Source organism: Tatumella sp. JGM91 (genome assembly GCF_018257575.1).
Classification (GTDB): Bacteria; Pseudomonadota; Gammaproteobacteria; order Enterobacterales; family Enterobacteriaceae; genus Tatumella; species Tatumella punctata.
This window is the reverse complement of record NZ_JAERJP010000004.1, coordinates 1-197,076: the sequence shown is the minus strand read 5'-3', so window position 1 is coordinate 197,076 and position 197,076 is coordinate 1. Positions and strand designations below refer to the sequence as shown.

Sequence of the window (197,076 nt, the reverse complement as noted above, 5' to 3'; positions counted from 1 at the left end):
CTGTCGGTGGACGTGCCGTTCCGCGATCGTTATCTGGCACCTGTATATCTGAATACAAAGGACAGTGAGCCATCGGAAGGTGATAGCCGATTTTTTACGGCTGAGTGCGGTACTCATGTGCTGGTTGCCTGGTGCGGAACGGACAGCCTTCTGAATGTCCTGACGGATGCCTCATTCGGGCCGAAGAGGTGCCTGCCCGAGCTTGCCGGTGCGGGTAATATTCATGGTGGTTTTCTGGAAGCCTATGAGCTGGCTAAACGGAAGTTTGAGCCTATATTTCAGGCGATAAATAAGTCTCTTGATGAAGGTGGTGGAGCGAAAAAACTGTTTATCTGTGGTCACAGTCTGGGTGGTTCTCTGGCACTGTTATATGCCGCCGAGATGAAAAATTATCGGCCTGTGCTGTACACCTACGGGATGCCACGGACGTTTACCCGCGCGGCGATGCCGTTTCTGGACAGCATCACCCACTACCGCCACGTCAATGATAACGACACCGTGCCACAGGTGCCGCTGGAAACAGATATGGATAATCTGTTCTATCAGACCCTGGGACCGCTGGGCGACAAGCTGGGCTTTAACTGGCTGGCGACGTCGTTTGCCGGTCTGCCGGTCTCTCTCTGGCAGAAAGACATGGAGTTAAAAACGGGGATACGGCTGAAAAAAGACCCGTACTGGCATCACGGCAACACCGTCGTCTTTTTCCGGGCGCAGCAATGTTCGATGAACCTCACCAGCCCGAACAGGAAGAGTCTGGTTGATGGTGAGGTATATACCCGGCATTTTGTGGCCGTTAAGCTTTTTCTGGTGCCCTCCCTGAACGATAAGTGCCTGAAAGCAACCGGCGAGCATCAGGCGGCGTTTATCCAGTGCCTGAACCCGGCCAGCTTGGCAAAGACCTTTCCTAACAACACCAACCCCATGCTGGAAGGCCTCGGCACCGATCCGCGCAGCCATTCGATGGCGCACCGCTACCTGCCCTATATCCATAATCAGGTGCTGGAGCTGGCCGATCCGGCGCGGGATATGAGCAGGAAAGCGATGCGGGAAAAATTCCGGGAGGAAGTTGAGAAAAGCGCGGCCTGCAGCAATCCCGATGAGGTTGAGCGTAACCGGCAGTTCATTGCCCTTCAGAACATGCTTCCGGTTACGCTGCACCGGACACAGGCAGAAGAAACCGGGAGGAATGCCCTGCTCCGCTTTACGGCAGTAACGGAGGAAGAAGTTGAATATTCTATCTAAAATCGCCGTGTTTTTGCCTGCTTTCGTGTTGCTATCAGGGTGTGATGGGCGTACGGATCAAACGCTGTTACCACCGGATAATGCGCAGCGGGTAACGGTGTCCGTCAGGGTACCTGAGGGTATTACGCTGCTGCCGATGCAGATGCTTTACCGCTCCGAACGATGTAAGAGCAAAGACTATAATTCGAGTAATAAAGCCTATGAAATTCGGGGGTTTAACGGTTTTAAACAGGCGTTCAGACCACAGGGTAGCGGCGATATCCTGCAGCAGAATATCGCCGTTGACGGCGGCGGCCCATGCCAGTGGCAGCTTAATTCTCTGCGCGTCAGTTTTAAGATTTCTGACAGCAACCCCCTGGTGACGGGTAAAAAGGTTATTGAAACCAGCTATATCTTTGATTTTGATGATTACGGGCTCAGTGACGGATATGGAACAGGAAGGGCAAAAGAAGTCAGTGGAGACCTTGATTTAAAAACAGATTTTTTCCCGATGACATATATCAGTCATATGTTTAACGAGACAATTATTGAAATGTTCGGGGGGAATACGGATTATGAACAATCGAGCAGGCGTTACAGGCTTCGGAATACTAAAAATATAGTGATAGAGCCAATGTTTCATGCGGAAAAAAACGTGTCACTTGAGGCGGATAAGCAACGAGGAGTCGGGATGGTTATAACCTACCCTGATGGAAATGAAGAGCATGTCCGCCAGGTTAACCCTGATTATCAAAGATTATTGTCGTTGTTGAAATAAACAATCAAATTTATCATATTCAGTATTATGTCCTCAGGTATCGGATTACGGGCTGTAGCTCCCCGTTTTATACGTATCCCGTAATACCGGATCTTTGAGCATCATCATTTTCTGTGCCTGATATGCCACGCATTTTTCATGAATATATTTAAATTGCGTTAGTTATCCGCCGTGGTTATCCCTGCTATCGCTATCTGCTCCGCGGATATTATGTTGGAATGGTAAAAATGTGATATTGAACAGCTTGTCCTGTGTGAAATCTGCAGGGTCAGACCCCTGCTTTTCTCTCAGGATTCACGTAGCGCACCCTCCCCCGGATTGCCGGTAATCTGTACAGTATGGCTCCGTTTCTCACTGAAATACCGTTTTGCGATACGGCTTATGTCTCTCACTTAAAGAAATCGCTGTGCGGTTGAGCGTACAAGCATCATAACTATTACCCGGGAGTCATCTGCAGGTATAATTCGCAATTTGAAGTTAATGGCGGCCGGGGTCTGATCGCTAATCACAATAAAGAGAACCGCCTGTGGCGTTTCTCTTTACAGGAGTTTTAATGAGAGCAATAAAGAAAATATGCTTTTTGCTGGCACTGGTGTTACCGGTTGCAGCACAGAGTAAAGTGCTGACGGACAGTTTACAGCGACAGGTGACTGTTCCTGACAATCCGCAGCGGATTGTTATTGGCGAAAGCCGGATGATTTATACCCTGGCCCTGGTTGAGGACGGTAACCCGGTCAGGCGTGTCGTCGGCTGGCCGGCAGACTTAAGTCGTCTGGATAGTCAGACCCTGGACAGATACATTAAAGCGTATCCGGAAATTGCCGGTATTCCATTAATTGGTAATTCTAACTTTTCTCAGTTAAATCCGGAGAGGATTATCAGTCTGCGACCGGATCTGGTGATCCTGCCGGTATATGCTAAAACCCCGCCAGAGACTGATTCCTTTGTAAACAAATTATCCGCGGCCCATATTCCGGTGTTGTTTCTTGATTTTCGGGTGGACCTGTTAGGCAATACAGTAAACAGTCTGAGAACTCTGGGACAGGCGCTGAATGATCAGGCAAAAACTGAACGTTTTATTGCTTTTTATCAGCAACATATGCAATTAATCCGTGATCGTCTCTCCGGCTGGCATGGCGCTAAGCCGCGGGTGTTTTTACAATTAAATCTCGGGAAAAAAAATGTATGCTGCACGACCGTATCCCACGGTAATCTGGCCGACCTTATTGCTTTCGCCGGCGGTGATAATATTGCGGCAGGCCGGTTTTCTTCCGTCTTTGGCCAGCTAAGCCCGGAGACGTTATTAGTAGATAATCCTGATATATATATCGCCACCGGATCAGCCGGGCCGGAAAAGGCCGGCCAGCTGCAACTGGGGCCGCAGGTTTCTGCCCTCCAGGCTAAAGCCTCATTTGCGTCAGTGCTGGCCAGTGACAGCACTGCCAGATTATTACCGGCAGTCACAAATCACCATGCTTCTGCCCTCTGGCAAAATTTTTATATGAGTCCCTGGCATTTACTTGCTGTTGAATTTTTCGCTAAAAAATTTCATCCGCAATTATTTGCTGATCTCTCACCGGAACAAACCCTGCATCAGATGAACCAGCAATTTCTGTCATTACCTGAAACGGGAACCTATTGGATTAATAACTGAATCTTAACCGGTCAGCATCGGCGGCCTTTGGCGACGGATGCCGACCAGTTAAAGTCTTTTACTTCACTGGCCGCGAGTGACTGTGGTTTTTTCTTTCGGCCAGGTTTTTTTTGTGCCTTTTCAGCAGCTGCTTTTTCTTTGCTGACTTTCTGTGACATGATTTGTTGTCTGGCTTCAGCAGTAAACTCTTTTTCTTTTTTTACATCTGGCAGCCTGCCCGTGCGTTGCCGGTATTTTTCGATTAACTGGTGATAAAGTATCTGTATTGCTTGCCGATCCTCAGTATCGAACTGGTCGATGGAAATCATTTTTTTATCAGCCATAACCAAAAACCTCTTCTGAAGATGATAATTCAGCATAACATGGCTCCGTTTGGGAAACGGAAAATATTGTATACTGAGGCTGTTTTTCAACTATTCTCCCGATTCAAGCGCAGCTCTCAATCAATCACTATTCCCGGTACTATGACGGGTATTTTTCATGTCGATAGCACCTTCTTCCATGCCGGGTAATCTCCCCGAAAATGGGCTTGCGAAGGTGCGGAATACCATTTATACGGACATCAGATATGCTTCCGGTCACCCGTTGATAACGATAAGGTTGCCGGAAATAATGATTAATTTCTGTTGCTGATGTTTTGCACCTGTTTATTAAAAGACATAATTGTATGTTGTAACTAACGTGTGTATAAAAAAACCGGTAACACTAAATTACCGGTTTTGACTGAGTGATCAGGCGTTAAATAACTCCGCACCACACTGCTGTACGCTGTTAAGCAGCACGTTTACATCCGCTAAATTAACCACCGGATTTAACAATGTTAGTTTCAGACAGGTAATACCATCGGCTTCAGTCACACCGACATTGGCACTCCCTGATGCCAGCAATGTATCGCCAATATGCTGATTCAGTAACCCTATAGCCGCATCGACGGTGCGATTTTGCGGAACATAACGGAATAACACACTGGCCAGCTGTGGCTCCATCACCAGTTGCAGATTTGGCTGCGTCTTAATACAGGCCGCAACCTGCTGTGCCAGAGACACCCCGTTATCGATAATTTCTGCATACTTCTTCTGGCCCAGCGCTTCCAGACCCATCCATAATTTCAGGGCATCAAAACGTCTGGTGGTTTGCAGTGATTTAGAGACCAGGTTTGGAACCCCCTGCTCTTCATCAAAATCGGAGTTCAGATAAGCCGCCTGATAGCGCATCAATTCATAATGGCGGGCATCTTTTAACAGGAACGCGCCACAACTGATTGTCTGGAAAAACTGCTTATGGAAGTCGAGAGTCACTGAGTCAGCCGCCTGCAGCCCCTGCAGGTAATGACGATACTTTTCAGAGAGCAGTAATGCCCCGCCCCAGGCTGCATCCACATGAACCCAGATATCCTGTTCTGCTGCCAGCGCCGTGATTTCAGTTAACGGATCGATAGCACCGGCATCGGTGGTTCCGGCGGTTGCAACTATCGCCAGTACCTGCTCACCGTCAGCCTTCGCCTGTGCCAGTTTCTGTTGCAGATCATTGATATCCATCCGCGAGAAGGCATCGGTTTTTACCAGAGTCACTGACCGGTAGCCCAGCCCCATCAGCGCCATATTTTTCTGTACCGAAAAGTGGGCGTGCTCGGAACAAAACACTTTAATTTTGCTCAGGTCGCCTGTCAGTCCTTGCTGTTGTACAGAATGTCCCTGGCGGGCAAAAAAGGCATCACGGGCCAGCATTAACCCCATCAGGTTACTCTGAGTACCGCCACTGGTGAACACTCCGGCATCACCGGCCGGAAACCCGACCTGTTCACGCAACCATTCAATCAGTCTGACTTCAATAATAGTCGCGGACGGGCTTTGATCCCAGGAGTCCATGCTCTGGTTCGTGGCGTTAATCAGTACTTCTGCCGCCTGGCTGATCACCAGACTCGGACAATGCAAATGTGCCACACACTGCGGATTATGAACCGACAGACTGTCCTTCAGGAAAAACTCGACGGCACGCTCAATGGCAGCCTGGTTACCCAGTCCCTGAGCCGTGAACTCAAGATTAATACGCTCACGTAATTGCCCGGCCGTTTTCCCCTGATACATTTCAGGCTGCTGTAACCACTGCACAACGGCCTGTGAACTCTGTTCGATAGCCGCCTGGTAGGCAGCTATACTTTCGGCCGATCCGCAAAGGATCGGATTAATATCTGACATATTATGACTCCGCTTAGGCTGGCTGAACGCCGGCACTCAGCAATGCACGCTCAAATTTTTCCAGGAAAATGTCCAGCTCATCGTTAGTGATCAGCAGCGACGGCAGCAGACGTAATACGCAACCATGGCGGCCACCGCGTTCCAGAATCAGCCCTTCTTCAAAGCAGGTTTTCTGCAGCAGGCCTGCCAGCTCACCATCTGCCGGGTAGCAGCCCATAGCGTCCTGAGGCAGCTGAGGGTTAACGATTTCAATACCAATCATCAGTCCCGGGCCACGAACCTGCCCAATCACCGGATAACGTTTCTGCAACTCCTGTAACCTGCCCGTCAGCCATTCTCCCTGAGCAGCCACTTTCGCGGCAATATTCTCTTCTTTCAGGATTTTCAGGGTTGTCAGACCGGTGGCCATCGCCATCTGGTTACCGCGGAACGTCCCTGTGTGGTGGCCGGGTGACCAGACATCAATATCTTTCTTAATGCCCAGCACCGCCAGAGGCAGGCTTCCGCCGACCGCTTTAGACATCACGATAATATCCGGCTCAATTCCCGCATGTTCGAAGGCAAACAGTTTACCGGTCCGGGCAAAACCAGCCTGCACTTCATCAATAATCAGCACAATGCCATGTTCACGGGTAACTTTACGGATACGCTGCAGCCACTCAACCGGCGCAGGGTTAACACCACCTTCACCCTGCACTGCTTCCAGAATTACCGCCGCAGGTTTGCGGACACCACTTTCAACATCGTTGATCAGGTTTTCGAAGTAATAACCCAGCGCTTGCGTACCGGCTTCACCGCCGATACCCAGCGGGCAACGGTACTGGTTCGGATAAGGCATAAACTGTACTTCCGGCATCAGGCCGTCGACAGCTTCTTTAGGTGACAGGTTGCCGGTCACTGATAATGCGCCATGGGTCATACCATGGTAACCACCGGAGAAACTGATGATTCCGCTACGGCCGGTCGCTTTTTTGGCCAGCTTAAGAGCAGCTTCTACTGCATCAGCCCCGGAAGGACCGGTAAACTGCAGGCAATATTCTTTACCTTCACCCGGCAACAGCGACAGCAGATAGGCTGAGAATTCGTCTTTTAACGGTGTGGTCAGATCAAGCGTATGTAACGGTAAGCCGCTGGAAATAACACTTTGGATGCTGTGAAGCACTTCCGGATGATTGTGGCCCAGTGCCAGTGTTCCGGCCCCGGCAAGGCAGTCAAGATACTGTTTATTGTCTGCATCGGTGATCCATACGCCCTGCGCTTTGGTGATCGCCAGCGGCAGTTTACGTGGATAACTCCTGACATTCGATTCGAATCCGGCTTGTCTGGACAGAAGGCTTTCATTGCTTTGTGGTAATGAATTAGCACTCAAAGTATTAATACGGACTTTATCCGTCATCATATCACTCCTACAACCCGGACCACGCACTGGCCGGATTGAAAATAGTTAAAAAAAAGGATGTATATAAAGCGCGGCTAATATAGTTTTTTTTACCCGCCGGCTCAATAGTTAATTTGTGCGAAAAATCAGGAGATATCCTTAAGAATCAACAATAAAAGACAGGTTAATCCGGGAAAGGAGTGCTGGCTGCATTATAATTAATCAGCCGGTGTGCTGATGCCTGATTATCATGCAGAAAATCAGGCAGATAAATGTACCTGCCCGCATCAGGAACGGGGATGGGTGATAAGAATATCGATATTAAGGTTGTTTATATACTCTGCTGACCGGGACATAAATGCGCCCATAATGGAGTTCTACGCCGGAAATTTCGGCGGTTCCGGCGTAGAACTCCTAACAAAATTTGTTTAATGTGAGTCTAAAGCCATGAAATTTATTCGAAGTAAGGATTTCGAAAGTAACAAGCCATGGGGGTCTTTACCTATTGCCATGTTTGACCAAACTAGCGTGAAATTACACTGGACTGATAGTCCTTACAAATGGCATATCAACGATGGGCAAGAGGTTTTTGCTGTTATGGACGGAGTTGTTGATATGCACTACAAAATCGGGAATGAAATTAAGGTAAAAACACTTCATGTTGGTGATATTTTTTATGCTAGTGAAGGAACTGAACATGTCGCACACCCTCAAGTTGCCAAGAAGGGTTTTAGTAATCGAACAGCAAGGTTCGGTCTAAAGTCCCATCGAGGGAAAGCCAGGCTTATGGCTTGGGAATTCGGGTAAGGGTGTTATTTAATCTGTTCCGACCTTTCACGAGATACCCCGAGCCGGCATTGTCTCTCCTCAGTTGTGTCAGAGGAGGCATCCACCTCCTCTGATTTCCTTCGTTATCAGGCACAACAACGATCGTTCCATGAATCACGATAGATAATATTTCCTTCCGTATACTTCCAGGTAATCGCCTCATAACGCAATTCGAGCGTTTCAAGGTGAGTACTACTCATACCGTTAGGTGACAGGTATGGTGCAACTGTAGTGAACTTAACGTTTTCCAGAATGATATTGAAATACTCAGCCTCAATGCCCGATTCCAGAATACGGTACATCTTGATTGTCGCTTTCTTCATGGTCCGGCCTTCGCAGACAGCGCGATACAGAAGTGGCGTTGTCTGATCAAATTCTTTCACTATTGTGACAGGGCGGGAACGCGCGTACCTTGTAAGTTTTCCCCGGCTCGGATCAACCGGAATCGTTACACCGTGGGAAAACGATTTTAACTCGATAGAGCCCAGTCGCAGTGGCATTAAACAGTTGCCAACAATCGGAGAACCATTTTCATCTTCAAGCCATAAATGTGCGGGTGTAGACATAGCATTTCCTTATAGATAAATTATTAAATAATGCTAACTTTTGACGATTACCATTTCACATATCGATAAAAAATAACGATCACGAAAATGAAGAATATGGGGACAGGCCATATTGGTCCGTCAGGGAAAATTTGAAAAAGGACAACTGCAAATAAAAGCGTCAATATGGCAGGGCCGTACATCGATATCAATGACCTGAATATCCGTCTGAAAAACCTTTTAATAAGATTCATCATGATTATCGAATCATCCTGGTGATGATGTCTGCAATTTCACCATCCGATACCCGTTGTGCATTAAACGCCTCAGCTCGTTCAAACAATGGCTCTATCAGGAAGTACATCATTTCCAGCTCTTGTGCATATAGCGCCGAGTAGTACGCTGGATAAGTCATGTGAAGACGATGCGCACTATCTGCTGCTTTCTGGACTACACCGTATATGCCAATAGCTCCTACAACCCCGCCCGCTCTTCGCCCTGCCAGTGCACTGAGTTCGAGACTTAGATTCATGCCTGCAGCAACAAATGATGCTGTTGCTAAAGCAAATCCTGTGTTTGTGAGTGAGCTTGCGGCAATATGAATATTTACTGCCATTAACAGTTGTTTGATGTGCTCTAGTTGATCGGACGTTTTGTACCGGAATACTTCTTCAAAGTAAATTTTAAGCATGTTATACACAACATCTCCATGCCTTATAATATGATAAACGCCTTTAGTAAATCGAATATCTTCGTTTTTTTGTTTCTGGCAGACATCCTGATATTCATCAGTAAAGCAGGATGTATAATACAGCACACGCGTTGCACCTGCACCGATTGTATCAATCTGATTTGATACGGCTTTTCCTACCCCCGCTAATGCGTGGTCGAGTTTTAACGCAAGAATTTTATTAGCCTGCAAATAACTTATAACTTCATTTCTGTAGTACATAACTGCTCCTTGCTTATTTCATTAGATCCAATTTTCCATTATTTCCCACGGGAAAGCGTCCGATAGACCGTGGGACGGGAGACGGAGAATAATTCAGCCAGATCGCTGATAGAGTACTCGCCGCTTCCGTGCATCCTGCAAAGCTCTTTCTGCTGTTTATTTGACAGCTTCGGCTGCTTCCCCCGCAGTTTTCCTTTCGCCCGTGCAATGGCCATCCCTTCGCGCGTGCGAAGACGTATCAGATCGCCTTCAAACCCGGCAAACGTCGCCAGCACATTAAAGAACATCTTACCCATCGGATCTGTTGCCCAGAGCAAGCTTCACGCCACGGGTCTGAAGGGCATCAGCAATTTCTCTTGCATTCGGAACTTACCATTTACGATCTACGTAACCTGAAGCCTGAGCAGTCCCGCCTTTACCTTCTGTGTTATGCCTGTATCCGCTATCGCCAGTTCAGCGGCAACCTGGTGGATGCGATGTTTTTCCATATGAAGCCGCTTGAGGATGAGAGCCGCAGCAGGGCTAAACCGCTTATGGCAGACGTGCAGGAAAAACACCGGCGTGAAACGTCTAAAATTGGACGTCTGCTTTCGCTTTAAGCAGATTGGGTTACTGTGATAAAAATGACGCTGACCCCTGGTATAACAGAGCCGGCTATCGCCAGCGTACAGGTGACCAATGCACAGGAAAGTCATTACTGCCAGCACCGAGTGAATAACGCTCAGTTATTATCCGGCTATAATTCGCGACAAAAGGTGTATATATAAACTTAATAACATAAGGCAAGTAACGGCATAAGCGTTGTTTCTTTATATCCCTGCCTTCGGTTAAATCAGCAGCGGATATCGTCAGACTTCGAAGATTTCCACCCGCCCGCCAATCAGATGGTACATCCCGCCAATAATCTTAATTTTTCCTTCCTGCTCCATGGAATTCAGTACCGGGCTATTTTTACGGATATTACCGATAGTCAGTTCTGTATTTTTCCGGGAAACTGCATCAACAAAATCATAATTACTTCCTTTTCGTTCTCCCTGATAGACGGTCTGGCTAATCGCGGGTTTAATTTCGTTTAACAAGCCAGTCAGATTACCCAGTTCGGCATTATCTATCGCACCGCGGACAGCCCCGCAGCGGGTATGACCTAATACAAACACAACTTTTGCCCCTGCAATAGCACAGGAATATTTCATACTGCCCAGAATATCACGGTTACTGATATTACCTGCCACCCGGGAATTAAATACTTCACCGATCCCTGTATCCAGTACAATTTCAGCCGGGGCGCGCGAATCAATACAACTCAGTATCACTGCAGCAGGATATTGTCCTGATGATGTTCTGCGTTTTTGCGCCAGGTAATCATGCTCCATCGGCTTATTCTGACGGAATCTGATATTACCCTGTCTGAAATGTTCAATAATCTCATCAGGGGTCATTTTATCACGCTCTTCCTTACTCAGGATATCGCTGAACGCCATTGCCGGCAACGGAATAGCCGCTGCGCCTGTGACTGATATCAGTGACAAGGCAAAGGTTTTTTTCAATACGTCACGGCGCGATGACTGCAACGGGTGATTATCTTTCATGTACATCTCCTGAAGGTGGATTGGAAAAATTAATACAAACAACATAGTTAATTAACAACAGACAAAAAAATGAATAACAGAATATAAACTTATAAGCACACAGAGTATTTACCGACTGACAGAGATAAACGGAGTGGAGTTTATTTACATAAAAATAAACTATTTACATAAAAACGTTTATCGGAGTCTTACTGGTGTAAAAATTAATAGTTTAATTATACGAATTAAAAAGCATAATGCTGAAATCGCCTGTTTATAATTCGCGAAATGCTATCACAGGGTTGTTTTTTTCGTCCATGTACAAAAATTAACCATTCGTTTTTTTCCGGACGGGAAATATATCCGCGCTATTATTTCCCACCCGATATAATATGCCACCGCCACAGAAGGGCTCCGCCCCTTCAGATTCAGTAAGCCAATAACGCCATAAACCGGGAACCGGGAACCGGGCTTATGGCAACCCCGTCATGGATGATATCGCCGGTCTGTTCCAGCGGCTCAGCAGCATGGCCGACCCAATTCCGCCGGCTGCCGCTATTGCACATACCCCCTGTTGCTGCCGGTGACGGCGGAGTTCATGGAATAAACGACACAGCAGAATAGTCCCTGAGGCACCGATCGGGTGGCCCCTGGCAAGCGCGCCGCCGCCCAGATTTACATTCGCGGCAGTCAGCCCGCTTTCCCGGATACATACTATCGCCTGTGCCGCATAGGCCTCCATCATCTCTGTCACACAGAGACGCGGATCAAACTGCGGATAACGCTCAAATAAGCGGCGGATCACCGTAACCGGCGCGGCTCCGGGTAAACGGCTGTCAGCACCGGCAGTCTGATATCCGTTGCAGGTCAGGGCAAAGGCTGGCTGAAGTCTTGCTGCCACCTGCTCTGACACCACAACACAAAGCGCAGCGCCATCTGCTTCAACGGCGGTGGAAACCAGACTGACCGATCCTGCCAGTAACGGTGCCCGCTGCGCCAGACGTGGCGAAAGGGCCCTGCTGTATACGTCAGACGTTACACCGGCAACCGGCACAATCTCACGCCCTAACTCACTGGCCGCCAGCAGTGCCTTACGATGACTTTCCAGCGCATAATTATCCTGCTCACGACGGGTGATATGATACTTATCGGCCAGGGCGCTGGCCGCTTCGGTCATATCCGGATCGGTGTCGGCCTGCGGGGTAAATGCTGGCCGGGTATAAAATTCGGCGGGCCGCTGGTCCGGGAATGTTCTGGCCCGTAGTGGCCGCCGGGAATAACTTTCTGCACCACCAGCCATCACAATATCAGCCATCCCCGAGTCCACCAGCGAGCAGGCCAGGGCGACCGCATCCAGCCCTCCGGCACACTGGGTATCAATACTGATCCCGGACACCTGATCCAGCCCCGCCGCCAGCGCTGTCACCCGCGCCGGATTGCCCCCGGCACCGAGGGAGTTTGCCAGAATAAGCTGCGAAACCTCACCGCGGGCGATCCCTGCCTGGGTTAATAAGGCCTCAGCCACAGGTGCCGCCAGCTGATGTGGCTGTAACTGGTTAAATGCACCGCCGCGCGGAACGACTGCGGTACGTAATGCTGCAATAATAACACTCACGTATTCAGCGATGCCTCCAGACGTTGCAGATCAGGTTTACCGCCACTCAGTAACGGAAAGTCAGCGATAAAATGAAACCAGCGGGGTACCCTTTCTTTGCCCAGCTGCTGACTGATATCGGCGCGTAGTTGTTTTTCCAGCAACGGATCCGCCTGACCCTGAATAAACGCATGCAGGACATGCCCGCGCAGAGGGTCAGCGCAGGCAATAACCGCCACAGCCCCCTGCTCCAGTCGCTGGCTGATAATCGCTTCTGCGGCTTCCGGGAAAACATTCTGATCGGCGATGGTCACCATTCGGCTGCGCCGGCCAGCGAGCCATAAATAGCCTTGTTCATCCAGCCAGCCCAGTTCGCCGACGGTGATAAAATCGCCGTCAATACGGGTTTCAGCACTGCCTCCTGCGGCGTAACCATCGAACAGGTAAGGACTGCTTACCCAGACTTCACCGGCACCGTCCCGCGGATGCCGGATATCAATACGGACTCCGGGATAAGCTTTGCCCACTGAACCTTCGGGGGTCTGATCATCCGCCAGAGTGATAAAACTGGTCTCTGAAGCACCGTAAAACTCATGGATTTGCGCAGAAGGAAAACATTCCATTGCCCGCTGACGGGTTTTCGTATCCAGCTTACCGCCGCCACACAGGATCAACCGGACATCAGGTAATCGCTGTCCGCTACTGGTCAGTAAACGCAACTGGGTCGGCGTAATATAAAGAATCGTTACCGCAAACTCTGCCAGTAAAGCAATCTGATTACGTGGCCGCATGCCTCCGGTAACATGCAGAGGGATCCCCAGGTGTAACGACTCACAGACACCATACAGTGACAGTGAATGGTTTAATCCGCCAAATACCGCACTGCGATCATGATGATTAAGTGCGAATAGCTGCTGATTGATATCAAAAGTACGTTGCCAGGATAAACGATGACGACGAATAACTTTCGGCGCGCCACTACTGCCACAGGTAGTACATTCAATATGATCGTTATCGGCCACCGTTTCGATCCACGGTGCCTGACTGACTGCACGAAAACTTTTTCCCCGGCCGTAACGTTCAGTCAGCAGGCGTAATGCCTCCGCCTGCTCTCCCCGAGCCGTCGCAAGAGGCCGTCCGTGGTAAGAAATCGCCGGTTGTGACTGACTCATTGCCCTTGCTCTCCTTGATTAAAGCCATGTAATACAGAAAACTCATCCAGTGCCGCCCTGTCGGTACGGAACTGATTCACCGCAGCCAGGGGGTCCGGCCGCCCCAGCGCAATGCCACACACCACCAGCTGATCGTCAGGAAGATCCAGTAGCTGATGCAGACCGCGTCCGTAATTTGCCAGCGCCCCGATACCGCAACAGCCGTAGCCAAGATGACCGGCGGTCAGAAACAGATTCATCAGCGCCATACCGAGGTCCATATAACAGCCTGCCCCCATATCCCGCTGAATTGTCACAACCATACCAACCGGTGCATCGAAGAAGCGATAGTTAGCAGCAAATTGACCTTTTCGTCCGGCAATATCACGCTTTTCGATACCCAGCGCCCGATACAGTGCATAACCGGCCGCCCGTTGCCGTTGTTTCAGTACCGCAGACATCGGCCGGGGAAAATAACTGTAAAGCTCCTCTTCGGGCGGCGTTGTCTCAGCAATTTTCGATAAGCGGCGGGTTAGCGTCTGCAGGGGTTGTCCGGTAAATACATGGAAAGCCCCTGGTTGCAGGTTTGCGCCGCTCGGGGCGCTGCGGGCCGCGGTAAGCATAGTCTGTATATCCGTCAGGGGAACGGCATCGGTTAAAAAAGCACGGCAGGAATGGCGATCAGCCAGAAAATCCGGCAGCGGGTGTTCTGAAGTCTGCATTAAGGGGACAACCTGAAGTAGCAATACAATATCTGCTGGCAGGATACCGGACACTTGCACTGTAGTGAAGAGTCTCTTTATAATCGTAAACTTTATTTTCAACTACAGGTTTACAAGTCTGTGTGGTATCTCGCGATCGTTACCTTTCTCTGGGGCTCTTCTTTTAGCCTGACCGGCCATTTTCTGGCGGGCCAGGTTGACAGTTACTTTGCCGTATTTATCCGTACCCTTGCAGGTACCCTTATTTTTCTGCCGTTTATGGTGTGGCGGAACCTGCCGTCACGGCTTATTGCCGGTCTCTGGGCCGCAGGTGCGCTGCAATTTGGTATCACCTATGCCCTGTCCTATCAAAGCTACACTCTGCTGACCGTGCCGGAAATGCTGTTATTTACCACCCAGACACCGTTATATATCAGCCTGATCAATAATGCCCTGGAACGGCGTTTTAATCCATGGACGCTGCTGGCGGCAATGTTTGCCGTTTCCGGCGGAATAGTGATCCACTATCATCCCCTGACAGGACACTTCTGGAAAGGCTTCTGGCTTTTACAGTTGGCTAACCTGACGTTTGCCGCCGGGCAGGTGTTGTGCCGCCGGCTGTTACTGAAATATAAACCGGATGTCGCCCTGCCACGACTATTTGGTCATTTCTTCCTTGGCGCTATCTGTATTACCGGTCCCCTGTACTATTTTTTCGGGCAGCAGGGACATTTACCCCAGTCCGGGGCCCAATGGTCAGTGCTTATTTATCTGAGTGTGGTTGCTACCGCGCTGGGCAGTTACTGGCTGGCAAAAGGCAGCACTCTGGTTTCAGTGGCTACCCTGTCGGTTTTCAACGAATTGCATGTGCCCGTCGGGCTGATTATTAATATGCTGCTGTGGGGTAACGATGTTCCCCTGCTGAGACTGTTTGCCGGTTGCTGCCTGATCGCTGTCGCCATCGGGATCAATTACAGCCGTCCTTCCCGCCCCTTATCACCCTCGCGGGCCGGGGAATCGGCTTCATCATCCTCCCTGTGACCTCCTCACAAATAAATCAGGCCCCGTCGCGGGGCCTGTCATCATACCTGAAACAATGAACAATTAACCGTGTTGCAGGTCGCGCTTAATACTGTCACAGGCACGCAGTGACAAAGCAACCATACTCAGGGTTGAGTTCACAGTACCCGCTGCCGCCATAACCCCGCCGGAAGCGATATACAGGTTCTGGTGATCGTGGGTACGCATCCAGCCATCCACCACCGAGTCTTTCGGATCATGACCGCCGATGGTGCCCCCCATAATATGGTTATTCGGGTTAAAGTAAGGGGTCATTTCAATCTCGGTCGCGCCAAACAACCTGGCGATAGTCATCAGGTGCTCGCGGGAAGAAACCGCAGCCTTACGGACATAATCACCCACATCATAGGTCACATGCGGATAAGGAATGCCCAGCTTATCTTTATATTCTGTACTCAGGGTCAGACGGTTATCCGGGTTCGCCAGAATGTCATGGTTAACATAGATATCCATTCCACATGCCGCACGACGACGAATTTCCTCATCCAGTTTTTTACCCACCAGCCCCATTTGCAGTGCTTTAACACCGGCTTTATGGTTTTGTGAGGTATTGTTCATGCCGATCTGAATTGCCGATTGTTCACGACGGAAGTCTCCGTCACGGAAGTTGGTGATAGAACTCATCTGCACCGATCCACCCCCTGTCCAGACCGGTTCTGCCGCCTGGAAGCTCATCAGGATCCCCGGGTGGTCCATCATATTACGGCCGACCATATCGGAACTGTTAGCAATACCTTTCGGGTTACGATCGTTAGCCGCCATCAGCAGCAGCTTCGGCGTTTCAATCCCGTTCCCTGCCAGCACAAACGTACGTGCGGTCACACGGTGTGAATTTTTATCCGGGTCGTAGTAATACAGCGCGGTAATATTATTATTCTCGTCCGTATCGAATTTATAGACCACCGCATTTGGCAGTACTTTGGCTCCGGCTTTTTCCGCTTTAATAATACTGTGAATACCGTTATACATCGCCCCGATCGGACAAATAGGCATACAGTTGTTATTACCACAACATTGCGGACGACCATCATAAGGCCGGCTGTTACGGCCCTGAGGCACCGGTGTATTATCATAGCCTGCCGTGGCAACCACTTTGGTAAACAGACGGTCAGCCGGGCCATAAGGCATAGGTTCCATCGGGAATGGTTTTTTACGCGGTGCAACATATTTCAGGGAAGTATCGTTCGGCCCATTAACCCCGATCAGGACTTCCGCACGGTAGTAATAATCTTCCAGCTCATCGTAAGTCACTACCCAGTCACGGCCAACACCATAGGTTGAATACAGTTGTAAGTCATGAGGCAGAAAACGCCAGCAGGAGGCTGCCCAGTGCCAGGTGGTGCCACCGACCCCTTTAATCATTCCCTGACGGAAAGCGCTCGCATCCGGGCCGGTCACCTGAGGATAATTATTATAGGGGTTCAGCTGCGGATGAACCGCCCAGGGCTCTGCAGGGTAAGGTGTCGCATAATCAGATTCGGCTTTATTCACCGGCGGCATATTACGCCAGTTCTCAACCACTTCACCCCTTTCCCAGCGCGGACCAGCATCCAGCACTAATACGGATAACCCGGCTTCCGCCAGTTCTTTTGCTACAGTACCACCACAGATGCCGCCACCAACCACTACCACATCTGCGCTATATTGTTCAGACATAACCACCTCTAAATACTACAAATTCAATAAGTCCCGGTATCTCAGCGACGTTTACGTGAAACCCGTACAATAATTAAAACAATAATCAGCAGCAGAATAATTCCGCCTGCCACCGAGCCGGCAGCCGCGTATTTCGCCAGGAAAGGCTGAGCTCCCCCTTCACGCAAGGTTTTCACCTGATCCGCGGTAACCGAAAGCTGTGGGTTGCCAAACTGTTTAAAGATATAATTACTGAGTTTCGCAACCTGCTGATCATTTAATGACTGAACATCAGATCCTGGTCCGAAAGCCGGCATCAGCACTTGCTTACCTTTCACTTCACGCTGTACACCGAACAGAATGGCCGAAACCAGGTTGTTCGGTGTATTCCCCCCGGTCGCGGTATTATTGAATAACGACGGATAGAAATGATCTTCGGTACCGGCACCGGAAGACTGGTGACAGCTGGCACAGGTGGTATCGTAAAGTGCCTCTCCGCTCATATCCTCAGGCAGCGCTGATCCCATCGGCTGGGTGCCACGTACCGCAGAGTCCGGATTGGCACCCGCCGATGTCCCGAAATCACCGGTAGGTTTCGCCTGATGAGGCTGGCTGACCGCCGGCAGACTTTGCAGATAGGTCACAATGGCCCCGATATCTTTATCATCAAGATATTGCAGGCTGTTGGTAATCGCTTCGGCCATCGGTCCGGCGGCCTGGGCTTTGCCGGTCACATGACCGGTTTTCAGGTAAGTCATTAACTGATCACGCTGCCAGCTGCCCAGGCCGCTGAGACGATCTGATGTCAGGTTAGGTGCATACCAGCTGCCTAATGCGGCACCGCTATACTCAGCATTCCCGGTTTCGGTACCCATCATGATATTACGCGGCGTATGACACTCACCGCAGTGCTCAAGGTTAGCTACCAGATATTTACCGCGGTTCCAGTCAGCACTCTGTGACGGATCATCACGATAAGGTTTCTGGTTCAGGAACAACAGGTTCCAGCCCCACATCGCCTGACGGATATTAAACGGGAAACCGAGGTTAGTTGGCCGGTTTGCCTGCTCCACCGGCTGTACCGCGTGGGTAAAGTAGTAATACAGGGCATGGACATCTTTATCTGTCAGCCCGGCATAAGAGGTATAAGGCATCGCCGGGTACAGATGGCTGCCATCGGCACGGATACCGTGACGTACTGCCTGTTCGAACTGTGCTTCTGTATAATTACCAATCCCGTACTGCTTCGACGGCGTGATATTGGTCGAATAAATGACGCCCATCGGGGAGTGAATAGCATAACCACCGGCAAAGGTTTTCTTCGTCTCTGGATCAGTATGACAAGCCGCACAGTCAGCGGCTATCGCCAGGTAATGCCCTTGCTTAAGTAAGGCATCGGCGCTGTTATCTACCGCGGGCTGACTGACAGGAACCTGCTCCGCGGCAAATGCCGGCAGTGCACCTAATGCGCTGACCCCGAGACAGACACTCAGCAGCGTTCGGCGAAAACCGGCTGCTTTTTTTGCATGTATCGCTTTCTGATATTTCACATTAACTCCGGAAAAATTTCTGCTATCAGACCTTTGTTACGGGTAACAACAGCAGACAATAAAAAGCCACAGTCGGACGGTATACCGCGACCGTGAAGTTTGTTGTGTTCTGTTTAAAAGGTCAGCAGACGATCGACCGGAGGCGGATCGGCAGTCCAGTAATCGGGACCATTATGTGCGTAGGTAGGAATCACCATCCCGTCTCTTGGCACCTGATACATCAGGGCATTCTGGTAGCCGTAAACTTTTGCATGGTGACTGTCATCAGTCACTCCCAGATACCAGCCTTTAATCACTGACATCATCAGGTCATGTAGCGGTTGCCCCTGTAACTGACTCTGCAGGGCTTCGACATCTGCGGGCTGTTTATCGGCTATCCATTGGTTCAGTGCCGCCAGCTGAGTTGTGAACTGCGGATTTTTATCTGCAAAGGCAACATACAAACGCTCACCCATAGTCAGATCAAGACTGTGGTGTCCGGTCAGAAAACGTGATGTTTTCATAAACTGGTTCAGGGTCCGGGTATCCGGGGCTGCCGGTGCAGGTGCAGGTGCTGCGGTTGCGCTGTTACTGAGTGTTGCGCCGGCCACTGCCGAACCTATGGCAAACGTCGCCACCAGCCCGCTGGTCTGGCCAAGCAACCGGCGACGACGCAGGCCTTGCTCGCTCAGCTGCTGCCGTTGATCAGGCTTATTGTTGTTATTCATAAATTTCCTTGATACGTATTAGACACATCTGTCCGCGACGACAGTACTCACGCCCTGTGATTCTATCTCTCAGCAGCAGAATAAATCTCAAAAAGTAACCATAAATTTACACTTTCATAAATTAAATTACAGTTTAAGTTAACAGTATTTTGTGAATGTGAATTGGTGGTTGCAATAAAGGAAATCGAAAAGTCCTGGAGATTAATTTAACTTGTTATTTTAAAAGGAATTAATAATTAATGGCTTTTCGGAATGTTAAAATCAGTTCACATAGTCGCCGGTCATGGCTGTCCGTTAACAGAGTAAGGCGATTATTGTTAAACCGGGATGACGAAGAGGTCTCTGATAATATCGATTGCAAAGGCTAATGATTCTTATTAACAGTTATAATACCAGGGATAATCACCGTTTTTGCATTTTTTTTAAACAAAAATGACCGGAATACGAGGTACTGTATATATATACAGTTTCTCCCATTCCGGTCAGTTGCGGGGAGCTTTTCGCCGGTTTTACCGCCAGCCCAGCGCCGGAGCCACCTCCCTGAGGAGGGTATCCATGAGATGCACACAGTAATCAACGCCCAGCTGATTCGGTATGGTCAGCAGTAAAGTATCGGCCAGCGCAACCGCTTCATCAGCCGCCAGTTGTTCGATCAGTTTGTCAGGCTCTGCGGCATAGCTGCGACCAAAGATAGCGCGGGTGTGTTCATCCAGATAGCCAATCTGATCTCCGCCCTGAGCCATCCCGCCAAAAAAATCCCAGTCCTGCTGGCTGGTAATAGCAAAGATACTGCGGCTGACCGAAACCCGCGGACTACGGGTATGACCAGCTTGCGCCCAGGCCTGATGGTAGGTCCGAATTTGCTCTGCCTGCTGAACGTGGAACGGTTCTCCTGTTTCATCATCTTTAAGGGTCGAACTCTGCAAGTTCATCCCCTGCTCCGCGGCCCAGCGCGCGGTGCCGTTAGAACCGGAACCCCACCAGATTCGCTCACGCAATCCTTCGGAAAACGGTTCCGGCCGCAACAGTCCCGGAGGATTGGGAAACATCGGCCGCGGATTTGGTCTGGCAAATCCCTCACCACCTAAGACATCAAGAAAAGTGCCGGTATGACGACGCCCCATATCAGCGTCCGATTCCCCCTGCTGCGGGCGATAACCAAAGTAACTCCAGCCATCAATAACCTGTTCACCGGATCCCCTGCTGATCCCCAGCTGTAACCGGCCCCCGCTAATCAAATCTGTCGCCGCTGCCTGTTCGGCCATATACAGCGGGTTTTCATAACGCATATCGATAACTCCGGTACCAATTTCTATTTTACGGGTCCGGGCACCGATAGCGGCCAGTAACGGAAAAGGGGCGCTCAGTTGTCTGGCAAAATGGTGAACCCTGAAATATGCACCATCTACCCCCGCCTCTTCAGCCGCCACGGCCAGTTCAATCGACTGAGTCAGGGCATCTGCGGCACTGACTGTGGCCGAGCGGGAAGAAGGCGTCCAGTGGCCGAAGGATAAAAAACCAATTTTTTTCATGATATACCGCCTGAGAATAGTATGCTGTTTACCCGTCCATGGCCCGCTAGCCACGACAGTTGTTTGCCACCAGCATAGTCATTTATCCCGTCAGATAAACGACAACCGCACAATCAGACACTAGCCGCGTACCTGACCCGCAAAAACATAAAATCTATCTGATTGAATTTATTAAAAATAAACAAACAGGAAGCATAAAAGTAGCGTGGCAGGCAAAAAGTCTGTGATTACAGAGAACTTTATCGACAAAAAGTCGATAAATAAAAATTTTCAGCTAGTTGCCATTTCAATGGCAGGGATATACTCTGCACGCCATAAAATACACCACAAAAATCTCTGCCATTCGGCGATTTTTACGGCATTACTGACTATATCCCGGGGAATACAACCATGTACTCTGCGCAGTCCCGCTTGCGTCATGCGGTAGCAGACACCTTTGCGATGGTGGTGTACTGCACCGTCGTTAATATGATGATAGAGATTTTCCTTTCGGGGATGAGTTTCGAACAATCATTATCGTCAAGACTGGTCGCTATTCCGGTAAATATTATTATTGCGGTGCCCTATGGCCTGTACCGCGACTGGATTATCCGGAAGTCATTAACTATCAGAAAATCAGGCTGGATGAAAAGCAGTGCTGATGTTTTCAGTTATGTCACTTTCCAGTCACCGGTCTACGTCACTATTTTATGGTTTGTCGGCGCTGACTGGCACCAGATTAGCGCTGCCGTCAGCTCCAATATCCTGGTCTCTGTGATGATGGGTGCGCTGTACGGCTACTTCCTCGATTACTGTCGCCGCCTGTTCCGCGTCAGTCACTGCCAGCCAGTAAAAGCCTGACCCTCCGGCGGCCGGTGACGGTCGTCTCTGCGCCAGCCGTTATTCTGCGGGTAAAAAATCAGTGTTCACTGACCGGCAGTATTCTGATTAGCGGGATATTGCGCCCTGACGGACGAAGAAAAGAGTATCGAAGGCGGAAAACAGACGGCAGACGCAATCACTGCGTACTGCCGCAAGGGAGGGGGCTGTATCAGGCGATAGTATGAGCCAGTTCGCCAATCTGACTGATCTCGACAGAGATTTTATCTCCCGGGAACATAAACAGCTGCGGAGTCCTTGATTTACCTACACCGCCCGGTGAACCGGTAATAATTACATCTCCCGGGGCCAGCGGCGTAAAACAGGTTACATAAGCAATAATATTCGCCACCGTATGGATCATATTGGCCGTCGAATCATGCTGTACCTGCTGACCGTTTAAAAAGGTCTTAATATCCAGTTGCTGCGGATCCGCGATTTCATCACTGGTGGTCATACAGGGACCAAATCCACCGGTCGCCGGCCAGTTTTTACCGGCGGTAAACCAGGTGAATTGCATATCGCGTACCGTGGCATCCATAAAACAGCTGTATCCGGCAACATACTGCAGGGCATCTTCCGCAGCCACCTGATGTGCAGGTTTACCGATAATTACCGCCAGTTCGCCTTCATAATCGAACTGCTCACTGCTGGCCGGTTTCTGTAATGGCATCTGATGCGCAGTCAGGGTATCGGCAAAGCGGACAAACAGGGTCGGTGCCGGGTTAGTTTCACCGAACTCTTTGCGTTTTTCTGAATAATTCATGCCGACACACAGGATTTTTCCCGGAGTTTCAATTACCGGTAAAAAGGTAATTTCATCAAGGGAATAATCCACAGGGCGGTCAGCGAGTCCATTTAGCTCATCTAAGGCCTGAGCAGTCAGAACCGCTTTCAGATCTGCATAGTCAAGATATTTACCGGCATCGGTAACACCGTTGTCTCTGATGATGCCAAAACTATGGTGACCGGTGGCTTTAAGTTTAAAACTACATAACTGCATGAATTGAATTTTCTTATCTTTGTCAGGGTGGAGGAAATTATTACACTTACCTGTCAGCAGATGCCGACAGGAAAATGCTGTGCGGCGAATATGTTAACATTAAGCTTGCGATAAATATCACATTATTTTTTAAGGTATTAAAAAGTAAATGCTTTAATTCATCTTCCTCTGCGGATCATCTGATAACCATCACCGGACAACTATCAGCCTCCCCGCCTGCCTGCGGACGGGCTTTACGTCAACTCAGTCAGATAATAAGGTCCCGCCGCGGCGGTCATTATGCGGCTGATACCCCGCCAGCATACCAATATTCTGTCCCTGGCGGACGTAACTGATCAGTGGCCGGGTTACCAGCCGGCCATCCTGCGGGCTCAGTACCGGCAAACGGTTATTTTCTTCTGCCCCGCTCAGGATGACCACCTCTGCCAGTAAGTCTCCGGCAACCACTTTGTCCCCCGGCTGTCGTTGCCAGCTAATAATCCCTTCGGCCGGTGCCTGCAAATAGCTGACACCTTCTAACGGGTAGCAGACCACCTGGCTGCAGTCGGGGGCTTCCGTTTGCCGGGCCGCGACTATCCCTTCTGTTTCCAGAAAGCGCAGCAGTGCTTCTGCATCTCTGGCTGCCAGCAGGTCACTGACATCGGCCTGGCCCCGCAACTCCACAGTGACCGTAAACGGGATATCCTCCGCCGCCAGTCCTTTATGTTCAGCAAACCATTGCCAGCAACGTAATACCGACTCATCAAACGGCTGGCCACCGGCAAGTTGTTCTTCAATAATGACTTCCGCCCCCAGCGAGGCTGCCAGGTTCACTGCCCGCAGATGATGACAACGGTTAGTGTACAGGTGCAGAATTGCCGACTGATCACAATGTAAATCGATGACCACATCATGCTGTAAAGCCTCGCTCAGCAGACTGTGCTTTATGGCGGAGACCGTATCTGCCGGCCTTACGTCACCCAGCAGGCGGGTGATATATGCCCGGCAATCCTGCCGTGCATTACTGTTGAGCGTCTGTGCGCCATCACGGGTCAGTACTGCCTGAAGATCGGCAAAATTACGATTGAAGTTCTCCCCGTTAGCCAGATGATAACGGCCGGTAACATGACCGGAGACGTTTTGCATCAGCCCGACCGGATTGGCGACAGGAATGATCACTACTCCCCCAGACAATCGCCATTCCCGCTCACATTGCACCAGTAGCTGCTTCAGATGCTGTAACACCAGTAATCCGGGGTGTTCATCAGCATGCAATCCTGCCTGAAAATACGCCGTTCTGCCGGCGCACACATCACCAAAAGTATATTTGGTTAATTGCAGGGTCATGCCCGGCGCGGGAGAAGGGAGATCGATAAATTCGCTATACATAACAAGGCTCCACCATCGGTAATGTTTTCCGGAAAATACCGGCCGGTTCATCCTAACCTGACTGCCGGACGGATACAGCGTTTTTCTGCAGCAGTTCATATACTGAAATAACTGACTGCTTGCGGCAGAGCGTCATCAAGCTAATATACTGTTTTTAAAGCATCAGTCAGTTACGGATCCCCGGCCTGCCCCCTTCTGCTGCGATAAAAGAACGTCATTATTCTATTTTTACAGGACCGCCTGCGGAGTTATAAAGCATGCTATTTTCAGATTTACCGGGTGATGAAGGCTTACCCGGCCGGCCGCGACGGCTGGCAATGATTGCGGTAATGATGACCACCGCCATGTCCGTCTTTGACGGCTCTATGGTAAATATCGCCTTACCACAGATAGCCAGAGCTATGGGCGTACCTGCCTCAGAAGTGGTCTGGGTCTCAAATGGCTACCTGCTGGCGGCGGCTATGACGCTGGCTATTTTTGCAGCCCTGGCCACCCGTATCGGCTTCAGGCACTTATTTGCCGCAGGTCAGATCATTTTCACCTTGTCTTCACTGGGCTGCGCCCTGTCAGCGGATCCTCATACCCTGATCGGGATGCGTATTTTACAGGGAATTGGCGGGGCGGCGACACTCAGCATTGGCCCCGCGATACTGCGTTCCGTATTTCCAAACCGGCTGCTGGGACGTATTCTCGGGATGAATGCTCTGCTGGTTGCATCAGGCACTGCCATTGCGCCGATACTCGGCGGATCAATACTGTCGGTCATGAGCTGGCAATGGCTGTTTGCGATTAACCTTCCACCGGGGATCATTGCAGTGATACTGACATTACGGGTATTACCGGGCCGTTCACAGAAAATATCACTGCCTTTCGACATGACAGGCGCAGTATTATCGGCCATTATCCCCGGCGCGCTGATTATGGCCGCCGACAGTCTCGCTGCGCCCGGCAGTCCGGGGCTTTCCGGCCATGACCTGTTGCTGGCAGCGGGTTACGGCTTACTGGCGTTAGTTGCAGGACTGGCATTTATCGCGGTTGAACGCAACGCTGCTGCCCCCCTGCTGCCCCTGAATATTTTTTCGTCTGCACGCTTTTCTCTGGCCGCCATCACCTCAATGGCCTCATTTGTCAGCCAGGGAATCACTTTTATTGCGTTACCGTTTCTGTTCCAGAATATCTACGGACACAGCGCCTTCTTTTCGGCACTGTTGTTTACTCCCTGGCCCCTCGGTATTATCCTCGCGGCTCCCCACGCCGGACGCCTTTCCGACCGTATCCCTCCGGCCATTATCTCGACCCTCGGGCTGGGAATATTTGTCACCGGATTGATCCTGCTGGCCCTGTTACCGGACAATGCCGCAGCGTGGGATATCTGCTTACGCAGTCTGGTCTGTGGCATCGGCTTCGGCTGCTTTCAGAGTCCGAATAACCGTGAAATGCTGTCTAATGTCGCCAGAGAACACAGCAGTTATGCTTCCGGGGTGCTGGCAATAATGCGCATGTTCGGACAGTGTCTGGGAACCGCGATTGTCGGAGTGATCCTCGCCCTGTCCGGTCAGCACAGCCTGCTGCAGGAATACCACGGCGTACAGACTGCGTTATGGCTGGCAGTATTGTCCGGCGGCCTGGCGGTGATGCTCAGTATCAGCCGGCTAAAGAAACAATAATCCGCCACAGGACTACACATTTGCCGCAGCCCCGGCCGGAAACAGCAGCAGGCAGCATACCCTGTTACACTGTCTGCTATTGTGGCCGGTATCCGGCCACGTACTGAGCAATAAATGCGGTTAACAGCCGGGTTGCCTCGGGGGTCTGGGTGATGCCATCAATGATCGCCTGAGTATCGCGCCCTTCGGCGGCAAATATTTCACTGTTACGTGCAGTCATGGCTCTGGCGGCAGCCACCGTAAATTCCGGGTGAAACTGGGTCGAAACAGCATTTGGCCCGTAACGCACAATCTGGTGTCCGTCAGCCGCAGAATCCGCCAGAACTTTAGCCCCCTGCGGGGCACGGCTGACAGTTTGCATATGTGTCAGGTGTGCGGGAAAGCTGTCCGGCAGTGTACCTACTAAAGGATCATTCTTTGCCGCTTCCCTGAGGCTGACGGACAGGCAGCCGGTTTCGCGAACAGAATCCAGATAGCGGACTTCGCCCCCCAGAGCATAAGCCATCAACTGGTGTCCGTAACAAACCCCGAACAGGGGCATACTGACTGCCATAGCACTGCGGATCCACGCTGCGGTTTTTTCACTCCACGGCAGTTTTTCGGTCACCATCGCCCAGGAACCGGTAATAATCGCCAGCCGCCGGGGATCCGGTGCCGGCAGCTCGTCGCCGTCAAACACACGGACCACCAGTATCTCCTTCAGGGGGACGCCAATCGCCTGGCTGAACCAGTCTGGCAGGTCACCATACTGCTGGCGAATATCCTCCGGCGGAGTGCCGGTTTGTACAATAATAATCTGAGGCTGATGCATTGTAATTTCCTGGTTTTCTGACCATCACCGGCCGGATAATCCCGATAAGACAATCAGTAATAGCTTTAAATCGCGGTCGAAACAAGTATCAAAATATACTGCCTGCCGGTGATTATCTTCCGCCACGATTGCTGTCAGCAGGTGGCTGATAAGTGACAACGTCACTAAGAACCGGCCGATTAATAATAGCTTTTAGCGCGGGGACTTCCCCCTGCCGGACATTCGTTCTATGATTAAGCCGATTTTTTTATCATTTGGGCGAGTTATGAAAACAATTATTCAAGGGTTTCTGAACTTTCAGACCGAAGTATATCCTGAGCGAAAAGAATTATTCCATAGCCTGGCAGACAGTCAGAATCCTAAGGCCTTGTTTATTTCCTGCTCAGACAGCCGTCTGGTCCCGGAACTGGTGACCCAGCAGGAACCTGGTCAGTTATTTGTGATCCGTAACGCAGGCAATATCGTTCCGTCTTTCGGCCCGGAGCCGGGCGGCGTCTCTGCCACCATCGAATATGCTGTTGTCGCGCTGGGCGTAAAAGACATTATCATCTGTGGCCACTCTAACTGTGGTGCAATGGGCGCTATCGCCAAATGCCAGTGCATGGATACTATGCCTGCTGTCGAACACTGGCTGCGTTATGCCGATGCAGCGAAAGCCGTTGTCGAGAAAAACAGTTATCCGGACGAAGAACATAAAGTCAGCGCCATGGTACGTGAAAACGTTATTGCTCAGCTGAATAACATGAAAACCCATCCGTCCGTCGCCGTCGCCCTGCGCAATAATCAGATCCACCTGCATGGCTGGGTGTTTGATATTGAAAGCGGCCAGGTACAGGCACTGGATAGCGACGGTAAAACCTTCGTGCCACTGGCTGATAACCCGCACGTCTGTTTTGAATAACCCCCGGTAACCGGCTCTGTCCGGTACCGCCTCCTGCAGTCTTTGCTGCAGGAGATTCTGTTACCCCTGTCACTGGTCGCTATTTTCAGCATAATTACCCGCACCCCTGATGTCCGGGGCACAAAGGCTGACTGGTTGTGTGTATTCGGAGGTAACGATGCCCCCCCTGTTGAGCAGTCCGCACTTAATTTATGATGGCTGCCCGCGTGCCGGATGTCGGTCTCATGGCCGGGCTTGATGCGCAAATAATCAATGCCACTTTTTTAAAGGCAGTGACTGGCGGGTAAATATGCCGGTGAATCCGGGCTACAGTGACAGCAGTAAGTTACACAGCCGTCTGCCACGGCTGGATTTTGATGATGCCTGCCGGTTTTCCTGACAGCCAGTCTCCGGTCACTGGCCGTGGACGCCCCGTAGCACAGCTCATTCCAGTAGGTCACCCGTAACAAGCGATGATGATGATGACTATTCATCATTATGTGCCTGCCGGTAATCAAGATGGCCGGGCCCGATACCATATAAACCAAGGATCGGGATCATCGATTCCAGTAACAGATGACTGTCTTTTACCCTGTCAGCCGCCGGGCTGCGTTTTATCAGGCCGCGAATCCGTGCCAGCTGTTGCCGTAATTGTCGTATCATGCTCATTTCCCCGCTGAGTGCCCGTCTGTACAGTTCAGCCTGAAACCCGCCAAAAGGGAAATATCAATTCCGGGACTGTAACGCCAAAAAAAGCAATAGCCGCAGCACAGTCATGCCTGCTGCGGGCACAACCCCCTGCCAATAACCGTCTGAATATTTTGCAGGGTATCGGCAAAAAATTGAGGATCCTGCAGCGATTTCCCGGTCACTGAGCGTATCTGAACCGCAAAATCCGCATAATGCTGGGTGACTGACCATAACATAAAAATCAGCTGCCGCGGGTCGACCTCTGCCAGCTGCCCCGCAGAAATCCAGTGCCGGATAAGTGCGGCTTTTTCATCCACCAGCTCACGTAAATTACCTTCCAGTTCCTTATGTAAGACCGGAGCTCCCTGCAGGATTTCCAGACAAAACAGCCGCGATGCCTGCGGATGATCTCTGGAAACTTCCAGTTTCAGACGAATATAGTGGTTAATGGCTTGCAGCGGTTGCTGATCTGCATGTAACGCCCGTAAGGGAGCCAGCCAGATCGCCAGAATATCCTGCAACACCGCCAGATAAAGTTGTTCTTTTGAAGGGAAGTAGTACAGCAGATTGGTTTTTGATACAGCAGCCAGAGCAGCAACCTGCTCGATGCGAGTGCCATGTAAACCATACTGTGAAAATAAAGACAGTGCGGCATTCACAATGGCTGTGCGTTTCGCAGCAACCGCCTGTGAACGTCGCCCGGGGGATTTTTCACGTCCTTTCACCTGTCACCTCCTGTATTTCAGTCTGCAGCATCATAACAGACCGCAGACAGAATATGATATTCAGCGGCAACAGTTTTTCCCACAACTGACTGTAAAACAGCAGATTTTATCCGAAAGACCGCTGATTGCCGGCCAACAGCGTAACAACCGTTTGTTGTCCGGCGACAGGTTAACCCCGGTTACAGGCCAAAACGCTGACGGATAAACTCTCCGCCGTGAGCAATACCCTGAGCAGAAATCGTGTGGGGTAAACCCGGTTCAGGGATAAAGGTTGCTGCGGCCCCGGCATCTGCCAGTTGCTGCTGTGCATCACGGCTTTCAGTCCACGGGATCACCGGATCTGCCTGGCCGTGGATCAACAGAACCCTGGTGCCGTTCGCCGGATAGAACGGCGGCGGGGAAGCCAGCCGCCCCGAAAATGCCACTACTCCGGCCAGCGGCAGTGCATCACGAACCACCGCATCCAGCGACATAATGCTGCCCTGTGAAAACCCGGTCAGTATCACCTGATCTTCGGCAGTTATCTGATGCCGGTCCAGAATAGCCCGGATAACAGCATCAAAAGATTCACGGGCAGCGACCACCCGCTGTGGCCGGTTATGTTCTGTCACACCATTAACACTAAACCATTGATAACCGCTACCCATATCACAATGCTGCGGCGCGTCAGGGGCCACAAAAATCACTTCCGGCATTGATGCCTGCCAGAAATCCCCCAGCCCTTGTAAGTCGGCACCGTTACTGCCGACACCGTGCAGCAGGATCACTATTTTCTTGCTCATATCACCCTCTTATAGTCCCAGTCCGCTTAAGTCAGGCCCGGCCGGGACAATCCCCGTCGGGTTAAGTGCCTTAATAGAGTAGTATCCCTGTTTTATATGGTCGATATTTACCGTCTCGCGGACGCCCGGCAGCTGCAAAATACGCCGGGTATAGGCATACAGTGACCGAAAGGCCGTCAGAGGATACTGATTACACTTGAACAGACCGAAATAGGCTGCATCAAAACGGATCAGTGTCACAAACAGCCGGATATCCGCCTCGGTAAAGCGGTCACCGAGCAGAAAATGACGGCCATCACTCATTCGTTGTTCCAGCCGATCGAGCATCGAGAAAACATCGCTGAAAGCCTGCTGATAACTGTGGCGGGTTGTCGCGAAACCGGCCCGGTAGACACCGTTATTCAGTGCCGGATAGATTTCATCGTTCAGCGCATCAATCTCCGCCTGCAAATCCGGTGGATACAAATCAATCGTATTCTCCGCTAATGCACCAAAGCCGCTGTTCAGCATACGCAGGATATCTGCTGACTCATTGTTCACAATCGTCGCCGTTTTTTTGTCCCACAATACCGGTACCGTCGCACGGCCGGTATACTGCGGGTCTGCCCGCGTATAAATTTCATGGAGCCAGCGGCTATGATTCACATGATCTGCCACAGACCCCGGATAATCCCCGAAGTGCCAGCCCTGGTCCAGCAACCAGGGCTCGACCACCGACACAGTGATCACCTGCTCCAGCCCTTTCAGTTTACGGGCCATCAGGGTGCGTGACGCCCAGGGGCAAATAAATGCCACATACAGATGATAGCGCCCCGCCTCTGCCTGAAAACCGTCCTTACCGTCAGGCGTGATCTGGTGGCGAAACCCGGACACCTGGCGGACAAAGCCGCCCTGTTTATCGACTGCCTGTACCGGATGCCAGTCGGCGCTCCATTGTCCATTGACTAACATAATGCCCTCCGGCTCAGTGACGGAATGTTGGTTTTAACGCGTACTTACCATCACCGCTTAATGCCAGCACCAGCAGAGCTATAATCCAGAAAGCAGGGAACTCCCAGCCACCGTTGGCATCAGTAAAGAAGAATCCTGCCGGACCATGTACCGTAACAATAGTGCCCAGTAACAAAGGGATTAACACCACCGCGGCAATACGCGCGTATACCCCGAGAATTAATGCCAGCCCGCCCGCCAGCTCCAGCAACATGACCAGATACGCCAGCCCGCCGGGCAGTCCCAGTGACTGAAAGTATTGCGCCGTTCCCGACGGGGTAAAGACAAATAACTTCAGCCCGAGGTGAGCCAGAAACAGCACTCCGAGGGTAACGCGTAGCAGCAGAACAGCATAAGGGGCAGTACGATGATCGGTCATGATTATTTCCTCAATAAGGTGTTGTTGCTAACAAGACTACCTTATCGGGGCCACACTGATTAGCCGCCCACAGGGCGCATCTTAATTTCCATAATGGAAATAATCACCAGCCCTGATCCCAGTCCGGTATCGCCGTAAAGGTCTCTGCCAGATAATCAATCATCGCCCTGGATTTATGCGCCAGATATTTTGCCGGCGGATAAAGGGCAAATAATCCCAGAGGTGCGGGGGCATAATCGTCCAGTACCGTAACAACCTGCAGCCGTTTCAGGGCATCTCCGGCCACAAAAGTCGGCAAACGGGCAATTCCCAGACCGGCTGTGACTGCCTGCAGACAGACTTCGGCGTTGGAAAATTTCAGACGCCCGCTGACCGCCTGTTCCTGCAGGCCCCCGGCAGGTGCAGAAAATGGCCAGCGAAAAGGGTCGCGAAAATTGGTATCGATAATACAGTCATGGTGTTCCAGCGCAGACCAGTGTTGCGGTGTTCCGCGGCGTGCCAGATACTGCGGCGAAGCGACAAGTAAGATCCTGATATCACATAATTTACGGGCCATCAGGCTGCTGTCCGGCAGAGAGCCTATCCTCAGCGCCAGATCAAAACCTTCATCAATAATATTTACCAGCCGGTCGGCATAACTGACATCCAGTTCAATATCCGGATAGCGACCGGCAAAATCGATCAGCCGCGGGGTTAACTGCGTGGTACCAAAAGTGACAGGTGCCGAAATACGTAACCGGCCCGCCGGGGCTTCAGAAGTATGGCGGATGGCATCATTCAGTGCATCGTATTCATCAATCAGTGCGCGGACCCGCTGATAATAGGCCAGCCCGACCTCAGTGACCGCCAGTGAACGGGTACTGCGGCGAAACAGCTGAACACCGAGAATATGTTCCAGTCTGGAAATTAATTTCGAGGCCTGGCCGTGGCTGGTATGCAGCCGCCGGGCTGCAGCGGTAAAACTGCCTGCTTCCACCACCGCAATAAACATCCGGTCACATTCCAGTCGTTCCATACTGCCCGTCCCCTGTGCGATAAAATGACAGTACCGCCCGGGGCGGTACTTTAAACAGCGCCGGATAATCCCCGGCTGCGGGGCTATAATACAAAAATATTCACAGAAGTCAGTACTCTGTAGCGTTGATCCCCTGAGGGTGACTGCCAGCCCGCTGGCCGGCAAGCGATCAGACAACCATTAGCGCGCAATAATAGTGACACTGTCACTATTGCTTCCGGCCATTCCGCAGCGAGCATCGTTATAATATTAACCACCGCAGAATACGGAGCGCGCGGCAGCGTGATCTGTGGCCGGCGCGGTACGGCAAAACCCGCGGATATTGCGGACCCGCGGTATTCCGCACAGAGGGGTGGCTGAGGGAATCGCCGCTGTTTATACTGTTATTTCCTCCGGTTTCCGGCATCTGAGCCTGCATCCGCCATTTAAAATACGAGGCCCGTTCAGCAGATGAACATATCACCGTCAGTCAATGAAAACCGGCAGCGGGTGTTGCAGGTTGCAAAAGAAATCATTACCCGCAAAGGGTTCTCCGCCGTTGGCCTGAATGAAATTCTGACCGCGGCCGGTATCCCGAAAGGATCTTTCTATTACTATTTTTCGTCCAAAGAAGAGTTTGGCAGCGCGATGCTGGAAGATTATTTTTGCGGGTATATGGCAGAAATGGATCGTTTAATCACTACCGGCACCTGTGCCGCGGATACGCTGATGCGCTACTGGCAAGGCTGGCTGGAGACAGACAACCAGCAGGTTCCGAAAGGCCATAAATGCCTGGCCGTCAAGCTGGGTGCCGAGGTCAGTGACTTATCTGACCGGATGCGTGCGGTACTGAACCAGGGGACCGGGCAGATTATCGGCCGGCTGGCTACCCTGATAGACCAGCTGGCCGCACAGGATAATTTTCAGATCCCGCCGGAAGGCAGTGAAGCATTTGCCCGTAACCTTTACCAGCTGTGGCTTGGTGCCAGTCTGCTGGGCAAAATATCCGGTGAGCGACTGTCACTGGAGGCGGCAATGATCCTGACAAAACGGCTACTGGGACTATAATTCAGTTTGCCATTATGTGCGTTTACTGACTTATCCCCTTACCCTGAATGTTGTTTTTACATACCATCTAGACGACTGGTCTAATTTAATTACGGGAGATATTATGCCACAGACAGAACACACCAACCGCCGCTGGGTACTGGCTTCCCGTCCCGATGGCTGTCCGGCCTCTGATAATTTCCGCCTCGAAAATGCGGAGATCCCTGCGCCGGATGAAGGACAGATCCTGCTGCGCACCGTCTATTTATCTCTCGACCCTTATATGCGTGGCCGGATGAGTGATGCCCCTTCCTACGCTCCGCCGGTGGCTATCGGTGAGGTTATGGTGGGCGGAACCATCAGCCGGGTTATCCGTTCCCGTCACCCGGAATTTAAAAAAGACGACTGGGTCATGGCCTGGTCAGGCTGGCAGGATTACGCCCTGTCTGACGGCCAGGGGGTGGTCAGTCTGGGAAGCAACCCTGAACACCCTTCCCTGTCATTAGGCGTGGCCGGCATGCCGGGCTTCACCGCCTGGATGGGGCTGACAGATATTGGTCAGCCGGTGGCCGGTGAAACCCTGGTGGTTGCTGCCGCAACCGGGCCGGTCGGCAGCACCGTCGGACAGATAGGTAAGCTGAAAGGCTGCCGTGTGGTCGGCATTGCCGGCAGTGATGAAAAATGCCGTGATGCGGTGGTCAATGCCGGGTTTGATCTCTGCCTGAATCACCGTGCACCCGACTTTCGGCAACAATTACAGGCCGCCTGCCCGGACGGAATTGATATTTACTTCGAAAACGTTGGCGGAGCGGTGTTCGATGCGGTGCTGCCGCTACTCAATAGCAAAGCAAGGATCCCCCTGTGTGGTGTGGTCGCCCATTACAACGACAATACAGCCGCCGCCGGTCCCGACCGTCTGCCGCAGTTTATCGGTACACTGTTGAAAAAACGTATCCGTATTCAGGGATTTATCATTTTTGACGACTACGCCCCCCATTTCCCTGCCTTCCGGACCCTGATGAGCGACTGGCTGCGGCAGAAAAAGATTTATTACCGTGAAGATATTGTTGAGGGGCTGGAACAGGCCCCGCAGGCTTTCAGCGGCATGTTACAGGGTAACAACTACGGCAAGCTGGTGATCCGTGTCGCCGGTGACCACTAACCCCGGAGAAAAATTGATGAATATTTTAATTGTACTGACTTCCCACGATAAACTGGGTAACACCGGTGAAAAAACAGGATTCTGGCTTGAAGAGCTGGCTGCGCCTTATTATGTCTTTAAAGATGCCGGGGCCACACTGACCCTCAGTTCTCCGGCCGGCGGACAACCACCGCTGGACCCGAAAAGCAACCTGCCTGATTTCCGGACAGACGACACCCGGCGTTTCGAAAAAGACGCCGAAGCAACCGCACAGCTGGCCGCCACCCTCAGACTGTCTGAGGTCAACGCCAGCGACTATGATGCGGTCTTCTATCCGGGCGGTCATGGTCCGTTATGGGATCTGGCCGAAGATACCCGCTCAGTCAGTATTATCGAAACATTACTGGCAGCCGGCCGGCCGGTGGCTGCGGTCTGCCACGCGCCGGGGGTGCTGCGTCATGCAAAACAAGCCAATGGCCAGCCGCTGGTTAAAGGACTGCGGGCCACCGGTTTCAGTAACAGTGAAGAAGATGCCGTGCAGCTTAGCGATGTGGTGCCCTTCCTGGTCGAAGATATGCTGAAACAGAAGGGAGCCGAATACAGTAAAGGCCCGGACTGGGCATCTTATGTGGTACGTGACGGTCTGCTGATCACCGGGCAGAACCCGGGCTCTTCTGCCGAAACCGCCCGTGAATTAATCAAAGCGATTAAAGGGCAATAAGATGAGCGCCTATATTGTATTTATCCGTGATCAGACCTGCGACCAGGCAGAAATGGATATCTATGCCGAAAAAGCCAGCGCTGCCCGCGGAGATCATCCTCTGACGCCGCTGGCATTTTACGGTGCCGCAGAAAGCCTCGAAGGTGCAGACACTGAAGGTGTCGTGATACTGAAATTTCCCGACACTGCTGCGGCCCGTGACTGGTACCACAGCCCTGCTTATCAGGCGGCGAAGCTGCACCGGCTGAAAGGGGCCCGCTACCGGGTGGTGCTGACCGAAGGTCTGGACTGATTTACCCGGCCGATCGCTGACACTCTGCCACAATTACCGGGGGACTGAGCGGTCTTCCGGTGTTTTGTTGCCCTGACCATCAGGCCAGACAGTCCGGGGGCTATTCACTTTTTTCCAGCAGGCTGTACAGGGGAACACTCTTTTTGAGGATCGGTGATTTAATCACAATATAACTGAAGTATTTGCCGATGCCGATATTCTCGTCCAGCAGCCCCTCAATTACCTCCTGGTAATGCTCAATACTGCGGGTCAGAAACCGCAGCAGATAGTCATATCCTCCGGTGATCAGGTGGCATTCCATCAGTTCGTCAGTCTGACTCAGACAGTGTTCGAAACGCTGAAAGTCTTCACGCCGGTGACCATTCAGTGTCACTTCGGTAAACACACTGACAGATTCGGTAATTTTGGCCAGATTCAGGCTGGCTTCATATCCGCCAATAAATCCGGCCGCCTCCAGGCGTTTCACCCTCTGCAGACAAGGGCTTGGCGATAAGCCGACCGCCTCCGCCAGGTTCACATTGCTGATCCGGCCGTCTTTCTGCAGATGGGCAAGAATACTGATATCCAGTCTATCCAGTTTTAGCAGACCATTCATAATACCCTCTGAGATCAACGAAACTTAATTAACTGATATACCACGCCTTAATAGCAAATGGCTACGTCTGTGGCGTGGTTTATCAGATAAAATTTTTCGTCATCAAATCCGGCCGGTCCCTTTCGCCAGCGCGATATCAAAAATATGTAAGGCTTCCTCCAGCTGAGAATCGGTGGTCACCAGCGGTGCCAGAAAACGGATCACATTACGCTGCAACCCGCATTTAATCAGCAGCAGTCCTTCGCTGAATGCCGCCTGCAGAATTACCTGCGTCAGGGCCGGGTCTTCTTTTCCGCTGTCCGGATCAATAATTTCCACCGCCTGCATAAAACCGACCCCGCGCGCCTCACCAATACAGGCATATTTACCGGCCAGCTGTTCCAGCCGCTGGCGGAGCATCTGCCCGAGGCGGAGACTGCGGGCCAGTAAATCTTCCTGTTCTATTACATCCAGTACCGCCAGGGCGGCCGCACAGGCCAGCGCATTTCCGCCGTAGGTCCCTCCCAGCCCGCCGGGCAGAGGGGCATTCATTATTTCAGTACGGCCGGTCACCCCGGAAATGGGCAGCCCGCCGCCGAGACTTTTGGCAACCGTGACCAGGTCCGGCATAATGTCTGCGTGTTCGAAGGCGAACATTTTTCCCGTCCGCCCGAATCCGGTCTGAACTTCATCACAAATCAGTAAGATGCCGTGTTTTTCGGTAATTTTACGCAATGCCTGCATAAAAGCCGGCGGTGCCGGCAGAAAACCACCGTCCCCCTGCACCGGTTCCAGTAATATCGCCGCCACCTGCTCCGGCACGATCTGTGCCGAAAACAGCATCTCCAGCGCATTCAGACAATGCTGCCAGCTGATGTCACGATACGGATTCGGGTACGGCAAACGATAGATGGCAGAAGCAAAAGGGCCGAAGTTTTGTTTATACGGCTGGCTCATACCGGTCAGGCTGGTACCGAGCAATGTGCGGCCATGAAAGGCACCATCAAAGGCGATAATCCCCGGCCGTCCCGTCGCCGCCCGCGCAATTTTTACTGCATTCTCAACCGCTTCTGCGCCGCTGGTAAAAAACACACTCTGGCACTCCGTGTCTTTGCCCACCAGCTGATTCAGGCGTTCTGCCAGACTGATATACCCCGGATAGGCGGCGACCTGGAAGCAGGCATGAGACACCTTCGACAGCTGACGGGTGACCGCCGCGCTAACCGCCGGGTGATTATGCCCGACATTCAGTACCCCGATACCGCCGACAAAATCCAGGTAACGGTTACCCTCCGTATCCCAGACTTCGCTGCCGCTGGCTCTTTCCACCACCAGAGGATGTGCCGTGACTATCCCGCGGGGGACATGCCTGTGACGCCGATCCAGCCAGACATCATTATGGGTTACCGCTGTTATATCGCTCATAGTAGATTCCTGTGATTAGTGGGGTTGTTGTGGCCCATTGATGCGACCACCTGCCGTCCGGCAGAACTGCCCGCCGGTAACGAGATAACACGCTTTCTTTTCTGGCGAAATATTACTGCTGCGGACACGGGCTGTAATGGCCGCCCTGACTACAGCCCGTCACTTTCCCCGTACACCACTTCACACAGCCAGCGCACCCCGTAAGGGATTGCCTGATCATTAAAGTCAAAACAGGGATGATGTAACGGATAACCGGGACCGGATCCCAGCCAGACATAGGCCCCGGGTTTTTCCTGCAACATAAAAGAAAAATCTTCGGAGGTCAGGGCCGGATAATCGGCCTGCTGAGCAATCAGACCGGCCCGTTCTGCGGCTGCCAGGGCCAGCCGGGTTTCACGCGGACTGTTACAGGTTGCCGGGTAATAGCGGTGGTAACGGATCTCTGCATGCAGCCCGCTGGCGGCGCTGATATGTTCCGTTTTCAGCCGCAGCTGCCGCTCAAGGGTATCCCTTGCCTGCGGACTAAAGGTCCGGACCGTGCCTGTGATGGTGGCCGCTGCCGGGATCATATTGTGCGAAGTACCGCCGTGTATTTGGGTCACTGTCAGTAATGCCGCCTCATGGGGGTTCAGCGTTCTGGGGACCAGACTGTTCAGGGCCACCACCAGTTCACTGGTTGCCAGCAGAGTATCCGGGCTCAGATGCGGCTGAGCCGCATGGCCGCCACCGCCGGATAAGGTAATATCAAAACGATCAGCGGCCGCCATCATCGGCCCCGGCCGGGTACGTAACTCTCCGAGGGGTAATTCAGGCCAGTTATGGATAGCGTATACTGCATCGCAGGGATAACGGCTGAATAAGCCGTCATCTATCATCGCCCTCGCCCCCGCCAGACCCTCTTCTGCCGGCTGAAAAATAAAGCACACACTGCCGGAAAAATCCGGGTTTCTGGCCAGAGTTTCGGCACAGGCCAGCAACATCACAATGTGGCCGTCATGCCCGCAGGCATGGGCAACCCCGGCAGTGCTACTCGCCCAGGCGCTGCTGCCCTGCTCCTGCATTGGCAGGGCATCCATATCCGCCCGCAGGCCGATCATCCGCTGGCCGGGGCGTTTACCCTGTAATAGCCCGACCACGCCGGTTTTACCGATCCCTTGTTCGACGGAGATCCCCATCGTGCGCAGAGACTCTGCTATCCGTGCCGCCGTTTTTTCCTCAGCAAACCCCGTTTCCGGATGCTGGTGCAGCTGACGGCGGACGCTGGTCCATTTCTGAATATCCATCAGTACCCCCGTTGTTTATCAATAACACCCTTCATCGGCTTACCCTGCTGGTGGTTACGGATATTGTCCAGTAACACTTTTACCGCGCTTTCTGCATGAGTTTCGCTGGCAATATGCGGTGTCAGCCAGATCTTCGGATGCAGCCAGAACGGATGTCCGGCCGGCAGTGGTTCCGGTTCAGTCACATCAATAACCGCACGGCTCAGTTTGCCGCTGTCGAGGGCCTCCAGCAGATGCTGATGGTTAAGCTGTTTCCCCCGCCCGGCATGTACCAGGCAGGCCCCGTCCGGTAACTGTGAAAATAGCGCCTGGCTGAGTATGCCGCGGGTCTGATCTGTCAGCGGCAATAAACACACCAGTATCTGACATTGCCGCAGGAACTCGCCCAGTTGCGGGTCACCGTGATAACTGGTCACACCCGCGACTGACTTGGGCGTACGGCTCCAGCCGGCACAGGAATACCCCAGTGTGTTCAGCACCCGGGCGGCAGCCTGCCCCAGATTTCCCAGCCCGAGAATACCGACACGGCAGTCCGCCGCGGCCGGCGCAGGGTGTTTAAGCCATTGCTGCTGGCGCTGCTGTTCAAGATAACGGGGCATTCCGCGGTGCAGTGCCACCACCGAGAAGGTAATATAAGCCGCCATATCATCCATCAGACCGGGTTCAATCATCCGTACAATACTGACCCCGGGCGGCACCGCCTCTGAGGTAAACTGGTCGGCCCCGGCACCCACCGAGAAAATAACCTGCAGATTCGGGAAACGCTGAGCCAGATTATCCGGAATATCCCAGCTCACCAGATAGCGGACCTGTTGCGGATCACCGGTCTCCGGCCACTGATAAAAGGGCAGATCGGCGGCATGTTCTGCCAGCCACGCCTGCCAGATTTGCCCGCGTTGCGGCGCGGAACGGTAAACAATACTCATCAGCCCATCGCCTGTGACATAAAACTGAAATCAGCCATCGCCTCTGGCTTACGTTGCCAGGGCGTGCCCCGCACCATCATCAGTGGCGCATCCACCACCGGTAACCCACACTCTGACAGCCAGTCAGAAAACGCTGTATTACCGTAAGTATCAATACGGACAAACTGACCGGTCAGCTGTGCCGCCGCATAACCAAATAATTTTCTGGCGCTGGATTCATCCGCCGCCAGCATAGGGCCGATAACATGGCCACGACCAAATTTACGTATCACCATATATCCCAGCGGCCGGGCCGGGTTTTCCAGCACCAGCAGCGCGTCGGCACTCTGTAACAAATCCTGCCACAATGCCGGACGATACAGGCCATGGGCCTGATAATCCTGTTCGATCAGTGCCGGTAACTCCTCCCTGCGCAGCGGACGGACAGTTTCCCCGGCGGTGGCATCAGGCCGGGGAGCGCTGATTTCCGGCAGCTGTGCGGTCTGGTGCTGAAAAACACTGCACTGCACGACAAAACCATATTTCTGATACAGACCTTTACCCATTTCGGTGGCATGCAGCCGGACATTTCCGCCAGCGGCTTTTTCCAGTAATGCCTGCATCAGCTGCTTGCCGATCCCCTGCCCCTGGCAAGCCGGGTCTACAATCACCAGCCCGAGTGTGCTGCGCGCTTCACCCCACTGCCACAGTAGCGCACAGCCAACCACCCCATGCTGATTTTCAGCCACCACCCCTTCGCCCAGAGAAAGCGCCTGTTGCCAGTCCTGATAACGGTGTGGCCAGCTGACCTGCTGGCTCAGCCGGAACCCCTGAGCTAAATCTGTTTCCTGCATGCTACGTAGTTCAATTGTCATTCTCTTTTCCTTACATCATTCCCGGGGTATTCAGTCCGCTGCCGTCAACTAAGCGTGAATAACGGTAGGGTGTCGGATCAACGACCGGCGGCGCATCGGTGGCTAAATCTGCCGCCAGCCGTCCGGCACCCGGCCCGAGACCAAATCCGTGACCACTATAGCCTGCGGAGACAATCAAACCCGGAAGTTTTTCGACCGGTGAAATCACCGGGATAGCGTCCGGGGTACTGTCTATCATCCCGCCCCAGCTCTGGGCGACCTGAATCCCTTGCAGCTGTGGAAACTCGCGCACCATCGCCGTCAGCCCCTGTTGAACCATCGCCTGGTCGGCAGCCGGATCGAGGATCCTTACTTTTTCAAACGGGGAAACACCCTCCATTGACCAGCGGGCCAGGGCCTCAGGCCCGCGGATAAACGGCATAATTCCGGGACTGACCGTCAGATTGTGGCGCCGTGCGTTGAAAGTACTGTAGAACTGACGGGCATATTTCAGCCCCTGGAAGCCCGGTTCAAGACGGCCGCGCCCCGAAACGGAGACGGTATAACCGCCATCCAGCTGCGGACGGCAGGCGAAGCTGTCCGTATAAAACGGGACACTGATCACCTGCTTTACCGGCAAAGTGCGGAAAGCACTGCCAATCACATTCCCCAGCGGTAAATCAATGCCGTGACGGCGACAAAACATGGATGTCCAGGTCCCGGCGGCACAGATAACACGCGAGGTTGTTATTATTCCGCGCTCAGTCACTACACCACTGACCCGCCCGGCGCTGATATCCAGTCCACGCACGGCACATTGCTGAAAAACCTGAGCCCCTTTTCTGATGGCCGCACGTACCAGCCCTGGGGCCGCCATCGAGGGCTCTGCATGACCATCGTCGGGGGAATGAACCCCGCCTTTCCAGTCGGTGGTACTGCCCGGGGTCAGCGCTCTGGCCTGTGAGGCATTGAGGATCTGACTGCGAATATCATAGCTTTTCGCCATTTTCCCCCAGTTATCCCAGGCCGCAATATCCTGTTCATTACGGGTGGCATACACCAGACCGGTTTTACGGAACCCCAGCTCTTCACCGGTTTCCTGGTTCAGTTGCTGCCAGCGTTGCAATGCATGAATAATCAGCGGTAATTCACGTTCATCGCGGTTCTGCTGACGGCACCAGCCCCAGTTACGGCTCGACTGCTCAGCACCGATCAAGCCTTTTTCCAGCAGTACGACATTGACCCCCTGGCGGGCCAGTTCCCAGCAGGCTGCCGCCCCGGCAATACCGCCACCGATAATCACCACATCAGCCGACGACGGCAGATACAGACTGTCCTGAACGTATTGAATAAGCGCAGGCATAAAGACCATCCTCTGTTAATTATTTTATTCCGCTTTCAGCGTATCCCGGTGTTCATCCAGCCAGCCGCAGCGTAACTCAGGTACCGCCCGTTTCAGGCGCTCAAAGTACAGTTCGCCGGAAGGCTTGTCATAATCGTCACTGGCCAGTTGCGTGACAATCCGGCCCTGTTTCATCACCACAATCTCATCACAGACCGCGCGGATCGCATGCATATCGTGGCTGATAAACAATACCGATAATTTCAGCTTGCGCCGCAGCTCGGAAATCAGGTCAAGGATTGCCGCAGCGACGACCGTATCCAGCGCGGAGGTGACCTCATCACAGATAATAATTTCCGGCCGGGCCGCCAGCGCCCGCGCGAGGCTGACCCGTTGTTTCTGCCCGCCGGACAAGGATGCCGGTTTACGGTGACGCAGTGTGGCAGGAAGTTTTACCAGTGCCAGTAAGGCGATAATCTCGCTCTCCAGCGCGTCTCCGTGTAACTGCCGGAAATATGTCAGGGGACGGCCAAGGATCTCGCCGACCGTGTGGGCCGGATTCAGTGCCGTATCTGCCATCTGGAAAACATACTGGATCTGCCGTAACTCCTGCGGCTGGCGCTGCTGCAGATCCGTGGAAATATAGTGGTGATTAAATAACAGATGACCATTCCAGGCAGGATTCAGCCCGGCAATCGCATGGGCAAGGGTTGTTTTTCCGGAACCCGACTCACCGATAATGCCTATCGCCTGGCCGCGCCATAACTGCAGGTTGATCTGCTCCAGAATACGGATTTTCGGCAACCCCTGTTTATTCCTCGCCCCGTAGCCCACGGCCAGGTCACGGACTTCCAGCAAGGGATGGATATCCCTGCTGTCGCGCTGCCAGTGGCCCGGCCGGGGGTGATGCCGCGCGGCATCCATTAACTGGTGAGTATAGGGTTCGCTGGCATGGCCCAGCAGCCGTGCGGTCGGGCCGGACTCAATCATTCGGCCCTGCTGCAATACCATAATCTGGTCTGCCATCTGCGCCACCACCGCCAGATCATGGCTGACATAAACTGCCGTCATACCGCGGCGGGCCACCACATTACGCAGCACTTTCAGTACTTCGACCTGAGTGGTGACATCCAGTGCGGTGGTCGGTTCATCGAGGATAATTACCTGAGGATCAGCCATCAGCGCCATTGCGGTCATCAGCCGCTGTAACTGCCCGCCTGATACCTGATGGGGATAACCTTCACCGATAGTCTCTGGCCGGGGTAATGCCAGTTCGCGGAACAGGGCGATGGCTTTCTGTCTGGCCTGCTGGCGGGACATCAGCCGGTGGATCAGTACCGGCTCAGTCACCTGATCGATAATCTTCATCCCCGGGTTAAAGGACGATGCGGCACTCTGGGCAATATACGCGATATCGTTACCGCGGAACTGGCGCAGCTGCGGGGCACTCATGGCCCGCACATCCCGGCCCGCCACATGAATATTGCCGCCGGTGATCCTGCAGCCGTGGCGGGCATATCCCATCAGTGCCATGGCGATCGTTGTTTTTCCCGATCCTGATTCACCAATCAGTGCCAGAACTTCACCTTTTTTCACCGATAAATGAATATCACTGACCAGTACGGTTTCAGTCCCCTGACTGAATGCACTGACCTGCAGGCCGTCGGCCATAATCAGCGGTGTCGCCGGATACACAGTCACTGTCATACTCCCTCCTGAACCCGCACTAACGGACGCATATTTTGCAGGCTGTCAATAAACAGGTTGACGCCGATGGTCAGGCTGGCAATGGCCAGCGCAGGCATCAGGATCGCCGGAGAACCGTCAAACAGCCCCTGCAGATTTTCACGTACCAGGCTGCCCCAGTCGGCCTGAGGCGGCTGCACACCCAGCCCGAGAAAGCTCAGACCACTGAGCAACAGCACGATATAGACAAAACGTAAGCCGAAGTCGGTCAGCATCGGATGGATCATATTCGGTAAAATTTCATGGATTGCCAGATACCAGCGACTTTCGCCGCGCAATGCCGAGGCCCGTACATAGTCCATATTGCGCAACTGGCTGGCCAGTGCAAAAGCTATCCGGTACGCCCCCGGCCAGTAGGTAAAGACGGCGGTAATAATCAGCATTGGCAGTGAAGAACCAAACACTGCCACGATCATCAGGGACATCACTTTACCCGGCAGCACCAGCAGCGCATCGTTAATCCGGCCAAGGATTTCCTCCAGCCAGCTGCCGGAAACTGCCGCCAGCAGGGCCAGTAAGGTGCCGATCACGCTGGCCAGTATTGCGGAAGTCAGGGCCAGCCCGATGGAGTAACGGCTGCCGGCGATAATGCGGCTTAAGATATCGCGACCCAGGTAGTCGGTACCCAGCCAGTAATGGGCTGACATACCGCCGAACAGAGGGCCGGCGCCGATATCATTCACCGGATACGGGGCCAGTGCCTGTCCGGCAATCGCGATCACTACCCAGAATAATGACACCAGTAGCCCCAGACGGCCTGCCGGTGTTAAGGCGACAAAAAAATGCCACGCTGCGCTTAAATATCTCATCAGCCCCTCCATTTCGGGTTAAACGCGATAGTGACAATGTCCGCCAGCAGCAATAACAACAGGTAGCAACCGGCAAACAGCATCACACAGATTTGTACCACCGGCAGGTCACGGTTACTGACCGCATCCACCAGCTGGCTGGCCAGCCCCGGATAGTTGAAAATGTTTTCGATAATGATCACCCCGCCAAACAGGTAGGACAGGCTCAGGGAGATGGCATTGGCGATGGCACCGGCCGCATTAGGTAAAGCATGGCGCATAACGGCGCGTACCGGGGAGACGCCTTTCAGTATCGCCATTTCTATATAAGGACTGTCCAGCTGACTGATAATGGCGGCACGGGTCATGCGGGCCATCTGTGCTGTCAGTACACAGCACAGGGTCAGCACCGGCAGTGCATAGGTGTTAATAAAACTGAGCATGCCCGGCTCAGGGCTGCCGAACGACATCGCAGGGACCCAGTGCAGACGCACCGCAAAAATCATCACCGCCACGGTGGCAATCAGGAATTCCGGGACCGCCACGGTCGCCATCGTGCCGCTGACCAGCAGTTTATCCGGCCACTTATCCCGTTGCATGGCGGCGGTAATGCCGATAAACAGGGCCAGCGGCACCGACACCAGGCTGGTGGCCGCGGCCAGTTCCAGGGTCGCCGGGATACGGGCGGCGATCAGCTGTGCCACCGGGATACGGCTGGCAAACGATATGCCGAAATTGCCGGAGAACAGACCGGTAAACCAGTGGTAATAGCGGACCAGTAATGGCTGGTCCAGGCCAAGTTGGTGACGCAATGCAGCAACCGTCTGCGGTGTGGCATTTTGCCCGAGGATCATCTGAGCGGCATCGCCCGGTAATAAACTGGTGATAAAAAACACCACCATCGAAACAATAACCAGTGTCAGCAGTCCCGCCCCGATACGCCGGGCAATCAGCAACAACATATAACGGTTCATCGCACACTCCTTACTCAGGCAGACAGCCAGACATTCTCATGGAAGCGGTAACCCATCATCATTCCCGCAGGCCATGCTTTCAGCCCCTGAACCTTGCTGCTGTAGCCATCCAGTGAACTGACAAACATCGGGATCAGTGTACCGCAGTGGTCATAAATCAGCGTCTGCATATCGTCGTACATCTGTTTGCGTTTGACCGGATCCTGCACCCCGCGCGCTGCAACCACTAACTGGTCAAATTGCGGATTTTTCCATTTTGATTCGTTATTGGCCGACCCTGACAGGTAGAACTGGGAAAACGAGAGATCCAGCGTCGGGCGCGGGTTAATCGACCCATAGCCGACAGGATCTTTCATCCAGTGGGCCGACCAGTAACCTTCATAAGGCACCCGCCGTACATTCAGGTTCAGTCCGGCCTGCTGTGCGATGTTTTGCATCATCAGGCCGCCTTCGATGGCACCGTCGAGGGTCGGCGCGGTAATAACCTCCACCCTGGCCCCTTCCATACCCGCTTTTTTCAGGTAAAAACGGGCTTTATCTGTATCGACCGGCCGGGGTTTCAGATCAGCGTTATACAGGGGGTGCCACGGCGGAACCGGGGTATCATTGGCGACCGTGCCGTATCCCTGCAGGGCCGTTTTCACCATCATTTCACGCGGCTGCAGATACTTCATCGCCATCACAAAATCAGGGTTGCTGCCCGGTGCCGTATCGGTACGGATAATCAGGTCCGTATACATCCCGGACTTACTCTCCAGAATTTTGCACTGCCCGCCGCTGGCATTCAGCTGTCGGGCATAGCCGGGACTGATGGCTGAACAGATATGCAGGTCACCGGACATCAGGCCATTCACCCGCGCCGCCTGGTCAGACACCCCCAGCAGTTCCAGCTGGTCAAGGTGCGGCAGGCCGGGTTTCCAGTAATCCGGGTTACGGGTACCAATTGTATGCATGCCCGGGACAAAGGTCTGGCAGACAAAAGGTCCGGTGCCAATCCCTTTACTGAAGTCCGTGGTATTAGCCGGCACAATCAGGAATGATGGCAATGCCAGCATCAGCGGCAAATCAAAATTAGCGCCTTCCAGCACAATCGAGACTTGCTGAGGGTTAACCGCCGAAATAGTTTTAAATTGCTGTGCCAGGGCAAACACATTCGACGCCACCGCCGGGTCTTTATGGCGGGCCAGCGACCAGACCACATCGTCTGCGGTCAGGGATTTTCCGTGGTGGAAACTGACCCCCGGCCGCAGGGTAATCTGCCAGCTGATGCCGTCATCAGAATGCACCGATGATGCCAGTGCCGGTTTTGCCACCAGCTGATCATCAATTTCGGTCAGGGCGTTGTAAAACATAAACTGGCGGGTGTAATCGGCACTGTTATTGGCTTTGGCCGGGTCCAGAGTATCAGTGGCCGATGAGTTGGACATGGCCGCACGCATTTTACCGCCTTTTAGCGGAGCGCTTTCGGCGATGGCCAGTTCAGGAAAACCAATAATTCCGCTGCTGAGTACCGCCCCGGCAGATAACATTTTCAGCAGACTACGCCGCGATAAAGACCCCTTTTGCAGCAGGCTATTCAGCTGAACATGACTCAGGGACTGTCCGTTATCTTTTTTCATCCGATCCTCTCCACATCACGATTTTTGTTGTCAGAACAGGCGATCTTTCGTTTGGTAATACAGTCCGGTCAGGGGCAGAAACCAGGGCTTGCCAAAATACCCCGGCACCGCCGGCCAGCCATGGCTTTGCCATGGGTTGTTGTCAGAGGCGCCGCTGATCAGGTCTGCCATCACTTTTCCCATCAATACGGACATCTGAGTGCCGTGTCCGCTATAACCCATGGTGTAAAACAGTCCGTCCTGCTCACCCGCATGGGGCAGCCGATCGGCGCTCATATCCACCATCCCGCCCCAGCAATAGTCGACAGGCGTATCTGCCAGTTGCGGAAACAGACGTTGCATTGAGGTGCGCAGGATGTCGCCGCTGCGCTGGTCCTGTGCGGGATTACTGACAGAGAAACGGGCCCGGCCACCAAACACCAGCCGCCGGTCAGCAGTGGTACGGAAATAATTACCGATATTCATCGAGGTGACATAAGTGCGGTCTTTTGGCAACAGACGCTGTAAGGTCTGTGCCGCCAGGGGGGCTGTAGTGATAATAAAACTGCCGACCGGCACAATCCGCCGCTGAAACCACGGGAAAGGCCCCTGGTTTGAACAGCCGGAGGTCAGCAGGACTTTATCGGCAACAATACTGCCGTGCGCCGTAGTCACCCGGTGCTGATAACCTGCCAGCCGGGTCAGTCCGGTGACTTCGTGCTGTTCAAAAATCCGGGCCCCGGCGCTGGCGGCAGACTCTGCCAGCCCGGTCCCGAATTTGCCCATATGCATCTGCCCGCCACGCCTTTGCAGTAATCCCCCGTGGAAAGCATCACTGCCGACTTCATCGCGGATCTCACTGGCAGAGAGTAATTCCACCTCCGGATCGACGGTTTTGCGCATCAGTTCGGCGGCTGACTGCAGGGAGGCGAAATGGCCGGGTTTACTCGCCAGTTTTATTTTGCCGCACAGGCGGAAATCACAATCGATAGACTCTTCGCTGATCAGGGATTGCACATAACTGACCGCATCATCGTAAGCACGGTAAAATCTGGTGGCGGTCTCCAGTCCTTTCTTTGCTGCCAGTGCCGCAAAATTCTGTGCCACGCCACTGTTACAGTGGCCGCCGTTCCGCCCGGAAGCCTGGCTCATCACCTGCTCCCTTTCCAGCACCACCACCTCCAGTCCCTGGCGGGCGAGCTGACGAGCCGCTGAGATGCCACTGAACCCGGCACCGATCACCACCACATCCGCCCTGGCGGGTAACGGTTGCTGACATCCCCCGTGAAATTCCGGGGCGGTGTGTTGCCAGAATGATTCCAGTTTCATGGGGATTACACTCCTGTCACAGACCGACGATTGCGGGCAGTTCGCTGATATCCTGAATTTCACTGTAACCATATTCAGGACAGCCGGGTTCATGACCGCGGTTAACGAAGACTTTATGGGTGATCCCCAGATCATGGGCGGTCATCAGGTCGTAACGCAGGCTGGAGGAAACATGCAGGATCTGGTCCGGTCCGCAGCCCAGTTTGTCGAGCATATATTCAAAACCACGCATCGCCGGCTTGTAAGCGCCGGTCTCCTCGGCGGTGATGGTCATATATATCGGTGCCCCCAGCCGCGGTACATGGTGGGGTATCAAATCGTTCATAGAGTTGGTCAGCAGTACTAACGGGATCTCAGAGGCAATTTTTTGCAGCCCGCCGGGCACATCCGGATGTGCAGTCCAGGTTTTACAGTCGGCATAAATAAAATCACTGTCGGCCGGTTGCCATTCGGCTTTCCATTTATGACAGGATCTTTGCAGGGCATTACTGACCACCTCATAGTAAGGTTTCCAGGCTCCCAGCACTTCATCTAACCGAAAACGGGCAAAGTCGCTGATAAAGGCCGGCATAACATCTGCCCCGACCCGGTCGGCAAAACAGCGGCGTGCGGCACCTGCCATATCAAAATTAATCAGGGTGCCGTAGCAGTCAAAGGTAATAAACTTCGGGGTAAACACAGGCATAGCGTGGTCTCCGTTAACAGACAGAACTAAAAATCGATCAGTACACTTTTCTGGCGCTGACAGGCCTGGAAAGCCTGACGTCCCAGATCTTTACCGATACCCGACCCCATAAATCCGCCGGTCGGAATAATAAAGTCACCACTGCGGCCATAACGGTTAATCCATACGGTGCCCGCATTCAGCGACTGCATGGCCCGCATCGCCACCGGTAAACTGAGGGTATGTACTCCGGCACACAGGCCATAGGTTTCATGCTGTGCCAGGGCGATCCCTTCATCTTCGTCATCGAAATACTGCACCGTCAGTACCGGACCAAAAATCTCTTCCTGTACCGCACAATTATCCGCTGCCACGCCGCTCAGCAGGGTTGGCTGCCAGAACCAGCCCTGTTCTGTCCCGGCAAAGCGCTGGCCGCCGGTCAGAATTTCCCCGCCCTGTTCACAACACTGCTGCACCAGACGCTGCACTTTCTCGCCCTGACGCTGGTCGATTAACGGGGAGTATTGGCAGGATCCCTGCCAGGTATTGGCGGGACGGAATGACTGACATAACTGCAGCAGATGATCGATCAGTGCCGGGGCGATACCACGCTGCACAACCAGCCGTGTTCCGGCAACACAGGCCTGGCCGCCATTGGCGGTAAATCCGCGCAGGATCCGCGCGGCCACCTCTGCCGGGTCACCGGCATCGTTAAAGACCAGTTGCGGGCTTTTACCGCCCAGTTCGAGGGTGACAGGCTTCATACCATTAAATCCGGCGTCACTCATGATTTGCGCCCCGGTCGCCGTCGAACCGGTAAAGGAAACCTTGCGGACCTGCGGATGTTTCACCAGTGCACTGCCGGTATGCCTGCCGCTGCCCTGAACAATATTCAGTACCCCGGCAGGCAGGCCGGCCTGTACTGCCAATTCGGCCAGCCGCAGGGTGGAAAATGGCGTCAGTTCTGAAGGTTTCAGCACCACCCCGTTGCCCGCCGCCAGCGCCGGTCCGCATTTCCACGACGCCATCGATAACGGGAAGTTCCACGGAGTAATCGCCCCGACCACCCCGTAAGGTTCAGGCACCAGCATCCCGAGGCTGTCTTTACGGGTCGGTAACAGGTCACCGCTGTATTTATCCGCACACTCGCCGTAAAAACGGATCGCTTCTGCCGTAAAGGGAATTTCGTGATGAATCACGTCGCTGATCGGCCGTGTTGATCCCAGAGCTTCGAGCTGGCCAAGATAAGGCGCATCGGCTTCAATTAAATCGGCCCAGCGGCGTAATACTGCCCCGCGCTGACGTGGCGATGCCTCTGACCAGCCGCTGCGGATACGTTGCTGTTCCGCTATTTCAACCGCCTGAGCAACCACCTGTGCACCGCTTTCCGGAATATCGGCATAGCTTTGTCCGTCAGATGGCCGGTGTACCGGAATCTGCCCCTGGTTTTTATGACAATACTGTCCGTCAATATAATTCCCGGTGCTGAACTCAACCTTATTCGGGTCGAAACTTAACATAGACACACCTTATTCAGTCATGCAGTACAAACAATGAAAATACCGTCTGACTGGATAATGCAGAATGCGTGCCAGATATTTTGCGAAATAAAATGCGTTTAACGGGGACGGAAAAAAATTTCCTGCCGAACAGACGATAAATTTGAAATCAATCGCAAAGAATAAATATAACCTGCTGTTTTTAAATGATTTGATAAAAACACCAAAATAATGCAACCGCAGAAGGAATGCACTAAAAAGAAGCTGTCCGGGTTCTGGCCGGAAAACGGAAAACATCCTGCGTTAAGGGTGTTTTTTAGACAGAATGGAGTGCTATGCATGTGAAGCACTCCGCTCAAGACCCGCAGGCATAACAAGGTCCAACATTTTTTCCCAATGGGAGCGAAGCTGCAAAATACGACATTTTACAAAAAGAGCGGGATATGGAAGTTAAAAACATAAAAAAGGATCTCAGAAAGACCCTTTTAAAATTTATTTCCATAGCTTACATGTTGCCAGAAAGCTCAGCCAACTCTTCCCCTCTGGTTTCTGACATTTTTGCAACACACTGATTGACGGTCGTTTGATATGCCGGGCTTTTGTTATCTATCTGGAATGAGTATAACTTACAATCAGAATCCCTGAATTTAATCCAATCCCTCTGGGACGTTTTAATGTTGTTTACTAACGCCTGCTTTAAAGATTCATCATTTATATATGCAGAATGAACAGTACTTACATGATCACGAGCAGCAACGCCTTTAAGTCCTGCGCATTTTGATATTTTAACAGCCTGAGGGTTAGGTATGCCTGATGCAATCATATCATTATATACATCGTTCTCAGTACGCCCCCCCATATCATAACCACGACCAGGTGTTACGCCTGAAAGATCATTACCCGTCCAGTGAATAACCCGGCTATCATATAGAGATGATGAAATATCATTTCCTTCAGCGTTGTAAGTCAACTTACCTTCTAAAGTTTTAACCTGAGATTTGTGCACATACTGCCGCCCGTTGCCGGGATTTATCCACATACGCCTTCAGGTGCTGCCCGTCAGCCACCCTGAACAGCGTGCTGTCCTGCTGCGGGTAAGCCAGCCAGGGCACAGGTGTATATACAGGGTATAAAAAGTCAGCCCGCTCTCTGCCGTTTCGCCTGGCTGAACACGGTGGCGAATAAGTGCAAAGCGCACGAGCGTATTCCTGGCAGTCTGTTCCGCAGGGCAAAACGCACTCAGGCGGCACGTTGTCTATGCGGGGATTTACCGCTCATATTTATTGCGTCAGCCGATGCTCTCCCCCTGTTCTGATTGCGCTTAATCCCTGTTGACCGTTACTTTCTGTTCTGTTATTGAAATACAGGTTGCAGAGGACAGACTGCAGCAGAATTAAGAATACAGGGCCGGGTAACCTCCGGTTGCCGGATAACAGGGTATTATAATTAATAAGGTAATCATTAGTGAAAAAAATCATTTCTGCCTGTGGGCTGGCCGGTTTGTTAGGTATCAGCGGTATTGCCAGCGCTGCTGACGTATTGCGCTTTGCCGTGGATCCCACCTTTCCGCCCTTTGAATTTAAAACAGCAGAAGGCAAATTACAGGGATTCGATATTGATCTCGGTAACGCTATCTGTAAACAGGCACAGGTGACCTGCCAATGGACAGAGCTCAGCTTCGACGGTTTGATTCCGGCACTGCAAGCGAAAAAATTTGATGCCATCCTCTCTTCTATGTCCCGTACCGAGAAACGCCAGCAACAAATTGCTTTCTCGGACATGATTTATCATACACCGAATGCACTGGTGGTGGCTGACGGTAGCCATATCACCGATGACCTGGCAACGCTGAAAGGAAAAACTATCGGGGTTGCCCAGGGAACCACCCAGGAAGCCTGGGCGAAAGCAAAATGGGCCCCGGCCGGGGTACAGGTCGTCTCCTATCCTAATCAGGATGCAATCTACCCGGATCTGGTTGCCGGCCGGCTGGACGGCACCCTGACAGATGCCGTCACCGCAGATAACGGTTTTCTGAAAACACCGCAGGGGAAAGGTTATTCTGTCAGTGCACAGCCGGAAGATAAGGTGTTTTTCGGGCAGGGTTCCGGGATCGGCTTACGTCAAGGTGATACTGCCCGTCTGACCTTAATTAATAATGCTATCGCCGCGATCCATAAAAGCGGTGAATATGCGCGTATCGAAAAAAAGTATTTTACCTTCAGCGTCTATCCGCCACAGTAAGTCTTTCCCCGGTATCCGTACCGGGGAGAGCCCTTATCGGCTTACCTCTCAGCAGCAATGCCGTTGTACCAGCCTGACGAAGAAAGACGCCCCCGCAGAAATAATCTGGTCATTAAAGTCATACCCCGGGTTATGCAGTGAACAGCCCTGCCCCTGCGGGCTGTCATTTCCCAGCAGAAAATAACACCCCGGACGTTTTTCCAGCATAAAAGAAAAGTCTTCGCTGCCGGTGGATGGAATAATATTGTCTTCCACTGCATCGCGGCCAAAGACTTCAATCGCCAGCGCTTTAGCGTCAGCCGTGTGCTGCGCACTATTGGTCAGTACCGGGTAAGACTCACAGACCTGCAGGGTCGCCCTGGCACCGTAGCTCCGGGCTGTCAGTTCACTGATTTCATGAATACGGCGGATCAGCAGTTCCCTGACCTCCGGTTTCATTGCCCGTACCGTCAGTTCCATCTCCGCAGTTTCGGGAATAACATTGGACGCCACTCCCGCATGCAACATCCCGACGGTGACAATCGCCGTCTCTCCCGGAGTGACATTACGCGAGACAATGGTCTGTAATGACATAATCAGCGCGGCGGCGGCCACCAGCGGGTCGACGGTGTTTTCCGGGTGAGCCCCGTGCCCGCCTTTACCGTGCAGAGTGATCTTTACCGTATCAGCCGAGGCCATAAAATGACCGGCATAGAAACCAAATTTTCCGGCCGGCAGCCCGGGACGGTTATGTAATGCATAGATAGCATCGCAGGGGAAACGCTCAAACAATCCGTCCTGAATCATCAAATCAGCGCCGCCAATCGCTTCTTCCGCAGGCTGAAAAATCACATGTACCGTACCATCAAACCGGCATTCATCACTGGCCAGATATCTGGCTGCGGACAGTAAAATGGTAGTATGGCCATCATGACCACAGGCATGCATCTTACCGGGATGCTGACTGGCATAACTCAGTCCGGTGGTTTCCTGGATCGGCAAGGCATCCATATCAGCACGCAGGCCGATAGATTTCGCCGAATGCCCTTTGCTCAGCGTCCCCACCAGCCCGGTTTTACCTATTTCCCGCGTCACCCGGTAGCCCCATTCCGTCAGTTTTTCAGCGACAAACTGGCTGGTCTCAAATTCCTGCAGACTGAGTTCCGGGTGAGCGTGCAGATGACGACGGATAGCGATCATCTCCTCTTCATACTGTTTAATCGCCGGGATAACAACATCAGACATAGTGTATCTCTCTTTTTATAGGTTGTGTTTGCATCATCAACAGCATATCAGGGCCCGATAAATACTTAATCATAATTAACTTTCAGATCACTGACAGTCCGTCGATGAAAGTCATGATTCTGATGACCGGCTCATCGCCAGATACCGGCTGACAGCAATACAATGTTACCGGTAACCTTAAAAAGAGTATTACTTTGTTACATTACTCTTTATCAGGCCAATGCAGTAAAATTAACATAAATGAAACACTTTTGTTTTTTGGTTCAGAAATATACAACATCTTGATTTGGCTTTTTATTTTTATTAACCCTGATAAAACATCGAGTGTAAACGCTACCACAAAAAGATAATTCCGTCCGGTAACGCTGCCGGACACTCTCCGGCACCTGTTAAATATCCTGTACATAATAGTTAACCAGATGATTATACTTACCGGCGTTATCATTGTGATGATCACTATTTTTTGTCACTGGAATAACAATGTCGTGGTTACACCCTTTGCTGAACACTATAAATAACATCAGGAAATGTGAATGATTGATATGTTTAATAAGATATCGCGCAGGCGAATATTGCAGGGAATGGGCGCGCTGGCTGCCACATCACTGCTACCGTCAGCGATACTACCGGCTTTCGCCGACACACCTGACAATAGCGACTTTAGTGATATCTCCATGCTGTTAACCGGCCGTAACACTCTGCCTGCAGAATACAGTCGCGCGCTGTTTGCTGCTTTCAGCCACATTGATAGCCAGTTCCCGCAACGTCTGTCACGTCTGAAACAGTGGGTCACTCAGAATTCAGTCCCTGCAGCGGCCCTGAAAACGCGGCTGGCCGCCGACAGTCGTGTGACCGATCTGGCTGACTTACCGGCGCTGATCCTGACGGGCTGGTACCTGGGGATTGCCGGAAGCGGTGATAAAGCCATTTGTGTGGCGTACGTTGATGACCTGGCAAACCAGCAGGTTGCCGCGGTGCTTAACCCCCCGACTTACGCCTATGGCGCTTATGGCAGCTGGGCGGCCAGACCTTTTTAACCGGCCCTGCCGGTGAACTGTTAAATTTTATCCTGTGAGAAGTGATCAGAATGTCTGAAACTATTTCTGCCGATATCGTTGTGGTCGGCTCCGGTGTTGTCGGTTCCCTGACCGCCCGAAAACTGGCGCTGGCCGGTCGCAAGGTCCTGATGCTGGAAGCCGGCCCGCGCATCCAGCGTGATCAAATCGTCAATAATTTTCGCCACTCGGCCCGTAAAGACGATTTTATCGCCCCTTACCCGAATTCAGAAATCGCCCCGTTCCCCGACTATAAACCGGAAGATAACGGCTACCTGGACCAGACCGGGCCGAAAGCTTATAAGCCGGAATATCTGAGGGTGGTCGGCGGTACCAGCTGGCACTGGGCAGCACAAGCCTGGCGCTTGTTACCCAACGATTTCCGTCTGAAATCCCTGTACGGCGTCGGCCGCGACTGGCCGATCAGTTACGAGGACCTGGAACCCTACTATTACGAAGCGGAACTGCTGTGGGGAGTCTCCGGCCCGGACGCTATGGCTAAATATTCACCACGCCGGCACCCTTACCCGATGCCGGGCGTTACCATGTCTTACCTTGAACAGCGGGTGACCGCACGTCTGGCCCCCCGTTACGAAGTGCTGACCAATACCACCGGCCGTAATTCGGTTCCTTATGATGGCCGTCCCCAGTGTTGCGGTAACAACAACTGTATGCCGGTTTGCCCGATTGATGCACAGTATCACGGGGGGATCGCCGCCACAGCGGCAGAAATAGCCGGAGTAGAGCTGATTCCGCAGGCGGTGGTCTATAAACTTGAACACAACGGTCACGGCAAAATCACCGCGCTGCATTACTACGACTGGAATAAACAATCCCATCGGGTGACCGCGGACGTTTTTGTGATGGCCGCAAATGCGATAGAAATACCGCGTATCCTGATGCTGTCGGCAGATGATAAAAACCCCCGGGGTCTGTGTAATAACTATGATCAGCTGGGGCGTAACCTGATGGATCATCCCTCAAACTCTGCCACCTTTTATGTGGATGAGCCACTCTGGCCGGGCCGGGGCCCGATGAGCCCGTCATCTATTCAGCAATTACGTGACGGTGCATTCCGTTCCGAATCGGCCGCATTCCGTATTGATATTTCTAACTCATCACGGGTTGCCGGAGTCACTGCCGGGGCAATTAAAGAAGGACTGACCGGCGCAGACCTCGATAATGCCATTGTCTACCGTGCATCCCATGAACTGAGTATTAAAAACGTGCTCGAACAATTACCAGATCCTGATAACCGCACCATGCTCAGTACCCGTAAAAAAGATGCTCTGGGCTTACCGGTACCGGCATTCTCTTATTCCTATGACGGGTATATCGAAAGAGGTATGCAGCACTCCCTGAAAGTGTACGCAGAAATTGCCAGTCTGCTGGGTGCCACGGATGTCCGCTATTCACCGCCCGGCGTTTACAGTAATAACCAGCATATTACCGGCACCCTGGCCATGGGCCACGATGAAAAAACCTCAGTGACTGACCCGACAGGAAAAGCCTGGGAATTCGATAATCTGTACATGGTTTCTACCGGGGTGATGCCGACAGTGGCAACAGCCAACTCAACGCTGACTGCCTGTGCGCTCGGTTTACGTACTGCTGACGCCATTCTTGGCAAACTCTGAGGGGATCGCCGATGAAAAGATTGCTTTCTCTGAGCATTGCGGCTGCGCTCAGCGGGCTGGTGCTGACCAGCACCGCCTTTGCGGAAGATAGTGCCGGACAACGGCTGGTTGAAAAAGGGCAATATTTGGCTGTCGCCGGGGACTGTGCCGCTTGTCACACGACCGATGGCGGTAAGCCTTTTGCCGGCGGGCTGGCGATAGCCACCCCAATCGGTAAAATTATATCGACCAATATCACCCCGTCGAAAACTGACGGTATCGGTGACTATTCACTGGCCGATTTCGAAAAAGCAGTGCGCCAGGGCATCAGAAAAGACGGTGCCCGCCTGTACCCGGCAATGCCTTATACCTCTTATGCCAGAATCACCGATCAGGATATGCAGGCCCTGTATGCATACTTTATGCAGGCTGTGGCTCCGGTCGATCAAAAAACCCGGGCCACCGACTTGCCGTTCCCGTTCAATATCCGTTTTTCCATGGCCGGGTGGAATCTGCTGTTTGCGGGGGATAAGCCTTATACTGAGGACAGCAGTCAGTCTGCGGCCTGGAACCGCGGGGCTTACCTGGTACAGGGACTGGCCCACTGTTCAACCTGCCATACCCCGCGCAATGCCCTGATGGCCGAGAAACAGGGTCAGGCGCTGGCCGGTGCTTCGCTCGGTACCTGGTTTGCCCCGAATATCACCCCGGATATGCATGCCGGTATCGGTCACTGGTCTGCCAGTGATTTGGCCAGCTATCTGTCTGCCGGCCATTCACCGACCGGTTCACAGGCGGGTGGTCCGATGCTGGAAGCGATTAATAAAAGCTTTAGCCGACTGTCAGCCAGCGATATTAATGCCATCGTGACCTATATTCGCGCCACTACACCTCAGCCGGAGAATGCCGCGCCGGGCCGGTTACCTGCCAGCCCGCCGCGAGTCTCTGAGCTGGCGCTGATGAACGACAGTGCCTCACCGGGGGCTCAGCTTTATTCAGAACACTGTGCAACCTGCCATCAGTTATCGGGCCAGGGCAGCCGCGGATTGCCGGCGCTGTACGGCAATGCGGCGCTGCAGCGTCCGGTGGCTGATAATGCGGTAATGGCGATTCTCGACGGATTAACCCCTGACCACGGACAGGCTATGCCGTCATTCAGCAGCAGTATGAATGATCAGCAAATCTCGACACTGGTTAATTATATCTTCAGCACCTTCGGTGACAGGGAGGTACAGACCAGTCCGCAACGGGTCGCAGTACTGCGGGCAGGAGGTGCACCGTCCCCGCTGTTGTCGATAGCCAGGGGCGGAATGATCGCTGCCGTGGTGATTGTTGCCGGGCTGATTATCGCTGGTGTTGTGCGGCGATCCCGTCGTAAAAAACGCTGATACGGGTCACTTTCCCGGGGGCTGCCCGCGCAGCCCCTGTTTATTTATCCGCCCTGAACCGGCTGTGCAAGTACCTCTCTGGCAGCCTGCCGCCGCTGTGCTGCGGACAGTTCCATAAGCTGTCCCTGCTGCATCTGCAGGACCCGGTCTGCGACATCAAAGTAATCATCATCATGACTGATAATCAGCAGGGTTTTGCCCTGCGACACTAACCACGGCAACAATTCACGATAGAAATAGCGCCGGAACTGGGGATCCTGTTCGGCAGCCCACTCATCAAGAAACAAAATATCGCGCTTTTCCGCCAGCGCCAGTAACAATGCCACTCGTTTTTTTTGCCCCTGAGACAGTTCCAGCGTACTCAGCTGGTGATCCTTGACATAAATTTTCTCCCCCAGCTGCATTTTTTCCAGCCACTGTTCTGTCAGGGCCTGATCCTCCGGCTGTGGTTCAACAAACAGGGTTTTAAACAGATAAGGCCGGGTAAATACCACCGAAAACAGAGATTTTAACCCTGTATTGTCCAGCGGCTGATTATCCAGCCAGACTTTCGCCTGAGGATCTTTATACAAACCGGCCAGCATCTGACTAAGGGTCGATTTCCCGGAGCCATTGGCACCGATAATAAATACAATTTCCCCGCGTCTGAGAGTGGCATTCACCGGACCCACCCGGAACCCGCTCTGCGGGTAATACCAGCTGAGATTTTCCCAGCGCAGGATCTGCCAGTCGGCAGGGATCGCCGTAGCAGGCGGCGGCTCAGTCGTCGCCCGGTCGGGAAATATCTGATTGATTTTTTGCCAGGCCAGTTCCCCGCTCAGCAACGTCGGCCAGGCACCAATCGCCTGGAGCAACGGAGAGCGTAAAAACAAGACGGTCAGGGAGAAAGATGTGGCTGTGGTGGCGGAGATCCATCCCAGCGACCGGGACGCCAGGAAAATCAGCCCGATTAGCCCGAGCATCATGATATTTGACCAGTTAATCGCCGAAATATGAAAACTGTCGGCGCGGATAATATGCTGCCGGTAGCCGAGGGCCGCCTGCTGATAATCATGGTCATAAAAATGCCGGGCCCTGGCCGGATTCAGGCTCAGTTCTTTTTTACCGTGGATAACCACCTGGAAGACCTCCTGCAACTGGCTCTCATAGTCACGGACATGGCGGATATGATGATAGACCTTAGCCACCATCCGGTAACCGGTATAAAAAGTCAGCCCCATCCAGATAATCACTATCCCTGATACAGGCAGGGATAAATAGCCGAGATAGCCGATCGCCACCCCGCCCAGCACGACTCCCTGAATTAATTCAGGCAGACGGACAAAAGCCAGGGTGATATTACGAATATCCGGCCCCAGCAGAGACAGTAACTCACCGTCCCCCTGTTGCTCTAACTTATCCAGTGGTGTGGCCATCATTTGCCGGATGATCCGGCTGCGTTTCTGCCAGATAAAATGATGCCCCAGCGCCGTCAGTCCCCACTGTGCTGCCAGCGTAATCAGTAACAGCAGGATCAGCAGCCCGGTCAGCTTGCTCAGCCCGGTATATAACGAGCTTTCATCGGCCAGGGTCTGATTAATATAAGCAATGGTAAAAATACCCAGACAGGCACTGGTCAGGTTAAGCAGAATAATTCCGCCGATAGCCAGCAAATGCTGTTTCAGAATCGATCGTAGTAGCGACATAGTTCACTGTAAAAATGGCCGCCGGACTGGCCGGCGGACAGGGGCTGAGGAGCAACGGGAGTGATCAGAAATCGACACTCATTGATAATTTAAGGGTTCGCGGATCCCCCTGGGTCAGATAACCATTACTCTGACCGACGGTTTGCCAGTATTTTCTGTTGGTGACGTTTTCCAGCCCGGCGCGCCAGGTTACACGGGTCTCCTGCAGTGAGGTCACATACTGTACCCCGAGGTCCAGACGGGTCCAGGCCGGTATCGGCATAGTATTGGCCACATCGTAATACTGGCGGCTGGTATGCACCAGGGTGCCCGATAAGGTGACGCCCTGTACGCCCGGAATATCCCATTCAGAACCCAGTGTCCATTGATTACGCGGTACGCCTACAGCATCCTTACCATTGGATCCGTCGCTGGTATTGTGCATAACCGGTTTCAGCCAGCTGCTGCCGGCATTTACCCGCCAGCCGAGGATCGGCTCACCGAAGATATTGACTTCAATGCCCTGATTACGCTGTTCACCGGTCAGACGATACACCTGGTCACTGTCCAGACGGCCCGCCATCTTACGCATATCAAACAGGGCCAGGTTTCCGCCAAAGGTGCCACGCTGCACTTTAACCCCGACTTCGTTCTGTCGCGTACGTCCGATACCCGGCACCTGGCCTGCATTCACCGCATTTGACGGGGCAACGGCTGCCGCCTGCAGACCTTCCGTATGGTTTGCGTACAGAGACAGCCAGTCCTGTGCTTTCCATACCACACCATAGACCGGTGACCAGCGATGGGCATCAAATGCACTGGCCGTATCTTCCGCACCACTGTATTGGTAGTTACGTACCCGCAGTTTCTGGTAGCGGGCACCGGCCGTGAATAACAGGCGGTCGTCGAGTATCCCGAGCGTATCTGACAGGGAAATGCCGTTATTGACGGTACGGCTGCGTACGGAAGGTGCCGACATATTACCGCCGGAATAAATCATCGGCCCGGCAGTTACCGGCGAAGGGTTATAGATATTCGGTCCGGTGAAAGTTCCCGACATCAGATAGGCGCTGCCTGCCCGATTATAGATACCGGAATAACCGAGGTTAACCTGATGGCTGACATCACCGGTGCGGAATTTCCCGCGGACCCCGGCCATACCGGCCACTGTATCGGCAGAGTAATGAGTATCCAGACGGCTCATCGTGGAATCCCCGTTCAGGTCTGATACTACCGGCGACCCGCTGGCCGACCATTCATTGGTATGGTTAGCCCCGATAGCACTGTAGAATACCCAGTCCGGTGTCAGGTGGTAGTCATTTTTCAGTAAGGCATAACGGGTGGTTAAATTTGCGTAACTCCATGACTGCCCGTAGTTAGTGCGCGGATCCGGCGCATCAGGGACTTCGGTCATCCCCTTCGCCAGCCGGATACCTGCCCGGCCATTATGGATCGTCGATTTTACGTACCCCAGATCCAGTGAACTCTCCAGTTTATCGCCATGGTAATCAAGGCCGAGAAAAGCGGCAGTGGTACGATCTTTCTCACGGTGAATCTGTGTTTCACCTTCGCGCTGTACCAGGTTAGCACGGATACCAAACTGGTCCCGGTCACCGAAACGCTGACCAATATCGGCACTGACCCCGGGTTGCTGGCGGGAGGTATAATCGACGCTGATACGCCGGACCGGCGTACTGGTGGCGTGTTTAGATTCGATATTAATATTGCCCCCGGCACCGCTCCCTGCGGCAGGGACACCATTCATAAAGGCAGTGGAACCTTTAATAATTTCTACCCGCTCAACGTCTTCCAGAGGAAGAATTTGCCGTGGCAGGATCCCGTACAGGCCATTAAGGGCAATATCATCACCCAGCAGGTCAAACCCGCGGATACGGAATCCCTGAGAGAAATTGCCATAACCACGTACGTTCTGCACCGATGCATCATTTTTTACCACATCCTGCAAAGTACGGGCCTGCTGACTGTCTATCAGTGTTGAGGTGTAGCTGATCACATTAAAGGGAACATCAAGGGCTTTCTGTTCCCCCAGTACCCCCAGCCGTGCGCCATTGGCAATACCACCGTCCAGAAATGCCGGCAGTGGATCCTGACCATTATTGGTGTCTGCCCCCGGTCTGGCGGTAACCAGCAAGGTATTATTGCCGGTTCCGGCTTCATCCCCCGGGGGATGGCCTGCCCCAAGGGCATAACTACTGACCGGAAGAAGTGCCATCAGGATGGCCTGGCGGAGCAGACCGGGTGTGAAACTACTGCCACTCATTTTCATTTTTCTGCCTGGTTTGTCTGGTAAACCGGTACAGTTCGCGGATGTCTGCCGCTGACTGTTACCGGAAAAATGCTACAAAACGCAGCATAGTAATGCAACTCTTTATCATTTGCATTATTATTCCAGGAATTTTATTGTCAGCAGTGGAAATTTTGCCATGTCAGTCACCGATACTACGGCTGAACTGCCGTTTAGCGGCGTTCCTGCCAGGATCCTTTGTCAGCCGGACGCCTTTGGTGCATGGCTGCCCGCCGTCTGGCAACAGTATTCCCCGTCGGAAAAAGCCGCATGGCTGTCCCTGTGGTCGCACTGGCTGTTTGCCGATACGCTGATCAACTGGGCCGTGAGGCTGTGTTGCGAGCAGCGGGCCAGCCCGTTATGGGAATTCAACGGACAGCTACAACTTAACCACCACGGATACCCGGAGACCTGGCTGAATGCCGGTGCCCCGGGTCCGCAGTTACCCCTCGACAGGCAGCAACAGCAGCTGGAACAGCTGATCAGCCAGTTTATTGATCCCGTATGTCAGACACTGGCCACCTTTGCCGGACATAATCTGACCGTATTCTGGAGTAATGCGGCGGTCAGACTATGGCAGGGAATGCAGCGGGCTGCCGAAAAACAGGCGGATGTACAGTTGCTGGAGGCGTTATTCGCCATGCCCCGCCGGCCAGACGGCCAGGTCAACCGCTTATATGCGCCGTTACGCACCCTGAGCGGGCCGGACGGCTCTCCGCGCCAGCAACGCCGCCACTGTTGTCTGATTTTCCGGCTCGACGGGCATCAGAAGTGCCCGTCCTGTCCGCTGCTGAAAAGCGAAAACAGTTAATCCGATGAGAAAAAATGTGAACAGTCAGGATACCCTTGCCAGTGCGGCAACATTCGGCCTTTTTCAGGCACAAGTCAGTATTGAACAGCGGCAATTACTCCGCCCCCTGAACCTGCAGTTTTCACCACAGCGGGTCACGGGATTGATTGGCCATAATGGCTCCGGAAAATCTACCCTGATTAAACTGCTCAGCCGGCAGAGTACGCCTTCCGCCGGAGAGATCCGCTGGCATGGCAAACCCTTATCTGACTGGGGGGCCAGGGAGTTTGCCCGTCAGGTGGCCTATCTGCCCCAGAGTCTGCCGGTGGCGGAAGGAATGACCGTAAAAGAGCTGGTCGGGCTCGGGCGTTATGCCTGGCATGGCGCGCTGGGAAAAATGCGCCATGAGGATCATGACGCGATTGCCCGTGCGATTGCCAGTGTCGATCTCACCCGTGCCAGTGACCAGCTGGTGGAGAGTCTGTCCGGGGGTGAACGGCAGCGAGCGTGGATTGCCATGTGCGTGGTTCAGGGCAGCCACTGTTTATTACTGGATGAACCGACCTCCGCGCTGGATATTGCCCATCAGAAAGAGGTGCTGTCAGTGATCCACACCTTGTCACGGCAACGCAAGTTAACCGTTATTATGGTGTTGCACGACATTAATATGGCCGCACGGTTCTGTGATGAATTTATTGCCCTGAAACAGGGAGAGAAAATTTTTCACGGTAATGTCAGTCAGCTGATGACCCCGTCACAGCTGGAACAGATTTACGGTGTGCCGATGGGCGTCATCCGCCAGCCGGAGAACGGGGAGTATATCAGCTATGTCAGATAGTTCCGGCGGACAACCGGCACTGTTCAGCCGGCGTCAGTTATTACGCCGGTCAGCCTTACTGCTGGCCGCCGCCGGCCTGCCGTCAGTGTGCCGCGCGGTGGCTGCCCCGCTATTATCGCCGGTTGCCGCACTGGAGTGGTCGGCCGTCGAAATGCTGTATGTTCTGGGGCTGACACCAATGGCAGTCAGTGATATCAGTGGCTATAACAACTGGGTATCGGCACCGCCTGTCCCGCCTCAGGTCACCGAACTGGGGCTGCGCACCGAACCTAATCTGGAACTGCTGTACAGCCTGGCTCCCCGGTTACTGCTCCTGCCGCAACATTCGCCGTTATCCGTCTCCCGGCTACAGCAAATCGCCCCCGTATGGCAGTATCCGTTTGCCGTTGCCGGCAGCACACTGCTCAGTGTGGCGCGGCAGAATATACTGCAGCTGGCAGATCGTCTTGAACGTCAGCCCGTGGCACAGCAATACCTGCACAGTTTCGACCAGCAAATGGCGGTTTACCGGCAGCAACTGCAACCACTGGCAGGTAAAAAAGTGCTGATGTTTACCCTGATGTCACCCCGTCAGGCCCTGGTACTGACCCGCGACAGCCTTTTCGGCGAAGTCGTCACCGCCACCGGTCTGCAATCCGCCTGGCAGGGATCGTCCAGTATCTGGGGAAGTGTGATCGTCGGTATCGAGCAACTGCTGACCTGTCAGGCAGATATTGTGTTGCAGTTTTCACACGGTGATCAGGGGCTGACTAACGCATTGTCCGGCTCACCGGTCTGGCAGCAGATGCCTTTTAATCTGCAACACCGTCGCCGGCTTATTGAACCGATCTGGCTGTATGGCAGTCTTTATTCAGCATTACGTTTTGCCGGAAAACTGGTGCAGACTGCGGAGGAATACCGTGCGTAAATCCGCCGTGATATCAATTATTCTGCTGTTGTCGGTCGTGATTATGCTGTTACTGACCGTGAACAGCCTGCATTATTATTTTCCGCATCATCCCCGGGGACTGACGCCACAGGCTGTCGCTGATCTTCAGCAACAGAATATGCTGCTGTTGCACTACAGCTATCTGCCACGGATCGCCGTGGCATTACTGACCGGTGCAATGCTCGGGCTGGCGGGCTGGCTGTGTCAGTTATTACTGAAAAACCCGCTGGCCGAACCTTCGACCCTCGGTATTGCCTCCGGGGCTCAACTGGGCATGACGCTGGCCACCCTGCTGGGCAGCAGTGTGCTGATCAGTCAGGGGTTATCCCTGGCCGGTGCATTGGTCTGCGGGGTGATTATTTTTATTCTCAGTAATCAGCGCCGTCTGTCTCCCCTCACCCTGCTGCTGACCGGACTGATTATCGGACTGTTTTGCACCGCCTTGCAGAACGGGATTATGCTGTTCCGCCACCAGCAGTTGCAGAATGTGTTTATCTGGAGCAGTGGAAATCTGACCCAGAATGACTGGTCAGTGGTGAAAAATCTGACGCCGGTGGTGCTGATTATTGTCCTGCTGACTGTGCTTTTTTCCCGACCGTTAAACCTGCTGCGTTTATCCGATACGATGATCAGCAGCCTCGGTGGCCGCAGCCAGCGTATCCGGCTGGGGGGATTATTGCTGGTGATCTTCGCCGCCGGCTGGACTGTCAGCCAGGCAGGTATTATTGGTTTTATCGGCCTGTTTGCCCCGCAGATCTGCCGGTTACTGCCCCATAAGCGTTTTATCAGCCATCTGCTGCTGGTGATGCTGTTCGGCGCACTGATATTACTGGCCTGTGATCAGGTTGCCGTATTGATGGCGTATGGCGGCTATCAAATCACCGCCGGTAATATTACCGCCATCGGCGGGATCCCGCTGATGCTGTGGATTATTGCCCGTGCCCGGTTTGTTACCCTCCCGGACTTACATCCGCAGCCCCGCCGGGCACGGCAAATCAACCGCCGAAAATGGGCCCTGCTGGTAATACTGCTGATACTGGCTGCATTGCTGGCGGTGAGTATTACCCGCACCGGACAGGGTCTGCAACTGACCGGTTCTGATCCTTTAGGGTTCCGCTGGCCACGGGCCATGGTCGCCGGCAGTTGCGGCGCGCTACTGGCTATCGGCGGGGTCATATTACAACGCCTGACCGCCAACCCGCTGGCCAGCCCCGAAGTGCTCGGGGTTAACAGCGGCGCTGCATGCGGGGTGGTCGTTATGCTGTTAATCTTCCCCGGCGCGGCGGGGATCACTGTTTTCCCTGCTGCACTGGCGGGAGCATTGCTCAGCCTGGGGATTATTATTTGCTTCGCTTTTGCCGGAGCGGCATCGTCATCGCGTATTCTGCTGGCCGGAACGGCCCTGAGTGCCCTTGCCGCTGCCGTGATCAGTTTGCTGCTGGCCAGCGGCACACCCGATGCCAGTCAGATTATCAGCTGGTTATCAGGCTCTGCCTGGGGAGCTACCCCACAGACAGCGTTCAGTGGCCTGATCATCATTACTGTTGCCCTGCCCCTGTCGTTGCTGTTTTTTCGCTGGCTGACCCTGTTACCCCTTGGCGGACCCGTGGCCGCATCCCTGGGACTCGCCTTGCGGCCGGTCACCGGCGTACTGCTGGTATTTTGCGCCATCCTCAGTGCCTGTGCCACCCTGTTACTGGGGCCAATGAGCTTTATCGGACTGCTGGCACCTCAGGCGATCCGCCAGCTGGGGATCCGTCAGGCTGCGGTTGCCTTACCGGCCGCAGCCATCACCGGCGCGGTACTGATGATAGTGGCTGATACTCTGGGGCGGCTGGTTATCTGGCCTTTCCAGATTCCGGCGGGGATTATGGCGGTACTGCTGGGAACACCGGTATTTGTCTGGCTGTTATGCCGACAGAATAACGGCTGAGATTGCTGTCTGTCACTGACGGCCCGTTCACCCGCCAACGGGCCGTTATCCTCAGAAAACCACTACCGTTTTCAGCCCGGCAACCCAGCCATCGGCGGTATTTCTGTCACCCGCCGGGTTATGCCAGTACTGAATATCCGGCTGAACTTGCAGCCACGGGGTGATGGTAAAACGGTAATACAGCTCTGCATTCACCGAACTGCTGATGTTCGGATACCCCGCTACCGTCGGCAGAGACGCCACTCTGGCGAACGCGTACTTTTCGTTTCCATAGTGACTCATCCTGATATAGCTTACCCCCAGCCCCAGCCAGTCCCGCGGCCGGCTGTCAAACAGACCACGGTAACGCATGGATATGGCACTGGTCAGCTGAATCGGGTTAGTCCGGTGATCGGCCAGGCTGCCACTCCAGGACAGACTCATCCCGCGTTGTTTATTGTCTTTATGCGACGTGACCTGCTGATTCGCAGAGGCCCAGATAAATGCGGTATTGCCATAACTACGATACCCCAGCGGATCACGGCTGCCATCCTGCTGCGATTTTCCGCGTGATAAGTGAGGCTGGCTGGCATTGGTCAGCAATACACCGGCATTGTATAAACCCGGCAGACCTTTAACGGTGGTTTTCAGCTCGACTTCCAGCGGCAGCAGGACTCCGCGACTGCCTCTGGCGGACAGACTCCAGCCGCGATTTCGATCCGCGGCCCGCGGATTCTGTTCCATGATACCGCCTTTCAGAGTCACTTCCGGCGTCAGCTTATATTCCAGTGTGGTTCCCCAGCTATGCACGTTCCAGTTGTTCCACAACAGAGCATTGGCTGATTTTCCTCCACATTGTGTCAGCATCTGAAAATCACAGGGAATTGACTGATCGAAGGTCTGTACCTTATTCATCATACCGATACGCCAGAAAAGACGCCGCTCAAAAAAACTGCGGCTGAAAGTCAGCCAGCCAAGCCGTGTAATGGATTGCCCGCCCCAGCTTTCCTGAGCAAGATCATTAAACGGCAGTGCCGGATTCTGTAACCGTTCCGCCGTCAGATTATTATTATGATTACGGTTAACGATATTACCTTCGATAGTCGCATCAGGGATACCGGTGATCTGCTGCAGACTTTGCGAAAAAGTCAGGGCAAACTGGTCGATATAAGCCAGTTTGCGATCACGGTTATAACCTCCGCCGGTATTTACTGCCGACTGGCTGAGATAGGCCAGATTAAAATTAAACCCTGACCTGGCGAGATCTGATCTCAGGCCCAGCATATCGCCAAATACTCCGGGTTCTGAGGGTTCAAAACCTAATACACTTGCTTCCCATTGCGTGGCATAGGCCGGGCAGGAAAATACAGCACACAGAAATACTATTGATTTTTTACGATTACGCCACTGCTGGCCGGTTATATTCATACGCTCATCCTGAAAAGTAAATTAATCCGTTAGTTATTCGCAATAACAGAATATAAATACCGCCTGAGGACAGGAGTAGTATTATTCATCAGGCCGTTTCATTTTTTCAGAAAATATTAATCCGCCCGTCACAGAGATAACCCCTGGCGGTAAAGAGAATTCATACTGAAAAAATTATTTTTCGGACAGTCCGGTCTGTTATGCAATATTACTTTATCATTCAGTAACGCTGATAAAACATTCTTTTCAAAGTATCATTAATTATTGTGATAAGAGTCATACAGGAGGCGAGTCTATATCAGAATTATCCAGATCCAGTGTTGGCTAATGCGGATTATTCCAAAAGTATCTCCGCAAGGACCTATTACTGATAACTGATTGTTCAGTGGCCCTGCCCGGGAAGCATCGTCCCGGCTGGCGCGGAGCCGGCCAGCGGACAGCATACTCACGGGTAAAAAAGTGCTTGTTTTACCGCTGTTCCCTGCGTTTCAACGGGTTAAATGTACTTTCCCCTGCCAATCAGAGACTGTCTGGCGTATACTTTTTCCTCCCTGACCTCACCAGACTCCGTTATTGCTTATGATTTCCTGGAAAAAGAACCTGTTATCTCTGTGGCTGGGATGCTTTATTACAGGTTTAGGCACCAGCCAGATTCTGCCCTTTTTACCGCTCTATATCTCACAGCTCGGGAATTATGACACAGCCAGTCTGACCCTGTGGTCAGGGCTGACCTTCAGTATTACTTTCCTTATCTCGGCCATTGTTTCTCCGTTATGGGGGCGGATGGCCGACAGTAAAGGACGTAAACTGATGCTGATCCGTGCTGCTGTCGGGATGGCGATTGCGATTTTTTTCCAGGGGATGGTGACCAGTGTCTGGCAGTTATTTCTGTTACGTGGCCTGATGGGGCTGGCTTCCGGGTATATCCCCAATGCAATGGCGTTAATTGCCTCTCAGGTACCGAAAGGAAAAAGCGGCTGGGCATTAAGTATTTTGTCTACCGCGCAAATCAGCGGTTTTCTCGGTGGCCCGTTACTCGGCGGATATCTTGCCGATCATGTCGGACTGCGCCCGGTATTCCATGTCACCACTTTGTTACTGGTACTGACTACCCTGGTGACCCTGTTTTTTATCAAAGAACAGCCGCGTCAGAAATCTGAAAATAAGATCCGTACTAAGCCGGTATCTGTCTGGAAAACGGTACCTTCGCCCAGTATTATTCTGTGTCTGTTATTCTGTACTCTGGTAGTGCAATTATGTAACGGTTCCGTTAATCCGATCCTGTTTTTATATGTGCAGCACCTTGCTCCGGACAGTCATAATATTGCTTTTATGAGTGGTTTTATTGCCGCACTGCCGGGAATGTCAGCCTTAATTTCCGCCCCGGTCTGGGGACGGATGAGTGATAATATCGGACCAAAGCGGATTATTTCGGTGGCGTTTGTCATGTTTATTATATTACTGACCTTAATGTCGCTGGTCAGCAGCGTCCCCCAGTTTTCTGTATTACGTTTCCTGCTGGGGTTTGCCGACGGTGCCATGTTTCCTGCCATCCAGACCCTGTTACTCACCTATTCATCGGCGGAAGTCTCAGGACGGGTGTTCGGTTATAACCAGTCATTTATGAACCTGGGCAATGTCACCGGCCCGTTGCTGGGTTCTGTCACTTCTGCCGTACTGGGCATGCGCTGGGTATTTCTGGCCTCAGCGATTGTGATTCTGATTAACCTGATTTACCTGACCCTGACCTTCAGAACCGCACAGCGGGCCGCCAGCCTGGTGACCCGTGACTGAGTGGTGACATAGCAGCCGCACTGGCTGCCATGGCGATTATGTCAGCTGAAAACGGTGGTCTGGTAATAAAGGCGCCGGCAACGGCGACTGATCGTTCATTTCCAGCATATGCCGTTCAATGGTCAGACAAATAGCATCGAGGGGTAAATGGTTGGATCCGGTACCAAAAGGCTGTTCCAGCTCTTCTGCCAGTGAATCCAGAGACAGAAAGGTGTAGGAAATAAAGGCTGACACCAGTACTGTCATATAATGCAGTTCGGTGACCAGTGAAAAAGGTAATAAAGTACAGAACAGATAGACTGTGCGGTGCAGTATCAGACTATAGGCAAACGGGATCGGGGTATTATCCAGCCTTTCACAGCCGCCGAGTAACGTTTCCAGTTTGCGTAATGCCTGGTCCATTTCGCAAAAAATAATATCGGATATTTTTCCCTGTCGCCGCAGATCCCCGAGGAACTGACCGCTGACTAATAAAATACGGTTAGCGCGGAAAGGGCTGGCCAGCACCTGCGATTGTAGTGCTGCGGGTAAAATACGCCGCAGATCTTCGGTTGCATCGGTTGATCTTAGCTGATGTTTTAGCGCATATGCATAGCCGGTCAGTAATTGAGAAAACGTGATCAATTGCGGTGAATTTTCCGGTAATACGCAATGTAACTGGCGCAACAGAATACGGCAGTTAATCAGTAATGTCCCCCACAGCAACCGCGCCTCAAGGAAACGTCCGTAACTGGCATTATTACGAAAGCCAAGGAAGATAGCGATGGCTATTCCCAGCAGACTAAAAGGGGCGGTAGACAACTTAACATTCAGGCTCTGGTACCAGGGGAGGACCAGAATAGCGACTATTGATATCGCAACATTCAGTCCCATGCGGAAGGCAATATCAGACAGTACTGAACCATGCCAGTCAAACAGGCGCAGGAACCAGTGCTGTGGTTTACGGATAATCATTTTATATTAACGCCGGAAGAATCAATGGGGCAAATTATACAATAATTCTGATGTAACACCGAACAATGCATTATCTCCGCGATCCGTCACTGGCCGCAGGCCCTTTTCCGGGTCCTTCCTGTTATAAGCACATAAACTTTACTGATATAATTGTTACAAATCAGGTAAAAAAAAACAGATCTGATTCTATTTTGTTCAATTGGTGAAAATTTATAATTTTAAATTATTTATTTAGAATCAGTTAGTTAAATAACTAAAGCCTATTTATTAACTTATTTTTATCAATGTTAATACATAAATATATTCACAATTGGACACATCCGGAGTTACACTCCCCCGCAGTTTTTCTCAATGACCAGGCGTACTATGACTTATTCAAAGAAAATGGCTTTCAGCCTCTCCCTTCTCGCCTTAGCGACCTTCAGCCAGTCAGCGTCTGCTGCCAGCGAAAAAACCGATGTGTTGCTGATCGGCGGCGGTATTATGAGTGCTTCTCTGGGCACCTGGCTGAATGAACTCCAGCCGGACTGGAAACAGATTATGGTTGAAAGGCTGGACGGCGTGGCTGAAGAGTCGTCCAATGGCTGGAATAATGCCGGAACCGGACACTCTGCCAATATGGAGCTTAACTATACTCCGCAGCGTGCTGATGGTTCGATTGATATCAGTAAAGCGATTGAGATTAACGAGTCCTTTATGATTTCCCGTCAGTACTGGTCATCCCTGGTTAAACAGGGCGTACTGAAAGATCCTCATTCCTTTATTAACAGCGCACCACATATGAGTTTTGTCTGGGGTAATAGCAATGTTGATTACCTGACTAAACGCTATCAGGCACTGCAAAACACAACCCTGTTCCAGGGAATGCAGTTTTCTGTCGACCAGAACCAAATCAAGCAATGGGCACCGCTGGTGATTGAAGGCCGTGATCCGGCACAAAAAGTTGCAGCCACCTGGACTCCGCTGGGGACTGATGTCAACTATGGCGAAATTACCCGTCAGCTGGTAAGCAGTCTGCAATCTAAACCTGACTTCAGCCTTGAGCTATCCACAGAAGTGACCGCGTTTAAACGCAATCCGGATAACAGCTGGCATGTGACGGTAAAAAACCTGAAAGACAATACCGAACATGAGATTGATGCCAGATATGTGTTTATCGGTGCCGGCGGCGCAGCCCTGAAATTACTGCAGGAAAGCGGTATTCCGGAAGCAGATAACTACGGCGGGTTCCCGGTCGGTGGTTCATTCCTGGTCACAGAAAATCCGGAAGTGACTGAACGTCATTCAGTGAAGGTGTATGGTCAGGCCTCTGTCGGTGCACCGCCGATGTCGGTTCCCCATATTGATATCCGTAATCTCGACGGTAAAAAAGTGGTGTTGTTTGGTCCGTTTGCCACCTTCTCGACCAAATACCTGAAAAATGGTTCGTTGTTTGATCTGCTAAGCGCCACCACAACCAGCAATATCTTACCTATGGCCCATGTGGGGATTGATAACTTCGACCTGGTGAAATACCTGATTGGTCAGGTTATGCTGTCAGATGACGATCGTTTTGCTGCCCTGCAGGAATACTACCCTGATGCTAAAAAGTCTGACTGGCGTCTGTGGCAGGCCGGACAACGGGTACAGATCGTGAAGAAAGATCCACAGAAAGGCGGTGTGCTGAAACTGGGTACCGAAATTGTTACCGACCAGCAAAAAACCATCGCAGCCTTACTGGGTGCTTCGCCGGGTGCTTCCACTGCCGCCCCTATTACGCTGAATGTGATCGAAAAACTATTCGCGGATAAGGTACAGACACCTGAATGGCAACAGAAAATCCGTAGTATCGTCCCGACCTACGGTCAGAAAATTAACGGCAATGTCGCCCTTACCCAGCAGGTCTGGGATGATACCGCCGCCAGCCTGCAACTGACCAAACCACCGCGCATCGCGGCCCCGTCAGTAGCAAGCCCGGCAGAGAATACCCCTGCCCGGCAGGCAACTCCGCAGCAGGATATGGCCCTGTAATCGGCTACTACTGAAAAATCCGCCCCTCTCTGAGCCGGCGGATTTTTTTATCCCGCCATATTCGGCTCAGACCTCAGATCCCTGTGCCAGTTTTTGCCGCCGCCGCAGATGCGGAAACATCACCATCCACAGACCCGCCACCACAAGGGTACCAATACCACCGGCCACCGACGCCGGAACTGTGCCGATAGCGCTGGCCAGCAAACCTGTTTCAAATTCACCCAGCTGATTCGAGGTATTAATAAACACAGAGTTCACTGCGTTAACCCGGCCGCGCATATCATCAGGAGTATCCAGCTGCACCATCGCACCACGGATCACCATACTGACCATATCAAAACCGCCCAATACCACCAGCGCCAACAGTGACAGGATAATGTTATCTGACAGGGCAAAAACCAGCGTCGCCACCCCGAAACCGGCAACACAACCAAACATAATCATACCTGTATGTTTATGAAAGCTGTTGCGGCTGATCCAGATGCCGGTAATCAATGCCCCGACCGACGGTGCAGCCCGCAGTGCTCCCAGCCCCCAGGCCCCTGTATGCAAGACATCATTGGCAAAAACCGGTAACAGGGCGGTAACTCCGCCCAGTAACACCGCAAACAGATCCAGTGAAATAACGCCCAGCACATCCTTGCGTTTAACAATAAAGTCGAGCCCGGCAAACAAATTTTTGAAGGTCATCGGCAGTGGTTTAACCACTTCACGTTCATATTTCAGGGTGGTCATCACCACCAGCGAGGCCAGATAGGCGATCGCCGCCGTTCCGTAGGCCACCTGCGGCGCAACGACATACAGCAACCCGCCAGCCATCGGTCCGGCAATTACCATCGCCTCGCGGAACACCTGGTTAGTCGCCATCCCTTTTGATAGCAGCCCCGCGGGCAGCAGCGCCGGTAACAGAGAGGTCATTGACGGTCCCTCAAAAGCGCGGGCCAGCGAAAACAGGCATACCAGCGCCAGTAAGATTACCGGACTGCCGGTACCGATAAAGGGTAAAACCGCCAGCCCGATAACCGCCAGAAACTCGATACTCTGACCACCGATAATCAGGGTCTTGCGATTATACTGGTCCGCCAGATGGCCCGCCGGTAATGCCAGCACTACCGAGGGTATAAACTGCATCAGGCCGATCATCCCCAGCATAAAAGTGCTGTGGGTCATGGTATACAATTGCCAGCTGACCGCCAGGGAGACAATCTGAAAACTCAGAGAAGAACAGGTTTGTGCGGCAACATAGGCCCTGAAGCCAGGATGATGAAAAACACGCGATGAAGACTCTCCGCCGGAAGAGACCATAAGCAAAACTCCGGGATTATTTACTCAGGTGATTATTAGCCCGCGAGAATAACGTATTACCCGCATCAATCCAACGTACAGAAAATGATAAATTTTGCCGCAGTACTGATAACGTTCAGCGGTTTCTGTCTCAGGGGAATCCCGCTGGTCGATTATTTTGCGGGACGGAGCCCCTCAATGGTCAGGTTTCGACTATGCTTAGCGGGTGCGCATTAACCCTGTTTTTCACATGGAGAAGAAGCATGAGCAATGATCAGAAACCAAAAATAACGACGACCGATGCCGGCATCCCGGTTGCCAGCGACGAACACTCTCTGTCGGTCGGTGCCGATGGTCCGCTGGTATTGCATGACCATTATCTTATCGAACAAATGGCTAATTTTAACCGGGAGCGAATTGCAGAACGTCAGCCCCATGCCAAAGGCAGCGGCGCTTTCGGCCATTTCCGGGTGACGGGAGACGTGAGCCGGTATACCCGTGCATCCCTGTTCCAGCCGGGGGTAAAAACAGAGGTTGTGATGCGGTTTTCGACCGTGGCCGGAGAACGCGGCAGTCCTGATACCTGGCGGGATCCGCGCGGATTTGCGATAAAGTTTTACACCACCGAAGGTAACTATGATTTGGTCGGCAATAATACCCCGGTATTTTTTATCCGTGACCCGATGAAGTTCCAGCATTTTATCCGCTCGCAGAAACGCCGCGCTGATAATAACCTGCGTGATAATGAAATGCAGTGGGATTTCTGGACCTTATCCCCCGAGTCCTCACACCAGCTGGCATGGCTGATGGGTGACCGTGGTATCCCGAAAAGCTGGCGCCATATGAACGGTTATTCCAGCCATACTTATATGTGGGTCAATGCTGCCGGGGAGAAATTCTGGGTTAAATACCATTTTAAAACCGATCAGGGTGTTGAATGTCTGACCCAACAGCAGGCCGACCAGCTGGCCGGGGCTGACGGGGATTTCCATGTGCGGGATCTGTTTAACGCCATTAAACAGGGCGACTTTCCCCAATGGACCCTGTATATGCAAATTATGCCGTTTGCCGACGCAGAGCACTACCGGTTTAACCCGTTTGACCTGACCAAAGTCTGGCCGCATCAGGATTATCCATTAATCGAAGTCGGTAAACTGACCCTCGACCGTAACCCGACGGATAACCATGCCCAGATTGAACAGGCCGCATTTGAACCTAACAACCTGGTGCCAGGCATCGGCTTAAGTCCGGATAAAATGTTACTCGGCCGCGTCTTTGCCTATGCCGATGCCCACCGTGCACGGCTGGGGGTCAACTATAAACAGATCCCCGTTAACGCCCCTCACTCACCGGTGAACAGCTACAGTAAAGATGGCGCTATGCGTATGACACCGGTCAGTGACCCGGTGTATGCGCCAAACTCCAAAGCAGGCCCGCAGGCCGATGGCAAACAATATCCGACCGATTCTGCCTGGCACAGCAGCGGTGATATGGTGCGCCAGCCCTATGCGCTTCATGCTGAGGATGATGATTTCAGTCAGGCGAATACGCTGGTCTGTCAGGTGATGGATGATGCGGCACGGCAACGGCTGGTGGATAATGTCAGCGGGCATCTGCTGAACGGGGTTGAAGAACCGGTATTATCACGGGCATTTGACTACTGGCGAAATATCGACCGTAAAATCGGTGACCGGATAGCAGAGAAAGTCACCACTGCCCGCCAGGCAGCGAAATAACACTCAGCCCTCCGGGAAACCGCCCCTGCGCTACCGGAGGGTTACTTTGACAACAGACGTAACCCTGACTGGCTGATTTCTGCCGAATCCTGCGCCGTACAGACCCACTCTTCGACCCGTTCTGTTAGTTGCTTCTCCGTCAGACGGTATTTTCCTTTCAGGGCACATTCCCAGATAATCAACACATTCCAGCCAGCCGCCTGCAGCTTTTCGAGAATTTGCTCATCCCGTTCAGCATTCCGGTCAATTTTCTGTTGCCAGAAAGTACGGCGGGTTGCCGGAGGTTTATATAAATGACAGGAGTGACGATGCCAGAAGCAACCGTGGGTAAAAATAATTTTGCTACTGTCCTGCAGGACAAAATCGGGCCGGCCGGGTAGTTCCCGTACCTGCTGAGATGCCGGGATATTCAGTGACTGCAATAACCACAGTATTCGTTTTTCCAGGGACGTGTCACGGTCCCTGATGGCCCGCATATTTTTACTGCGGGTCGGCTCATCATGTACATCAGCCATCGTTCCTCCGGTAGTGTGACCGCCGCCGGCCTGCCAGCGTATCTTAAGTTACTTAATACGTCAGACCGGCTGTCTCATGAAAAATCATGCCGTTAAGCCAGCAGCCCGCGTCACAGGATTAAGTAATTTAAGGTTATCCTAAGCTTTTCGCCGCATAATAGCCCGCCGGTATTACTGTACCGATATACTTATATTGCTTATGACATCACTGCTTATATTACCGGCGGTGGTACCTGCGGCCAGTAATCGCAGCTAACAATACACCAGAAAAATCGTTCCCCCGCCACTGCCTGTTGTCTGGCCCGCGGGGTTATGACCAGTGGCCGTCACCACTGTTATCAGACAGATAAACTGTAACTGTCTTGCCGGAGTACCAGATGAAGATATTAATTGTTGAAGATGATGCCCTGTTACTGCAGGGTCTGATAATCGCTATGCACGATGAAGGCTACACCTGCGATGGTGTCAGCAGTGCACGGGAAGCAGAAAACTGTCTTAAAGCTACCCAATACAGTCTGGTGATCCTCGATCTTGGTCTGCCGGATGAGGATGGAATACACCTGCTGTTACGTTTACGTCGTCAGAAAATGGCTTTACCGGTATTGATACTGACCGCCAGAGATACCCTGAGCGACCGGATTATCGGCCTCGACAGCGGGGCCGACGATTACCTGATCAAACCTTTCGCTCTGGAAGAACTGAATGCGCGGATACGGGCCTTAATCCGCCGCCACAATAACCAGAGCGCCAATCTGCTGACGGTTGAGGATTTGTCGCTGGATACCGCCCATCGTCAGGTGTTCCGCAGCGGCGAATTGCTGGATCTGACGCCGAAAGAGTATGCCTTGCTGGCCCGGCTGATGATGAAAGCCGGCAGCCCGGTTCACCGTGAGATTTTATACAACGATATTTATAACTGGAATAATGAACCTTCAACCAATACCCTTGAAGTTCACATCCATAACCTGCGTGAAAAAATAGGTAAAACCCGTATCCGCACCGTGCGGGGATTTGGGTACGCTCTGCTGAAATAAAGTGTCCGTCGAAGAGGGTCAGCAAATATTGAACAGGTTACCGAAAACAACCACCCTGCGCCGGCGGTTGCTGATCACTATCGGCGCGATTTTACTGTTTTGCCAGCTAATCAGTGTGCTCTGGTTATGGCATGAGAGCAAAGAACAGATAGATCTGCTGGTCAGAGCTGTATTGCAGCAACGTAATGAACAGGGACATGTGGAAAAAGAGATCCACGAAGCGGTCGCCAGCCTGGCATTACCCAGCCTGATCATGATTTCCGTCGCCCTGATATTGTGCTGGCAGGCGGTGAAGTGGATCACGCATCCCCTGTCAGAATTACGCTATCACCTCGAAAAACGCAGCGAATTTAATCTGCAACCGGTGGAGTACCAGAGCGCAATTATCGAGATCGACGGGGTGATCCACGCGATTAATCAGATGGTCGAACGTTTAACCACCACCCTCGAACGAGAACGGCTGTTTACTGCCGATGTCGCCCATGAATTACGTACCCCGCTGGCCGGGCTGCGGTTGCATCTTGAATTAATTGCCAGACAGCATCCCATTGATATGTCGGCTCTGATCCATCGTCTCGATCAGATGACTGACAGTGTTTCACAGCTGCTGCAACTGGCACGGGTTGGGCAGTCATTTTCCGCTGGCAGTCAGCAACCGGTGCCACTGGTCAGCGCTGTCACCCGTCCCCTGCGTGACAGTTTGCTGACCATGATCAAGCTGCGGCACCAGCACTTAATTTTGCCGGATGACAGCGCAGACTTTATCGTCAAAGGCGACCCGACATTATTACAGCTGGTGGTACGTAACCTGACAGAAAACGCGCACCGTTACAGCCCTGAACACAGTACCTTACAGGTGAGTATTCAGCAGCTAACCGCGACCGACGGTAAGCAATATATTGAGCTGGCGGTAGAAGACCAGGGACCCGGCATTGATGAAAGCAAAACCGGTGAGCTCAGCAAAGCCTTTACGCGGATGGATAGCCGCTACGGAGGGATTGGGCTGGGACTCAGTATTGTCAGCCGGATCTGTCAGCTGCATGATGCAACATTTTGTCTGACTAACCGTACCGACCGTCAGGGGTGCCGGGCAGCGGTACGCTTCATAAAGCAGGACATTGTTACGGAAAACTGCTGAACCAGACCAGCAGAAAGGTTGCCAGCACACACAGACCGAGCAATGTGGCACTGAGTTCACCGAAAGAAATAGCCGCGACTTTATTCATCATACTCTCCTGTCTGGTTTGTCAGGAGAGTATGCAGGTTAATCATTAAGATTTTATTAATCGGGAGAAGATAATGACGGCAGGTTAAGGTGCAGCAAATTCCGCTTTCGCTTTTGCCAGCTGGGCGTTAAAGGCCGGAGAGGTATGCAGAGTCGCCACCACCCCTGAAGCCACTACCCGTGCAGCATCAACATCACTCTGCCAGTGATAGCCGCAAATGACACGGCTTTGCCCGAGTTCATAACCCCGCTTAAGGATTTCATTCTGCCGCTGCGGGTTAATTTCGGCCAGTACCAGCGCCGTGGCCCAGCCAATAGCCGTATGACCAGAGGGGTAAGAACCGTTGGTCGAAAGTTCATCCTGTTGCCGGGTATTACAGGTCGCCACCTGGTAGAAAGCAAACGGACGGATACGCATATAATGCTGCTTTGCTGAGCGGGTTGCCAGGTCCCCGGCATCTTCGATCATGTTGGTCAGCAGTTTATACAGTTGCGGCGTATTTCTGGCCGTAATTTCGCGTCCGAAGGCCGCAGAAAATGCATTCGCCACCCCGCCGCTGCTCAGGTTAGCATCCTCGGCCGCCAGCTTGCCGCGGTCGGTGTTACGTAATAAGCGCCCCTGTTCGTACATCGCCTGATCATTCAGAAAAGCGATACTGCCAATTGCCGGAGGCGGGGGCAGTAGTGCCAGGCTGTCAATGGACTGACTATTGGTCAGATAATAGAGGTCTGGTTTGGTGGTGACATCATCCCCGGCAGGGGTTGCCGCCGCCGCAGCAGCACCATAAAACAGTGCTGATATCAGTAGTGCCATCGTCAGTTTTTTAGTCATTATGTCGTCCTGTGATAAGTACATTCCCGGAAAAAATACGTTACCACGTCACGTATCACCGAAACTCCTGCACTGGTCACAGTTCAAAAAAATAACGCTATAATGTTCAGGATCTCTGCCGTTCGTGACTAAGTTAATAACTATCGACGATTAACAGTTCATTTACACCCGGGGGGGGGTACTGTTCCTGCCCGGCCGGGCAGGAATATCTCAGAGTAAAGAGGCACCTAGCAAAGTCTCGAGGGTTTTCAGGGGAGAATGTTGCGGATTTACCATATCTCTGGCCGGCAACAGAAACGTCTGTTCCAGCATAAACTGCCCCGACATGGCTGCGTGGGGGGTTTGATCAGAAAAACAGATCCAGCTGCTGCCCGGCGGAAAACTCACCTCCAGCTGTGCACCCGATGACTGGTAGTCTGTATCGGCTTTCATTGCGTCGTGCAACCCCAGCATAATATGGTCATAACGGGTGCGGTAACTTTTGGTGATCCCCAGCTTTTGCTGTAACAGACTGCTCAGGGGATGGTAACGCCCCACCCGTGGCAGGAATCGTTTGACCAGCGACGGAAATGGCTCACCGACCCGCCAGACCCGGGCTTCACCGTGCGGATTAATATTGGTGAAAATGCGCAGGATACGTTCCCCGTGGATAGGCCGCGACGGGAAAGCATCCACATGTAACCGGGTATCATCTTTACGCCATGAACTGCCTTTCTTCCACACCGCTACCGGATGAACCCGCAACGTGTTAATCGGGGTGTGCAGTACCGGAACATAAGCAGGCAGCAGACTACCGATCAGCTGCTGACAGACCTGATGATGGCGTTGCAGCAACTGACGGATCACCGTTTCGTCTGCCTTGTCGGCGACACCAAATAACTGATCAGTCTCAGCGCGGTAGCTGATATTTTTTCGCCCCGGCTGAACGGTTTGCTCCCGCAGACGTGGCTGTTCATCCGGAGTAAGAGGAAAACCTAGTCGTGGCAGGCTAAGAACTGCGCCCTGCTCAAGGGCCGTCAGGGCCTGCTGGCTGAAACTCCCGCCATCTGCCCAGTCATTCAGAGGTAAAGTGAATATCACGTCGTCATAACGCAGCGTATCGGTCTGCATTTCTGACTCCTTGTTTAAGAATTTTATACTGTTAAGAATAATAGAGTTAAGAAAATTGTTTAACGCCAAAAATGCGAATCAGTCTCATCCGGACAAAATATCAGCAACGAAACAGCCTCAGACCGCTAACTCCTGATAGCTGACCATCACATGTTCACGGTAGGCTGCTCGCCGGGTCAGTCGCTGGTAGTAAGCTTCGACGGCCGGTAATGCTGCCCGCCGGATATCCAGATCAAAATAGCGATACAAAATATGGCCGAACTGGATATCAGCCAGAGTGAATTCCGGCCCGGCCAGATACGGGTGACGCAATAATTGTTGCTCTGCAATATTCAGAAAACGGGTCAGCCGCTGTAAAGCGACCGTAAGTGCCTGCATATCACGCTGTTCCGCCGGAATACGCACCAGGGGCCAGAACACCGGCATAGTAAAATTAATGGCAATATTAATTTTTGACCATTCCGCCCACTGGTCGATAACACAGCGTTGATTTACATCAGACGGCCAGAACGGCGGGTCACCATAGAGCGCCGCCAGATGACGCAGAATGGCACCAGACTCCCACAGGGGAGTTCCCCCGTTGATACTGACGACGGGTACCGTACCGTTGGGGTTCATGGCCAGAAACGCCGGAGTATCATTGCCACCAAACCTGTGTCCGATATCATAGCGTTTATAATGCTGCTGCAGTTCGGCCACCGCCCACATCACAGCCTGTACATTTGACGAGGTTTTGCGTCCCCAGATTTCTATCATCGATATTCTCCGTCAGTCACAATTTACCGGTTCTGCTGCACCACCGCCTGTGACACCGGCGGTTTTTTTCTGCGGGTTGCCAGCCAGCAAACCAGAGAACCAAAGCAGACCATCCCTGTGCCCTGCCAGAATGAAAGGGTCAGGGCGGAGTGCAGCATAACTGAAGCCAGTACCGCTGACAGTACCGGAATAAAATAAGAAACAGTCGCCAGTAAGGTGGTATTTCCGCGCAGAATACCAATATTCCATGCCGCGTAACCCAGGCCGAACGCCAGGGCTGCCAGTAACAGGCTTATGGTGGCAGGCAGACTGACACTGAAAGGACTGGCGGAAGAACTCAGCTGTTTCACCCACAGGGTGGCCGCAGTCAGCATAAAGAAGAAGGTAATTCCGTTACTGCCACGAGCCAGCTTTTGGGTGACAACACAGTACACCGCCCAGATAACCGCTCCGCTGAAAGCCAGACCGTAACTGAACGGGTTTTCTCCAATATGCCGGGTTATCTGTATCAGGGAGAGCGGCTGGTTACCGGACAATACCTGAAGAATGCCTGCCAGCGACAGGCCAATGCCCGGCAAAATTGTCCAGTGAACCCGCTGACGGTTTACAATGATCCCCAGAACCACGGTCATTGCCGGCCAGAGATAATTCACCATCCCGACTTCGATGGCCTGCTGAGCATTTTGTGAAAAACCCAGCGACAGGGACAGGCAGATTTCGTAACTGACAAACAGTAAGCTGCCGATCAGCAGGTAGCTGCGCGGAAATGTTCTGAGTTTCGGGAAGCCAACAGTCAGTAACAGCACCACCGAACTCAGGGTATATACCAGCGCAGCTCCTCTGACCGCCCCGAACCCTTCACTGACATGTTTGATTAGCCCGACATTGGCACTCCAAAGCACAATAGCGGCTAAGCCGATGACCGTCGCTTTTGTCGAATTCATGACTACCTATCCTATTTATCTGCTGTTCAGGGGGCGCAGGGAACATCAGAGGCTGCCTGAGCAGGCAACCATTTGCCGGAAAAAACCGGTCTGTCGTTCATAATATTTACTGGTTTCAGGGTATCGGCTGGCTGTCATCCTGTCACGATTTTTCCCGATCCCTGACGTAACTTCTTTTACCTGCCACCTCAGCCCGTCTCTGTTCAGGAGAAATCACCGGCTGTACCAGCCGCAGGCGATGCCACGCAAAGGATTGCGCTCTTCGCCGGAAACATTTATTGTGCCTGCGCCCGGTGAGCGGATGGCCTTGCCGGGGCAGAAGATCCTGCGGCGGCCGGAGTGCTGTTTTTACTGCCTGAAACCCGGTTTATCGAGAATTTATGAGCTTACTTTTACACTTTATCGACTTATTCGGTACTTTTGTCTTTGCCCTCAGTGGGGCTACTGTCGGCGTCAGAAACCGGTTCGATCTGTTTGGTGTCTTTGCACTGTCATTTGTTACCGCCATTGGCGGCGGCTGTATCAGGGATCTCTGTCTGGGTGCCACCCCGCCCGCAGGGCTGGTGAATGTGGAATACCTGCTCTGCGTGATTATGGCCATGACTCTGCTGTCTTATTTCCAGAAACTGGTATTCTCTTTCGAAAAACCGGCCCTGTTCTTTGATGCCCTGGGACTGGGATTTTTTGCCGCCTTTGGTGCAAATAAAGCCTGGCAATATACGCAAAATATCGAATTCTCTATTTTAATGGGCTGTGTCAGTGCGGTCGGTGGCGGATGTCTGCGGGATATTCTGGCGGGGAGAACACCGGTTATTTTTACCAAAGAGATCTATGCCAGTGCGGCATTAATTGGTGCGGCTATCGAGTTACTGGGTTCTGCTAATATTATTCCGGAACACTACAGTGTCTGGCTATCTATCGTTACCTGCACACTGATCCGGCTGTTGTCGCTTAAGTACAATATCACTCTGAAAACTATCGCGAATAAATACTTTTAACCCGTCAGAGGCCCCTTTAACCTTTAGTGCGTCAGCCGGGGATTAGACTGGTCGTCTGATAACGAAATTGTTACTTTAGCCTGAATATAGCCAGTGTTTAACATTACTCCGGAGGTCATCCAGATGAATATCGTCGAGGTTGCCAAACAGCGTTACACAACCAAAGCCTATGATCCGCAAAAAAAGCTGACTGCTGAACAACAGCAGCAATTGCTGGATCTCCTGCGCAACAGCCCCTCTTCCCTGAACCTGCAACCCTGGCATTTTTTTGCGGTTACCAGCGATGAAGGAAAAGCAAAAATTTTACCCGCCATCCGCGAATTCAACCTGCCGAGAGTACGTGATGCTGCCATGGTAGTGGTGTTTGCCTCAGCTGACCGTCTGGATGACGCGCATCTCGCCGCAGTTCACGCCCGGGAAACTGCCGATGGTCGTTTCAAAGATGACGCCAGCGCAGCAGCTAATGATAATGGCCGCCGTCAGTATATTGCTGCCTTCGGCGGTGATGAACAGAATGTTCGCCACTGGCTGGAACGTCAGGCCTATATTTCTCTGGGCTTTCTGCTGCTGGGTGCCGCAGCGCTGGACCTGAATGCTACTCCAATCGAAGGTTTTGATCCGCAGAAAATGGATGAACTGCTCGGACTGAAAGCAAAAGGCATGCACAGTCTGGTGGTGGCATCGATTGGCTTTAATAGTGAAAAAGATTTTAACGCCACGTTACCTAAGTCACGTTTCAGTGAACAGCAAGTCATTACCCGGCTATAGTCTTCATGACAATCCCTGCCGCTGCGGCAGGGATTCTTTCCGCCCTGTCGCTTTTATCCTGTCCTCTGCGGCCGAATCTCCCCTGCCTTTCCGGCATTAAATGTTAATCAATTGTTTAAATAAATCAGTTAACAGAACAAAAACAGCGTTTTTGTGGTTCTGTTAGATATTTTCTTTTAGTCCGATAAGTTTTTTTTATTTAGCCCCTTTCTTCCTGATCAAAAAAGCGCTTTCATATATTGCAGGCCGCGACGTTATCGCACTGCTAGCGCAGGACGTCGCGGCAGGTCATCGAAACAAGCAGCACAATCAATCCGCCACAGGCAAAAATGAAAAATAAAAGGCAGACAGGATAGATGAATAACCGTCAGGAGCTGATCCGCAAGCTGCATGAAATCGCGGGAGATAAACAGGTTTTAGTGAGCGAGGATGACAAGGCATTTTATACCAAAGGATTCCGTGTCGGTCAGGGTGATGCGCTCGCCGTGGTACTGCCTCAGACATTATTACAGCTCTGGCAACTGCTGAAAGTCTGCGTGGCAGAAGATGTGATTATTCTGATGCAGGCATCCAATACCGGCGTGACCGGCGGGTCAACGCCCGATGGTAACGATTATGACCGCGATATCGTGATTATCAGTACCAGACTGCTGACGGGCGTACAGGTAATTGATAATCATCAGCAGGTGATCGCTTTCCCCGGCACGACGCTGACTGAGCTTGAAGACACTCTGAAACCCTTACAACGGGAGCCTCATTCGGTCATTGGCTCATCCTGTATCGGTGCGTCGGTGATTGGCGGGTTATGCAACAACTCCGGCGGTTCACTGATCCGCCGCGGCCCGGCATTTACGGAAAAATCACTGTTTGCGCGCATCACCGAAGACGGACAACTGGAGCTGGTCAACCATCTGGGGATCCAGCTGGGGGATACCCCGGAAAGAATAATTAATGCCCTCGAAACCCGAGAATATACCACCGGCGATGCAGAAGACTGGGAAGGTAAAATCTGGGCCGACGATTATGCAAAACAACTGCGGGATACACAGGCGGCTTCACCGGCCCGGTTTAACGGCGATAAACGTTATTTATATGACAGTGCAGGCTGTGCCGGTAAAGTCGTGGTATTTGCCGCCCGCTTGCCGACGTTCGCCGCCAGTGAACAAACCCGTACCTTTTATATTGGCAGTAATGATGAAACGGAACTGGTAGAGTTGCGGCGTTTCCTGCTGGAAAAAATGGATGAATTACCCTTACAGGCTGAATATATTCACGCCGGGGCTTTTGACCTGACGTTGCGCTATGCCAAACATATGTTCCTTGCTATTCGTAAGCTGGGCCCGCAGGCATTACCCGGACTGATGGCGAATAAAGCGCGCTGGGATGTGCGGGTAAAACATGCCCGTTTTCTGCCACATAATTTCACCGATAAATTGATCCAGGGCTTTAACCAGGTCACACCGTCCTTTGTTGCGCCACGCATTATGGCCTATCGCCAGCGGTTCGTTCATCACCTGATGATTAAAGTGGATGCCGTGCAGACTGCGCAGCTCACTGCCCTGCTGGACGAATTTTTCGCCCACCGTCCGGGGGAATATTTCCTGTGTGATAAACGTGAAGCAGCCGATGCCTTTCTGATCCGTTTTGCGGTGGGCGGCTGTACTATTTGTTACTGTGATTATCTGGGCTACCCGACCAGTGAGCGGCTGGTGGCTTTCGATGTGGCACTGCGGCGTAACGACAGCCAGTGGCGCATCGAACTGCCGCCGCATCTTGCGGCACAGGTTCAGGCCGATTCCTGCTGTGGCCATTTCTTCTGCTTTGTCAACCACCAGGACTACGTGCTTAAGCCGGGGGTGGATGCACACCAGTTTAAACAGGATGTGATGGCATATCTGGAACAACGCGGCGCACGTTATCCCGCAGAGCATAATGTCGGCCATCTGTATCAGGCCTCCTGCGAACACCAACAGCACTGGCATCAGCTCGACCCGACCAATACCTGTAACCCGGGAATCGGTAAAACCAGCCGTAAAAAATTCTGGGCTAAATAATTCCGGGATAAATAAAGTTCAGGGTTCAGTGACTGCCGGTAACTGAACCCTGATTACCAGCGGCCACTGGTCAGTTGTAATGCCTGGTCGCTGTTTTCTGTCAGCCATAAATGCAACTGCTGTAACAGTAACACTTCATCACTGCCCGCCACTGACGGCAGATTTCCCCGGCCACTGACCTGCCATAATTCCTCGCCGATCCGCGCCATTATCCGGTCAGCATGTAACGGCGCCTGTTCTCCGGTCGCTGGCGGTAACCTTAATTGCATAATCTGCGGAGTCATCCGCTTGAAAAACTGCCGGCACCATGTTGCCAGCTGATCACAGGGGTAGCCCGGTGACTGGACAGCACACAGGATGCCGGGCATCTCTCCGTACTGCTCGAAACGACAGGACACCACATAACCAGCCGATAACTCTTCCCGCAGCCAGTGATAAAACGCCGGCTGATAGATTGCAGCCAGTGCCTTTGCTATTCGCACTGCGGCCTGGCTGTTATCGGGTAATGGCAGGAAAAACAAAATCCCGTTATCTGCGTCCTTATCCGGCTGGTGATGATGACTTTGCGCGGCGGATATCGTCGCGGTGGCAGGTGGCAGATCAGCGACCTGCGGCGGTAAACGTGCCATCAGGGTGTTGAATAGCTCCCGGTCATCACACTGGATCACCCCCTGCCAGCAGGGCCGGGCGGTTGTCGGTAATAACAGAGACGGAAATTCAGCCAGCAGACGGCGGATCACTATCTGTTGTGGCTCAGCGGCGGAGGATACCCCGGTCAATGGCGGCCACAACACCGCCAGCCAGCTGACAATATCCAGCACCTCACCACTGTCCGGCAGGGCAATAAACAGCCAGGGAATATTGTGATAAAAGGCAATGCCGCTCTCCCCGCCGGCATGACTGACTCGGCTGAATACCGGTAACAGGGCATCTTCCAGCCGTCTGAGTTGCGCCGGAGTCAGGGTTGTTCCATCGGCAGGCCGCAACAGGATCCGGACTCCCGGGGCACAGACCGCCGAACGCTGCCATTGTCCGACAGTTGTGCCGCTGGCGGCTACCGCCGGTGCATTCAGGGTCTGCGGGTAAAAGACAAACGACAGCGGCGGAGAATCTGTCACTGTGCTATCGATCAGCGGCTGCCAGCGACAAGCAAAGCCGCACACTGTCGCCTGTTCACTACAGGTGCGGGATGATGTCTGTAATTCATAGGGTATTGCCTGTAACAAGGCTGTCGCCAGGGCTTTCACCGGCCGGTCCGACGGCCCGGTACCTAAAGCAATCTGTCTTACCTGTTCCATCGGGTTCAGGGCACGGAAATGCTGCAATGCCAGCCCCTGATAATGTCTGATCCTGGCAGCCGGTAACCTGGTCAGTTGCTGTAACCATGCCCGCAGATCTGCGTTCAGTTGCCCCGCAGGCAACGGGCCGGCAGATGGCCGTTGCACACGGACCATCAGCCACAGATATCCTTCGGCGGCGCTGATAATTTCAACCGCTAACTGACGGCAGAATCCGCGCCTGCGCCAGTGATCAAACAGTGACCCCGGTGCGGCATCGCTGATCAGGGTGCGAAGCAGTGGCACCGCTGCCCGCAGTTCACCGTCAGGATCACCGATGATCATATCCAGACAATGGTGAACCTCTCCGTCGAGCTGCAACACAGCCGGCGGACGGACTGCCCGTTGCGGCAGTAAATATTTGTCAGCACGGGGGCGACGGTGATACGGCGCAGGCGCCAGCCAGCCGGCCAGCCCGGCGGCCAGCAGCGCGTTGTCAAACAGGGCCCGCAGCTGGCTGAGAGGTAACGGGGCCCGTAAGATCAGCTGCAGATTATCAGGGCGATAATAACGATGATGAAACTCACGCAGGGCCTGTTGCAGCAAAGAGATATCCCCGTCCAGACTCTGGCGGTTACCGGCGATAAAACGTGAATAACCGCCGGGCTGGCTGATCATCTCACGTAAAAAGGCGTTGATCAGGGTCGGAACATGGCGGCTGAGCATCGTATATTCCGCATCAATCACCCCGATTTCACGGCTGATCGCCCGCTTATCGAACAGGGGAGCCGCGACCATATCCAGCAGCCGGGCAAGGGCCCCGGGGAAACCGGCAGTAGCAATAGAAAAATAACAGAGGGTATCGCAGAGTCCGGTTGTGGCATTAACCCTGCCCTGTTGCCCGGTTACCCAGGGCATCAGCCGTTGCTGGCCACGGAATACCTCACCGCCCTGGAATAGCAGATGTTCCAGCAGATGTGCCAGTCCCGGCCAGCGGTCAGGTTCATGAATACTGCCGGCCCCGGCCCTGATACAGGCCGAGGCGGCGGATAACCCGTCTGATGAGTATAGCCGTACAGCCAGGCCATTGTTCAGCGACAGCTGTATGCAGGGTTCAGACATCAGGTTATCCCTGTGAAGTGAAAATCACTTTCGAGTTTTTCTGGTTACGGAAACGTAACTGAGACACTTTAATCTCACTGCAATCGGCTTCACGCCGCGCTTGCAGGATTTTACCGTGATGCTCGGATTTACTGCAAACCGGATCGGCATTGTCGGCATTACCGGTCAGCATAAATGCCTGACAGCGGCACCCGCCGAAGTCTTTTTCTTTCTCATCACAGGAACGGCAGGGTTCCGGCATCCAGTCATAGCCCCGGTAACGGTTAAACCCGAACGACTGGTACCAGATATGTTGCAGGCTGTTATCCAGCACCGACGGAAACTCGATAGGCAACTGGCGGGCACTGTGACAGGGTAACGCCAGACCGTCCGGGGTTACATTCATAAAAATGGCTCCCCAGCCCCCCATACAGCCTTTCGGCCGTTCTTCGTAATAGTCGGGGGTGACAAATAACAGGTTGGTGAGGTTACCCGCAGCCTGCATTTTTTCCCGGTAGCGCTTAACCACCGCTTCTGCGCTGGCTATCTGCTCACGGGTCGGTAACAACCCTTCACGGTTAAGCTGAGCCCAGCCATAAAACTGGCAGGTAGCCAGCTCGACGTCATCCGCTTCCAGCTGAATACATAATTCGATAATCCGGTCGATCTGATCAATGTTGTGCCGGTGCAACACAAAATTCAGGACCATCGGATAACCGTGGGCTTTAATCGCTTTTGCCATTTCCAGTTTCTGATGAAACGCCTTTTCCGACCCGGCAAGGGCGGCATTCAGGGTTTCATCACTGGCCTGGAAACTGATCTGAATATGGTCGAGCCCGGCGTCAGCGAACGTATCCAGTTTCTGACGGGTCAGGCCGATACCGGAAGTGATCAGGTTGGTATAAAAACCCAGCTGCCGTGCACCGGCAATCAGTTCGGCCAGGTCTTTTCGTACCAGTGGCTCACCGCCGGAAAAGCCCAGCTGTACACTGCCCATTTCCCGTGCCTGGCGAAATACGGTCAGCCACTGTTCGGTGGTCAGTTCCTGCTGCTGTCTGGCAAAGTCGAGTGGGTTTGAACAGTACGGACACTGCAGCGGACAGCGGTATGTCAGCTCGGCAAGCAGCCACAGGGGGGCTTTAATTCCGGATTCACTCAGACTCATGTAACAGGATCCATTTTTGTTTTACTGCCGCTTGCAGAAAGTCGGTCACATCGTCGTCGACGCCACCCGCGTCGGGAAAACGCTGGTTCAGTTCACCGATAATCTGTGCAATGGTGCGTTTACCGTCCACCAGCTCCAGGATCAGGGCAGCGGTTTCATTCAGTTTTGCCATCCCTTCCGGGTAAAGGATCACATGACAGTCCTGGGCGGCTTCCCATTGCAGACGGTAGCCGCGGCGGAAGATGACGACCGTGGATAAACTATTCATCATCACACCAGCCGGGTTGTGTGCCAGACCTGCTGATCTGTCACTGTATGGTAAGGCGCACGGTCCAGTGCATAAGCCATGGTCATGGCATCCAGCATCGTCCAGAGAATATCCAGTTTAAACTGTAAAATTTCCAGCATCCGGTTTTGCTTCGCTGCCGTATCAAAGTAGTCAAGCGCCAGCGACAGACCATGTTCCACATCACGCCGCGCCTGGCTGAGGCGGCTGCGGAAATAGAAATACCCTTCTTCTTTGATCCACGGATAATGCTGCGGCCAGCTGTCCAGCCGTGACTGGTGGATTTGCGGCGCAAATAACTCTGTCAGCGAGCTGCAGGCGGCCTCTTCCCAGCTGGCGCGGCGGGCAAAATTAACATACGCATCAACCGCAAAACGAACCCCGGGTAAAACATGCCTGTCAGACAGCAGGTCATCCCGCGATAACCCCACCGCTTCACCGAGCTGTAACCAGGCTTCAATTCCGCCTTCACCGGCCTCTGCGCCGTCGTGGTCAAGGATCCTCTGCACCCATTTACGCCGGGTGGCAGGATCAGGACAGTTAGCCATGATTGCCGCATCTTTTAACGGGATATTGGTCTGGTAATAGAACCGGTTTGCCACCCAGCCACGGATCTGTTCAGGGGTTGCCTGACCGTTATGCATCGCGATGTGATACGGATGGTGGATATGGTAGTACGCCCCTTTATCACGTAACGCCTGTTCAAAGTCCTCGCGGCTCAGAGTTGTGGTTATGGTCATCGGTTAATCCTGTAGCTGAATCGCCATTCCGTCAAAGCTCACTTCAATCCCCTGCTGTTGCAGAAACTGACGCTGAGGTGAATCTTCATTAAGGATCGGATTGGTGTTGTTAATATGAATTAGAATTTTTCGGCTGGCGGGCAGTGTCGCCAGCAGCGCCATCAGTCCCTGCTCTTCCGACAGGGCCAGGTGCCCCATCGCACGGCCGGTATTTTTACCGACCCCGCTGCTCAGCAGTTCATCATCCTGCCAGACGGTGCCGTCAATCAGCAGACAGTCTGCCTTTTGTAACCATGGCAGGATCACCTGATCAGGCTCTCCCAGACCCGGCGCATAAAATAATGATTTCCCGTTGGCGGTATTTTCCACAAACAGGGCAACATTATGTCCGGGTAACGGTTTATCACGGTACGGTGAGTAAGGCGGCGCATTGCTGACAATAGGTACCGCCGTAAATTGCAGATTCTGGCATACGGTGGTCCGGAAAGGTGTCTGAGGGCGGATTGGCTGATGCTGCAGCCCGCCGTTCCAGTGTTTCAGCATCGGAAATACCGGGAAACCACTGTTCAGATCCTGGTGTACTTCTTCGGTACACCATACGCGGTGCGGACAGCCTTCCCGCAGGCTCAGCAGCCCTGTGGTGTGATCTATCTGACTGTCGGTCAGGATAATGTCCCCGATGGCTGTACCACGCAGGGCATCGCGTTTGATCAATTCCGGGGTCAGAAAAATTTGCCGGGAGATATCAGGAGAGGCGTTACATAACACCCAGTCTTCACCGTTATCACTGATAATAATTGAAGACTGGGTGCGGGCATGGGCGTTGATACTGCCTTCACGCAGGCCCTTACAGTTGGTGCAATTACAGTTCCACTGCGGGAAACCACCGCCGGCAGCAGAGCCAAGCACTTTGATAAACATAAATTACTCTTTACTGAATAAAAGGACCGCCCGTAAGCGGCCACTTAAGATACCGGATAATTAGCGGTTAGAAATGTACAGAGTCACTTCCATACCCAGACGCATATCGATAAATTCAGGTTTTTTCCACATGATGCTGACCTCAATGTTGCCAATTAAAAGATTCTTAAAATGACTGAAATACATACAACCGCAGTGTCAGTCACTGCGCTATGACACTTCAGCCCGACAAATGTTGCGCCAATGTCAAACTCAGGTCAATGAAAAGATGGTTTCGTTATGTCTTTACCCCGGAAAATGTTTAAAAATCCGTAACCAGTTTTGATAACAGACTCTGGCGATCACCCGCTCCTTAACCCCTTCATTACGCAGGCTTTGTTCAATCAGCGGCAACCCGGCTACATCACCGAGTGCCTGCGGAACGCACACTCCGTCGAAATCGGAACCAAAACCGACATGCTCTTCACCGGCGACATTGATCAGATACATCAGATGCCGGGTGATTACACTCAGGGCAGTCCCCGCATTACGCTGACCATCGGGCCGGATAAACGCATTACCAAAATTAACCCCGACTATCCCGCCGCTGTCAGCGATCATTTTCAGTTGCTGATCGGTCAGATTACGCGGCTGTGGACATAATGCATGGGCACTGGAGTGGGTCGCAACCAGCGGTTGTTGGCTGTAACGCGCGGTGTCTGAAAATGCCTGCTGGTTCATATGAGAAACATCCGTCAGCATATTCAGTGACTGTAACTGACGGATAAGTTCAATGCCGTGGGGAGTCAGGCCTGGCCCGCTGTCCGGAGAACCGGGAAAACGACCGGTCACGCCTTCGCCAAAGGCATTTGCCGTGTTCCAGAACGGACCGACACTGCGTACGCCAGCCTGAAAGAAGGCCTGCAATAGCTGTCCTTGCGTATCCAGCGCATCAGCCCCTTCAATATGGGCAATCATCGCCAGTATTCCGTGTTGCAGGCAGTATTCAACCTCCGCCGAGGTACGACAGATCCTCGCTTTACCATCGGAGTAACGTTCCAGCCGTTGCAGAATCGCCAGCTGTTGCCACATTACCTGAACTTTATCCTGCAACGCATCCAGACGGCCGGGAAAGTGCTGCGCCACATAGGACTGCGGGGGAACAAAAATAGCAAACAGTGCGGCCCCTAAACGTCCGCGGACAATCCGCGAAAAGTCGAGGTGCCCCTCACCGCTATCGCCGAAAAAAAAGACTTCCGGATTATCCGGATGTTTAAGCCATAACTGCATCAGCAAATCATTATGACCATCAATATACACATTCATATACAATCACTTTATACCGGTTGCGCGGAGGGTTGAGGAGCCCCCGCTGCTGTTGGCTATTGTTTGCTGCGGTTAGCCAGAAACTTACTGATCACCGCTAAGTCCTGTTCGCCAAAACCATCATCGACCGCCTGTTGCCATAATTCAGTAATATTTTTCAGGGCCGGTAACTGCTGTACATCGCCTGCCTCAGTCGCCAGCCGCGCATCTTTTAACGCCCAGACCAGCTGCATCTGTGGGGTAAAATCATCACGGCTTATCATCTGCAGTTTGCCTTTGGCATAAGGTGCCGCCAGCGGACCGCCCTCCAGCGCCTGCCAGAGATCTTCCGGACTGAAGCCGAGGGATTCCGCCAGTAATTCACTTTCGGCCAGACTCTGCATTAAACCGATCAGCCAGCTGTTAACCACCAGCTTCATCCGTGAACCGGCACCGGCTTCACCCAGCCACAGGCTGCCTTTGCTGATGGCCGCGAATACCGACTCGGCGGCCGTGGCCCTGCTGCGTTCACCACTGGCAAAAACAGTAATCATGGCGTTTTCTGCGGGGGCTTTGGTCCCCGAGACCGGAGCATCAAGAAACACAACATCCGGGCGCTTCTGCTGCAGGAACTGCTGCAGCAGGCGGGTGGCATCGACGCCAATCGTGCCCATCTGACAGAATATCGCCTGCGCAGAGAGAGCCTCTGCCGCCTGTGCGGCAATATTCAGGGTGGTATCACCGTCTGACAGCATAGTGATAATCACGGCGGCTTCACTTACAGCTTCACTGACACTGTCTGCCAGTTGCAGCCCGGCAGGCACCAGGTCTTCCCCTTTTCCGGCACTGCGGTTCCAGCCACTGACCCTGAAACCTTTTTTGAGCAGGTTGCTGGCAAATGCATGTCCCATTGCCCCCAGACCAAGTACTGCAACTTTTGTTTGCTGGCTCATCTGACCTCCCGCTGTTTCATAAATTATTCGTAGTAACGGATGCTGACCGGTTCAGGCTACCGGCGGGTTATTCTCGCCGCAAATACATATAATAAATGTGTCTTAATATATCATTTCTGCATCGATAACAGCCTTGCCTTACTGACAGGGAAATATAAAAATAAGATTATTATTCATCAGCCTGTACTGATAATCTCCCCGGACACCGCGTTTTTTACCGGTAAAACAGATTACATTTTAACAACAACAGCAAAAAGAGGTAGCATTCTTCTGCCGCAGGAGCGTCTGTCCCGGCCCCGATAAACTGATTGCGAATCTTTCATCAATGAAAATTATTAAATTATCACAGCTTAAAGCCACGCTGATGTTACCGGTTTTACTGCCGACCGGCGTTTTGGCTGCTACCACAGCCCCCGCAGAAAAAGATAATAGCCCCGCCATGATTGTCACCGCCACCCCCTCAGCCAAAGGGCTGTCCGAACTGGATACCCCGGCAGCCGTCAGTGTGGTATATGGCGATGAGATGCGTCAGGCGGCACCTCAGGTTAATTTGTCCGAAGGACTGGCGGGCGTTCCGGGCCTGCAAATCCTTAACCGGCAAAATTATGCCCAGGATTTACAGATGTCGATCCGCGGCTTTGGTTCCCGTTCAACCTTCGGGGTACGCGGTCTGCGCATTTATGTCGATGGTATACCCGCGACTATGCCTGACGGCCAGGGACAGACCTCGAATATTGATATCGGCTCGATCGATCATGTTGATATCCTGCGCGGTCCCTTTTCGGCCCTGTACGGTAACAGCTCCGGCGGGGTGATTAATATTGTCACTCAGCCCGGGCAGCAGCCCGCCACGTTATCTGCCGGCAGCTGGTATGGCAGTTATGGCAGCTGGCGTAACAGTGTCAAAGCCAGTGGTGCCAGCGGTGACGGCAGCCACCCGGGCGATGTGAACTATACCGCGTCGGTGTCACGTTTCACCACCCACGGCTATCGCGACCACAGCAGCGCGCAAAAAAATCTGGCCAATGCACGGCTGGGAGTCCGTATTGATGATGACAGTAGCCTGACCCTGCTGTTTAATTCGGTTCGTATCCATGCCGATGACCCGGGGGGACTGACTCCGGAGATGTGGCGTAACAACCCTCAACAGGTCGCGCCAATAGTCACCCTGTATAATGCCCGTAAAACCGTGGAGCAAACCCAGGCCGGACTGCATTACCTGCGTTCATTTGGTGAGAATAACGATCTGAGCATCATGACCTATGCCGGTATCCGTCAGACCACCCAGTATCAGTCTGTTCCCGCCAAAACCCAGTTCGAGAAAGCGAACCATTCCGGAGGGGTGATTGACCTGACCCGCCATTATCAGGGTATCGATACCCGCTGGACACACCGCGATAACCTGTTCAGCCTGCCGGTCAGTGTTACCGGCGGGCTGGACTACGAAACCATGACCGAGCAGCGCAAAGGCTATGAAAACTTTACCGGTCGCTGGAATGCTGTCGACAGTTATGGCGAGGAAGGAAAATTACGCCGTAACGAGCGTAACCTGATGTGGAACCTGGATCCTTATCTGCAAACGTCCTGGCAACTGACCGGCCAGTGGTCACTGGATGCGGGGCTGCGCTACAGTACGGTTAACTTCTCATCCCATGACCGTTACCTGTCCAATGGCGATGACAGTGGCAGTGCCCGCTACCATCAGTGGCTGCCCGCCGCGTCACTGAAGTACGCCATCGATGATAGCTGGAACACCTACTTGTCTGCCGGTAAGGGGTTCGAAACCCCGACTATCACCGAACTGTCTTACCGTCCGGACGGTAAAAGCGGGCTGAATCTGGCGCTGAAACCTTCGACCAATAAAACGCTGGAATGGGGTACCAAAAAACGCATCGGCTATGGTTTACTGACTGCCGCCGTCTTCCGCACCGATACCAGAAATGAGATTGTTGCGGACAGTAATAATGACGGCCGCGCGACCTATAAAAATGCCGGCAAAACCCGCCGCCGTGGCCTGGAGCTGGGTTTTGAACAACAGTTTGCCGAAAACTGGCAACTGAAAATGGCCTGGACACTGCTGGACGCCCGCTATCTGAGTAACAGCTGTCGCACCACAGACTGTACCGGTAACCGTATTCCGGGCATTGCCCGCAATATGGCCTATGCCGGTATCGAATATGCCCCGGAATCAGGCTGGTATGCCGGTGCTGATATTCACTATCTGAGTAATATTGAAGCCAACGACCAGAATACGGTCAGTGCCCCGTCATACGCGGTAACCTCGGTAAACAGTGGTTATAAATGGCTGGCAGATAACTGGACCCTGGACCTTTCTGCCAGGGTGGATAATCTGTTTGACCGGAAGTATGTCGGCTCAGTGATCGTCGGCGAAACCAGCGGCCGCTATTACGAATCGGCCCCGGGCCGTAATTACGGGGTCGGTTTTAACGTAAGTTACGCATTCCGTTAATCATGCCGGTTCCCCTGCCGTTGCCCGGAGGCGCGGCAGGTTTTTTATAGCCAGCGTACCATCAGCCGTGAAAGTGCCGGGCCGGTAATCAGTACCACAATAAACCGTCCCGTCTGCATCGACATCACAAACGGCTGATTAACATGCCCGGATGCGGCAATAATTGCCACCGAATCGGCACCGCCGGGGCTGGTCGCCAGGTACGCAGTCAGGGGATCGATACCGGCAAAATGCACCAGCATCCAGGCAAAACCACAACAGATACTGAGTAACGTGATAACAGATAATAAGATCCCCGGCAGTGCATGCAGCGCATAACGTAAAATACCGGCCGTAAAACGTAAGCCGATACTCCAGCCAACTACCCCGTAGGCTATTGCCAGCAGCCATACCGGCAGCTCTATGCGTAATCCGGCAAGGTTCTGTAACAGACACCCCGTGACCAGACTGATAAGCATCGGTCCGGCAGGCAGCTTTACCCGTGCCGCCATTAAAGTACTGGCAACAATCACCGTCAGAGTCAGTAAAAAACCGCTGAGATGCAATGGCGGAAAGAAGATAACAGCAGGTGGCGGTTGCCCCGAATCGCTGCTGAAATAATAACTGACCAGGGTTGCCAGTAACGCCACCATCAGCACCCGCAGGTACTGCATAAAAGCAACCAGCCGCGTATCCGCACCGAAACTGCCCGCCATCAGGGTCATCGCAGTGGCGGCCCCCGGCGAGGATCCCCATAACGCCGTGCTGCCCGGTAATACTTTCAGTTTCGCCATCAGCCAGCCCAGCAGTGTACTGGCGGTAAGCACACTGACAACACTGAGCACAAATAACGGCCAGTTATGCTGCATTTCTTGAAATACGCTGGCAGGCATTGCCCTGGCAATCATCATCCCTACCACCGCCTGAGCCAGTTGCTGACAGGGACGCCATAAGGTCACCGGATACCCGGACGCAGAGAAGATAATCGCCGCGAACATCGGCCCGAGCAGCAAAGCCGCCGGAATATGCAGATATTCAAGAAAAATAGCGGCCAGACCGGAGATAATCATCAGCAGCACCGGTCGTCTAATGCGGCCGGGACGCGGAAATATTGTCGACATATTATCCTGCCACCACTGAACAAGCCGCTACCATCAGCACCGGAGCGCTGCCGCCCGCCAGTAACAGGTCGCTGTTTTTCTGCGACATCATCATCAGGGAGGCGTTTTTATCCGTTACGGGTAAGACCATCGGTTGTTCCTTATCTGTTACTGGTCCGCCGGGCGGCGTACGGTAATTACCCGCAGCTAATCCCGGGATATCGTTGAAACAAAGGCTGTCACAGGGCGCAGGATAATGTAGCAGACTTTGAAAATGATAACGAAAAGATCACCGCAGTATTCAGGTTAACCTCCTGAATGTCAGCAGGATATCCGACTATCTTGTGCACTCTCCCCCCCGATGCTATGTTGTGCCCCTTGCCCGTAATCTGTCACGGAGTTTATCCGATGTCTTTCTGTTCCGGCCTGCGTCAGCTTACCCTGCCGATGGTGATTTCCGGTATGGTTGCCGTACTGGTTGGTTATACCAGTTCAGCGGCGATTATTTTTCAGGCGGCAAGTGCCGCCGGAGCCAGTACAGCACTGACCGGCAGCTGGCTGGGGATGCTGGGATTTGCAATGGGGATAACCTCACTCTGGCTGTCAGTACGCTATCGGATGCCGGTACTGACCGCATGGTCAACCCCCGGAGCGGCAATGCTGGCCACCAGCCTGTCCGGTGCCAGTCTGGCGCAGACCATCGGAATCTTTATTTTTACTAATCTGTTGATTATGATCTGTGGTATCACCGGAATATTTGCACGGCTGATGCGATTTATTCCTGTCTCTATCGCCTCAGGTATGCTGGCCGGAATTCTGCTGCATTTTGGCCTGCAGGCGTTCAGCGGGCTGTCGCAGAATTTACCGTTATGCCTCAGTATGTGTGTTTGTTATCTGCTGGCAAAGCGGCTGCAACCACGTTACGCCGTGTTCTATACCCTGCTGGCCGGATTACTGGTGATTCTCTGGCAGGGCAACAGCGCTTTGTCAGACGTTCACTGGCAATGGTCCGCCCCCGTTTTTATTGCCCCGCAATTTGACTGGCAGCTATTACTTGGGGTCGGGATCCCTTATTTTCTGGTCAGTATGGCTTCGCAGAATGCCCCCGGTATTGCCACCCTTCAGGCCCACGGCTATCCGGTGCCCGTTTCACAGGTCACGACCGTTACCGGGGGCGTGGCATTGCTATTATCACCGTTCGGCGGTTTTTCTGTGTGTATTGCGGCAATTACGGCTGCAATCTGTATGGGAGACGACGTCGATCCGCGCGCCGAAAAACGCTGGATGGCCGCGGCAATGGCTGGCGTGTTTTATATACTCACCGGCATTTCCGGGGCGACTATTGCCCTGTTACTCAGCGCTCTGCCGCCGGTGTTTATTCATACCATTGCCGGGCTGGCATTACTGACGACCTTGTCGGGCAGTCTGCAACGCAGTCTGGAACAGCCGCAGCACCGTGATACGGCGATAGTTACCTTTCTGATCACTGCGTCCGGTCTCAGTATTGCCGGAATAGGGGCGGCTTTCTGGGGATTACTCGGCGGTCTTGTTTGTCATTTACTGCTGCGGCGGCGATAGTTCCGTTCCGCCGTCTGCTATTTTTGTATCTATCCGCCGGTCACCCGGTCATTTCTACGGTTAATTTGCCGTTATCCCGTGGCGGTATCTGAGTAACATCGGTATCCGGTGGCCGGTTATTTTCCCGGCAAGGCGCGGGAGGATGACAGATGATAGCGACTTTTCTGACCGGAGAGGCCGGTGCTGATTACCAGATGCTGGGGGTACAAGCCGCACCGGTCACGGATTACAGCCCGCAGATACAGGCGTTGCTCTGTCTGCGGGGCATGCAACACGCCGCTGACTGTTTTGCTATTCCTTTACGGGGCCATGGCAGTGAAGGCATCCAGTGGCACAGCCCGCGGAGCGTAGCGGTTGTCCGCTGGCAGGATGCCGGGGACGCTGAACGCCGCGCAGCCCTGCAAATACTGGAACAGGCCGTCAGCAGCCTGCAACAACTGGCAGAACAATGCCTGGCCGCAGATAACCCGCCAGCAGTGTTTTTTGGCCGTTTATTGCAGAAAATGATGATATTTCCCGGTAAAGAAACTGTTTTCCTGGTCAATAATTTGCCAGTGATTACCTTCTGGGGTCACTGCCCGCAGCAACCTGCGGCAGCAGGCAGCCCCCCTTTGCACAGTCTTGCCGGAGCTCTGCTTTCTCTGAGCCCGGACGGAGAACACTTCACCACAGACAGACCTGTGTTGCCCGTCACCGCAGAAGTGCCCGCCCGGCAGACCGGCAACAATAGCCGTGCAGCGATTACCGGCGGCGTGCTGGCGGCGCTGATACTGGCTGTCGCCGTGAGCGGTTATATGTGGCGATACCAGCGTCCGTCGTCACAACCGCCGGCGGCCATCACTGAGCAGCGATTAGTGACAACCTCAGTGAAACCCCTGTCTGTTGCCCGGCTGCCTTTGCAGCTGGCATCGATAATAGCCGCAGGGGTGAAACCTGTCGCCGCCCCGCCACCGGTCACCAGACACCGGTTGCAGATCCCCGCAGCATCGGTAAAACGCGGGGATGTGAGTTTTATGGACGGTGAATGGCAGGCGGTGATTCACCCGCCACAAAGTCAGCCATTATCTCTGCAATTTACATTCGGTCAGGGTCGCGGGCACCTGCAGATGGTATCTGCCGTCCATGGGCGCTGTCAGGCCGCTGTCAGTCGCGGCTTTCTGCCCTCAGGGACTTTGTCTCTGTACAGCAGATTCAGGGCCGCCTGTCAGGACGGATCCCGGATGCAGGTTCCGGCGGTACTTTGTACGCTGACTACCCGCGGCACAGACTGCACTGCCAGTCTTAAAGGACAACCCGTCCCCCGCACTATCACCCTCTTTTCCACAGGACACGCCTGATGCCTTCCGGACGATTGAATAACCGGTTTTCATTACTGGCTGATACAGGTATCCAGTTTCTGGATACTGAGATCAGTGCCAGTATTGCCCGCGGACTCCGCCATTTTGTGCGCCGCAAAGCCAGTGGCCCGTTGATCCGGGTGGCAGAAGATCCGCAGCAACACTGCTTTTATTTACCGGCTGATAACTCCGGAGATGATGAAATTGTCCGTCCGGAGTATCAGGTCCCTCTCAGTGAGTGTCTGACAGTGTATGCAGATAACTGGCTGCCGGTACCATTTTTCCGGCAGCAGCCGGACGGAAAATGCAGTCACGGACCGGTAAACTGGGTCAGGGTATTTATCAGCCCGCCAGAGGTAAAGGACAGGCACCATAGCCTGACACTGGCCTTTGATACCACTGCGGGAGATCAGCAGACGCGGGATCTGCAGCCAGACCGTGTCGACTGTGATAACGGCCAGCATTTTGCTCCTGCCTGGCGGGATCATGACCTGATGCAGTTTCTCGAATATCCGTGGCTGAATCAGTGGCTACAGTCAGTGTTTGCCTGTCAGGCACCTGCCGGTGGATTGTCCTCCGCGACCCGGTTCAGTTATCAGGCTCATTATCTGAATTTGCTGGAACTGATCAGTATAGCCCTGCCCTGTGAGGCAATGATGCTGCTGCCGTCAGACGGCAGTAACAGACCGGCAGAGGTCGATCTGTTACTGGATATTGGCAACAGCCACAGTTGCGGGATTATCAGCGAACAGCATCCGCAGCAGGATAACCCGTTACTGCACAGCAGCGAGCTGATATTACGTGATTTATCCCGGCCTGCACGCCGCGGGGCGGCCCTGTTCAGCAGTGAAATTGCCTTTGCTCCCTGTCCGTTAGACAAGTATGCCTATTCGGCTGCCAGCGGACGTTCATCGGTATTTCTCTGGCCTTCGATAGTCAGAACCGGTGATGAAGCCCGGCGACTGACCCGCACCTTAAACCAGAGCGGCGGAATGCAAGGGGTCAGCAGCCCGCGGCGCTATAGCTGGGATGACAATATCCCTGAGTATCACTGGTATTATCCCCCGTCCGCCAGCGGTGAACAGCCGGCAGCAATACGCTCTCCGTTTACCCTGCTGATGGATGATCAGGCCAGGATGCTGGATCAGCTGCCTGCGGAACACCAGTTCCCCGTTTGTCATGCCGGGTATCCGCGCAGCAGTTTACTGATGTTTATGCTGTGTGAACTGATCAGCCAGGCATTTTGTCAGATGAACAGCCACAGTCACCGGCAGAAGATGCCCGGTTACAGCGCTCCGCGCCACCTGCGCTCAATTCTGCTGACACTGCCGGCAGCAATGAGTCCGGCGGAAAAAGACCAGGTGCTGCAGCTGGCCCGCCAGGCGGTGATGCTGGTCCGCCAGTCTCTGACCCGGCCCGCGGGCCGGGCGGCACATCCTGATGCTGAACGGTTCTGGCACCCCTTGCCGCGGGTGATTGCTGAAGCTGATGAAGCCAGCTGTGGCCAGCTGTTATGGTTATACAGCCAGCCGGTTCCCCGCTCCGGAGATAACGCGGTCTGTGACCGGCTGATTAATGACTGGCAATTACCCGGCAGATCCCATCGCGGGCTGCGTATCGCTCTGATCGATATTGGCGGGGGGACTACCGATGTTTCGGTGAGTGATTATCTGCCGGTTGGATCCCCGCCAGTGCTGCTGCGGCCTGAGCTGCTTTATCGCAGCGGTTACCCGCTGGCCGGGGAAGATTTGCTGTACGACCTGGTCAGAACTTTTCTGCTGCCGGCATTACAGGAGTACCTGCAACAACAGGGATTAGCCCGGGCAGCGACCGTTGTGCGGCAATTATTTGCCCCCGGCAGTAGTTGTGAGGGCGATACCCCCTGGCGACAACAGTTCAGCCGGCAGTTCTTCCGGCCACTGGCCCTGAAAATACTGGAAAACTACCGGCAGGCAGCCGGGAACGGACAGTGTGAATCCGTAGCCGGCGGCACCGCCGGTGATTTATTAGCCGACCCGCCCGACCATCAGGTCATGGCATATTTCAGCCAGCGGGTCAGCGACATTTCCGCGGTCAGGGGCAGATATGATGCCTGTGAGATGCCGGTTACGGTGAGTTTCACCGCCGTCGAGGCATTTTTTAACTCTGAAAATTTCCGTGCTGCCGGATTACTGACCACTATGTGTGACAACGTCAGACGTCATCAGCCTGATGTCTTGCTATTCAGCGGCAAAAATTCCGCCCTGCCAGCGATTCGCCAGTTGCTGACCCGAAACCTGCCTTTGCCGCCCGGCCATATTATCAGTCTGGACAGACTGCGTTGCAGGGAAAGCATGCCTTTCTGTCGTAACGGAGAACTGATTGATGGCAAATGCAGCGCCATTACCGGCGCTTTTATTCATCAATTGATCCGTCAGCAACGTCTTTATCCCCGCTATATCGCAGCAGGACAGTACGCCGCAGATAATATTATCCGCGAACTGGGTATCATTACTCCCCGGTTTACACTGCCTTATTCACAGGTTTTGCTGCGGTTACCGGCGACCCTGCTTCCGGCCAGCGCGGTGACTTTCGAGCTTTTGCTGGTGCAACGCGTCTCTCTGGGTTACCGCACCAGTGGCGACCCGCGGTTACCGGCCAGCCCGTTACTGAGTGTCTCTCTGCGGGCGACTGAGACTGAAGGCTGTGATAAGGGTGTACAGGTAACGTTGCGCTGGCTGACAGACAGTAACGGCCAGCTGCGCGGGCTGCCGGAAGTAATACAGGTCACTGCCGACGGGCAACAGAATCTGCCCTTGTCACTGGTGGTGATCCGTCTGAATACTCTGGCAACTAACGGTCAGCCCTGTGCCGCTTACTGGAGTGATGACGGGCGGATTGATACCGGCGATGACTCAGCTTTGCTGGCCGGCAGCCAGTAATGCCTGCCAGCGATCGTCCGGCTGTTTATCTCCGTCAAAACGCAGCTGTAATTGTCCGCTCAGCGCCTGTGAAGCCTCAGCCAGTAACTGCAATATCAGGATCAGTCGCGGATTATCCTCCGGCGGGTGCCGCAGTTCAAAGCGCGCCGGCAACGCCATTCCTGCGGTGAGCCAGTCCCAGAGTGCGTCCAGGTTATTCCCAAAGGTTGCCGGACAATGGGTATCTCTGCTCAGTTGCTGATAAAATTGCTGCTGATCACTGAGAGTACGAAAATCAAATACGGCAGTCAGCATCTCAGGGTATCCTCGTAAAGGTCCGGTAATGGTCAGTGGTCAGATAAACCAGCCCGTCGGATGAATAGAGTAACCGGTCTGCGTTACGGTGTCCGCACTGGTAATTAACATCAGCCTCAAACCAGCGCCGGCTGGCAACTTCGGGCAAACGGCCTTCACGGTTCGAGAAGTGATCTCCGCCGATAGCCTTCCCCGGTAAGACGTCACACAAATTCGCTGCGGAGGGATCCCAGCCCTGGCGGCGCGCCTCGCCTTTACGTATATAGAAATCCGGCAGACGGTGGTGCTGATGTATCCAGGCTGCTACCTGATTTGCCGATGTCAGTGCCGTAATGTCAGCAGCACGGGTACCTGACGGGGCAGAAATGGGAACCGCTGAATGGCGGGAGTTGTGGTTTTCAGAATGTTCAGGTGAAGATTTAAGACCCAGCCAGCAGGCAAAAAGGGCAATAATTAACCCGCCCCAGAGTTTTTTAGACATAATAAATTCCTTAGATAAGCAAATTTACTATACCTGTTTTTTAGCCTTCTGGCTGCCGGCATCAATATCTGCAGACAAATGGCGGGTTGCTGTCCCGCTGAAGAGAGCTTATGTCCCTGCTCTGCCGTCACTCTGTGGCTGAAATAACCGCGACAGCGCTGGCCACTGCAGGCGGCCATCTGACGAGGAAAATTAATGCATATAGTGCTGAGGCGCATCGCCGGAAGAACGACGCCATGTTCCGGGGGCCATACCGAATTCGCGTTTAAAACTACGATTGAAGGATTGCTGTGAGTCAAAACCCATCGAAATAGCGACACTCAGGATCGGTTCATTGGTTGTAGTGAGTCTGTCAGCAGATTTTTCGAGTTTTTTCTTACGAATATATTCACCCAGCGCATAACCCGTATGCTCTTTAAACATACGTTGCAGGTGCCATTTGGAGTAACCTGCCCGTTCAGCCACCAGATCAAGATTAAGACGGCTTTCGATATGATTATCAATCCAGCTGATTAAATCATGGAAAAAAGCATTGTTCATCGGTCTCTCCGTCGCGACTAAAAGAAATAGTATCAATTGCAGTTGCATTTAATGGTGCGCCAATCCGCATTAAAATGCAAACATAATTGATACATTAAATGCCTTACTGATTCAGTGGGAATTGAGTTACCGCCGCCGCGGGTGGCTCGCGGCGGCTGTGCAGCATCATTCTGCGGCTACCGGCCCGCGGGCTATTCTGCAGTCTGACCGTCTGCCAACAGGGGTTCTTTCTGCGGCCGGGTATTATGGCCCGCTTTGCCGGTAATTTCGGCCAGTGCGGTTGCCACAGAACGTGTGGCCAGTACATTCAGAGATGCCTGTTCCGCTTCTGCGGCAAGGGATTTAAAATACCAGCAGACATTGGCACTGACGATACAACAAGGCTTCTTAACATCTGGCCGGGAGTTGAGCAGTTTTTTCTCATCAGTCACCGACAGATAGATATCGCGCAGAGAAATTTCGGCTGCCGGACGACCGAGATGGATAGACCCGGTACGGCCAAGGGTTGTAACGATTATTCCGTCACGGGTGAGAGGCACCATAAGTTTACGGATTAGACTGGGATTAGATTCCAGGCCTTTAGCAAGGATAGCACTGGTGGAACGTTCACCCTGTTGCTCTGCCATAGCAACACTGAGAACCATCTGTAGTGCTGTAGGAAAGCGATAATCTAGCATTTATGTTCCTCTGGGAAAGGGAAGGTAATAAGCCTGAATGGCATGTGGATCCTAACAAAAAAACCCCGGACTGAGAAGCCAGCCCGGGGCCACACCGCACAGAACTTTAAGTCAGACGGCGGCCCAGCATGGCGGCACCCAGTAACCCGCCCTGCTGATGGAGGCTGGCCGGGACGATTAGCGGCTGATCACCGCTGCGCAGGATTCTGGCCCTGACTTCGCGATCCAGTAGTTCAATTAATGCCCTGTCCGATGCCAGTCCGCCCCCGGCAACCACTTTTCCCGGACCGAGGGTATTAATCACCACCGATAATACTTCGCTGACCAGCTGCGACCAGAGATATACTGTCTGCATAGCCCGGGGTTCCTGCCGGTGCCAGTCGTCAATAATGGTACGGCTGTCTGCTGCGTCCATAAAGCAGTGGGCATAAATTCGTTCCAGCCCGCGGGCAGCGCCAAGGGTGTCGAGGCACCCCTGCTGCCCGCAGCCACACGGTAACCTGGGCAGGTGAAGAGTTTTCCCCCCGTAACGGAATTCCGTGCGGGTCACCGGACCATGTCCCCACTCTCCGGTCAGTCCGCCTGCCCCCCGTATAATCTGTTGCCGGTACACCAGTCCGCCGCCGACACCACTGCCAAGAATAATGCCCAGTACCATTTCAGCGTCTCTGGCGCTGCCCTGTATTGCTTCCGCCAGGGTAAAACAATCGGCGTCGTTGCCTGTCACGACCGGACGCTGAAAAATCGACGATAGCTCTTGTGCTACCCGGTGACCGTTAAAGGCAGGAAGATTACCTGCAAGGATCGTATCAGCCTGCTGGTCGACTACCCCGGCGGCCGAAATGGCAACCGGTGATCCGCGGCTCAGTAACGGTGCAGCCTGTGCCAGTAACTGCTGTAGTGCCGCGCATAATGCCGGCCAGTCCCGCGCCGGCACCGGTAAACTGCCAATGGTCTGTAGCTGATCATCCGGCATCATTACGGCACTTTTAATAAAAGAGCCGCCAATATCAAAGCACATTACTGCTGTATTCATAGTTACACCCGGTCAGACCCCTGTCTCAGAAACGGGCACAGTATAAAGTGATTACCGCGGGGTGAAAACGCCGATAACTTTCCCTGAGACTGCCCCTGCCCTTTTCCCTTCGCCCTTTGCTGGTGAAAACCGGCCAGCGACGGTGCTGCCTCTGGCATTTATCGGAAATATGAAGTATGTTGTAACTAATATAGCCTTCATCACGGAATCAATACTATGCGTTACACTCTGGTGTCTGAAATGCGGGAATGCATTAATCTGATGGAACATCAGTTGCGGCAACTCGCGGATACTTTGCAGCAGTTACCGCTGCTGGCGGCAAGAGTATTTTCTCTGCCACCGGTGATGAAAGGTGATGAGCAGAATGCAACAGAAACTATCTCCGTACAGCAATTCACCGGGCAGACCGCCCGGGAGATGGCACTCGGACATTTACAACGTTTGTTTATGCAGCAACAGTCAGAAAACGTCAGTACCCGCGCGGCGGTCAGACTGCCCGGGGCACTCTGTTTTAAAACGGATCGGGCTGCCTTTGAGCAGTTACAACAGCAGACCGACGGGATTAACCAGCTGAAATTACTACTGGAGCAACTGATTACCCGTGATTCAGGTCTGTCTTCAGAAGCACGTTTCCCGTTTGTCCACCAGCACTTTCCGGGGCTGATTACCCTTAACGCCTACCGTTCCGTCACCCTGCTGCCGGCCCCGGCCTCTGTACATTTCGGCTGGGCCAATAAACATATTATCAGGAATGTCAGTCGCGATGAGATTTGCCAGCAGCTGGAAAAAAGCCTCAGTGCTGGCAGGGCTAAAGCGCCCTGGACCCGCGAGCAGTGGGCAGAGAAAGTGGCTGCTGAACTGGAATTGGTTGCCGCTCTGCCCGCGGATGCCCGGCTGAAAATAAAGCGTCCGGTAAAAGTACAGCCTGTGGCCCGTCTCTGGGATCGGCAGAAGAAGCAACAGCGTCAGCTGCCCTGCCCGACCCCCCTGATTTTTTGCTGCCCTGACCACAATGTGCCGGTAATCGGTGAATTAACAAACTATGACCAGCAGGCGATTAATCACCGCTATAAACCCGCGGCACAACCGATGACGTTATTAATTCCGCGGTTATGGTTGTGGCAGGCCAGCGATAATCCCTGAAAGAGAGTTTTATCAGGATGACTGTTTCATACTGCTGACCATATCTTCAGGACGAACCCAGCGGTCAAACTGTTCTTCAGACAAATACCCCAGCTGTAATGCCGCGGCTTTCAATGTCAGCCCCTGTTTGTGGGCTGTTTTAGCAATTTCGGCAGCCTTGTCGTAGCCGATATGCGTGTTCAGCGCCGTGACCAGCATCAGCGAGTCATTCAGTAACTGGCTGATACGAGCACGGTCAGGCTCAATGCCTGCCGCACAATGCCGGTTAAAACTGTCCATCCCGTCAGCCAGCAGCCGGACGGATTGCAGGACGTTATTGATAATCATCGGCCGGTATACATTCAGCTCAAAATTCCCGGAAGCCCCGCCGATATTAACCGCAACATCATTTCCCATGACCTGACAACACAGCATGGTCAGGGCTTCACACTGAGTCGGATTGACTTTGCCCGGCATAATGGAGCTGCCCGGCTCATTTTCCGGAATCGATAATTCGCCAATACCGCAACGGGGTCCGGAAGCCAGCCAGCGAACATCATTAGCTATCTTCATCAGTGACGCCGCCAGCCCTTTCAGGGAACCGTGTAAGTGGACTAATGCATCACAACTGGCGAGAGATTCGAATTTATTGGGTGCAGTAACAAAGGGCAGCCCCGTATATTCCGCCAGCACGGCAGCCACCCGTACCGCATATTCAGGATGAGTATTGAGTCCGGTGCCGACGGCCGTCCCGCCCAGCGCCAGCTCAGCAATATGGGGGAGGCTATATTCCAGATGGCGCCGGTTATGCTGTAGCATGGCCACCCAGCCGGAGATTTCCTGGCCGAGGGTTAAGGGAGTGGCATCCTGCAGGTGGGTGCGGCCGATTTTGACAATATCCTGAAACTGCTCTGATTTTTCCGCCAGTACACGGGTCAGGCCTGCCAGTTGCGGCAGCAGTTGCTGGCGTACAGCTATCAGAGCAGCAACGTGCATAGCGGTCGGAAAAACATCATTAGAGCTCTGACTTTTGTTGACATCATCATTCGGATGAATCAGCCGCTGCATACCCCGTTCCCCGCCGAGAATTTCACTGGCGCGGTTAGCCAGCACTTCATTCATATTCATATTGGTCTGGGTACCGGAACCGGTCTGCCAGACTGCCAGCGGGAACTCCTGCAGGTGCCTGCCTTCCAGCACTTCATCAGCCGCACGGATAATGGCATGGCTGCGATCTTCCGGCAGTAGCTGTAGCTGCCGGTTTACCACTGCCGCTGCGCGTTTGGTCATAGCGAGTGCATTGATCAGTCCTGTCGGCATTTTCTCGACAGAGATACGGAAATGCTCCAGCGAACGCTGAGTCTGTGCTCCCCAGAGTCTGTCTGCCGGTACGTCAACCGGCCCCATGGAATCTTTCTCAGTACGATGAACTGTCATTATTTTCTCCTGATGACTGACATGATTTACCGGCGGACAGGCGACCAGTTTCTTTTCCTGCCGGAAGAAAAAATATACAACATTTTAACATTTTCCGCTGCCTGTGATGATCCGGTGGTTATTTTGGTATTTTCTGCTGCGGGATGCGATAAATCTGGTTTTTTACACAATTGCGGCTTATCTGTACAACTGATGCCCCCTGATACCTATCTTGTGATCGGATTATTGTGGAAACAGTGCTATCTTCTGAAGGGATTAACCATTTTCCCGCACATATGCCGGCATCAGGCTATCGGGATACAGCAAAGTCGCAGATACGGACCGGGCTACGGCACATGGTCTGTGGCTTTCACTGCCGTTAGCGGCCGGATATAAGAGATAAAAGGACAACTCACTGATGAAGAAAACGAATGTTGCCCTGGGTGTAGTAATTGCACTGGGTGTGGTCTGGACCGGCGCGTCATGGTTCACAGGTAAGAAAACTGAATCTGATATTGACCAGCTTATCACCCGGGCGAATCAGCAAATTGCCACAAATTTTCCTGACAGCCATCTGCAGCTGACCAAACAGAATTATCAGCGCGGTGTGTTCAGTTCACATCTGCAACTGGTATTACAAAGCTCCGCCGGGGCGACTGACAGCAGTTTCCTGCCACCGGGCAAGCAAATTATACTGAATGAAACTATCGATCACGGCCCTTTCCCCCTGTCGCAACTGAAACGTTTTAATCTGATCCCGGCTGCAGCTTCCGTGCATTCAGAACTGGTCAGTAATGATCAACTGAAAGGATTATTCAGCTTGTCTGGCGGCCAGTCTCCGGTTACCGCCGATACACGTCTGAGTTACACAATGGCCACCGATACCCGGATCAATGTGCTGCCACTACAGTATGCAGATGACAGCGGCAAAGCGACCAGCCAGGCATCTGTATTTGATATCGCGGCAGACAGCCAGCAGAATCACATCAGTTTCAGTGCTGAAATTGGCGACTTGCTGCTCAGCTTTAAAAATGACAGTAAATTACCGGTAAACATCGCGCTCAGCGGCCTGAACCTTTCCGGCACCAGCTATCTGAGCGATGAAGGGCTGCGGCTGGGATCTCAGAAACTCAGCTTATCGTCACTTGAGACTAAAGTGGATTCACAACCGGCTCTGGCGATTAAAGGGGCTGATCTCAATAGTCACTTTAACGATAAACAGGGGAAAACCGGCGGTAAAATCAACTACACCATCGATGACCTGTCCCTGCGACAACAGTCTCTGGGGAGTGCCGCCCTGTCCATCACCCTGAGTAATTTTGACACCCGGTCAGTAAAACAGTTTTATGATAATTATAACCAGGTGGTTCAGGAGAATCTGTCGGCGATTGCTGCCGGCAGTCAGCAGGATCCTCAGGAGATGCAGCAATCGGTGAATGCTGCTGTTTTGCAAAACTTGCCGTTACTGCTGAAAGGTGCGCCGGTAGTGTCGATAGATTCCCTGTCGTTGAAGAATAACCGGGGTGAAAGCCATTTCAGCCTGCAGGCAGACTTTAATGATCCGGCCGCCAACACAGTGGCTCCCCAGTCACTGTCTCAGCTGACCGACCGTTATATGAAAAACCTCAATGCTTCCCTGTCAATTAACATGCCAATGGCACAGCAGTTAGTGACAGTGCTCGGTGAAACTCAGGGGTATACGGCGGCGGCGGCGCAACAATCGGCGGAGCAGCAAATTAAAGGTCTGGCGGCGATGGGGGAAATGTTCCGTCTGACGAAAGTCAAAGATCAGGACATTGTGACCGAATTGCATTACGGCCAGGGTGACGTGACCATTAATGGTGACAACATCCCCCTTGAGCAGTTTATTCAGCAATACGTTCCGTTGTTACAGGGCGATGGTCAGCAGTAACCCCCGATGCATTAACGGCACTGTTTTTACAGTGCCGTTAATGATCACCGTACAGGCAAAAAAAACGAACCCGGCGGGTTCGCTGACAGGCAATACAGCCTCAGAAGGATTGCCTTGCGGGCAGAAGACCTTGATATCTGTTGCCGGCAGTTCAGCTTCCGGCATCAGCAGTTCAGGGGCATGCTATCAACGTACTTTATCACAGTCAGAGCACATCCATCAGTCTGTCGACAACCACCTGTCCGTGCTGGTCACGCTGAGTAATACGATAGCTGGCTGAGTAAGAGCGGCGGCAATTCAGTTTATCAAACAGATCAACAGTCCCTTTTTGCTGACCATCTTTACCGACGATAATCCACTGATTGACTTCTTCCTGACCACGATTTTTAAGTTTAACCATCTGAGCATGTTTCAGCTGGTCGCCTTCTTCAATTTGCAGATAATCTGTTAACATTTTCCTGACTCCCGATTGACTTCAGACATCATATTGCGGAACATTTGTCCATTCAATCGAATATACTAATCGAAATATCCCTGTAATAAAAAGGGGCTTATTAATTAAAACTGCATACTTATCATTACAGTAACCATTTCCCCCCCGCGGGCAGAGCGTAAATTACTGGTGTTTTACCCCCGGATATTTTTATACTATTACGCACTTTTTACATTTTTTTGCGAGTGCGCCATGATCGATACAACTTTTCCCCTGACTGACCTCCACCGGCACCTCGACGGCAATATCCGTGCGCAGACCATTCTTGACCTCGGCCGGGAGTTTAATCTTGCGTTACCGGCAAATGATTTATCCTCACTGCTGCCCCACGTACAGGTGATGTCCACACAACCTGATTTGGTCAGTTTCCTGCAGAAACTCGACTGGGGAGTCAAAGTATTAGGATCTCTGGATGCCTGCCGCCGCGTGGCTTTTGAGAATGTCGCCGATCTTGCTGCCGCAAAGATACAGTATGCAGAATTACGGTTTTCACCAGGCTATATGGCAATGACCCACCAGTTGCCTGTCGCCGGGGTTACCGAAGCAGTGATTGAAGGGGTACGTCAGGGATGCCAGCAGTTTGATGTAAAAGTCAATCTGATAGGTATTATGAGCCGTACCTTTGGCGAAGCGGCCTGTCGCGAAGAGCTTGCAGGCTTACTGGCCCACCGGGACCATATTACCGCTGTTGACCTGGCCGGAGATGAACTGGGCTTCCCTGGCAGTCAGTTCCTGAGCCACTTTAACAAAGCGCGCGATGCCGGATTCCGGGTGACGGTACATGCCGGTGAAGCTGCTGGCCCGGAAAGTATCTGGCAGGCTATCCGTGAATTAGGGGCAGAGCGTATCGGCCATGGTGTTAAAGCGATACAAGACCCGGCACTGATGGATTATCTGGCTGAGTATGGCATCGGTATTGAATCCTGTCTGACCTCGAATATCCAGACCAGTACTGTAGCGTCACTGCAGGAGCATCCCCTGAAAAGCTTCCTGCAACACGGTGTGATGGCCTGCCTGAATACGGATGATCCTGCGGTCCAGGGTATCGAACTGCCTCATGAGTATCAGGTGGCCGCACCGGCCGCCGGGCTGAGCCCGGAAGAGATCCGCCAGGCACAGGAAAATGGGCTGTATATGGCGTTCCTCAGTCAGGCAGAAAAACAGGCCTTACGTGACAAAGTGGCCGGCTGAGTATGTAAACAGGGTTCCGGTCTGTGCCGAAGGCGCAGACCGGCTGCCCTGATACACATATAAACAGCGGGGTTAATCACTGCTAATTTAATTCTGAGTGCGAAAGCCGCTAACAAAAAAACCGACATGGTTGTTATACACCTCCTAATCCCTGATAATACTTACCTTTCAACCCCCATGGCACGACAATGACTGACTATCTATTACTCTTTGTTGGCACAGTATTAGTAAATAACTTTGTGCTGGTGAAGTTTCTTGGCCTCTGCCCTTTTATGGGTGTTTCCAAAAAGCTGGAAACCGCTATCGGGATGGGTCTGGCGACAACATTTGTTATCACACTGGCATCGATTTGCGCATGGCTGGTGAACCATCTGATCCTGGTCCCGCTGGATTTGGTCTACCTGCGTACCATGGCATATATCCTGGTAATTGCGGTGACTGTGCAATTTACCGAAATGGTAGTGCGCAAAACCAGTCCGTCTTTATACCGGTTACTGGGTATTTTCCTGCCGCTGATTACCACCAACTGTGCAGTGCTGGGTGTGCCGTTACTCAGTGTTAACCTGAAACATACGTTTCTGCAGGCTGCATTGTATGGATTCAGTGCCTCACTCGGCTTTTCGCTGGTAATGGTGCTGTTTGCCGGAATTCGTGAACGTCTGGTACTGGCTAATGTACCGGCGCCCTTTAAAGGTTCTTCCATCGCTCTGGTCACTGCCGGACTGATGGCGCTGGCATTTATGGGCTTTAGCGGGCTGGTGAAATTCTGATGACCGCGATTTGGATTGCTATTGTTGCACTGAGTATTCTCGCATTAATGTTTGGTGCCCTGCTGGGCTATGCTTCACGCCGTTTCAGGGTCGAAGAAGATCCTATCGTTGAACAGATTGATGAGCTGTTGCCCCAGAGTCAGTGTGGACAGTGTGGTTATCCCGGCTGCCGTCCTTATGCTGATGCGGTCGGCAACCAGGGAGAGATGATCAATAAATGTGCACCCGGCGGTGAGCAGACCATACTGAAACTGGCGGCACTGCTGAATGTTGATCCGCAGCCAATTGACGGTGATGAATCGGCAAAATCTCCGGAAGCCAAAGTGGCATGGATTGATGAAGCCAACTGTATTGGCTGTACTAAATGTATTCAGGCCTGTCCGGTGGATGCGATTGTCGGCTCGACCCGCGCCATGCATACCGTACTGACGGATTTATGTACCGGCTGTGATTTATGCGTTGCCCCCTGCCCGACCGATTGCATCGAAATGCGCCCGGTAGCCACCACCACTGCTAACTGGAAATGGGATTTAAATTCCATTCCTGTCCGTGTTATTCCGGTAGAACATCATGCTTAATCTGTTTTCTCGTTTTCGTACCGATAAAATCTGGGACTTTAAAGGGGGGATCCATCCGCCGGAGATGAAGACCCAGTCTAACGGCACGCCGCTGGCGGGCTTACCCTTACCTGAACAGTTTATTATCCCGTTAAAGCAGCATCTCGGCCAGGAAGGTGAACTGCTGGTACAACCGGGTGATCACGTCTTGCGCGGACAAGCGCTGACCTTTGGCCATGGCCGGATGTTACCGGTACATGCCCCCAGTTCAGGGACCGTGACAGCTATTGCGCCCCATATTACGGCACACCCTTCCGGCCTGTCTGAACCCTGTATTTTTATTCAGCCGGATGGTGAAGACCGCTGGATTGAACGGCGTACCGTGACCGATTATCAGCAATATGACCGTCGTGAAATTATCCGTATTATCCATGATGCCGGGGTGGCCGGGCTGGGTGGCGCCGGATTCCCGACAGCAACTAAGCTTAATGGCGGATTACAGGGCGTTAACACTCTGATTATTAACGCTGCTGAATGTGAACCCTATATTACCGCCGATGACCGTCTGATGCAGGACTATGCACAGGAAGTACTGACCGGCTGCAGGATCCTGCGCTGGCTGTTACAGGCAGATCAGGTGCTTATCGGGATAGAAGATAACAAACCTGAGGCCATCCGTAGCCTGAAAAAAGCATTAGCCGGCGATAACGACCTGATTATTCGTGTTATCCCGACCAAATACCCGTCCGGCGGTGCGAAACAGCTGACCAGGATACTCACCGGCCGGGAAGTTCCTCATGGCGGGCGTTCTGCCGATATTGGCGTGCTGATGCAAAACGTCGGCACCGCGTTTGCCGTAAAACGGGCAGTGATTGATGGTGAGCCACTGACTGAGCGGGTCGTCACCCTGACCGGTGAAGCGCTGGCGCAACCTCGTAATGTCTGGGGACGAATCGGCACCCCGGTCAGCCACCTGCTGCAACAGGCCGGTTTTACTGCCAGCCCGCAGCCGATGGTGATTATGGGTGGCCCGCTGATGGGATTTACACTGCCCTCTCTGCATGTCCCGATGGTGAAAATCACCAACTGTTTACTGGCACCATCCATCGCAGAAATGGGTAACAATGACAGTGAACAATCCTGTATCCGTTGCAGTGCCTGTGCTGATGCCTGCCCTGCCGGGCTGTTGCCACAACAGCTGTACTGGTATTGCCAGGGCGGAGATCACGAAAAAGCCCGGGCCTATAACCTGAATGATTGTATCGAATGCGGTGCCTGTGCCTATGTCTGCCCGAGTAATATTCCGCTGGTGCAGTATTATCGTCAGGAAAAAGCAGAGTTGTTACAGATTGATCTCGAAGCCCGCAGGACAGCGGAAGCTAAAGCTCGTTTCGAGGCCCGTCAGCAGCGCCTTGAACGGGAAAAACAGGCTCGTGAAGCAAAACATGCTGAAGCGAAACGCAGAGTCTCAGCCAGCGAACAAAGCGAAATTTCTGCGGCTATCGCGCGGGTAAAAGCCCGCTCCGCAGCGGCCGGCGAAGAAGTCCGTGTTCAGGCCGGGACGGTACCTGATAATGCGGCAGCCATAGCACAACGTGAAACACGTAAAGCTGAGGCCAGAGCCAGGAAGCAAGCACAAGCGGCACCCGCCGCTGCGGCAGCGCCAGAAGCCGCTGCAGATAACGCCGTGGCGGAAGACCCGCGTAAAGCCGCAGTCGCGGCCGCCATTGCCCGCGCTAAAGCCAGAAAAGAAGCACAAACGGCACCCGCCGCTGCGGCAGCGCCAGAAGCCGCTGCAGATAATGCTGTGGCAGAAGACCCGCGTAAAGCCGCAGTCGCCGCCGCCATTGCCCGTGCTAAAGCCAGAAAAGAGGCACAAACGGCACCCGCCGCTGCGGCAGCGCCAGAAACCGCTGCAGATAACGCCGTGGCGGAAGACCCGCGTAAAGCCGCAGTCGCCGCCGCCATTGCCCGCGCTAAAGCAAAAAAATCCGCACAGGCTACCGCTATGGAACAACAGACCTCCGCGACGCCTGTGTTGCAGAATAGGACATCAGAGGAATAAATGGCTTTTCGTATTGCAAGTTCACCTTATACTCATAACCGGCACAGTACTCACCGGATTATGACCATTGTCCTGCTGGCCGCCCTGCCGGGGCTGGCTGCCCAGTGGTATTTTTTCGGTTACGGTAACCTGATCCAGGTGATCCTCGCGGCACTGACTGCCTGGGCCTGTGAAGGTCTGGTACTGCGCCTGCGCCAGCAACCCGTGTTACCGGTGCTGTCCGATAATTCGGCCTTACTGACAGCACTTCTGCTGGGAGTCAGTCTTCCGCCACTGGCTCCCTGGTGGCTGATAGTCCTCGGAACCGCCTTCGCGATTATTATTGCGAAACAATTATATGGCGGGCTGGGACAGAATCCGTTTAACCCGGCGATGGTCGGTTATGTGGTGCTGCTGATCTCTTTCCCGGTGCAGATGACCAGCTGGCTGCCCCCAGAGGCATTACAGTCAGTGAAACCCGGTCTGATGGACAGCCTGAATATGATCTTTACCGGTCATACGGGTGGCGGTTTATCGATGCAGGCTCTGCAATCAGGTATTGACGGAGTCAGTCAGGCTACCCCTCTGGACGGGTTTAAAACGGGTCTGCGCGCCGGACATTCCGCCAGCCAGCTACTGGCTGAGCCCATTTTTCAGGGGGTTCTCGGTGGTCAGGGCTGGCAGTGGGTGAATGTCGGATTTCTGGCCGGTGGCCTGTTTATGCTGTTTAAAGGCACTATCCGCTGGCATATTCCGGTCAGTTTTTTACTGGCGCTGACTTTCTGTGCCACCGTTGGGTGGTGGTTATCTCCTGGCAGCCTGGCCTCGCCGATGATGCAGCTGTTCTCCGGCGGAACCATGCTCGGGGCATTTTTTATTGCCACTGACCCTGTATCTGCATCAACAACCGATAAGGGACGTCTGGTATACGGTGCCCTGACTGGCCTGCTGACCTGGCTTATCCGCAGTTTTGGCGGATACCCGGACGGTGTGGCTTTTGCCGTACTGCTGGCAAATATTTGCGTCCCTCTCATTGATTACTACACTCAGCCGCGGGTGTATGGCCATCGTAAGGAATAACCGATGCTCGATACTATCCGAAAAAACGGCGTCACCCTGGCAGTATTTGCTGCTATTACTACCGGTATGACGGCGGTGATTAATATGGTGACCAAACCAACGGTAGAACATCAGATGGCACTGGAACAAAAAGCATTACTCGACCAGGTCGTTCCGCCATCTCTGTATAATAATAAACTGCAGCAGGAATGCTATGTGGTGCGTGATAAGTCATTAGGCAATATGGACCCGCACCATTTATATCTGGCACGCAAGGATGGTGTTCCGGTGGCCGTGGCACTGGAAACCACTGCTCCCGACGGTTATTCAGGGGCTATCCAGATGCTGGTCGGTGCCGACTTCCACGGCAAGGTTCTCGGCGTGCGTGTCGTCGAACAGCATGAAACCCCGGGGCTGGGGGACAAAATTGAATTACGCATTTCTGACTGGATAACGCATTTTTCGGGGGTGGTATTACAGGGCCCTGATGATCGCCATTTTGCGGTTAAGAAAGACGGCGGGGATTTTGACCAGTTTACCGGGGCAACGATTACTCCCCGCGCGGTAGTTAATGCTGCCAAACGTACCACCCTGTATATTGAAACACTGCCATCGCAGCTATCATCGCTGCCAGAATGTGGAGATACTCAATGAGTGAAGCTAAAAACTTACTGATCGGCGGTCTGTGGAAAAATAACTCCGCGCTGGTTCAGTTACTGGGCCTGTGCCCGTTACTGGCGGTGACGTCTACCGCCACTAACGCCCTCGGGCTGGGGCTTGCCACCACCCTGGTGCTGACCATAACTAACAGCGCCATTTCATTATCGCGGCGCTGGATGCCGTCAGAAATTCGTATTCCGATTTATGTAATGATTATTGCCTCGGTCGTCAGTTGCGTACAGATGCTGATCAGCGCTTATGCACACAGTCTGTACCAGTCACTGGGGATTTTTATTCCGTTGATCGTGACCAACTGTATTGTGGTTGGTCGTGCCGAAGCCGTGGCCTCTAAATCCAGTGTTGCACTTTCAGCGCTCGATGGTTTTTCTATCGGAATGGGAGCCACCTGTGCCATGGTCACCCTCGGGTCTCTGCGTGAGATTATTGGCAACGGTACTATCTTTAACGGTGCTGACCAGTTACTCGGCCCCTGGGCGAAAGTTCTGCGTGTTCAGGTATTCCATTTCGATTCGCCGATGTTACTGGCTATGCTGCCGCCGGGCGCATTTATCGGTCTTGGTATGTTACTGGCCGTCAAATACCTGATCGATCAGCGCACCCGTCAGTATGCTGAACGCAAAGCCGAAGCCGCAAAACTGGCTGAAAGCCCTTCGCCGGCGGTCGCGGCCACCCGGTTACAGACCGGAAAAGCGTCGTGAATAAAGAGAAACGTTATCAGATCCTTAGCCGGCTGCGGGCCAATAACCCGCATCCGACCACTGAACTTAATTTCAGCTCACCGTTCGAATTGTTAATCGCTGTGTTGCTTTCGGCTCAGGCAACGGATGTCAGTGTCAATAAAGCAACTGTCGGGCTGTTCGCCAAAGCCCCTGACCCGGAGAGTATGCTGGCACTGGGAGAAGACGGCGTCCGTGATGCGATAAAAACCATCGGACTGTTTAACAGTAAAGCGGCAAATGTGATTAAAACCTGTCAGATACTGGTGAATCAGCATCAGAGCCAGGTGCCGGAAAGCCGTGAAGCCTTAGAAGCATTACCCGGGGTGGGCAGAAAAACAGCGAATGTAGTACTGAATACGGCATTTGGCTGGCCGACCATCGCGGTGGATACCCATATTTTCCGTGTGTCGAACCGTACCGGCTTTGCCCCCGGTAAAAATGTCGATCAGGTCGAACAAAAATTACTCAAAGTCGTCCCTGCTGAATTTAAAGTGGACTGTCATCACTGGCTGATCCTGCTCGGGCGGTATACCTGCATTGCCCGTAAACCTCGCTGTGGTTCCTGTCTGATAGAAGATTTATGCGAATTTCGCGACAAAACTGACTAAAAATTTCAAAAAAAAATTTTTTTTGTTAATCCACAGACAGATATCCGCCCGCGGACCTGTCTGACATTAACAATATAAATCAATAAGTTACTGTAGTGCCTTTTTTTTTACTGTAAACCAACTCTGCCATTTCTGTTATTTTCACCCATTCCGTTTACTATTACACTTCGCTTTTTACATCAGAATAAAACCCCACAAAACAAAATATCGATAGCATAAAAACACAATAAATAAAAACAAAACAGGATTACACACTTTAAATTTGCATAATAAAAACATTAAAAGCCAAAACCACTGCCATTGCATTACCTGCACTAATTTATTATTCTTTCTATCGGATTGTTACGTATTTTCGATATTTAATTATCCTGCGCACTTTGTTAACAACTTTAAAATCTATGCAATGCAGTCTGTCAGTCATTCAACTGGTGATTATGCCGTATCGTTTTTATCGTCTGAATCAGATGTCCGCACTACCTATAAAAAACAACGATCATGCAAAATTATACGCATGGCACGCACTTAATTCCTGACGTAAAACAGGGTCATCATACACCGAGGTAATAGTGTCTACTGCAAACAAACATAATAAAGAGGCTGTCAGTATGAATGCCTTTCGGCAACCGAAAGCGTTCTATCTGATTTTCACCATCGAGCTCTGGGAGCGTTTTGGTTACTACGGTTTACAGGCAATAATGGCTGTTTACCTGGTCAAACAGTTGGGGATGTCAGAAGCTGACTCTATCACCCTGTTCTCTTCTTTCAGTGCGATGGTTTATGGCCTGACGGCGATCGGCGGCTGGTTAGGTGACAAAGTTCTGGGAACCAAGCGGGTTATCGTCCTCGGGGTGATTGTACTGGCGCTGGGTTATTCACTGATCGCCTTCTCCGGCCATCATGTTGATGTGGTCTATCTGGGAATGGCAACCATTGCTGTCGGCAGCGGACTGTTTAAGGCGAACCCGTCGTCTTTACTGTCTACCTGTTATGAGAAAGATGACCCGCGTATTGATGGTGCATTCACCATGTTTTATATGTCCATCAATATCGGCTCCCTGTTCTCAATGATGCTGACCCCATGGCTGGCAAATCAATACGGCTGGAGCGTGGCATTCTCATTGTCCGTCGTCGGACTGGTATTTACGCTGATTAACTTCCTGAGCCTGAAATCGCTGGTTAAAAAGCACGGCTCTGCGGCCGACTTTGCCCCGCTGCATACAGGTAAACTGCTGGCGACGCTGGCTGGTGTGGTGGTACTGATCGCCGTTGCCAGCGGGTTACTGCATCACCAGTCTGTGGCGCGGATTGCTTTACTGGTAATCGCTATCGGTATTGTACTGGTATTCGCGAAAGAAACCTTTGCCCTGCAGGGTGCTGCGCGCCGCAAAATGATGGTGGCATTTATTCTGATGGTCGAAGCTATCGTCTTCTTCGTGCTGTATATGCAGATGCCGACATCACTGAACTTCTTTGCCATCCGCAATGTTGAACACCAGATCTTTGGGATTACTTTCCAGCCGGAGCAGTTCCAGGCACTGAATCCGTTCTGGATTATGGTATGCAGCCCGTTACTGGCGATGCTGTACAACAAACTGGGTGATCGCCTGCCGATGCCGTTTAAGTTCTCTATCGGTATGCTGTTATGTTCGGGGGCGTTTCTGGTACTGCCGCTGGGGGCAGAGTATGCCAGTGAACAGGGTATTGTTTCGGTAAACTGGCTGATCCTCAGTTACGCATTACAGAGTATTGGTGAACTGATGATTTCCGGACTGGGTCTGGCGATGGTTGCACAACTGGTTCCGCAGCGACTGATGGGCTTTATTATGGGGTCCTGGTTCCTGACGACTGCCTGCGCTGCCGTTATTGCCGGTAAAGTCGCCGGACTGATGGCGGTACCTGGCGATGTGACCAATCCTGTAGAATCACTGGTGGTATATAGCCACGTCTTCAAACAAATCGGGATCACTACACTGATCATTGCTGCGGTAATGCTGGTTTCCGCGCCATTGCTTCACAAAATGACCCGCGACTGATGCTGCGCTAAATTCCGAATCCCCGCCAGCCTGCTGACGGGGATTTTTTTTGTCCGCCGCAGGATTTCCCTTTGCTCAGCTGCGGATATATTCCTGTACTCTGTTTGTCAGCCACGCCATACACAGTCTCCGCGGTACGGGTCACACTGCCCGTTGACGCCACACAGACAACCACCTGAACTGCCTGAGTTTTATCCATCCCTTCCCGGGGTTGTCGAAAACGAAACAGTGAACTGTAATCAGGACCATTTATTATCAAATTATTGGCAAACAGGATGGTGACTGGATTCCCTTTTTCTTCACGGCGTAAATATGAGCCAGAACATTACACTCATTAGCGGCGAACGCCGGGGGGCGGGTAAAAATGCAGCCTTAAAACTCGCTGCCAGAGGATATCGGGGATGCGGTCAGTGCCATACTCAGTGACGAAACCGGCGGATTGAGGCTTCCGGCGGCCAGGCGCTGTAACAGCGGCGAAATTACCGGATTTGATCATTACAGGCAGGGCCATCGACCCGCGACGGCCCTGCCGTTAAGAGCATTTAACTTAATCGTTCCGCCACAAACTGATGAACGGGAATCGCTATCTGGTCCTGGGCTGCCACCAGTTGCAGCTCGTATTCTCCCATCTGATGGGTTTTAATCATTACTTCATATACTGCAGCAGTGACATGTTCAAGGGCATCCTGCATTGATTTACCGTGCAGCAGATCCACCAGCAGTAAACCACTGGTCAGGTCTCCCACGCCGACCGGCTGGCGTACCCCGAAATCGACCAGCGGACGCTGGATATGCCAGGCTTCATCTGCGGTCACTAACAGCATTTCGAACTGGTCGCTGCGTTTTCCGGCCCGTGACAGATGTTTCACCAGCACAATACGGGGTCCCTGTGCAATTAACTGGCGACAGGCGTCAATACATTCATCAATATTATGCAATTGCCGGTCACTGAGCATTTCCAGCTCCAGCAGATTTGGCGCAATAATATCACTGGCCGGCAGAGAGTATTTACAATGAAATTCGGCCACTCCGGGGGCGACAATACAGCCTTTTTCCGGATGCCCCATCACCGGGTCACAGAAGTACCATGCCTGCGGATTCACCGTTTTCACTTCACGCACGATTTCCAGGATCTTCTCACCCTGTTCTGCTGAGCCAAGATAACCACTCAGTACCGCATCACAGGTTTTCAGGCGATCGATTTCTGCAATACCTTTGACAATGTCTGTCAGATGCGATGCCGGCATAACCGTACCCGTCCAGTGACCATACTGGGTATGGTTCGAAAACTGAACCGTATTTAATGGCCAGACATTGGCCCCCATTCTGCGCATCGGAAATTCTGCGGCGGCATTACCTGCATGCCCGTAAACAACATGTGATTGTATTGCAAGAATATTTTTCATTATTGTATGACGTCTTTCGCTTAATTTAACCGTAAAAAAGGCCGGAGACCGGCCTTTATCGTTTACTGTTTATTGCCAGTTTATCAGGCAGTAATGCTTTTTACCGCGACGTAATACGGTGTAACGACCAAATAACTTGTCGTCTGCGCTGAAACGGTATTCAGCATCCGATTGTTTTTGTCCGTTAACGGAAACAGCGTTGGACGAAATTAACGTGCGAGCCTGACCACGGGAAGGTACCAGTTCTGCAACGACCAGGGCTTGTTGCAGATCATCTCCTTCTGAAAGAGTGACCGCCGGCATACCGTCCTGAGCCAGCTGGGCAAGATCAGCTTCCGTCAGTGAATTCAGGGATCCGGAGAATAAGCTTTCCGTAATACGGCGGGCAGCTGCCAGGCCTTCTTCCCCATGCACCAGCCGGGTCACTTGTTCAGCCAGGACGTACTGGGCGCGCGGTGCTTTACCGCTCTGCTGATCTTCTTGCTGCAGGGCATTAATTTCTTCAATGCTCATAAAGGTGAAGAATTTCAGGAAGCGATACACATCGGCATCGGCGGTATTGATCCAAAACTGATAGAACTTATACGGACTGGTTTTACTGGCATCCAGCCACACAGCACCACCTTCGGTTTTACCGAATTTGGTTCCGTCAGATTTGGTAATTAACGGCACAGTCAGACCAAACACCTGGTTCTGATGTAAACGGCGGGTCAGATCGATACCGGAAGTGATATTCCCCCACTGATCAGAACCACCGATCTGCAGGCTGACACCGTGCAGTTTGTTCAGACAGGCAAAATCATATCCCTGCAATAAGTTATATGAGAATTCCGTAAACGAAATGCCCTGGTCATCACGGTTCAGACGCTGTTTTACCGCTTCTTTGTTAATCATCTGATTCACAGAGAAGTGTTTACCAATATCACGCAGGAACGTCAGAACATTCATCCCGCCGAACCAGTCATAGTTGTTGGCCGCAATCGCGCTGTTGTCACCACACTCAAAGTTCAGGAACGGGGAGACCTGTTGGCGGATTTTTTCCACCCATTCGCCGACGGTTTCTGAGGTATTCAGTTTACGCTCACTGGCTTTAAAACTCGGGTCACCGATAAGTCCTGTGGCACCACCGACCAGCGCGACCGGTTTATGGCCAGCATCCTGAAAACGTTTCAGGCAAAGTAACGGTACCAGATGGCCCAGATGTAAGCTATCTGCGGTAGGATCAAAGCCGCAATACAGTGCAATAGGCCCTTGTGCCAGTCGCTCTGATAACGCCTCTTCATCCGTTACCTGGGCGATCAGGCCCCTTTCCTGCAATTGTTGTATCAGGTTACTGCTGGTCATTAACGACTCCAAATTGAACAGACTGCACCTTTGCTGGTACACAGCTTTCCGCCAACGGCGGAAAAAATAAGGTGCATAGAATAAAACGCACGGACAAACTGTTCCAGTAGTGAAATAGCTTATTTCGCAAAATCAGGGTGCCAGACGATCAATTTTCCAGCAGTCGTTCTGATATTGGTAAATAAAACGATCATGCAGCCGCCGCGCACCGCCCTGCCAGAATTCCATGGTATGAAATCTGACCCGGTACCCTCCCCAGAAATCCGGTAACGGTACTTCACCGCGCATAAATTTCTGACTGATTTCGAGGAATTTACCTTCGAGGATCCCCCGGGCCGAAATCCGGCTCGATTGTCTGGAAACCCAGGCACCAATCTGACTGTCGCGGGGACGGCTGCTGAAATATTTCAGCACCTCACCGGCAGTGAGTTTTTCTGCCTCACCGAGCACCATCACCTGACGATCCAGCATATGCCACGGGAAATGCAGGGATATTTTCGGGTTATTAGCCAATTGCTGCGCTTTACGGCTGCCAAGGTTAGTATAGAAAATCATACTGTTATCATCGTATTGTTTCAGTAATACAATCCGCTGATAGGGTTGCCCCTGCTCATCGACTGTCGCCACGCACATTGCCGTCGGGTCCGGCAGCCGGGCTTCACAGGCCTGGCTGAGCCACTGACCGAATAACGCCATCGGATGTTCAGGCAGATCCTTACGTCTTAATCCCCCGCGGGTATATTCACGACGCAGGTCGGCTATATTTTGTAACGGTTCACTCTCATTAGTCATTTTAGCTAACTCATTAAAAAACAACACCAGCACTATTTACATCGCCCTCGTTAACAGGGGCGGGCCTGTTACTCGTCTGCCAGCAGACTGGCAGGGAAAATGGCACCGAGCAGAGTAAAATCTCTGGCGCCGGTCACCGCTGGCAGGTTACCGGGCAGTCCAGATAAGGTACGAAATGCCAGCCAGGCAAAAGCCAGCGCTTCCATATCATCGCTGCTGATCCCCGCATCATCTGTTTTCCCCACGGCAGTCCCCGGCAGCAGGGCCGAAATACGCGCCATTAATGCCCGGTTATGGTTTCCTCCGCCACAGACCAGCAGACGATCACAGTGTCCGTTTAAGCGGATTTGCTGCACGATACTCATGGCGGTTAATTCCAGTAAGGTGGCCTGAACATCACTGGCGGCAAGTCCCGGCAAGCGCTGTAACTGCTTTTCGACCCACGACAGATTAAAGTATTCCCGGCCAGTACTTTTCGGTGTCGGTAACGAGAACCAGGGATCGTCCAGCATCTGTTTCAGCAATACAGGGATAACTTTACCACTACTGGCCCAGCGACCATCCCGGTCAAAACGTTGTTGCCGGTTACGCCATATCCATGCATCCATCAGAATATTTCCCGGCCCGGTATCAAAACCACAGATAGTCTGCCCCGGAAACAGCAGTGAGAGATTGGCAATTCCGCCAATATTCAGTACCACCCGCCGTTCGCCGGGATGCATGAGTACTGCACGGTGAAACGCCGGAACCAGAGGCGCTCCCTGCCCCCCCAGCGCCATATCTCGCCGGCGAAAATCCCCGACCACCGTAACGCCAGTCCGGGCGGCTATCTGATTATTGTCTCCCAGTTGCAGGCTGAAAGGCGCATCACCTTCCGGTTCATGCCAGACGGTTTGCCCGTGACAGCCAATGCCGACAATATCCGACGGGTTCAGGGACTCACGGCGCATCAGAGTTTCTATGGCTTCACTGAACAACTGCCCGAGGCGTGAATCAAGCCGGCCTATTTGTGACAACGTCACGGGCTGCCCCTGGCAGACATCCAGTATCTGCTGCCGAATGTCGAGCGGCATAGGATGACAATAACTGGCTTGCTGGGCAACGATATGTTCGTCTATGGCCGCCAGCACAACATCCACTCCGTCCAGGCTGGTGCCTGACATTACTCCGATATATCGTCCCGACTTCATGTTAACCTCAGTTTACGGCGCTGCTGGCTGTCAGCCGCCCGCTGATTATTAGTGACTTATATTGTGAACAGGATAACAATTGATCATCAATTAATTGAATACATTTTGCCGATGATTGAATTATCGTTTATGCACACAGTTCCAGAATGTCATGCTGATAATTGCAAAAATCGCTTCAAAATGCACAATTTGCTTTATAATTGGATGATAGCGTGGTCAAAGGTGCGCAAATTGCGCCGATTTTTGAAAGGAGTTTCTGAATGATTAAACGTTTAACTGCTGTTGCTGCGGTTGCCCTGGCACTGACCGGATGTGTCAATGACAATAATTTGTCCGGTGATGTCTATAGCGCCAGCGAAGCCAAACAGGTGCAGAGTGTTTCCTACGGGACGCTGATTTCCGTACGCCCGGTAAAAATCCAGGCAGGCGGTGACAGTAATGCTATTGGCGCAATCGGTGGTGCAGTGCTGGGTGGCTTCCTCGGTAATACTATCGGTGGTGGTGCCGGACGCAGCCTGGCGACAGCCGGTGGTGCAGTACTGGGCGGCCTGGCCGGTCAGGGCGTACAGGGCAGCCTGAATACTTCACAGGGCGTTGAGCTGGAAATCCGTAAAGATGACGGCAACACCATTATGGTTGTTCAGAAACAAGGCAATACCCGTTACTCTGCGGGTATGCGTGTGGCTATCGCCACTGATGGCAGCCAGGTAACGGTTTCCCCCCGCTAAGACTCCTCAATATTAAAGAACCCGTCTGACGACGGGTTCTTTGTCTGTAAAAAATTAGCTGTTTATTGTCCGGTTATTCCGTCAGATAAAATTGTCACTGACTCTCTTTTCCTTGCAGTTCGACAATGTTTTTTTCCAGCCTGCCGATAAGCTTCCCCAGTGTGGAAATTTCTGAAGCGGATAATCCGTCAAGAATATCTTCACGACTGCGATCAATCACACCTTCCAGCTGCTCAATGACCGGTGCTGCGGCCTCTGTCAGGGTGATTCTTTTAGCCCGGCGATCATCGGCACAAGGGAGCCTGCTGATAAGCCCCTTGCTTTCCAGCTGATCGAGTGTTCTGACCAGTGAAGGCTGTTCGATACCAATCGCTTTAGCCAACTGTATTTGTGACTGTTCCGGAGGTAACTGGTGAATATTATGCAATGTCACCCACAGGGTCTGGGTCAGGCCCAGGGGTTTCAGTCTGTTATCAATGACTGCGCGCCACATACGCACCAGTCTGGCAAGATCAGTGCCTAATGAAGACTCCATACAATCCCCTTATAATTAGCTTGCTAAGCATTATTTTCGATCTTACACTATTTTGCGGTTTTCAGGGAGTAATTACAAATGCCTGATGCAGAAATCATTTTCTGCTTTTCTTCTGCTGTATTTTTGCTGACAAGGATTGCCAGATATGAACTGGAGTAGCCATCCGCCTTTTTCTTCCCTGACCGAACTGGTGCTGGGGGATTCTTTATTTTTTCCGCCGATATTTAAGCCTGTTTTACTCGGCTTTTTCTTCTGGCTGATGATCCATCCGCTGATCAGAGCACGGATGTACTCCGGTGTTTTCTGGCACCCGACGCTGATGGACCTGTCCCTGTTTATCCTGTGTGTTGCCGGCGCATTTGGCTTGCTCAGCCTGAGATAATGACTTATGAAAGTAAATCTTCTGAAGTATTTTACGACCCTGATAGTGTTTGCTATTGCCCTGATTGCCGGCTGGTGGATGTGGAACTACTATATGCAATCCCCCTGGACCCGTGACGGGAAGATACGTGCCGAACTGGTAAATATTACGCCTGAAGTATCGGGCCGGATTATTTCGGTTAATGTTACTGACAACCAGTTTGTCCGCCGGGGTGACTTACTGGTAACCCTGGATGAGGTACCGCTAAAAATAGCGGTGGATAATGCGCAGGCATTACTGGCCAGGTCACAGGCCGATTTACTGAAAGCGCGCCATGAACAGCAACGCCGTGCCCGTCTGCCGAAAAATATTATTTCAGCAGAAGATATGGATATCGCACGCCAGACGGCAGATGCCATGCAGGCCAGCGAAAAAGCTGCACAAGCCAGCCTGGATAAAGCCCTGTGGGACCTGCAACGGACCAAAATTTATGCTCCGGTCGATGGATGGATTACTAACCTGACTCTCCGCGCAGGTAACTATGCCAGTGAAGGTTCACCATTATTTGCTCTGCTGGACAGCCACTCCTATTACGTAATGGGATACTTTGAAGAGACCAAACTGCGCCATATCCGTGACGGTGACCCGGCCAGAATAGTACTTTACAGTAATGGCGACACACTGACCGGTACCGTGTTAAGTATCGGCCGCGCTATCTACGACCAGAATATTGAGGCCGACGGGCTGGTTCCGGAAATAAAACCTACCGTGCCCTGGGTAAGGCTTGCTCAGCGCGTACCGGTACGCATCCGGCTGGACAAAGTCCCGGACAATATTCAGCTGGTTGCAGGAACTACCTGCACTATTGTTATTCGCCGGTGACCCGCAGATGAACCTTAACTGGCTGGAATGGCAGCAATTACCCTGGGTTAAAGCTAATAGCCTGCAGTGGCGCTACGCTTTGCGCAATAGCCTGGCAATGTGTCTGGCCCTGACCTTTGCCTATAGTTTACAACTGGATGAACCTTACTGGGCGATGACATCCGCTGCGGTAGTCAGTTTTCCGACCGTGGGCGGCGCTATCAGTAAGAGCCTCGGGCGGATCTGCGGCAGTCTGTTAGGCGCTACTGCCGCGCTGATTATTGCCGGACATGCCCTGAATGACCCCTGGTTGTTTATTTTTACGATTGCCGGCTGGCTGGCCTTCTGTACCTGGATCTCCAGCCATTATCAGAATAATGTTGCTTACGCCTTCTGCCTGTCAGGTTATACGGCGGCAATCATTGCGTTTACCACCGTCAATGTGACTGATGTTAATCAGGTCTGGGAAATGGCGCAGGCACGGCTTTGCGAAGTGATTACCGGTATACTTTGTGCGGGGCTGATGATGATGATCCTGCCAGGCACATCGGATGGGGATAAACTGATGCAGTCGTTACGTACTATGCATCAGCAACTGTATACACATGCCGTCAGCCTGTTAACCAATGACAGCCCTGCTACTGCCGGTGCGGCGCATGAGATGGTTATTTCACAGATCCTGACCATTAATCTGCTACGGATTCAGGCATTCTGGAGTCATTACCGTTTTCGCCGGCAAAATAATGTACTGAATTATATTCTTCACCAGCAGCTGCGGCTGACCGGCATACTGTCGGGATTACGTCGTATGCTGCTGAACTGGCCGGACGCGCCCGCCGGGCTCAGGCAGGGCCTGACACAGGTGATGCAGGAGCTCGGACGCCCGGGTTGTGATAAATACCGGCTGGCGGTGCTGATTTATCAGATATCTCAGCAAGGTGATGCTGACTATCGCCAGCAGGCGTTTTGCGAACGTTTACGTTATTTTTGCTGGCTGTATCTGAATGTCAGCCGCTGGATCCGTTTAATCACAGCCGCAGATGCAGATACTCGCTTTCAGCCACCGCAGGTACCGTCTCTGGCCAGAGAAAATGACAGTACTGAAGCCGGATGGAGTGCCGTCAGAACCTTCGCAGCTATTGTGCTGGGGGGCACCTTCTGGATCAACAGCCACTGGGAAAGCGGCGCAGCCGCACTGACTCTGACCTCTATCGCCTGTGTTCTCTATTCGTCATCACCTGTCGCGGCAGGAACGATTCTGGGGTTACTTAAAACCTTACTTATACTGTCTTTTTTCAGTCTGTTATTAAAATTCGGTCTGATGATCCAAATCAGTGCCCTGTGGCAGTTGATGTTGTTTTTATTCCCGCTGCTGATTACCTGCCATCTTCTGAAGCTGCAACATCCCGCCAGTGCCAGCTTCTGGGGACAGTCAATCGTTTATCTTGGCTCATTTATCTCGGTGACTAATCCGCCCCAGTGGGATTACGGCGAATTTCTTAATGATAATGTGGCCAAAATCTGCGGCGTATTACTGGCATGGCTGGCATTTCAGATCCTGCGTCCCAGCTCTGACGACCGTAAGTCACGACGAAATATCCGCGCCCTGCGCCATGTATTTCTTGACCAGCTGCACCTCCATCCGGGACTCAGTGAAAGCGTGTTTGAATCCCGCGTGTATCACCTGGTAAGCCGTTTAAAAAACAGTAATAACCAGCAGGCACATATCTGGCTGTTACGCTGGGGGGTGGTATTGCTTAACTGTTCACATATTGTCTGGCAATTACGCCGCTGGCAGTCAGCCTCGGCCAGCCTGATCGTCATCCGTGATCAGTGTTTCCGTTCATTGCATCATATTATTAGTTTACAGGGCGTCCGTCACCGTTCACTACTGGCCACACTCAGCGAACTGGAAGATATGATCCGTGGGCTACCCGTTAACAGTGACAGAGAAGCACGGGAGCTGGCAGGGATTTTATGGCGCCTGCACTGTTCGCTGGCCCAGTTACAGCAGGCCGTTCCTGATTAGTCCCCTGCCCCGGCGGACGGTTCAGAATAATGACGGCTGCTGCGGCTCTTCACTTTCGGCCGTTTTTTTCCGGCGCTGCATACGCAGGCGCCGTTGCAGACAGATGCGCAGTACCTCACGTTTCTGAGGATCGGTGAATGTCATCCAGTTAAAACGTTCTTCCCGGCTGCGCTGGCAGCCCTGACAATAGCCCCGGCTGTCGCTACGACAAATCCCGCGACACGGATTCGGGACAGGGAAAAATTCCAGTTGCTCAGCCATTATCCCCTCAGCACATAGAGTATGCCTGCCAGCTAATCTCTGCCCGGCGGGTTATTTTTGCTACAGTTCCGTTAAACTCTAGCGCCGGATCATGCCACTGGCAATCGTAAAAACTGGCCGGCATTGCCGGAAATTGTCCGTTTGTGCGTTCAGGCCACTTGTCCATTGTCATCAGGCAGCCTGCTCTTTACTCTGCCTGCCCGGGCCCGGAAACAGACCGGTGATACCCGTTACTGCTGATCATCTCTGATGCCGGCTCCGGACAGGCCGTTAATGCTGTAACCACACTTCATCCGCGGGGAGAATAAAATGACTGACAGTCCGCTTTTTACACCGTTAACCGTTGGCGCAATTACCGTACCCAACCGTATTTTTATGGCACCCCTGACCCGGCTGCGCAGTATTGAACCCGGCGATATTCCCACACCGCTGATGGCTGTTTATTATACACAGCGCGCTTCCGCCGGGCTGATCATTTCTGAAGCCACCCAGGTATCCTTTCAGGCAAAAGGTTATGCCGGCGCTCCCGGATTACATAGCGCCCCGCAAATTGCTGCCTGGTCTGACATTACCCGTCAGGTACATGCTGCTGAGGGACATATCGCAGTACAATTATGGCATACAGGACGTATTTCTCATTCGTCGCTACAGCCCGGCGGACGACCACCGCTGGCGCCTTCTGCACTGCCGGGCAATACCCGCACTTCCCTGAAAGATGCTGACGGTAATGTCTATCGGGAAAAAACATCACTGCCACGGGAAATGAGCCACAGTGATATTCAGCAAGTGATTGCAGATTTCCGTCAGGCCGCGGCCAATGCTGAGCAGGCCGGATTTGACCTGGCAGAGATCCATGCCGCCCATGGCTACCTGTTACATCAGTTCCTGTCGGCACAGTCCAATCAGCGGACCGACGAATATGGTGGCAGCCTGCAAAACCGTGCACGTCTGGTACTGGACATTGTCGATGCGATGGGAGAAGCCTGGGCAAAAGATCGGATTGCCATTCGCCTGTCCCCTGTCGGTGAGTTCCAGGCATTAGCCAACGGACCGGATGAAGAAGCCGAAGCCCTGTGGCTGATCAATGAACTGGCAAAACGGAAAGTCGCCTATCTGCATTTATCTGAGCCTGACTGGGCTGGCGGGGCACCTTACAGTGACGATTTTCGTCACAAAGTCCGTGCTGCATTCCCGGGGGTAATTATTGGCGCCGGTGCCTATACTAAACAAAAGGCAGAGGCGCTGATTAACCGCGGCCTTATTGATGCGGTTGCTTTTGGCCGGGACTATATTGCAAACCCTGATTTGCCAGAACGCCTGCAACAAAATGCACCACTGAATCCGCAGCATCCGGAGTCATTTTACGGCGGTTCTGCTCAGGGATACACCGATTACCCGTTTATGACCGATAAGCGGGCTTCACTGTAACGATTTCCCTGTTACACTAAAGACCGGTAAACTTTCCGGTCATTAATGTCTGATGACTGCACAGAAAAAAAGAGGATGATATGCGTCTGCTTCATACCATGCTGCGTGTCGGTGACTTACAACGCTCTGTAGATTTTTATACCCGGGTGCTGGGTATGCGTTTGTTACGTCAAAGTGAAAACACCGAGTACAAATATACGCTGGCTTTCCTCGGTTATACGGAAGAAAGTGAAGGTGCAGTTATTGAACTGACCTATAACTGGGGTGTTGACAGTTATGAACCTGGCAACGCTTATGGCCACATTGCTATCGAGGTCGAGGACGCGGCTGAAGCCTGTGAAAAAATCCGCCAGGGCGGAGGTAAAGTATCGCGTGAAGCCGGTCCGGTGAAAGGTGGTAATACGGTTATCGCTTTTGTCGAAGACCCGGACGGTTATAAAATCGAACTTATCGAGAAAAAATATGCAGGTCAGGGCCTGAGTCACTGATCATCAGTGTCTGCCTGCTACAGGCAGGCACTTTCTGCGGCCTCTGATAGCCGTCACTGTGCCACTGCTGTTTTTACGATACTACCCACTGCGCTTTTCGTCCAATGAGATACTGATGTCCGATATTTGTTCCCTGAATGCCCTGAACCAACGCTTTCGCGGTTTTTTTCCTGTGGTTATCGATGTCGAAACCGCCGGTTTCAATGCCGATACTGACGCATTGCTGGAAATAGCTGCGATTACCCTGAAAATGGATAGTGACGGCTGGTTACAGCCCGACCAGACACTGCACTTCAATGTTAACCCGTTTGAAGGTGCCCTGCTTCACCCTGAGGCTCTGGCATTTACCGGGATTAATCCTGATGACCCGCAACGTAACGGGGTAAGTGAGCATGATGCGTTACATGCTATTTTCAAAATGGTGCGTAAAGGGATGAAAGACAGTGACTGCGGACGGGCAGTGATTGTCGCCCACAATGCCCAGTTTGATCAAAGCTTTGTTATGGCGGCAGCCCGGCGCAGCAATCTGAAACGCAATCCTTTCCATCCGTTTGCCACTTTCGATACCGCAGCGCTCAGCGGACTGGTTCTCGGACAGACCGTACTTGCCAAAGCCTGTAAGGCCGCAGGTATGGAGTTTGACAGTCATCAGGCACACTCAGCCCTGTATGATACGCAACAGACAGCAACCCTGTTTTGTGAACTGGTTAACCGCTGGAAAAGGCTGGGAGGATGGCCATTAGCGACTGATACTGATGCTGATGCTGATGCTGAAAAAACACAGCACAGTTCACCGGTGTTGTAGATCTGACAGAGAACAGGCTGCCGCTTTCAGTTAGCAGCTGAAAAAATGCCCGCATCGGCCGGCGGGCATCGTTTTCAGTCACATCCGCGGTTTATTCCGCTGCAGGATATTTTTCAGCCGTTTCGTTAATCAGCTGTTGCAGTTCACCACGCTGATACATCTCGATAATAATATCACAACCACCGACTAATTCACCGTCCACCCATAATTGCGGAAAGGTTGGCCAGTTAGCATATTTCGGTAATTCGGCACGGATATCAGGATTCTGCAAAATGTCCACATAGGCAAAACGCTGGCCACAGGCAGAAAGCGCCTGCACCGCCTGGGCTGAAAAACCACAACTTGGCAGTTTTGGTGAACCTTTCATGTACAGCAGAATCGGGTTTTCTGAAATCTGCGTCTGAATTTTTTCAAGAGTGCTCATCATACTTCCTTCGGGACAAAACGACATGTCCGGTTATTGTAACGATATCAACCCGCGGGTGAAAACGACATTTTTCATCTTCCGTCGAAAAGATAATATCAGCGCCTTCAGGGTTAAATGATCTCTGTTGGGTAAAAACACGGATACCCGCGGTAAAAATACCGGTAAAAAGATGACTTAATTAACTGTTTACGCTCATTTTTACACCAAAAAACTTCTCGTAACAGATTACGGCAAAAAGACCTTAACATTTTATAAAAATCTGGATTAGAATGATTTTGGGGCTGGCTGAAAAGTCAGATGTTATTTTTTTAATCTTGTCCGCTTTTTTTCAGGACATTAACCTGTAACCTGACAACTATGCGTTTACTGACCACGCTTTTTATTCTGGCTGTAGCACAGCTTTTTTTTAATGTCGCAGAGGCTTCGCCACGTACTGCAATAAATGCTTCATTTCATAAATCAGCCAAAAAAGCGGTAACAGAAGATGCCCGCCGAAAAAGAAAACCACTGAAAACAGCCAGTACACGCCACAGAACCCGACAGCCCCTTATCCACCGGGTTAAGCATCTGACCAGCCCGCGTAAAGTCAGAGAGAGCCGCCCGAAAAAAGAATCACGTCGTATTGCGTTACATCGCACACCGGCACTCAGAAAATACGGTCACCAGCGCCAGATAGCCAAAAGGACCGCCGGCCGCCCTTCCGCGAAACTGGCTTCTATCCGCATGAGTAAACTGCACCGTGAACGCTATCAGAAAGCGCGTGCCATTGTGATGGTTAAATTAATGGATCAGTTAGGCAAGCCGTACCAGTGGGGCGGTTCCTCACCCCATACGGGCTTTGACTGCAGCGGGCTGGTTTATTATGCCTATAAAGACCTGGTAAACTTCAGAATTCCCCGTACTGCCAATGAAATGTACCATCTGCGTGATGCTGCACCGGTTAAACGCAACGATCTTGAGAAAGGTGATCTGGTATTCTTCCGTATCCACCGTGGCGGTGCGGCTGATCATGTGGGCGTTTATCTGGGCAATGGGAAATTCATTCAGTCACCACGCACCGGCAAGGATATCCAGATCAGCGCACTGAGTAACGAGTACTGGCAACAGCATTATATTGGTGCACGGCGGGTCGTAACCCCGAGCACAGTCCGCTAGTCTCCGCCCAGAGACTGAAAATCCCCCCCTGAATATCGCAGCACCGGTATTCAGGGGGGGATTTATGTCCGCTAACGCGGTGATTCCGTCAGGATCAGTAATACATAATATCTGAATAAATACACTTCCCTTAATACTGTAAAAAAATTCGTGCCCCGTAAAATAAAAAGCCGATACCCGCAACACGCCGGGTATCGGCTTCTCTGTCAGTAATGCTGCTTGCTACCCTTACTTTCCGGCTTTATACGTGCCTTTAGCGGGTAAACAGCCCTCTGCCGGTGCGAATACATTAATGCAGTATTGCGGTGAAACTGAACGTCGCAATCATCAGTAATGCAACGATAGTGGTGGTCAGCGCCAGCTTTAAATCCGTATCCATGACAGCTCCTATAGACACATAAAGTACAGGGTAATTATTATATTCCCACACTACTGCGCAAAAATCTCGTTTTATTCGCACAGCCTTGTTAGAATTACCGCTCTTTGTTGCGCAACCTTCCCTGTTTCCCCTTGTAAGGCACAGGCTTTTTTTACAGGTAATCCTTTACGGCCCCTCCTGGCAGCATCATTAGCGGCCTGATAAAACTGTAAAAACGCAAACGATTAACACACTTAAAATCAATAATTTAAAACACCAGGAGTTCTCAAGGAATGGCAACAATTAAAGATGTGGCGAAACGCGCCGGAGTCTCTACCACCACCGTTTCTCATGTCATTAATCAGACCCGTTTTGTTGCGGAAACGACCCGCAAAGCGGTTTGGGAAGCGATTAAAGAGTTGCATTACTCTCCCAGTGCCGTCGCCAGAAGTCTGAAGGTGAATAACACTAAGACGCTTGGTCTGCTGTCGACGTCTCTCGAAGCACCTTATTTCGCCGAGATTGTGGAAGCTATCGAAAAAAAATGTTTCGAACATGGCTATACCCTGATTCTGGGCAATGCGCATAACGACTTGCAGAAACAACGCGCTTATTTATCGATGATGGCGCGCAAACGTGTCGACGGGCTGCTGGTATTGTGTGCCGAATATCCACAGGAGTTGCTGGATATGCTGGAGGAGAACCGTAATATCCCAATGGTCGTTATGGACTGGGGAATGTCCCGTGGTGATTTTACTGATACCGTACTGGACAATGCTTTCCGTGGCGGTTACATGGCTGGCCGTTATCTGATTGAGCGCGGGCACCGTGATATCGGTTGTATTCCCGGCCAGATGGAGCGTAATACGGGAGGCGGCAGGCTGGCAGGATTTCTTAAAGCACTGGAGGAGGCAGGTATTACCCATTGTGAAGAATGGACTGTGCAGGGAGACTTTGAACCCGAATCCGGTTACCTGGCAATGCAAAAAATACTCGCTCAGCCGCGATTACCCACGGCGGTATTCTGTGGCGGCGATATTATGGCGATGGGGGCAATTTGTGCTGCCGATGAACAGGGCCTGCGTGTGCCACAGGATATATCGATCATTGGTTACGATAACGTGCGCAACGCGCGGTATTTTACCCCTGCCCTGACCACTATTCACCAGCCGAAAAGTGAGCTGGGCGAGAAAGCGCTGGATATGCTGCTGGATCGTATTGTGAATAAACGCGAAGAGCCGCAAACCATAGAAGTATACCCGTCACTGATTGAAAGACGATCGGTGGCCGATGGTCCGTTCCACGATTACCGTCGTTAACTACCGGTTTCACTCAGCCATTCCTGGTTAAGTGTCTGCGTATCACCAAGGTACTCAAGGAGCCAGCGTAATGCCGGAGAGCTTCTCTCTTCCGCCCAGCTGACGCAGCAGGGGCTTTCCGGAAACGGTGACGGCAGAGGAAGTTCCCTGACTTCTCCGACGTCCAGCAGTGGTCTGGCGAGATGCCCCGGTACCATAGCAACACATAATCCTGCCCTGACACAATCCAGCCCCGTTTGCCAGTCCGGCACCGTCATCCGCTGCTGGTTATCCAGGGTCCAGGTAATGCGGCGCGGTAATTCCCTTGAGGTGTCTTCCAACAGTAATGATGGCCATGCCCGTAATTGTTCCTCGCGCGGCCGGGCTTCAGCCGCCAGAGGGTGCCCGGCGCTGACAATACACCGCCAGTTAAGTCGTCCCATATCACGGAATGCAAAACGCCCGGTGACAGGGATCGCCTGGGTCGCTCCGATAGCCATATCCACCCGTCCTCCGGCCAGCGCATCCCAGACACCGTTAAAAACTTCTTCGCTGACGTGCAATTCTATATCCGGAAAGTGCCGGTAAAAATCGATAATCAACTGCTGCATTCTGCCCCGCCTGACGACACAGTCCACCGCAATACTTACCTGCCCGCGCCAGCCGTTCGCCAGTTGCTGGCATTGGCGCCGGGTTTCCTGCATTTTTTTGATAATCCCCCGGCATTCACGAACATAGTGCTCACCGGCGGCAGTCAGCACCACATCACGGTGCTGGCGATCAAACAATTGCACTGCCAGCCAGTCTTCCTGCTGTTTTACTGTATAACTTATTGCCGAGGGTACCCGGTGCAGTTCACGTGCCGCGGCACTGAAACTGCCATTCCTTGCGACGGCATCTATCACTTCCAGGGAATATTCAGACCACATGATTACCTTTCAATTTTTTTCACAGATAATTGCAAATATTAACGGTTCACAACTCTCTGTGCACCCTTTTAAACTCTGTGCCAATTTTTGTGATAAGGAACAGTAATGCGGCATCCGATATTTTTTTTAGTTTATCTGTCATTACTCAGCATGCTGGGTTTTCTGGCTACAGATATGTACCTGCCAGCTTTCGGTGCAATGAAACAGGACCTCGCGACCAATGCCGGGATAATCAGCGCCAGTCTGAGTCTGTTCCTGGCCGGATTTGCCTGTGCGCAGTTATTCTGGGGCCCCCTGTCTGACAGAATAGGCAGAAAACCGGTACTGATCTGCGGACTGGCTGTTTTTGCCGCCGGATGCCTGGCGATGTTATGGGTACGCTCAGCGGAAGTATTACTGGGGTTGCGTTTTATTCAGGCCCTCGGGGTCTGTGCCGCGGCAGTCAGCTGGCAGTCGCTGGTGGTTGACTATTATCCCGCCTCAGGTCGTCAGAAGATTTTTGCCACAGTTATGCCCATGGTTGCCTTATCTCCGGCCCTCGCCCCGCTGCTGGGCTCATGGTTGCTGGCCCATTATCACTGGCGTTCAATATTTTTGCTACTTATGCTGCTTACCCTGTGGCTGATAATTTGTACGCTGCGTCTCCCTGCGGTTCCGGCCACTGAACAGCCGCCTGCTGCGCGACAGCCTGAACCGGTTTCCTTCCGCCGACTGCTGGCCAGTCGCGGTTACAGTGGTAATGTGCTTATTTATGCCGCCTGCTCTGCCAGTTTTTTTGCCTGGCTGACCGGTTCACCTTTTATCCTGAGTGATCTCGGACTGTCACCGGCTGATATCGGTCTGAGCTATATTCCTCAGACACTGACTTTTCTGATAGGCGGGTTTGGCTGTCGTGCGCTGCTGAATCATTTCAGTGGCCGGCAACTGCTGCCCTGGCTGCTTGCCCTCTATTCCCTGAGTATTATCACTGTGACGCTGGTCAGTTTTTTTACCTCTCCGGGCCTGCTGACGTTACTGTTACCTTTCTGTGGTATGGCAATGGCTAATGGTGCGATTTATCCGATAGTGGTGTCGGCCGCTTTACAGATTTTCCCGACCGCCAGTGGTAAAGCCGCTGCGCTGCAAAATGCGCTGCAATTGGGACTGTGTTTCCTGTTCAGCCTGCTGGTCTCTTCGCATTTGTCACAGCCCCTGCTAACCACCACCTCGGTGATGGCCGTTACTGTGCTGCTGGCCATCGCCGGTTACCGTCTGCAACAGAAATCGTAACCCGCCTTTCACCCGCCCCCACCTGGTGGCGGGTTAATTTTTTCTTCACAATTAGCAACCTAACCGTAAACCATTGAACATTCAGCTTGCCAGGCATATAATCACCCCGGTAACAAATATTCACTATAAGTTGCAGGCATATTGTGACCGGTTTTGATTGTGCTATTCAGGCACAACCGCATTTTTCGATATTTACTAGATCCTCTGTTTTGTCTTTACTTATAAGTGCACGTTTTTTGTGAGTTTACTCACGGACCAGTGAAAGTCAGCTATTCTTTCCTCAGGTTCAAAATAGAACAGGTGATATAAAGCGTATGAGTTCATCATGTGTAGCAGAAGTTAGCCTTAAGGAAAATAATTGGTACCGCATTGCCAATGAAATGCTGTCGATGGCCGATATTGCTATCAATGGCGACCGTCCATGGGATATTCAGGTTAAAAACTCTGATTTTTTTAAACGCGTCTTGCAGGAAGGCTCTCTGGGACTTGGTGAGAGTTATATGGATGGCTGGTGGGAATGTGAACGGCTTGACCAGTTTTTTTATCGGGTACTGAAATATAAACTCGATAAACAATTACCACATCATTTCAAAGACACACTTCGTATTGCTACTGCCCGCCTTAAAAATCTTCAGTCCAAAAAACGCGCCTGGATTGTCGGTAAAGAACATTATGATCTGGGTAATGATCTGTTCAGTCTGATGCTGGATCCTTTTATGCAGTATTCCTGCGGTTACTGGAAAGAGGCAACCACTCTGGACGCCGCACAGGAAGCTAAACTGGACATGATTTGCCGTAAATTGCAGTTAAAGCCGGGGATGACTTTACTCGACATTGGCTGCGGCTGGGGCGGATTATCTGAGTTTGCTGCCCGTCGTTACGGTGTCAGTGTGCATGGCGTCACCATTTCTGCTGAACAGCAAAAAATGGCCCGGCAACGGTGCGAAGGCCTGGACGTCACTATCCTGTTACAAGACTATCGTGATCTTAATCTGAGTTTTGACCGGATTGTGTCTGTCGGGATGTTTGAGCATGTCGGCCCGAAAAACTATGCCACCTACTTCGATGTGGTTTCACGCAACCTGAAACCTGACGGACTTTTTTTACTGCATACTATCGGATCTAACCATACCGATTTAAATGTTGACCCGTGGATTGATAAATATATATTCCCGAATGGTTGTCTGCCGTCAGTGATGCATATCGCTCAGACCAGCGAACCGCATTTTGTGATGGAAGACTGGCATAATATTGGTGTGGACTATGACCGGACACTGATGGCGTGGTACGAACGTTTTCTCGCCAGCTGGCCACAGCTTGAAAATAACTATGATCAGCGTTTTAAACGTATGTTTAGTTATTACCTGAATGCCTGCGCCGGTGCCTTCCGTGCCAGGGATATCCAGTTATGGCAGGTCGTTTTCAGCCGCGGCATTGATGGCGGATTACGGGTAGCCCGTTAAGTCTTCACTGGCTCGTCTTAGAATAAAGCCCGCCGGTTGGTCGTGACAGCCGGCGGGCTTTTTACAGGAACATCGTTCAGCGAGGCACCTGTTGTCAGACAAGGCCGATAAAATAACGACGGCTTATACCTTCGCTTCTGTGGTTGCCATTTCGCGAGCTGCCAGTACCCGTTCGACCGTATCAATTACCGCCTGAGTTTGCGGATCAATTTCGATATTCACACGGTCGCCGACCTTTTTCTGACCCAGTAACGTGCGTTGCAGTGTTTCAGGGATCAGGTGTACACAGAACTTGTTCGCTACCACATCCCCTATTGTCAGGCTGCAGCCATCAATACCGACAAAACCTTTATGTAAAATATACTTGATCAGCGCACTGTCCTGCAGCCTGAACCAGATTTCACGGTTATTTTCGGATTGTATTATTTTCGATATTTCGGCTGTGGTCATGATATGACCCGACATCAGGTGACCACCTATTTCATCGGAAAATTTTGCAGCACGCTCAATATTCACCCGGCTTCCCGGCGTGATATCACCCAGATTGGTGATACGCAATGTTTCTTTAATCAGATCAAAGCTGACCAGATCATCATGTATAGCAGTGACGGTCAGGCAACAACCGTTGTGCGCAACAGAAGCCCCAATCTCCAGGCCTTCCAGCCATTGTGAAGGAAACCTCAGTGTGTGGGTTCGGAATAACGGTTTTTCATCGACCGCGACGACTTCTGCCGTCCCCTGCACAATACCTGTAAACATAGTTAATCTCCCTGAATATTTTCCGCAGAGTAACACAACACTGGCAGGCTGTTTATCCATTAATGGGGCTTTATTATTGCAAAAATAGTTTGAATTCACCGGTTGCTAAGTTTTCAGACCCCGCTACACTAGTCGCCAATAAGGATATCTCTCCTCTTCTATTCCCTTTGTTATTTTACAGGTGTATTCGTGCAGAAGTATTTTACTGAGGCGCGTCAGCTCCTTGGGCTCGCTATTCCGGTTATTCTGGCCCAGGTCGCGCAAACAGCGATGGGCTTTGTTGATACGATTATGGCAGGTTCCGTCAGTGCCACGGATATGGCGGCGGTGGCTATTGGTACCTCAATCTGGTTGCCGGTGATCCTGTTCGGCCAGGGGTTATTGCTGGCCCTGACCCCCACGGTTGCCCAGCTGAATGGCTCTGGCCGCCGGAACAAAATTATTTATCAGGTGCACCAGGCTTTCTGGCTGGCTATCGGGCTGGCTATCCTGACGATTATCCTGTTATGGAATGCCGGTTTGTTATTGCGGCATATGCCTGATATTGACCCGTCACTGGCGGATAAAGCCGAACGTTACCTGCACGCATTAATGTGGGGGGCTCCGGGGTATCTGCTGTTTCAGGTATTGCGTAACCAGTGTGAAGGCCTGTCTAAAACCAAACCGGGCATGGTACTGGGATTTATCGGCCTGTTATGTAATATCCCCCTCAACTATATCTTTATTTACGGTCATTTCGGTATGCCCGCCCTCGGTGGTGTTGGCTGTGGTGTGGCCACGGCGACTGTTTACTGGGTCATGTTCCTGGTGATGCGCTACTGGGTGAACCGGATGCCAGTGATGAAAGATATTAACCACCTGACCCGCCGTTCAGCTCCGGACCTGCAAATCCTGAAGCGGTTATTCGCACTGGGATTACCGGTGGCATTAGCACTGTTTTTTGAGGTGACATTATTTGCGGTCGTGGCCTTACTGGTTTCTCCGCTGGGGATTGTGGATGTCGCAGGTCACCAGATCGCCCTGAATTTCAGCTCCATGATGTTTGTCCTGCCGATGTCGATGGGGGTTGCCGCGACTATCCGTGTCGGATACCGCTTAGGTCAGGGGGATACGGAACAGGCAAAAATTGCGGCCTGGACCGCCCAGGCGGTGGGGTTATGTCTTGCCTGTATTACAGCCCTGGGAACAGTCGTCTTCCGTCATAAAATTGCTCTGCTGTATAATGACGATCCGCTGGTGGTTATGCTGGCCGCCCACCTGATGTTTCTGGCGGCTATTTATCAGTTTTCTGACAGTGTTCAGGTTATCGGCAGCGGTATTTTACGCGGTTACAAAGATACCCGGTCGATCTTCTTTATTACCCTGGTGTCCTACTGGGTACTTGGGCTACCGTTCGGTTATCTGCTGGCACTGACCGATATTCTGGTACCGCGTATGGGCCCTGCCGGATTCTGGTGTGGTTTTATCATCGGACTGACCGCCGCCGCACTGATGATGAGCTGGCGTATTCTGTGGGTACAGCGTCAGTCCGCTGCGGTGATACTGCGCCGCGCGGCCCACTGATAGCAGCACCGGCGACGGTTTTTTCCGCGCCGGTGATTAAAAATAACCCGCTTCGCACAGTTGCTGTCCAGTCAGTCATAAAAAACCATTATTCTCCTTGCCAGCACCGTCCTGTGCCGCTAATATTCGTCCCGCTGTCAGCATGATAGCGAATGCGTTCTTAGCTCAGTTGGTTAGAGCACCACCTTGACATGGTGGGGGTCGGTGGTTCGAGTCCACTAGAACGCACCAGTGCGTCCGTAGCTCAGTTGGTTAGAGCACCACCTTGACATGGTGGGGGTCGGTGGTTCGAGTCCACTCGGACGCACCATTTCGTAATGCGTTCTTAGCTCAGTTGGTTAGAGCACCACCTTGACATGGTGGGGGTCGGTGGTTCGAGTCCACTAGAACGCACCATTCTGCTTTTCCTCTCTTGTTGTTCTGTTACTGATATCCCTTATTACTGTTATTTCGGTTACTATAACTCTTCGTCTGCCTGTCGGCGGGTCAACGGATTGCTTATGGAAACACAGTGATGTCAAAACGTCTGACGATTAAAGATATTGCCCGCCTCAGTGGCACCGGAAAATCAACCGTATCACGGGTGATTAATCAGCAGGGAGATGTCCACCCGCAAACGCGTCAGCGTATTGAAGCGGTGATTAAACAACACCAGTTTATTCCTTCACGTTCTGCACGGGCTATGCGGGTCAATGAAAGCCGGGTGATCGGCGTCATTCTTGCCAGACTCGACTCCGCCGCAGAAAATCAGGCCGTCAGTGCGATGCTTCCTCTGCTCTACCAGTATGGCTATGATGCTATGGTGCTGGAAAGCCGGTTCAGTACCACGAAAGTAACAGAACATCTGCAGGTCCTCGGGCAGCGGGAAGTCGATGGTGTGATCCTGTTTGGTTTCACCGGACTGACCACCGGGATGCTGGCTGGCTGGGAAAACAAACTGGTGCTGATGGTCCAGTCATGCCGCGGTTTTTCGTCGGTCTGCTACGATGACGCCGGAGCAGTCAACCTGCTTGCCAGTCACCTGCAGCAACTGGGACACCGCAACATCAGTTATCTCGGGGTCAATGAAGAGGATAAAACCACTGGCGGCGATCGTTATCGGGCCTATCTGTCGGCCTGCCAACAGCTGAAGCTGACCCCCCTTGCCGCACTCGGTTCTCTTGACTATCACAGCGGATATGACCTTGCCGCACAGGTCTGTACTGATGAGACCACGGCTGTGATTTGCGCAACCGACACCCTGGCGCTCGGTGTTTACAAGTATCTGCGGCAAAACCCGCAGAAAAATATTCAGGTGGCGGCTATCGGTAATACCCCTTTATTAGGCTTTTTGTTTCCTGATGTTGTCATGCTTGAGTTTGGTTACGCCACCGCCGGTAAACTGGCCGCAAGACAGCTGATTGCACATTTATCCCGCGCCGCCCCCGTCAGAAGCTTTCTGCTGAAAGGTAAACTCACCTCTGATTTCTGATGATAAATTGTACTGGTTTTGTGATCTGCCCTTAGTTCCGGGAACGTTCCCAACACTTTTTGCCACATTTTAATTATGCTGCTTATGACGGACCCACACTGCCGGAAAACTTTTCTATCAGGGAACCCATAAGGATGTGCCATGCGTGAAATTCAACAGCAGATTATTGATAAACTTATTAAATTCCTCGGAGGGCGAGACAATATTGTCAGTGCCACCCATTGTATTACCCGCCTGAGGCTGGTACTGAATGATCCCGCGCTGGCCAGTCCCTCAGGTCTGGAAACCCTGCCGATGGTCAAAGGCTGCTTTACCAATGCCGGACAGTTTCAGGTGGTGATCGGCCCGGAAGTTGATGACTACTACAAAGCAATGATGACAACCCTCGGTCTGACGGGCGCAGACCGTAGCCAACAGCGTGAAGCCGCCCGCAAAAATATGTCGATTGCTGAACGTGCCCTTTCGCATATTGCCGATATTTTCTTTCCGTTACTTCCGGCGCTAATCAGCGGCGGTCTGATCCTCGGTTTCCGTAATGTGATCGGCGACATCCCTTTCAGTGATGGTAATACCCTGGCCCAGTCATCTCAGGTCTGGCAGACCTTGTATGACCTGTTATGGTTACCCGGTGAAGCCATTTTTATGTTTTTGCCGGTCGCCGTCTGTTGGTCCACGGTGGTGAAAATGGACGGTACACCGATACTGGGTATTGTGCTCGGCATTACCCTTGTCTCTCCCCAACTGATGAACTCATATCAGCTGGGTCAGTCGGCAGCTGATACCTGGGATTTTGGCTGGTTCCTGGTAGAAAAAGTCGGGTATCAGGCCCAGGTCATCCCTTCCATACTGGCAGGTATGGCGCTGGCGATAATTGAACGCCAGTTACGGCGGGTGGTTCCTGTTTCCCTGAGCCTGGTAATTGTCCCTGTCACGGCATTACTGGTCGCGATCCCCCTGGCCCACGGTCTGATTGGCCCGTTCGGTCGCTTACTGGGAGACGGTGTTGCCAGCGTCGTGCAGCTGGCTATGACCGGCAGCTTTGCCCCTGTCGGTGCAGCATTGTTTGGCTTTTTATATGCCCCGCTGGTGATTACCGGGATCCATCAGACCACCCTTGCCATTGATATGCAGATGATCCAGAGCATGGGCGGTACCCCTGTCTGGCCGTTAATTGCCCTGTCGAATATTGCGCAGGCATCCGCGGTTCTGGCAATGATCATTATCCGCCGTTCACCGAAAGAACGTGCCGTGTCGGTACCTGCGGCAATCGCTGCTTACCTCGGGGTTACTGAACCCGCCATGTACGGGGTGAACCTTAAATTCCGTTATCCGATGCTGTGCGCAATGATTGGTTCCGCACTGGCAGCACTGTTTAGCGGTATGAATCAGGTTCTGGCTAACGGTATCGGCGTCGGTGGTTTACCCGGTATTTTGTCCATCCAGCCGAAATTCTGGGGCGTCTATGGGGTGTCAATACTGATCGCCATTATTGTCCCTCTGGTACTGACGTTTATCGTGGCGCGTTTCCATAGTGCATCCTCATCGGACACTTCCCCCGTCACTGACTCATCCGTAACTCACTAACAGGCAGGTTGTTGTAATGGCTAAAGCATGGACTCAGGACAAAGTTGTTTACCAGATTTACCCGAAAAGCTTTCAGGATACTACCGGTAACGGTCAGGGAGACCTGGCAGGGATTATCAGCCGGCTGGATTATTTACAGTTTCTCGGGGTGGATATTCTCTGGCTGACACCAGTATATCCGTCGCCGCAGGTCGATAATGGTTATGATGTTACTGATTATTGTGCGATCGACCCGGGTTACGGCACGATGGAAGATTTTGAACGACTGGTCCGTGAAGCCCGCCAGCGTGATTTGTCAATTATGATGGATATGGTTTTCAACCATACCTCAACCCGCCATCCATGGTTTGTTCAGGCCTGTGATCCGCAGAGTCCGTACCACCCGTTTTATATCTGGCAGGATTCTCCGCCGGAGAAGCCACCGACCAACTGGTTATCTAAATTCGGTGGCCCGGCGTGGCAGTGGCAGCCGCAATGCGGACAGCATTACCTGCATTTATTCAGCCGTGAACAGGCTGATCTCAACTGGGAGCATCCGCCCGTCCGCGAGGCACTAAAAGAAGTCTGCCGTTTCTGGGCCGGTAAAGGCGTCGATGCATTACGGCTTGATGTCGTGAACCTGATTTCCAAACCGGCGTGTTTCACCGACGATCCTGACGGTGACGGACGCAGTTTCTATACGGACGGCCCGCGGGTTCATGAATTTCTGCGTGAGATGAATCGTGATGTTTTCAGTCCGTTGCAATTGGTCACGGTCGGAGAAATGTCTTCGACGACCCTTGAACATTGTCAGCAATATGCGTCTGTTGATAATACCGAACTGTCAATGGCCTTTAATTTTCATCACCTGAAAGTCGATTACCGTAACGGTGAAAAATGGACTCTGGCTGCCGCCGATTTTGTGGCGCTGAAAAAGATATTTTCTGACTGGCAACAGGGTATGCATCAGCGGGCGAACGGGGCTTTATTCTGGGGAAACCACGACCAGCCGCGGGTAGTGTCACGGTTCGGCAACGACACCACTTTCCGGCAACATTCAGCCAAAATGCTGGCAATGGTGCTGTACGGTATGCAGGGAACACCTTATCTCTATCAGGGAGAAGAAATCGGCATGACTAATGCCGGGTTTACGCAGATCAGTCAGTACCGGGATGTGGAGAGCCTGACAATGTACCATCTGCTGACCCGGCAAGGCCTCTCGTCCCGGGATACTCTGGATATTCTGGCAGCGAAATCACGGGATAACAGCAGAACCCCGATGCTGTGGGATAACAGCAAAAATGCCGGTTTCAGCAGCGGCACGCCCTGGCTGGAATGTGCAGCACCTGCCGCAGGAATGAATGTTGCAGCAGCCATCGGCGATCCCGATTCGGTACTCCATACTTATCGTCAGTTAATTCAGCTGCGAAAACAGCTCGCTGTTCTGCAATTCGGTGACTACCGGGATCTCTGCCCTGCCAACAGCCGGATCTGGTGTTATTGCCGTCGCTGGCAGGATCAGCTGTTACTGGTTGCAGCTAACCTGACGGACTCAGCAATCCGCTGGCTGCCACCTTCCCTGCCACAGACTGGCGAATATCATCCCTTAATCAATAACTATCCCGATGCCGACCCGTTACGGCAAGGAGGTTACTTTAAACCTTACCAGGCCGTCTGGTGGTTACTGACTCCGGAGACCCCAGAGCATTTTCCGACAGACAATAACCACGGGTCGTAATCACTGCGACCCCCGCCCAGATACAGCACTGACGCTGTATCCTGACAGGAGAGTAATTATGAATACTCAGGGAAGAGCACCGGCAATGCTGGCCGCACTGGCAATTGCCTCGGTTTCCCCCGCTTATGCGCTCGATTTCAAAGGATATGCCCGTTCCGGAATAGGCTGGAGTAACCAGGGAGGTGAGCAGCAATGCAGTACAGCGACCGGCGCTGGCAGCAAATACCGGCTGGGTAATGAATGTGAAACCTATGCTGAGCTGAAACTGGGCCAGCAAGTCTGGCAGCAGGATAATGCTTCTTTTTATTTTGATACTAACCTGGCTTACGCCGTTTCCCAGCAGGCAGATTCTGAGTCAGTTTCTCCGGCACTGCGTGAGGTCAATATTCAGGGGGATAACCTGATTCCGGCTTTACCCGGCGCAAAACTCTGGGCAGGGAAGCGTTTTTACCAGCGCCATGACGTGCATATGATTGATTTCTACTATTGGGATATTTCCGGCCCGGGTGCAGGGATGGAGAATATCACCACCCCGCTGGGTAACTTATCCCTGGCGGTAACCCGCAATAGCGAAGCCGGAGGCGTGCAGGGGTATATTGAAAATGAACGAAACCGGGTACCGGTGATCACCGATACTTTCGATGTACGTCTGGCGGGTATTGCGGTTAACCCCGGCGGAGAGCTGGAAGTAGGGATTGATTACGGTAAAGCTAATTTGCGCAAAGGTTACTCTCTGGCGCCGGATGCCAGTAAAAAGGGCTGGCTGGTCAGCGCCGAGCATAAACAGACATTTTCTGAAGGCTATAATACGCTGGTGTTCCAGTATGCTACTGATGCCATGACCTCATTAAACAATGGCCGTGGCGAAGGCGCAGCCGTACTGAATAAGGGGAGTATGCTCCGGCTGATTGATCATGGGGCTATGGAAATCAATGACCGCTGGGGGCTAATGTATGTTGCGATGTATCAGGACATTAACCTCGATAACCGCAATGGTACCCGCTGGTTTACCGCCGGGGTCAGGCCAATGTATAACTGGACCCCGATCATGAGTACCTTACTGGAGGCCGGTTATGACCGGGTCAATTCTCAGCGTACCGGACAGACCAACAACCAGTTTAAACTGACTCTGGCACAACAATGGCAGGCCGGACCGAATGTCTGGGCCCGTCCGGCACTGCGGTTATATACCACTTATGCCAAATGGCAGGAAAACTGGGGGTATGATCCGGATAATATGGCTGGCATAAGTAACGGTCTGGCTTACAGTGACAGCGCTGGTTATAACTTTAGTCGCGGAAGCCGTGGTGAGGTCAGCTTCGGTGCTCAGATGGAAATCTGGTGGTAACCGCTGCCGGTTTCAGATAATTATTCCCGGGAACGGTTACGTGATTTACGTATGCTGTCTGTCCCCGGTCATCCGGTGCTTTCACTGGTCGCCGGACCGCGCTGATACTGCGGAAGCAGCCTGTCTCAGTTTTTTTCAGCCACCCTTCGAAAATCTGATGTAGTGTTGCGCAATATCATTCTTTCACTGCTCTGTATCAGGCTTATTCCGATTTCTGTTTGGTTTCCGCCCACTTAGTGACTATAATAACCCTGTTGTCCACTTGAACGGTGTCTGCGAATAACGTGATAAGAGCATTAACGTATACAGCTTGCGCAACATCCATTTCTTATCTGCCTTTGTGTGGTGCGGGATCCTACGCATCAGACCGTTTTTACTCTTCTTATCGGCGTGTTCGCTCCTGTGAGTTTGTGTTACCTGAGACCAAAATCCCCGTCATCGGCTTGTCCGGCCGGTGGTCTGTATTTCTTAACCCATTACAACTTATAGATAACCCGTCATGAAAAAAACCAAAATCGTCTGTACTATCGGCCCAAAAACTGAATCTGAAGAGATGCTGACTCACCTGCTGGATGCGGGTATGAATGTTATGCGTCTGAATTTTTCTCATGGTGATTATGCTGAACATGGACAGCGTATCGCTAACCTGCGTGCAGTGGTCAGTAAAACCCGACACAATGCTGCTATTCTGCTGGACACCAAAGGTCCGGAAATCCGCACCATGAAACTGGAAGGCGGTAATGATGTTTCGCTGCAGGCGGGACAGACATTTACCTTTACTACCGACCAGTCTGTTATTGGTAATAATCAGCACGTTGCCGTCACTTATCCCGGCTTTGCCGCGGATCTGGCCATCGGTAATACGGTTCTGGTTGATGATGGTTTGCTGGGTATGGAAGTGTTGTCAGTCACCGAAAATACCGTTGTCTGTAAAGTACTGAACAATGGTGACCTGGGTGAAAACAAAGGTGTTAACCTGCCGGGTGTCTCTATTCAGTTACCGGCCCTCGCGGAAAAAGATAAGCGTGATCTGATTTTTGGTTGTGAGCAAGGTGTGGATTTCGTTGCTGCGTCCTTTATCCGTAAACGTTCTGACGTGCTTGAAATCCGCGAACACCTGAAACAGCACGGCGGTGAGAATATTCAGATTATTTCGAAAATCGAAAATCAGGAAGGTCTGAACAACTTTGATGAAATTCTGGAAGCGTCTGATGGCATTATGGTGGCCAGGGGCGACTTAGGGGTTGAAATCCCGGTGGAAGAAGTTATTTTCGCCCAGAAGATGATGATTCAGAAATGTAACAAAGCACGTAAGCTGGTGATCACAGCAACCCAGATGCTGGATTCGATGATCAAGAACCCGCGCCCTACCCGCGCTGAAGCCGGCGATGTGGCGAATGCTATCCTCGACGGTACTGATGCCGTAATGCTGTCCGGTGAAAGTGCTAAAGGTAAATATCCGCTGGAAGCCGTCACTATTATGGCGACGATCTGCGACCGTACTGACCGTGTGATGGGCAGCCGAATCGACTCCCTGCACGACAGCCATAAATTACGCATCACAGAAGCTGTATGTCGTGGCGCAGTAGAAACCGCGGAAAAACTGCAATCAGCCCTGATTGTTGTGGCGACCCAGGGCGGAAAATCCGCAAAATCTATCCGTAAATATTTCCCGTCAGCCACTATTCTGGCACTAACCACCAATGAAACCACGGCCCGCCAGCTATTAGTGACTAAAGGTGTCGAAACACACCTGGTTAAAGAAATCGCGTCAACTGATGACTTCTATCGTATCGGTAAAGAGATTGCTCTCAGCGCCGGATATGCGGCGGAAGGCGATGTTGTGGTAATGGTTTCCGGGGCATTAGTACCAAGCGGCACCACAAATACTGCTTCAGTTCACGTTATTTAATATATATTTGTGACAAGGCGTCCTGCGGGGCGCCTTTTTTTATGCCTTTTTATTTTAAATAAGTTCAAAAAAAAATAAAAAGAGACTAAAAATGCTTTTTATAATTAAGGTAAATCCGATTAAATCTCAATGTTTTTACTAAAAAATTTATCAGAATTTATTAATCGCTGTTTCTTTGAGCGAATAAACGAAATTAAGCATGTTCTCATAAAAAATATATTCTCAACTCAAAAAACTTTGTGTAATACTTATTGGGCTACATGGAGATTAACTCAATTTAGAGGGTAAAATAATGAATCGTACTAAACTGGTACTGGGCGCGGTAATTCTGGGTTCAACTCTGCTGGCTGGTTGTTCTAGCAATGCTAAAATCGACCAACTGTCAAGCGATGTTCAGACTCTGAACACCAAAGTTGACCAGCTGAGCACCGACGTGAACGCAGTACGTACTGACGTTCAGGCTGCTAAAGACGACGCAGCTCGCGCTAACCAGCGTCTGGATAACCAGGCTCACGCATACCGCAAGTAAGCGTTCTGGTAGTGAAAATGGCGCCTGCGGGCGCCATTTTTTTTATCTGTCGTTCCGGCGACTTTCATCGTTCTCCCGCCTTTTTTTGCTGAACCCTCAGTGGCTGTGTCTGATACACGCCTCCTGCCTGCCCCTGTTCAGCAAGCTGCATATCTGCTATCTGCTGCTTTCAGTACCCGCCTTTGTAAAGATATTTCGCCCTTTCCGGACTTGTCACACGCTGGCCGCAGCAACAATCCTGAGACAGCCTCCTGACGACTCTGCTTAAGAAACGTCAGGCTTGCAAAATACTGGGCACTTATATGATAATGATTATCATTACTACAGAGAGGTATTGTGATGTTCTCATTTTCCGGCTGGCTAACGATTCACCTTGAAGAATACCATCAGACCCTCAGAGCAATGTGCAGAGAGTTCCATAACCGTAAACACCGTCTAAAACAGCCTGACAGCTCACTGGCGGATTTGCGGGGATTTAATGACCTGTGCCTGAGCATGGCCGACAAATGCCAGCAGCAAGGCGATGACGGTCGCAGTCTGTCGATTTTACTCAGCCTGCACCAGCAACTGGTCAGCGGAATGGCCGATGAAGCTCAGGATATGTTGTTCCGTTTACAGGCGCTGCAACTGGCTCGCTACTCACTCAGTCAGTTAAGCCACCGCCTGATGCAGGAAGGTGAATGGGAACAGGTATGCCATTTACAGGAAGAATTTTTTTGTTATTCCGAACAACTGCCCTGAAACAGCGCGGAAAGCGCAGCATGCACTTTCCGCGGTTAACACCGGCGTCTGCGTACTAACTTACCATCTCAAGCAAGGCCTGCAACGGATGGCGTACTGCCTCGCCTTCAATCCTTTTTACCTGACTCCGGCAGGAATAACCGGTCGCCAGACAACGGTGACGGGCCCGCTGTTGCATGTGCGGCTGCCAGGAGAGCTGGTAAATTCCCAGAGAGTTATCAAGATTTCTGGTTTCATGACCATAGGTACCTGCCATACCACAGCATCCGGCATTGACGGTTTCCAGTTTTGCGCCAAAACGGCTGAAAATAGATTTCCAGTGGCTGCCCGACTGAGGGAGGGCTGTATTTTCGGTACAGTGGGGGAACAGATACCATGCCTCACCGACAGGTTGCTGCTCAGCACGCCCGGCGGTCACCTGGTTCAGCCACTCATGAGCCAGTAATACGCTGAAATCTCCCCGCGCGTCACCCAGCACCTGCCGGTACTCATCGCGATAACAGAGTACCAGTGCCGGGTCCGTCCCGACCATGGGGATCCCGAGCGCCGCAAGCTCATTCAGTACCCCGGCACTCTTCCTGGCCGTGCCGGCAAACCGCTGCAGGAACCCTTTTACATGCTGCGCTTTACCGTTAGGCGTAAACGGCACCAGTACCGGTTTAAAGCCAAGTTTACTGATCAGGCTGATAAAATCACTGACCAGTCTGGCTTCGTAATAACTGGTGAACGGGTCCTGCACCACCAGCACATACTGCTGACGTTCGGCAAGGCTCAGGTGACGCAGATCATCCGGTGAGGTTCTCAGGGCCTGATGACCAGCTAACTGTTGTTTCAGGGTCGGTGATGACAGTGCGGGCAAATCAGCCATACCGATATATTTCCTGCTAAAAGCCTGCAATTGCGGGTTGGTCAGGAAAAAATTAAACAGCCGTGGTGCCCTGGCCATTAATGGCGTATAGCTCTCCACCGCGGCCACCAGGTGATCACTGACCGGCCGCAGATAACGGCTGTGGTACAGCTGTAAAAAACGGGAACGGAATGAAGGTACATCAATTTTGATCGGGCACTGGCTGGAGCAGGCTTTACATCCCAGACAACCGGCCATTGCCTCTTTCACTTCATGAGAGAAGTCATATTCCCCTCTGGCTGCCTGGCGGGTATTTTTCAGTTTACTGATAAAACTGCGCAGACTGAGAGTATTCTGCGGTAAAGTCTGTTCCAGCTGTCGGGGGTCAACCCCCTGCTCCGCCAGTAAACGCAGCCATTCTCTGGTCAGGGTGGCACGGCCTTTGGGTGAATGTAACCGGTTACGGGTAATTTTCATGGACGGGCACATCGGACTGTTCACATCAAAATTAAAGCATAACCCGTTACCATTACACTCCATCGCTCCGCGCCAGTCTTCCCGGACAGTTACCGGAATCTGCCGGTCAAAGCTGCCACGGGTCGGGCTTTCGATAGGTTTCAGTACTGCAGGGCTGTCAAGAGGAGTACAGATTTTTCCCGGATTAAGCCGGTTTTGCCGATCGAATGCACGTTTGATGCGCCGTAATTCGCGAAACAGTTCAGCTCCGAAGAAATCCTCTGTATAAGCCCCGCGGTAGCCTTTTCCGTGTTCTCCCCATAATAGCCCGCCATAGCTTGCGGTCAGGGCTGCCACCTGGTCAGACAAGCGTTTCATCAGCAGTTCCTGCTGAGGGTCACACATGTCCAGTGCAGGACGGACATGCAGAACGCCGGCATCAACATGGCCAAACATGCCATAGCTCAGTCCGTGGCTGTCCAGCAGCGCACGAAAATCAGTAATATAGTCAGCCAGCTGTTCTGGCGGTACTGCGGTATCTTCCACAAAAGGGATAGGTTTGGCATGCCCTTTGGCATTGCCCAGCAGACCGACCGCTTTTTTACGCATGGCATAAATACGTTCCACTTCATCAAGCCGTGTACAACACTGATAACCAATAATTCCTGCTTCTCTGGCCTGCATCAGCTGGTCCAGGCGCTGACATAAGTCACTGACCTGCTTCGCCGCCAGTTCTCTGTCATTCCCGGCAAACTCAACCAGGTTCAGCCCAAGCATCTGTTCTCCCGGTACATCGGTAATCAGCTCTTTCACCGAATGCCAGACAATGTCCTCACGGGCCAGATTAAGGACTGTCGAGTCTACGGTTTCCACCGACAGGGCCTGCGCCTGCACCAGAAAGGGTGCATTACGTAATGCCGAGTCAAAGCTGTCATATTTTATATTTACCAACTGACGCACTTTTGGGATGGGCGTGATATTCAGCCGCGCCTCAGTAATAAACGCCAGAGTTCCTTCTGAACCACACAGAATTCTGGTCAGATCAAAAGTTTGCAGATCATCACTCAGCACATGGCGCAGGTCATAACCGGTCATAAAACGGTTAAGCCGTGGGAACTTATCGAGGATCAGCTGTCGGTTATCACGACAGCTTTTGAGGACTTGCTGATAAATTTCACCTTCACGGGTCTGTTCTGCGGCGATTTGCTCTGCCAGCGCGACCGGCACCGGCCGGGTATCAAGCATCTCCCCGTCAGCCAGAATAACCCGTAACCCCAGCACATGATCAGAGGTTTTACCGTAGACCAGCGACCCCTGCCCCGAGGCATCGGTGTTAATCATCCCGCCGATAGTGGCGCGGTTACTGGTTGATAATTCGGGTGCAAAGAAGAAGCCATAAGGTTTCAGCCACTGGTTCAGCTGATCTTTTACTACCCCGGCCTCAACCCTTACCCAGCCTTCATCCGTATTTATCTCAAGGATACGGTTCATATGGCGCGACAGATCAACAATAATGCCCTGATTCAGTGACTGACCATTAGTCCCTGTGCCTCCGCCACGCGCTGTCAGTGTCAGCGACTGATAGTCCTTTTCAGCAGAAATGCGGCTGATCATGGCGACATCTGCCACAGAGCGTGGAAAAATAATCGCTTCCGGCAGGCTCTGGTAAATACTGTTATCGACCGACATACTCAGGCGCGCGCCATAATCGGTCGCAATATCACCGCTAAAACCTTGCTGCTGAAGTGTCTCAATATAGGAAAGCACCTGCGGGCTCAGCCCAGGTGCATGGTTTATCTGTGGGATCATGCAGTAAAAACCCGGATGTTGTGTTGTTGTAATTGTTCAGATAATTGGTTTTACCATATTTTCGTCAACGCTGCTTTTGTTACTGTATGAAAAAGTTTACCTGTCGGCTCTGTTGTATTTGCCGGAAATACCGCATCATTAGCAGCATCCCCGACACCGGGTGAACTGATTGAGGTAAAGGTTGTTATGAAAGCGCTGCCGCAGGATAAGGATTTACCGCAAAAGCTATTTACGCTGATGTTTTTCGTTTTAATGATCGTCGCCAGTTTTTGGATCGTGCAGCCATTTATCCTTGGCTTTGCATGGGCAGGGATGGTGGTTATCGCCACCTGGGGGCTGATGCTGCGCATCCAGAAATATCTATGGGGACGCCGTTCGCTGGCCGTACTGGTGATGACCCTGATTTTACTGCTGGTGTTTATTATTCCGATTGCGTTACTGATTAGCAGCGTGATCGACAATATCGGACCGGTGGTCGCCTGGGCAACCTCAGGACATATCGAGATACCGAAACTGGAGTGGCTGGATAAAATCCCGCTGGCGGGTAACAAAATGGCGATCTACTACCACAAAATGGTGGCAGGCGGTGGCAGTGCCATGATGGCAAAAATACAGCCTTACATTGGTCAGACAACCAGCTTTTTCGTTGCTCAGGCCGGGCATTTTGGCCGATTGCTGGTACACCTGGCACTGATGCTGCTGTTCAGTGTACTGCTTTACTGGCGCGGTGAACGGGTCGGTCAGGGAATACGCCATTTTGCTTACCGTCTGGCGGGACGCCGCGGCGATGCCGTGGTACTGCTGGCGGGTCAGGCGATCCGTGCGGTGGCACTTGGCGTGGTCGTGACGGCCCTGTTACAAGGCGTGGTCGGCGGGATTGGTCTGGCGATTGCCGGTATTCCTTATGCCACCCTGTTAACTGTGGTTATGATCCTTTGCTGCCTGATCCAGATTGGTCCGCTACTGGTACTGGTACCGGCCATTATCTGGCTGTACTGGAGTGGCGACACGACCTGGGGAACGGTATTGCTGGTCTGGAGCTGTGTTGTCGGTACTATGGACAGCGTGATCCGCCCCATGCTTATCCGGCTTGGTGCCGACCTGCCGATGCTGATTATCCTCTCCGGGGTTATCGGCGGACTGGTTTCTTTCGGCATGATTGGTCTGTTTATCGGTCCGGTGGTACTGGCTGTCTCTTATCGCCTGGTCTCTGTCTGGATGCATCAGGCGCCGGAACCCCACGGCGATCCTGAACTGGTGGTTGAAGAACTGATAGAAGATACCCGCAAAACGGCCGAACAGGCACGTCATGCCCGTAATAACTCTGTGGCAGAATAGTCACTGCAGGTGCCGCTGGTAGTTTTCAGGGGCACTGCTCTGCAAGGATATTTGTTAATGGGATGATTCTTACAGATCAGGAAGGTAAATAACTTTATGATAATTATTAATATTTTCACTTACCCCTAAAAAGGTAGCGAAACACTTATTGCTGTGTGTAGTCTTTGCCCTTCTGTAAAGGGCATTTTTTTTATCTTTTTGTGGCCCGGTAACCATTTCACGGCCGGTAATCCGCATCTTTTTCACTCAGGCAGTTGAAATCATCGACTGTTCGGTTATGGTTTGTGCCATATCTTCCCGGCATTCTGCCGATGAGAAGCACAGATTCCGAGAGTACTATGAAGAAAACAGATGAATTACGCACCAGGCCAGTTGCTCCGCTAATCACTCCGGCAGCACTTAATCAGCAATTCCCCGTTTCCCCGGCAATAGCCGATAATATCCTGGCCACCCGACAGCGCATCAGCCGTATTTTACGGGGTACAGATAAGCGTCTGCTGGTCATTATCGGGCCCTGTTCCCTGCATCACCCGGCTGCTGCGCTGGAATACGCACAGCGCCTGAACAGACTGCGCGACCGTTATCATCATAAGCTGGAAATAGTGATGCGGACTTACTTTGAAAAACCCCGTACCGTCACCGGATGGAAGGGGCTGATTAATGATCCCGGCCTCGACGGCAGTTATAACATTAATCACGGTCTGGCCATTGCCCGTAAGCTATTACTGGACATCAATGCGCTCGGTCTGCCAACCGCCACAGAGTTCCTTGATATGGTGAACGGACAATTTATTGCTGACCTGATCAGCTGGGGTGCCATCGGTGCCCGTACCACCGAAAGTCAGATTCACCGGGAAATGGCGTCAGCGCTCTCCTGCCCTGTCGGGTTTAAAAACGGCACGGACGGTAACGTCCGGATTGCCATTGATGCTATCCGTGCAACGCAAGCCAGCCATATGTTTTTGTCTCCCGATAAACAAGGGCAGATGACTATCTATCAGACGCAGGGGAATCCCGACGGACACATTATTTTACGTGGCGGGAAACAGCCTAATTACACATCAGAGCATATTCGTATGGCACGTCAGGCACTGGAAGAGTTTCAGCTGACCCCGCGGCTGGTGATTGATTTCAGCCACGGTAACTGCCTGAAACAACACCGCCGGCAATTACTGGTTGCTGATGATGTGGCGCAACAGTTACGTGACGGAGAAACCGCCATTGCCGGCGTGATGATCGAAAGCTTTTTACAGGAAGGGCAACAGGCCGTGGCTGCCGGGAAACCACTGGTCTATGGCCAGTCAATTACCGACCCCTGTATCGGCTGGGAAGATACTGAAACGGTACTGAAGCTGCTGGCAGAAGCCGTTTCCGCCAGCCATTAACCGCGACCGGAGTCAGCTGGAACAGCTGATTTCTAATGCCTTACCCCAGTCCGGCGGGCGATTAAATAACGCCTGCTGGTCATTTGCCAGCCGGTAAGGGTTCTGTAACGCCCGGTGAAGCACGGACAATGCGCCAGTTTCACCGCGCTCCGCTTCTTCAATGGCTTGCTGTGCCAGATAATTGCGCAATACCAGCGCCGGGTTTACCTGCTGCATCCGCTGCTGACGATGCTCATCACTGATCTGTTCTTCTGCTAAACGCTGGCGGTATTTAATAAACCAGTGATCAAATGCTGCCCTGTCAATAAACTCGTCACGTAACGGTGATTGTGCCTGTAACTGCTCTGTTTCCGACAACAAACGAAAAGTCCTGGTGTAATCGCTGCCTTCACTGGCCATTAGTGCCAGCAGTTCACTCAGCAGATCGTTATCTTCCGGGCGGCGGCTAAAGAAGCCAAGCTTATCGCGCATCTGCTGACCCCAGGCTTCCATCAGCCAGTGTTCATAACCAGCCAGGGCCTGCTTCAGCTGTCCGGCCGACAGTAAGGGGGATAATGCGTGGGCCAGCCGGTTGAGGTTCCACAACCCCGCCATTGGCTGATTTTCAAAGCGATAACGCCCCTGATGATCACTGTGATTACAGATAAACTGCGGATTATAATCGTCCATAAACCCGTACGGACCATAATCAAGTGTCAGGCCCAGCAGCGACATATTATCCGTGTTCATCACGCCATGTGAGAAGCCGACTGCCTGCCAGCGGGCTATCATCGTCGCTGTGCGTTTTACCACATCCGAAAACCACAGCAGGTAGCGATCCGCATCATCAGCGAGTGCCGGCCAGTGATGGCGGATGGCGTAATCGGCCAGCTCACGGACTTTTTCTGGCTGGTTACGGTAGAAAAAATGTTCAAAATGACCGAAACGCAAATGGCTTTCAGCAATCCTTACCAGCATTGCCCCCCGTTCTGTCTGTTCGCGGAAGACAGGTTCATCACTGATGGCCAGGCTAAGGGCGCGGGTCGTCGGGATCCCCAGGCCATGCATCGCTTCAGAGGCGAGGAATTCCCGGACGGTCGAGCGAATGACCGCACGGCCATCTCCGCTGCGGGAATATGGCGTCAGGCCGGCACCTTTCAGGTGCCAGTCATACTTCTGCCCGTTGGGGAGACGTTGTTCCCCCAGCAACAGTCCCCGGCCATCGCCTAATTGTCCGGCCCAGACACCAAACTGATGACCACTATAGACCTGTGCCAGCGGCGACATCCCTTCAATAACCGCCCCTCCGTAAAAAACCGGATGCCCTGAACCACTGAACAGTTGTGCATCCAGTTGCAGGGCGTCGGCCAACGGCTGGTTATGATAGAGTAACCGCCCCTGATTCAGGGGCGCCGGGGTCACTGCGCTGTAAAAGTCAGGCAGTTCATCGAACCAGGTATTTTTAAACTGCATAGCAACTCCGCAGGTGGGCATAGTTCAGGAAAGCATCTTATGTGCTGTTTAGCAGTAAGTGTACCTTGCTGTTGTCTGTGATGACAGTCACGGCGATGCTTTCCGCACACCACGACACCTGTCAGCCATCCTCCCTGAAAAACTCTAAATGCGCCTCGCCTGCCAGAAGACTTTACGCCAGTAAACATTATCCAGCGAAGAGCGCATCACCCCCCTGCTGGTTGAGGCATGGATAAACAGGTTATCACGATCATAAATACCGACATGTAAACCATCCTGCCCCCAGCCGGTTTTGAAAAAGACCAGGTCTCCCGGCCTTAACTCGCTTTTTTTGATCCGCGTCCCCAGCCTGCTTTGCTGGCGAGTGGTTCGGGGTAACTGCAAGTCAAAACGATTACGGAACGTCAGATACACAAAACCGGAGCAGTCAACACCGCGGCGACTGAGTCCGCCAAGCCGGTAAGGCGTACCATGCCATTGAGACAGTTGCTGGCTCAGCTGCCGGGTCACTTTGACGGGATCAGACAAGCGTGCATCAGGAGCCGGTGCACGGCTGCTGCACCCGGCAAGTAATAATACCAATAAAGCTACAGCAATACGTATCATACCAGGGACTCCGCGAAGCCATTCAATAAGCAAAAATGACACAGTAATACGGTCTGTGCTGACACTGGCCAGATCATCCGCAGTACCGCCAGCAGACGAATACCCGCCAGTGCGGCTAACCCGAATAAACCAGTCAATGGCGGTTACTCTTGCCGGGCAGTCAGCTGTCGGGTTTATCTGTTGTGCCATAAACCACAGACAAAAAAAAGGCCGCAGTCGCGGCCTTTAGTACATTGCATCAGTAAAACATTAACTTTTCTTCGGAGCAGCGTTTTCGACACGGCTTTTCAGTTTCTGGCCGGGGCGGAAAGTCACAACACGACGGGCCGTAATCGGGATATCTTCCCCGGTTTTCGGATTTCTTCCCGGACGTTGATTCTTATCACGTAAGTCAAAATTGCCAAAGCCTGACAGTTTAACCTGCTCACCATTCTCTAATGCCCTGCGGACTTCTTCAAAAAACAGTTCAACCAGATCCTTCGCATCACGCTTGCTAAGACCCAGTTTTTCGAACAGGTACTCTGACATTTCAGCTTTTGTAAGCGCCATAAGTTCAATCCCTCAAGGTTGCCTGGAATCGCTCTTTTAATGCCGCAACACAATTAGCAACAGTCGCGGCGATTTCGTCTTCTTCGAGTGTCCGGCTGGTATCCTGCAAAATCAGGCTGATTGCAAGGCTCTTATAACCCTCACTCACACCCTTACCTCGGTACACGTCAAACAAGTTTACGCCAACTAACTGATTTACGCCAACTTTCTTACACTCTGCAATTACTGCTGCCGCAGGGACGTTTTCGGCCACCACAACCGCGATATCACGACGGTTAGCCGGGAAGCGGGAAATATCTTTCGCAGCAGGCAGGACGCGGTCTGCAAGCTGATCCCACTGCAGTTCGAAAACGACAGTACGGCCATTCAGATCAAGCTTACGTTCCAGTTCCGGGTGAACCACGCCGATAAAACCAATGCATTGATCCTGCAAATAAATACCCGCAGTCTGTCCCGGATGAAGTGCAGAATGTGCCGCCGCGCGGAATTCAATCTGCTCACCTTTCGCTGTCAGGTCAAGCACCGACTCCAGATCACCTTTCAGGTCAAAAAAGTCGACAGTCGCACGCTGCTGGTCCCAGTGCTCTTCAACCCGGGTACCCGTAATTACCCCGGCCAGCATAGTCTGCTGACGGATCCCCAGTTCTGCCGAACTGTCGGGAACAAAACGCAACCCGCTTTCAAATAAACGGACGCGGCTTTGCTGGCGATTCTGGTTATAGACTACCGCTCCCAGTAATCCCGGTAACAGTGACAGACGCATCGCTGACATTTCGCTGGAGATCGGGTTTGGCAGGATCAGCGCTTCTTCACCCGGATGTACCAGACTCTGCACTTTAGGATCGACAAAACTGTAGGTAATCGCTTCCTGATAGCCTTTATCAACCAGCATTGCTTTTACACGTTTCAGGGACAGACTGGCTTCGCGGTGTACCGGCATCACCAGATCGGCTTTGACAGGAACATCGGGGATATTGTTATATCCGTAGACCCGCGCAACCTCTTCCACCAGATCTTCTTCGATAGCCATATCAAAACGCCAGCCCGGGGCCGTCGCCGTCCACTCATCCTGCCCGCAGGTAACGTTACATCCCAGACGTTGCAGAATATCGGTCACCTGCGCATCGGCAATAGAGTGCCCAATCAGACGGTCCAGTTTCTGGCGACGCAGAGTAATGGTTGCTGGCACCGGTAATGCTTGCTGATGAGTACAGTCGATCACCGGTCCGGCTTCACCACCGCAGATATCCAGCAGTAAACGGGTAGCCCGTTCCATTGCTTTATATTGCAGCGTGGTATCGACACCACGCTCATAACGGTGAGATGCATCGGTATGCAGCCCCTGACGACGCGCCCGGCCAGTAATGGCTAACGGATTAAACCAGGCACATTCGAGCAACAGGTTTTGTGTCTGATGATTAACACCTGACTCTTCTCCGCCAAAGATACCCGCCATCGCCAGAGCTTTTTGCTGGTCAGCGATAACCAGAGTATCTGCGCTGAGGGTCGCTTCATTACCGTCGAGCAGGGTCAGTTTTTCACCTTCGTCGGCCAGGCGAACAATAATGCCGCCCTGTAAACGGTCGAGGTCAAAAGCGTGCATCGGCTGACCAAGTTCCAGCAATACATAGTTCGTGACATCGACAACCGCATCAATAGAACGAATACCACAACGGCGTAATTTTTCTTTCATCCATAACGGAGTATCAGCAGCAACATTTATTCCGCTAATCACACGGCCCAGATAGCGCGGGCAGGCCTCTGTCGCCTGTACTTCAATCGGGAAACGACGATCAGTGGTTGCCACTACCGGTTCGATCTCTGGCTCAGATAACCTGAGACCATTCAGGACCGCAACATCACGGGCTATCCCCATAATACCCAGACAGTCAGCACGGTTAGGCGTCACACTGATTTCAATGGTCGTGTCATCCAGTTGCAGGAACTTACGGAAATCAGTACCCGCCACAGCCCCGGCAGGTAATTCCATAATGCCATCAGATTCAACGGCAATGCCCAGTTCTGAATAAGAGCACAGCATACCCTCCGACGGCTCACCCCGCAGTTTGGCAGCTTTAATTTTAAAGTCACCCGGCAGAACCGCACCGACAGTCGCTACGGCGACTTTCAGGCCTTTGCGACAGTTGGGTGCGCCGCAGACGATGTCCAGCAGACGATCGCCGCCTACGTTGACTTTGGTGACCCGCAACTTATCAGCATTCGGGTGTTGTTCGCATTCAACAACTTCACCGACCACAACGCCATGAAAATCGCCCGCCACCGGCGCGGTGCCGTCAACTTCCAGACCGGCCATGGTAATTTGTTCAGAAAGTTCTTCACTGGTCAGGGCCGGATTTACCCATTCACGTAACCAAAGTTCACTGAATTTCATTGGATAACCCTGCCCTTATTTAAACTGTTTCAGAAAACGCAGATCGTTTTCGAAGAATGCACGTAAATCCGTCACGCCATAACGCAGCATCGTCAGACGTTCCATACCCATACCAAAAGCGAAACCGGAATACACTTCCGGATCAATCCCGACATTGCGTAATACATTCGGGTGCACCATACCGCAGCCCAGAACTTCAAGCCATTTGCCGTTTTTGCCCATGACATCAACTTCAGCCGACGGCTCAGTGAACGGGAAATAGGAAGGACGGAAGCGGACCTGCAGATCTTCCTCAAAGAAGTTATTCAGGAAATCGTGCAGCGTGCCTTTCAGATTGGTAAAGCTGATATCTTTATCAACAATCAGACCTTCCATCTGGTGGAACATAGGTGTGTGGGTCTGATCATAATCATTACGGTAGACACGGCCGGGAACAATAATACGCACCGGTGGCTGATTTTTCTCCAGGGTACGGATCTGCATACCTGATGTCTGGGTACGCAGCAGGCGTTGTGCATCAAACCAGAAGGTATCATGGTCAGCACGTGCCGGGTGATGGCCGGGAATATTCAGGGCATCGAAGTTATAATACGCATCTTCAATTTCCGGGCCGGTCACGGTGGTAAAACCCAGCTCACCGAAAAAGTGTTCGATACGATCGATGGTTCGGGTTACCGGATGCAGTCCGCCATTTTCTATACGACGCCCGGGCAGAGAAACATCAATCGTTTCAGCAGACAGTCGTTCGTTCAGCGCCGCGGTTTCCAGCGTCTGTTTACGCAGGGTTAATTGTTCCTGCACCTGTTGTTTGGCTTCGTTAATTACCGCACCGGCCGCAGGACGTTCCTCAGCCGGTAATTCACGTAATGTCGTCATCTGCAGAGTCAGATGGCCTTTTTTCCCCAGGTATTCGACGCGGACAGCATCCAGGGTGGCGATATCCGTCGCCTCGTCTATAGCAGCCCTTGCGCGGGCCACTAATTCTGCGAGTTGGGACATGTTTTCCTCTTCTTCCAGTTAGTCTGGTGTTCTGTTCTTGTTTGGACCGTAGCCCTGGTATAGGTCGCCAGAAATAACAAAGCCTCCACCAGGGAGGCTTTTAGCGCGATTTTTCGTTTCTTTTCTGCTGCGCACAAGCCCCCGGGTTCAGGTGCTAAAGTAAAAAAAGAAGCGAAAAATAGCGGAATTCATATTCAGGTTACCTGTTTAGCCGTCAGGCTGGTAGTCAGAAACGTTATAATAACAGATAAAAGTCAAACAGTTAGCATTTACATATCATAATAAAAAAGGGAGCAAGCTCCCTTTTTTATCTGACTTATGCCAGAACTGATTTCGCTTTTTCAACTAAAGCAGCGAAAGCTACTTTGTCGAATACTGCGATGTCAGCCAGGATCTTACGGTCGATTTCAATTGAGGCTTTTTTCAGGCCATTGATGAAACGGCTGTAAGACAGACCATTCTGACGGGCTGCAGCGTTAATACGTGCAATCCACAGCTGACGGAACTGACGCTTACGTTGACGACGGTCGCGGTATGCGTACTGACCAGCTTTGATAACAGCCTGGAAGGCAACACGATAAACACGTGAACGTGCACCGTAGTAACCTTTAGCTTGTTTTAAGATTTTTTTGTGACGTGCGCGGGCAATTACACCACGTTTTACACGAGCCATAATAGCTCTCCTGTTTTATATTCTGTGAGAAAAAAAGTTAACTTATGCGTACGGCAGGCAGGCAATAACCAGACCCAGATCGCCTTTAGATACCAGGCCTTTAGGGCGCAGGTGACGTTTACGCTTAGTAGACTTTTTGGTCAGAATATGACGCAGGTTAGCGCGTTTACGCTTGAAGCCGCCAGAAGCGGTCTTCTTGAAGCGTTTAGCCGCTCCACGTACAGTTTTAATCTTTGGCATTTTTTAAAATATCCACTTCGCATTGTTAATAAAATGAACCAGCAGGCGAATATTCCCGTTCTGCCGTTACCGGCAGAACGGGAATATTACTTGAAAGCCTACTGCTTCTTCTTAGGTGCGAGCACCATGATCATCTGACGACCTTCAATCCTTGTAGGAAAGGATTCAACAACCGCCAGTTCAGACAGATCTTCTTTCACGCGGTTAAGCACTTCCATACCAATCTGCTGGTGCGCCATTTCACGACCACGAAAACGCAGTGTGATTTTGGCTTTATCGCCCTCTTCAAGAAAACGAATCAGGTTGCGTAGTTTGACCTGATAGTCGCCTTCATCTGTACCAGGACGGAATTTAATTTCCTTAACCTGGACAATTTTTTGCTTTTTCTTCTGTTCCTTAGAAGATTTGCTCTTTTCATAGAGGAATTTGCCGTAATCCATAATGCGGCAAACCGGCGGCTCGGCGTTAGGGCTGATTTCAACTAAATCCACGCCTGCTTCTTCAGATTTTTCTAAAGCTTCGCGCAGGCTGACAATGCCTAGCTGCTCACCGTCAACACCCGTCAGACGTACCTCTGTGGCACGGATTTCGCCGTTGATACGGTTCGGACGTGTTGGTTGTACTCTTTTTCCGCCTTTAATACCTTACTCCTCCAATTGATGAAGATGTCTGCTGCGAATTTCTTGCTGCAGCTTATCTATAAATACATCGACGTCCATAGAACCTAAGTCTACACCACGGCGGGTACGCACGGCTACTTTACCGGCTTCCACTTCTTTTTCACCGCAGACTAACATATAGGGGACACGACGTAATGTGTGTTCACGAATTTTAAAGCCTATCTTCTCGTTTCTCAAGTCCGCTTTTACCCGAATACCCGCTTTTTGTAATTTTTGGGTTAATTCGTTGACATAATCTGCCTGGCTGTCGGTAATATTCATCAACACAACCTGTAATGGTGCCAGCCAGGTCGGGAAGAAACCGGCATATTCTTCAGTCAGAATACCGATAAAGCGTTCCATTGAGCCCAGAATCGCACGGTGAATCATTACCGGCGTCTGACGTTCATTGTTCTCACCCACATAAGTCGCATCCAGACGACCTGGCAGAGAGAAGTCGAGCTGTACTGTACCACACTGCCACGCACGATCCAGACAATCATATAAGGTAAATTCAATTTTAGGGCCATAAAATGCCCCTTCACCTGGCTGATATTCGAATTCGATATTATTTGCGGTCAGTGCTTCGGCCAGATTCTGTTCGGCGCGATCCCATAAATCCTCGCTGCCGATACGTTTTTCCGGACGGGTTGACAGTTTAACAACAATCTTCGCAAAACCAAAAGTGCCGTACATATCATAAATCATCCGGATACAGCTGTTCACTTCATCCAGAATCTGATCTTCGGTACAGAAAATGTGCGCATCATCCTGGGTGAAGCCACGGACACGCATCAGACCATGTAATGCCCCTGACGGTTCATTACGGTGGCAACTGCCAAATTCTGCCATGCGCAGAGGCAAATCACGGTAAGACTTCAGACCCTGGTTAAAGATTTGCACGTGGCCCGGGCAGTTCATTGGTTTAATGCAGTATTCACGATTCTCAGAAGAAGTCGTGAACATAGCTTCTTTATAGTTATCCCAGTGACCGGTTTTTTCCCACAGCACACGGTCCATCATAAAAGGACCCTTCACTTCCTGGTACTGGTATTCTTTCAGCTTGGTACGGACAAACACTTCCAGTTCACGGAACACTGTCCAGCCATCATTATGCCAGAACACCATACCCGGTGCTTCTTCCTGCATATGATACAAATCCAGCTGTTTACCGATTTTACGGTGATCGCGTTTTGCCGCTTCTTCCAGACGTTTCAGATAAGCCGCCAGCTGCTTTTTATCTGCCCAGGCCGTTCCGTAAATACGCTGCAACATTTTGTTGTTGCTGTCGCCTCGCCAGTATGCACCGGCCGTTTTTTGCAACCGGAAATGATGGCAGAAACGCATGTTCGGGACATGCGGACCACGACACATATCTACGTATTCTTCATGATGGTATAAGCCGGGACGATCGTCATGGCTGATGTTTTCATCAAGAATAGCAATTTTATAAGCTTCTCCGCGTGCTTCGAAAGTATCACGTGCTTCCTGCCAGCTGACCTTATTTTTTATAACATTGTAGTTGGTTTCAGCCAGCTGATGCATCCGCTTTTCGAGCAACTCAAGGTCTTCCCGGGTCAGGGTATGATCCATGTCTACATCGTAGTAGAAACCGTGGTCAATCACCGGACCGATCGCCATTTTGGTATCAGGCCACAGTTGTTTAATGGCATGCCCTAACAGGTGAGCACAGGAGTGACGAATGATCTCGATTCCGGCATCCTCTTTAGCCGTAATGATCGCCACTGCGGCGTCGTCGGTGATAGGGTCGACAGCATCGACTAATTCACCGTTGACCCGGCCGGCAATACAGGCTTTCGCCAGGCCCGGACCGATATCCTGAGCAATATCCATAACACTGACCGCATGGTCATAAGAACGCTGACTTCCGTCAGGAAGAGTAATAACTGGCATTTCATATCCTTAATTGCAGTGGTAACCCACACCAAAGGCTACATGCAAATATTGATTTGTATTTGAATTCAGTGAGTTGTGCAATATCAAACTGATATCTTCCCCAGTCTGGTATATAAACAGGTACAGAGCGTAAAAACACTGTCTGTTTTGTAAAGGCGCAACATTGTTAATGGTACATGTTAATAACAGCCACGGAAAGACGCGGAACCCATGGCCGGGCGATTTTCCGGCCAAACGGACAAATAATCTTCACCCCGACAGCGCTGCTCACTTTTTCTACTGCCTGTCGCACCCTGCTCATCCGGACAGATTCTGATTACAGTTATGCAACAGACATATCCGGCCGTTACAAACTTACCGTTCTGAAACAATTACTCTATGAAATTAATAAATAACCGATTGAGGTAAAATAGCCTGATGATAGTCTGCGCTGAGTTATTGCAGGAGAGTCATTAAATGAAAAGATATATTGTCACACTGGCACTGGCCAGTACATTAGTTGTATCCCAGGCCGCAATGGCTGCCGGTTGCATTAAAGGCGCTGTGATCGGTGGCGTTGCCGGACACGCCGCACATCACCATGCATTTGCCGGTGCCGTTGCCGGTTGTTTTATCGGCCACCATATGGCGAAAAAAGCAGCAGCGGAAAAAGCCGCCGGGCAGAAACAACAAAACGGTTAATGACCTGCCCCCCGCAACCACACCATATTCAGTGCTTTCCGCGCTGAAACAACAGGGCCGGGACTTTCCCGGACCTGTCATTATTCGGCTTAGTGCGCTTGCCGTCGGTAACAATATTCCCGTTAGCCATAGCTATCGCTTGTCAGTCCCACACAGAGAACAGGCAGAGAAACAAACCGTGACTTATACCGGCGCTGCCAGTCATTCAGGTAACCTGAATCATCCGCTAGCACTGAGCGAGCTCAGGCTGCGGTATTACATGTTATAAGTCAGCATGATACTGGTTTTAGTATCCGTGTGATCCGGGGCTGATGCTGGCGGAGAATTATTCCAGGTAACGTTATAAGCCAGTTTCAGGGCAAAGTTCTCGTTGATAGCAACCTGCAGGCCTGTTTCTGAGTTCACGGTAGTATCATCGCCCAGCGTACTTAATGCAGAGACACCCTGAATAAACTTCGTTGTATCTGTCAGCTGCCACTGGTAACTCAGAGCCCCATAAGCCAGGGCTTTGGTGGTATGCCCACCAGCTTCATATTCATCGTAACGTACGCCCGGACCGAATTCAGCACGCAGAGAGTGCACCGGACCATTCAGGATCTGCCGTCCGTAACCGGTCGCCAGCGTATCGCGGCTGCGGTAACCATTAAACCGGTCACTGAGCCAGCTTGCCTGACCAAACAGATAGTTGTTGCTATCCAGGTTGTAACGGCTGCGTCCGCCAATAGTATAAGTCTCTGAAGAGCGCTGGTCATTTGAGGAAGTATTCGATGCATTTCCCCATAAACTGTATGCCATCGCTGACTGGTACCATGTCATATTCGTCTGTGCAGTCAGTGATGAGCTGGAGCTGTTTCCTGACTGGGCCAGATACCCTGCCGAAGCGGTACCGACAAAAGGTGATTTAGCGGTAGATGGATCATCCATGGAGGTAAATACTGAGTTATCCGCATAAGCCTGCTGAGCAATGGATCCGGCAGTAAGCAGTAACGCTGCTGCAATTTTATTAAACGCTTTCATTAAATAAGACCTGTACCGACGACGTTGTTAAATACTAAGAATGTGTACTTTAAACAGCAGTTAATGCCATTTACCCTCAGTTTGTAAAAAAACATTAGTTGACATTGAATGTCAAAAAAAAGCACCAGACCGCAGCGTTATTCAGATCAATCTGAATAGCGCTGCGTATCATATGCCCGAAAAAAAAAATAGAAAGAGAAATTACATAAAATAGCGGCCAGAATGTTTCAAAATATTTCACGGGTAAATACTGCGTTAATTTTGTGTCTTCCGGAGAATTAGCGCTCCCGTAATCAGCACTTCTTTTTCATTGCGCCGTAACAGCAATCAGCCGAAAAAAGTGATTATTTGGTTGTTTTTTTTAGCACAGGCGCTTTTTGCGGCTGGTATTCCACCGGAACTACAGGTTACAATTTAACCATGCAGCGGCAAATGAGGACAACACCATGTGGTCAGCAATTACCCGGCTATTAGAAGAGCAGCAGCCTGATTTAGAAGGAATTTCTTATTATCATCAATGCCATGGTGGCGAAGTAAACCAGTCATGGCAACTGATTTGCGGTGATAAACATTTTTTTATTAAGTCTAACCACCGTGCAATGTTACCGAGGTTTATCGAAGAGGCCGACCAGCTGGCACTTCTGGCCAGAACAGGTTGTGTTAAGGTTCCGCGGGTTTACGGTACCGGCACTTCCCGCCATCACAGTTTCCTTATTCTTGAATACCTTCCTCCGGCCCCCTTGTCCGCAGACACAGCATCTGTGCTTGGCCGGCAGCTTGCACAGCTACATCAGTGGAATGAGCAACCAAAATTTGGTCTCGATTTTGATAACTCTGTGACACTGTCACCTCAGCCTAATAACTGGCAACATCGCTGGTCACTGTTTTTCTCTGAGCAGCGAATTGGCTGGCAGTTGCAGATAGCAGCCGAGAAACAGCTGTCTTTCGGCAACACAGAGCAAATAATTCAGTGTATAAACCGCTGCCTTGAACACCACCATCCGTCACCTTCACTGTTGCATGGCGATCTCTGGCCAGGCCATTGTGCCGAAAGCCATGACAGCCCCTGGCTGTTTAATCCTGCTTGTTACTGGGGAGACAGGGAGTGCGACCTGGCCTTGTGGCAGCCAGATAATCTCCTGAGCAGCGCCCTGCTCGACAGCTATCAGGCCGTCAGCCCGCTACCCGCCGGTTACCGCGAACGGCAACCGGCATACAGGCTCTACTATCTGTTAAACAGAGCCTGTGCGTTTGGCGGACACTGGCAGGCAGAGGCGCAGCAGACAATTAATCAACTGGTGCGCAAATACGGATAATACTCAGACGTATAGCAAGCCGGTTAATCTCAGCAAGACGTAACCAATCACAATGATGATCACCGGCAAAATATACAGCGAGAAATACTGCCGGAAAACCGTATGATTACCGGCCTGAAGTCTGTCAGTCAGTTGCTGACGAGTCAGCCCGCCATCTCCTTTGGCTTGTTCAATAATTAGCTGATCTTCAATATTTTCTTTGAGGAACCGCGACTGACGCCACATCCTGGCGCCTGAATCCTGTAAAGCCAGCCCGATAAAAATCACCCCGTAGATAATCCAGAATAAAACATTATTCTGAGTGCGGAACTCAGGTACCGGTGAGTTATTCCAGAACAGATCCAGAAAATGGGTATTAAACTTCGTCATGTCAATCATCACATGCAGAAAGTCAGATAATACAGAATCAATCCCGGGCTGTTTGTCACTATGAATAAACAGAAAATTAAGGAACGATATGACTGTCGATAGGGTAGCCGGAATAAACAGTACCCAGCCGGCAATTTTTTTGGCTATCGCAATCCGGCCAATCTGTTGGTAATTCATGCTCTCTCCTGAAGCGGGTTTCGTGTTACAAGTCTACCTGCGACCTGACTATTTTTCCTGTTTTATGCTGTTACAATAGCTGTCGCGGAATGTTTTTTCTCAGACCGTACAACTTTCATTTATGTTGTGTGGGCTCTGAGCCCTGATGTAACCATTAATGGAGGGTTTATGGCTTATCATCGCCCGGTGAAAGCAGCAATTTTTGATATGGACGGACTGCTGATAAATTCTGAGCCGTTCTGGCATCAGGCTGAACTGGAGGTATTTTCTGCCGCCGGACTGGATATCAGTCTGCGGAATAGTTTTCCGGAAACCACTGGCCTGCGTATTGATCAGGTCGTCGCCATGTGGTTTGAGGCCTGCCATGTCCGGCACCTTTCTGCCGGACAAATCACCGCACAAATCTTCGCCCGGGTGGTTCAGCTGATACAGGAACAACAACCTCTGATGCCGGGGGTTCGCGAAGCATTAACGCTGTGCCGTGATAATCGGCTGAAAATTGGCCTGGCGTCCGCATCTCCCCTTAACCTGATAGAAATGGTGCTGGAACTGTTCTCACTGCGTGATTTTTTTCAGGTGGTCGTTTCAGCAGAAAAATTACCCTACAGTAAACCTCACCCTCAGGTTTACCTGAATGCGGCCAGTGAACTCAATGTGGATCCCCTGCACTGTGTTGCTCTCGAAGATTCACTTAACGGAATGGTAGCCGCCAAAGCTGCCAGAATGCGGGTTCTGGTAGTGCCTGCTGCCAGCGAGGCCGCACAGCCGGTCTGGAGTCTGGCTAACGCCCGCCTGAACTCTCTGCGGGAACTCAATCCGGCGTTATTGGGTATCAGCGACTAAAAAATACTCTGCCGGGAGAGGTACTCTCCCGACAGGCTCTGTCTGATGTTGTTTTTTCAGTATATCGTTATTAATTGTTACACCGTCACATATACATTAACTGTATAAATACCTATACTGTATGCATTGACAGTTTAAGGTAGTTGCAGGGTATCTCATGACGGCCGAAGGCCACATTCTTTTTGCATTAGCCAGTGCCATCATTGCCAAGCGCAGTGAACTGACGCCGGTGATAGCAAATGCCGACTGGTGGCATTTAATTTCGGCGACCATACTCACATGTCTGTTGCCCGACATTGACCATCCGAGCTCAGTACTCGGACAACGGTTCCGCTGGATATCAAAGCCTATTGCCCGAATGTTCGGCCATCGTGGTTTTACTCACAGTTTAATCGCTATCGGGGCCGGCCTATGGTTATTGTGGGTCAAACTCCCGGCGGCGATGTGGCTGCCCGCAGATGTGATGCAAGGTATGGTTCTGGGCTACCTGAGCCATATTGTTGCAGATATGCTGACGCCTGCCGGAGTACCGTTGTTGTGGCCCTGCCGCTGGCGATTCCGTTTTCCTATTTTACAGCCACAAAAAAGTAACCAGCTGGAACGATTATTTTGTGTCACGCTGGTGATGTGTGCCGTTTGTTTGCCGGGGCAACTGACTAAGCAGTTTTTTACCGCCACCGGACGCCAGCTATATTCCACCGCCGTTAGCTGGCAAAAACAGCTGATCAGCCCTCGTCAGTAATGTTCTTCCGGTCATTATACTGGCGGGTCTCCGGCAGACTGCAGTTATCATGACCCGGCTATCAGCAGACGGTTCAGAACAGACTAAATCGTGCCATCGGAGTAAAAACGGCGGCAGAGATCTGAGTTTTTATCCGACAGTGCGCTGGCTTCTGCCGGGCGGCCTGTATACCCACGCTCTCCGTCCTGCCGGGCCGACGTCTGAAAGGCCAGCAAGGCTGGCCTGAAGATAGTCGCTATACACAGACTCCGCTATCTAGCGCTGCGGGGCCTGCGGATCAGTATCATACTCTGCACAACTCTGGAAACCATAGTTCATCACATGCCCGGTATCATTGAAACTGACGAAATAGGTAAGTGGTTTTCCATTGTCTTCGCCAATGATGTAGGTTTCGCAGGTACCTCGTGCATGGATCATGGTAATTTCCGAAACCGGACGACCGCCAATCTGACGAACCTGCTCGCGGGTCATCCCTTTTTTCACATCTTTAACCACAGGTTTGGTGACATAGCTTTCAGCCTGATGATAGCTACTGCAACCAGAAAGTACCGCCAGCGCCAGTCCGGCAGCCATAAACCCGGTGATTTTACGCATTATTTACCTCACTGTAATGGTTATGCACAACAACATATATCAGAGGCTTTCACCGGCAGACAGCTGCGGAGCGTCATCTCTGATAGTGATAAAACAAATGGTCAGCATGGACGGATGATTTATAAACCGATATTCTCACCCTGTATCCTGCCAGGGCATTTTGCATCTGATGCCCCGGTTATATAAACATATTATATTTCATACTTATAACTCACGTAATTATCGCTGGTTATTTTATACTCAGAGGAAAAATGTCCAAAGCTCCCCCCCATCGCATTGCTTTCGCCATAACACTCGGCCTGATGGCCGGTCTTGGCCCTTTATGTATCGACCTCTATCTTCCGGCACTCCCGCAATTGTCCGGTTCCCTGAATGTGACGACAGCAGTCGCACAGCTCAGTCTGACCGCAGGTTTACTGGGACTGGGTATCGGCCAGTTACTGTTCGGTCCGATGAGCGACAAATACGGACGTAAAGGCCCGCTGGCCTTATCATTACTGGTATTGTTTATTGCCTCTGTTGTCTGTTCACTGGCACAGAACATCGACCAGTTACTGGTTGCCAGATTCTTCCAGGGGCTTGGCGGAGCCGGAGGCGCCGTGTTGTCACGGGCAATAGCCCGTGATATGTACAGTGGTCACGAACTGACACGCTTCTTTGCCTTACTGATGCTGGTCAATGGCGTAGCCCCGATTGCAGCGCCGGTTATCGGAGGCGCGCTGATGGGGATCATGAACTGGCGTGGGATATTCCTGGTGCTGGCAGGAATATCCATACTGTTATTTATTCTCTCGCGGCTGGGTATTAATGAATCCCTGGCCCATGAACACCGCAGCAAAGGGTCAATACTCTCTGCCTGGGCTGCACTGGGAAAAGTGGTGACCCATCGCCCGTTTATGGGATTCTGTCTGACACAGGGCTTTATGATGGCCGGTATGTTTGCCTATATCGGCGCTTCGCCGTTTGTGCTTCAGCAAATTTACGGTATGTCGCCCCAGACTTTCAGCCTGTGCTTTGCCCTGAATGGTCTGGGGCTGATTATTGCTTCTCAGACCAGTGCACGGCTGAGTCCTTATTTCGGCGAATATAATGTCCTTAAAGGCGGACTCATACTGGCATTTGTCGCTTCTTCCGGCCTGTTAATTGCCGGAATCAGTCATGCACCATTAGCCGTCGTGCTGACTGCCCTGTTCTTCAGTATTTCCAGCAATGCGGTTATCTCCACCACCGCGTCTTCACTGGCAATGCAGAGTCAGGGAAAACGTGCCGGCAGCGCCTCGGCAGTCATTGGCGTCACAATGTTTACCCTGGGTTCACTGAGCGTGCCGGTCACCGGCCTCGGCGGAACATCGGTGTTTAGTATGACCGCAACCATCTTCGGTTGTTTTATGCTGGCAATTCTGATGTTTACTTTTGTCGCAAAAAAACCGCTGACCCTGCAGAGAAAATAATGGGCCCGCCGCTGCCAGGAGTTATCGTGCAGCGCCGGATTATCTGATAATACGTATGACACTGCGGCCTGACAGGCCGCCATAGAGCTGAGGAAAACTTGTATGGCATTACAACAGGAAATTATCCGCGCACTGGGTGTCAGGCCGGTGATTGATGTGCAGCAGGAAATCCGTACCAGCACAGAGTTTCTGAAATCCTACCTGAAAACTTATCCGCAGCTGAAAAGCCTGGTGCTGGGGATCAGTGGCGGGCAAGACTCCACACTGACCGGAAAACTTTGCCAGACCGCAATTGCAGAACTGCGTGAAGAAAGCGGTAATAACGATTACACCTTTATCGCAGTACGCCTGCCCTACGGCAACCAGGCCGATGAACAGGATTGTCAGGATGCCCTGGCATTTATCCAGCCCGACCGGACCCTGACCGTTAATATAAAACCAGCCGTCCTCGCCAGTGAAAATGCCTTAAAAGACGCAGGGATCACCCTGTCAGACTTTGTCCGGGGGAATGAAAAAGCCCGCGAGCGTATGAAAGCACAGTACAGTATCGCCGGTATGACTGCCGGGGTGGTGGTCGGCACAGACCATGCCGCAGAGGCCGTCACCGGTTTCTTTACCAAATATGGCGATGGTGGCACCGATCTTAATCCACTGTTTCGCCTGAATAAACGCCAGGGTAAGCAGCTGCTGAAACAGCTGGGTTGTCCGGAACATTTATACCTGAAACACCCCACGGCTGACCTTGAAGACGGTCGTCCCGGGTTACAGGATGAAGTGGCTCTGGGTGTCACTTATCAGCAGATTGACGATTATCTGGAAGGTCAGAGTATCGATCCGAATGCAGCAAAAATTATCGAAGGCTGGTATCTGAAAACTGAACATAAACGTCAGCCACCGATTACGGTCTTTGATGATTTCTGGAAAAAATAGTTATTCCCTGTAATATGCCCTAGCCTCCGGCTGTGGCATAGCACGAAAAACCGCCGTTGTGGCTGACGATAATACCTGTCATCAGTCACAACGGCGGTCTCACAAAATACATTCAGGTCAGCATATTAGCCCGGGTTGCGGGGCTGATGACGCCCGCCCATTTCCGGCTTTTCCGTCAGGCGCTTTTCAACATTCGCATTGTATTGTTTTTTCTGATCAGCCGTCAGGACATTATACAGCTTATTGTCAGTTTCCAGGCGCTGCAATGCGTTGTCTTTCGCACTTGCCGTCATCTGAGCTGCCTCAGCTTCCGCTTTACTGCGGTCGAAACTGTCAGAAGCAATAATTGAATGAACCGCCCGGCGTTGTTCAACCGATGGACGTTTCATCTGCTGATGACCGGCTTTCATAATATCGCGTATCTGTTGCTTCTGCGCATCTGTCAGGTTCAGGCCTTTAAACATCATTGGTCCTTCGCCTTCCCCGCGACACGGGCATTTATGCTGTGCTGACGGTGGTGGTGTCAGGTTCTCAGCTTCCGCATGAACAACAGAGGCTGCTCCTAAAGCCAGAGATGAAGCCAGAATCAGTGAAGTGAGTTTACGCATAGTTTTATCCTTAACAGTTTTTATATATCTGACCAACAGGTCGCCGCTGAGATAAAGTCTAGCGCTAACAACGTCAATTATTCAGTAACTGGGTAAATCACTGAAAACAAAAAAGCTAAAAAGACAACGATCATGGAGAAAAAATGGATGAAGTCATCAGAGATTGCTAAGAAACCGCTGATCGGACGGCAACAGGCCGGAGAAAATACCGGCCTGCAGTCAGAGGCAGGTTAGTTCTCTTCCACCAGCATCAGACCTGCCCGCAGTCCGGCAGCCACCCGTGGGTTCGGAAACAGCACCCTTTCGCCGCCGGCATTGCCGACCAGATATTGCTGTTCACCATCTTCGGCCAGTAAGGTTCCGGCAGGAAATTGCGTGAAATTAAGTGTTGAATCAGACATATGCAAGCAAAACTCATCACTTAACCGGGTTATCTGCTGTGCCACACGGAAGCGAACGGCCGGTTTTACCGGCCGGGCAGGCAGCGGACAGTCCCCGCAAATTAACGCCATCAGGGCGTCACGGGTTTGTTCAAAATCTGATAACTGATTTTTACCGAAGGGTAAAGCTTTACCGAGCTCCAGGGTACAACTCTGAGCCGACAGTGAATTGCAGCTGAAATGGCTAAAGGTTCCGCCCGGCGAGCGATGAAACACCAGTGCTTCAGCCCCTGCACAGTTCAGCCAGTCAATAAAATCCTCCTGCCAGGGCTCAGAATTAACCGGTAACACCCCGAATTTCTGGTAAAGCGAACCGCGGATCGCCGTATGTAAATCCAGATGCCAGCAGCGTGCCCCTGCCGTGCCGCTGGCAAAAAACTGCTGTAATACCAGCTCTAACTGGCTGGCACGCCGTGACTCATAGCAGGGAGCAATGGTCTTCCAGCCGCTGGAGAACAACCGGTTCAGGTCATAGGCGGTAAAACGTGTCCCCGCCCTCAGGGCAGCAGGGTTACCAAAAATAACCAGTAACCGGCTGGCAAGTGGCCGTTCCCCTGCCAGTAATCCACCAAGGATCTGGTTAAGGATCTCTGCAGGGGCCGTTTCATTACCGTGAATCCCCGCTGAAACCACCAGCATATCGTCCGCAGCATCACCCGCCGGCGTCAGTTCAATAATTCCCTCGCCCCTTTCCCGCCAGCGCAGAAATGCATTTTCTCCTTCAGCCTCTCCGCCCGATTGCCCGGAGAGCAGGTGCTGCAGATAATCAGTTATCATTCGGCTCTTTCCATTCAGATCAACTTAACACTGGAATTCATAGACACTGCCAAGCTTTAACAGTTTCGTTAAATCATCCAGTGCCTGATTATTTTCGGTCAGTAATTGCGGGTCAGCAAGGTCATCGATCGTCAGTCTGTCACGGTAATACTTCTCTGCCCAGCCATTAAGTTGCGCAAACAGCTGATCGTTCATCAGTACCGCCGGGTTAACCGCCTGACGTTGCCGGGCCGTTAATGCCACACGTAATCGTAAACAGGCAGGCCCGCCACCGTTGCGCATACTTTCACGTAAATCGAAAATCTGCAAATCCGTTATCGGGTTATCTTCTGCCACAACCTGCTGAAGATATTGCCACACCCCGGGATGAGCTTCCGCTTCCGCAGGTAACACCAGCGACATGCTGCCATCGTTAAAGCTAAGCAACTGGCTGTTAAACAAGTAGGTATTGACTGCATCTCTGACCGAAACCCGCTGTTCCGGCACAATTATCGGAGTAAAGTCCGCCAGCCGCTCACGAATTTTTGCCAGTAAACCGGCCTGTCCGACAAATGCCTGTTCATGACAGAACAGAACTTCACGATGGCTTACCGCAATCACATCGTTATGGAAAACCCCCTGGTCGATCACCGCAGGATTTTGTTGCGCATACAATGTGTGACGCGGATCAAGCTGATGCAGTCGGGCAACGGCTTCACTGGCCTGCAGGGTCTGGCGCGCCGGGTAACGAACCGGTCCCCTGTCCGGATGTTTTTCATCACGGCCATAAACAAATAACTCCAGCGGTGAGGAACCATCTTTATTACATAGCCGGTTATGATTGGCTGCACCCTCATCCCCGAAACAGGCGGTCTGGGGTAAAGCGTGATGTACTTTGAAATATGTATCGTCAGGGAAGATTGCCCGTAACAGGCGGGTGGTGGCCGGCGCTTCTGTCATGCGGTGCAGTTTATTATTGAGGTTGGCAACCGTAAAGTGTACCCGTTGATCTGCGGTATCCGCCGAGGGGGAAACGGTGGCTGCATTGGCCACCCACATCGACGACGCCGAACAGGCGGCCGATAATAGCTCAGGAGCCTGTTGCAGGGCTTTCTGTAATACCTGCGGATCATTGCCCGTAAACCCCAGCTGACGCAACAGTGCAAGATTAGGCCGCGATAAGGGCGGGATCACTCCCTGAATAAAGCCCTGATCGGCCAGTGCTTTCATTTTCGCCAGCCCCTGTTTTACCGCGTTTAACGGATTTGATGGCTGAAACCGGTTACGCGCCGAGGCTTCGTTACCAAAAGAGAGCCCGGCATAGTGGTGAGTCAGGCCTGTCAGACCGTCAAAATTGGCTTCTGCCTTCTGAATTTCCATAGGAGCACCTGCTTATTAATGTGAAAAATCGAGGCCGGGCGATAATTGCTCCGGCAGACGGAGTTGCGCACTCTCCATTGAGGCCATCGGCCAGGCACAATAGTCCGCCGCATACCAGGCCCCGGGCCGGTGGTTACCGGAAGCACCTATGCCGCCAAACGGTGCGTTACTGGCGGCTCCGGTCAGGGGTTTATTCCAGTTAACAATCCCGGCGCGGGCATCGGTCAGCAGTTGTTCAAATTTCTCGCGTTGTTCAGAAATCAGTCCACAGGAAAGGCCATAGCGGGTACGGTTAGCGATAGCTATTGCCTGGTCAAAGTCATCATAACGAATCACATTCAGTAACGGCCCGAAGACTTCCTCATCCGGTTGCTCCGGCAAAGCGGTGATATCAATAATCCCCGGGCTGATCAATCCTGAGGCCCGGTCCGGCCAGCGCATTTCCAGCAATACATCGGCTCCTGCGGCGGTAAGCTGCTGCCAGTGCTGCCAGATATGCCCTGCAGCCTGTGGCGAAATTACGCTGCCCATAAAGGGAGCCGGGGTGCTATCCCATGGCGCGGGTTCAATCCTGGCCGCCACTTCGGCCAGGCGAGTCAGGAAACGATCACCGGCGTCACCGCGTTTCACCAGCAAACGCCGCGCACAAGTACAACGCTGGCCGGCGCTGATAAAAGCCGACTGGAGAGTGAGGTTGACGGCTGCATCAATTTCCTGTGGTTCATCGACAATCAGTGCATTATTTCCGCCCATTTCCAGGGCCAGCATAATCTCCGGCCGGCCGGCAAACTGACGATGGATATGGTAGCCGGTCGCAGCACTGCCGGTGAACAGTACACCATTGACAGCAGGATCTGTCAGTAAGGCCTGTCCCGTTTCCCGCCCGCCCTGCACCAGATTAATCACCCCCGCCGGTAAACCTGCTTTATGCCAGAGTTCCGTGGTCAGTTGCGCGGTTGCCGGCGTCAGTTCACTGGGTTTAAACACCACGCAATTCCCCGCCAGCAACGCCGGAACTATATGTCCGTTAGGCAGATGCCCGGGGAAATTATAGGGACCGAATACCGCCATCACCCCATGGGGACGGTGGCGAAGGCTGCTGTCTGCCTGCTGTGACTCACCGGTGCGCTGATGCCAGGACTGTTCAGATATGGCAATTTTATTAATCATTGATCTGACTTCGGTCAGCGCTTCCCAGCGTGGCTTGCCTGTTTCACGGCTAATCAGCTCCGCCAGTTGCGGTTTGTTTTCGGCTAACAGTTGGCCAAATGCGGTGACCAGTGCCAGCCGGTCAGTAAAACTGCGCCGTGACCAGGCCGGGAATGCAGATGCGGCTGCCTGACAGGCGGCTGCAACATCGTCCTGTTGCGCCGTATTATTCTGCCAAATCCGCTGACCGCTCACCGGATCATTTTTGATCAGCTCAGGTCCTTTGCCCTGCAGCCACTGGCCATTAATTAATAACGTCATCTGAACTGTCCTTTGGGCTGAGTGTAACAATACGTAACATATCACCGGCATCTGCCTGCAGGTGTGCGGCACGGTCGGCGGTTAAATACACATGACCGGTGCGCGGATCGGCAGGTGTCAGCAGGGTTCTGAAATCATGATAATTCTGACTGGCCACCAGGCATAACGGAGCATTCTCCGGCGGCGACCCGATTTCAGCACTGACCAGACGGCTGTGACGGACAGCGCGGATCTGCGCCAGTTCACACTCCAGAGTCGGCCCGCCATCGAAAATATCGATATAATTTCGGTAACGGAAGCCCTCAGACTCAAGTAAAGCTCTGGCCGGCGCCGTATCAGGGTGTACCTGGCCGATAACGTCCTGAGCCTCCCCGGTCAGATAATGGACATACAAAGGATGCTTAGGCATCAGTTCAGCGATAAACGCCTTATGTCCGGTACCGCTGAGAAAATCAGCTCTGCCAAAGTCCATCGAAAAAAAGTGTTTTCCGACACTGTTCCAGAACGGTGACTCCTGTTGCCGGTCGCTGACACCACGCATTTCTGCAACCACATGGCTCGAAAAATGCTGGCGAAAACTGGCCAGAAACAGCAGCCGTGATTTAGACAATAGCTGACCATTTTTATTACCGCGACAGTCAGGATCAAGGAACAGAGTACAAAGCTCACTGACACCCGTATGGTCATTGCTTAGTGATAATGTCGCCAGATGGTTATAGACATCCAGTTGCCGTGAAGCATGTACCTGAGAACCCACGCGAAAGTTATACCAGGGCTCTTCCAGCCCGACCGCGACTTCAATGGCACAGATTCCGGCAATCTGCCCGCTGTCGGGTAATTCAAGCACAAACACATAACCCTGCTGTGATTTCGGACATTCTCCGCGCCAGGTTTTTATCGAACGATCAATACGTTCGGAAAGGGTCTGTTCATCTTCAGGAAGGGAAGTTAACCCCCCGCCAGTTTTAGCCGCCAGGGCCATCAGTCCGGCTAAATCGTTATGGCATACAGGACGGATTACCGACATTATCCGGCCTCCTGTACAACGGCGTGCAGCGCCTGTGCCAGACGGTTCAGCCCTTCATCAATATCAGCAAACGGAATATTTAATGCCGGTGCAAAACGTATAACACTGGCCCCGGCAATTAATACCATCACTCCCTGCCGTGCCGCTGCCAGGCTTATCGCCTTCGCTTTTCCCTGTAAACGTTCAGTTAACTGACAACCAATCAACAGTCCTTCACCACGGACTTCGCTGAAGACCGGTAACCGCTGCATAATATCGGCCAGTCCGCGACGGAAGTATTGTTCACGCTCGCTCACTCCTGCCAGGGTTTCGGGAGTATTAATCAGTGACAATACTTTCCCGGCAATCGCCCCGGCCAGAGGGTTCCCCCCGTAAGTTGTGCCGTGGGTGCCGACAGTCATCACTCTGGCACAATGCTCTTTTGCCAGCATCGCACCTATCGGAAAACCACCGCCCAGCGCTTTAGCGGTAGTCATTACATCCGGTTCCACCCCGTACTTCATGTAAGCGTATAATGCGCCGGTCCGGCCAACACCGGTTTGTACTTCATCGAAAATCAGCAAAGCTCCATGCTGATCGCATAATTCACGCAGTGCCTGCAAAAAACCGGCACTGGCAGGAATAACTCCGCCTTCTCCCTGTACAGGTTCTACTATCACTGCACAGGTATGGGAGTTAATGGCAGCACGGGCAGATTCAATATCGTTGAACCGGGCATGACTGATATCAGGCGGTAAGGGGGCAAAATCTGCCGAATAGGCCGGCTGTCCCCCTGCAGTTACCGTAAATAATGTTCTGCCATGAAATGCATTTTTAAAGGCAACAATACCGCGTTTTTGCGGGTTAGCCTGATCATGCGCATATTTACGGGCCAGTTTCAGTGCAGCTTCATTGGCTTCAGCACCGGAATTACAGAAAAAAACCCGGTCTGCAAAGGTTGCTTCTGTCAGTTGTTTCGCCACACCGAGGATCGGTTCATTGGTATACCCATTTCCTGTGTGCCAGAGTCTGGCAGACTGTTCGATCAATACCTGTTGCAATTGCGGATGACAATGGCCGAGGGCATTGACCGCAATTCCTCCGGCAAAATCGATATATTCTTTATCCTGCTGGTCCCATAAACGCGAACCTTTAGCCCTGACTGGAATAAAGTCTGCCGGCGCATAAACCGGAAGCATCCATTGGTCAAAATTCTGACGGGTGATGGCCTGTGGCATAACAACCTCTGATCTATTTTGTTGTGTTGTGATGTGATGTGAATATTATTTTTTAAACTATCGATGCACAGCCTGACTGGCAGAGACTGTAAATTGCAGTTAACGTGCCAGTAAAAAGGAAAAAGTGCATAAAATTACACATGACAAAATAAATCAATGACTTATGAGCTAGCCGCATTCACAATAAATGAATAAATAGTGAATAATCACCAGACAGTTCAGTATCTCTCTGAACTAAAACAGAAGATTTATGCAAAACTAAAGAAAAGTTTCAGTTTTGTGATCATGAACAGGCAGCCGCCTTTATCCGTCATAAAAACGCCCCATACAGGTGCAATTATCCGCCCTTATGATCATAGAATGCCCCTTTATGGGGCGTAAAAGAAAATCCGGCAACAGGGTGCACCGTGGCGGGGAAAACTCAGGGGGCCATCAGATCATATTGTGGCTGGACGGGAGCCTCTGGCAGAGAAAGTGGCTGCTCCACTTTCAGGGTGATCCAGTTTGACGTGGTCTGATGGCGGGCATTTTCAATAGTTACCGCCAGATGATATTCGTTGGTTGCCTGCGGATCATTATCCCAGCGCGGAATAATCACACTCCATCCCTGCAAGTCGGTATTACTGGCCGGCGAAGTCAGACTAAGTGCACGGGTATCGCCCTGCCAGTGAATACTGCGGATATTACCCGCCGGGCTGACCTGTAATTTCAGCATCAGGGTTTCTCCGCCGGTCAGCTGCCACGGCGGCGTGGCAAGAAATACACTCAGTGCCGGGATGTCGCGGTAGGATAATACCGGACTGTTATTGCGGGTAACGGCATCATAGCGGCTGCCCCGCAGAGAGTGCACCGCCGCGACTTCATCGGGAGACAGCTGTTTTGCCAGTGACTCACCGAAACGGTAATTAAATTTTAACCCGAATAAATCCTGACTTTCGCCTCCGGTTCCGGTCTTATGACTGGCAGAGAAAGTGACCAGCGGGACCGGCGTATAAGTGAATCCCAGAGACAGTGCTGCCGGATTATGGTAATAATTCCCGCTGTTAAAAGCATCAATATTATCCCCGAGATATTGCTGCCAGCTGACGGAGACACCAAGCTGGCGGTAAAACGGCAGATAGCCCTGGCTGGTAATATCATAGCCGTGGGCCATACGGGCCATACGTGTACTGTCAGTCTCACGCCAGCCGGAAACCGGCAGATAATAATTGGCCGAGAAACTCAGAAAATCGCCGCGGGCCTCGGTACCAAACGATGCTCTGTCAAGACGCTGATTGAACAGATGATCAAGAAAAGAGTTATAGCCAAATAGCCAGTGTCCGGCCCCCCAGCGCTGCCCCACTCCGACACTGCCGGTAGTCCCGGGCGAACTCTGACTTATCCCCAGCTGGCTGTATACCAGATAACGATCATTATCCTCCAGCGGACTCAGCAGCCTGGCAGAAGTACCATCAAAGTTACCGTTCAGGTCCACATCCAGATTAATATTGGTTCGCCCGTAAGGCGACAGCAAACTCTGCCCCGCCTGATTGAGTTTTTCCGATAACTGGTCACGCAAGTGGTCAAAAGCCCACAGACCTGCACTGTGTCCGAGGCTGGTATCCGTATTGCTGGAATTTTCCTGTGCGATTGATTGGGCAATTTCCGCCAGTTGCTTCGAGAAATCACTCTGGCTGGCGCTACTACCAAGGTCCGGTAACGAACGGTTCTCTTCTCCTTCAGGCTCCCTGCTGCCAGCCGTAGTTGGTGAACCGGTAAGGTTACTGTCTGCCCCGGCCTGAGGTATCCCCGCGGCGGCAGAACATAACAGTAAAAATGAATAGCAAAACCGGCATGATCTGTTTAAAGGCATAATAAATTCAACAGCGTCAAAGAGAACAGAGAAACGGTGGCTGACCTGATGTCAGAAAAGCAGATGCCCCAGTATACCATAGCCGGCACTGAATGCAGACCCCGCCTTAACCCGGCACTGTGGAACCACTGAGTATCAGCATAAAGCCACCGTCACCGCTCACCGGTTACTGTTGTTGTAATTGTCTGACGTCGCGGGCCAGGGATAACAGAGTGTCATCCTGTTCTCCGAGTTCCGACAGACTGCTGACCAGTTGATACAGATATTGTGCATTTGTTCCGAGAGGCCCTTTAGCTGCAGCAATTAACGGGGCAATCACTGAAGGACTGTTATCAGACTCAAACAAGGGATGCAGGGGATTGATAGTGAATACCAGCGCGATAATCTGTTGCCCGTCATCAAGGGTAACCGCTTCCCAGCGCGGACAATAGCAGCCGGTCAGCATTTCCCGTTTCCAGAGTAATTCCAGCTCTTCAGCCCGGTTATCGTCACTCAGGCGAAACACCCGTCCGCGGGTTCTGCCGCCCGACTGTAAAGCCAGCATCCTGCCCGGCTGACATTCTGTTCCCCGGCCGGCTATCAGCCGGATACAAAACGCACGATGCCAGCCCTCAAGGACCGCAGGCCGTACGTCATTATAATCCAGCACCGGATTCCACATTAAAGATCCGTAACCAAATATCCATACGGGTAAACCTTCCGGCAACCGGTTAAGAAATTCCGCCAGCGAGGCTTTACGCTGTTGCGGAGTCAGCAATAACTGATCATCAATATGTCCGAATGAGGACCGGCAATCCGCATTGATCAAAAAATCCCGGGTCAGCACATCGTCCTCCTTAATCACCGGGGAATACTCAATACTGCTATCATTACAATAAACCGGCCATTATGTGAAGAGCATCACATAAATAGCTCTTTCCCGGCAACTCCCCCCGGCGCAGACTACTGGCTGAAAAATAAAAAATAATACATATGAAACAAAGAGATAAATATAAAAAATCGATAATATTACCCCGGAAACACAAATAACAGACTCAGTGTTGTTAGTGATGTAATAACCACGACTTTTTGCAAGATAACCTAAAAAAATCATGAATCAAAAATATTTTAAATCCATTTAAATCATTAAGTTAAATGAAGATAGCAGAGAAAACAGAAAGGTAATTAAAATATCACTACGGAGTAAATAAATGTGTCAGTAATATCTTTTAATGATACAGTATCTCCCGGAAATTTACCCGGTAACAAGGCTGCACAGAGTTACAGAGAGTCCAATTTATAACGCGTGAGGAGAGAGAATGCCAGCGCATGAAAAAACCCGCCATACGGAATACTCATTAATTTTCCCAATAATTGCCCTGGGCGTTTTATGGTTCTTCAGCCATCAGACGTCCCTGCCGCTGGTCATCGCCATCAATATATTAACCCTGGTCGCGATCCTCTGCAGCGCTTTCAGCGTTGTTCGTCACGCTGATGTACTGGCCCACCGGCTGGGGGAACCCTTTGGTTCATTGATTCTGACTCTGTCGGTGGTAATCCTGGAGGTCAGTCTGATTTCGGCACTGATGGCGACCGGAAATGCCAGTGCCGGGCTGATGCGCGATACCCTGTACTCAATTATTATGATCGTGACTGCCGGGCTGGTGGGTTTTGCGCTGCTGCTCGGCGGCCGCAAATTCGCCACACAATATGTCAATCTGGCAGGAGTAAAACAGTATCTGATTGCTATCTTCCCGTTAGCCATTCTGGTTCTGGTTTTTCCTAATGCCCTGCCGGGCGGTAACTTTACCACTGGTCAGGCACTGTTAATCGCTGCCGTGTCCGCAGCTATGTACGGGGTATTCCTGCTTATCCAGACCAAAACCCACCAGAGTCTGTTTATTTATGAACATGAAGACGAAAGTGATGACGGTGACCCTCACCATGGTAAACCTTCTGCTCATAGCAGCGGCTGGCATGCCTTATGGCTGATTATCCATCTGCTGGCGGTGATCAGTGTGACTAAAATGAATGCACCGGTACTGGAACAATTGCTGGGCGACCTGAATGCGCCGCCACAGTTTACCGGTTTCCTGATTGCCCTGCTGATCCTGTCTCCGGAAGGATTAGGGGCTATCAAAGCAGTGCTGGCTAACCAGGTACAGCGGGCTATGAATCTGTTTTTCGGCTCCGTACTGGCGACAATTTCGTTAACAGTACCGGTGGTCAGCCTGATCGCAGTCATTACCGGCCAGCCGCTGATTTTCGGCCTCGAAGCGCCACAAATGGTGATTATGTGCAGTGTGCTGTTACTGTGCCAGGTGTCATTTTCTACCGGACGCACTAACGTACTCAATGGTGCCGCGCATCTGGCGCTGTTTATCGGCTACCTGATGACTATTATGCTGTAACCTGTTGACAAACCACCACAGGCGCAGGATTGCGCCTGTGGCAGATCGGATAATCCCGGCCCTTTCTGCCCGCCCCTCAGCGTCAGTACTGCTCTGCTACAACTCCGTAATCTCTGTTTACCACCAGTCTCACGCACAACTCCTTGCAGCCATCAGGCGCACAGACAGGTATTTTCCGGGCAGGCAGAGACAGAAGCAGAGAATATACGACATAAACCAAATGGCAGGGCTGCGATGCAGAAACAGGGCCGGTAATCATCCCGGCACAGACAGGAGCCAGTGCAGCACAGAATTGCGCTGCACTCTGTATAACTTAGCGGCTGGTATCCAGCGCCGGGAACGATTTAACTAAATCATCAATCCCTTTCATCTGAACCAGGAAAGGTTCCAGCTTATCCAGCGGTAATGCTGAAGGGCCATCACATTTTGCATTATCCGGATCCGGATGCGCTTCAATAAACAGCCCGGCAATCCCTACCGCCATCCCGGCACGCGCCAGTTCTGCTACCTGGGCACGGCGACCACCGGATGCCGCCCCAAAAGGATCCCGGGTTTGCAGGGCATGGGTAACGTCAAAAATCACCGGGGAGTTATGCGTCACTTTTTTCATAACATTAAAGCCAAGCATATCAACCACCAGATTATCGTAACCAAAGTTACTGCCGCGGTCACAGAGGATCACCTGATCATTACCGCCTTCGGCAAATTTATCAACAATATTACCCATCTGCCCCGGGCTGACAAACTGTGGTTTTTTTACGTTAATCACAGCACCGGTTTTCGCCATCGCTTCGACCAGGTCTGTCTGACGGGCAAGAAATGCCGGCAGCTGGATAACATCAACCACTTCGGACACAGGCTGTGCCTGGGCAGCTTCATGTACATCGGTAATAATTTTCACACCAAAAGTACTTTTCAGCTCGGCAAAGATCTTCAGACCTTCTTCCAGGCCAGGGCCACGGTAAGAATGAATTGAGGAGCGGTTCGCTTTATCAAACGAAGCTTTAAAAACGTAAGGGATACCCAGTTTGTCTGTCACTCTGACATAGTGTTCGCAGATACGCATGGCAAGTTCACGGGATTCGAGAACGTTCATACCACCGAACAACACAAATGGCAGATCGTTTGCTACCCTGAGGTCACCAATAGAGACTACTTTCTCTGTCATACTGTTGTTCCTTTAATTACTGATATCAACGCGGCTTAGTGCAGCGTAACGTGTTTTTGCCCGATGGCATGGATCTGCACCTTAATCATTTCACTGACCGGATCTTCAGGGCATTGTTCAATAAAATAGGTTAAGTCACTTAATGCAACATGTTCACATTCAAGTTGCGCATAAATCAAACCCCGGTCACGAATTTCATAGGGGTCTTCAGGATCCATTTTCAGCAGAACTTCACTGACTTTTAACGCCAGCTCCAGCTGTTGTTCATCCATCAACGAGGCTTTCAGTGTATCAAGCATTTTACGAATAACCGAAGCAATATCAGCTTCATCCAGGTCTTCATCATACAAACCGGATGTCGGCCCGATAGTCCCTTTCACCCACACATCCAGTGTATGTTCGTCCAGCGTTTCGCCGTTAAACGGGTTAATTAACCACATTTCGCCATCAATCCAGTCAGCCCGGGCAATCAGCTGTGTCGGGAAAATAACCGGCAACAGTGGCAGAGATAACCGGTCTGCAATAAACAGCAGTAACGCACCGAGTGAAACGGCTGTGCCCTGACGGGTTTTCAGCACATTATCCAGCCACAAGGCATCGGATAAGCGGTATATACCGCCGGCCCCGCCAAATCCCCACTGCCCGTAAAACAGCTCCATCAGTTTCCCGAGACGCTTCTCAGGGTCAGTTTCACCGGCCACATAAGTTTCTGCTTCAGTGACCAGCAACTCTAACTGCCGCCGCACATTCCCGGCCGAAAAATCGGACCGGATGTCCTGCATTACAGTCAGCATGGCTTCACACAATGAGCCATGACTAAAATCAAATTGGTTTGCGGAACTCATAACATCCCCACTAGCGGTATTCTGTTGATCGCAAGGAAGACAATGATAACCAGCATCAGTAATGCTGCACAAAATGCAATTCCGCGGATAAACGGTGAAAAATTACGACGACCAAAAGCGACAAATCCGAAACCGATATACAGAATGACCGCCATTAATTTTTCGGTCAGCCAGCTGCCATCGGCAGTAAACGGATAATAACGGGTGATCAGCACCAGCATAATGCCGGTCAGCAACAGCAGCGTATCATTAATATGCGGAGTGATTTTCACCCAGCGACGCTGCATCATCGCGGAGCCTGCCGTTTTCCAGTAAAAACGGCCGGTAAATAACAACACCGAAACGATTGCGGTGAAGATGTGAATCGATTTTATAACGGTAAAATAATTGTTCATATCAGCCCGCCATCTGTCCGGGATTATACTGGCCAAAAGTTACCCGCGGGTTACCGCCATAGTCTGCTTGTGTGGCCACCTGCTGATAACCGGCATCCGTCAGTAAACGGCTTACCGCATCTGCCTGTTGCCAGCCATGCTCCATCGCCAGCCAGCCCCCTTTCTGTAACCAGTCACGGCTCTGGTCTGCAATCTTACGCAGATCTGCCAGCCCGCCCTCATCCGCCACCAGTGCACTGAGGGGCTCAAAACGGACATCCCCCTGCTGCAGATGCCGGTCCGTCGCATCAATATAAGGAGGATTACTGACAATCAGCTGATACTTTGCGCCAGACAGTTCACTGAACCAGTCGCTTTGCAAAAACCGGCAACCGGATAACGCCAGCAGTGCGGCATTTTCACGGGCCAGTGCAACAGCCTCAGGCACCCTGTCCACCCCGGTAATTTCACAGTCCGGCCGTTCTTTGGCTATCGCCAGTGCAACCGCTCCGCTGCCGGTGCCCAGGTCAAGCACCGCCGCAGGCGATGCCCCGAGCAATTGCAGGGCGACCTCGACCAGCACTTCCGTATCCGGCCGCGGGATCAGGGTACTGTTATTCACTTTTAAGGGCAGTGACCAGAATTCCCGCTCCCCCAGCAAATGGGCCACAGGTTCCCCTGCCCGGCGGCGTTCCAGCAACATGGTTAAGCGGGTTAACTGGGCAGGCAACAGACTGGTATCATCAAAGGCAATCAGCCAGCTACGGGGTTTCGCCAGCACATAGCCGAGCAGTACTTCCGCATCACGTTTCGGACTTTCACTGTGCTGCAATACCACACGGCTTTGTGCCAGCCAGTCACGTATCCGCATTATTCCTGGCCTGCCAGTGCCGCCAGCTGATCTGCCTGATATTCCTGAACAATAGGCTCGATCAGGCTGTCCAGTTTACCTTCCATTGTTTCATCCAGCCGGTACAGTGTCAGGTTGATACGGTGATCCGTGACCCGTCCCTGAGGGAAGTTGTAGGTCCGGATACGGTCAGAACGGTCACCGCTGCCCAGCAGGTTACGCCGCGCCGAAGCCTCGGCTTCATGACGTCTGGCCATTTCGGCGGCATGGATACGTGCCCCCAGAACCGACAAGGCTTTCGCTTTGTTCTTATGCTGCGAACGCTCATCCTGGCACTCCACCACGATACCGGTTGGCAGGTGCGTAATACGGATAGCAGAGTCAGTGGTGTTAACGTGCTGACCACCTGCTCCCGACGACCGGAAAGTATCAATTTTCAGATCCGACGGATTAATATCCGGCAGCTCGGCATCCGGGATCTCCGGCATAATAGCCACAGTACAGGCTGAAGTATGAATACGCCCCTGGGATTCGGTCTCAGGTACCCGCTGTACACGGTGACCACCGGATTCAAATTTCAGCCGGCCGTAAACGCCATCACCGATAATTTTCGCAATGACTTCTTTATAGCCACCATGTTCGCCTTCGTTGGCACTGATGATTTCGACACGCCAGCGGTTGGTTTCCGCATAGCGACTGTACATACGGAACAGATCACCGGCAAACAAAGCAGCTTCATCACCACCGGTTCCGGCACGGACTTCAACAAAACAGGGACGTTCATCGTCCGGATCTTTTGGCAGCAACAGTACCTGCAGTTCCTGCTCAAGTATTTCGCTCTGGCTCTTCGCTTGTTGTAATTCGTCGTTAGCCATCTCCCGCATTTCGGGATCGTCGAGCATCAGAGTTGCTGTTTCGATATCATCCTGAACCTGCTGCCAGTGGCGGAAGCATTTGGTCACGTCGGTTAACTGAGCATATTCGCGGGATAACGCCCGGAAACGCTCCTGATCTGCAATGACCCCGGCATCACCCAATAACGCTTCAACTTCTTCATGGCGTTCCTGCAGCGCTTCGAGTTTGGCAACAATTGATGTCTTCATGTATTTGAGGTTTTTCCAGTCACTGAAAAGGACCACCCGGCATTATTCAATGCCAAGGCCGTCACGTAAAATTTGCAGGCGTTCATCGTCCCCGTCACGGGCAGCCTGCTGGAGAGATTTTGTCGGCGCATGGATCAGCCGGTTAGTCAGTTTATGGGCAAGGTCATGCAGCACTTTTTTCGCATCCTGTCCCTGCTCTAATGCCAGTAACGCCCTGGATTCCAGGTCTTCACGGATATGTTCAGCCTGTTCACGGTAATCACGGATGGTGGTTACCGCCGACTGCGCCCGCAGCCATGACATAAACTCACAGCTTTCATGCACCACGATACTTTCGGCTTCAACCGCCGCCGCTTCACGCTGTGCCATATTCTGCTGAATAATGGTCTGTAAATCATCGACAGTATATAAATAGGCATTCGCCAGTTTACCCGCCTCCGGTTCAACATCCCGCGGTACTGCAATATCTACCAATAGCATCGGCTGATTACGCCGGGCTTTTAGCGCCCGTTCCACCATACCTTTACCGATAATCGGAAGCGGGCTGGCGGTGGACGAGATAATAATATCCGCGTCCTGCAACCGAGAGCTGATATCACCAATGTCGATAACTTCAGCATTGACTTCTTCTGCCAGCCGCTGAGCACGTTCCCGGGTCCGGTTAGCAATAATCAGCTTCTGTACACGGTGCTCACGCAGATGACGGGCAACCAGTTCGATAGTTTCCCCGGCACCGACCAGCAACACATTCACTTTCGACAGTGATTCAAAAATCTGCCTGGCGAGGGTACAGGCCGCAAAGGCCACCGATACCGCACTGGCACCAATCTCTGTTTCGGTACGAACCCGTTTGGCCACCGAAAAGGTTTTCTGGAACATACGCTCCAGTTCGCTGCTCAGTACATGACCACGCTGAGATTCTGCAAAGGCTTTTTTTACCTGACCCAGAATCTGGGGTTCACCCAGCACCAGAGAGTCCAGCCCGCTGGCGACCCGCATCAGATGGCTGACCGCCGCATTATTCTCGTGCCAGTACAGACTTTGCCTGACGTCTTCCTCTTTAAGCTGATGATACGTACACAGCCAGCGTACCAACTGCTCCTGAATATCATCATTTTCATCGACACTCAGGTATAATTCAGTGCGATTACAGGTTGAAAGTACCACACCACTTTGTACCTGTGGCTGTGATAACAGGCTGTCCAGCGCTTTATCAAGTGTGTCCGGCCCAAAAGATACCCGTTCGCGCAACGCGACAGGTGCCGTTTTGTGATTGATTCCGAGTGCTAGAAGCGTCATGGTGATTCTGGTCGGGTTGTCCCGGTAATTTCAGGGTTATAGGACCATTCTACAAGATGAGGCAGATCAAGAAAAGCCATACAAAAGCTATGACTGTAATAAGATTAACCTGATCCCATATAATATTCCCCGAATAGCATTGACGGTTAAATGCCTGCACGGTAGCGTTTAGCGCTCTGCAGTAAACATCCGGGTCTGAGGAGATGACGACGTGAGTATATTGAATAGACGCTGGCTGGGCCGGTGCCTGCCTGTTGCCAGCCTGCTGTTAAGCGCCTGTGTTACCCCCCCGCCACAGGGACCCGGCCAAAGCCCGGACTCCGCCCAATGGAAACAGCATGTCAGTGAAGTTAAGAAAATTACGGCTTTTCAAACCCGCGGGGCCTTTGCCTACCTTTCTGAACAACAAAAAGTGTATGCCCGTTATAACTGGCAACAGACAGCCAGCGATCGTTACCGGCTGTTATTAACCAGCCCGCTGGGCAGTACCGAAATGCAGCTGGATACCCAGGGAACAACCGTACAGCTGGTGGACAATACAGGGAAACGCTACTTCAGCCACAATGCCACTCAGATGATCTCTGAACTGACCGGCATGAACATTCCGCTGGAAAACCTGCGGCAGTGGATGCTGGGACTGCCCGGTTCAGCCAACAGCTATACCCTGAATAACCAGTACCAGTTGCGTAGCGCAACCTATACCCACGACGGCCAGACATGGCAGGTTACTATCAATGATTACCGTCAGGACGTGAAACCCGCCCTGCCCGCCGACCTCGAGTTAACCACCGGTCATCTGCGCATCAAATTACGTATGGACAGCTGGAAATTACCATGACCACAACCTGGCCCAGTCCGGCAAAACTGAATCTGTTCCTTTATATCACTGGTCAGCGTGCCGACGGCTACCATAATCTGCAGACATTGTTTCAGTTCCTTGATTACGGCGACAGCCTGACTATCAGCACTGACTTCTCTGCCCGGCTGCGGATGAATACCCCGCTGGCCGCGGTCGCCGATGAAGATAATTTAATTATCCGTGCGGCACGGTTGCTGAAAGCCGCGGCCCTCGCAGACCGGCGGATCAGCGAAGATGCCGGTGCCGAATTCACTGTTGAGAAAAAAATCCCGATGGGCGGCGGTCTCGGGGGGGGATCATCCAACGCCGCCACCGTACTGGTGGCGTTAAACCAGCTCTGGAATTGCGGTTACTCTGCCGAATACCTGGCAAGCCTCGGGCTGCAACTGGGGGCGGACGTGCCGGTATTTGTTCACGGTTATGCGGCCTTTGCCGAAGGTGTCGGCGAACAACTGCAACCCGCCAGTCCGCCGGAAAAATGGTACCTGGTCGCCCATCCCGGAGAAAGTATTCCTACCCCGGCCGTTTTCGGCGATCCGCAACTTACCCGAGATACTCCGCACCGGACATTAAACCAGCTTATGGATAGTTGCTGGCATAATGATTGTGAAGCTGTCGTAAGAAAACGTTTTCGTAAGGTTGATGAATTGCTTGTCTGGCTGTTAGAATACGCGCCATCACGCCTGACAGGGACAGGTGCCTGTGTGTTTGCCGAGTTTGACACAGAGGAAGCCGCCCTTCAGGTTCTTGAACTCGCTCCTGAATGGATAACTGCTTTTGTGGCGCGCGGGGTGAATACCTCACCGTTGCAAATGTGTTTGTCTGAGTGATCAGCGTGTGCGTGACAGTATCATCCTGTTCCAGATACTGCGCGTATCGCATTTATACACCTGTGTGAACTTTCCCTGTGGCACAGCGCAGGGAGTTCTCTGGACGTAAAGCCTGAGGTTTTTCTCGTGCCCGATATGAAGCTTTTTGCTGGTAACGCTACCCCGGAACTGGCGCAACGCATAGCCAACCGTCTTTACACTAACCTCGGGGACGCCGCTGTCGGTCGTTTCAGTGATGGTGAAGTCAGTGTACAGATTAATGAAAACGTGCGTGGCGGTGATATTTTTATCATTCAGTCCACCTGCGCTCCTACTAACGATAATCTGATGGAACTGGTGGTAATGGTTGACGCGCTGCGTCGTGCCTCCGCCGGACGTATTACCGCCGTTATCCCTTACTTTGGTTATGCCCGTCAGGATCGTCGCGTCCGTTCTGCCCGTGTCCCCATTACCGCAAAAGTTGTTGCCGATTTTCTTTCCAGCGTAGGTGTTGACCGTGTTCTGACGGTTGACCTGCACGCAGAACAGATTCAGGGCTTCTTTGATGTACCGGTAGATAACGTATTCGGCAGCCCGATCCTGCTGGAAGATATGTTGCAGCTGAATCTGGAAAACCCGATTGTGGTTTCTCCGGACATTGGTGGTGTTGTCCGTGCCCGTGCAGTCGCCAAATTGCTGAATGATGCCGATATGGCCATCATTGATAAACGCCGCCCGCGGGCAAATGTTTCTCAGGTCATGCACATTATCGGTGATGTTGCCGGCCGTGATTGCGTACTGGTCGATGATATGATCGATACCGGCGGCACTCTGTGTAAAGCTGCAGAAGCGCTGAAAGAACGTGGTGCCAAGCGGGTATTTGCCTATGCAACCCACCCTATTTTCTCAGGTAATGCCCTGGAAAACCTGCGTAACTCGGTAATTGATGAAGTGGTTGTCTGTGATACCATTCCTTTGTCACCGGAAATCAAAGCACTGCCTAATGTCCGGACGCTGACATTATCCGGAATGCTGGCTGAAGCTATCCGCCGTATCAGTAACGAAGAATCTATCTCTGCAATGTTTGAGCATTAATCACTGCTTATCATTTCAGCTAAAAAGCCGGGCATAATGCCCGGCTTTTTCATGTAATGACCCGCTGTTATATAAACGTTATGCTGGTCCGGAAAGCGCTGCGCGTTACTGAGTCACTGAATCCACATCCGTTACCGGTGATGATTTATGGCGCGGATGCAGATTACAGCCACTGTAACGCAGCAAAAAATAGCGGTCACAGACTTTTTCACGTCCGCCGAGTTGTGCGCCCGCCAGCCATAATAAGGCTCCGAGGAAGATAGCAAACACAGCACCTTCCACAGCAACCGCAGGCAGGTGAACAGAATGCAACTGACTCATCACGGCTAATACCATCCCTGTAACAATAACCAGCAGGCCAATGCCCATCAGCGCATTGCCATATCTCAGACATTGTTTATGTTTCATCATCTCCCCTTTCTGCCATGCGACAGCCGTTGAACAATTAAACAAAAGTTTAGTAATCAATACTAATCAATTCTGCTACTCAGATCACAAACCTGAGCGAAAATTACCATTACGTGCGCTGGCGACTGATCTTTGTGCTTATGCGTGTCAGGCAGTAAACTAATGCCTTTGTAATCATGGCAGGGTAGAAATTGTGAGCAGTATTAAACTGATTGTAGGTCTGGCGAATCCGGGCGCGGAATATGCGGCCACCCGGCATAATGCCGGCGCCTGGTATCTCGATTTGCTGGCAGAACGACATAATCAGTCGTTAAAAGAAGAACCTAAATTCTACGGCTACACAGCCCGTATCAGCCTGGCAGGAAATGATGTCCGGTTACTGGTACCTGCAACCTTTATGAACCTGAGCGGCAAAGCTGTGGCTGCCATGGCCACTTTTTACCGCATTACGCCGCAGGAAATTCTGGTCGCCCATGATGAACTTGATATGCTGCCGGGAGTCGCTAAATTCAAACAAGGTGGCGGTCATGGCGGACATAACGGACTGAAGGATATCATCAGTAAGCTGGGGAATAATGCCGACTTCCATCGACTGCGTATCGGCATCGGCCATCCCGGTGACCGTAATAAAGTCACCGGTTTTGTTCTGGGTAAACCACCGCAGAGTGAACAAAAACTGATTGACGAAGCCATTGATGAGGCTGTCCGTTGTACGGAAGTATGGCTGAAAGACGATCGGCTTAAAGCAATGAACCGCCTGCATAGCTTTAAAGCCGGTTAAGCGGCTCCGGAAATCCGCGCCATTATGGGTGGTTATGTGTATAATGCGGCAAAATTTTACAGTTCCGGCGGCAGTCTGTTTATCTGCCGCCAATACGTTATAAGGTAACTCAAGCATGGGATTTAAATGCGGTATCGTGGGCCTGCCAAATGTTGGTAAATCCACCCTGTTTAATGCGCTGACGAAAGCGGGTATTGAAGCGGCTAACTTTCCGTTCTGTACTATTGAACCCAATACCGGTGTGGTTCCCATGCCTGACCCGCGTCTGGACAAGCTGGCAGAAATCGTTAAACCTCAGCGTACTATCGCCACCACCATGGAATTTGTCGATATTGCCGGTCTGGTAAAAGGCGCATCTAAAGGTGAAGGCCTGGGTAACCAGTTTCTGACTAACATCCGCGAAACCGAGGCTATCGGTCATGTTGTTCGCTGTTTTGAAGATGACAATATTATTCACGTTTCCGGGAAAGTGAATCCGGCTGATGATATTGAAGTAATCAACACTGAACTGGCCCTGTCCGATCTGGATACCTGTGAACGCGCTATCCAGCGTTTACAGAAAAAAGCCAAAGGCGGCGATAAAGACGCGAAAGCCGAACTGGAAGTGCTGGAGAAGTGCCTGCCACAGCTGGAAAATGCCGGCATGCTGCGTGCGCTGGCACTGGATGAAGACGAAAAAGCCCTGATCCGCTACCTGAGTTTCCTGACCCTGAAACCAACCATGTACATTGCTAACGTCAATGAAGACGGTTTCGAAAACAACCCGTTCCTCGATCAGGTCCGGGCTATCGCCGACCAGGAAGGTTCTGTGGTCGTGCCGGTCTGTGCTTCGGTTGAATCGGATATTGCTGAACTGGACGACGCGGACCGCGAAGAATTTATGGCCGAACTGGGCCTCGAAGAACCGGGCCTGAACCGTGTGATCCGTGCCGGTTACGCCCTGCTCAGCCTGCAGACCTACTTCACCGCCGGTGTTAAAGAAGTCCGTGCCTGGACCATCCCTGTCGGCGCAACCGCCCCCCAGGCAGCCGGCAAAATCCACACCGACTTCGAAAAAGGCTTTATCCGTGCCCAGACTATCGCTTTTGACGACTTTGTCGCGTTCAAAGGCGAACAGGGTGCCAAAGAAGCCGGAAAAATGCGTGCCGAAGGAAAAGAGTATATCGTTAAAGATGGCGATATTATGAACTTCCTGTTCAACGTCTAAATAAAATGTGTTGTCTTATGAGGTTTCATTGAGTCTCATAAAAATCACAAAAAACCATAAAATCCACGCAATTGCGTGGATTTTTTTATTTCACAGACTCTCAACTTATCTCGTAACAGGGTAACCCCCCCATTTTTAACGGAGGCGATAAGTAGAATCAGATAAGCGTTGAATATGTTGCATCGGCGTGTAGCCATTCAGTGCCATATTCGGTCGCTCGTGATTATAAAACCATTGCCACTGCGTGGCATAGTCCTGCAATTCATCCAGTGATGTAAACAGGTGTTGCCCCAGCCAGTCATAACGCACTGTCCTATTGGGACGCTGGTATTACCTGTATATGATAACCGACCTGTACAGCCGGAAAATCACGGGTTATGAAGTGCATGAGACAGA

183 protein-coding genes, 3 tRNA genes, 4 pseudogenes and 1 other annotated feature are annotated in these 197,076 nt (G+C 52.1%); of the genes and pseudogenes, 80 read left to right on the top strand and 110 right to left on the bottom strand.

Going from position 1 to position 197,076, the window contains the following annotated elements:
* From JK198_RS04615 to JK198_RS04605, 3 genes are all read left to right on the top strand, one after another.
* On the top strand, positions 1-1,242 hold a 1,242-nt coding region (locus JK198_RS04615; protein WP_212710155.1), incomplete at its 5' end, for a lipase family protein.
* Positions 1,226-1,999, top strand: coding sequence for a hypothetical protein (locus tag JK198_RS16765; RefSeq protein WP_249213253.1), 774 nt, complete (start codon positions 1,226-1,228; stop codon positions 1,997-1,999). The genes JK198_RS04615 and JK198_RS16765, both read left to right, overlap by 17 nt.
* Before the next feature lie 553 nt (positions 2,000-2,552).
* Positions 2,553-3,653, top strand: coding sequence for an ABC transporter substrate-binding protein (locus tag JK198_RS04605; protein WP_212706966.1), 1,101 nt, complete (start codon positions 2,553-2,555; stop codon positions 3,651-3,653).
* A gap of 11 nt (positions 3,654-3,664) precedes the next feature.
* Here the strand turns inward: JK198_RS04605 and JK198_RS04600 are convergent, their stop codons facing one another.
* From JK198_RS04600 to JK198_RS04590, 3 genes are all read right to left on the bottom strand, one after another.
* Positions 3,665-3,976, bottom strand: a complete 312-nt coding sequence (locus JK198_RS04600; RefSeq protein WP_212710167.1) for a hypothetical protein — start codon at positions 3,974-3,976, stop codon at positions 3,665-3,667.
* 408 nt (positions 3,977-4,384) lie between these two features.
* Positions 4,385-5,851: an aspartate aminotransferase family protein gene (locus tag JK198_RS04595; RefSeq protein WP_212710152.1), complete on the bottom strand. Its 1,467-nt coding sequence runs from the start codon at positions 5,849-5,851 to the stop codon at positions 4,385-4,387.
* A 13-nt stretch (positions 5,852-5,864) separates the two neighbouring features.
* A complete protein-coding gene (locus tag JK198_RS04590) occupies positions 5,865-7,250 on the bottom strand; it encodes a diaminobutyrate--2-oxoglutarate transaminase (protein WP_212710150.1) in 1,386 nt (461 codons plus the stop codon).
* 426 nt (positions 7,251-7,676) lie between these two features.
* Between JK198_RS04590 and JK198_RS04585 the strand changes: the two are divergent.
* Positions 7,677-7,989, top strand: a pseudogene (locus tag JK198_RS04585) (cupin).
* 154 nt (positions 7,990-8,143) lie between these two features.
* Here JK198_RS04585 and tssD read toward each other — a convergent pair.
* From tssD to JK198_RS04570, 4 genes and pseudogenes are all read right to left on the bottom strand, one after another.
* Complete coding sequence (tssD, locus tag JK198_RS04580) at positions 8,144-8,623, bottom strand: type VI secretion system tube protein TssD (RefSeq protein WP_212710148.1); 480 nt, start codon at positions 8,621-8,623, stop codon at positions 8,144-8,146.
* Positions 8,624-8,670: 47 nt separating this feature from the next.
* Positions 8,671-8,859, bottom strand: a complete 189-nt coding sequence (locus JK198_RS16760; RefSeq protein ID WP_249212940.1) for a hypothetical protein — start codon at positions 8,857-8,859, stop codon at positions 8,671-8,673.
* A 2-nt stretch (positions 8,860-8,861) separates the two neighbouring features.
* Positions 8,862-9,554, bottom strand: a complete 693-nt coding sequence (locus JK198_RS04575) for a hypothetical protein (RefSeq protein ID WP_212710146.1) — start codon at positions 9,552-9,554, stop codon at positions 8,862-8,864.
* Between the two features lie 38 nt (positions 9,555-9,592).
* Positions 9,593-9,923 (bottom strand): annotated as a pseudogene (locus JK198_RS04570) (helix-turn-helix domain-containing protein); the annotation flags it as partial.
* 2 nt (positions 9,924-9,925) lie between these two features.
* Between JK198_RS04570 and JK198_RS04565 the strand changes: the two are divergent.
* A pseudogene (locus JK198_RS04565) lies at positions 9,926-10,150 on the top strand (hypothetical protein); the annotation flags it as partial.
* Between the two features lie 252 nt (positions 10,151-10,402).
* On the opposite strand, the gene JK198_RS04560 reads toward JK198_RS04565, so the two are convergent.
* The 4 genes from JK198_RS04560 to JK198_RS04545 form a co-directional block, all read right to left on the bottom strand.
* Entirely contained in the window at positions 10,403-11,143 is a 741-nt protein-coding gene (locus JK198_RS04560) for a carbonic anhydrase (RefSeq protein WP_212710145.1), read from the bottom strand.
* A 451-nt stretch (positions 11,144-11,594) separates the two neighbouring features.
* Entirely contained in the window at positions 11,595-12,737 is a 1,143-nt protein-coding gene (locus JK198_RS04555) for a thiolase family protein (RefSeq protein ID WP_212706959.1), read from the bottom strand.
* The gene (locus tag JK198_RS04550; protein WP_212706958.1) at positions 12,734-13,888 is read right to left on the bottom strand and encodes an AMP-binding protein; all 1,155 of its coding nucleotides are present in this window, start codon (positions 13,886-13,888) and stop codon (positions 12,734-12,736) included. Before JK198_RS04550 ends, JK198_RS04555 begins: the two co-directional genes overlap by 4 nt.
* Positions 13,885-14,589, bottom strand: a complete 705-nt coding sequence (locus JK198_RS04545) for a nitroreductase (RefSeq protein ID WP_212710143.1) — start codon at positions 14,587-14,589, stop codon at positions 13,885-13,887. Before JK198_RS04545 ends, JK198_RS04550 begins: the two co-directional genes overlap by 4 nt.
* A gap of 120 nt (positions 14,590-14,709) precedes the next feature.
* On the opposite strand from JK198_RS04545, the gene JK198_RS04540 reads away from it, so the two are divergent.
* Positions 14,710-15,609: an EamA family transporter gene (locus JK198_RS04540; RefSeq protein WP_212706956.1), complete on the top strand. Its 900-nt coding sequence runs from the start codon at positions 14,710-14,712 to the stop codon at positions 15,607-15,609.
* A 63-nt stretch (positions 15,610-15,672) separates the two neighbouring features.
* Here JK198_RS04540 and JK198_RS04535 read toward each other — a convergent pair whose 3' ends face one another.
* From JK198_RS04535 to JK198_RS04520, 4 genes are all read right to left on the bottom strand, one after another.
* Positions 15,673-17,304 (bottom strand): GMC family oxidoreductase, encoded by a 1,632-nt coding sequence (locus JK198_RS04535; protein ID WP_212706955.1) that lies wholly within the window; start codon positions 17,302-17,304, stop codon positions 15,673-15,675.
* Between the two features lie 41 nt (positions 17,305-17,345).
* Positions 17,346-18,833, bottom strand: coding sequence for a cytochrome c (locus JK198_RS04530; protein ID WP_349290183.1), 1,488 nt, complete (start codon positions 18,831-18,833; stop codon positions 17,346-17,348).
* A gap of 113 nt (positions 18,834-18,946) precedes the next feature.
* A complete protein-coding gene (locus tag JK198_RS04525) occupies positions 18,947-19,540 on the bottom strand; it encodes a sugar dehydrogenase complex small subunit (protein WP_212710141.1) in 594 nt (197 codons plus the stop codon).
* Positions 19,541-20,049: 509 nt separating this feature from the next.
* Positions 20,050-21,072, bottom strand: a complete 1,023-nt coding sequence (locus JK198_RS04520; RefSeq protein WP_212710139.1) for an LLM class flavin-dependent oxidoreductase — start codon at positions 21,070-21,072, stop codon at positions 20,050-20,052.
* A 390-nt stretch (positions 21,073-21,462) separates the two neighbouring features.
* Between JK198_RS04520 and JK198_RS04515 the strand changes: the two genes are divergently transcribed.
* Positions 21,463-21,912: an L-alanine exporter AlaE gene (locus JK198_RS04515; protein ID WP_212710137.1), complete on the top strand. Its 450-nt coding sequence runs from the start codon at positions 21,463-21,465 to the stop codon at positions 21,910-21,912.
* A gap of 190 nt (positions 21,913-22,102) precedes the next feature.
* On the opposite strand, the gene JK198_RS04510 is transcribed toward JK198_RS04515, so the two are convergent.
* Positions 22,103-22,933 (bottom strand): fumarylacetoacetate hydrolase family protein, encoded by an 831-nt coding sequence (locus JK198_RS04510; protein WP_212706951.1) that lies wholly within the window; start codon positions 22,931-22,933, stop codon positions 22,103-22,105.
* Between the two features lie 243 nt (positions 22,934-23,176).
* The gene (locus tag JK198_RS04505) at positions 23,177-24,301 is read right to left on the bottom strand and encodes a succinylglutamate desuccinylase/aspartoacylase family protein (RefSeq protein ID WP_212710133.1); all 1,125 of its coding nucleotides are present in this window, start codon (positions 24,299-24,301) and stop codon (positions 23,177-23,179) included.
* Between the two features lie 257 nt (positions 24,302-24,558).
* Here JK198_RS04505 and JK198_RS04500 point away from each other — a divergent pair, with 257 nt between their 5' ends.
* The gene (locus JK198_RS04500; protein ID WP_212706949.1) at positions 24,559-25,968 is read left to right on the top strand and encodes an MFS transporter; all 1,410 of its coding nucleotides are present in this window, start codon (positions 24,559-24,561) and stop codon (positions 25,966-25,968) included.
* 76 nt (positions 25,969-26,044) lie between these two features.
* Here the strand turns inward: JK198_RS04500 and JK198_RS04495 are convergent, their stop codons facing one another.
* Positions 26,045-26,779 carry a glutamine amidotransferase gene (locus tag JK198_RS04495; RefSeq protein ID WP_212706948.1) on the bottom strand — a complete coding sequence of 245 codons (735 nt, stop codon included), beginning with the start codon at positions 26,777-26,779 and terminating at the stop codon, positions 26,045-26,047.
* Positions 26,780-27,044: 265 nt separating this feature from the next.
* On the opposite strand from JK198_RS04495, the gene JK198_RS04490 reads away from it, so the two are divergent.
* Positions 27,045-27,680, top strand: coding sequence for a carbonic anhydrase (locus JK198_RS04490; RefSeq protein ID WP_212706947.1), 636 nt, complete (start codon positions 27,045-27,047; stop codon positions 27,678-27,680).
* Between the two features lie 465 nt (positions 27,681-28,145).
* Here JK198_RS04490 and JK198_RS04485 read toward each other — a convergent pair whose 3' ends face one another.
* From JK198_RS04485 to JK198_RS04460, 6 genes are all read right to left on the bottom strand, one after another.
* Positions 28,146-28,322, bottom strand: a complete 177-nt coding sequence (locus JK198_RS04485) for a hypothetical protein (protein WP_212710132.1) — start codon at positions 28,320-28,322, stop codon at positions 28,146-28,148.
* A gap of 110 nt (positions 28,323-28,432) precedes the next feature.
* Complete coding sequence (gene rutR / locus JK198_RS04480) at positions 28,433-29,074, bottom strand: HTH-type transcriptional regulator RutR (RefSeq protein WP_212706945.1); 642 nt, start codon at positions 29,072-29,074, stop codon at positions 28,433-28,435.
* A 179-nt stretch (positions 29,075-29,253) separates the two neighbouring features.
* Positions 29,254-29,856 carry a dienelactone hydrolase family protein gene (locus tag JK198_RS04475; protein ID WP_212710131.1) on the bottom strand — a complete coding sequence of 201 codons (603 nt, stop codon included), beginning with the start codon at positions 29,854-29,856 and terminating at the stop codon, positions 29,254-29,256.
* A 9-nt stretch (positions 29,857-29,865) separates the two neighbouring features.
* Complete coding sequence (locus JK198_RS04470; RefSeq protein ID WP_212706943.1) at positions 29,866-30,807, bottom strand: glutathione S-transferase family protein; 942 nt, start codon at positions 30,805-30,807, stop codon at positions 29,866-29,868.
* 13 nt (positions 30,808-30,820) lie between these two features.
* Positions 30,821-31,225: a DoxX family protein gene (locus JK198_RS04465; protein ID WP_212706942.1), complete on the bottom strand. Its 405-nt coding sequence runs from the start codon at positions 31,223-31,225 to the stop codon at positions 30,821-30,823.
* A 103-nt stretch (positions 31,226-31,328) separates the two neighbouring features.
* Positions 31,329-32,240, bottom strand: coding sequence for a LysR family transcriptional regulator (locus JK198_RS04460; protein WP_212710130.1), 912 nt, complete (start codon positions 32,238-32,240; stop codon positions 31,329-31,331).
* A 450-nt stretch (positions 32,241-32,690) separates the two neighbouring features.
* On the opposite strand from JK198_RS04460, the gene JK198_RS04455 reads away from it, so the two are divergent.
* From JK198_RS04455 to JK198_RS04440, 4 genes are all read left to right on the top strand, one after another.
* A complete protein-coding gene (locus JK198_RS04455) occupies positions 32,691-33,287 on the top strand; it encodes a TetR/AcrR family transcriptional regulator (protein WP_212706940.1) in 597 nt (198 codons plus the stop codon).
* Positions 33,288-33,390: 103 nt separating this feature from the next.
* On the top strand, positions 33,391-34,428 hold the full coding sequence (locus tag JK198_RS04450; protein ID WP_212706939.1) for an NADP-dependent oxidoreductase: 1,038 nt from the start codon (positions 33,391-33,393) through the stop codon (positions 34,426-34,428).
* Between the two features lie 16 nt (positions 34,429-34,444).
* Complete coding sequence (locus JK198_RS04445) at positions 34,445-35,128, top strand: type 1 glutamine amidotransferase domain-containing protein (protein WP_212710129.1); 684 nt, start codon at positions 34,445-34,447, stop codon at positions 35,126-35,128.
* A gap of 1 nt (position 35,129) precedes the next feature.
* On the top strand, positions 35,130-35,420 hold the full coding sequence (locus JK198_RS04440) for a DUF1330 domain-containing protein (protein ID WP_212706937.1): 291 nt from the start codon (positions 35,130-35,132) through the stop codon (positions 35,418-35,420).
* Between the two features lie 100 nt (positions 35,421-35,520).
* Here the strand turns inward: JK198_RS04440 and JK198_RS04435 are convergent, their stop codons facing one another.
* The 14 genes from JK198_RS04435 to JK198_RS04370 all read right to left on the bottom strand — a co-directional run bounded on the left by JK198_RS04435 (position 35,521) and on the right by JK198_RS04370 (position 51,440).
* Positions 35,521-36,015: an Lrp/AsnC family transcriptional regulator gene (locus JK198_RS04435; protein ID WP_212706936.1), complete on the bottom strand. Its 495-nt coding sequence runs from the start codon at positions 36,013-36,015 to the stop codon at positions 35,521-35,523.
* 102 nt (positions 36,016-36,117) lie between these two features.
* Positions 36,118-37,419: a 4-aminobutyrate--2-oxoglutarate transaminase gene (gene gabT, locus JK198_RS04430; protein WP_212710128.1), complete on the bottom strand. Its 1,302-nt coding sequence runs from the start codon at positions 37,417-37,419 to the stop codon at positions 36,118-36,120.
* Between the two features lie 149 nt (positions 37,420-37,568).
* Positions 37,569-38,702: a M20 aminoacylase family protein gene (locus JK198_RS04425; RefSeq protein WP_212706934.1), complete on the bottom strand. Its 1,134-nt coding sequence runs from the start codon at positions 38,700-38,702 to the stop codon at positions 37,569-37,571.
* The gene (locus JK198_RS04420; protein WP_212706933.1) at positions 38,702-39,628 is read right to left on the bottom strand and encodes a glyoxylate/hydroxypyruvate reductase A; all 927 of its coding nucleotides are present in this window, start codon (positions 39,626-39,628) and stop codon (positions 38,702-38,704) included. Before JK198_RS04420 ends, JK198_RS04425 begins: the two co-directional genes overlap by 1 nt.
* A complete protein-coding gene (locus tag JK198_RS04415; RefSeq protein ID WP_212706932.1) occupies positions 39,628-40,482 on the bottom strand; it encodes a GNAT family N-acetyltransferase in 855 nt (284 codons plus the stop codon). The genes JK198_RS04420 and JK198_RS04415 overlap by 1 nt, the downstream gene beginning before the upstream one ends.
* Positions 40,483-40,492: 10 nt before the next feature.
* Positions 40,493-41,824, bottom strand: coding sequence for an FAD-binding oxidoreductase (locus JK198_RS04410; protein ID WP_212710127.1), 1,332 nt, complete (start codon positions 41,822-41,824; stop codon positions 40,493-40,495).
* A gap of 24 nt (positions 41,825-41,848) precedes the next feature.
* Entirely contained in the window at positions 41,849-43,510 is a 1,662-nt protein-coding gene (locus JK198_RS04405; protein WP_212710126.1) for an ABC transporter ATP-binding protein, read from the bottom strand.
* Positions 43,507-44,358, bottom strand: a complete 852-nt coding sequence (locus tag JK198_RS04400) for an ABC transporter permease (protein WP_212710122.1) — start codon at positions 44,356-44,358, stop codon at positions 43,507-43,509. The genes JK198_RS04405 and JK198_RS04400 overlap by 4 nt, the downstream gene beginning before the upstream one ends.
* Positions 44,358-45,311, bottom strand: coding sequence for an ABC transporter permease (locus JK198_RS04395; RefSeq protein ID WP_212706928.1), 954 nt, complete (start codon positions 45,309-45,311; stop codon positions 44,358-44,360). The genes JK198_RS04400 and JK198_RS04395 overlap by 1 nt, the downstream gene beginning before the upstream one ends.
* A 14-nt stretch (positions 45,312-45,325) precedes the next feature.
* Positions 45,326-46,930 (bottom strand): ABC transporter substrate-binding protein, encoded by a 1,605-nt coding sequence (locus tag JK198_RS04390; RefSeq protein WP_212710116.1) that lies wholly within the window; start codon positions 46,928-46,930, stop codon positions 45,326-45,328.
* Positions 46,931-46,960: 30 nt separating this feature from the next.
* Positions 46,961-48,238 (bottom strand): FAD-binding oxidoreductase, encoded by a 1,278-nt coding sequence (locus tag JK198_RS04385; RefSeq protein ID WP_212710115.1) that lies wholly within the window; start codon positions 48,236-48,238, stop codon positions 46,961-46,963.
* A gap of 16 nt (positions 48,239-48,254) precedes the next feature.
* On the bottom strand, positions 48,255-48,923 hold the full coding sequence (locus JK198_RS04380; RefSeq protein WP_212710114.1) for a haloacid dehalogenase type II: 669 nt from the start codon (positions 48,921-48,923) through the stop codon (positions 48,255-48,257).
* Positions 48,924-48,949: 26 nt separating this feature from the next.
* Positions 48,950-50,422 (bottom strand): aldehyde dehydrogenase family protein, encoded by a 1,473-nt coding sequence (locus tag JK198_RS04375; RefSeq protein WP_212706925.1) that lies wholly within the window; start codon positions 50,420-50,422, stop codon positions 48,950-48,952.
* 484 nt (positions 50,423-50,906) lie between these two features.
* Positions 50,907-51,440, bottom strand: a complete 534-nt coding sequence (locus tag JK198_RS04370; protein ID WP_212710113.1) for a lysozyme inhibitor LprI family protein — start codon at positions 51,438-51,440, stop codon at positions 50,907-50,909.
* Between the two features lie 452 nt (positions 51,441-51,892).
* On the opposite strand from JK198_RS04370, the gene JK198_RS04365 reads away from it, so the two are divergent.
* On the top strand, positions 51,893-52,642 hold the full coding sequence (locus JK198_RS04365; protein WP_249212954.1) for a transporter substrate-binding domain-containing protein: 750 nt from the start codon (positions 51,893-51,895) through the stop codon (positions 52,640-52,642).
* Between the two features lie 48 nt (positions 52,643-52,690).
* On the opposite strand, the gene JK198_RS04360 is transcribed toward JK198_RS04365, so the two are convergent.
* Entirely contained in the window at positions 52,691-53,866 is a 1,176-nt protein-coding gene (locus tag JK198_RS04360; RefSeq protein WP_212710111.1) for a M20 aminoacylase family protein, read from the bottom strand.
* Between the two features lie 533 nt (positions 53,867-54,399).
* On the opposite strand from JK198_RS04360, the gene JK198_RS04355 reads away from it, so the two are divergent.
* From JK198_RS04355 to JK198_RS04345, 3 genes are read left to right on the top strand one after another with little or no spacing between them, the layout of a single operon-like run.
* Positions 54,400-54,903, top strand: coding sequence for a sugar dehydrogenase complex small subunit (locus JK198_RS04355; RefSeq protein ID WP_212706922.1), 504 nt, complete (start codon positions 54,400-54,402; stop codon positions 54,901-54,903).
* 50 nt (positions 54,904-54,953) lie between these two features.
* Positions 54,954-56,558 (top strand): GMC family oxidoreductase, encoded by a 1,605-nt coding sequence (locus tag JK198_RS04350; protein ID WP_212706921.1) that lies wholly within the window; start codon positions 54,954-54,956, stop codon positions 56,556-56,558.
* A gap of 11 nt (positions 56,559-56,569) precedes the next feature.
* The gene (locus JK198_RS04345; protein WP_212710109.1) at positions 56,570-57,925 is read left to right on the top strand and encodes a c-type cytochrome; all 1,356 of its coding nucleotides are present in this window, start codon (positions 56,570-56,572) and stop codon (positions 57,923-57,925) included.
* A 44-nt stretch (positions 57,926-57,969) separates the two neighbouring features.
* Here JK198_RS04345 and JK198_RS04340 read toward each other — a convergent pair whose 3' ends face one another.
* Together JK198_RS04340 and JK198_RS04335 are read right to left on the bottom strand one after the other, a co-directional pair.
* Positions 57,970-59,610 carry a multidrug ABC transporter permease/ATP-binding protein gene (locus JK198_RS04340; protein WP_212706919.1) on the bottom strand — a complete coding sequence of 547 codons (1,641 nt, stop codon included), beginning with the start codon at positions 59,608-59,610 and terminating at the stop codon, positions 57,970-57,972.
* Between the two features lie 64 nt (positions 59,611-59,674).
* Positions 59,675-61,876: a TonB-dependent siderophore receptor gene (locus JK198_RS04335; protein WP_249213252.1), complete on the bottom strand. Its 2,202-nt coding sequence runs from the start codon at positions 61,874-61,876 to the stop codon at positions 59,675-59,677.
* Between the two features lie 157 nt (positions 61,877-62,033).
* Between JK198_RS04335 and fhuF the strand changes: the two genes are divergently transcribed.
* From fhuF to fhuB, 4 genes are all read left to right on the top strand, one after another.
* Positions 62,034-62,705, top strand: coding sequence for a siderophore-iron reductase FhuF (fhuF, locus tag JK198_RS04330; protein ID WP_212710107.1), 672 nt, complete (start codon positions 62,034-62,036; stop codon positions 62,703-62,705).
* Positions 62,706-62,784: 79 nt separating this feature from the next.
* Positions 62,785-63,522, top strand: a complete 738-nt coding sequence (locus tag JK198_RS04325) for an ATP-binding cassette domain-containing protein (protein ID WP_349290152.1) — start codon at positions 62,785-62,787, stop codon at positions 63,520-63,522.
* Positions 63,512-64,429, top strand: coding sequence for a Fe(3+)-hydroxamate ABC transporter substrate-binding protein FhuD (gene fhuD, locus JK198_RS04320; protein WP_212710105.1), 918 nt, complete (start codon positions 63,512-63,514; stop codon positions 64,427-64,429). The genes JK198_RS04325 and fhuD overlap by 11 nt, the downstream gene beginning before the upstream one ends.
* Complete coding sequence (gene fhuB / locus JK198_RS04315) at positions 64,422-66,383, top strand: Fe(3+)-hydroxamate ABC transporter permease FhuB (protein ID WP_212706915.1); 1,962 nt, start codon at positions 64,422-64,424, stop codon at positions 66,381-66,383. The genes fhuD and fhuB overlap by 8 nt, the downstream gene beginning before the upstream one ends.
* Positions 66,384-66,434: 51 nt before the next feature.
* Here the strand turns inward: fhuB and JK198_RS04310 are convergent, their stop codons facing one another.
* Positions 66,435-67,790 (bottom strand): carbohydrate porin, encoded by a 1,356-nt coding sequence (locus JK198_RS04310; RefSeq protein ID WP_212706914.1) that lies wholly within the window; start codon positions 67,788-67,790, stop codon positions 66,435-66,437.
* A 579-nt stretch (positions 67,791-68,369) separates the two neighbouring features.
* Here JK198_RS04310 and JK198_RS04305 point away from each other — a divergent pair.
* Positions 68,370-69,584 carry an MFS transporter gene (locus JK198_RS04305; RefSeq protein ID WP_212706913.1) on the top strand — a complete coding sequence of 405 codons (1,215 nt, stop codon included), beginning with the start codon at positions 68,370-68,372 and terminating at the stop codon, positions 69,582-69,584.
* A 36-nt stretch (positions 69,585-69,620) separates the two neighbouring features.
* Here JK198_RS04305 and JK198_RS04300 read toward each other — a convergent pair whose 3' ends face one another.
* Entirely contained in the window at positions 69,621-70,538 is a 918-nt protein-coding gene (locus JK198_RS04300; RefSeq protein WP_212706912.1) for a bestrophin family ion channel, read from the bottom strand.
* A 366-nt stretch (positions 70,539-70,904) separates the two neighbouring features.
* On the opposite strand from JK198_RS04300, the gene mqo reads away from it, so the two are divergent.
* Positions 70,905-72,548: a malate dehydrogenase (quinone) gene (gene mqo / locus JK198_RS04295; RefSeq protein ID WP_212710104.1), complete on the top strand. Its 1,644-nt coding sequence runs from the start codon at positions 70,905-70,907 to the stop codon at positions 72,546-72,548.
* Between the two features lie 66 nt (positions 72,549-72,614).
* Here the strand turns inward: mqo and JK198_RS04290 are convergent, their stop codons facing one another.
* Complete coding sequence (locus JK198_RS04290) at positions 72,615-73,853, bottom strand: MFS transporter (RefSeq protein WP_212710103.1); 1,239 nt, start codon at positions 73,851-73,853, stop codon at positions 72,615-72,617.
* A gap of 242 nt (positions 73,854-74,095) precedes the next feature.
* On the opposite strand from JK198_RS04290, the gene JK198_RS04285 reads away from it, so the two are divergent.
* On the top strand, positions 74,096-75,568 hold the full coding sequence (locus JK198_RS04285; protein ID WP_212710102.1) for a catalase: 1,473 nt from the start codon (positions 74,096-74,098) through the stop codon (positions 75,566-75,568).
* A gap of 41 nt (positions 75,569-75,609) precedes the next feature.
* Here the strand turns inward: JK198_RS04285 and vsr are convergent, their stop codons facing one another.
* Positions 75,610-76,083 carry a DNA mismatch endonuclease Vsr gene (gene vsr / locus JK198_RS04280; RefSeq protein WP_212706908.1) on the bottom strand — a complete coding sequence of 158 codons (474 nt, stop codon included), beginning with the start codon at positions 76,081-76,083 and terminating at the stop codon, positions 75,610-75,612.
* 377 nt (positions 76,084-76,460) lie between these two features.
* Here vsr and pmrA point away from each other — a divergent pair, with 377 nt between their 5' ends.
* Positions 76,461-77,117: a two-component system response regulator PmrA gene (gene pmrA / locus JK198_RS04275; RefSeq protein ID WP_212710101.1), complete on the top strand. Its 657-nt coding sequence runs from the start codon at positions 76,461-76,463 to the stop codon at positions 77,115-77,117.
* 25 nt (positions 77,118-77,142) lie between these two features.
* Entirely contained in the window at positions 77,143-78,255 is a 1,113-nt protein-coding gene (gene pmrB / locus JK198_RS04270; RefSeq protein WP_349290151.1) for a two-component system sensor histidine kinase PmrB, read from the top strand.
* Positions 78,256-78,427: 172 nt separating this feature from the next.
* Here the strand turns inward: pmrB and phoC are convergent, their stop codons facing one another.
* From phoC to yddG, 4 genes are all read right to left on the bottom strand, one after another.
* A complete protein-coding gene (gene phoC / locus JK198_RS04265) occupies positions 78,428-79,174 on the bottom strand; it encodes an acid phosphatase PhoC (protein WP_212706906.1) in 747 nt (248 codons plus the stop codon).
* A gap of 210 nt (positions 79,175-79,384) precedes the next feature.
* A complete protein-coding gene (locus JK198_RS04260) occupies positions 79,385-80,284 on the bottom strand; it encodes a Kdo hydroxylase family protein (protein WP_212706905.1) in 900 nt (299 codons plus the stop codon).
* 117 nt (positions 80,285-80,401) lie between these two features.
* Positions 80,402-81,040, bottom strand: coding sequence for a glutathione S-transferase family protein (locus JK198_RS04255; RefSeq protein ID WP_212706904.1), 639 nt, complete (start codon positions 81,038-81,040; stop codon positions 80,402-80,404).
* Positions 81,041-81,063: 23 nt separating this feature from the next.
* The gene (gene yddG / locus JK198_RS04250; RefSeq protein ID WP_212710099.1) at positions 81,064-81,984 is read right to left on the bottom strand and encodes an aromatic amino acid DMT transporter YddG; all 921 of its coding nucleotides are present in this window, start codon (positions 81,982-81,984) and stop codon (positions 81,064-81,066) included.
* A 380-nt stretch (positions 81,985-82,364) separates the two neighbouring features.
* On the opposite strand from yddG, the gene JK198_RS04245 reads away from it, so the two are divergent.
* From JK198_RS04245 to dld, 3 genes are all read left to right on the top strand, one after another.
* Positions 82,365-82,982 (top strand): trimeric intracellular cation channel family protein, encoded by a 618-nt coding sequence (locus JK198_RS04245; RefSeq protein ID WP_212706902.1) that lies wholly within the window; start codon positions 82,365-82,367, stop codon positions 82,980-82,982.
* 123 nt (positions 82,983-83,105) lie between these two features.
* The gene (gene nfsB / locus JK198_RS04240) at positions 83,106-83,750 is read left to right on the top strand and encodes an oxygen-insensitive NAD(P)H nitroreductase (protein ID WP_212706901.1); all 645 of its coding nucleotides are present in this window, start codon (positions 83,106-83,108) and stop codon (positions 83,748-83,750) included.
* Positions 83,751-84,106: 356 nt separating this feature from the next.
* Positions 84,107-85,804 carry a D-lactate dehydrogenase gene (gene dld / locus JK198_RS04235; RefSeq protein ID WP_212706900.1) on the top strand — a complete coding sequence of 566 codons (1,698 nt, stop codon included), beginning with the start codon at positions 84,107-84,109 and terminating at the stop codon, positions 85,802-85,804.
* 53 nt (positions 85,805-85,857) lie between these two features.
* Here the strand turns inward: dld and pqqF are convergent, their stop codons facing one another.
* From pqqF to JK198_RS04195, 8 genes are all read right to left on the bottom strand, one after another.
* Positions 85,858-88,203, bottom strand: a complete 2,346-nt coding sequence (gene pqqF, locus JK198_RS04230) for a pyrroloquinoline quinone biosynthesis protein PqqF (RefSeq protein ID WP_212710098.1) — start codon at positions 88,201-88,203, stop codon at positions 85,858-85,860.
* 4 nt (positions 88,204-88,207) lie between these two features.
* On the bottom strand, positions 88,208-89,347 hold the full coding sequence (gene pqqE / locus JK198_RS04225; RefSeq protein ID WP_212706898.1) for a pyrroloquinoline quinone biosynthesis protein PqqE: 1,140 nt from the start codon (positions 89,345-89,347) through the stop codon (positions 88,208-88,210).
* Entirely contained in the window at positions 89,334-89,615 is a 282-nt protein-coding gene (gene pqqD, locus JK198_RS04220; protein ID WP_212706973.1) for a pyrroloquinoline quinone biosynthesis peptide chaperone PqqD, read from the bottom strand. Before pqqD ends, pqqE begins: the two co-directional genes overlap by 14 nt.
* A gap of 2 nt (positions 89,616-89,617) precedes the next feature.
* On the bottom strand, positions 89,618-90,373 hold the full coding sequence (gene pqqC / locus JK198_RS04215; RefSeq protein WP_212706897.1) for a pyrroloquinoline-quinone synthase PqqC: 756 nt from the start codon (positions 90,371-90,373) through the stop codon (positions 89,618-89,620).
* 3 nt (positions 90,374-90,376) lie between these two features.
* A complete protein-coding gene (gene pqqB / locus JK198_RS04210) occupies positions 90,377-91,294 on the bottom strand; it encodes a pyrroloquinoline quinone biosynthesis protein PqqB (RefSeq protein WP_212706896.1) in 918 nt (305 codons plus the stop codon).
* 60 nt (positions 91,295-91,354) lie between these two features.
* Positions 91,355-91,426: a pyrroloquinoline quinone precursor peptide PqqA gene (gene pqqA, locus JK198_RS04205; RefSeq protein ID WP_072055929.1), complete on the bottom strand. Its 72-nt coding sequence runs from the start codon at positions 91,424-91,426 to the stop codon at positions 91,355-91,357.
* A gap of 153 nt (positions 91,427-91,579) precedes the next feature.
* Complete coding sequence (locus JK198_RS04200; RefSeq protein ID WP_212706895.1) at positions 91,580-92,599, bottom strand: dipeptidase; 1,020 nt, start codon at positions 92,597-92,599, stop codon at positions 91,580-91,582.
* Positions 92,600-92,655: 56 nt separating this feature from the next.
* On the bottom strand, positions 92,656-93,531 hold the full coding sequence (locus tag JK198_RS04195; RefSeq protein WP_212706894.1) for an NAD(P)-dependent oxidoreductase: 876 nt from the start codon (positions 93,529-93,531) through the stop codon (positions 92,656-92,658).
* Between the two features lie 325 nt (positions 93,532-93,856).
* Here JK198_RS04195 and pqqU point away from each other — a divergent pair, with 325 nt between their 5' ends.
* On the top strand, positions 93,857-96,001 hold the full coding sequence (pqqU, locus tag JK198_RS04190; RefSeq protein WP_212710097.1) for a TonB-dependent receptor PqqU: 2,145 nt from the start codon (positions 93,857-93,859) through the stop codon (positions 95,999-96,001).
* A gap of 44 nt (positions 96,002-96,045) precedes the next feature.
* Here the strand turns inward: pqqU and JK198_RS04185 are convergent, their stop codons facing one another.
* Positions 96,046-97,101, bottom strand: coding sequence for an AbrB family transcriptional regulator (locus JK198_RS04185; RefSeq protein WP_212710093.1), 1,056 nt, complete (start codon positions 97,099-97,101; stop codon positions 96,046-96,048).
* A gap of 1 nt (position 97,102) precedes the next feature.
* Positions 97,103-97,231, bottom strand: coding sequence for a hypothetical protein (locus JK198_RS16920; protein ID WP_256441121.1), 129 nt, complete (start codon positions 97,229-97,231; stop codon positions 97,103-97,105).
* Positions 97,232-97,488: 257 nt separating this feature from the next.
* Here JK198_RS16920 and JK198_RS04180 point away from each other — a divergent pair, with 257 nt between their 5' ends.
* From JK198_RS04180 to JK198_RS04170, 3 genes are all read left to right on the top strand, one after another.
* Positions 97,489-98,658: a benzoate/H(+) symporter BenE family transporter gene (locus JK198_RS04180; RefSeq protein ID WP_212706891.1), complete on the top strand. Its 1,170-nt coding sequence runs from the start codon at positions 97,489-97,491 to the stop codon at positions 98,656-98,658.
* A 149-nt stretch (positions 98,659-98,807) separates the two neighbouring features.
* Positions 98,808-99,995 carry a hypothetical protein gene (locus tag JK198_RS04175; RefSeq protein ID WP_212710091.1) on the top strand — a complete coding sequence of 396 codons (1,188 nt, stop codon included), beginning with the start codon at positions 98,808-98,810 and terminating at the stop codon, positions 99,993-99,995.
* Positions 99,995-102,916: a virulence factor SrfB gene (locus tag JK198_RS04170; RefSeq protein ID WP_212710090.1), complete on the top strand. Its 2,922-nt coding sequence runs from the start codon at positions 99,995-99,997 to the stop codon at positions 102,914-102,916. Before JK198_RS04175 ends, JK198_RS04170 begins: the two co-directional genes overlap by 1 nt.
* Here the strand turns inward: JK198_RS04170 and JK198_RS04165 are convergent.
* The 5 genes from JK198_RS04165 to JK198_RS04145 form a co-directional block, all read right to left on the bottom strand.
* On the bottom strand, positions 102,890-103,210 hold the full coding sequence (locus tag JK198_RS04165) for a barstar family protein (protein WP_212706887.1): 321 nt from the start codon (positions 103,208-103,210) through the stop codon (positions 102,890-102,892). The two genes, JK198_RS04170 and JK198_RS04165, sit on opposite strands and share 27 nt — an antisense overlap.
* Before the next feature lies 1 nt (position 103,211).
* Positions 103,212-103,691, bottom strand: a complete 480-nt coding sequence (locus JK198_RS04160) for a ribonuclease domain-containing protein (protein WP_212710089.1) — start codon at positions 103,689-103,691, stop codon at positions 103,212-103,214.
* 192 nt (positions 103,692-103,883) lie between these two features.
* Entirely contained in the window at positions 103,884-104,231 is a 348-nt protein-coding gene (locus JK198_RS04155; RefSeq protein ID WP_212706885.1) for a helix-turn-helix domain-containing protein, read from the bottom strand.
* A gap of 191 nt (positions 104,232-104,422) precedes the next feature.
* Positions 104,423-104,908, bottom strand: a complete 486-nt coding sequence (locus JK198_RS04150) for an Rrf2 family transcriptional regulator (RefSeq protein ID WP_212706884.1) — start codon at positions 104,906-104,908, stop codon at positions 104,423-104,425.
* Between the two features lie 106 nt (positions 104,909-105,014).
* Positions 105,015-105,944 (bottom strand): ROK family protein, encoded by a 930-nt coding sequence (locus JK198_RS04145; RefSeq protein WP_212706883.1) that lies wholly within the window; start codon positions 105,942-105,944, stop codon positions 105,015-105,017.
* Positions 105,945-106,160: 216 nt separating this feature from the next.
* Here JK198_RS04145 and tus point away from each other — a divergent pair, with 216 nt between their 5' ends.
* Complete coding sequence (tus, locus tag JK198_RS04140) at positions 106,161-107,087, top strand: DNA replication terminus site-binding protein (RefSeq protein ID WP_212706882.1); 927 nt, start codon at positions 106,161-106,163, stop codon at positions 107,085-107,087.
* A 12-nt stretch (positions 107,088-107,099) separates the two neighbouring features.
* On the opposite strand, the gene fumC is transcribed toward tus, so the two are convergent.
* The gene (fumC, locus tag JK198_RS04135; protein ID WP_212706881.1) at positions 107,100-108,503 is read right to left on the bottom strand and encodes a class II fumarate hydratase; all 1,404 of its coding nucleotides are present in this window, start codon (positions 108,501-108,503) and stop codon (positions 107,100-107,102) included.
* A 397-nt stretch (positions 108,504-108,900) separates the two neighbouring features.
* Between fumC and JK198_RS04130 the strand changes: the two genes are divergently transcribed.
* Positions 108,901-110,394, top strand: coding sequence for a YdgA family protein (locus JK198_RS04130; RefSeq protein WP_212706880.1), 1,494 nt, complete (start codon positions 108,901-108,903; stop codon positions 110,392-110,394).
* Here the strand turns inward: JK198_RS04130 and JK198_RS04125 are convergent.
* Positions 110,371-110,559, bottom strand: coding sequence for a hypothetical protein (locus tag JK198_RS04125; RefSeq protein ID WP_212706879.1), 189 nt, complete (start codon positions 110,557-110,559; stop codon positions 110,371-110,373). The two genes, JK198_RS04130 and JK198_RS04125, sit on opposite strands and share 24 nt — an antisense overlap.
* Positions 110,560-110,599: 40 nt before the next feature.
* Positions 110,600-110,848, bottom strand: coding sequence for a hypothetical protein (locus JK198_RS04120; protein ID WP_212706878.1), 249 nt, complete (start codon positions 110,846-110,848; stop codon positions 110,600-110,602).
* A gap of 231 nt (positions 110,849-111,079) precedes the next feature.
* Between JK198_RS04120 and add the strand changes: the two genes are divergently transcribed.
* From add to dtpA, 9 genes are all read left to right on the top strand, one after another.
* Positions 111,080-112,078, top strand: coding sequence for an adenosine deaminase (gene add / locus JK198_RS04115; RefSeq protein WP_212706877.1), 999 nt, complete (start codon positions 111,080-111,082; stop codon positions 112,076-112,078).
* Between the two features lie 188 nt (positions 112,079-112,266).
* On the top strand, positions 112,267-112,848 hold the full coding sequence (rsxA, locus tag JK198_RS04110) for an electron transport complex subunit RsxA (RefSeq protein ID WP_212706876.1): 582 nt from the start codon (positions 112,267-112,269) through the stop codon (positions 112,846-112,848).
* Positions 112,848-113,426: an electron transport complex subunit RsxB gene (rsxB, locus tag JK198_RS04105; RefSeq protein ID WP_212710088.1), complete on the top strand. Its 579-nt coding sequence runs from the start codon at positions 112,848-112,850 to the stop codon at positions 113,424-113,426. The genes rsxA and rsxB overlap by 1 nt, the downstream gene beginning before the upstream one ends.
* On the top strand, positions 113,419-115,470 hold the full coding sequence (gene rsxC / locus JK198_RS04100; RefSeq protein WP_212710087.1) for an electron transport complex subunit RsxC: 2,052 nt from the start codon (positions 113,419-113,421) through the stop codon (positions 115,468-115,470). The genes rsxB and rsxC overlap by 8 nt, the downstream gene beginning before the upstream one ends.
* A complete protein-coding gene (gene rsxD, locus JK198_RS04095; protein ID WP_212706873.1) occupies positions 115,471-116,529 on the top strand; it encodes an electron transport complex subunit RsxD in 1,059 nt (352 codons plus the stop codon).
* Positions 116,530-116,532: 3 nt separating this feature from the next.
* Positions 116,533-117,162, top strand: coding sequence for an electron transport complex subunit RsxG (rsxG, locus tag JK198_RS04090; protein WP_212710086.1), 630 nt, complete (start codon positions 116,533-116,535; stop codon positions 117,160-117,162).
* Positions 117,159-117,887 (top strand): electron transport complex subunit E, encoded by a 729-nt coding sequence (locus tag JK198_RS04085; protein WP_212706871.1) that lies wholly within the window; start codon positions 117,159-117,161, stop codon positions 117,885-117,887. The genes rsxG and JK198_RS04085 overlap by 4 nt, the downstream gene beginning before the upstream one ends.
* Positions 117,884-118,516: an endonuclease III gene (nth, locus tag JK198_RS04080; RefSeq protein ID WP_212706870.1), complete on the top strand. Its 633-nt coding sequence runs from the start codon at positions 117,884-117,886 to the stop codon at positions 118,514-118,516. The genes JK198_RS04085 and nth overlap by 4 nt, the downstream gene beginning before the upstream one ends.
* 566 nt (positions 118,517-119,082) lie before the next feature.
* Positions 119,083-120,549: a dipeptide/tripeptide permease DtpA gene (gene dtpA / locus JK198_RS04075; protein ID WP_212706869.1), complete on the top strand. Its 1,467-nt coding sequence runs from the start codon at positions 119,083-119,085 to the stop codon at positions 120,547-120,549.
* Positions 120,550-120,556: 7 nt separating this feature from the next.
* Here the strand turns inward: dtpA and JK198_RS04070 are convergent, their stop codons facing one another.
* The 5 genes from JK198_RS04070 to anmK all read right to left on the bottom strand — a co-directional run bounded on the left by JK198_RS04070 (position 120,557) and on the right by anmK (position 125,281).
* Positions 120,557-120,748 carry a hypothetical protein gene (locus tag JK198_RS04070; RefSeq protein WP_212706868.1) on the bottom strand — a complete coding sequence of 64 codons (192 nt, stop codon included), beginning with the start codon at positions 120,746-120,748 and terminating at the stop codon, positions 120,557-120,559.
* A 343-nt stretch (positions 120,749-121,091) separates the two neighbouring features.
* Positions 121,092-121,958, bottom strand: coding sequence for a pyridoxal kinase PdxY (pdxY, locus tag JK198_RS04065; protein WP_212706972.1), 867 nt, complete (start codon positions 121,956-121,958; stop codon positions 121,092-121,094).
* Between the two features lie 66 nt (positions 121,959-122,024).
* Positions 122,025-123,299, bottom strand: a complete 1,275-nt coding sequence (tyrS, locus tag JK198_RS04060; RefSeq protein WP_212706867.1) for a tyrosine--tRNA ligase — start codon at positions 123,297-123,299, stop codon at positions 122,025-122,027.
* A 132-nt stretch (positions 123,300-123,431) separates the two neighbouring features.
* A complete protein-coding gene (gene pdxH / locus JK198_RS04055) occupies positions 123,432-124,091 on the bottom strand; it encodes a pyridoxamine 5'-phosphate oxidase (RefSeq protein ID WP_212706866.1) in 660 nt (219 codons plus the stop codon).
* A 68-nt stretch (positions 124,092-124,159) separates the two neighbouring features.
* Positions 124,160-125,281: an anhydro-N-acetylmuramic acid kinase gene (anmK, locus tag JK198_RS04050; RefSeq protein ID WP_212706865.1), complete on the bottom strand. Its 1,122-nt coding sequence runs from the start codon at positions 125,279-125,281 to the stop codon at positions 124,160-124,162.
* Between the two features lie 260 nt (positions 125,282-125,541).
* Here anmK and JK198_RS04045 point away from each other — a divergent pair, with 260 nt between their 5' ends.
* Complete coding sequence (locus JK198_RS04045; protein ID WP_212706864.1) at positions 125,542-126,009, top strand: glycine zipper 2TM domain-containing protein; 468 nt, start codon at positions 125,542-125,544, stop codon at positions 126,007-126,009.
* A 94-nt stretch (positions 126,010-126,103) separates the two neighbouring features.
* Here the strand turns inward: JK198_RS04045 and slyA are convergent, their stop codons facing one another.
* Complete coding sequence (slyA, locus tag JK198_RS04040) at positions 126,104-126,544, bottom strand: transcriptional regulator SlyA (protein WP_212710085.1); 441 nt, start codon at positions 126,542-126,544, stop codon at positions 126,104-126,106.
* Positions 126,545-126,689: 145 nt separating this feature from the next.
* Here slyA and JK198_RS04035 point away from each other — a divergent pair, with 145 nt between their 5' ends.
* Genes JK198_RS04035 through JK198_RS04025 form a run of 3 tightly spaced genes read left to right on the top strand, consistent with a single transcriptional unit; the run spans position 126,690 to position 129,795 of the window.
* Complete coding sequence (locus JK198_RS04035; protein WP_212706862.1) at positions 126,690-126,926, top strand: DUF1656 domain-containing protein; 237 nt, start codon at positions 126,690-126,692, stop codon at positions 126,924-126,926.
* Positions 126,927-126,932: 6 nt separating this feature from the next.
* Positions 126,933-127,787, top strand: coding sequence for an HlyD family secretion protein (locus JK198_RS04030; protein WP_212706861.1), 855 nt, complete (start codon positions 126,933-126,935; stop codon positions 127,785-127,787).
* Positions 127,788-127,794: 7 nt separating this feature from the next.
* Positions 127,795-129,795 carry an FUSC family protein gene (locus JK198_RS04025; RefSeq protein ID WP_212710163.1) on the top strand — a complete coding sequence of 667 codons (2,001 nt, stop codon included), beginning with the start codon at positions 127,795-127,797 and terminating at the stop codon, positions 129,793-129,795.
* Between the two features lie 21 nt (positions 129,796-129,816).
* Here the strand turns inward: JK198_RS04025 and JK198_RS04020 are convergent, their stop codons facing one another.
* Positions 129,817-130,056 (bottom strand): DUF1289 domain-containing protein, encoded by a 240-nt coding sequence (locus JK198_RS04020; RefSeq protein WP_212706859.1) that lies wholly within the window; start codon positions 130,054-130,056, stop codon positions 129,817-129,819.
* A gap of 7 nt (positions 130,057-130,063) precedes the next feature.
* Positions 130,064-130,228, bottom strand: a complete 165-nt coding sequence (locus tag JK198_RS04015) for a hypothetical protein (RefSeq protein ID WP_212706858.1) — start codon at positions 130,226-130,228, stop codon at positions 130,064-130,066.
* A 137-nt stretch (positions 130,229-130,365) separates the two neighbouring features.
* Between JK198_RS04015 and JK198_RS04010 the strand changes: the two genes are divergently transcribed.
* The 3 genes from JK198_RS04010 (at position 130,366) to rnt (ending at position 132,777) form a co-directional block, all read left to right on the top strand.
* Complete coding sequence (locus JK198_RS04010) at positions 130,366-131,484, top strand: alkene reductase (RefSeq protein ID WP_212706857.1); 1,119 nt, start codon at positions 130,366-130,368, stop codon at positions 131,482-131,484.
* Between the two features lie 80 nt (positions 131,485-131,564).
* The gene (gene gloA, locus JK198_RS04005) at positions 131,565-131,972 is read left to right on the top strand and encodes a lactoylglutathione lyase (protein WP_212706856.1); all 408 of its coding nucleotides are present in this window, start codon (positions 131,565-131,567) and stop codon (positions 131,970-131,972) included.
* 115 nt (positions 131,973-132,087) lie between these two features.
* The gene (gene rnt / locus JK198_RS04000; RefSeq protein WP_212710082.1) at positions 132,088-132,777 is read left to right on the top strand and encodes a ribonuclease T; all 690 of its coding nucleotides are present in this window, start codon (positions 132,088-132,090) and stop codon (positions 132,775-132,777) included.
* Between the two features lie 91 nt (positions 132,778-132,868).
* Here the strand turns inward: rnt and JK198_RS03995 are convergent, their stop codons facing one another.
* The gene (locus JK198_RS03995) at positions 132,869-133,204 is read right to left on the bottom strand and encodes a Grx4 family monothiol glutaredoxin (RefSeq protein ID WP_212706854.1); all 336 of its coding nucleotides are present in this window, start codon (positions 133,202-133,204) and stop codon (positions 132,869-132,871) included.
* Between the two features lie 357 nt (positions 133,205-133,561).
* Here JK198_RS03995 and JK198_RS03990 point away from each other — a divergent pair, with 357 nt between their 5' ends.
* Complete coding sequence (locus tag JK198_RS03990; RefSeq protein WP_212706853.1) at positions 133,562-134,359, top strand: C40 family peptidase; 798 nt, start codon at positions 133,562-133,564, stop codon at positions 134,357-134,359.
* Between the two features lie 289 nt (positions 134,360-134,648).
* Here the strand turns inward: JK198_RS03990 and JK198_RS03985 are convergent, their stop codons facing one another.
* Positions 134,649-134,738, bottom strand: a complete 90-nt coding sequence (locus tag JK198_RS03985) for a YnhF family membrane protein (protein ID WP_212706852.1) — start codon at positions 134,736-134,738, stop codon at positions 134,649-134,651.
* A gap of 272 nt (positions 134,739-135,010) precedes the next feature.
* Between JK198_RS03985 and purR the strand changes: the two genes are divergently transcribed.
* Complete coding sequence (gene purR / locus JK198_RS03980; RefSeq protein ID WP_212706851.1) at positions 135,011-136,036, top strand: HTH-type transcriptional repressor PurR; 1,026 nt, start codon at positions 135,011-135,013, stop codon at positions 136,034-136,036.
* Here purR and punR read toward each other — a convergent pair.
* Complete coding sequence (gene punR, locus JK198_RS03975; RefSeq protein ID WP_212706850.1) at positions 136,033-136,944, bottom strand: DNA-binding transcriptional activator PunR; 912 nt, start codon at positions 136,942-136,944, stop codon at positions 136,033-136,035. The genes purR and punR overlap by 4 nt on opposite strands.
* A gap of 105 nt (positions 136,945-137,049) precedes the next feature.
* Between punR and punC the strand changes: the two genes are divergently transcribed.
* Together punC and cfa are read left to right on the top strand one after the other, a co-directional pair.
* Positions 137,050-138,213, top strand: a complete 1,164-nt coding sequence (punC, locus tag JK198_RS03970) for a purine nucleoside transporter PunC (protein WP_212706849.1) — start codon at positions 137,050-137,052, stop codon at positions 138,211-138,213.
* A 314-nt stretch (positions 138,214-138,527) separates the two neighbouring features.
* Entirely contained in the window at positions 138,528-139,676 is a 1,149-nt protein-coding gene (cfa, locus tag JK198_RS03965) for a cyclopropane fatty acyl phospholipid synthase (RefSeq protein ID WP_212706848.1), read from the top strand.
* Between the two features lie 123 nt (positions 139,677-139,799).
* Here the strand turns inward: cfa and JK198_RS03960 are convergent, their stop codons facing one another.
* Positions 139,800-140,435 carry a riboflavin synthase subunit alpha gene (locus tag JK198_RS03960; protein WP_212710081.1) on the bottom strand — a complete coding sequence of 212 codons (636 nt, stop codon included), beginning with the start codon at positions 140,433-140,435 and terminating at the stop codon, positions 139,800-139,802.
* Between the two features lie 189 nt (positions 140,436-140,624).
* Here JK198_RS03960 and JK198_RS03955 point away from each other — a divergent pair, with 189 nt between their 5' ends.
* From JK198_RS03955 to JK198_RS03905, 11 genes are all read left to right on the top strand, one after another.
* On the top strand, positions 140,625-141,998 hold the full coding sequence (locus tag JK198_RS03955) for an MATE family efflux transporter (protein WP_212710080.1): 1,374 nt from the start codon (positions 140,625-140,627) through the stop codon (positions 141,996-141,998).
* Between the two features lie 154 nt (positions 141,999-142,152).
* Positions 142,153-142,229, top strand: a tRNA-Val gene (locus tag JK198_RS03950).
* A 2-nt stretch (positions 142,230-142,231) separates the two neighbouring features.
* Positions 142,232-142,308 (top strand) — tRNA-Val (locus JK198_RS03945).
* Between the two features lie 9 nt (positions 142,309-142,317).
* A tRNA-Val gene (locus JK198_RS03940) sits at positions 142,318-142,394 on the top strand.
* Between the two features lie 118 nt (positions 142,395-142,512).
* Positions 142,513-143,469 (top strand): trehalose operon repressor TreR, encoded by a 957-nt coding sequence (treR, locus tag JK198_RS03935; protein WP_212706845.1) that lies wholly within the window; start codon positions 142,513-142,515, stop codon positions 143,467-143,469.
* A gap of 141 nt (positions 143,470-143,610) precedes the next feature.
* A complete protein-coding gene (gene treB, locus JK198_RS03930) occupies positions 143,611-145,053 on the top strand; it encodes a PTS trehalose transporter subunit IIBC (RefSeq protein WP_212710079.1) in 1,443 nt (480 codons plus the stop codon).
* 16 nt (positions 145,054-145,069) lie between these two features.
* On the top strand, positions 145,070-146,770 hold the full coding sequence (locus tag JK198_RS03925) for an alpha,alpha-phosphotrehalase (RefSeq protein ID WP_212710077.1): 1,701 nt from the start codon (positions 145,070-145,072) through the stop codon (positions 146,768-146,770).
* 85 nt (positions 146,771-146,855) lie between these two features.
* Complete coding sequence (locus JK198_RS03920; RefSeq protein WP_249213255.1) at positions 146,856-148,118, top strand: maltoporin; 1,263 nt, start codon at positions 146,856-146,858, stop codon at positions 148,116-148,118.
* A 499-nt stretch (positions 148,119-148,617) separates the two neighbouring features.
* The gene (gene pykF, locus JK198_RS03915; RefSeq protein ID WP_212706841.1) at positions 148,618-150,030 is read left to right on the top strand and encodes a pyruvate kinase PykF; all 1,413 of its coding nucleotides are present in this window, start codon (positions 148,618-148,620) and stop codon (positions 150,028-150,030) included.
* Positions 150,031-150,322: 292 nt separating this feature from the next.
* Positions 150,323-150,559, top strand: a complete 237-nt coding sequence (locus JK198_RS03910; RefSeq protein WP_212706840.1) for a major outer membrane lipoprotein — start codon at positions 150,323-150,325, stop codon at positions 150,557-150,559.
* Positions 150,560-150,898: 339 nt separating this feature from the next.
* Positions 150,899-151,300: a hypothetical protein gene (locus JK198_RS03905; protein ID WP_212706839.1), complete on the top strand. Its 402-nt coding sequence runs from the start codon at positions 150,899-150,901 to the stop codon at positions 151,298-151,300.
* A 55-nt stretch (positions 151,301-151,355) separates the two neighbouring features.
* On the opposite strand, the gene JK198_RS03900 is transcribed toward JK198_RS03905, so the two are convergent.
* The gene (locus JK198_RS03900; protein ID WP_212710073.1) at positions 151,356-154,412 is read right to left on the bottom strand and encodes an FAD-binding and (Fe-S)-binding domain-containing protein; all 3,057 of its coding nucleotides are present in this window, start codon (positions 154,410-154,412) and stop codon (positions 151,356-151,358) included.
* A 186-nt stretch (positions 154,413-154,598) separates the two neighbouring features.
* Between JK198_RS03900 and ydiK the strand changes: the two genes are divergently transcribed.
* Both ydiK and JK198_RS03890 read left to right on the top strand, forming a co-directional pair.
* Positions 154,599-155,750: an AI-2E family transporter YdiK gene (gene ydiK / locus JK198_RS03895; RefSeq protein ID WP_212706837.1), complete on the top strand. Its 1,152-nt coding sequence runs from the start codon at positions 154,599-154,601 to the stop codon at positions 155,748-155,750.
* A gap of 338 nt (positions 155,751-156,088) precedes the next feature.
* A complete protein-coding gene (locus tag JK198_RS03890) occupies positions 156,089-157,135 on the top strand; it encodes a 3-deoxy-7-phosphoheptulonate synthase (RefSeq protein WP_212706836.1) in 1,047 nt (348 codons plus the stop codon).
* A gap of 12 nt (positions 157,136-157,147) precedes the next feature.
* On the opposite strand, the gene JK198_RS03885 is transcribed toward JK198_RS03890, so the two are convergent.
* The 11 genes from JK198_RS03885 to JK198_RS16915 all read right to left on the bottom strand — a co-directional run bounded on the left by JK198_RS03885 (position 157,148) and on the right by JK198_RS16915 (position 166,923).
* Positions 157,148-158,587, bottom strand: coding sequence for a protein adenylyltransferase SelO (locus JK198_RS03885; protein ID WP_212706835.1), 1,440 nt, complete (start codon positions 158,585-158,587; stop codon positions 157,148-157,150).
* Positions 158,588-158,731: 144 nt separating this feature from the next.
* Positions 158,732-159,190, bottom strand: coding sequence for an NlpC/P60 family protein (locus JK198_RS03880; protein WP_212710162.1), 459 nt, complete (start codon positions 159,188-159,190; stop codon positions 158,732-158,734).
* A gap of 252 nt (positions 159,191-159,442) precedes the next feature.
* Positions 159,443-159,742, bottom strand: coding sequence for an integration host factor subunit alpha (ihfA, locus tag JK198_RS03875; RefSeq protein ID WP_029685826.1), 300 nt, complete (start codon positions 159,740-159,742; stop codon positions 159,443-159,445).
* Between the two features lie 4 nt (positions 159,743-159,746).
* A complete protein-coding gene (gene pheT / locus JK198_RS03870; protein ID WP_212710066.1) occupies positions 159,747-162,134 on the bottom strand; it encodes a phenylalanine--tRNA ligase subunit beta in 2,388 nt (795 codons plus the stop codon).
* Positions 162,135-162,149: 15 nt separating this feature from the next.
* The gene (gene pheS, locus JK198_RS03865; protein WP_212706832.1) at positions 162,150-163,133 is read right to left on the bottom strand and encodes a phenylalanine--tRNA ligase subunit alpha; all 984 of its coding nucleotides are present in this window, start codon (positions 163,131-163,133) and stop codon (positions 162,150-162,152) included.
* 72 nt (positions 163,134-163,205) lie between these two features.
* Positions 163,206-163,331 (bottom strand) — a sequence feature (Phe leader region).
* Positions 163,281-163,325: a pheST operon leader peptide PheM gene (gene pheM / locus JK198_RS03860; RefSeq protein WP_152537847.1), complete on the bottom strand. Its 45-nt coding sequence runs from the start codon at positions 163,323-163,325 to the stop codon at positions 163,281-163,283. Its footprint overlaps the feature before it by 45 nt.
* 118 nt (positions 163,332-163,449) lie before the next feature.
* Positions 163,450-163,806: a 50S ribosomal protein L20 gene (gene rplT, locus JK198_RS03855; RefSeq protein ID WP_038020526.1), complete on the bottom strand. Its 357-nt coding sequence runs from the start codon at positions 163,804-163,806 to the stop codon at positions 163,450-163,452.
* A gap of 42 nt (positions 163,807-163,848) precedes the next feature.
* Positions 163,849-164,046: a 50S ribosomal protein L35 gene (gene rpmI, locus JK198_RS03850; RefSeq protein WP_212706831.1), complete on the bottom strand. Its 198-nt coding sequence runs from the start codon at positions 164,044-164,046 to the stop codon at positions 163,849-163,851.
* Between the two features lie 98 nt (positions 164,047-164,144).
* On the bottom strand, positions 164,145-164,687 hold the full coding sequence (infC, locus tag JK198_RS03845) for a translation initiation factor IF-3 (RefSeq protein ID WP_212706970.1): 543 nt from the start codon (positions 164,685-164,687) through the stop codon (positions 164,145-164,147).
* Between the two features lie 3 nt (positions 164,688-164,690).
* Positions 164,691-166,619: a threonine--tRNA ligase gene (gene thrS, locus JK198_RS03840; RefSeq protein WP_212706830.1), complete on the bottom strand. Its 1,929-nt coding sequence runs from the start codon at positions 166,617-166,619 to the stop codon at positions 164,691-164,693.
* Positions 166,620-166,788: 169 nt separating this feature from the next.
* Positions 166,789-166,923 carry a hypothetical protein gene (locus tag JK198_RS16915; protein ID WP_256441120.1) on the bottom strand — a complete coding sequence of 45 codons (135 nt, stop codon included), beginning with the start codon at positions 166,921-166,923 and terminating at the stop codon, positions 166,789-166,791.
* A gap of 155 nt (positions 166,924-167,078) precedes the next feature.
* On the opposite strand from JK198_RS16915, the gene JK198_RS03835 reads away from it, so the two are divergent.
* The gene (locus JK198_RS03835) at positions 167,079-167,303 is read left to right on the top strand and encodes a hypothetical protein (RefSeq protein ID WP_212706829.1); all 225 of its coding nucleotides are present in this window, start codon (positions 167,079-167,081) and stop codon (positions 167,301-167,303) included.
* Between the two features lie 255 nt (positions 167,304-167,558).
* On the opposite strand, the gene JK198_RS03830 is transcribed toward JK198_RS03835, so the two are convergent.
* The gene (locus tag JK198_RS03830) at positions 167,559-168,320 is read right to left on the bottom strand and encodes a DUF481 domain-containing protein (RefSeq protein WP_212706828.1); all 762 of its coding nucleotides are present in this window, start codon (positions 168,318-168,320) and stop codon (positions 167,559-167,561) included.
* A gap of 446 nt (positions 168,321-168,766) precedes the next feature.
* On the opposite strand from JK198_RS03830, the gene JK198_RS03825 reads away from it, so the two are divergent.
* Positions 168,767-169,636, top strand: a complete 870-nt coding sequence (locus JK198_RS03825; RefSeq protein WP_212710062.1) for a fructosamine kinase family protein — start codon at positions 168,767-168,769, stop codon at positions 169,634-169,636.
* A 3-nt stretch (positions 169,637-169,639) separates the two neighbouring features.
* On the opposite strand, the gene JK198_RS03820 is transcribed toward JK198_RS03825, so the two are convergent.
* Positions 169,640-170,182, bottom strand: a complete 543-nt coding sequence (locus tag JK198_RS03820) for a YniB family protein (RefSeq protein ID WP_212706826.1) — start codon at positions 170,180-170,182, stop codon at positions 169,640-169,642.
* A 168-nt stretch (positions 170,183-170,350) separates the two neighbouring features.
* On the opposite strand from JK198_RS03820, the gene hxpB reads away from it, so the two are divergent.
* Positions 170,351-171,025: a hexitol phosphatase HxpB gene (hxpB, locus tag JK198_RS03815; RefSeq protein ID WP_212710060.1), complete on the top strand. Its 675-nt coding sequence runs from the start codon at positions 170,351-170,353 to the stop codon at positions 171,023-171,025.
* Positions 171,026-171,182: 157 nt separating this feature from the next.
* A complete protein-coding gene (locus tag JK198_RS03810) occupies positions 171,183-171,767 on the top strand; it encodes a metal-dependent hydrolase (RefSeq protein WP_212706824.1) in 585 nt (194 codons plus the stop codon).
* 255 nt (positions 171,768-172,022) lie between these two features.
* On the opposite strand, the gene osmE is transcribed toward JK198_RS03810, so the two are convergent.
* The gene (osmE, locus tag JK198_RS03805; protein ID WP_212706823.1) at positions 172,023-172,361 is read right to left on the bottom strand and encodes an osmotically-inducible lipoprotein OsmE; all 339 of its coding nucleotides are present in this window, start codon (positions 172,359-172,361) and stop codon (positions 172,023-172,025) included.
* A 251-nt stretch (positions 172,362-172,612) separates the two neighbouring features.
* Here osmE and JK198_RS03800 point away from each other — a divergent pair, with 251 nt between their 5' ends.
* The gene (locus tag JK198_RS03800) at positions 172,613-173,812 is read left to right on the top strand and encodes a multidrug effflux MFS transporter (protein ID WP_212710057.1); all 1,200 of its coding nucleotides are present in this window, start codon (positions 172,613-172,615) and stop codon (positions 173,810-173,812) included.
* Positions 173,813-173,914: 102 nt separating this feature from the next.
* Positions 173,915-174,742, top strand: coding sequence for an ammonia-dependent NAD(+) synthetase (gene nadE, locus JK198_RS03795; RefSeq protein ID WP_212706821.1), 828 nt, complete (start codon positions 173,915-173,917; stop codon positions 174,740-174,742).
* A gap of 125 nt (positions 174,743-174,867) precedes the next feature.
* Here the strand turns inward: nadE and spy are convergent, their stop codons facing one another.
* From spy to JK198_RS03755, 8 genes are all read right to left on the bottom strand, one after another.
* The gene (gene spy, locus JK198_RS03790) at positions 174,868-175,350 is read right to left on the bottom strand and encodes an ATP-independent periplasmic protein-refolding chaperone Spy (protein WP_212706820.1); all 483 of its coding nucleotides are present in this window, start codon (positions 175,348-175,350) and stop codon (positions 174,868-174,870) included.
* Positions 175,351-175,580: 230 nt separating this feature from the next.
* A complete protein-coding gene (astE, locus tag JK198_RS03785) occupies positions 175,581-176,564 on the bottom strand; it encodes a succinylglutamate desuccinylase (RefSeq protein ID WP_212710160.1) in 984 nt (327 codons plus the stop codon).
* 27 nt (positions 176,565-176,591) lie between these two features.
* Complete coding sequence (gene astB, locus JK198_RS03780; protein ID WP_212710158.1) at positions 176,592-177,920, bottom strand: N-succinylarginine dihydrolase; 1,329 nt, start codon at positions 177,918-177,920, stop codon at positions 176,592-176,594.
* A gap of 21 nt (positions 177,921-177,941) precedes the next feature.
* The gene (gene astD / locus JK198_RS03775) at positions 177,942-179,396 is read right to left on the bottom strand and encodes a succinylglutamate-semialdehyde dehydrogenase (RefSeq protein ID WP_212710052.1); all 1,455 of its coding nucleotides are present in this window, start codon (positions 179,394-179,396) and stop codon (positions 177,942-177,944) included.
* Positions 179,380-180,423 carry an arginine N-succinyltransferase gene (gene astA, locus JK198_RS03770; RefSeq protein WP_212710051.1) on the bottom strand — a complete coding sequence of 348 codons (1,044 nt, stop codon included), beginning with the start codon at positions 180,421-180,423 and terminating at the stop codon, positions 179,380-179,382. The genes astD and astA overlap by 17 nt, the downstream gene beginning before the upstream one ends.
* Positions 180,423-181,640: a bifunctional succinylornithine transaminase/acetylornithine transaminase gene (locus JK198_RS03765; protein ID WP_212710047.1), complete on the bottom strand. Its 1,218-nt coding sequence runs from the start codon at positions 181,638-181,640 to the stop codon at positions 180,423-180,425. Before JK198_RS03765 ends, astA begins: the two co-directional genes overlap by 1 nt.
* A gap of 421 nt (positions 181,641-182,061) precedes the next feature.
* On the bottom strand, positions 182,062-183,492 hold the full coding sequence (locus JK198_RS03760) for a YchO/YchP family invasin (protein WP_212710046.1): 1,431 nt from the start codon (positions 183,490-183,492) through the stop codon (positions 182,062-182,064).
* A 166-nt stretch (positions 183,493-183,658) separates the two neighbouring features.
* Positions 183,659-184,318, bottom strand: a complete 660-nt coding sequence (locus JK198_RS03755) for a gamma-glutamylcyclotransferase (RefSeq protein ID WP_212706815.1) — start codon at positions 184,316-184,318, stop codon at positions 183,659-183,661.
* Positions 184,319-184,790: 472 nt separating this feature from the next.
* Here JK198_RS03755 and chaA point away from each other — a divergent pair, with 472 nt between their 5' ends.
* Positions 184,791-185,882, top strand: coding sequence for a sodium-potassium/proton antiporter ChaA (chaA, locus tag JK198_RS03750; RefSeq protein ID WP_212706814.1), 1,092 nt, complete (start codon positions 184,791-184,793; stop codon positions 185,880-185,882).
* 313 nt (positions 185,883-186,195) lie between these two features.
* Here chaA and kdsA read toward each other — a convergent pair whose 3' ends face one another.
* Genes kdsA through hemA form a run of 6 tightly spaced genes read right to left on the bottom strand, consistent with a single transcriptional unit; the run spans position 186,196 to position 191,521 of the window.
* Positions 186,196-187,050, bottom strand: a complete 855-nt coding sequence (gene kdsA, locus JK198_RS03745; RefSeq protein ID WP_212706813.1) for a 3-deoxy-8-phosphooctulonate synthase — start codon at positions 187,048-187,050, stop codon at positions 186,196-186,198.
* A gap of 35 nt (positions 187,051-187,085) precedes the next feature.
* Positions 187,086-187,895 (bottom strand): invasion regulator SirB1, encoded by an 810-nt coding sequence (sirB1, locus tag JK198_RS03740; protein ID WP_212706812.1) that lies wholly within the window; start codon positions 187,893-187,895, stop codon positions 187,086-187,088.
* The gene (locus JK198_RS03735) at positions 187,892-188,290 is read right to left on the bottom strand and encodes a SirB2 family protein (RefSeq protein WP_212706811.1); all 399 of its coding nucleotides are present in this window, start codon (positions 188,288-188,290) and stop codon (positions 187,892-187,894) included. The genes sirB1 and JK198_RS03735 overlap by 4 nt, the downstream gene beginning before the upstream one ends.
* Position 188,291: 1 nt before the next feature.
* Positions 188,292-189,140 carry a peptide chain release factor N(5)-glutamine methyltransferase gene (prmC, locus tag JK198_RS03730; protein WP_212706810.1) on the bottom strand — a complete coding sequence of 283 codons (849 nt, stop codon included), beginning with the start codon at positions 189,138-189,140 and terminating at the stop codon, positions 188,292-188,294.
* The gene (prfA, locus tag JK198_RS03725; RefSeq protein ID WP_212706809.1) at positions 189,140-190,222 is read right to left on the bottom strand and encodes a peptide chain release factor 1; all 1,083 of its coding nucleotides are present in this window, start codon (positions 190,220-190,222) and stop codon (positions 189,140-189,142) included. Before prfA ends, prmC begins: the two co-directional genes overlap by 1 nt.
* 42 nt (positions 190,223-190,264) lie before the next feature.
* On the bottom strand, positions 190,265-191,521 hold the full coding sequence (gene hemA / locus JK198_RS03720) for a glutamyl-tRNA reductase (RefSeq protein WP_212706808.1): 1,257 nt from the start codon (positions 191,519-191,521) through the stop codon (positions 190,265-190,267).
* Between the two features lie 211 nt (positions 191,522-191,732).
* On the opposite strand from hemA, the gene lolB reads away from it, so the two are divergent.
* The 3 genes from lolB to prs all read left to right on the top strand — a co-directional run bounded on the left by lolB (position 191,733) and on the right by prs (position 194,284).
* Positions 191,733-192,359: a lipoprotein insertase outer membrane protein LolB gene (gene lolB / locus JK198_RS03715; protein ID WP_212710045.1), complete on the top strand. Its 627-nt coding sequence runs from the start codon at positions 191,733-191,735 to the stop codon at positions 192,357-192,359.
* Complete coding sequence (gene ispE, locus JK198_RS03710; protein WP_212710042.1) at positions 192,356-193,210, top strand: 4-(cytidine 5'-diphospho)-2-C-methyl-D-erythritol kinase; 855 nt, start codon at positions 192,356-192,358, stop codon at positions 193,208-193,210. Before lolB ends, ispE begins: the two co-directional genes overlap by 4 nt.
* A gap of 126 nt (positions 193,211-193,336) precedes the next feature.
* The gene (gene prs, locus JK198_RS03705; protein WP_212706805.1) at positions 193,337-194,284 is read left to right on the top strand and encodes a ribose-phosphate pyrophosphokinase; all 948 of its coding nucleotides are present in this window, start codon (positions 193,337-193,339) and stop codon (positions 194,282-194,284) included.
* A 105-nt stretch (positions 194,285-194,389) separates the two neighbouring features.
* Here prs and JK198_RS03700 read toward each other — a convergent pair whose 3' ends face one another.
* Positions 194,390-194,692 carry a DUF2583 family protein gene (locus JK198_RS03700; protein WP_212710156.1) on the bottom strand — a complete coding sequence of 101 codons (303 nt, stop codon included), beginning with the start codon at positions 194,690-194,692 and terminating at the stop codon, positions 194,390-194,392.
* Between the two features lie 193 nt (positions 194,693-194,885).
* Between JK198_RS03700 and pth the strand changes: the two genes are divergently transcribed.
* Both pth and ychF read left to right on the top strand, forming a co-directional pair.
* Entirely contained in the window at positions 194,886-195,473 is a 588-nt protein-coding gene (gene pth / locus JK198_RS03695) for an aminoacyl-tRNA hydrolase (protein ID WP_212706804.1), read from the top strand.
* 115 nt (positions 195,474-195,588) lie between these two features.
* Positions 195,589-196,680 carry a redox-regulated ATPase YchF gene (gene ychF / locus JK198_RS03690; RefSeq protein ID WP_212706803.1) on the top strand — a complete coding sequence of 364 codons (1,092 nt, stop codon included), beginning with the start codon at positions 195,589-195,591 and terminating at the stop codon, positions 196,678-196,680.
* Between the two features lie 135 nt (positions 196,681-196,815).
* On the opposite strand, the pseudogene JK198_RS03685 reads toward ychF, so the two are convergent.
* A pseudogene (locus tag JK198_RS03685) lies at positions 196,816-197,007 on the bottom strand (integrase core domain-containing protein); the annotation flags it as partial.
* Positions 197,008-197,076 lie beyond the last annotated feature (69 nt).

Excerpts from the sequence above, each read along its gene's own strand:
- JK198_RS04515 (WP_212710137.1), top strand. The coding sequence starts at position 21,463 with ATGTACTCTGCGCAGTCCCGCTTGCGTCATGCGGTAGCAGACACCTTT.
- JK198_RS04525 (WP_212710141.1), bottom strand. The coding sequence starts at position 19,540 with ATGAATAACAACAATAAGCCTGATCAACGGCAGCAGCTGAGCGAGCAA.
- JK198_RS04035 (WP_212706862.1), top strand. The coding sequence starts at position 126,690 with ATGAACTGGAGTAGCCATCCGCCTTTTTCTTCCCTGACCGAACTGGTG.
- chaA (WP_212706814.1), top strand. The coding sequence starts at position 184,791 with ATGCCAGCGCATGAAAAAACCCGCCATACGGAATACTCATTAATTTTC.
- JK198_RS04125 (WP_212706879.1), bottom strand. The coding sequence starts at position 110,559 with ATGCCGGAAGCTGAACTGCCGGCAACAGATATCAAGGTCTTCTGCCCG.
- JK198_RS04030 (WP_212706861.1), top strand. The coding sequence starts at position 126,933 with ATGAAAGTAAATCTTCTGAAGTATTTTACGACCCTGATAGTGTTTGCT.
- JK198_RS04520 (WP_212710139.1), bottom strand. The coding sequence starts at position 21,072 with ATGAAAAAAATTGGTTTTTTATCCTTCGGCCACTGGACGCCTTCTTCC.
- astA (WP_212710051.1), bottom strand. The coding sequence starts at position 180,423 with ATGTCGGTAATCCGTCCTGTATGCCATAACGATTTAGCCGGACTGATG.
- JK198_RS04500 (WP_212706949.1), top strand. The coding sequence starts at position 24,559 with ATGCTATTTTCAGATTTACCGGGTGATGAAGGCTTACCCGGCCGGCCG.
- JK198_RS04380 (WP_212710114.1), bottom strand. The coding sequence starts at position 48,923 with ATGCCTGTGTTTACCCCGAAGTTTATTACCTTTGACTGCTACGGCACC.
- pheS (WP_212706832.1), bottom strand. The coding sequence starts at position 163,133 with ATGTCCCAACTCGCAGAATTAGTGGCCCGCGCAAGGGCTGCTATAGAC.
- JK198_RS04455 (WP_212706940.1), top strand. The coding sequence starts at position 32,691 with ATGAACATATCACCGTCAGTCAATGAAAACCGGCAGCGGGTGTTGCAG.
- JK198_RS03960 (WP_212710081.1), bottom strand. The coding sequence starts at position 140,435 with ATGTTTACAGGTATTGTGCAGGGGACGGCAGAAGTCGTCGCGGTCGAT.
- JK198_RS04375 (WP_212706925.1), bottom strand. The coding sequence starts at position 50,422 with ATGTTAAGTTTCGACCCGAATAAGGTTGAGTTCAGCACCGGGAATTAT.
- JK198_RS04575 (WP_212710146.1), bottom strand. The coding sequence starts at position 9,554 with ATGTACTACAGAAATGAAGTTATAAGTTATTTGCAGGCTAATAAAATT.
- gabT (WP_212710128.1), bottom strand. The coding sequence starts at position 37,419 with ATGAGCGATATAACAGCGGTAACCCATAATGATGTCTGGCTGGATCGG.
- JK198_RS03985 (WP_212706852.1), bottom strand. The coding sequence starts at position 134,738 with ATGGATACGGATTTAAAGCTGGCGCTGACCACCACTATCGTTGCATTA.
- ychF (WP_212706803.1), top strand. The coding sequence starts at position 195,589 with ATGGGATTTAAATGCGGTATCGTGGGCCTGCCAAATGTTGGTAAATCC.
- cfa (WP_212706848.1), top strand. The coding sequence starts at position 138,528 with ATGAGTTCATCATGTGTAGCAGAAGTTAGCCTTAAGGAAAATAATTGG.
- osmE (WP_212706823.1), bottom strand. The coding sequence starts at position 172,361 with ATGCGTAAAATCACCGGGTTTATGGCTGCCGGACTGGCGCTGGCGGTA.
- rplT (WP_038020526.1), bottom strand. The coding sequence starts at position 163,806 with ATGGCTCGTGTAAAACGTGGTGTAATTGCCCGCGCACGTCACAAAAAA.
- JK198_RS04465 (WP_212706942.1), bottom strand. The coding sequence starts at position 31,225 with ATGACCGATCATCGTACTGCCCCTTATGCTGTTCTGCTGCTACGCGTT.
- mqo (WP_212710104.1), top strand. The coding sequence starts at position 70,905 with ATGACTTATTCAAAGAAAATGGCTTTCAGCCTCTCCCTTCTCGCCTTA.
- JK198_RS03820 (WP_212706826.1), bottom strand. The coding sequence starts at position 170,182 with ATGAATTACCAACAGATTGGCCGGATTGCGATAGCCAAAAAAATTGCC.
- rsxG (WP_212710086.1), top strand. The coding sequence starts at position 116,533 with ATGCTCGATACTATCCGAAAAAACGGCGTCACCCTGGCAGTATTTGCT.
- JK198_RS04415 (WP_212706932.1), bottom strand. The coding sequence starts at position 40,482 with ATGACAATTGAACTACGTAGCATGCAGGAAACAGATTTAGCTCAGGGG.
- JK198_RS04355 (WP_212706922.1), top strand. The coding sequence starts at position 54,400 with ATGATTGATATGTTTAATAAGATATCGCGCAGGCGAATATTGCAGGGA.
- JK198_RS04390 (WP_212710116.1), bottom strand. The coding sequence starts at position 46,930 with ATGAAAAAAGATAACGGACAGTCCCTGAGTCATGTTCAGCTGAATAGC.
- ispE (WP_212710042.1), top strand. The coding sequence starts at position 192,356 with ATGACCACAACCTGGCCCAGTCCGGCAAAACTGAATCTGTTCCTTTAT.
- JK198_RS03925 (WP_212710077.1), top strand. The coding sequence starts at position 145,070 with ATGGCTAAAGCATGGACTCAGGACAAAGTTGTTTACCAGATTTACCCG.
- tyrS (WP_212706867.1), bottom strand. The coding sequence starts at position 123,299 with ATGACCAGCAGTAACCTGATACAACAATTGCAGGAAAGGGGCCTGATC.
- rsxB (WP_212710088.1), top strand. The coding sequence starts at position 112,848 with ATGACCGCGATTTGGATTGCTATTGTTGCACTGAGTATTCTCGCATTA.
- JK198_RS04085 (WP_212706871.1), top strand. The coding sequence starts at position 117,159 with ATGAGTGAAGCTAAAAACTTACTGATCGGCGGTCTGTGGAAAAATAAC.
- spy (WP_212706820.1), bottom strand. The coding sequence starts at position 175,350 with ATGCGTAAACTCACTTCACTGATTCTGGCTTCATCTCTGGCTTTAGGA.
- rsxC (WP_212710087.1), top strand. The coding sequence starts at position 113,419 with ATGCTTAATCTGTTTTCTCGTTTTCGTACCGATAAAATCTGGGACTTT.
- JK198_RS16915 (WP_256441120.1), bottom strand. The coding sequence starts at position 166,923 with ATGAGCAGGGTGCGACAGGCAGTAGAAAAAGTGAGCAGCGCTGTCGGG.
- JK198_RS03890 (WP_212706836.1), top strand. The coding sequence starts at position 156,089 with ATGAAGAAAACAGATGAATTACGCACCAGGCCAGTTGCTCCGCTAATC.
- treR (WP_212706845.1), top strand. The coding sequence starts at position 142,513 with ATGTCAAAACGTCTGACGATTAAAGATATTGCCCGCCTCAGTGGCACC.
- JK198_RS04450 (WP_212706939.1), top strand. The coding sequence starts at position 33,391 with ATGCCACAGACAGAACACACCAACCGCCGCTGGGTACTGGCTTCCCGT.
- JK198_RS04185 (WP_212710093.1), bottom strand. The coding sequence starts at position 97,101 with ATGTCGACAATATTTCCGCGTCCCGGCCGCATTAGACGACCGGTGCTG.
- JK198_RS03700 (WP_212710156.1), bottom strand. The coding sequence starts at position 194,692 with ATGAAACATAAACAATGTCTGAGATATGGCAATGCGCTGATGGGCATT.
- JK198_RS04395 (WP_212706928.1), bottom strand. The coding sequence starts at position 45,311 with ATGAACCGTTATATGTTGTTGCTGATTGCCCGGCGTATCGGGGCGGGA.
- JK198_RS04335 (WP_249213252.1), bottom strand. The coding sequence starts at position 61,876 with ATGAAAATGAGTGGCAGTAGTTTCACACCCGGTCTGCTCCGCCAGGCC.
- ihfA (WP_029685826.1), bottom strand. The coding sequence starts at position 159,742 with ATGGCGCTTACAAAAGCTGAAATGTCAGAGTACCTGTTCGAAAAACTG.
- JK198_RS04120 (WP_212706878.1), bottom strand. The coding sequence starts at position 110,848 with ATGTTAACAGATTATCTGCAAATTGAAGAAGGCGACCAGCTGAAACAT.
- JK198_RS03885 (WP_212706835.1), bottom strand. The coding sequence starts at position 158,587 with ATGCAGTTTAAAAATACCTGGTTCGATGAACTGCCTGACTTTTACAGC.
- dld (WP_212706900.1), top strand. The coding sequence starts at position 84,107 with ATGAATAACCGTCAGGAGCTGATCCGCAAGCTGCATGAAATCGCGGGA.
- hemA (WP_212706808.1), bottom strand. The coding sequence starts at position 191,521 with ATGACGCTTCTAGCACTCGGAATCAATCACAAAACGGCACCTGTCGCG.
- JK198_RS04155 (WP_212706885.1), bottom strand. The coding sequence starts at position 104,231 with ATGAACAATGCTTTTTTCCATGATTTAATCAGCTGGATTGATAATCAT.
- JK198_RS04420 (WP_212706933.1), bottom strand. The coding sequence starts at position 39,628 with ATGAGTATTGTTTACCGTTCCGCGCCGCAACGCGGGCAAATCTGGCAG.
- pqqF (WP_212710098.1), bottom strand. The coding sequence starts at position 88,203 with ATGTCTGAACCCTGCATACAGCTGTCGCTGAACAATGGCCTGGCTGTA.
- JK198_RS03905 (WP_212706839.1), top strand. The coding sequence starts at position 150,899 with ATGTTCTCATTTTCCGGCTGGCTAACGATTCACCTTGAAGAATACCAT.
- tus (WP_212706882.1), top strand. The coding sequence starts at position 106,161 with ATGCGTTACACTCTGGTGTCTGAAATGCGGGAATGCATTAATCTGATG.
- JK198_RS04495 (WP_212706948.1), bottom strand. The coding sequence starts at position 26,779 with ATGCATCAGCCTCAGATTATTATTGTACAAACCGGCACTCCGCCGGAG.
- pqqB (WP_212706896.1), bottom strand. The coding sequence starts at position 91,294 with ATGTTTATCAAAGTGCTTGGCTCTGCTGCCGGCGGTGGTTTCCCGCAG.
- JK198_RS03800 (WP_212710057.1), top strand. The coding sequence starts at position 172,613 with ATGTCCAAAGCTCCCCCCCATCGCATTGCTTTCGCCATAACACTCGGC.
- JK198_RS03810 (WP_212706824.1), top strand. The coding sequence starts at position 171,183 with ATGACGGCCGAAGGCCACATTCTTTTTGCATTAGCCAGTGCCATCATT.
- JK198_RS04445 (WP_212710129.1), top strand. The coding sequence starts at position 34,445 with ATGAATATTTTAATTGTACTGACTTCCCACGATAAACTGGGTAACACC.
- JK198_RS03995 (WP_212706854.1), bottom strand. The coding sequence starts at position 133,204 with ATGATGAGCACTCTTGAAAAAATTCAGACGCAGATTTCAGAAAACCCG.
- JK198_RS03735 (WP_212706811.1), bottom strand. The coding sequence starts at position 188,290 with ATGAACAATTATTTTACCGTTATAAAATCGATTCACATCTTCACCGCA.
- JK198_RS04290 (WP_212710103.1), bottom strand. The coding sequence starts at position 73,853 with ATGGTCTCTTCCGGCGGAGAGTCTTCATCGCGTGTTTTTCATCATCCT.
- JK198_RS04045 (WP_212706864.1), top strand. The coding sequence starts at position 125,542 with ATGATTAAACGTTTAACTGCTGTTGCTGCGGTTGCCCTGGCACTGACC.
- JK198_RS04505 (WP_212710133.1), bottom strand. The coding sequence starts at position 24,301 with ATGTATAGCGAATTTATCGATCTCCCTTCTCCCGCGCCGGGCATGACC.
- phoC (WP_212706906.1), bottom strand. The coding sequence starts at position 79,174 with ATGACTAAAAAACTGACGATGGCACTACTGATATCAGCACTGTTTTAT.
- kdsA (WP_212706813.1), bottom strand. The coding sequence starts at position 187,050 with ATGACAGAGAAAGTAGTCTCTATTGGTGACCTCAGGGTAGCAAACGAT.
- JK198_RS03990 (WP_212706853.1), top strand. The coding sequence starts at position 133,562 with ATGCGTTTACTGACCACGCTTTTTATTCTGGCTGTAGCACAGCTTTTT.
- nfsB (WP_212706901.1), top strand. The coding sequence starts at position 83,106 with ATGAATATCGTCGAGGTTGCCAAACAGCGTTACACAACCAAAGCCTAT.
- JK198_RS04550 (WP_212706958.1), bottom strand. The coding sequence starts at position 13,888 with ATGAGTCAGTCACAACCGGCGATTTCTTACCACGGACGGCCTCTTGCG.
- JK198_RS04170 (WP_212710090.1), top strand. The coding sequence starts at position 99,995 with ATGCCTTCCGGACGATTGAATAACCGGTTTTCATTACTGGCTGATACA.
- pqqD (WP_212706973.1), bottom strand. The coding sequence starts at position 89,615 with ATGAATAGTTTATCCACGGTCGTCATCTTCCGCCGCGGCTACCGTCTG.
- JK198_RS04600 (WP_212710167.1), bottom strand. The coding sequence starts at position 3,976 with ATGGCTGATAAAAAAATGATTTCCATCGACCAGTTCGATACTGAGGAT.
- JK198_RS04300 (WP_212706912.1), bottom strand. The coding sequence starts at position 70,538 with ATGATTATCCGTAAACCACAGCACTGGTTCCTGCGCCTGTTTGACTGG.
- pykF (WP_212706841.1), top strand. The coding sequence starts at position 148,618 with ATGAAAAAAACCAAAATCGTCTGTACTATCGGCCCAAAAACTGAATCT.
- JK198_RS04440 (WP_212706937.1), top strand. The coding sequence starts at position 35,130 with ATGAGCGCCTATATTGTATTTATCCGTGATCAGACCTGCGACCAGGCA.
- punC (WP_212706849.1), top strand. The coding sequence starts at position 137,050 with ATGCGGCATCCGATATTTTTTTTAGTTTATCTGTCATTACTCAGCATG.
- pmrA (WP_212710101.1), top strand. The coding sequence starts at position 76,461 with ATGAAGATATTAATTGTTGAAGATGATGCCCTGTTACTGCAGGGTCTG.
- JK198_RS04020 (WP_212706859.1), bottom strand. The coding sequence starts at position 130,056 with ATGGCTGAGCAACTGGAATTTTTCCCTGTCCCGAATCCGTGTCGCGGG.
- JK198_RS04160 (WP_212710089.1), bottom strand. The coding sequence starts at position 103,691 with ATGTCTAAAAAACTCTGGGGCGGGTTAATTATTGCCCTTTTTGCCTGC.
- JK198_RS04255 (WP_212706904.1), bottom strand. The coding sequence starts at position 81,040 with ATGATAGAAATCTGGGGACGCAAAACCTCGTCAAATGTACAGGCTGTG.
- JK198_RS04435 (WP_212706936.1), bottom strand. The coding sequence starts at position 36,015 with ATGAATGGTCTGCTAAAACTGGATAGACTGGATATCAGTATTCTTGCC.
- fhuD (WP_212710105.1), top strand. The coding sequence starts at position 63,512 with ATGTCAGATAGTTCCGGCGGACAACCGGCACTGTTCAGCCGGCGTCAG.
- JK198_RS04470 (WP_212706943.1), bottom strand. The coding sequence starts at position 30,807 with ATGTTAGTCAATGGACAATGGAGCGCCGACTGGCATCCGGTACAGGCA.
- add (WP_212706877.1), top strand. The coding sequence starts at position 111,080 with ATGATCGATACAACTTTTCCCCTGACTGACCTCCACCGGCACCTCGAC.
- JK198_RS04460 (WP_212710130.1), bottom strand. The coding sequence starts at position 32,240 with ATGGAACGACTGGAATGTGACCGGATGTTTATTGCGGTGGTGGAAGCA.
- JK198_RS04145 (WP_212706883.1), bottom strand. The coding sequence starts at position 105,944 with ATGAATACAGCAGTAATGTGCTTTGATATTGGCGGCTCTTTTATTAAA.
- JK198_RS03760 (WP_212710046.1), bottom strand. The coding sequence starts at position 183,492 with ATGCCTTTAAACAGATCATGCCGGTTTTGCTATTCATTTTTACTGTTA.
- JK198_RS04405 (WP_212710126.1), bottom strand. The coding sequence starts at position 43,510 with ATGACAGTGACTGTGTATCCGGCGACACCGCTGATTATGGCCGACGGC.
- JK198_RS16920 (WP_256441121.1), bottom strand. The coding sequence starts at position 97,231 with ATGGTCTTACCCGTAACGGATAAAAACGCCTCCCTGATGATGATGTCG.
- rpmI (WP_212706831.1), bottom strand. The coding sequence starts at position 164,046 with ATGCCAAAGATTAAAACTGTACGTGGAGCGGCTAAACGCTTCAAGAAG.
- JK198_RS03900 (WP_212710073.1), bottom strand. The coding sequence starts at position 154,412 with ATGATCCCACAGATAAACCATGCACCTGGGCTGAGCCCGCAGGTGCTT.
- JK198_RS04200 (WP_212706895.1), bottom strand. The coding sequence starts at position 92,599 with ATGAATGTGTATATTGATGGTCATAATGATTTGCTGATGCAGTTATGG.
- JK198_RS04410 (WP_212710127.1), bottom strand. The coding sequence starts at position 41,824 with ATGCCTGCGCTTATTCAATACGTTCAGGACAGTCTGTATCTGCCGTCG.
- JK198_RS04175 (WP_212710091.1), top strand. The coding sequence starts at position 98,808 with ATGATAGCGACTTTTCTGACCGGAGAGGCCGGTGCTGATTACCAGATG.
- pdxH (WP_212706866.1), bottom strand. The coding sequence starts at position 124,091 with ATGACTAATGAGAGTGAACCGTTACAAAATATAGCCGACCTGCGTCGT.
- rsxD (WP_212706873.1), top strand. The coding sequence starts at position 115,471 with ATGGCTTTTCGTATTGCAAGTTCACCTTATACTCATAACCGGCACAGT.
- JK198_RS03765 (WP_212710047.1), bottom strand. The coding sequence starts at position 181,640 with ATGCCACAGGCCATCACCCGTCAGAATTTTGACCAATGGATGCTTCCG.
- JK198_RS04425 (WP_212706934.1), bottom strand. The coding sequence starts at position 38,702 with ATGGATATTCAGAAATGGACCAGCGTCCGCCGTCAGCTGCACCAGCAT.
- vsr (WP_212706908.1), bottom strand. The coding sequence starts at position 76,083 with ATGGCTGATGTACATGATGAGCCGACCCGCAGTAAAAATATGCGGGCC.
- nadE (WP_212706821.1), top strand. The coding sequence starts at position 173,915 with ATGGCATTACAACAGGAAATTATCCGCGCACTGGGTGTCAGGCCGGTG.
- JK198_RS04490 (WP_212706947.1), top strand. The coding sequence starts at position 27,045 with ATGAAAACAATTATTCAAGGGTTTCTGAACTTTCAGACCGAAGTATAT.
- pqqE (WP_212706898.1), bottom strand. The coding sequence starts at position 89,347 with ATGAGTCTGAGTGAATCCGGAATTAAAGCCCCCCTGTGGCTGCTTGCC.
- JK198_RS04370 (WP_212710113.1), bottom strand. The coding sequence starts at position 51,440 with ATGTGGATAAATCCCGGCAACGGGCGGCAGTATGTGCACAAATCTCAG.
- prmC (WP_212706810.1), bottom strand. The coding sequence starts at position 189,140 with ATGCGGATACGTGACTGGCTGGCACAAAGCCGTGTGGTATTGCAGCAC.
- JK198_RS04345 (WP_212710109.1), top strand. The coding sequence starts at position 56,570 with ATGAAAAGATTGCTTTCTCTGAGCATTGCGGCTGCGCTCAGCGGGCTG.
- prfA (WP_212706809.1), bottom strand. The coding sequence starts at position 190,222 with ATGAAGACATCAATTGTTGCCAAACTCGAAGCGCTGCAGGAACGCCAT.
- gloA (WP_212706856.1), top strand. The coding sequence starts at position 131,565 with ATGCGTCTGCTTCATACCATGCTGCGTGTCGGTGACTTACAACGCTCT.
- JK198_RS16760 (WP_249212940.1), bottom strand. The coding sequence starts at position 8,859 with ATGATGAATCTTATTAAAAGGTTTTTCAGACGGATATTCAGGTCATTG.
- anmK (WP_212706865.1), bottom strand. The coding sequence starts at position 125,281 with ATGAAGTCGGGACGATATATCGGAGTAATGTCAGGCACCAGCCTGGAC.
- JK198_RS04595 (WP_212710152.1), bottom strand. The coding sequence starts at position 5,851 with ATGTCAGATATTAATCCGATCCTTTGCGGATCGGCCGAAAGTATAGCT.
- hxpB (WP_212710060.1), top strand. The coding sequence starts at position 170,351 with ATGGCTTATCATCGCCCGGTGAAAGCAGCAATTTTTGATATGGACGGA.
- JK198_RS04350 (WP_212706921.1), top strand. The coding sequence starts at position 54,954 with ATGTCTGAAACTATTTCTGCCGATATCGTTGTGGTCGGCTCCGGTGTT.
- pqqU (WP_212710097.1), top strand. The coding sequence starts at position 93,857 with ATGAAAATTATTAAATTATCACAGCTTAAAGCCACGCTGATGTTACCG.
- slyA (WP_212710085.1), bottom strand. The coding sequence starts at position 126,544 with ATGGAGTCTTCATTAGGCACTGATCTTGCCAGACTGGTGCGTATGTGG.
- JK198_RS04400 (WP_212710122.1), bottom strand. The coding sequence starts at position 44,358 with ATGAGATATTTAAGCGCAGCGTGGCATTTTTTTGTCGCCTTAACACCG.
- JK198_RS04485 (WP_212710132.1), bottom strand. The coding sequence starts at position 28,322 with ATGATACGACAATTACGGCAACAGCTGGCACGGATTCGCGGCCTGATA.
- JK198_RS04070 (WP_212706868.1), bottom strand. The coding sequence starts at position 120,748 with ATGGATAAAACTCAGGCAGTTCAGGTGGTTGTCTGTGTGGCGTCAACG.
- JK198_RS04605 (WP_212706966.1), top strand. The coding sequence starts at position 2,553 with ATGAGAGCAATAAAGAAAATATGCTTTTTGCTGGCACTGGTGTTACCG.
- fumC (WP_212706881.1), bottom strand. The coding sequence starts at position 108,503 with ATGACAGTTCATCGTACTGAGAAAGATTCCATGGGGCCGGTTGACGTA.
- thrS (WP_212706830.1), bottom strand. The coding sequence starts at position 166,619 with ATGCCAGTTATTACTCTTCCTGACGGAAGTCAGCGTTCTTATGACCAT.
- JK198_RS03835 (WP_212706829.1), top strand. The coding sequence starts at position 167,079 with ATGAAAAGATATATTGTCACACTGGCACTGGCCAGTACATTAGTTGTA.
- JK198_RS04180 (WP_212706891.1), top strand. The coding sequence starts at position 97,489 with ATGTCTTTCTGTTCCGGCCTGCGTCAGCTTACCCTGCCGATGGTGATT.
- JK198_RS03910 (WP_212706840.1), top strand. The coding sequence starts at position 150,323 with ATGAATCGTACTAAACTGGTACTGGGCGCGGTAATTCTGGGTTCAACT.
- JK198_RS04150 (WP_212706884.1), bottom strand. The coding sequence starts at position 104,908 with ATGCTAGATTATCGCTTTCCTACAGCACTACAGATGGTTCTCAGTGTT.
- ydiK (WP_212706837.1), top strand. The coding sequence starts at position 154,599 with ATGAAAGCGCTGCCGCAGGATAAGGATTTACCGCAAAAGCTATTTACG.
- pqqC (WP_212706897.1), bottom strand. The coding sequence starts at position 90,373 with ATGACCATAACCACAACTCTGAGCCGCGAGGACTTTGAACAGGCGTTA.
- JK198_RS04360 (WP_212710111.1), bottom strand. The coding sequence starts at position 53,866 with ATGTCTGATGTTGTTATCCCGGCGATTAAACAGTATGAAGAGGAGATG.
- JK198_RS04590 (WP_212710150.1), bottom strand. The coding sequence starts at position 7,250 with ATGATGACGGATAAAGTCCGTATTAATACTTTGAGTGCTAATTCATTA.
- sirB1 (WP_212706812.1), bottom strand. The coding sequence starts at position 187,895 with ATGAGTTCCGCAAACCAATTTGATTTTAGTCATGGCTCATTGTGTGAA.
- yddG (WP_212710099.1), bottom strand. The coding sequence starts at position 81,984 with ATGAATTCGACAAAAGCGACGGTCATCGGCTTAGCCGCTATTGTGCTT.
- JK198_RS03830 (WP_212706828.1), bottom strand. The coding sequence starts at position 168,320 with ATGAAAGCGTTTAATAAAATTGCAGCAGCGTTACTGCTTACTGCCGGA.
- punR (WP_212706850.1), bottom strand. The coding sequence starts at position 136,944 with ATGTGGTCTGAATATTCCCTGGAAGTGATAGATGCCGTCGCAAGGAAT.
- JK198_RS04130 (WP_212706880.1), top strand. The coding sequence starts at position 108,901 with ATGAAGAAAACGAATGTTGCCCTGGGTGTAGTAATTGCACTGGGTGTG.
- JK198_RS04545 (WP_212710143.1), bottom strand. The coding sequence starts at position 14,589 with ATGCAGACTTCAGAACACCCGCTGCCGGATTTTCTGGCTGATCGCCAT.
- JK198_RS04260 (WP_212706905.1), bottom strand. The coding sequence starts at position 80,284 with ATGCAGACCGATACGCTGCGTTATGACGACGTGATATTCACTTTACCT.
- JK198_RS04165 (WP_212706887.1), bottom strand. The coding sequence starts at position 103,210 with ATGCTGACTGCCGTATTTGATTTTCGTACTCTCAGTGATCAGCAGCAA.
- rnt (WP_212710082.1), top strand. The coding sequence starts at position 132,088 with ATGTCCGATATTTGTTCCCTGAATGCCCTGAACCAACGCTTTCGCGGT.
- JK198_RS04245 (WP_212706902.1), top strand. The coding sequence starts at position 82,365 with ATGAGCTTACTTTTACACTTTATCGACTTATTCGGTACTTTTGTCTTT.
- JK198_RS04475 (WP_212710131.1), bottom strand. The coding sequence starts at position 29,856 with ATGAGCAAGAAAATAGTGATCCTGCTGCACGGTGTCGGCAGTAACGGT.
- treB (WP_212710079.1), top strand. The coding sequence starts at position 143,611 with ATGCGTGAAATTCAACAGCAGATTATTGATAAACTTATTAAATTCCTC.
- JK198_RS03920 (WP_249213255.1), top strand. The coding sequence starts at position 146,856 with ATGCTGGCCGCACTGGCAATTGCCTCGGTTTCCCCCGCTTATGCGCTC.
- pheT (WP_212710066.1), bottom strand. The coding sequence starts at position 162,134 with ATGAAATTCAGTGAACTTTGGTTACGTGAATGGGTAAATCCGGCCCTG.
- JK198_RS04015 (WP_212706858.1), bottom strand. The coding sequence starts at position 130,228 with ATGACAATGGACAAGTGGCCTGAACGCACAAACGGACAATTTCCGGCA.
- JK198_RS04560 (WP_212710145.1), bottom strand. The coding sequence starts at position 11,143 with ATGAAAGATAATCACCCGTTGCAGTCATCGCGCCGTGACGTATTGAAA.
- fhuF (WP_212710107.1), top strand. The coding sequence starts at position 62,034 with ATGTCAGTCACCGATACTACGGCTGAACTGCCGTTTAGCGGCGTTCCT.
- JK198_RS04340 (WP_212706919.1), bottom strand. The coding sequence starts at position 59,610 with ATGTCGCTACTACGATCGATTCTGAAACAGCATTTGCTGGCTATCGGC.
- JK198_RS04025 (WP_212710163.1), top strand. The coding sequence starts at position 127,795 with ATGAACCTTAACTGGCTGGAATGGCAGCAATTACCCTGGGTTAAAGCT.
- JK198_RS03825 (WP_212710062.1), top strand. The coding sequence starts at position 168,767 with ATGTGGTCAGCAATTACCCGGCTATTAGAAGAGCAGCAGCCTGATTTA.
- tssD (WP_212710148.1), bottom strand. The coding sequence starts at position 8,623 with ATGTCTACACCCGCACATTTATGGCTTGAAGATGAAAATGGTTCTCCG.
- JK198_RS04285 (WP_212710102.1), top strand. The coding sequence starts at position 74,096 with ATGAGCAATGATCAGAAACCAAAAATAACGACGACCGATGCCGGCATC.
- JK198_RS04305 (WP_212706913.1), top strand. The coding sequence starts at position 68,370 with ATGATTTCCTGGAAAAAGAACCTGTTATCTCTGTGGCTGGGATGCTTT.
- astD (WP_212710052.1), bottom strand. The coding sequence starts at position 179,396 with ATGACGTTATTAATTAATGGCCAGTGGCTGCAGGGCAAAGGACCTGAG.
- purR (WP_212706851.1), top strand. The coding sequence starts at position 135,011 with ATGGCAACAATTAAAGATGTGGCGAAACGCGCCGGAGTCTCTACCACC.
- JK198_RS04195 (WP_212706894.1), bottom strand. The coding sequence starts at position 93,531 with ATGAGCCAGCAAACAAAAGTTGCAGTACTTGGTCTGGGGGCAATGGGA.
- JK198_RS04535 (WP_212706955.1), bottom strand. The coding sequence starts at position 17,304 with ATGTCTGAACAATATAGCGCAGATGTGGTAGTGGTTGGTGGCGGCATC.
- JK198_RS04385 (WP_212710115.1), bottom strand. The coding sequence starts at position 48,238 with ATGAAACTGGAATCATTCTGGCAACACACCGCCCCGGAATTTCACGGG.
- JK198_RS04310 (WP_212706914.1), bottom strand. The coding sequence starts at position 67,790 with ATGAATATAACCGGCCAGCAGTGGCGTAATCGTAAAAAATCAATAGTA.
- rsxA (WP_212706876.1), top strand. The coding sequence starts at position 112,267 with ATGACTGACTATCTATTACTCTTTGTTGGCACAGTATTAGTAAATAAC.
- JK198_RS04010 (WP_212706857.1), top strand. The coding sequence starts at position 130,366 with ATGACTGACAGTCCGCTTTTTACACCGTTAACCGTTGGCGCAATTACC.
- JK198_RS04510 (WP_212706951.1), bottom strand. The coding sequence starts at position 22,933 with ATGCAGTTATGTAGTTTTAAACTTAAAGCCACCGGTCACCATAGTTTT.